We start from the raw sequence: 226275 nt of genomic DNA, 5'->3' as shown, positions 1-226275 counted from the left end.
AGCGGATCGGCGGCCGAGACGGCGATGCGGGTGTCGTCCGGCGCGCGCCCTCGCATGGCCTTCAGCGCCCCCACCGCCTCGGGAAGCGCGAACTGCTCGCCGGCGAACTGCGCCACGAAGCGACCGCCACGGATCTCGCCACGCGCCTCGAGGCGCCGATAGACGTAAAGCAGCTCGCGCCAGGGCGGCAACGCCGCCTCGCGCTCGAGCAGGCGATGGAAGACCACACCGTAGCGGCGCAGCAGCACCCGGGCGACGCGCTCGAGATGCGCCGGGTCGGTGGTGAAGCGCCGACCCGGGACCGGGGTCTCGCGGGCCACCGGCGGCAGCGCGGACCAGCGGCCCGCCGCGTCCACCCCCGGGGCCTGGCGACGGCGGCGCCGGCCGGCCGCGGTGCCGAACGACGGTCGCTTGTGGGCGGGCGCCATCAGCGCGCGCAGGCCGTTGAAGGTGTCCGAGGTCGCCAGCCCGCCGGCCACCAGCTCGCCCAGCGCCGCCTCCACCTGGGTGCGCAGCATGCCGGTGGCGTCCACCAGATCGGCGAAGAACATCGCCCCCCCGGAGTGCAGGGCATCGAGCACCCGCTGCGCCCCACCGGACGGCGCCGTCGCGTCAGGGTCCGCCGCGGTGGCGGCACGGCGCCAGGGAGCCAGGGCCCCGCGCTCCACCAGGGCGATGGGGGTGTTGCGCAGCGGTCCGGCGCGACGCCGACCACCGGCGCCCGCCGGTCGCGGCGCCGCCAGGCGCAGCCACACGAAGCGTCCGCTGGCGAGCAGCTGGTCGAGCAGGTGCGGTGCATAGCCCGCCACCCGGGCCGGCAGCACCTCCTGCTCCCAGGCCCCCGCCGCCACCGCGAAGCCCTCCAGACCGGCCACCGCCGCGGCCAGGGCCTCCGGTCCCTCCGGCCGCTCGCCCAGGCCATGCCAGTCGAGCAGGAAGCGCAGGTAGTCGCGCACGCTGACCGGCTCGATCTCGGCGCGCCGGCGCTCCAGGGCGTAGCGGTGCATCCGCGCCAGCAGGCGCCGCTCGCACCACTGGGGCGCGTCGGCGGCGTCGGTGAAGGCGCCCCGCAGCACGAACCCCTCGCCTTCCAGGCGCGCCAGCGCCGTCGCCGCCCGCGTCGGCGCAACGGCCAGCGGGGCGGCCAGTGCCCGTGCGGTGACCGGCCCGAGCGCCTCCAGCCGTGAGCGCAGCAGCTCGACCAGGGCCGCGTCGTCGTCCTCGGGGACCGGACCCAGCGCCGCGATGGGCGGCTCGGGGGACGCCGAGGGTTGCAGCCGCTGCAGCTCGGCCAGCCGCTCGGCGGCCACCCACAGCGTCTCGCCATCGGCCAGGGCGACCGCGGTGGCGCGCCTCGCCTCGGCCAGGTCCTGGAACCAGGGCCGCCACGCCTCGCCCTCGGTGGCGGTGAGGAAGCCGCACAGGACCAGGGCGTCGTGGAGCTCGTCGGCATCGCGCGGCGCCGGCCAGGCCTCCTCGCGGACCCGCTGCACGATCGCCGGTGCATAGCGGGCCGTCGCCGCGGCCTCCGCCGGATCCAGCCCGCCGCCGCTGCGCACGCTGAGGGTGCGTCGCTCCTCCTGGGCGCCGTCGTCGAGGAAGGCATAGGGCCGGGCGTTGACCACCTCCTCGGCCAGCGGCGAGGGTCGCGCCAGGTCACGGGCGTCGACGGCGATCTCGCCGCCTTCCAGGCGTGCCAGCAGGCGCTCGAGCCCGGCCAGGTCCATGGCCCCCTCCAGGCAGTCGGCGAGGGTCTGGGTGACCAGGGGATGATCGGGGATCTCGCGGGCGCCCGCGAGGTTCTCGGCGCAGGCCAGCTGATCGGGGAAGACCACCGAGAGCAGGTCCTCGGCGTCCTGGCGTTGCAGCTGGGGCGGGCGCCGCCGGCCGTTGCGGGTGCGGGGCACGGCCAGGGCGACGGCGGTGTTCCAGCGCCAGCGCAAGGCGAACATCGGCGCGTCGAGCAGCGCCTGGGTCAGCACCTCGCGCACCCGCGCGCGGCTCAGGTAGTGCCACACCTCGTCCAGGGGAAAGCTGTGGGTGGGGCCCAGCGACAGCACGATGCTGTCCTCCAGGGCCGCCGCCTGCAGCTCGACGTTGAACTTGCGGCAGAAACGCTTGCGCAGCGCCAGTCCCCAGGCGCGATTGAGCCGCGAGCCGTAGGGGGAATGCAGCACCAGGTGCATGTCGCCGGCCTCATCGAAGAAGCGCTCGAGCACCAGCCGGGCCTGGGTCGGCAACGCGCCCAGCGCCGCCCGAGCGGTGGCGAGATAGCCGGCGAGCTGCTCGGCGGCGGCGGGCGACAGCCCGCGGGCCTCGGCCAGCCAGGCCCGGGCCGCGTCTTCGCCGCCCTCGGCCAGGCGTGTGTCGACCTCGCCGCGCAGCCGCGACACTGCCGCGGAGAGCTCGTCGCTGCGCCCCGGCGCCTCGCCGAGCCAGAACGGGAGGCTGGGCGGCGCCCCCTTGGCGTCCTCGACGAACACCCGGCCGGTCGCCACCTTGAGGATGCGATAGCCCTGGTTGCCGAGCTGGAAGACGTCGCCGGGCATGCTCTCGAAGGCGAAGTCCTCGTTGACCGTGCCGACCTTGAGCCCCTCGGGCTGCAGCACCACGTCGTAGTCGAACTGGTCGGGGATGGCACCGCCGTTGGTCAGCGCCACCAGCCGCGCACCGCGCCGCGGGCGCAGCCGGGCGTTGACGCGGTCGCGGTGCAGGTAGGCGCCGCGCCGCCCGCGGCGAGTGGTGTAGCCGTCGGCGAGCATCTGCAGCACGGCGTCGAAGGCCGCCCGGGACAGGGCGCGATACGGCCAGGCGCGGCACACTCGGGCGTACAGCGCCGCCTCCTCGCACTCGCCGGCGGCGGCGACCTCCGCCACCAGTTGCTGGGCCAGCACGTCCAGCGGCCCGGCGGGGATCCGCAGCCGGTCCAGCTCCCCCCGGGCCACGGCGTCGAGCAGCGCCGTGCACTCCAGGAGATCGTCACGGGTCAGCGGAAACAGCCGTCCCCGGGGCAGGCGGCCGACGCCATGACCGGAGCGGCCCACCCGCTGCAGCAGGGCCGCGATGGAGCGTGGCGAGCCGAGCTGGCAGACCAGGTCCACCTCGCCGATGTCGATGCCCAGCTCCAGGGAGGCGGTGGCCACCAGCACCCGCAGTTCCCCGCGCTTGAGGCGCTGCTCGGCCGCCAGGCGGTGCTCGCGGGCCAGGCTGCCATGGTGGGAGGTCACCGCCGCCGCCCCCAGCCGCTCCGCCAGGTGGCGGGCCACGCGCTCGCAGACCCGCCGGGTGTTGGCGAACACCAGGGTGGTGCGCTGCGCCTCGGCCAGCGCCGCCAGGCGGTCGTAGACCTCCTCCCAGGCCTCGTTCGCCATCACCGCGGCGAGCGGCGCGCCGGGCACCTCGAGACCTAAGTCACGCTCGCGGGCGTGGCCGGTGTCGACGATGCGACAGGCCTCGCCGCCGGCGAGGAAGTCGGCGACGGCCGCCACCGGCCGTTGCGTCGCCGAGAGACCGATGCGCTGCGGCGGTCGCGGCGTCAGGCCGGCCAGGCGTTCCAGCGACAGCGTCAGGTGCGAGCCCCGCTTGCCGGCGGCGACGGCATGGATCTCGTCGACGATCACCGTGGCGACGCTGCGCAGCATGCGCCGGCCCGAGTCCGAGGTGAGCAGCAGATACAGCGATTCGGGAGTGGTGACCACGATATGCGGCGGACGCCGGCGCATCCGCTCGCGTTCACCGGGCGGGGTGTCGCCGGTGCGCACCCAGGCGCGGATCGCCGGGGCGGGCAGGCCGGCGGCCTCGAGCCGCTCGGTGATGCCGGCCAGCGGCCGCTGCAGGTTGCGCTGGATATCGTTGGACAGCGCGCGCAGCGGCGAGACGTAGAGCACCGCCGGCTCGTCGGCGAGGCCCTCCGCCAGCCCCCGGCGCACCAGGGCATCGATGGCCGCCAGGAAGGCCGCCAGGGTCTTGCCCGAGCCGGTGGGCGCGGCGATCAGCACGTGCTCGCCGGCGCCGATCGCCGGCCAGGCGCGCGCCTGGACCTCGGTGGGGGTTCCGAGCTCGCCCCGGAACCAGGCCGTCACGGCGGGGTGAAAGGCATCGAGCGGCATGACCTCGAACTACCCGGTTATCGGTGAGCGACCGGCGGACCGCCGGCGATGCCCTTCGGCATGCCGGTCACGCGGACCACCGGCGGACGTCTCCCGCCAGCATAGGTCGCGCACGGCATTCTCACCATGGCGCGGCGAGACGACTCCCCTCAGCGCGGCGTCAACCAGCGCCCGGCGATGGCGAAGGCCGCCACGTAGCACAGGGTGCCGGCGGCCAGGGTCGTGGACTGGCCGAACTGCACCGAGACCAGCGAGGCCAGCGAGGCCCCGAGTACCGAGGCGAAGCCGTTGATGCCCCAGGCCCAGGGGATCCAGCGGCGCTGGTCGGCGAGTTGGCGCAGCGCCCAGGGGAAGGGACGCCCCATGGCCCAGGCCAGTGGCAGCAGCAGTGCGACCAGGGCCAGCAGCCGCAGCGGCAGCGCGGGCTCGCTGAGCAACCGGACGGCGGCGAAGGGCACCAGGGCCAGGGCCAGGCCGGCGGCGACGGCGAGATAGACCGCCCGCCGGTTGGCCCGGGTCGCCCGTTCGGGGGCCATGGCACTGCCCAGGCCCGAGCCGACCAGGAAGGTGGCGAAGACCAGGGCGGCGGCGAGCACCGGCTCGCCCAGGTAGAGGATCAGGCGCTGGAAGATCACCAGCTCCACCAGGATGTAGCCGAAGCCCAGCGCGGCGAAGTAGCCGGCCACCGAGAGCCGGCCGAAGGGCGGGCGGATCGGCGGCAGCCGTCCCAGCGGCACCAGGATCAGCAGGAAGGCCAGCAGGCTCGCCGCCAGGGTGGCGACCAGCGACAGGATCAGCGTCCAGTCGAGGTAGCTCCACCCTCGCCCGCCCAGTTCCCGTACCAGGCCCGGCGCCTGGGACCAGGCCAGCGACCGCCACGGATAGGGCCGGTCGAGGTCGGCCGGGGCGGTGTGAAAGCGCCGGGCCTCGGCCGGCGGCGGGCGGCCGGCGAAGACGGCCCGGGCGATGTCATGGAAGAGCGGGGTGTCCAGGCGGTGGTAGCGGTTGGCCGACTCCCGGGCCTGGCCGGGCACCCAGGCGGTGTCGAAGCGCCAGCGCTCGGCGAAGGCGCTCACCCCCGTCAGGTCGGCCTCCCCCAGCGTGCTCGGCGAGGCGAGCACCAGCAGCGCCTGCAGGCCGCGCAGCACGGCCACACGCTCGCCCGGGGCCGGCCCGTGCTGTCGGGCCAGGGCCTCCGCCAGGCCGGCCATCAGGCGCGGATAGTGGCGCGGCGGGTAGTCCAGGGGCAGCGGGATGGCCAGCAGGCCGTTGTCCGACAGCGCCGCGAGGGCCAGTGACAGCCCCTCGACCGTCAGCGCATAGTCCTCGCTGGCGGCGTCGCCGCCCGCCCAGGCGCGGTCGAGGGCGATCACGGCGAAGGTGCCCGGTTCGGCGGTGGCCAGGTGCCGCCAGGCGCCCTCCTCCACCAGCGTCATGCCGGCCTCGGGGGCGCCTCGGGCCCGGGCGATATCGAGCAGCCGGCCGTCCGACTCCACCCAGGTCACCGGCCGCCCCTGGGCGGCCAGGGGCGACTGCCAGGCGCTGCTGCCCAGCACCAGCACCGGGCCCTCGGGACGCAGCCGCAGCGGCAGTGCCACGAGCGAGGCCGCCAGGTGCTCGGCGGGCGCCGGCCAGGTTCGTGGCAGCGGCACCACCCGGTCGCTGCCGATCACCGCGACGTCCTGTGCCGGCACGCCCCGGGGCCAGCGAAGACTGAGCCCCGGGGCGAAGCGCAGGCTCTCGGCCCGCAGCACCGTCAGCCGGCCGGCCAGTCCGGGCTCGACCGCCAGGGTCTCGACGCCGGGCAGCTCGCGCAGCCGCGACAGGGCCTTGAAGTCGGACATCGCCGGAGCGGGCGGCTGGAGCACGGCGGCCAGTGACACCCCCAGCCCCACCAGGCCGGCCAGCACCCCGGCCCGCCGGCGACGCCGGACGGCCCAGAGGCCGGTCAGGGCGAACAACAGGGCGGCGACCACCGCCAGGCCCACCTCTACCGGCGCCACCGCCAGCAGGCCCGCGGCCCCCAGGCTGCCCAGGCCGCCGCCGAGCAGGTCGGCCGCGTAGAGGCGCCGAGTGTGTCGGGGCCAGCGCAGGAAGACCTGGCCGATGGCCAGGCCGGCCCCGAAGAAGGGCAGGAAGGCGACGAAGTCGACCAGCAGCAGCCGGGCCAGCTCGGCGGGGTGCCAGCCGGCCACCAGCGGGCGCAAGGCGATCCGGGACTGCAGGCCGAGCAGCAGCAGGTAGCCGAATCCGGTGACCAACAGGCCGGCGAGGAACCAGCCGTCCCCGCGGCTGGCGCGATGGCGCCCGGCCAGCGCCAGGGTGGTGCCGGCCGCCCCCAGGCCCAGCAGGGCCAGGGAGACCGCCAGGCCGGCGAAGTGGTGCCAATGACTGAAGGCGAACAGCCTCAGCAACAGCACCTCCAGCGCCAGCAGGGCGGCCGACACCCCCGCCAGGGCCGCCAGGTCGAGTCGTGTCGGCGCCGCCCTCATCGCCACTCAATGACCGCCGGTGAGCGGCACGAACCGCACCGAGGCCAGGTTGCGGGTGCCGATCTCGCCGGCGGCATCCTTCTCCAGCAGCAGCAGGTTCTGCACCCAGAGCATCTGGCCCACGGGGATCACCATGCGACCGCCGGGGCGCAACTGGGCCACCAGCGGCGGCGGCACATGCCGCGCGGCGGCGGTGACGATGATGGCGTCGAAGGGCGCCCGGGACGGATCGCCGTAGTAGCCATCCCCCTGAAGCACGGTGATGTTGCTGTAGCCCAGCGCCGCCAGGCGCTCGGCGGCCTGGGTCGCCAGCGCGGGGATGATCTCGAGGGTCACGACCTCGCGGACGATCTCGGCGAGGACGGCCGCCTGGTAACCGGAGCCGGTGCCCACCTCCAGGACACGATCGTCGGGCTCCAGCCCCAAGCGGGCGGTCATCAGGGCCACGATGTAGGGCTGGGAGATGGTCTGGCCATGGCCGATGGGGTGTGGTTCGTCGCGATAGGCCCGCCGCGGCGGCACCTCCGGCGCGAAGCGGTGGCGCGGCACCCGGCGCATGGCGGCGAGCACCGCGGGGTCGTCCAGCCCACGGCCGGCGATATGGTCCTGCACCATCGCCTCGCGCGGCTCGATGAAGAGATCGGGGACGAAGGCCGGGCGCCTCACCGCCCCCTCCGCCGGCGTGGCCTCGAGCAGGACCTCGGCCTCCTGGCCGACGGTCGGGGAGGTTAGCAGGCAAAGGGACAGCGCCGCGAGCCGCACGGCGCCGCCGAGGCATCGGGGCATCATCGCCGTTCCCCTCGCCATCCCGTTGCGTCATGCTTCGGGATGGCGGGCTTCGGAGTCGTGCCCCCAGCATAGTCCAGACGTGATGGGGGACGCCCGGCGGGTGCCGGCGATATCGCCTGGAGAGGCGTCACCACAAGATGGAGGGGAGGCCGTGGCCTCCCCTCTCGCTTCGCCCATGGCGTGAGGGCGTCAGGCGGCGTGACCGCCGTGGTGCTTCATGTCGACGAGGCTCCAGATGGCGTCGCCCCCCACCAGCACGCCCATGATCAGGCTGTTCCACAGCGCCAGGGGCGCATCGGCGAAGCCCAGCGCGAAGGGCGCGACGATCAGGGCCGCCCCGAGCACCACGCTGACCCATTCTTCCCACTCCCGGGGTTTCATGATCTCGGCGACGGCGAACCCGGCCACGATCAGGCCCAGGATGACCGCGCTCCACATGGCCATGCCCTCGGCGACCGCGGTGAAGCCGAGCACGAAGGGCGATACCACCAACCAGACGCCGAACAGCAGCATCAGCCATTCACGCCAGTGGGACTTCAGTTCCAGCGTATTCATGTCTCACCTCTCCACCGGGGATCCGGTCGACTGGGATGTCCGGGCAACCGTATGGCTGCCTCATCTATAAGTTTATAGACGACTTTCGGATCTTTTCCACAGGATGCAAACAGCCACCACAGGCCCTACGGACGATGCCGGATTCGACACCCTGTTGGGACGTCGATGACCGGCACAGCCGACGGGAAGACGCCGCCGGCATGCGGGATTGCCGATACTGGCAAACAGGCGGTCAACAAGTATCGTTGAGCCGGCACGCCCGCACGGATGCCCCGGCGGCTTTCCCATCCCGCCGCGAACGCCCAGAATATAAGCAAGTGTTTCTTCAACGATCACGGATGGCCGCAAGAGGAGCCGCCCAGCCATGGACGAGGTCACCCAGGAGTTCATCGTCGGCAACGAGATGGCCATCCGGCTGGCCGTGGCCCTGTTGCTGGGCGCGCTGATCGGCATCGAGCGAGGCTGGGTGGCCCGGGAGCAGAAGTCGGGCGAACGCATCGCCGGGGTGCGAACCCATGCACTGGTGGGCCTGCTCGGCGGTATCGCCGCGCTGCTCGCCGACGCCGTGACCGAATGGGCCTTCCCCCTGCTGTTCCTCGCCGTGGCCGGCTCCGCCCTGGCGGCCTACCGAGCCCGCATGCCCCTGAGCCAGGACTACAGCATCACCGGCCTGGTGGGGTTGCTGCTGACCTTCTGTTTCGGCGCCATCGCGGTGGCCGTGGACCTGGCCCTGGCCACCACCTGCGCCGTGATCACCGCGGTCATCCTCGACAACAAGCGCGAGATCCACGGCCTGCTGAACCAGTTGCAGGCCCATGAGATGGACGCCGGCCTCAAGCTGCTGCTGATCTCGGTGGTCATGCTGCCGCTGCTGCCCGACCGCGCCATGGGGCCCGGAGCCGCCCTCAACCCGTACGAGATCTGGTGGATGGTAGTGCTGGTCGCGGCCATCTCCTTCGTCGGCTACTTCGCCATCCGTCTCGGCGGGCCGGAAAGGGGCATCCTCTTCACCAGCCTGTTCGCCGGGCTGAGCTCCTCCACCGCCCTGACCCTGCACTTCGCCCGGCTGTCGCGGCAACACCAGGAGTTCTCGCCACTGCTGGCGGCCGGCATCCTGATCGCCTGCGGCACCATGTTCCCGCGCATCCTGCTCTACTGCCTGGTGATCAACCCGGCCCTGCTCGCACCGCTGGCGCTGCCGGTGACGGCGATGGCCATGCTGCTCTATGTGGCCGCGCTGCTCATCTGGCGCTCGCACCGCCAGGCGGCCAAGGTCGACCGGCCGGAACTGAACCAGAATCCCCTGGAACTGCGCATCGCCCTGCTGTTCGGTGTGCTGCTGGCGGTGATCATGCTGCTCGGCCATTGGCTCCAGGACTGGCTGGGCGATGCCGGGGTCTACCTCCTGGCCGCCACCTCCGGCATGGCCGATGTCGGTGCCGTGACCCTGTCGCTGGCCCGACTGTCCCACGGCACCATCGCCCCGGACACGGTCGTCCTCGGCATCGTCATCGCCGCGGCGGTCAACAATGTCATCAAGGCCGGCATGGCCGCCACCGTCGGCAGCCGGGGGCTGGGGCGACGGGTCGCCGTGCCCATGGCCGGCTCGCTGCTGGTCGGGCTGGGCCTGGCCTGGGGGTTGTGAGGCCTCGTCGGGTGGCTAGGTGTGATCTCTCGGTAGGTTGTTCATCCGGAACCTACCCGGACAATTAGAGGTGCGACCATGTCAGGCATCGCGCGCCAGCAGGCGCGTCACCAGCGCCGCCAGGCCGTCCTCGCACTCCGCCCCCGGCGCCCGTGCCTCGTCGCCGGGCCGATACTTGCCGGAGCGCACCAGGCAGGCCCGCAGGCCGACCTCCCGGGCGGCGGCGACATCGCAGTCGACATCGTCGCCGACCATCATGGCCTCCTCCGGCGCCACGCCCGCGTCGGCCAGCACGGCTCGGAAGAACCCCCCGGCGGGCTTGCCGAGCACCGTGGCCCGGGTGTCGGCCGCATACTCCAGGGCACGCACGAAGGGGCCCACGTCCAGGTGCAGGCTGCCCTGCTGGCGGAAGTAGCGATTGGTGCCCACGGTGAGCAGCGGTGCCCCGCGCTGCAGGCACTGGAAGGCCTCGTCCAGGTGCCGATAGTCCAGGCGTGACTCGGCGTCGCCGAGCACCACCGCATCCGGGTCATCGCCGGCGAGGTCCGCGAACTCCGGCTCGAGCCCCTCGTGGATCAGCAGGTAGGGGCGCAGTCCATGCCGCACCAGGTAGTGGCGAACCGCGGCCGGGGCGGTGAAGACCTGCTCGCGGTCCACGTCGAAGCCCATCCCGCGAAGGTCGGCATGCACCGTGTCCCCGGTCTTGCGCGAGGTGTTGGTGACGAAACGCAGCACCAGCCCCGCCGCCTGCAGGCGGGCCACCGCCGCCACGGCACCGGGCAACGCTACGCCGTCCTCATGGAGCACACCGCTGATATCGAGCAATACCGCCTTGAGCATGCCGCACCTCCTCGGTCGGGGTCATTCGCGTGGATCCGTGGCGGCCGTCGCCTCGGCCACGACCCGGTTGCGACCGCGATGCTTGCCACGATACAGGGCCGCATCGGCACGCTGGATGGCCTCCTCGCCGGATGCATCGCTGGCGAGCATTACCGCCACCCCGCCGGTGATCGAGACGTGGAAGCGCTCGTGCCGGGCCGAGGCGAAGAACAGGGCCGCCACCTGCCGGCGGATGTCCTCGGCCAGACGCAGCCCGCCCGCCAGCGACGTCTCGGGTAGCAGGATAGCGAATTCCTCGCCGCCCAGCCGGCAGGGCACGTCCATGCGCCGCAGCCGCTCGCTGAGCCGCCGGGTATCGTCCAGGGCCTGCTCGAGGCGCGCCTCGGTGGCCTTGTGGTCGGAGATGTCGATATGGATCCCGCCCGCCCATTCGGGCTCCCCTTCCGGGGTACGGGTGACCACCCGGCCATAGTCGCGGACCCAGAGCCAGTGGCCGTCACGGTGCCGTATCCGGGCATCGCAGGCGTAGAAGGCCGCCTGGCCGCTGAAGTGGGCCTGAAGGGCCGCCTCGCAACGCGCCAGGTCGTCCGGATGGACCAGGCTCAACCAGGTGTCGATGGACACCGGCTCGAGTTCCTCGAGCCGGTAGCCGATCATCTCGGCCCAGAGCGCGTTGAAGCACGTCTCGCCGGTCTGGACGTTCCATTGCCAGGTGCCGGCCCGGGCCCCCTCGATGAGGGTCTCGAGCCAGAAGAGCCGCTCCTCGAGCCGGAGACAGTGACGACGCAGGACCTCGGCGGACATCTCGTCCAGGGAGCCAGGCGGTCGCGACGCGAAAGGGGGAGACGTCATGGTGGCACCGGGTCAGGCGATGAGAGCATGCTCGCCATGATATCCCGCCCGTCCCCGTGCCGTAATGATCGCCGTCAACCGCCCATGCCCCGCGCCCCCGGGCAGCGTCCGGCGTCCCCCCGACAGGCCCGGCGCCCCTGAGACCGACGGCTCGGCGGCGTTTCGGCCCCCTGTCGAAGCGCCGCCGCCCCACGACGCGAGAGGCACCTCGAGACAACGCCGGCCGACCAGGCATCACGGCGGCGCTGCGGGTGACGCCTCTTCCCCCTCGACCAGCGACAGCCACTCTTCCGCCAGCCAGCGCCCGGCTCGGAGGATCTCGTCGTCGCGGGCGCCGGCATAGCCCAGCACCAGCCCCGGACGCCCCGGCGCCTCCAGGTAGTAGCCCGATAGCGGCGACAGGGTGACGCCGTTGGCCGCGCCGCGGGCGACCAGGGTCGCCTCGAGGGCGAGGTCGTCGAGCCAGGCCACCAGGTGCATGCCGGCCTGCCCCTCCGACAGCACGAGCCCCCTCGCCACGGCCGGCGCCAGCGCCCGACGCAGCAGCGCCTGACGCGCCCGATAACAGTCGCGCATGCGGCGCACATGCCGCGAGAAGTGCCCGGCGGCGATGAACTCCCCCAACGCCGCCTGCACCGTATATTGCCCCTCGCGATGCAGGCGGGCATTGGCGCGCCGGAAGGGCTCCACCAGGGCCTCGGGCAACACCAGGTAGCCGAGCCGCAGCCCCGGATAGAGCACCTTGCTGAGGGTGCCGACATAGATCACCCGAGCCGACTCGGTGAGCCCCTGGAGGGCGGCGATGGGGCGCTGGCCATAGCGGAATTCGCTGTCGTAGTCGTCCTCCACGATCCAGGCGCCGTGCGTCTCGGCCGCCTCGAGCAGCGCCAGGCGCCGCGAAAGGCTCATGGTCACACCGCTGGGATACTGATGGGAGGGCGTCACGTAGATCAGGCGCGGGCCGCCATGGCCGGGGGACACGCGTCCGGGATCCAGGCCCTCGCCATCCACCGGGACCGGCACCATCCGGAGGCCGGAGGCATCGAAGCAGGCCTGGGCGCCGCCGTAGCCGGGCTCCTCCATCCACACCACGTCGCCCGGGTCGCCCAGCATCCGCGCGATCAGCTCGAAGCCCTGCTGGGCCCCCTGCACCACCAGCACCTGCTCCGGGCGACAGCGCACCGAGCGCGACAGCCGCAGGTAGTCGCACAGCACCTCGCGCAGCGCCGTCACGCCGCCCTGGGTGCGATAGTCCAGCCACGCCTCGGGGGCGCGCCGCTGGTGACGCTCGAGCAGTCGCTGCCAGAGCTCGCGGGGAAAACGGTCGAGGGCCGGCACCCCCGGCGGGAAGGCGCCATGATGGCCGCCCGACGGGGCACAGAACCTCAGCAGGCGCTCGCCGCGCGGCGACAGCGCCGCCGTCGGCGGGGCATCGCCCGGCGCCTCCCCCGACGGCGTCTCGGCGCGGCCGAACGGCAGGTCGGCGACGAAGGTGCCGGCGCCGGGGCGGGTCTCCAGGAAGCCCTCGGCGACCAGCTGATCGATGGCGTCCAGCACGCTGTTGCGCCCTACCCCCAGATCCCGGGCCAGGCGGCGCGACGACGGCAGCCGGCAGCCGCTGGCCAGGCGCCCCGACTGGACCCAGGCCCGCAGCGCCCGATACAGGCGACGCGCCAGCGGCAGCGAAGAGGCTTGAGTCAGTTCGATACCCAGGGCCTCGCCGACCCAGTCGGCATGCACGGCGACAACCGGTTCCATGATTTTCCCCATAACTGGTCCTTACCAGGGAACCACTATGCCGACAGACTCTGACGGTGTCACCGCTGCCCACACGGAGGAGATCACCATGCCCATCCGCCACGCCCGGCTCGCCGATGTCGAGGCCCTTGGCGAGCTACTCGATGCCTATCGGGTCTTCTACGGCCGGGCCAGCGACCCGGACGCCGCCCGCCACTTCCTCGCCAGGCGACTGGGGCTGGGCGACGCCCGCCTGCTGGTGCACGACGACGAGGGAGCCCTGCAGGGCTTCGTCCAGCTCTACCCGCTGTTCAGCACCGTGCGTCTGGCGCCGCTATGGCAACTCAACGACCTCTTCGTGGCGCCCCATGCCCGTCGCCGGGGCGTCGGCCGCGCCCTGTTGCAGGCCGTCCGCGACCTGGCCCTGGCCGAAGGCGTCCGGCACCTGAAGCTGTCCACCGGCATCGACAACCGGACCGCCCAATCCCTCTACGAATCGCAAGGCTGGCAGCGCGATCGAGCGTTCCATCACTACGCCCTGAGCCTCGACTGACGGAGCCCCCATGTACCGACCCCGTGATACCCGCATGTCCCTGGCGAAGGCCCAGGCGCTGATCGATGCCCATGGCTTCGCGATGCTCGTGGACGGCAATCTGCAGGCTAGCCACCTGCCCCTGGTGCTGGAGCGCGACGAAGGCGAACTGGGCACCCTCTACGGCCATTTCGCCCGCGCCAACCCCCATTGGCGCGAGCTGGAGGGCCGGCGGGTGCTGGCCGTCTTCCAGGGCCCGCATGCCTACATTTCCCCCCGCTGGTACGCCGCCAGGCCGGCGGTACCGACCTGGAACTACGCGGCCGTGCACGCCGGCGGCACCTTCGAGCGACTCGACGATGACGCCACCCAGGCGGCCTTCGATACCCTGGTGGCCAAGTACGAGCCCGATCTGCTCGACGACGCGGAGGTCCTGAGCGATGCCTATCGTCGACGGCTGCTCGCGGGAGTCGTCGGCTTCCGGATCCGCCTGGACGCTCTCCAGGGCAAGGCCAAGCTGGGATGGAACCGCTCGCGGGAGGACCAGGCCGGCGTCCTGGCCGGGCTGGGCGACAGCGCCGATCCACTGGCCCGGCAACTGGGGGCCTATACCGCGGCCTATGGCAGGGAGGGCGACGAGCATGACCGCTAGGCACGTTGAGGCGAGGAACGCCGCGCTGAGCGCACTCGGCCCCCATGGCCAGCCCATCGGCGAGACGGTGCCCGACTGGGAGGGAGCGACGCCGCTCCCGGACGCGACCCTGACCGGGCGCCGGGTCCGCGTCGAGCCCCTGGATGCCGGGCGCCACGGCGACGCCCTCCACGCCGCCCTGGGCGAGCCGGGGGAGACGCCCGGTGATGCCCCGGAGGCGCGCTGGACCTACCTCGGCGGTCTCCCCTATGCGGACAGGGACGGGTTCGATACCTGGCTGGCCACCCGGGCCGATAGCCGCGACCCGCGGTTCCATGCCATCGTCGAGCCGGCCAGCAACCAGGCAGCGGGGCTGGCCGCCTACCTGAACATCGTGCCCGAGCACGGCAGCATCGAGGTGGGGCACCTGCATTTCTCGCCGCGCCTGCGGCGCACCCCGGCCGCCACGGAGGCCATGGCGCTGATGATGCATCACGCCTTCGCCCTGGGTTATCGCCGCTATGAATGGAAGTGCGATGCCCTCAACGCCCCGTCGCGGCGGGCCGCCACGCGGCTGGGCTTTCGCTTCGAGGGCGTCTTCCGCCAGCACCGGGTGGTGGCCGGGCGCAATCGCGACACCGCCTGGTTCTCGATCCTCGACGGCGAATGGCCGGCCCTGGAGGCGATCCTCCGGCGCTGGCTGTCACCGGACAACTTCGATGCCAAGGGGCGGCAACGCCTCTCGCTGTCGGCCCTGACGGCGCGATCATCCGCCACCGGCTGACGCCGCCTCCTCGTCGAGGTACCGGCTCAGGCTTCCGACACCGGCGCGGACAACGCCGCCTCGGCCTCACCGTCGCACTCGAGCCCCAGGAAACCGCCGGACTGGCGGCGCCACAGCGCCGCATAGAGGCCATCCCGGGCGAGCAGCTCATCGTGCCGGCCGGTCTCGACGATGCGTCCCGCATCGATCACCACCAGCCGATCGAGCATGGCGATGGTCGACAGCCGGTGGGCGATGGCGATCACCGTCTTGCCCGCCATCAGGGCGTAGAGCTGCTCCTGGATGGCCGCCTCCACCTCGGAGTCCAGCGCCGAGGTGGCCTCGTCGAGTACCAGGATCGGCGCGTTCTTGAGCAGTACCCGAGCGATGGCGATGCGCTGGCGCTGGCCGCCCGAGAGCTTCACCCCCCGCTCGCCGACATGGGCGTCCAGGCCACGCCGCCCCTGGGAGTCGACCAGGTCCTCGATGAAGGCATCGGCGTGGGCCTGGCGCACCGCCCGGCGGATATCCGCCTCGCTGGCCGCGGGGCTGCCGTAGCGGAGGTTGTCGCGCACCGAGCGGTGCAGCAGCGAGGTGTCCTGGGTGACCATGCCGATGCGCCGCCTCAGCGACTCCTGGGTGACGCCGGCGATGTCCTGGCCGTCGATCAGGATGCGCCCGCCCTGGAGGTCGTAGAAGCGCAGCAGCAGGTTGGCCAGCGTCGACTTGCCGGCCCCCGAGCGACCGATCAGGCCGACCCTCTCGCCCGGGGCGATGGTCAGGTCGAGCCCGTCGAAGACCGGGCGGGCCTCCCCCATCGCTCGCCCGTAGCCGAAGCGCAGCCCCTCGAAGCGGATCTCGCCCCGCGGCACCGCGAGCGTCCCGGCATCCGGGGCATCCAGCACCGCCGGAGGGCGGGCGATGGTGTTGATGCCGTCCTGCACGGTGCCGATGTTCTCGAACAGCCCGGCCACCTCCCAGAGGATCCAGTTGGACATGAAGCGGATGCGCATCACCAGCGCGATGGCCACCGCGATCGCGCCCAGGGACACCGCCTCCAGGTACCAGGCCCCGATGGCCGTGGCGGCGACACCGGCCAGCAGCAGCGAATTGAGCAGCGTCAGGGAGAACGTCAGCTGGGTGGCCAGGCGCATCTGACGATGCACCGTGACCATGAAACGCTCCATGGCGTCGCGGGCATAGTCCTGCTCCCGCCGGGTATCGGCGAACAGCTTGATGGTCTGGATGTTGCTGTAGCTGTCGACGATCCGTCCGGTCATGCGCGCCCGGGCATCGGCCTGGTCCATGGAGACCCGCCGCAGCCGCGGCACGAACCCCCACATGATCGCCACATAGCCGGCGAGCCAGGCGCCGAGCGGGGCCATCAGCCAGGGCTCGGCCTGGCCCATCAGCAGCATGGCGCCGGCGAAGTAGACCAGCACGTAGACCATCAGGTCCATCAGCTTCATCACCGTCTCGCGGATCGCCAGGGCCGTCTGCATGACCTTCTGGGAGACGCGCCCGGCGAACTCGTCCTGGTAGAAGGCCAGGCTCTGGCGCAGCATGTGTCGATGCGCCAGCCAGCGGCCGAGCATCGGGTAGTTGCCGAAGATGCTCTGGTGGGTCAACAGCGACTGGAGCAGGGTCAGCAGCGGCAGGCCGATCACCACCAGTGCCGCCATGCCCGCCAGGCGCCAGCCGTACTCGGCGAAGAAGTCCTCGCGCTCGGCATCGGCCAGCCAGTCGACCAGCTCGCCCATGTAGCCGAAGAACAGCACCTCGGCGGCCGACACCAGGGCGGTGACCAGCGACATGGCGATCAGCAGCGGCAGCACCGGGCGGGAGAAGTGCAGGATGAACGGCAGCAGGCCACGCGGCGGAACCTGCGGTTCTCCCCCCGGGTAGGGATTCACGAGGGTCTCGAAGAAGCGGAACATGCGCGCCTCGGCGTTGGGGCGGGGTCCCTGCAATGCGACCCCGACCGGCTCACTCGCTCGGGTAGGGACGGCTCCAGAGCTTGGCCGGCTCGTGGCGGTTGAGGACCTCCTCGACCTCCCGCCGCCCCGAGTCGCCGATGATCACCTTGAGCTCCCGGGCCTGCTCGTCGAGGAACAGCGACTCCCGGGGGAACCCGTCGGAGACCAGCTCGTCGAAGGCGTTCCGGGCCTTGAGTTCGCTGTCGTAGGCCGCCGTGACGGTCTGCGTCATGACATCCTCCTCCTGCTCGGCTGGATGGCGCCCCGGCCGGTGGCGGCGGGGCCCTATCAGCATGGCTCCTCCCCCGGCGCACCGCCAACCACTCGGATCGGCGACGCGCCGGGTCAGGGTAGCTCGTGGAGCCGCCAGTCGTTGTCGGTGAGCGGCTCGCCCCCCGCGGGCGTGACCCGCACGGTGTCGCTCAGGCCGATGCCCCACTGCCCCGGCAGGCGCAGGCAGAGCGGCAGGTGGAAGACCATGTCGGCCTCGAACTCGCGGGCCTGGCCGCGGGCGATGAAGCCGGTGCCCTCGACCCAGCTGGGCGGGAACTGGGCGCCCACCGCATAGCCGAACACCCCCGAGAAGAACACCCGGTCGGCATGCGGCGCCAGCACCGCCTCGGCGGCCCGCGCCGCATCGTCGAAGCTCCGCTCCGGTCGCATCGCCGCGATCAGCGCCTCGAACATCCCCCGGCAGACATCGCGGAGCTCATGCATCCCGGGGCTGCCCCGCCCGGCCACGGCGGTGCGCATCATCGGCGCCGTGTAGCGCTGGAAGGCCGCGCCGAACTCCAGGAACACCGGCTCGTCCCGGGCGATCACCCGCCGCTTGTGATTGACGTGGATGGTGCCGCTGCGCGCCCCGGTGGTGACGATGGGCTGCAGGCTCATGAACTCGCTGCCCGCCGCCAGCATCGCCCGGGCGCCCTCCGCGGCCACCTCGTTGTCGGTCACCCCCGGGGCGATGGTCGCCATGGCCGCGCGCAGGCCCGTCGAGGTGATGCGCGCGCTCTCGCGCAGGCAGTCGAGCTCGAGCTCGCTCTTGACGATACGCAGCCGGTCGAGCAGCTCGCCCCCCTCGTGACGGAAGCGCTCGGCGCCCAGCCGCGCCTGGAGGGGCAGGATCACCCCGTGACGCAGCCCGGCGCCCATGGCGTCGATGCCGATGGTGTGGAACGGCGCCAGCACCTCGGCCAGCGGCTCGACGACCTCCTCGACCCCCTCCCAGCGGTAGCCGAGGATCTCGTCGACCCGGGCGGTGACCACCGCCGGCCCGGTCTCGATGGACGCCACCTGCAGCACCAGACGCTCGACCGAGACCACCAGGCAGGCATGCACCGACACCTCGAAGGTGTGGTAGCCGGTGAGATAGTGGATATCGGCCGGGTCGGTGAGCAGCAGGGCCTCGAGGCCGGCCTCACGCATGGCGCTACGCAGCCGCGTGCAGCGGGCGTCGAGCTCGGCCTCGGGAAAGGGCAGCTCGCTGCCGCCGAGGGCGTCGGCGAGAACGTGGCGATAGCGGTGGTGATCCATGGGGGCTCCAGGCGCAGGGGACCTCCCGCCAGTGTAGCCGGGACGGGCCAGGCGACCGGGCAAATAAGGCTGTTACCGCACCGCCCGGTTTCGTAGAATCCTGGCACGAGACCAGACGCAACAGGACACATGCAATGGGCAGGGCCTTCCAGAACCGCAAGGAATCCATGGCCAAGACGGCCGCCGCCAAGACCAAGGTCTACAGCAAGTACGGCCGCGAGATCTACGTCTGCGCCAAGCAGGGCGGCGTGGACCCCAACGGCAACCTGGCCCTGCGTGGGCTGATCGACCGCGCCAAGAAGGACCAGGTGCCGTCCCACGTGATCGACAAGGCCCTGGACAAGGCCAGCGGCGTGGGCGGCGAGGACTACTCCCCGGCCCGCTACGAGGGTTTCGGCCCGGGCAACTGCATGGTCATCGTCGAGTGCCTGACCGACAACCCCAACCGCACCTTCGGCGACGTGCGCGCCTGCTTCAACAAGGCCAAGAGCAAGCTCGGTACCCCGGGCAGCGTCAGCCACATGTTCGACCACTGCGCCATCCTGGCCTTTGCCGGCGAGGACGAGGAGGCCACCCTCGAGGCACTGATGGAGGCCGACGTCGACGTGACCGATATCGAGAACGAGGACGGCCGGATCACCGTCTTCGCGCCGCATACCGAATACGCCAAGGCCAAGCAGGCGCTGATCGATGCCTTCGGCGAGCTCGACTTCGAGGTCGACGAGATCCAGTTCGTGCCCCAGACCACCACCCCGGTGGAGGGCGACGACGTGGCGATGTTCGACAAGCTGCTCGACAGCCTCAACGACCTGGACGACGTCCAGAACGTCTACCACAGCGCCGAGCCGAGCTGACGCCCGCCCCGCCGACGACGGCCATGACGCCAGCGGCCGCCCCTCGGGGCGGCCGCTGGCGTTGCGCGGCACGGCCTCAGGTCAGGTGGCGCACCACGAAGCGAGCCAGCAGCTGGCCCCGCTCGTCGTAGAGCTCGAGATGGTCGGCCAGCACGCGATAGCCGGCCGTGGCCTCCAGGGCGGACAGGAAGCGCGCTTCGAGAGGAGCGCCGTTCCCGCAGGCCATGCGGGTGCCGGCCAGCGTGCCGAAGCGCAGCGAGTCGCCCCTCAACAGGTAGGCACCCGCCAGCCGGTTGCAGCCGGTGGCGCCGGCGACCCGGTTGTCCTCGCCATGCAGGACCAGGTGCGGCTCGCGGCCGTCGGCCGGCAGCGTGACCGGGGTATCGCCGAGGCGCACCAGCTTCCAGTAGGTGTCCTCCAGGGTCTCGGTCACGAAGGCCTCGGTGCGCCGCAGCCGATAGTCCAGCTCGGAATCGATCTCGCGCCCCTCCAGGTCGAGCAGTTCGAGGGTGTCGGCATCGCGCAGGCGCCACAGCCGCGGTCCCTGATCGCCGCCCACCAGGGTAAGGGTCTGGCGGCGGCCATCCAGCGACCACTCGCCGCGCTCGTGGAAGCGGCCGTGTTCATCAGGGCCCAGATAGGCCGTGGTCAGGGTATAGACCCCGTCGGGGAACAGCGAGAGATGATAACGGATGCCCTCGCAGTCGGCACAGGGCAGTTCGCCGCGGAAGCTGGCCGGCAGCTCGCCCAGCGCCGCCTCCTGCTTGCCGGCGCGCTCGAGCGCCGCACAGCCCACCAGGAAGACGGCGGTCAGCAGGAAATAGGCAAAGAGAAACATCCTTTTCATCGGGGAACATCCTGTCGCACGGGGGTCGGGTACGCGCTTTGACCACAGGATGCGAAAAGGTTCGGCGCGGCCGGCGGCCGCGCCGGGGCATCACTCCACGGTGATGGTGATCGGATCCGAGACCACCGGCGGATCGAAGCTCAGGTGACGATGGTCCATGAACAACAGCTGCAGGGTGTGCTCGCCGGCGGGCAGCTCCAGGGTGGTCTGGGTCTGGCCGCCGCCGAAGTGGCGGGTCCGGTCGGTGGCGGGCAGCGGCGCCGAGAGATCGACCTCCGCCAACGGCGTGTCGATCAGCAGGTGATGGTGGCCGGTTTTCGGGGCCTCCATGCCGGCCGGGGCCACCCCCATGCCCTTGAGCCCCATGCGGACGGTCAGCGGTCCCGAGACGCTGGCGCCGTCCTGTGGCGCATTGATGTCGACCTCGGCGCCCTCCGGCGGCGCCTGGCGCGGCATCTCCTCGGCCAGGGCCGGCGAGGCCAGCAGGGCACTGCCGAGCAGCACGGCGGCGATTCCGGGAATGAGACGGCGCATGACGATACCTCCTGTATCTTCCTGGGCTCCATGACGGGCCCTTGGCCCATCGCGAGCGTACCCGGGCGGCGGGCACGACAGCCACAGTGTAGCAAGGCTCCTCCCGCCTGCCGGGCTACTCCTCGTCCTGCGCTTCCCGCGCCAGGCGCCAGGCCTCCTGTTCCCGGACATCCTCGATGAGGGTGACCAGCTCGTCCACATCCACGGTCGTGGTATCCCCCACGAAGCGCCCGGTCAGGGCGCTGTCCGGATGCAGCTCGCCGGCCTCGTAGAGCGCCCAGATCTCCCTCCCATAGTCGGTGTCGTGCAAGGCCGGGGCGAAGCGCCCGAAATGGGCCCGCATGTTGTCGACGTCGCGCCGGAGCAGCATGGCGGCGCTGTTGTTGCCGGCGGCATCCACCGCCTGGGGCAGGTCGATGATCACCGGTCCCTCGGCATCGAGCAGCACGTTGAACTCGGAGAGGTCGCCATGCACCAGGCCGGCGCACAGCATGCGCACGACCTCACGGATCACGGCATGGTGGTGCGCAACCGCCTGCTCGGCGCCCAGGGTGACGTCGTCGAGGCGCGGCGCCGCCAGGCCGTCGGCGTCGGTGATCATCTCCATCAGCAGCACGCCGTCGACGAAGCCCAGCGGCGCCGGCACCCGGACCCCCGCCGCCGCCAGCCGCTGGAGCGCCTCCACCTCGGCATTCAACCAGGCCTGCTCCTGTTCCCGCTGGCCATAGCGGGTCTTCTTGGCCATGGCCCGCTCACGGCGGCTGTTGCGCCCCCGGCGGCCCTCCTGGTACTGCACCGCCTGCTTGAAGCTGCGCTGCCTGGCCTCCTTGAAGACCTTGGCGCAGCAATGCTCCTCGCCGCGGCGCACCACGTATATCTGGGCCTCCTTGCCGCTCATCAGCTGGCCGAGGACCGCGTCGATCAGACCGTCGTCGACCAGCGGCTGCAATCGCCTGGGAATCTTCATCGCGTTACTCCGGCGGCACGAGGGGGGAAGGGCGCGCCAGGCATCAGCGACTGACGCGACGGGCGCGGAAGGTGCGTCCCTTGAGGCGACCGCCGTTCAGCTGCGCCAGGGCGGGCTCGGCGAACTCGCGCTCGACGGCCACATAGGTGCTGCGTGCGAGCACCTTGATCTTGCCGATCCGCGCCCCGTCGAGGCCGCCCTCGCCGGTGAGGGCCCCGAGGATGTCCCCCGGGCGAATCTTCTGCTGCTTGCCGGCGCCGAGCTGAAGGGTCGCCATGGGCGCCCGCAGGGGCGCAGGCTCGCCCCGCAGGCTGGGCAACGCCTCGGTCTCGAGGGCCTGGCCGAGGAAGGCCTCGAGGCGCGCCAGGCGATGCCTCTCGTCCTCGCCGACCAGGGTGCAGGCCATGCCCTGGCTGCCGGCCCGGCCGGTACGCCCGACACGGTGCACATGGACATCGAGCTCCCGGGCGATCCGGTAGTTGAACACCGCATCGAGATCGGCGATATCCAGCCCCCGGGCCGCCACATCGGTGGCCACCAGCACCGAGGCGCTGCGGTTGGCGAACAGCACCAGCAGCCGATCGCGGTCCTGCTGCTCCAGGTCGCCATGCAGCGCCAGGGCACTGATGCCCGCCCCGTCCAGCGCCTCGGCGAGTTCGCGGGTCTCCCGCCGGGTGTTGCAGAACACCACGCTGGAGGTCGGCCGCACCTGCAGCAGCAGCCGGTGCAGGGCCTCGAAGCGCGCCGCGTCGTCCGCCACCCGGTAGAAGTGCTCGCGGATGGTGTCATGGCCGTGGGTCTCGGCGACCGACACGCTGACCGGGTCGCGCGTCCGGCCCTCGGCCAGCGGGCGGACGCCCTCGCCGTAGGTGGCGCTGAACAGCCAGGTCCGGCGATCCTCGGGGGTGGCGGCGATGATCGCCTCCAGGGTCGCCTGGAAGCCCATGTCGAGCATGCGGTCGGCCTCGTCCAGCACCAGGGTGTCGAGGCCCGACAGAACCAGGCTGCCCTTGCGCAGGTGCTCCTCCACCCGCCCGGGGGTGCCGACGACGAGATGGGCGCCGTGAGCCAGCGAGGCGAGCTGCGGCCCCAGGGGGGCGCCGCCGCACAGCGTCAGCACCTTGATGTTGGGCAGGCCGCGCGCCAGGCGGCGCAGTTCCTCGGCGACCTGGTCGGCGAGCTCCCGGGTCGGGCACAGCACCAGCCCCTGCACCCGGAAACTCGCCGGGGCGAGCCGCGCCAGCAGCCCCAGCCCGAAGGCCGCGGTCTTGCCCGAGCCAGTCCTGGCCTGGGCGATCACGTCGCGTCCGGCGAGCATCGCCGGCAGGCTCTCGGCCTGGATCGGCGTCATGCGCCGGTACTCCAGCGACTCCAGATTGGCCAGCAGTTCGGCGGCCAGCGGCAGGCGGGAGAAGGCGCCGGCGGCGGCGTCCTGGGAGGGGGCATCAGTCACGGGGCGGACCTGTCTTGAGCGGGCTTGGAAGCGGGAGGGGCGACGCTACGCAGTTGCCGGCGCCAGGGCAAGCGAAAAACGGCGCAGGCCCCCTCTTCGGTTCGGGGGCCGCTTCACGGACTGGCGGTCTCGTCGCAGCGGCGCAGCGTGCCGAGCAGCTTGCCGGCGCTCTGGGGCCGGCCGAGCAGGAAGCCCTGCATCTCGTCGCAGCCGAGGCCCTCGAGGAAGTCGCGTTGCGCCTCGCTCTCCACGCCCTCGGCGACGACCCGGAAGCTCAGGCTGTGCGCCATGCTGATGATGGCGCCGAGCAGGACCTCGTCATCGACATCGCCGGGCACATCCGTGATGAAGCTGCGATCGATCTTGAGGATCTCGATCGGCAGCCGCTTGAGGTAGGTCAGCGACGAATAGCCGGTGCCGAAGTCGTCGATCGCCAGCCCCATCCCCATGGCGCGAATCTGATGCAGTACCGGCAGCACCTGATCGACGTTGTCCATCAGGTGGGTCTCGGTGATCTCGAACTCCAGCAGCCGGGGCGGCAGGCCGGCCTGGTGGATCGCGTCCTGGATATCGCGAATCAGCTCGCCCTCGTGAAGCTGACGCGGCGAGAGGTTGACCGAGACCGGCACCGGGTAGCCCGCTTCGGCCCACTGGGCGGCCTGGCGACAGGCCTCCCCGAGCACCAGGCGGCCGATGTCGACGATCAGCCGGGAGTTCTCGGCGATGGGGATGAAGGTGCTCGGCGGCACCGGGCCGTGTTCCTCGCTCTGCCAGCGCACCAGCGCCTCGGCACCGACCACGCGCCGGCCGGTGATGTCGAAGCGGGGCTGGAAGAGCACGTAGAGTTCGCCGTTGTCGATGGCCTGGCGAAGGCCCGCCTCGTAGCGCAGGCGCTGCTGGTGGCGCTCGTCGATGGACGGGTCGAAGAGTACCACCTTCTGACGGCCCAGCGACTTGGCCTCGTACATGGCCTGGTCGGCATTGCGGAGCAGCGCCTCGGCGGAACCGCCATGCCGGGATGCCAGGGTGAGCCCCAGGCTCGCGGTGCTGTAGCAGGAGACCATGCCCAGGTCATAGGGCTCGCTCAGGGCGCTCAGGATACGCCGGGCGATGGCCATGGTCTGCCCCTCCTGGGCGATCCCGCGCAGCAGGATGGTGAACTCGTCACCCCCGAAGCGGGCCACGGTGTCCCGGGACTGGACACAACTACGCAGGCGATCCGCCACCTGGCAGAGCAGCTCGTCGCCCAGGGAGTGACCATGGGTGTCGTTGATGTCCTTGAAATGGTCGAGGTCGATGAAGATCACCGCCGTCCTTTTCGCGTCCTCGCCCTGCAGCGCCTCGCTCAGCTTGAGGGTGAAGAGGCTACGATTGGCCAGGCCGGTCAGGGGATCGTACCAGGCGAGCCGCTCCAGGCGCTGCTCGGCGACCTTCAGCGAGGTGATGTCGCTGAACAACAGCACATGGCGCCGCTCGCCATCGGTGGGCGGCAGGCTGGTGACCGAGACCAGCACCGGCAGGCTACCGCCGCTCCCCTGCTGCAGGTAGCACTGGCCCTGCCAGCGGTGGCCACGCCCCAGGTGATAGGCGACCTCGGGATGGCCCCTCAGGAAGTCGCGGATGGCGGCGGTGGCCCGGGACTCGTCGTGCCCGCTCATCTCCCCGAAGGCGCGGTTGGCGAGCAGCGTGCGCTGGTGGTCGTCGAGCACGACGATCGCCTGGCTGGTCTCGGCGAAGACCTGGTGCACCAGCTGCAGCTGCTCCCTGACCTGGGTGATGCCGGTGATGTCGGTGGCGATCCCCCCGACCAGGTAGGGTCGCCCCCGGTCGTCGTAGATGGGGAACTTGGTGACCAGGTAGCGATGGACCCCGTCCGGGGTATGCAGGTCCGTCTTGTACTTGACCGGCGCCAGGTCGCGCAGCAGCTGCCGGTCGGACTGCGTGGCCAGGGCTACTACCTCCCCGTCCAGGGTGTCTTCCGCCCGGGTCTGGAGCATCGTGTCCGGCGTCGAGTGGACCGCCCAGGCGTAGCGCTCGTTGACCAGCCGATAGCGATTCTCCAGGTCCTTGACGAAGACCAGGTCCGGGGAGTGCTCGAGGATCCCGGACAGGTACTTGTCACGTTCGCGGATGCGCGTGAGCATGGCCTCGAAGGCCTTGCCGACCCGGTTGAACTCCAGGAACCGCCCTCCCTGGAAGGGCGTCGGCACCCCGCTCTTCGGCACCTGCTCGGCATAGCTCACCAGGTTGTCCAGCGCCTGGCCGCTCAGCCGGCGCAGCACCAGCATCAGCACGATGCCGAAGCCCAGCACCACCAGGGTGGCGTAGAGGATGCTGGACAGGTAGGTATCGTGCAGCGCCGCGAAGCTGTCGTCGGGCAACAGCGACCGCACCCGGTAGCGTTCGCTGTTGCCGACCTGCAGCACATGCTCCCGCATCACCCCCTGCGGGGTCGTCACGATCGCCCCGTCGATGCCATCCAGGGCCTCGAGGACATCGAGCTGGCCCGGCTTGCGGGCCAGGGCGTCCAGCACCGCGCCGTCGTGGCTGAGCACGGTGGCCCGCGCCCCGAACAACGTCTGCAGGGCATTGGTGATCCAGAAGTTGTCGTTGAGCTGCACGAAGACGTGCAGCCGGCCGACCACCCGGCCCAGCGACGGCTCGAGGATCGGCCGGGTCAGGCGCAGCAGGCTGTAGTGCCGCCCCTCCACCCGGGCATTCACCGTGGTCCAGGTCGACAGCGGGGCCGCCTGCCGACTGAGTGCCGCCAGCGGCAAGGGTGTGTCCAGCAGGCTGACACTGGTCGAGACGAAGGCCGCATCGTCGGTCTCGACCACCAGTGCGTCGATGTGCTGGGCTTCGTAGTCGCCCTGCAGGCCGTCGAGGATCGCGGACACCGCCGAGGCATCGCCATCGCTCAGGGCCCGGCTCAGGCTGCCCAGCTCGACGATGCCCAGGCTGTAACGTCGGATGTTGCGCAGCTCGGACTCGATCAGGCTCTCCAGCACCCGCTGGTCCCGGGCATGGGCCTGGCGGGTGCCCTGCTGCAGGGCCTGCTGGGCTCCTACATAGGCGGTGGTCAGCAGGATGACGGCGACCGCCGTCAACAGGGCCAGCTGCAGCCCCAGCACCACCCGGGAGAAGCGCCAGGCCCGCATCAGGGCGCCTCCGGCGACGGCTCGCTGAGCCGGAAGGCCCGTCGCTCGAGCCGCGCGATCTCCCCGGGCGACGTGTGCCGGGTGACCAGGGCGATGTCCCCGGCGAAGATATCGGGCACCTGCCGAGCCTGGCCCGACAGGTCCAGCTTGATCGCCTCGGCCATGGCGATGCCGTTGTCATCGCTGAGGCGCCAGGCGGTGACATCCAGGCCACCGGCCGCGAGAGCCTCCAGCTCGGCCGTGCCGCCGCCCCAGCCGTTGAGCAGCACCTCGCCTTCCCGTCCGGCCTCGCGCAGCGCGCGCAGGGCACCGAGGGCCACATCCGTGGCACAGGCGAAGATCATCGCCAGGTCGGGATGGGCCTCGAGGGTCTGCCGGGTGGCGCGGTAGGCCCGTTCGCTGTCGCCGTCGGTGTAGTAGGCCGCCACCTGCTCGACGTCGGGGTATTGAGCGGCCACGGCGGCGAAGGTGCCGCCACGCATGCGGCTCACGTAGCCGGGGGTGAAGTAGAGCATCAGGTACTCGCCGCGATGCCCGGCACGCTCGAGCATCCAGTCGGCGATCAGCCGGGTGCCCTGGACATGGTCGAAGCCGACGTGCAGGAACGGCAGGTGGCCCTGCCACTCGGCCAGGGGGGTGGTGATGTTCTGCAGGATCAGGCGGGGCTCCCCCCGGGCCAGCAGGCGCTCGATGATGCGCTTGTGCGGCAGGGTATCCAGGGTGAAGACCAGGTAGTCCGGCTCCCAGGCCAGGGCCTCGGCCAGTTGCCTCGCCTGCAGCTCGACGTCCCCCGAGGGACGGGAGAAGAAGGCCTTCAGCTCGTGGGGCACCGCGAGTCGGCGCAGCCGTGACGCGAAGGCGTCCAGGCTGCGCCGCCAGTAGTCCGAGGTCTGCAGGCCCGGATAGACGAGGGCGATACGCACGGGCGCCTCGGGCGGGGTCGCCAGCGGCACGGCCGGCGCGTGCACCCGTTCGGCCAACTGCGCCATCAGGGCCCGCTGCTCGGGGTGTCGGGCGACATGCTCCGCGACCCGTATGTACTCGTTCTCCGCCCTGGCCGTCACGGCCCCGCCGAGTCCGACCACCAGGACCAGGGCCATGAACCAGGCGGGCCAGCGCCGGGGGCCGGTGACACTCGGCGGGCTACCCTGCATCGCATCGGTCTCCTCATGCGCCAGAAGCGCCGCCAGGGGACTGGCGCCCGAACACCCGTGTCCCTGACGGCCCTCGCCGGGCACCATCAGGCTGACTCCCCAATCTGGGTGAGTCACTGTTCTCAGTCCTTCCAGTTAAGTTAGTGCTGTTGGAAAACGCAAAAAAAGGGAAATTCTGGGACAGTCGACTTACGACAACTCACGCGATCGCGTACCAGGTGTCCGGCAACCGTCATTCCTGGCCCGGCCGGCGACCGCGGCATGCCGGACTCACGCCCTGCCAACGCTCCGGCCTGTTAGGGTGAAGGGCGAACTCCCCGACGCCGAGAGCCCTTGAGACCGCAACGACGCCTGCTCTACCCGACCCTGGCGGGGCTACTGGCCGCGGCCCTGCTGCTCCTGATGATGACCCAGGCGACACCGCGCCTCGCGCCGCCGGACGAGAGCGGGACGCTGCGGGTGGCCAGCCGCAACGCCGCCACCACCTACTACCTGAACCGCCACCCGCAGGCGGTCGGGCCCGAGCATGACCTGATCCAGCGCTTCGCCGCGGCCCAGGGCTGGCGGGTCGAGTGGGAACTGTTCGAGACCACCGCCGAGGTGCTCGCGGCCCTGGAAGGCGGCGAGGTGCACCTGGCCGCCGCCGGCCTGACCCACCTGCCGTCGCGAGACGCGCGCTTCGCCCGGGGCCCCGCCCATACCGAGATCGTCGAGCAGCTGGTCTGCCACCGCGATGACCGGCCCCTGCCCCGCCGGGTGAGCGAGCTCGCCGAGGTCGAGGTGCGTGTCACCGCCGCCTCCAGCTACTCGGAGCGGCTGCGCAGCCTGGTCAATGCCCACACCGGCTTTCGCTTCCGGGAGGACCCGCGCAACACCGAGACCCTGCTGGCGGCGGTGGCCGAGCAGGACGTCGAGTGCACCGTGGCCGACTCCAATATCGTGCGGATGACCCGCCGCCACTTCCCGCACCTGGAGGTGGCGCTCAACCTGACCGCCGGGGAGCCCCTCGGCTGGTACCTGCCCGACGACCAAACGGCGCTCGCCGCGCAGGCCAGGCAGTGGATGGCAAGCGCGGCGGGCGAGACGGCCCGAGCGGCCATGCGCCAGCGCTACTACAGCCATATCGGCGAATTCGACTTCGTCGACCTGCGGGCCCTCAACCGGCGCATCGACGAGCGCCTGCCGCGCTTTCTCGAGCTCTTCCTCGCCGCCGAGGCCAGGACCGGCATGCCGGCGGACCTGCTGGCCGCCCTCGCCTATCAGGAGTCCCACTGGGACCCCGCGGCCGTCTCGCCCACCGGGGTGCGCGGCATCATGATGCTGACCCGCAACACCGCCGCCTCCCTCGGGGTGGACAACCGGCTGGACCCGGCGGCGGCCATCGATGGCGGCGCCCGTTACCTCGCCGACCGTCACCGCCGCCTGCCCGACAGCATCCCCGAGCCGGATCGCACCTACCTGGCGCTGGCCAGCTACAACATCGGCCGCGGCCACCTGCTGGATGCCCGGGAACTGGCCCGGGAGCTCGGCAAGGACCCGGATTCCTGGGCAGACATGAAGGAGGTGCTGCCGCTCAAGGCCGATCGCCGCTACTACCCGCGCACCCGCTACGGCTATGCCCGGGGCTACGAGCCGGTGCACTACGTGGACCGGATCCGCAATTATCTCGACGTGATCGGCGCCGCCCTGGACGCCGAGCGCTCCCCGCCGGGTACCGCGACGCCGTCCCGGACCGGGATCCTCGAGGGCCCGGCCCCCGCCGGCTGACGGCTGCCCATGGGGCGGGACAGGCCGCCTCCCGCGCGTTGAACGCCAGGAGGCGTACCGATTCCTCGAAGACAGCGACCGCCGCAACGCGGCCCGTGCGGCGGGTTCGCCTCGGCCTCGATTCAGCCGAACAGCCTATGGCAAGGCCCACCCGGCCTTCATACAGTGAGCGTGACGTCCGGGGAGCCCTCGCCATGAGCCATCGCTACCAGAGCATCCTCGAGACGATCGGCAATACCCCGGTGGTGCGCATCAACAACCTCGCCCCGCCGGGGGTGTCGCTGTTCGTCAAGATCGAGGCCTTCAACCCCATGGGGTCGGTCAAGGACCGCCTGGCGCTCGGCGTCATCGAGGACGCCGAGCGCCGCGGCGACCTGTCGCCGGGGCAGACGGTGGTCGAGGCCACCAGCGGCAACACCGGCATCGGCCTGGCCATGGTCTGCGCCCAGAAGGGCTATCCGCTGGTGGTGACCATGGCGGAGAACTTCAGCGTCGAGCGGCGCAAGCTGATGCGCTTCCTCGGCGCCCGGGTGGTGCTGACCCCGGCCTCGGAGAAGGGCTCGGGCATGGTCGCCAAGGCCCGCGAGCTCGCCGAGAAGCATGGCTGGTGGCAGTCCCGGCAGTTCGAGAACCCGGCCAACGCGGCGATCCACGAGCGGACCACCGCCGTCGAGATCCTTCGCGACTTCGCCGACCTGCCCCTGGACTACTGGGTGACCGGCTTCGGTACCGGCGGCACCCTGAGCGGTGTCTCCCGGGTCCTCAAGCGCGAGAGCCCCCGCACCCGCATCGTGGTCTGCGAGCCCGACAACGCCGCCATCCTGGCCAGCGGCATCCCCCAGGCACGCCTCCCCGACGGCGGCCACGCCCAGAGCCACTCGCAGTTCCGGCCCCACCTGATGCAGGGCTGGACGCCGGACTTCATCCCGCAACTGGTGGAACCGGTGCTTGCGGAGCATCGCATCGACGAGTACCTGGCCATCAACGGCAAGGACGCCCTGCGCTGCGCCCGGGACCTGGCCAGCCGGGAAGGGATCTTCGTCGGCATCTCCGCCGGCGCCACCTTCGCCGGGGCGCTGCAGGTGGCCGAGCGGTCCCCGTCAGGCACCACCCTGCTGTGCATGCTGCCCGACACCGGCGAGCGCTACCTGTCCACGCCGCTGTTCGAGGACGTGCCCGTCGAGATGACCGAGGAGGAGACCCTGTTGTCCTGCTCGACCCCCGGCTATCGCTTCGACACCGCCGCTCCGGCGCCCGCCGCGGCGGCACCGGCGCCGGCCACCGACGCCGAGGCGGAGGCCGAGGTCGACCGGCTGATCGGCGATCCCCACCAGCCGGTGGTGATGTTCGCCCTGGAGTGGTGCGAGTTCTGCTGGTCGGTCCGCAAGCTGCTGCGCCACTACGCCATCCCCTACGAGAGCGTCGACCTGGATGCCGTGGAGTACCAGCAGGACAACCTGGGCGGCCGGATCCGGGCGGTGCTGCGGGCCCGCACCGGCGTGCTGACGCTGCCGCAGATCTTCATCGGCGGCGAGTTCGTGGGTGGTTGCACCGAGCTGTTCGACGAGTGCCAGGACGAGCGCCTCTTCGCGCGCCTGACGGCGCTGCAGGTCCCCCACGACGCCAGCCAGCCGATCGATCCCTACGGCCTGCTGCCGGGCTGGCTGCACCCGCGCTGAGCGCCGGCATCCGTCCTCGGGGCCCGCAGCATCGCCCGATAGCGCCCTGGCGAGCCGGCTCGGGCATGGAGGGGCCCGGCACGTGGCCCGGTCAGGCCAGCCCGCCGAACTCGCCGCCGGCCAGCTGCACGGCGATGACCGCCATCATCACCCCGATGCCGCCGTCGATCACCCGCCAGGCCCGCGGCCGCGACAGCCAGGGCGAGAGCAGCGCCCCGCCCCAGGCGAGCAGGCTGAACCACAGGATGGAGGCGCTGCCGGCGCCGGCCACGAAGGCCCCCGCGCTGTCCTGCTGGGCGCCCACCGAGGGGATCAGCAGCAGGGTATCCAGGTACACCTGGGGATTGAGCACGGTGACGGCGAGGGTGGCCAGCACCACCCGGGTGACGCTGCGGCCCCGGGCCTCGGCGACGGCCAGCCCCTGGCGCCCGGCGGTGGCGCGATACAGCGCCTGGAGGGCCAACCAGCCGAGAAACGCCACTCCCAGCCAGCGCAGCGCCTCCAGGGCGCCGGGCAACGTCAGCAGCAAGGCACTCATGCCGAACATCCCGGCGGAGACCAGCAGCAGGTCGCTGCCCATGCACAGCCCGGCGGACCACCAGTGATGCTCGCGCCGCACGGCGAGCCCCAGCACGTAGGCGTTCTGGGCGCCGATGGCGACGATGATGCCACCGCACACCACCAGCCCGGTCAGGTAACTCTCCAGCATCGGTCGTCCTCCCTGAGGTGAGGAGGCCAGCCTAGCGGCGAGTCGTTATACTGAAAAATCATCCTCCTAATGCTGCATCAGATATTCTTATGCTCGACTACAAGCTGCTCGAGGCGCTGGCCACGGTGATCGAATGCGGCGGCTTCGAGCGCGCCGGGGACGCGCTCGGCCTCTCGCAGTCGGCGGTCTCCCAGCGTATCAAGGCCCTGGAGATCCGCCTCGGCCAGCCGGTGCTGATCCGTCACCCCCACCTCGAGCCCACCCCGGCGGGACGGCGGCTGCTCAACCATCACCAGCAGGTCCGGCTGCTGGAACGCGACTTGCGCGCCGCCCTGCCGACCCTCGAGGCCGCCTCGCCGCGGCTGCGCATCGCCCTCAATGCCGACAGCCTGGCGACCTGGTGGGCCGAGGCCGTGAGCGCGTTCTGCCGAGACGAGGGGCTGCTGCTCGACCTGGTGATCGAGGACCAGGACGTGGGGCTCAAGCGCCTGCGCGACGGCGACGTGGCCGCCTGCCTGTGCGCCAGCGACCAGCCGATCGCCGGCGCCCGCTGCGTGCCGCTGGGCACCATGGTCTATCATCCCTACGCCACCCCGGCCTATATCGCCCGCTACTTCCCCGAGGGGCCCACGGAGGCGGCCTTCCGCCAGGCCCCGGCGATCGTCTACGGCCCCCACGACCAGCTCCAGCACCGCTTCCTCGCCCAGTGCGGCTATCACGGCGCCTTCCCCCACCACCTCTGCCCGTCCTCGGAGGGCTTCGTGCGGCTCGCCGCCGGCGGCATCGGCTACGGCATGATGCCGCAGCTGCAGGTGGCCTCGCTGGTGGCCGAAGGCCGGCTGGCGAGCCTCGCCCCGGAGCGCTCCCTGGCGGTGCCGCTGTACTGGCACTTCTGGCGCCACAGCGGTGAGCTGCTGGAGCGGCTGACCCGGGTCCTGGGCGATATCGAGCTGCGCTAGCGCCGGACGCTGCCGGCTCCAACGGGGGAACAAGCCCCCACCGGCCCCGCCGGCCCGGTACCCCGAGGGCGCTCCGGGCCGGCGGGTCAGTCGTGGGCCGGCCGGGGCGGGATGAGCCCCGTCGCCGGGGTCCCGGCGGCCTCGGCGCCCCCGGCCCAGGCGCGCTTGCGGGCCTTGCGGGCGAGCATGCGCGACTCGGCCTGCTCCAACAGCGTGGACAGCCCGGCGGGGTCGTCCGGGGCGATGAGCGCCTCGCCCTGGCTGTAGTCGATGACGAAGGGCTGGCCGGGCCGGGCATTGAGGGCCTGGCGCTCTCCCTCGAGCCGGGTCAGCAGGCCCGTCAGGTGTCCCGGATGAATGAGCATCAGCACGGCGAACTCGTCGCCGCCGAGACGGGCCACGATGTCGCTCTCGCGGGTGTGGGAGGCCAGCAGCCCGGCGAAGTCGGCGATCAGCCGCGTGCCGGCCTCGTAGCCCAGCTCGTCGTTGACCCGCTTGACGCCGTCGAGATCGAAGTAGAGCAGCGACAGGGGTTCGCACTCCCGCCGTGCCAGGCGGCGCAGCTGCTCGCCCAGCACCGCGAAGGCATGCCGGTTGTAGACACCGGTCATCGGGTCGCTCAGCGAGAGCTCGCGCAGGCGCGCCTCCAGGCGAGCGTTCCATCCACCCATCAGCAGCACCGTGACCAGCAGCAGGATCGCCAGCGAGGCCGCCGTGAGCGCCGCCGCCAGGGGGCTGAGCGACGTCGGCGCCAGCCGGCTCGCCAGGGCCACGATGAGGAAGGGCAACAGCACCACCAGCGGCCAGCCGCGACGCAGCAGGCTACCGGCGCGGCCCGGCAGCGCCAGCGGCGAGAAGAGCCCCGCCCGAGCCTGGTAAGCCAGCTGGGCCAGGGTGAGCATCGCAAGGCCGGCCAGGGTGTGCAGGGCCAGGGGCGGGCCGGCGTCGGGGGCGAAGATCCCCAGGGCCGTGAACAGCCGGGCGCCGCCGAGGGTCAGCACCAGCGCCAGCTGTGCCACCAGCAGGGCGTCCCGCAGCCCCACCGCCGCCCGGGCCAGCAGCAGGGTCAGGCTCGCCAGCAGCAGGTGGACGGCGACCGGCCACGCCATGCGCACGGGATCCGTAGCCAGCAGACCCTCGCCCCAGAGGCCCGTCCCGGCCAGGTGGCCGATCAGCGCCAGGCCCGCGAGGCCCAGGGCGACGCCACCCCCCAGGTAGCGGACCGAGCGGTGCGTGACGATCCGCCGGGCGAGCCCCAGCTGGCCGAGCGCCAGCAGCAGGCAGGCCGCCGCGGTGCTGGCCGGCATCAGCGCCCAGCCCGATGGCAGCCAGCGACCGAGCGGTGCGATCCCCCAGCCGAGCAGCACCATGCCCGCCAGGATCGCTACCATTACCGAGAGGGCCGCCTGGAGTCCCGACAGCCGGCCGATCCGGCCCGCCTTCATCGCACCAATCGTGTCGTCTTCACGCACCTCGATCTCCCTTATGTGTTGATCCGCGTCCCTGCGGGGCCCCGGGCTCGCGCTCGGGGGCGTGGGACGTGGCCGACCAGCGACGGCCACGCCTGCGGTGTGCAATCAGTTAAGCGAAAACCCTTGACCCGCGCAACGCTGCGGCACGGTACGCCTGCGCGAATCGGCGAAATCGGGTAGCATGATCGGGCAACATCTTCAGATTACGGAGCAGCAACGACGATCGAGCATTCATTCCAAACCAGCGCCGGAGGTTCGTATGAGAGTCTACAAACCCGAGTGGCAGTGCACGTTTAGCGTGAACGAAGGTGCGGAAGAATCGGCCAACTGGAAGGAACGGCTCGCCTGGCAGCTGCGGGCGTTCGCCGACCGGCTGGAAGGGAGCGGAAGAACGCTCAGGATCGACTGCAACGTCACACCGGAAGTCAGCCGCGAAGAGGTGGATACCTGCCTGGGCAAGGGCTTCGCCGTGACCCAGGGCCTGCTCACCCAGCTCGCCCACCAGGCCGCCTGCGAGGACGTCATGCGTGACGCCAAGGCCGAACTGTTCGAGGAAGACCCGCAGTATTGAGGGTCGCGATGCCCTGGTATTCGCCCTCACCGCACCCCACTGCGCCCCTGGCCAGTGGGGTGTTTTGCGTCTGCAGGCCGCTGTAATAGCCCGCTCGATTTCCTCCATCGAACGTTTTCATGACCCGCCGCGCCCGGCTCAACCAGGGGCGGCCCGGCATGCCGTGGCCTCCCAGGAGCACGGCGTCACCAAACCTTCATGCTGCAACGCAGCATGAAGCGACTATACTGGAAGAGTCTCCCCCAAGGAGGACCGCCATGATGCCGTCCACCGCTACCCCGTTCGACGCCTATGTCCTCAAGTGCTGGGCCGAGTTCGCGCTCCAGCAGACCGCTGCCCGGGAGGCCATCGCGCCCTACCTCGACTGACGCGACACCTCGCCGCCCCACTGCCGTCCCGGCGCCAGGCATCGGGTGCATCGGACTTCGCCTTCATCGGATCTCGGCCCGCCGTGGCGCGGCTCACCCAAGTGGCGCCGAGCGCGGCGCGTCGTCCGACGTCGGCTCGAGGTCCACCGCCGTGCCGGTCACCACGATCCCGCCGCTGGACGGCACCGTCACCTCGAGCCGGCTCGGCCGTCCCATGGCCTCGCCCTGCAGGATCGTCAGCCGGGTGGGCGTGTCGATCGATCCCGCCGCACGCAGGTAGCCGCCCAGCGCCGCCGCCGCGGCGCCGGTCGCCGGGTCCTCCACCACCCCGCCCACCGGGAAGGGATCCCGGGCGTGGAAGCGGCTCGCCGACTCGCGCCACACCAGCTGCAGGGTGGTGAGGTGCTCGCGTTGCATCAGCGCCTTGAGCGCCGGGAAATCGTAGTGCAGCTCATCGAGACGCGACTTCGAGGCCACGGCCAGCACCAGGTGCCAGGCCCCGGCATAGGCCTGTGCGGGCGGCAGGGCCGGGTCCAGCTCGTGGGCCTGCCAGCCGAGGCTTGCCAGGGCGGCCTCGACCAGTTCGGGCGCGGCGCTCCGCACCGCCGGCGCCACCGAGACCAGCGAGGCCCGCCAGTCATCGCCGTCCTGCTCCACCGTGACCGGCACCTCACCGACCGACGTTACCAGCCGATAGGTCCCCGCGCCCTCGAGGCGCCCCAACAGCACGCCGGCGGCCACGGTGGCATGGCCGCAGAAGCTGACCTCGGCCTCGGGGCTGTAGTAGCGCACCTGGCGGGTCTCGCCATGGCGTGGCGCGAGGAAGGCGGTCTCGGAATAGCCCACCTCGGCGGCGATGCGCCGCATGGTGCCGGGATCGGGCAGGGTCTCGCCCAGCCAGACGCCGGCCGGATTGCCGCCCCGCGGGTCGCGGGTGAAGGCGGAGAGACGGTAGAGGGTGCCGGTCATGGGAGGTCTCCTGATCGGGGGATACCTCGCATTCTGGGCTTAGCGGGGGTAATCACAACATATCATTGCTCGCCCCTAGGCTTATCAGGAGTAAGCCATGTCGCCCTCCCCTCGCCTGCCACTGACCACCCTGCGCGCCTTCGAGGCGGCGGCCCGGCGGGGCAGCTTCAGCGCCGCCGCCGAGGAGCTGCATGTCACGGCCGCGTCCGTCAGCCCCCGCATCGAGACCCTGGCGCCGCTGCGCCGGGCCATGGACACGGCGCCGCCCGTCGGGACGACGCTGTACCGCCATCATAGACAGGCGCCAGGCCGCCCGGCCCGCCGCTGCAAGGGGAACGGGGTAGGGGGCCGTCGCCGGCTCAGTCCCCCTCAGGCTCGTCCCGAGCCCCCACGGGCACCATGATGTGCTGGTAGTCGGTACCCTCCCACATCACATAGGGGCCCCCGTTGTCGGGGTCCGTGGGCATGCCTTCCAGCAGTTCTGGCGGTGCGATGACCATCAGGTGGGGGCCCTCCACGACCCACTGGTTGTCATCGGTTTCCTGCATGGCATAAGGGTCGATGTTGCTGGCTCCCTCGTCGCCCTGCAGCATGTAGGCGATGCCCAGCCGGTCGGCGGTGAAGGGCTCCTCGTTCTGCCAGGCCTTGGCCCAGGCCAGCCATACCTCGTCCAGGCACATGGGCGCATTGCCCGCCAGGTCCGGCGGGGACGGCATGCAGGTATAACCGTTGCTGCCCTCCTGCAGCACCTTGCCCTCCCAGTCGACCACCGTGGCGCCCTCGACCATGCCCGGCCAGGTGGCGCTGAGCGCCTCCTGCAACTTGTCCGACTGGGCCGCCGCCGAGCCGGCCATCACCAGGCTCGCTCCCGCGGCGGCCAGGCCGATGGCCCCGCGCCAGGAAATACGTGTTCTCATCGTCCACCCTCCACTCAGCAGGACCGACCGCCGCCGCGTGACAGGCTCCCACCACCACCCGGCTTGCCGGCCCCGGGAATCGACACCTCTGCCCGCAGCCACACACTCTGCTGCCTGTCATTCAAGTCGAGCGGTGGGGTTTGCTCCACTCGCGACCGAAAGAAACCGAGGATTCGGGAGGCATTTCAGCCGCCCGACAGCAGAAATCTCATGACGGTGGTGGCCACCGGTTCCCCGCCGGCGCCTGCGGCATGCGACACTCCCTCCCGAGCTGACACGGCCGTGGCGGACAACAGCCTGTAGCGTCACCGGCGGCGGACTACGTGATCCCACCCGACTCGGCCGTCGAGCGCATGGGCGTCCACGGCATCGACGCCGACAGCGAGGAGTTCCATGGCCAGCCGTTCACCCGCACCTTCGTGTACGGCTACGACGCCGGCAGGCTGATCTTCCTCGAACCGATGATCGCCCTGGACTACCTGCGGTCGCGGCCAGATGCCACCCTGCCGGTGAAGACACCGGCCGCCTACACCAACCCCGGCTACTATCTCGGCCACTATCGCGTGGCCTACGCGCCCGCCACCGACGAGTACCGGGTCGAGCTGCTCGATCTACGCCCCTTCCCGGCGAGCCCGGCCAAGACCCTCTAACCCAGGCCCCAACCGCGGGGCGGTTGCAGGCCCGCCCCCTTCGGCTCGGCCGGAGGGGGCGAGCGTTTGTCAGCGCCCCGCGATTGAGATTGACGCACCTGCGACATCGCACTATTCACAGAACATGAGGGCCATACAGAGAGTGCGAAATGGATGTCTCGATGAGCAGCCGCGAGCTGCCGGAGCCGCTGGAGGACCAGCGGCTCACGTCCCCCGACCTTCCCCCTGCCTGCATCGGCTTCGACACCTCCCTGTCCTGCCGCCTGGCCCAGGCCAAGACCCGCCTCGACCGTCTGGAGCATGACCACCGGTCCCGGGACCATAGCGCCCTGGCGACGGCACGGGTGGAGTTCTCCCTGGCCGCCCGGGCGCTGGCCGATGCCCTGATCGCCCGAGGGGTCCACACCCACCGGGACACCGACTGAGCGCCCCTCCCCCGCCGCCGGGGCGCCGCCCGCGGCCGGGTGTCATGACGTGGCCGGCAAGCGCGTGCCCCGGCAGGGATTGCCCGCCGGGAGCGCGGCGCGGGCGTGACAGCCGGCGCCATCCTGCCGACAATGCCCTCCTGTCCACTCCGCTCGCCACAGGACCCCATTGCCATGTCGCTCGCCGTCAGCCTGATCGCGCCCTCGTCCTATACCGCCCCGGAGGCCGTGACCGCCGGCATCCGCGGCCTGGAGTCCCTGGGCGTCGAGGTGCGTGTCGAGGAGCCGCTCCAGGCGCCGGAGCGCTACCTGGCGGCCAGCCGTGAGCGGCGCCTGGCCCAGCTGCATGCCGCCTACGCCGACCCCGGGACCCAGGCGGTGTGGGCGGTGCGCGGCGGCTATGGCGCCGCCCAGCTGGTGGCGGAGATCGACTGGAGCCGCCTGGCACACCACCCCAAGCCGCTGATCGGCTATTCCGACGTGACCGTGCTGCTCGACCAGTGCCGTCGCCATGGGCTGCCGGCCATCCATGGGCCGGTGGCCAAGGCCGCGGGGGGCCTGTTCGACGCCGACGAGGCCTCGCGGGAGGTGATCCGCCGCCAGTTCGAGGAGACCCTGGCACTGCTCCGCGGACCCGCGCCCCTCGACTACCCGCTGACCGCCCACCGGCCGGCGCCGCCGAGCCTGCAGGGGCCGGTGGTGGGCGGCAACCTGGCCACCCTGGCGAGCCTCGTCGGCACGCCGGCCGCCTTCCGGGCACCGCCCGGCGCGCTGGTGATCCTCGAGGACGTGGGCGAGCCCTACTACCGCCTGGAGCGCACCCTGTGGCAGCTGGTGCATGCCGGGGCCCTGGACGAGGCCGCGGCGGTGTGCCTGGGCACCTTCGAGGGCTGCACACCCCATGGCGAGACGACCCTGGAGGCCATCGTCGCCAAGACCCTCGCCCCCCTCGCGCTGCCGCTGTTCACTGGCCTGCCCATCGGCCACGGCCTGCACAACCGCCCCTGGCGCTATGGGGCCACCGGGCGCATCGAGAAAGGCTGCCTGCGCATCGCGACATGACGCCCGCCTGGCGGGGCACCCTGCATCGCTCGGGGCGAGCTCGCCGACAGTGCCGGCGACATCTCCGCCGCTGGCGTCAGTCGTCCGGCTCTTTCCCCCAAAGGGGCGGGCGGGTGCCTTGCCCAGAATCCGTTCCAGCACATCGTTCAGGGTGCAGGGATCGTCGTCGAAGCCGCCATGGCCAAGGCTCGCACTGCGCCGGGAAGCCCCCCCCTCGCGGAAGTGCGCCCTCGCGCCGCCTCAGGCGTCGCCCCCCTTGGACGCGGACGCATCCCGGCGGGCGCGGCGCTCAGGCGCCTCGCCGGCAGCGCCGGGGAGATGCGCCTCGAGCAGCTCATGGATCTCCCCGAACTCGAGGGTCTCGCGACGCTCCAGCGCCTCGGCCAGGGCGTCCAGGGCCTCGCGGTGATGCTCGAGCAGTTCCCGGCCACGCGACTCGACATCGGTCAGCAGCCGGCGGATTTCCGCGTCCACCAGGCTGGCGGTCTCCTCGCTGTGCTCCCGGGGCTGCGAGATCTCCTTGCCGAGGAAGACATGCTCCTGGCTCTGGGTGAACACCACCGGGCCGACCCGCTCGCTCATGCCCCAGCGAGCCACCATGCGCCGGGCCAGCTTGGTGGCCTGATCGAGGTCGTCCTGGGCGCCGCTGCTGACCTCGCCGAAGACGATGGCCTCGGCCAGCCGACCGCCGTACATCACGGTCAGGCGATCGCGCAGGTAGGCCTCCCCATAGGTGAAGCGCTCCTCGTCCGGCACCTGAGCGGTGACCCCGAGGGCCTGCCCGCGGGGCAGCACGGTCACCTTCTCGAGGGGGTCGGCCTGGGGCAGCAGGTAGGCCAGCAGGGCATGCCCGGACTCGTGATAGGCCACCCGGTGGCGCTCGGCCTCGGACAGGGCGACATCCTTGGCCTCGCCCAGCAGCACGCGATCGCGGGCATTCGAGAAGCAGGCCCAGTCGATGATCTCCCGCTCCCGGCGCCCGGCCAACAGTGCGGCCTCGTTGGCCAGGTTGGCCAGGTCCGCCCCGGAGAAGCCGGTGGTGATGGCGGCCAGCCGCGCCAGGTCGACGTCGTCGGCCAGCGGCATGTCGCGGGTGTGGACCCCGAGGATCGCCTCCCGGGCCTGGCGGTGGGGCATCTCCAGGACGATCTTGCGATCGAAGCGCCCCGGGCGCAGCAGCGCCGAGTCGAGCACGTCGGGGCGGTTGGTGGCGGAGAGCACCACCACCGAATGGTGCGACTCGAAGCCGTCCATCTCGGAGAGGATCTGGTTCAGGGTCTGCTCGCGCTCGTCGTGGCCGCCGCCCATGCCCGTGCCCCGGGCCCGGCCGATCGAGTCCAGTTCGTCGATGAAGATCACCGACGGGGCCTGCTCCTTGGCCTTCTTGAACAGGTCGCGGACCCGGGCGGCGCCCACCCCCACGAACATCTCGATGAACTCGGAGCCGCTGATGCTGAAGAAGGGCACCCCGGCCTCGCCGGCCACCGCCTTGGCCATCAGGGTCTTGCCGGTCCCCGGCGGGCCCATCATCAGGATCCCGTGGGGCACCTTGGCGCCCAGGGCGCGATAGCGCTCGGGCTGTTTGAGGAAGTCCACCACCTCGAAGATGTCGCGCTTGGCGTTCTCCGAGCCCGCCACGTCCCCCATGCGCACCTCGCTTTCCTCGGCCTGGATCTGGCGCGCCCGGGACTGGCCGATGCCGAAGGGCCCGCCGCCCGACATCAGGCGCTGCTGCATGCGGTTCCAGAACCAGAACAGCAGGGCGAGCAGCAGGACCCAGGGCACCACCAGCATCAGCATGCGCTGCCACCAGGAGGGCTCATCCGGGCGGGCGACGATCCTGACCCCGTTGGCCTGCAGGCGATCCAGCAGCTGACGCCCCTCCACGGTCGGCCGGGTGGTGTGGAAGCCCTCGCCGGCGTCGAGGTCGCGCCGCGTGCGGGCCTGCTCGGTGAAGCTGCCCTCCACCGACTGGCCCCTGAGGGTGACCGCCTCGACCTGCCCCTGCTCGACCGCCTCGAGGAACTCGGAGTAGGTCATCTCGACCCGCCCCGGCCGTTGCGTCGCCTCCATGAAGTTCGCGACCACCAGGATGGCGATCGCCATCCACAGGAACAGCAGCCATTGCTGCCGCCGGGGACGCCCCGGCGGGAGGCCGGGCGGGCCCTGCCCGCCCCCCTGGGGCGGACGGTCTTGCGGGGCGTCGGGGGTGCGATCCGGTCTCGCCATGTCGATCTCGCGATGGAGAATGTCGGCGCGGGCGGGGGTCTCGGCGGCAAGCCCCGCCGGCGGTACTACCCCACAACATAGCCCCTGATGTCCGCCTCCACCGTCTCGCCGGCGCATCGGCACCCGGAGCCCTCTCCGCTTGCCCCCATGGCCGACGCCGTGCGAGGCACCCGCGCATCGCCTGCCCCCTCGGGAACCGGGGAAACGCGCCGGGCGTCTACACTGCCCACAGCACGCCACCCGGGAGGGCCCATGTCTCCGGAATCCCACCGCCTGTCGCGTCGCCGCCTGCTCGGCGGTCTGCTGGCCCTCGCCGCCGGCGCGGCCCTGCCCCCCTTCCCCGCCCGCGCAAGCGAGATCCTGACCCGCGAGGTGCCCGCCACCGGCGAGGCCCTGCCGCTGGTGGGGCTCGGCAGCTGGATCACCTTCAACGTCGGCGACGACCCGCTGCTGCTCGAGGAATGCACGGCGGTGATGGCCGCCTTCTTCGCCGGAGGCGGGCGGATGATCGACTCCTCGCCGATGTACGGCTCCTCCCAGGCGACCATCGGCCACGGGCTGGCCACCCTCGACACCGCCGGCCGGGTCTACGCCGCCGACAAGGTCTGGACCTCGAGCCCCGCCGAGGGGCCCGAGCAGGTGGCGGCCTCGCGGCGTGACTGGGGCCTGCCGCGCTTCGACCTGCTGCAGGTGCACAACCTGCTCGCCTGGGAGGCCCACCTGGAGACCCTGCAGGCCATGAAGGCCGCCGGCGAGGTGCGCCATATCGGCATCACCACCTCCCACGGCCGCCGCCACGCGACCCTCGAGCGCATCATGCGCGAGGCCGACATCGACTTCGTGCAGCTCACCTACAACATCGTCGACCGCGAGGCCGAGGCGCGCCTGCTGCCGCTGGCCCGCGAGCGCGGCCTCGGGGTGATCGCCAATCGCCCCTTCCAGCAGAAGCGCCTGATCCGCCGCCTGTCGGGCGAGCCGCTGCCCGGCTGGGCGGCCGAGATCGGCGCCGAGAGCTGGGCACAGGTGATCCTCAAGTTCATCGTCTCCCATTCCGCGGTGAGCTGCGCGATCCCCGCGACCACCCGGGTCGACCACGTGCGCGAGAACCTGGCCGCGGCCCGCGAGCCGCTACCCGACGCCGCGCTGCGCCGGCGCATGGCCGAGCATGTGCGGGCCCTGTAACGGGATGACGCCATGAGCGAATGGTGGACCTACCGGCCCGGGGACCTGCTGATGGTCTCGCTGCGGGTCTACGAGCGGCTGTTCGTGCTGCACAACCAGGCGCTGTGGCCGGCCCAATGGCTCGCCCTGGCCCTCGGCGCCGGCCTGCTGCTGGCGCTGTGGCACCCCGCTGCCGGGCGGCTTCGGCTGGCCCTGCCCGTGCTGGCGGTGGCCTGGGTCTTCGTCGGCTGGGCCTTCCTGTGGCAGCGCTATGCCCCCGTCAACTGGGGCATCCGCTACCTGGTGCCGCTGTTCGCTCTCCAGGCGCTGCTGCTGCTCGTCATGGTCATGGGGCGAGGCGCGCGCGTGCCGGCCTCACGCCGGGGGGCGTCGCGATGGCCGGGCCTGGGGCTGGTCGCCTACGCCGTCTTCGTGCATCCGCTCACCGCCCTGCTGCGTGGCCACGGCCTGGCCGGCGCCGAGGTGATCGGCCTCGCCCCCGACCCGCTGGCCATCGCCACCCTCGGCCTGGCGGTGCTGGTGCAGCCGGCGCGACACGGCTGGGTGCTGCTGGTCATCCCCTCCCTGTGGTGCCTGACCAGTGCCGCCACCCTGCAGCTGCTGGGGGCACCGGGCGCCTGGCTGCCGCTCGCCGCGGTGGTGATCGCCGTGGTGGCCCGGTGTCTGCCGCCGGGCCGAGCATAGGAAGGGGCCGGCAGGGTCCCCGACGATGGGAATGGGGGAGTGGGTACCTGTCCTTCATTGCCTCAGTCCCCAATCTGCGGGCGGCCCCGCAAGGCGAGGTGTCGGGCGCCCAGCAGTGCCAGAGGTACCGTGCACAGCGGGATCATCAAGGCATTGAGTCGTGGCCAGCCCAGGGCGTCGGCGGCGGGGCCTGCCAGTAGCGCGGAGATGGCCACGGTCGAGAACACCAGGAACTCGTTGGTCGCCTGGGTACGGGCCTTCTCGATGGGCCGATGAGCCTCGGTGAGCAGGCCGGTGGCCGGCAGGAAGGTGAAGTTCCACCCCAGGCCCAGCAGGATCAAGCCGGTGTAGAAGCCCGCCAGACCGGCATCGATCTGGGCCACCAGGGCGCTGGCGATCAACAGCAGGCAGCCACCGCCGATCATGCACGAGGCGCCGAAGCGGGCAGTCAGCCGGCCGGTAACGAAGGATGGCAGGAACATCGCCACCACATGCCATTGGATGGTGGTGGCCACATGGTCGAAGGTGTGGCCGGCATCGGCCATGGCCAGCGGCGTGGCGGTCATGGCCAGGTTCATCACGCCATAGCCGACCATGGCGCTGACCACCGCCAGCACGAAGACCGGCTGCTTGACGATCTCGGCCAGGGGGCGGCACTCGCCGACCGCATCGCCCCGGCTGGCCTCGGGCAGGCGGATGAAGGCCAGCAGCGCCAGGGCGCACAGGTACAGGACACCCAGGCCGATGAAGCTACCCAGATAAGGGGTGTCGGCGAGGGCGTGACTGTGGCGAGCCAGCCAGGGACCGAAGAAGGCCGCCAGTACGCCACCGCCCATGACCATGCCGATGGCCCTGTCCCGCCCGCCCGCCGGGGCCGCCTCAACGGCGGCGAAGCGATACAGCTGCCCGAAGCCGATGCCGATGCCGATCAGCCAGGTGGCGACCAGGAACAGCGGGAATTGCTGGCTGTGCAGGGCCGCCACGGCGAGCGCGGCACCGACGAGTCCAAGCAGGTTGCCGAGCACGAAGCCCCGGCGACGCCCTAGGCGGGCCATGATCAGCGAGGCCGGGATGGTGGCGCACATCAGCCCCAGCCACTGGGTCGCCACCGGGGCGGTGGACCAGGCGGGGGCTGGCGCGAGTTGAGCGCCGATCAGCGGCGATACGGCGATCAGCAGGATATTGCCGCTGACCAGCAGGGCCTGGCAGAGCGACAGCAGGGAGACGGTCAGGGGCATGGGATGTCCTCGTGGGAGTGAGACGGGGAAGGATGGGGCGTGGTCGCGAAGCGCTGCCGATAGACCGACGGCGAGACGCCATACTGGCGGTGGAACAGGCGCCGGAGCTGTTCGGCGCCGCCCAGTCGCCATTGCATCGCGAGGCGTTCCAGCGGCGGCGCGGGACGGGCATTCAGCAGGCTCAGGCGCGCCCCCTCCAGACGCAGCCGGGTCAGGTAGGCGCCGGGAGAGGTCTCCAGATAGCGGCGAAACAGCCTCGAGAGGTGGCGGGGGGTGACCGACATCTGGGCCGCCATGCTTTCCAGACTGTGATCGCCGGCGGGGTCGGCATGGAGCCGGCCGACCAGCTCGCGCAACGGACCGGTGGCGCGCTGTTGATGCAGCAATGCCTCACTGAACTGCGCCTGACCACCGGGACGATGCAGGAACATCACCAGTTCCCGGGCGACGCGACCGGCCAGGGCGGCCCCATGGTCGGCCTCGACCAGCGACAGGGCCAGGTCAATGCCGGCGGTGACGCCGGCGCTGGTATAGCGGCCCCCATCCTCTACGTAGAGGGCATCGGGGATGACGCGGAGGCGCGGATACTGCCGGGCCAGGGCGCTGCAGTGACGCCAATGGGTGGTGGCCCGTCGTTCGTCCAGCAATCCCGCTTCCGCCAGCAGGAAGGCACCGCTGCAGATGGCGCCCAGGCGCCTGACATCGGGAGCCAGCTCGCGCAGGCCGTCGATATGGTAACGCTGGCGGCATTGGCTGAAGACGCCACTGCCCCCGGCGGCCAGCAGCGTATCCGGTGCCCCCAGTGCCTCCAGGCCTGCCCAGTCGAGTTCGGCCATCATCACCAGGCCGCCGTTGGTGACCACGCTGCCGGGGGAGCGAGCGACCAGGCTCAGTGCGTAAAGTGTCTGGCCCGAGAGTTCGTTGGCACTCGCGAAGACCTGCCAGGGGCCACAGACATCGAGCACCTGGCAGTCGGGATAGGCGAGCAGCACCACGCGGCGTGCAGGGGGCGATGAAGATGGGGGGGACATCGGGAGCTCCGTGAATCAACGCGACGTCCTCGAGTCTGGAAGAAGGGGGCAGTGTCCTCAATGACCGATATCCCACCGATAGGGACATGCCCGGTGGCCACGAAGGCATCGAACAGGGGGTTGCCCTGGCGCCGGTCGATGTTGAAGTCGCCGAGCACGATCAGGTTCGCCTCCTCGGCGGCGTCCTCCCGCGCGCGGTCGCGGATCTCCCGGGCCACGAAGTGGGCCAGCCGGCGCAGTTCGGGGAGACGCTCGGCCGGCTCATCGCCATAGCGGATATGTGCGCTGAGCAGCGCGAAGTGCTCCCCGTTGGCCTGGAAGCCCACCAGATAGGGCGTGCGATCGAACTGCTCCTGGGGATCGCCATCGGCGGTGGGCGGCAGCACGATCTCGCCGGCCAGCCCCGACGGCGAGATCCGCCGGCGGTCGAACAGGTAGGCCTGGCGCTCCTGGCGGCCCTTGTCCCCCGCGGTGACGTCGGTGAGCATCAGGTCCCAGTGCGGTCCCAGGAAGCGCTCCTGGAGCACCCGCAGCGCCGTCGTCTGCCGCTTGACCTCCTGCAGGGCCACCACGTCGAAGTGGCGGACGATCTCGGCGATGATGGCGAGCCCCCGCAGGTTGCGCTTGGGCGAGTCAGGATTCTCGGTCCAGTCATCGAACAGGTCGCCGAAATCCCGGATGTTCCAGGTGCCGACGATGAAGTTGTCGTCGGTGCACCGCGGTGGAATCCCCGCGCGCGCCAGCCGCCGGCGGAGGCGCACGATGTCCTCGACCACGAAGGCCCGGTATTGCGGATAGATCATCGCAGACCTCGCGACGGTTCATAGGCTGGCGCGTTCGTAGAGGGGGCCGAGATCGCCCCGCCACCGGCCATGGTAGCGCGACCGCCAGTGCTCGGCGGGACTCCGCCCCAGTGCGACGACCGCCTGGAGCGGACGCAGGTAACGCCGCTCGTCCTGCCCCTGGGCGTCCAGGCGGTGGCGTCGCTGGAGGCCGGCCTCGGCCAGGGCCAGGGCGCGCTGCAGGGCCTCGGGGAAGGAGTCGGCCGCATAGACGCCCGCGACCGGGATCCGCTCGCTCTCCGTCAGGCCGTAGCGGGGCAGTTCGTGGCGCAGCTGATTGAGGCGGGCGACGTCGCAATCCGCCACCAGGGCCAGGGCGCCTGCCAGGGCCTGGCGGTCGTAGAGGAGGCCGGTCCAGAAGGCCGCCAGCGCCAGGCTGTACTCCAGGCTCAGGGAGTCGTTGCCCCGCAACTCCAGGTGATCCTTCAGGCGCACGTCGTGCATCAGGGTGTTGAGGTGCGCCTTCCAGTCCTGCAGCGTCGGTCGCTCGTCGGGCAGCTCCGCCAGGGCCCCGCGCATCATGTCGGGGAAGCGGCGCCCGGCGAGGTCGAGGTGCTCGCCGTGGCGCGCCACCGAGTACATCGGCACCGCCAGCGCCCGGTCCACGAACTCGGCGAAGGACAGCGCCGGCGACAACGCCAGCGGGAGGATGCCGCAGCGCGCCGAGTCGGTATGCAGCCAGACGTAATTGCGGTAGGAGGTCAGGGTGCTGTCGCGGCCATCGGCGAAGGGCGAATTGGCCAGGGCCACCATGACCAGCGGCTGCAGCGCCATGGCCACCCGGAACTTGGCGCGCATGTCCTCCTCGCTGCAGAAGTCGAGGTTCAGCTGGAAGGCGCAGGTGCGGGTCATCATGTCCTTGCCGTGCACCCCCACCCTGGGCATGTAGGCGCGCATGATCCGGTAGCGACTCTTGGGCACCCAGCCCATCTCCCTGCGGGTCCACTCCGGCGCAAAGCCCAGGGCCATGACGCCCAGCCCCATCGCCTCGGCGACCTCCGCCAGCTCGCGACGGTAGCCCAGCAGTTCCGCCTGCACGCCGTGCAGGTCCGCCCAGGGCGCTCCGGACAGCTCCAGCTGTCCGGCCGGCTCCAGGGTGATGGCGGCCTCGCCGCGGGTCAGGCCGACGAGTCGCTCCCGCTCCCAGCTCGGCCACCAGCCGAAGCGCTGGAAGGCCTCGAGCACGGCCCGGATGCCCTCCCGCCCCTCATAGGGCAAGGGACGGTGGTCCGCCCGGGTGAACAGGAAGACCTCGTGCTCGACGCCGATCAGGCACCGGTCGACGGCCTTGCAGTGCGCGGCCAGGTCGTCGCAGAGCTGTCGAGCCTCGGTGATCTCCGCCATGCTGTGACCTCCTCGCGGGGCTACACGCAGAAACGCGATTGACCGAATGCCCGCGCAGCGTCACGTCCGACAGGCGCCTGGGGGTGCATACCTAGAGCACGCCTTTCGCCCAGCCGTAGACGGCGCCGATCACCGCGCCGAACACCACATGGGCGAGCAGCATGGACAGCGGCGCCACCAGCCCGAGGCCCAGGCCGAACAGGCCGGACCCCGCCAGGGGGAAGACCGTGACCATCACCACCAGCCAGCTGGCCACGCCGAACTCCAGGCCCCGTCGCGTGGGGGTGCGCCCCGGCAGGTAGGGCACCAGCAAGGCGAACAGCACGCCCCAGATCAGGGTGCCCACCGCGAAGTGGATGCCCCAGGCCAGCATCCGGCTGTCCGGCGTGCCGAGCAGGTCCTGGGCGGCCAGGTTCATGACCTCGATGGGGTCGTACCAGGGGATGATCCCCGCCGCCAGACGCAGGATCAGGATCATCGAGATGACCAGCGTGGCCACGAACCCGGCCATCATCCCTCTTACCAGGCGATTGCCCATGGCGTAACTCCCGACTGCCACTGTGACTTCCAGTGTAGGCGGTCATCCACGGAAACCTCACGGGGGGCCACGGCCGGCCATCACTCGGCTCGTTGCAGTGTCGGGTAGCCCTCCACGAACACCCAGTCGGTCTGCTGCGCCGGGACATGGCAGCCCATGCAGGTGCCTTCGAAGCTCTCGGACACATTCACGCCCGGGTCGTCGGCCTTGAAGAGCGCCCAGCCCCAGCCGTTGCCCCAATGGGGGCCGTCGAACCGCGCCTGGGCGTCCTTGACCATCACGAACCAGACGTGCGGTTCACCGGCCCACAGCGCCGGCCCGGTGGTCTTCTCGGCGGACTCGATACCGCGGATTTCCTTGATGAGCACGGTGCCATCGGCGAACTCGCCGCTGTCCCGGTAGGCCTGGGCGGCCTCGGGCTGGGTGTAGACATCGTGAAAGCCGGCACCCGGGGCCTCGGCGTCATTGACCACCCAGGAGCCCAGATGCACCCAGCTGGCCCGGGCATCCGTCGGGAGCGAGATGGTGCCCTCGCTGTCCACATGGTCCCGGAAGGTCGTCGTCGCCAGATCGGCGGCGAAGGCGGGGGCAGCGGTCAGCGTCAGCAGTGCCGCCAGGCCCAGGGTTCTGGTCGTCGTCATGACCTCGCTCCTCTCGTTCCGGTGCCAGTGTTCAGGTGCCGCTTGGATCGCCTCCGATTGACAGTCTAGGACGACGGATAGACGACTGGACTCCAGATGTCTTTATAGTGCGTCCAGGAGTCTCATGATGGACCGACTCGCCGCCCTGCTTTCCCGCTTTCATCTTGCCGCCAGCGTGTTCAATGCCGGTCCGCTCTGCTACAGCGCCCGCCATCCGGCACAGGCGGGCACCGGCTTCGTTCACGTCCTGACGCGGGGCACCGTTCACCTGGCGCTGGCGGACGTTCCGCCGTCATACCGGCCACTCGCCGCTGGCGTGGCGCCGCGCCGACGCCGAGACGTCGATAGCGTCGAAGGCGCCTGGAAGCGGCGCAGGCAAGCGCCCGACAGCGCCATCTCGCACCCGGGCCGGGGCGGCCCGACCACGTCGAGCATGGCGATGGCGTGGTCCGCGATGAAACGCGCGAGCATCACCAAGGAACAACCGGCTAAGCTCCACACAACAACCAACGACGGGGAGCGCGATGGAGGTTACCAGCCTGATCAGTGCCGATACGATCCGCCTGCGTCTGCAGGGACACACCAAGTCCGAGGTTCTCGACGAGCTGATCGAGGTGCTGGCCAAGGCGGGCAAGCTGATCGATCCGACAGCGTTCAAGGAGGCGATTCTCAAGCGTGAGGCAGAGTTTCCGACCGGCCTCGAGAAGGGCATCGCCATCCCCCATGCCCGCACCGACGCGGTCCGATCACCGGCGATCGCAGTGGGCATCGCGCCGGACGGAATCGACTACGGCTCGCTCGACAGTCAGCCCAGCCGGATCTTCTTCCTGATTGCCGAAACCGAGGCGGTGGACGAGGAGCATCTCGACATCCTCGCCGCGCTGACCCGGCATATGCAGGAGTCGCAGTATATTCAGCGCCTGCTGCAGGCGGGCAGCGCGAACGAGTTGATCGGGCTGCTGGCCGGCGAAGCGCGGAGCGGCAACGCCGTCGAGGCTGCCGCCGACACCGGGCCGGCGGCAGCCGCCGCCCCGCCGATGCCGAGACTGGTGGCGGTGACCGGCTGCCCGACCGGCATCGCGCACACCTATATGGCCGCCGATGCGCTGAACGTCTGTGCCGAACGGATGGAACTGCCGATCCGGGTCGAGACCCGCGGCGCCATCGGCGAGCGGGATCGCCTGACGGAGCAGGAGATCGCCGCCGCCGACGCGGTCGTCATCGCCTCCGATACCCGGGTCGAGATGGAGCGCTTTGCCGGCAAGAAGCTGATCAGGGTGCCGGTACGGGACGCGATTCGCGACCCGCAGGGGCTACTGGAACGGGCCCTGAGCGGTGAGGCGACGGTCTACGCCGGCGAAGGGGACGCCGCCGGGCCGCGGCCGACCGCGACCCGACCGGGCATCTACCAGCACCTGATGAACGGCGTCTCGAACATGCTGCCGTTCGTCGTCGGCGGCGGCATCCTGATCGCGCTCTCCTTCATGTTCGGCGTCGATGCGTTCGACCCGGACAGCCCGAACTACCACCCCCTGGCGGCCGCGCTGATGACCCTGGGCGGCAGCGAAGGCGCCTTCGGCCTGATGATACCGGTGCTGGCCGCCTTCATCGGCATGAGCATCGCCGACCGGCCCGGCTTCATGCCGGCGATGGTCGGCGGCTTCATGGCGGTGCATTCCGGCGGCGGCTTTCTCGGCGGCATGATCGCCGGCCTGCTGGGCGGCTATCTGATGCTGGCCGTCATCCATCTCTGCCGCCATCTGCCACGTAGCCTGCAGGGGGTGGAGACGGTACTGATCTACCCGGTGATCGGCCTGCTGCTGACCGGCGGTCTGATGTACCTGCTGCTGATGCCGCTGGCCGATATCAATAGCGCGCTGGTGGACTGGCTGAATGCGCTCGGCATCGGCAACCTGATCCTGCTGGGCACCTTGCTGGGCGGGCTGATGGCGGTGGACCTCGGCGGGCCGGTCAACAAGGCGGCCTACACCTTCGGCATCGCCGCCATCGCGGCGGGCAACCATCTGCCCCAGGCCGCGGTCATGGCCGGCGGCATGGTGCCGCCGCTGGCGATGGGGCTGGCGACGCTGCTGTTTCGCAGCCGCTTTGGCGCCAACGAGCGGCGTGCCGGCAAGAGCTGCTTCGTGCTCGGCGCCTCCTTCATCACCGAAGGCGCCATCCCGTTTGCCGCCGCCGACCCGCTCCGGGTGCTGCCCGCCTGCATCGTCGGCTCGGCGCTGGCGGGCGGCCTGTCGATGTATTTCGGCTGCCAGCTGCCGGCCCCCCATGGCGGGGTCTTCGTCATCCCGCTGGTCGAACACCCGTTTCACTACCTGTTGGCGATCGCCCTCGGTGCGCTGGTGAGCGCCCTGTTGGTCGGCAGCCTGAAACCGGCCCTCGCCGTCGACGCCCCTCATTCATCGGGCACGTGAGGCGGCCAAATACTCACCGATTCATCTGGCCGCCCTCTGCCACGCGCGTCGGGCCTCACGACCGAGGCCCCTGGGCAGGACGAGACGAGTGGCCCCGAGGTAATCGAGAAAATCACGGGCGGCCTGCCGAAGTGCCTCGGGCAGACCCTCGGGGAGCCTGGCCGGCAGGATGTCGGGCTCCCAGTGCCAGGCGAGGAGAGTCAAGGTGCCCTGCTGGCACTTGGCGTCGAAGCGAGCAATGAAACGCTCGCCCCACAGCACCGGCACCACATAGTACCCCCAACGACGCCGGGCCTGGGGCTTGTAGACCTCCCAGACGTAATCGAAGCCGAAGACCCGGGCGACGCCACCCCGGTCCCACATCAGCGGATCCAGGGGCGCGAGAAAACGCATCCCCTGAGTCGTTTCCTCGGACGCGTCGAGGCCCGCCTCCAGAACCGAGAGGGCCTCGGGCGTGGTCCAGTAGCCCGTGCCCTCCACGTCGAGTTCGATCAACGCTCCCCGGGCGATGGCCCGGGCGGCGATGCGGTCACGCTCCGCGCGCGGGCAAGGCAGCGACCAGACGGCGGCATCGGCGCCGGGACGCAGCAGGCCGACGGCCTGCACGCGCCGGACCACCAGCCGTTGCAGGGCATCGGCGTCCGTGGTCTCCGCCACGCTCGCGCCCTGGGGCAGCACGCGTTCGGGCAAGTCGTAGGCATGGCGACCACCCACTCGATGGTGCGTCATCAAGCGTCCGGCGTCCCATAACGCCTTGAGCAGATGCCGCGAGCGCTTGGGACCGTACCAGCTGCCGCGCAAGGCGGGATCGGCTCGTTGGTCGCCGAGTTCGAGGCTGGTGGCGGGGCCATGGCGTTCGACCTGGGCGACCAGGGCATGGGCCTCCGGGGAATCGACGTCCACGCCACGCTGCTGCCAGCGCCGGGCCAACCAGCGATGAAACGGCGCCTGGGCCCACCACTCCCCGGGCTGGATCAGGCTGGCCTGCTTGTCCCAGCCATCGACCAGCCATCGTCGACCATAGGCCGCCTCCAGCCAGTCCCCCCGCCGATAGCCGGGTACCCGGGCCTGCAGGACCAGGTCCGGGTTGGTACCGACCGGCGCCAGGGGATCGAACTGGATGGTCCCCAGGCGACGGATGACGGTCGCCAGCGGCGCCGGCCGGAAGTGATAGCGCACCAGCAGGCGGCGGGCGTCGGCGCGCGTCAGGGTAAAGCGTTGCTGGGCGGTCATCGGCAATCCTTGTCCCGAGGCATATCCCAGCTTAGGTGAACCGCTACGGTTTGCTCGACGTCCGGCAGACCTCATGCCCCCCATCACGATCAGGGCGATGACCCGAAGTACGGGGTCAGCCCCGGCATACCAGCGCTCCGAGATGTACCTCGAGTCGATGTCCAAGCAGCGCCGAGGGCGCCACGGAAACCGCGGCCTGGTCCCAGCGCCTCGGCCTGCCCCTGGCGGAAGGGTTCGTGGCGTTCTGGCGTGGCGGCATCATGGCTGACGCGGTCGTGCGAAGTCCGGGAGGCGGAAGCGCCGACGATAGGCGCTCGGGGTGAGGCCGGTGGTGCGCTTGAACAGGCGCCGGAAGAAGGCCGCATCCTCGTAGCCGACCCGCCAGCTGATCTCGTCGACCGAGGCGTCGGAGCGCTCGAGCCGACGCTTGGCGTCCTCGATGCGCAGGCGCAGGACGTAGGCGATCGGCGTGAGGCCGGTGGCCTTCGCGAAGCGTCGCTTGAAGGAGCGCTCGGCGAGCGCCGAGCGCCTGATCATCTCCTCCACCGGGTGGGCGAGCGCGAAGTGCTCGCCCAACCACTGCTGTGCCCCCAGGACTTCCGCGTCGCCGTGATCCGTCCGGCCCTCGAACACGAGATAGGGCGTGAGACCATCCTGGTGCCACTGCAGCGCGAACATCCGCGCGACCTCCTGAGCCGTGATCGCCCCGGCGTAGCGCGCGATGAGATAGAGCACCAGGTCGTGCCAGCTCATCGAGGCCCCCGAACTCACCAGTTCCTCGCGCCGCCCGCCGATCACCAGCACACGCTCCGGATGGATCGGCACGGCCGGATAGGTGGCCGCGAACATCGCCGCGTAGCCGAAATGCACCGTGGCGTCCTGGCCGTCGAACAACCCGGTCTCGGCGAGCAGAAAGACCCCCGAGCAGGCCGAACAGAGCACGGCGCCACGCTCGTGCATGCGGCGCAGCCAGGCGACCAGGCCGGGATAGCGGCCCGGCCCCCAGCCCGGCGGGCGCAGCAGCACCGCGGGGACGATCACGATGTCGCTGGTCTCGACGGTGTCGACCGCCCGCTGCACGGTGATCGGGATGCCGCTCGCCAGTTCCAGCGGCCCCACGGCCTCGCCGACGATCTCGATGTGAAACGGTGCCGGGGCATCATGGGGCGTCATGCCCATGAGGGCCACGCTGTTCATCACGTCGAAGATACCGGCAAGCGTGGAGATCGCGGCGTCGGGCAACGCCACCAGGCTGACGTGGCGGGGGCTCGCACCGACCGACGGGGGGTGTCCGCTCATGGCGCAAGGGCTTCTCGTGGCGGGGCTTTCAGTGTGGCACGAACGGACCGATTGCGGCGATTCCGGCTCTTCTGCCGATCGGGTGGCGCGACGATCATGGACGGGCAGTCGACACCACTCGCCCCGTCAAGCCAGGAGCCGCCCCCATGAACGCCCCCGTGATCGATCAGACGAAGCTGGAAACCTTTGTGACCCGCGCCGTTGACGACCTGTCCGCCGCCTACGGCGGCGTGATGGTCAGCCTCGGCAGCAAGCTCGGCCTGTACAAGGCCATGGCCGGCGCCGGCCCGCTCGGCGCTGCGGAACTCGCCACCCGCACCGGCTGCGCCGAGCGCTATGTCCGCGAGTGGCTGAACGCCCAGGCCGCCGGCGGCTATGTGGGCTACCACGCCGTCGGCGACACCTACGAACTGTCCCCCGAGCAGGCGCTGGTGCTGGCCGACGAGGACAGCCCGCTGTTCATCCCCCACGCCTGGCAGGTGCCGGCCTCGATGTGGTTCGACGAGGAGCGCACCCTCGAGGCCTTCCGCACCGGCGAGGGCGTGGCCTGGGGCGAGCACGACGGGCGCCTGCAGTGCGGGGTGGCGGCGTTCTACCGCAACGGCTATCGCGCCAGCCTGGTGCCGGAGTGGCTGCCCGCGCTCGAGGGCGTGGTCGACAAGCTCGAGGCCGGCATCGAGGTCGCCGACGTCGGCTGCGGCCACGGCCACTCGACCGTGCTGATGGCGCAGGCCTTCCCGCGCTCGCGCTTCCACGGCATCGATGGGCACGCGGCCTCGATCGACGCCGCCCGGCGCAACGCGGTCACGGCGGGTGTCACCGAGCGCGTGAGTTTCGACCTGGCCCGGGCGACGGATTACCCCGACCGGCAATACGGCCTGATCTGCTTCTTCGACTGCCTGCACGACATGGGCGACCCGGTCGCCGCGGCCCGCTACGCCGCCCGGGTGCTGGCGCCCGGTGGCACGGTGATGCTGGTCGAGCCGTTCGCCCAGGACCGGGTCGAGCAAAACCTGTCGACCGTCTCCCGGATGTACTATGCGGCGTCCACCACCATCTGCTGCGCGCATGCGATCTCGGAGGGCGGCACGCTCGTGCTCGGCGCCCAGGCCGGCGAGGCGCGCCTCGCCGAAGTGTTCCGCCAGGCGGGCTTCGGCCACTTCCGGCGCGCCGCCGAGACGCCGTTCAACCTGATTCTCGAAGCTCGCCTCGCCGGGTGAAGTGGCCCGGGATCGCCGCCGGGGGCATCGGGAGCGACGCGGCCACGCGCCGCCCCCGATGCTGGCGTCTACGTCACGCGCGTCGCTCAGTTCTCGTCCCGGACGGTCACGATGTCTTCCTTGGTCGAGCCGACGATGGCGAGCAGTTCCTCGGTCTCGCGGTCGGGCACGCCATGCTCGTCGAGGACACCCTCGAGCAGGGTCACCATCTGCGCCCACTCGGCCTCGGTGATGTTGAGATGGGCATGCGACGCCTGCATCGAGCGGCCCTGATACTCGCAGGGCCCACCGGCGGCCTGGCAGACCAGCGACGTCACCCGATACTTCAGGTAGGGCGCCGGGACGCGCTGCCGGGCCTCGTCGATCGCCGGGTTCGCGTTGAGCACGTCATCCACCAGCAGGACGTCGATGAAGTCGCTGACCACCACCGAGATCGGGGTCAGGCCCCCCAAACGATCGTAGAGCGATGCCTCGGCGTCCTCCTGGGCCTGGGCCATGCCGGCCGCCATCATCAGGACGATGGCCAGCCCGGCCCCGAGATACCCGCTGCGCTTGATCATGATCTCCCCCTCTTGCCGGCCGAGGGCCAGGCGGAGAGGGACGCCCGTTGCTCCGTGTCGAAGCGCCACGCGACGGCAGCTGCCGCCTTCCCCGCCGGCGATCTCGGCGCCGTGAAAGCCGCATCCCCCGACGCGGCGCCGTATGGTCTCGGGTGGCGTCCCGGCCGCCCTTACCCTGCAGTGAAGCCGGCACCGGGCGAGTACGCAACGCGAGAGCCCCGCCGAGGGGCGGGGCTCACGGGCGCAGGCGCGACAGGGGCCGCGCCTGGTTCCGGCGCGGGCCGCGTCGAGGCGCTCAGGACGTCAGCACGTCCTGGGTCTTGTGGGTGAAGTCGCTGGCATCGTGGCGCTCGTGGAGCTGCATGGCCGCATCGCCGAAGGTGCGGTTGACCATGCGGCCGCGCTGCACCGCCGGGCGGGCGTCGATCTCCCTGGCCCAGCGCAGCACGTGCCGGTACTCCGGCACCTGCAGGAACTCGGCGGCGTCATACAGCCGGCCGAGGACCAACTGGCCGTACCAGGGCCAGGTCGCGATATCGGCGATGGTGTAGTCGTCGCCGGCGAGGTAGCGCGTCTCGGCCAGGCGACGGTCGAGCACGTCGAGCTGGCGCTTGGTCTCCATGGCGTAGCGGTCGATGGCGTATTCGATCTTCTCGGGCGCATAGGCGTAGAAGTGGCCGAAGCCGCCGCCCAGGAAGGGCCCGCTGCCCATCTGCCAGAACAGCCAGTTGAGGGTCTCGGTGCGCCCGGCCAGGCTGCCCGGCAGGAACTCCTCGAAGCGCTCGGCCAGGTAGAGCAGGATCGAGCCGGACTCGAACACCCGGATGGGCTCGGCCGGGCCGTGGTCGACCAGCGCCGGGATCTTGGAGTTGGGGTTGATCGCGACGAAGCCGCTGCCGAACTGGTCGCCCTCACCGATGCGGATCAGCCAGGCGTCGTACTCGGCGTCCTGGTAGCCCAGCGCCAGCAGCTCCTCGAACATCACCGTGGCCTTCACGCCGTTGGGCGTGGCCAGGGAGTAGAGCTGGAAGGGATGCTCCCCGACCGGCAGTTCCTCGTCATGGGTGGGCCCGGCGACGGGACGGTTGATGCTCGAGAAGGTGCCACCGCTGGCCTTCTCCCAGGTCCAGACCCTCGGCGGGGTGTAGTCGTTGCCTTGGCTCATGAGGGCTCCTCGGTAGCGAATGGCTTGGCTCACACTACCATATGGGGACACGTTAGCCTGCTATCAAGCTATGACAGGCGATCGCCTGTCTTGGTTTCCTCTTCGAGCCCGCACCATGATGGCCCATGCGGCGGCCAGGCATCCGACCGTCCCGCCGGCAAGGCACAGCCCCTTGGCGCCGCTGCTAGGCGACGTCGTCGCTGTAGCCGTCTCCGAGGAATTCGATAAGACAGAACCCATGGCCGAAGGGGTCGGAGAACGTGATGCATTTCGAGCCTCGCCATTCGATGCAGTCGCTTTCCTGAACGGCGCCACAATCGAGCACACGCGCGGCGGCCTGCTCGATATCCTCGACCACGATGTCGAGATGCACGGGCGTCCAGTGCCGCGAATAGTCCCGATACTTCATGGGCCCCTTCACGCACCCCGAGCCGCTTTCGTTCTCGAGCAGATAGATCGTCGATTCGCCCCCCGTGAGCTCGGCAACGTCATCATCGAGCAGGCGATCGAGTTCCAGGCCAAAGGCAGCGCAGTAGAACGCGATGGCCGGTGCCAGTTCGGGCACGTCGATATTGATCAACATCTTCATGGCGCAGACCTCGCTTCTTCACCGACAAGTGTCTCTGGAACCTCAATTGGTGCAGTTGGAGGGTGCAATTGGTGTACGTCCCCGATTTTCCTTCGTCCCCGATTTTCCTTGCCAACAACCTTCGTGAGTTTATGCGGGGGCCAGGACTGAGAACCGAGGACTGGAGCTAGCCACGCGCCTGGCCTTGGGCCGCTTCCTTCCTGACCCGTTTGGTCCAGCGCTGCTTGGCGTACTTGCGCAGGTTGGCGACGTTGTCGGTCTCGTCGACGATGTCGTGGCCGAGGATCGTCTCAAGCACGTCCTCCAGCGTCATCAGCCCCACCCAGGTGCCCAGGTCGTCGTATACCACGCAGAGGTGCTGGCGGTCGCGCACCATCATGGCGAATACCCGTTCGACGTTGTCGTCGGCCATCACCTGGTGTACCGGCTGCATCAGCGACTTGAGGGTGGCGTCGGGTTCGGCGTGGTAGGTGTCAGCCTTGTGTATGTAGCCCAGCGCCTGCTCGCCGCCGTCCATCACCGGGAAGCGGGTGAAAGGAGTGTGGCCCAGTTCGGCGTCGAACTCCGCGACCGTCATCTGTGGCTTGACGGTGACCGAGACGGTGCGCGGCGTCATCACGTCGTTCACTCGGATGTCGTGCAGGTTGAGGATGTTGGTGATCACCCGGGTCTCGTCGGCGTCCAGCGCCTCCTCTTCCAGGCCGATCTGTGCCAGGGCCTTGATCTCGCCGCGCATGTCGGTCTCCGGGGCGTCCTTGCCGATGCGCCGGGTGATGCGCTCGGAGAGCCAGATGAACGGCTTCATGCTCCAGATCATGCCGACCAGCAGCATGCTCATGGGCGGGGCCAGCTGGCGCCAGTAGGTGGCACCGATGGTCTTGGGGATGATCTCGGAGAGGAACAGGATCAGCAGCGTCATCACCGCCGAGGCGAGCCCCAGCCAGGCCTCGCCGAACACCACCGTGACCTGGGCGCCGACGCCAGTCGCGCCCACGGTGTGGGCGATGGTGTTGAGGGTGAGGATGGCCGCCAGCGGCTGGTCGATGTTCTGCTTGAGCCGGGCCAGCCGGGTGTGCAGGACCGGTCGCGTTTCGCGCAGTTGGACGACGTAGCTGGGGGTCATGGAGAGCAGCGCGGCCTCGAGCAGGGAGCACAGGAAGGACACGCCGATGGAGAGGGTGGCAAAGGTAGCCAGGAGTATCATGGGGCCTCGAAGGGTTGCCGGGTAAGCGCCGCCGGGCGGCCAGGGCATGTTGGCGCATGCTCTGGGGAGGCGCAAGCCGGCCAATCGGCGACAGACCCCTTGTTATTCTGAGGGCTGGAGCTAGTCAATCAGTGCCTGTCCCCAGTTCTTCTCTCGCTTCTTCACCAATGGATGACCCGGCACCAACCGGGCCGACGGCGCCCCCTGGCGCGACACCCGGCGAAGGAAGAGCGCCCGCGCGGCGTTTTGACAGCCTCCCGCCACCACCTAGACTGGAATCAACGACAAGCAATCGAGAGGTGCCAGTATGTTGCACTACAGCATACGCGACCGTCTCGTCGGCCTGCAGGGAACCGGTAGCCTCCTGAGCGCCATGCTCCTGGCCCTGGCCCCCCTGGCTCCTGCCGCCCTGGCGCAGGACGAGCCGGCCGCCCCCGAATTCCGCACCAGCTACGGTGACATGACCTTCCCCGAGCAGTTCCCCGACGGCACCGCCATCAGCCTCACCCAATGGAGCCACTTCGTGCCGCGCTACGATGAGTGGTTCCGGGAGTATGCGCAGCAATGGGGCGAGGCGCACAACGTCGAGGTCACGGTGAACATGATCAACCTCGCCGACCTGACCTCGACCCTGTCGGCCTCCATCGCCGCCGAGGAGGGCGCCACGGTGTTCGAGATGGTGGCCCCGCCCACCGCCTTCATCGACGGCCTGCAGTCGCTGGCGGACGTCAACCAGGCCGCGGCGGCGGCCTTCGGCGAGCGCACCGGCACCTGCGAGCGCTCCAGCTACCTGCCGGCCACCGACACCTGGTACGGATTCTGCCACGGCTGGGTGCCGGACCCAGGCGACTATCGCCGCTCGCTGTGGGCCGACGCCGGCTTCCCCGAAGGGCCCGAGACCTACCAGGACCTGCTCGAGGGCGGCGCCAAGATCTTCGAGGACACCGGCCTCCCGGTGGCGCTGGGCATGTCGCCGGAGATCGACTCCGAGTTCTATGCCCGCGCGCTGATCTGGTCCCACGGCGGCTCGATCCAGGACGAGGACGGCAACGTGACCTTCGACTCGCCCGAGGTCCTCGAGGCGGTGCGCTTCCAGAAGGAGCTGTTCGACAGCGCCATGACGCCGGAGGTCTTTTCCTGGAACGCGGCCTCCAACAACCAGACCTTCATCGGCGGCCGCGCCTCCTATATCCAGAACTCCATCTCCTTCTATCGCAGCGCCCAGGAGTCGGCCCCGGAGATCGCCGCGGACACCGGCTTCCGTCCCGGCCTGAAGGGGCCCGGCGGCGAGGTCAAGATGCCCTCCCACGTGTGGTTCATCGACGTGATCCCCGACTACGTGACGGACCCCGACGAGCTGGCCGCGGCCAAGAAGTTCATGCTCGACCTGGAGAACAACTACGCCAGCGCCTCCTACTACTCGAAGTTCTACAACTTCCCGGCCTTCCCGTCGCGCAGCGAGCAGCTGTTCGCCGAGGACGGCTGGCTGAGCGACGACCCCTGGGGCGCCGAGCCGCCGGACAAGCTCGGCCTGCTGCGCACCGCCGAGGAGTGGACCGCCTGGCTCGGCTATCCCGGCTACGCCAACCCGGCGATCAGCGAGGTGTACGAGTCCCACCTGCTCTCCAGCATGATGGCCGACGTCACCCGCGGCGAGAAGACGCCGGAAGAGGCGATCGCCGACACCAACGCCGAGATCGAGGAGATCTTCGCCAAGTGGCGGGAACGCGGGATGATCGGCAGCGGCAGCGACTGACGACCACCGGCCGGCCCCTCCCGGGCCGGCCGCGTCATCTCCTGACGACGAACCTTATGGCGATTCTGACCACCCGGGCACTCAAGAAGCACTACGGCCGCATCATCGCCGTGGACGGGGTCGACATGGAAACCCGCGACGGCGAGCTGCTCGCCGTGCTCGGCCCCTCCGGCTCGGGCAAGACCACCCTGATGCGCATGGTCGCCGGCCTCGAGGAGCCCAGCGCCGGCGAGCTGTTCATCGACGGGCGCTCCATCGTCGGCGTCCCGCCGCGCAGCCGCAACATCGCCATGGTGTTCCAGAACTACGCGCTCTACCCCAACATGACGGTGCGCGACAACATCCTGTTTCCGCTGCGCGCGCGCAAGATGCCGTCGGACGAGCAGCGCCGCCAGCTGGAGTGGGTGGCCGGCATCCTCGAGATCACCGACCTGCTCGACCGCCGCCCCACCCGGCTGTCGGGCGGCCAGAGCCAGCGCGTGGCGCTGGCCCGGGCCATGGTGCGCACCCCCGACCTCTTCCTGTTCGACGAGCCGCTGAGCTCGCTGGACGCGCAGATCCGCAGCCAGGCCCGCGGCGAGCTGCGCGAGCTCCACGACCGCACCGGTATCACCACCCTCTACGTGACCCACGACCAGACCGAGGCCCTGGGGCTGGCCGATCGCATCATGGTCATGGAGAAGGGCACCGTGCATCAGATCGGCACCCCCCAGCAGCTCTACTACGACCCCGCCGACACCTTCGTCGCCGGCTTCATCGGCGACCCGCCGATGAACCTGCTGCCCCTCGACGAACGCATCATCGGCGTGCGCCCGGAGCACTTCCATCTCGCCGCCGAGGCGCCGAACGACGAGATCGCCCTGGAGCTCGACATCGAGGTCGAGCACCTCGAGTTCCTGGGAGCGGAATGGCTGGTCTACGGCGTGGTGCGCCGCGGGGTGACCGAGCAGCGGCGCCCGCCGCGGGTCATCGGCCGCCTACGCCAGGCCGCCATGCCGACGCTGGCCACCGGCGAGACGCATCACTTCGTGGTGACCCGCCGCGATGCCTGCCTCTTCGACCCCGAGACGGGCCAGCGGCTCTCGCAGGCCAAGGTGGCGGTGGCATGAACGCCGGGCCCACGGGTTCCGAGCGGGCCGACCCCACCCGGCCCGATGGCGCCCTGGCCCGCCTGGCGCTGGCCCTCGAGCGCCCCCGGGTGCTGGGCGCGCTGCTGCTCGCGCCGGCGGTGCTCTATGTGGTGGCCTTCGTGGCCGTGCCCTTCTTCATCGCCATCGCCCTGAGCGTGAGCGATGCCACGGTCGGCGACCCGGCGATCGACACCTTCGTCGGCCTGGACAACTTCATCGCCGTGCTCAGCCAGTCGGGCTTTCGCCTGGCGCTGCGCAACAGCCTGCTGATCACCACCCTCACGGTGCTGATCCTGCTGGTGCTGGCGACCACCGCCGTCGAGCTGCTGGCCCGCGACTTCCGCGGCAAGCGGCTGGTGCAGGTGCTGTTCATGATCCCCTGGGCGATGCCGGTGTCGCTGTCGGCGATCACCTGGCTGTGGGTGCTGGACTCCCAGTACAGCCCCATCGACTGGGTGCTGGTGCAGATCGGCCTGCTCGGCCCGGGCGGCACCTTCGGCCCCTCCTGGAACCTCTTCTACCTGGGCCGGGAGGGCCTGGCGATCGCCTCGATCGTGCTGGTCGACGTGTGGCGGACGCTGCCGCTGGCGACCATCATCGTGCTGGCCGGGCGCCTGTCGATTCCCCGCGAGCGCCTCGAGCAGGCGCAGCTCGACGGCGCCGGCTTCTTCCGCATCCTGTTCCGCATCATCATCCCCGCACTGGCCCCGGTGCTGACCGTGGCGATCCTGTTCACCGCCCTGCTGGTGATCGGCGAGATGTCGACCATCGCCCTGCTGACCCGCGGCGGCCCCGGCCACAGCACCCAGATCCTGCCGCTCTGGGCCTACCTCAAGGGCATCAACAGCGGCGACCTGGGCCAGGGCGCGGCCATCGCCCTGTTCCTGTTCCCGGTGCTGCTGGCGGCGGCGATCGTGGCGCTGCGCTTCGCCTACCGCGCCGGCAAGGACTAGGGGGAAAGGCCATGAAAAGCGCCGCCCGCAAGCCCCTCTTCTACGCCGCTATCACCCTGCTGGTGCTGTTCACCACCCTGCCGGTGCTGTATGCGGTGATCACCATCTTCAAGCGCGAGAGCGAGCTCTACCGCTTCGGCTCCAACCCCTTCATCTACGAGACCTCGCCGACCCTCGACCACCTGATCTACCTGTTCACCGACACCGCCTTCCCCACCTTCGCCATGAACTCCCTGATCATCGGGCTGCTGGTGGTGGCCATCACTGTGGCGCTGGCCGTGCCGGCGGCCTACGCCCTGGCGCGGCTGACCGGCAACTGGGGCGAGCGCTCCGGCATGGCGATCTTCCTGGTCTACCTGATTCCCCCCACCCTGCTGTTCATCCCGCTGTTCCGCATCGTGGTGGCGCTGGGGCTGGCCAACACCATCTGGTCGCTGGTGCTGGTGCTGCCCACCATCACCATCCCCTTCTGCACCTGGCTGCTGCTGGGGTTCTTCCGCTCGGTGCCGCCGCAACTGGACGAGGCCGCGCTGCTGGATGGCTGCACCCGCCTCCAGGCATTCTGGAAGGTGGTGCTGCCCCAGGCCCTGCCCGGCATCGGCGCCTGCATCGTGTTCGCCTTCTCGCTGTCGCTGTCCAACTACATCTACGCGGTGACCTTCGTCAGCGAATCGGCGGCGCGCAACATCAGCGCCGGGGTGCCCACCGAGCTGATCCGCGGCGACGTCTACTTCTGGCCGTCGCTGATGGCCGCCACCACCGTGGTGGCGATCCCCCTGGGCATCGCCTACGGCCTGCTGTTCGACTACCTGGTACGCGGCTTCCAGAGCGCCGGCGCCGGCGGGGGGTGATGGCGAGCGGCACCGGGGCGACCGACTTTCCCGCGATGGGCTTGTCGACGGGTGCCCGTGGCCGGCGCAACGGCCTGGGCCCCTACAGCGCCCGCAGAGCCCGATCCGCCGCGGCGATGTCGTTCTGGCCGAAGACCTGCACGCCCTGCTGACGCAGCAGGGCCGTGGTGATGCCGGCGCCGGGTTGCCGGGTGCCCGAGAAGCTGCCGTCGTAGATGTGCGTGCTGCCGCAGGAAGGGCTGTGCTCGGTCAGTACCGCCACCCGGATGGCATGCCGCCGGCAGAGCCGCAGCGCCAGGGCGGCGCCTTCCACGAAGGCCTCGGTGAGGTGCTCGCCACTCGGGTCGACCACCCGTGCCGCACCGGCCAGCACGTCGGCGCCGTCGCCACCGATGATCTCGGCAGGCGCCCGGGGCGTGGGCAGGCCGGCATCGACCTCGGGACACACCGCCACCACCCGGCCCTCGGCCTGCCACCGCGCGAGGGTCTCCGACGCCAGCGTCTTGGCACCACCGTCGTAGCGAACCCGCCAACCCAGCAGGCAAGCACTCACCAGGACCTTCTCCATCCTCGTCACTCCTGCGGGAAATCGGTGTCTGTCCCTCATATCAAATAACACGAAAGTCTTTGACCCACGCGGCCGGGCGTGACACCGTGGTGTCAGTTGGTTAGCAAGCAGCATGGTTTCAGCAGCATTCGAACCCTTTCGATCGCCTGTAATTGTATTTCTTGTTTTACCCGCTACTCATCTGGGTGACGCCAGGAACTTTGCAAGGCGCTAAGCGCGAGAGGATTATTCATGACGACTGGTACCGTCAAGTGGTTCAACGATTCCAAGGGTTTCGGTTTCATTTCTCCTGCCGATGGCGGTGATGACGTGTTCGCACATTTCTCCGAAATTCAGGCTGAAGGCTTCAAGTCCCTGCAGGAAGGTCAAAGCGTCTCGTTTGACGTGACTCAGGGCAAGAAAGGCCTCCAGGCTTCGAATATCAAGTCGCTCGCCTAATCTCACGGATCACGAGCGCTCTCGAACCTCACCGGTTCGATGATCAGGGCCCGCTTAGCGGGCCCTGATTCGTTGTATGCCAGCGGGGAATCGGGGTCCGTCCCTGAAATCCATCGCGATCCCAAGGCGCGACATCGCCGCCGAGCCGTTCAACCAGGAAGTCGATCATCGCCCGCAGCAGCAGCGGCTGGTAGTGGCGCGATAGATACACCGCGTGAATCGCCAGCGGCTCCGGCTCCCAAGTCGGCATCACGGGCACCAGCCGGCCTCGGCGTAGGTCATCGGCAACGAAATAGGTCGGCAGCATCGCAATGCCGGCGCCGGCCAATGTGGCCACACGCACCACGCCGGTCTCGTTACTGGATAGTCTCCCTCTCACCGGCACGGTCACGCTGCGGCCCTCCCGGCACAGGCGGATCTCGCTGCGGCTCACATAAGCGTGTGCCACGCAGGTGTGCCCGGCCAGCTCCTCGGGCGTTTGCGGCACGCCGTTCCGCTCCACATAGCCGGGCGACGCACACAGTACCGAGCGACAAGAACAGAGCCGTCGTGCCACCAGCGACGCATCGAGCTGATTGGTGATGCGCACCGCCAAGTCCACCCGCTCCTCCACCAGGTTGACGGCCCGCTCCAGCACCAGCAGCTCGACCTGCGCCTGGGGATGACCGGCGAGGAATTCCGCCACCGCCTCGGCAAGCCAGGCCTGAGCGAACGACTGGCTGGTGGCGATACGCAGCCGGCCGCGGGGCTCGACGCTGCGCACCCCGGCGGCAGTCTGTACCTCATCGGCCAGATCCAGCATCTGGCGGCAGCGCGACAGTGCCTCGTGACCGGCATCGGTCAGTGCGATGCGGCGCGTCGTGCGGTGCAGCAGCCGCGCGCCCAGCCAGCGTTCCAGGCTTTCCAGATAGCGGCTGGCCATCGCCCGCGACATGTCCAAGGCTTCGGCGGCTGCGGTCACGCTGCCGCGCTCTGTCACCGCAACGAACACCCGCATGGCGGTAAAACGGTCCATCTATTCGCTCGATTTGGTTGACAAACTGTCGATCAGAATAGCGTATATCCAACCATTTCGAACCAATACCATGCGCACAACACCTGTTCCCTCACCTCCCCCAGGATAAGTGCGATGAAAAACTCCCTCTCTCCGAGCCGCTGGTTCACCCTCGCCATTGCCTCGCTGGGCTTCGCGTCCGCCAGCGCCGACACGCAGGCCGAAGAGGACGTAGCGGCCCCGCTGACGCTGCAGGTCTACAACGCCGATGCCGGAAGCTTCCACGTCAATTCCGTGCTGGTGTCCGGCGAGAGCGACGCCGTGCTGCTCGATACCGGCTTTACCCGCGCCGATGCACTGCGCATCGCGGCCATGGTGCTGGACAGCGGAAAAAACCTGAAAACGATCTACATCAGCCAGGCCGACCCCGACTTCTACTTCGGTATCGACGTCCTCAAGCAGCTTTTCCCCGACGCGGAGGTGGTAGCCACCGAGCCGACGGTGGATAAGATCGAGGCCACGCTGCCGACCAAGCTGCAGGTCTGGGGCCCGCGGCTGGGCGCCAACGCACCGCAGCAGGTACCACTGCCCGAGGTACTGTCCGGCAACACCCTCACGCTCGAAGACCAGGTACTGGAAATCCGCGGCCTGGACGACAGCCTGCCGCACCGGAGCTATGTGTGGATCCCGTCGATCGAAGCGGTGGCCGGGGGCGTGAACGTATACGCCGGACTGCATGCATGGACCGCCGATGCCCAGACAGCGGCAGAGCGCACGGCCTGGGTGGAGAAACTGGACGACATCGCCGCACTCAATCCGACCACCGTGGTACCGGGCCATTCCTTGCCTGACCTGCCGCAGGACACTTCGCAGTTGGCCTACACCCAGGAGTATCTGCAGCGTTTCGAGACGGAACTGGCCAAGGCCGATGACAGCGCGGCGTTGATCGAGGCGATGCAGGATGCCTACCCGCAAGCGGGCCTGGGCATCGCGCTGGAGATCGGCGCCAAGGTCAACATGGGCGAGATGCAGTGGTGAGTGCCCCGCAACCACCCCGAGTCCGCCGGCACGACCAGACCAATCCTTCCCGCCCCGGCGACGCCAGGGCACAGCCAACCACGTAGAGGAAACGGGGAGTTTTCGGCGCGCCGCGGCACGCATGAACCGCTCGCCCTCGGCGGTCAGTCTGCAAGTCGGCAAGCTGGAGGAGCAGCTCGGCGTCCGGCTGCTGCATCGCGATGCGCGCCGCGTCCGCCTGACCGACCAGGAAGAAGTGCTGCTCGGCTTCGCGCGGCGTCTCGTCGGGATCAGCGACGAGGCGATGGCGGTGTTCCACGGCTCACCGTTGTCCGGGGGCTTGCGTCTCGCCGCTCCCCATGACCTCGGTGTTTCTCTGGTGCCTGGGCTGCTCCGACGCCTGGCCGAAACGCATCTCCGGATTCGCGTGGACGTCCGGCTCGACTCCAGTGAAACGGTGCAACGTCTCTTCGTGGAGGGCGACGCCAATCTTGCCCTGTTCAACGAGGCAAGCACGCCGCAGATCCCGGCGCGGGATCTCTTTTCCGAAGAGCTTCGCTGGTTGATGCGGGACGGCGGCCGTGCCGATGAGCGAATGGTGGACCTACCGGCCCCAGGACTTCCGGATGTTCTCGCTGCACGTCTACGAGCGGCTCTTCGTGCTGCACAACCAGGCGCTCTGGACGGCGCAACTGCTCGCCCTGCCGCTGGGCGCCGGACTCTGCCTGGCACTGCTGCGCCCGGGAGCCGGACGGCTGCGGCTGGCCACGCTCCTGCTGGCGGCGGCCTGAGGCTTCGTCGCCTGGGCCTGCCTGTGGCAGCGCTACGCCCCTATCAACCAGGGCGTGCGCTATGCGGTGCCACTCTTCACGCTCCAGGCGGGGTTGCTGCTCGTGCTGGGCGAGTGGCGAGGCGGGCTCGCCCTGTCGTCACGGTGGGACTCGTCACCTACGCGGTCTTCCTGCATCCCCTCACCACCGTGGCCTTCGGCCGCGGCATGGCCGGCGCCGAGGTGTTCGCCCTCGCCCCCGTCCCGCTGGCCATCGCCTCCCTGGGACTGACGGCGATGGTCCGGCCGCCTGGCCGCCGCTGCTCGCGGCGGGGATCCCCGTGGCGGCACGCCTGTGGCCACGGCGCTAAGCGCCGGCCAGGCGGAAGAGCGGCCAGAGCCCGAACCACAGCACATAGCCGAGTGACACCGCCATCAGGCCATCGATGCGTGCAGGCGAGCGTTCCGCACGCAGGCGGCAGATCAACCGCCGCGCCAGCCACGCCGCATGGGGCACGACCACCCAGCCGATGCCGGCGAAGGCCCCCGCCCCCAGCCCCGCGAGTCCCCAGGCCACCGCGGTGGCGGCGGACAACAGCGTGCAGAGCAGCGCCACCCCAAGCGCCCCCCGCGGGCCCAGGCGCACCGCCAGGGTGCGCTTGCCCACGGCGGCATCGGCCTCGCGGTCGGGAATGCCCGACAGCGTGATGGACGGCAGGATCGCCAGCAGCAGTGGCAGGCTCAGTAACCAGGGCAAGGGGTCACGCCAGCTGCCGCCGAGGAACACGAAACCGCAGAGCATCACCCCGATGCTGTGGGTAAGGGCAACATCGATTTCTCCCAGGCCACGATAGCTGAACATCAGGGGCGGGGCAGTGTAGCCGAGGGCGAGGACCGCCAGCGCCCCCAGCACGGCCAACGCCGGCAACGCCGCCGGCACCACACCCAGCAGCCACACCGTGGTGGCGCAGAAGCCCAGCAGAACCAGGACGATCCCCGCCTCGACCTCGCGCCGACCGAGCCGGCCCTCCACCAGCACCCGCGAACCGCCGGTGAAGGTACTGAAGAAACGGTTGCGGCGGTCGCTGCCCAGGTCGACCACCTCGTTGACCAGCACCGTGGCCACTTCCAGCAGGAACAGGCCGAGATAACCGATCCAGAACGCCGGGTTGCCAAACACGCGGCCATCCGCCGCGGCAGCGAGCGCCCCGACCGCATAAGCCACCCAGGTCATGGGATAAAACTGCAGGCGCAGCGCACGCAGCCAGGCCCCGGCCTTGTCCGTTAGTCGCTCCGCGGGGGTGACCCGGCCGCGCGCCAGCTGCCGCCCCTGGCGGTATGCGCGTGCCAGCCAGGCCCGGCGGCGGGGGGCATCGGTCGACCTGACCGAACCGAACGCCAGGGCACGCACCGGGCGAATGCCGCAGAAGCCCAGGGTCGCCCGCGCCATGGCGTGGCGACCCGGCTGGCGGTAGAGCAGCCGATGGATCAGCGGCGGGGTGTCCATGGTGGTGATGATCTGGGCCGAGCGACCACCCAGCAGCCCTTGGTAACCGATGCCGCCCTCGCAGGTACGGAACGCGAAGCCCGGCGCCAGGAGACGATCGAGGAACCCCTTGAGCAGCGCGGGCATCGTGCCCCACCAGGTGGGATAGACGAACACCAGGTGATCCGCCCACAGGATCAGTTCCCGCGCCCGGCACAGGTCCGCCTCGAGCGGCTGGTCGTTGGGCGAAGGCAGGTGTACGTGTAGGTCGAAGTCGAGGCTCGCGAGGTCGAGTCGGCACAGCTGCACACCGGCCGCGCGGGCCCCCTCGGCAAAGGCGTCCGCCAGGGCGCCGCACAGGCTGTCGGCACGGGGATGGCCGAGGATCACCAGCACCTTCACGGGGCGCGCCCCCCCGCCGGCCCTCCCCTGCCGGACGGCAAGAGGACATGCTAGGGTCAAGTGAGGCCGCACCACGGCGGCATCGCCCGGCCTGCGGTCAGTGCATGACGTGTCCCCCCAGGTGAAATGCATCCTGAATCCTGTCGTCGAAGGGGGCGGCGAAAGCGAGGCGCCCCAATGCCTGTCATCGAACACGAAGCCGAGATTGCGGCCCACCGTGACGCGGTGTTCGCCCTAGTGAGCCGGGTCGAAAGGTTTGCCGACTACAGCGAGGTCATAGACACCATAGAATGCCTCAGCGACGGTCGCTACCGCTGGCGAGTGCGCGTCGCCGGCCTGCGGCTGACGTTCGACATCGCGATCACCGCGTTCGAGCCACCCGAACGCTTCGCCTGGCGCTCGGTGGGTGGCGTGCCCAATCGCGGCGAATACCGGCTGATGCCCACCGCCAACGGCACCCGCATTCATCTCTGGCTGGAGTACCACCTGGCCAACCGTCTGGCCGAGAAGACGGTGCACCAGGCCGCCGGGCCTCTGCTGCAACGGCTGAGCCGCGACATCATCGACCGGATGGAGGCAGAGCTCGCCGCCCCCTCCGACGACGTGCCGGCCAAGACGCGGCGATGAAGGCGAGTTAGCAGTGCAGGATGCCTACCCGCAAGCGGGCCTGGGCATCGCGCTGGAGATCGGCGCCAAGGTCAACACGGGCGAGATGCAGTGGTGAGCGCCCCGCAACCAACCTGAGTCCGCAGGCACGACCAGACCAATCCTTCCCGCCCAGGCAACGCCGGGGCACAGCCAACCACGTAGAGGAGCGGCTCATGACGACATCTCCGCATGCAGCCGCCTGTCGCCGCGCGTGCGGGGGGTCGTCGACTGGATCAGCGCGATCTACGAGGAGAAGCTCGGGGCGCACCTCGCCTCCGCATCAGGCGTCGCGGAAGACTCTCTTGAAGAGGGCCGCCCCGGGCCAACGGCCGGGCGCGTGCCCCGCGAGGGTCAGTGCGACGCCCACGCCGATCAGCGTCGCCGAGGCGAGGTCTCGAGCGCCCGCCGCCTCATCCAGGGCGACCACACCGAGGCCCAGGGTCACCAGCGGAATCAGGGCCGGGAGAGTCGCGCCCACGACTGGCCCGAGCAGCTCGCTGGAGCGGTTGAAGGCGAAAACCGCGACGACGCTGACGAGCACGCCCTGGAATACCGCCTGCATCACGATGTCGGGCACCGGGGCGACGGGCAGTTGCGTGGGCAGGGCCGCGACGTAGACCGGCAGGTAGAGGATGGCGGAGCCCACGGCGACGATGGCGGTCGCGTGCAGGGCCGGGATGCCGGCTCGGCGGACGACCAGCGTGTACCCCGCCCACATCATTCCGGTGAAGATCAGGATCAGATGTCCGACCGACGCCGTCTGTGCACCCAGCAGACCCGCGAAGAACGACGCCCCGACCAGGATCGCCACGACCCCGGCGATCCGTGCAGGCCCGATCCTGTCGCCGAAGAGCCTCCAGCCCAACAGCACGGAGACGACCGCCATCACCCCGGGATTGAGGGAGCCGGCCGCCGATGCCGGCGCGGTTCCCAGGCCGAGCGAGATGAGCAGGATATACGGCGCCCCGAACCCGGCCACCATGGCCAGGAGCCCCCTGGCACCCAGCCGGTCCAGGGCAAAGCCGCGCCGGCAGATGACAGGCGCCAGGACCAACGCGGCGACACCGACGCGAAGCGCGGTCAGGTCGTAGGCATTCAGGCTCGTCGTCACGCCGAGCCGCAGCATGACCAGCGACCCGGACCAGATGGCGACCGCGGTCGCGGCCCAGACAAGACCGAGCACGCGCTCTTTCGGTAACGGTGACATTGCCACTCCTCTCGGCTTCGTTTCCGGTAGGAGCGTAGGCTTTGACCAATGTTGAGGAAAACGATATGTTTTCATTCAATGGATCAGGAAATCTCAACCAACCGGCCGAGCGGCGATCCGCATCTCGCCACCCGGACGCTCAATCTAGACGCCGCCCGAACCTTCGTTGCGATCTGCGAAACGGGGAGTTTTCGGCGCGCCGCGGCACGCGTGAACCGCTCGCCCTCGGCGGTCAGTCTGCAAGTCGGCAAGCTGGAAGAGCAGCTCGGCGTCCGGCTGCTGCATCGCGATGCGCGCCGCGTCCGCCTGACCGACCAGGGAGAAGTGCTGCTCGGCTTCGCGCGGCGTCTCGTCGGGATCAGCGACGAGGCGATGGCGGTGTTCCACGGCTCACCGTTGTCCGGGAGCTTGCGCCTCGCCGCTCCCCATGACCTCGGTGTTTCTCTTGTGCCGGGGCTGCTCCGACGCCTGGCCGAAACGCATCCGCGGATTCGCGTGGACGTCCGGCTCGACTCCAGTGAAACGGTGCAACGTCTCTTCGTGGAGGGCGATGCCAATCTCGCCCTGTTCAACGAGGCAAGCACGCCGCAGATTCCGGCGCGGGATCTCTTTTCCGAAGAACTCCGCTGGTTGATGCGGGACGGCGGCCGTGCCGTGGAGCGAGAGCCCCTGCCGCTTGCCGTGGCCCAGATGGGCTGTGCCTGGCGCGACGCCGCCCTCCGCGCGCTGGAGGGAGCCGGGCGGTCCTATCGGGTTGCCTATTCCAGCGACACCTCGATGGGCCAGGTCGCAGCCCTGCGCGTGGACCTCGCAGTGGCGGCCCTGCCCGGATCGCTTGCCGACCGCGATCTCGTCGAAGTCCCGGAGCATTGGGGCCTGCCGCCGCTGGGCCGGACCCACATCTATCTGGCCGATGACGGAAGCGACACGGCCAAGGCGTTCGCCGCTCAGATCACGCCCGATCTACGCTCTATCGCGTAGACCAAGACACGGAGGGTCCCAGACCTCCGACCGGTGGTAGTGGTAGGCGGGCGTCAGATGGCAGCTTCGTTGTCGGCCCTCGTCACACGCCGGCTGGCCGTGATGCCGCAGGGAGAGGGAGTTTTCCACAAGTAGTACGGCAGCACATGTGAGTGCTAATCTACTCTCCCTATGGATAAGGAGCGTCCTATGGATCTTGCCAAGGTAGGCGACAGGGTTGCCTGTCAGTGTAAAGGAGGGCCACATAGCATTATCTCAGGTGCCTCTACCGCCAGTGTCGATGGCATCCCGGTTGCCAGGGTAGGAGACAAGAGCTCTTGTGGAGCCGCCATCACCTCTGGTGCGGGCTGGTATTCGGTTGATGGTGCTCCAGCCGCCATTCACGGCAGTACCACTTCATGTGGCGGGCATGTCGAAGCAGCGTCTACTGTGACAACCGGCTCACCCACCACAGCAGGCACAAAGGCAACTACCTCTCAAACTCGTGTTACCGCTGATGATGCACCCGGGCGCGTGGATGAAGCATTCATGAGCTCGTTTACCGGAAACAACACAGAAGCCGTATACGAGTATGTGGCCGAAGAAACCGAAGTCATCATGAACCAGCCCGCCTATCTTCCGGTGGAGGGTGTTGGCATCAATGGTGGCTATGTCTTTCGAAGCCATGTCACTATCAGGGGCAATACCCTCCATGTCTCGTCACGAGGTGGGGCACCCTCAGCCCAGGCCCCGGGTTCAGGCACTGCCGTTCTCAACATGCGTGCTGAGCTGAAGGATGGCGACCAGCTTCTGGAAGCGGCTGTTCTGGAGAACACCGGCATCAATGCCTGGCCAGACGATCCACAGTACACCCCGATAGGGCACGCTTCCTTGCCCTTACCAAAGCCACAGCCTGGCAAGGCGCTTTCGCTTCATCTCCAAGGCACTTTTATTTATCAGACCAGTTCAGGATCGGCGACGCCAATACCACCCAGCACCAGCAAGACGATTTCCCTTCAGGTAGTAGAGCAATAGCATGCTGAAGAAGATATTCTTTATCCTACCAATAGCCTTGCTGGTATCGGCCTGCCAGGAAGGCGTGAGCAATGACATTCATGACGACTCTGTCGAACTTCAAAGGCAAGCCAACGAGGAAGTCGCCTTCGGCATAGCGGAAGGAAATAGCGACAGACTGGACAGGGCTAAGGATCTGATAGAACAGTCACTTCAAGCAGATCCCAGCAACCATGAAGCGCTACTCAATAGAGCGCAGATCGCCGTCTACCAGCAGAACTACAAGCTCGCACTACGCGATGTGGAAAGCGCTTACGACATTGCGCTGAGCAATGACTCACTACCACTTTTTCGCTGCATGCTGATAGAGGAAGTCGAGGGTGATGACACCGGGAAGGAGTGCTACTCAGCGGTCGAGGAAAGTTACGCCGAGCAGCATAGTAAAGACAGCCAAATCCCTGCCAACTGGGTGGGCGCGGCTATCCTGGCTGACAGCCAGGCTGCTCCAGAGCTGGTCGAGGCATATCTTGAGCAGGAAAGGGCCGAGGGTGAGATGGAAGCGGAGATGGCCAAAATGACAATCGAGAGCCTGCAGGATGGAAGCTATGTGGACCAAGTGTTGATGCGGTAGCGGCGCTTGGCCATCGATAAAGGTGGCTACAGCCGGTAAATCCACCATGTTAAAGGGGAATCGGGGTCGGGAATCGGGGTCCGTCCCTGAGGGATCCCCACGAACTTCGGCTATCCGTCGCATAAGGCCTGCCCCCTGACCTCCTCCCAAAGGCTTGCTCGAAGTGTTCTCCAGGCGGGCCAAGGAGCCGCACCGGCACGATGACGCCGCAGCCATTCCAGGCCTAACCGCCACACGGAGAGCACGTTCCGGTGCCGGATACTGTTGCTCTGGTAGCGCCGCTGTTGACCGCTGTACGGACATGCAGGCCGGCCAGCATCGCGATCAGCAGCAGGATCTCGATGCGTTTGCCCTGGCGAGATTGGTGCATGCCGAAGCCCAGGCCAAACAAGGGGCTCTTGATGTCACGGAAGCCTTCTTCAATCTGCATGCGCTGCCGGTAGATAGCGACCAGCTTGTCCGCCAGCGAGGAGCGCTCCGGCAGGTTGCTGACCAGCACCCAGGGCTCCTTCTGGCGCTGGGCCATCGCCCGACTGTGGCCGCCCTGGGAGACCTGACCTCGCTTATTGCGATGTCTGCGCCCCTTCGGCGGCCGATGATAAAGCACCATGCGGGTGGTCAGCGGGTTGCTCTCGGCGATCTGGACGGAACCCAGCGCTTGCGGTACCGCGCTCGCTTGTTGAAACAAGGCGGTCACTGGCCGCCACGCGTCGCCAGACACCTGGCAGCGAGTGGGGCTGCGAACCCGGCCAACGTAGTACCAACCACGCGCCTCGACCGCCTTGAACCAAGGATTGCGAAAGCCCGCATCGGTGACCAGGATCGGCGTTGCCTTGGCCGGCAGGATCTCGGCCAAGGCCGCGAGCAAGTACGCTTCACAGTGTTGGCAGCCATCCTTGTGGTGGACCTTTTCGAATATCGGCAATGACCGCCCGGCGAACGGCACCGCCGCGCGTAGCAGAAACTGTTGGCCGCGATCATCGATCCGGTGACCAGTCCACCAGAATCAGCGGGCGCGTCGTGTGGCCGATCAGCAGGGTGGCCACCAACCAATAGAACAGCGGCCGCTCCTGGTGCAGATGAGGGTTGCCCAGCAACCGATCGACCCGCTTGATGGTGTGTTTGGTCGCCACCGGTCCTGGCAAGGCACGCCCCAGGGCGGCCAAGCCCAGGCGGCGCTCCCCCAGCAGGGCCCCCACCATGTCGAGTAGTGCCTGCAGGCGTTTGGCATGGATCGAGGGGAGTGATGACGTCAGCAGAGTATGCAAGAATCGAGGGGCCTGCATGGGTCTCCTTCGGCATCTTGTTGGTTTGGCGATTAACAACATGCCAATCCATGCAGGCCTTTTCAATTATATCCTTCTGATTTTTCTGCCTATTTCTTGGGGATCCGTCAGGGTCTGTCCCTCATTTCGCTCCATGCGATACCGCACCAAAATGAGATACTTCCCTATAAGTACAACCACCCCCTGTCAACCCCACCATCCTTTGTAAAATAAATTAAACATCCTCATCAGCCTCCCGCTCTTCTCTCTTACTATGCAGCTCATTAATAAACATAACATTGCTATACATTACATAATATATAGACTCAAACTGAAGGAGCGTGATAACAACCACCAAGGAGACAGATATACTTTTCACCAACCCAACATCAAAATTTATCAACGCCGGCTGCAAAAGAATCTTACCCAAAAAAACAAGCATTATCACGACAACAACAAAAGAAGATCTAAGGACACTACCCACCAGACCTTCCAACCTTTTCGTCTCACTAAGTGACTCACCAAAATCAGCGTATTCCACTTTTGATGGATTTACAATTTTCCTCAACGCATTGGGGTATAAAAAAGCAATCCATATACCCATAATCGTAAAGACCATAGCCGACACAGCAAGCAACGACTTCAAGTAACCCTCAAGCTGAACATAGCTATAACTCAAAGAAAAATGCTGGGCATAAAAAAAGACTAAAAGAAATGAAGAAATGTAAAGGAGTGATTTTTTCCAGGCTTTCATCCCCTCCCCTCCTTTGGAGCTTCAGCGGCTTTATCACGCGGAATGAACTTACTCAAATACCGAAACCGATTATCCCTCACCTTATTACGCAGTTGCTCAGCAGTGATTATATCGCCTTCGCGATCACTAAAAACAACTGAGTCTTTCAACCTATAGCGATCCACCCATACAACACCTTTATCCGTCTCAAAGCCAACATTATCCCACTTATCTTTAGGGCGAGTCTCATGAGTACTTTTCGCTATAATTTCTCTGATCTCAAGCGACTGAAGGACTAGCTTCAGCTCTCACCTCAACTCTTCTTGACTTGGCCTTAGATTTTGCTGTGACATAAGGAACCCAATCAGAAAACTTTTTCACCCATTCAGCACGAGCGTCTTGAGAATCAACCCTAACAGTCTCTCTTCGCACTATGTGTGTGACTTTCTTCGAAAGTTCTTGAAGCTCGACACTTGAGGTTTCCATAAACTTAAGAGAGACAGAAAAAGAATAACGATACCTAACGCTGTCATCTCCCGAATAAAAAATCCTCACATATCCACAATCAGTATATTCTCTTTCCCGATCAGGATGCCTTACCCTGTTACTAACGCAAGAAGAAACGTAATCCTGAAACAACTGTGCATCACACACAGAATGATCAAACTTCATAGAAACCACCGCATTATATTTTGGGATAATCCAATAATAACAAGGACGCCCCCATATCATTTTTTTCCCACGGTGCTTACCACTATGTTTAACGACCTCCCCACCGCCACCAGCATCATCTTCAGGAACACCTAAAAGCCCTTCCATACCACCTGGGTCAGATTTCCAAAGAACCAGGAAAAAATCGCCCGTCTCCTCACATTTAAAAATATCTTTGCAATATGCTTTTGGCTTATTAGACCTTGACTTATCAGGATCCCAAGGAATAGTAGAAGAAAATGGCCTACCTTTGACCCAGGACAAAATCAAATCAAAAGTTTCGGTGGCTTCACAGCCAAATGTCTTTTCATCACCATTTCGATATAGACCGCAGCGATCTATATTAAAAAAATTCATGTGCCCTACGTCTACCATAAAAACCACTTCAAGTTAATAAATTGTATAATTATAATACTTTAAAGTAACGGGCTCGCCTAGAGGCGAGCCCGTTACTTCATCCCGAGGCTATATAAGTTAGAAGGGTAGGGTTATCACTCCCACTCGATGGTAGCCGGCGGCTTGCTGCTCACGTCGTAGGTGACGCGGGAGACGCCGCTGATCTCGTTGATGATGCGGTTGGAGACCTTCTCCAGCAGCTCGTAGGGCAGGTGCGCCCAGCGGGCGGTCATGAAGTCGATGGTCTCCACGGCGCGCAGGGCGATCACCCACTCGTAGCGGCGGCCGTCGCCGACCACGCCCACGGACCTCACCGGCAGGAAGACGGCGAAGGCCTGGCTGGTCTTGTGATACCAGTCGGCGTTGTGCAGCTCCTCGATGAAGATGGCGTCGGCCTCGCGCAGGATGTCGGCGTATTCCTTCTTCACCTCGCCGAGGATGCGCACGCCCAGGCCCGGCCCCGGGAAGGGGTGGCGGTAGACCATGTCGTAGGGCAGGCCGAGCTCGACGCCGAGCTTGCGCACCTCGTCCTTGAACAGCTCGCGCAGCGGCTCGACGAGCTTGAGCTTCATGGTCTCGGGCAGCCCGCCCACGTTGTGGTGCGACTTGATGACATGCGCCTTGCCGGTCTTGGCGGCGGCGGACTCGATCACGTCCGGGTAGATGGTGCCCTGGGCCAGGAAGTCCACGCCCTCGATCTTGGCGGCCTCGCTGTCGAACACGTCGATGAAGGTGTTGCCGATGATCTTGCGCTTGACCTCGGGGTCGGCCTCGCCCTTCAGCTTGTCGAGGAACAGGTCCTCGGCGTCGACGCGGATCACCCGCACGCCCATGTGCTTGGCGAAGGTTTCCATCACCTGGTCACCCTCGGCCTTGCGCAGCAGGCCGTTGTCGACGAACACGCAGGTCAGCTGGTCGCCGATGGCCTTGTGCAGCAGGGCCGCCACCACCGAGGAGTCCACGCCGCCGGAGAGGCCGAGCAGCACGTGGCGGTCGCCCACCTGCTCGCGGACCCGACTGATCTGGTCCTCGATGATCTGTGCCGGGGTCCAGTTGCGCTCGCTGCCGCAGACGTCGAGCACGAAGTGCTCGAGGATGCGCTGGCCCTGCAGGGTATGGGTCACCTCGGGGTGGAACTGCACCCCGTAGAAGCGCTTCTCCTCCCAGGCCATGGCGGCGATCGGGCAGCTGGGGGTCGAGGCGGTCACGGTGAAGGCGTCGGGCACCCTGGCCACCTTGTCGCCGTGGCTCATCCAGACGTCGAGCAGGCTCTTGCCGGTCTCGTGGTCGATGTGGTCGGCGATGTCCTTGAACAGCGCGGTCTCCTCGTCGACGCGCACCTGGGCGTAGCCGAACTCGCGCTTGTGGGAGCCCTCCACGGCGCCGCCGAGCTGCTCGGCCATGGTCTGCATGCCGTAGCAGATGCCGAACACCGGCAGGCCCAGCTCGAACACGCACTGCGGGGCGCGGGGCGAGCCCAGCTCGGTGACGGATTCCGGGCCGCCGGCGAGGATGATGCCGTTGGGCCGGTACTCGCGGATCTCGGCCTCGGTGATGTCGAAGGCGCGGATCTCGGAGTACACGCCGATCTCGCGCACGCGGCGGGCGATGAGCTGGGTGTACTGGGAGCCGAAGTCGAGGATCAGGATCTTGTGGGCGTGAATGTCGGTCATCTGGCCTTTCCTTTGGGAAGCAACAGGGCCGAAAACGCGAAAGCTGGAAGCGGCGCGGCCACTTCCAGCTTCAAGCTTCCGGCTTCAAGCTTGAGTTAACCCGCGCGATAGTTGGGGGCTTCCTTGGTGATCTGCACGTCGTGAACGTGGGACTCGTTGAAGCCGGCCCCGGTGATCTTCACGAACTCCGGCTTGGTGCGCATCTCCTCGACGTCGCGGCAGCCGGTGTAGCCCATGGAGGCGCGCAGGCCGCCCATCAGCTGGTGGACGATGGCGCCCATCACGCCCTTGTAGGGCACGCGGCCTTCGATGCCTTCCGGCACCAGCTTCTCGGCGCCGGCGTCCTTGTCCTGGAAGTAGCGGTCGGCGCTGCCCTGGTTCTGGGCCATGGCGCCCATCGAGCCCATGCCGCGGTAGGCCTTGTAGGTGCGACCCTGGTAGAGCTCGATCTCGCCCGGGGCCTCCTCGGTGCCGGCCAGCAGGCCGCCGACCATCACCGCGCTGGCGCCGGCCGCCACGGCCTTGGCCAGGTCGCCGGAGTAGCGGATGCCGCCGTCGGCGATCAGCGGGACGTCGTAGGGCTTGAGCGCCTCGGCGACGTTGGAGACGGCGGTGATCTGCGGCACGCCGACGCCGGCCACCACGCGGGTGGTACAGATGGAGCCGGGGCCGATGCCCACCTTGACGCCGTCGGCGCCGGCCTCGGCCAGGGCCTTGGCGGCTTCGGCGGTGGCGATGTTGCCGCCGATCACCTGGATCTGCGGGAAGTGCTCCTTCACCCAGGCCACGCGCTCGAGCACGCCCCTGGAGTGGCCATGGGCGGTGTCGACGATGATGGCATCCACGCCGGCCTCGGCCAGGGCGGCGATGCGGTCCGCCGTCTCCGGGCCGGTGCCCACGGCGGCGCCGGCCAGCAGGCGGCCGTCGGCGTCCTTGGCGGCGTGGGGGAAGGTGCGCGCCTTCTCGATGTCCTGGAAGGTGACCAGGCCGCGCAGCTTGAACTCGTCATCCACCACCAGCATCTTCTCGACGCGATGCTCCTGCATCTTGCCCTTGATCACGGGAAGCTCAGTGCCCACCGGCACGGTGACCAGCTTGTCGCGGGGCGTCATGATGTCGGCCACGCTGTCGCCGTGGTTCGGCTGGAAGCGCATGTCGCGCTCGGTCACCAGGCCCACCAGGGCCTCCCCTTCCACCACCGGGAAGCCCGAGAAGCCGTATTCCTTGGCCATCGCCAGCAGGTCGGCCAGCTTGGCCTTGGGCCCGACGGTGACCGGGTCCTTGACGATCACGCTCTCGTGCTTCTTGACCTTGCGCACCTCGCCGGCCTGCTGCGCGATGGTCATGTTCTTGTGGATGATGCCGATGCCCCCTTCCTGCGCCATGGCGATGGCCAGGCGAGCCTCGGTGACGGTATCCATGGCGGCGGAGACGAGGGGGATGTTGAGGTAGAGGTCGCGGGTCAGGCGTGTCCGGAGGCTGACGTCCTTGGGCAGGACCTCGGAGTAGCCGGGTACGAGTAATACGTCATCGAACGTAAGAGCTTCTTGGGCCATACGTAGCATAATCGGCAACACCCAGTGCGCTGGTGGGAGGGGAGTGAAGTTAATCAACCATTATAACGGCCAAGGGTGGGTCACGTCACGGGGGAGAGGCCATGGAAGCGTAGCCCGCCTACGAGCCGGCCCATTAGAAAAGCTGGTATTACCATTCCAGGTTCACCGCAGTGAACTAAAATGAAGAGGCGCGACCAAGGCTTCTCTCATACAACGTTTCACTCAGGAAAGGGGTGTCGACATGAACTGGGACCAGATCGAAGGCAGGTGGACAGAGCTGAAAGGCAAGGCTCGCTCGAGCTGGGGCGAGCTCACCGATGACGAGCTGGATCAGCTCGAAGGTAAGCGCGACCAGCTGGTCGGCAAGCTGCAGCAGCGGTACGGCCTGTCCCGCGAAGAGGCCGAGAAGCAGGCCGATGAATGGGCCAGGAAGCTCTAACCCGAGTTGTGACTCGATCGACGAGCCACAGGAGGACTACCATGCACAAGCACGTACTGACCGTTGCGATTGCGGCCCTGGCTGGAAGCCTCGCCCTCGGTGCCCAGGCTGCCGAGGAGCCCAGTGCCCCCCAGGGCCTCTACGCAGCCGATGACATTCTGGGCTCCGATGTCGTTCTGGCCGACGCCCCCGAGGAAGACGTCGGTAGCGTGGAAAACCTGTTGCTCGATGACGACATGCGCGTCACCGCCATCGTGGTCAAGAGTGGTGCGGTCCTGGGCCTGGGCGGACGCGAGGTGGTCGTCGAAGCCGAACAGTTCCGGCTCGAAAGCGAGCTGGAGGAGGCTGGCGCTACCACGCACCGCATCCTGGTGGAAGCCACCGCCGAGGAGATGGAAGCGTTTCCGGAGTATGACCGTGACTGGTGGGAGCAGGCCAGGGAACAAGCACGCGAGACCTGGGAGAGTACCCGCGAGGGTGCCGCAAGCGCCTGGCAGAGCACGCGCGAGGCCCTGAGCCCCGACGAAGAGCCCACGCACGAGCCTCCCGAAGACACTGAAGTCCCCGAAGAGGCTGCAGTCCCCGGGGAGGCTGATGCGCCCGAAGAGACTGAAGTCCCCGAGGAGGCTGAAGCGACCGAAGACAACGCCTGATCTCCGCTGACGGGCCATCGCCCCACCGCCATGACATGACGCCGAGCCGACCAGGCTCGGCGTCATGGGTGGGTAGCCGCCATGATATAGAGTAGCGGCTCGCCCCCGTCAGGATGAGAGAGTGCCATGTCCCGCCCCGATGCCCCTGCCCTTTCCGTCAGCGAAGTGAACCGCCGCGCCCGGCAGACGCTGGAGCGCGACTTCGGCGAGCTGTGGGTCGAGGGCGAACTCTCGGGAGTGTCGCGGCCGGGCGAGGCGTAGCGGCGACGGAGTGCCGTGGCGGGGCCTGGCCGCCCTCAGTCGTCGCGGCGGAACTCGCGGCGCCAGCGGGCCAGGAAGGCGTCGCGGCGCTGGGGGTCGACGAAGGCCAGCAGCGAGGCGTTGAGGGGGATCGGGTAGAGCCGCTCGCCCACCTGGTCGCGCAGCCGCTGAGCCGTGTAGGGCCCGACGATATCCGGGCGCACGCTGAACAGCGGGGTCTGGCCGGCCAGCACCCGCTGGCCCTCGCGGCCGAGCAGGAAGTCGACGAAGGCCTCGGCGGCCTGGGGATGCGGCGCGTCGCGGTGGATGAAGGCCATGCGCATCATCACCAGCGAGTAGTCCTGGGGCACCTGCACGATCACCTCGGGGTGGTCCTGGGCCCAGACCATGGCGTAGGAGCCCAGCAGGTTGTAGCCGAGCCAGTAGCGCCCCTCGCTCAGGCCCTCGAGCATGGCCCGGGTGCTGGCCTCGAGGCGGGCGTCGACCCGGCCCATGCCGGCCACCAGGTCCCAGAAACGCGGCGTGTAGCGGGCGTCCTGCTGGAAGAGGGTGTAGCCGACGCCGCTCTCCAGCGGCGAGTAGGTGGTCACCCGCCCCGCCAGCCGCGCCGGCTCGGTGGTCAGCAGGCGATGCAGGTCGGCGTGGGTCTGGGGCGGCACCATGTGCCGCGAGAGGTCGAGCCGGTAGGCCATGACGATGGGCTCGAAGGTGAAGCCGAACACCTCGTCGCGCCACTTGGCCCAGGCCGGCCAGCGCCGTGCCGCCGGGGAGTCCAGGCGCCGTGCGTAGCCCTCGTTGACCCGGGCCATCTGCCAGGGCATCGCCGAGCTGATCACCACGTCCGGCGCCGGCTCCCCCGCGGCGACGCGGGCGTCGACCTCCAGGGTCGAGCGGTCGCGGAAGTCCAGACGGATCTCGGGATGGGCGGCGCGGAAGGCGGCCAGCAGCGGCGCGACCACCTCGCGGTCCAGCGCCGCCTCCACCACCAGCGGCGTCGACTGCGCGCGGGCCGGGCCGCCCAGGGCCATCGCCATCGCCAGCCCCAGGGCCAGCCAGCCCGCGAGGCGGCGGCCGCGGTGGATGGCGGTCATGACACGTCCCTCCCCTGGCACCGGGCCAGGTGCAGCGTCACCACCAGGCCGTGGGGCTCGCGCCCTCCCAGCACCAGCCGGCCGCCGAGCCGCCGGGCGATGGAGTCGACGATCGCCAGCCCCAGCCCGGAGCCGTCGGTGTCCTGGCGGCCGCCCCGCTCGAAGGGTTGCATCAGGCGCTCGCGGGCCGCGGCGGGCACGCCCGGGCCGTCGTCCTCGACGAACAGCGCCACCTCGTCGCCGTGGGCCGCCACGCCCAGGGTGATCACGCTGCCCGGCGGCGTGTAGCGCAGGGCGTTGTCGATCAGGTTGCCGAGCAGTTCACGAATCGCCCAGCCCTCGGCGCGCACCCACAGGGGGCCGGCGGGCAGCTCGGCGAGGCCCAGGTCGTGGTGGCGTGCCACCTCGCGCCCGGCCCAGTCGAGCACGGTCTCGCGCAGCACGGCGGCGAGATCCAGGGGAGCGATCTCGCCGGCCTCGTCGAGGTGGCGCAGGCGAGCCAGGCTCAACAGCTGGCCGGCCAGGCGGCTGGTGCGCCCGGCGCCCTCGTGCACCGCCGTCAGCGCCGCCTGCCAGTCCGCCGGGTCCTCGCTCTGCAGCGCCAGCTCGCTGGTGCTCTGCAGCCCGGCCAGCGGCGTCTTGAGCTGGTGGCTGGCGTCGGCGGTGAAGCGCAGCAGCGCCTCGCGGCTCTGGCGCTGGCGGGCGAACAGGTGATCGAGGGTCTGCGCCAGCTCGCGCATTTCCTCGGGTACCCGGGCGTCGAGGGGGCGCATGTCGTCGGCCCCCCGGTGGCGCAGCTGGCGGCGCAGCCGGCGCATCGGCCCGAGCGCCACCCGCAGGGCCATGGCCATCAGCACCCCGGCCAGCAGCACCATGGCCACGAAGCGGGTCAGGGTGCGCTCGAACAGCTCGTCGGCCAGCGCCACCCGACCGCCCCGGGTGTGGCCCACCCAGATCTGCACCGGCTCCTGGGAGACCCAGCCCGCCGAATCGACCTCGCGGCCATAGAGCCGCCAGGCGGCGCCGTCGAGCCGGGCGGTCAGTGCCATGGGCGCGCTGGTCACCCGCTCGCGCCAGGCCGGCTCGATGGCGAAGGGCAGGTTGGTGGACACCGCCTCGCCGGCGGCGTCGAGCACGGCGTAGAAGACCCGCTCCTGGTGCCGGGTGGCGAGGATCTGCAGGGCCGCCGCCGGCACTTCCACCAGCGGCTCGCCCCGCTGCCACTGCACGGCCTCGGCGATGGTCAGGGCGGCGGCCTCGAGCTGGCTGTCGAAGGCCCGCTCGGCGGCCCGGCGGGTGCTCATCCAGGCCTCGACCATCAGCAGCGCCCCCAGGCCGGTCACGGTGACCAGCAGCCACACCGCCAGGCGGCGCTTGAGCGAGCCGGTCACCTCGATCACGCGGCGTCGTCCTCCAGCCGGTAGCCCAGCCCGCGGAAGGTGCGGATCTGCAGGCCGGTGCCGGAAAGCCGCTTGCGCAGCCGGCTGACATAGACCTCCAGGGCGTTGGAGCCCACCTCGTCGAAGCCGAACAGACGCCGCTCGAGGGCCTCCCGCGGGGCGATGCTGCCGGCGTGCAGCAGCAGGCCCTCGAGGAGCAGCAGCTCGCGGCGCGGCAGCGCCAGGGGGGTGTCGTCCAGGGTCGCGGTGCCCGTCGCCGGGTCGAAGGCCAGGCGCCCGTAGCGCAGCCGGTTGTCGCTGCGCTGCTGGCTGCGCCGCAGCAGGGCCCGCACCCGGGCCTCCAGCTCGGCGAGCGAGAACGGCTTGGCCAGGTAGTCGTCGGCACCGTGGTCGAGGCCGCTGACCCGGTCGTCGATGGCGTCCCGGGCGGTGAGGATCAGCACCGGGGTGGTGTCGCCGCGGTCGCGCAGCGCGGCGAGCAGCTCGAGGCCGTCGCCGTCGGGCAACCCGAGGTCGAGCAGCACCAGGTCGAAGCGGTCGTGGCGCAGGGCGGCCCTGGCCTCGGCGTGGGTGCCGAACACCTCGACGGTATTGCCCAGGGGGGACAGCGCCTGCTCCAGGGAGCGGGCGATCAGCGGATCGTCCTCGATGACCAGCAGGCGCATACGACCAATGTCTCAGGGGGTGACAGGGAAGGTGACAGGTTGATGAAAGGTGGCGGCCCTAGCATCGCCCTGGCCATCACGAGATGGCGGGCGAGGCCCTTGCCCGCCCCGTAGAACAAGAGAACAGGAGTTCGTCATGAAGATCAACACGGCCATCCGCCACGCCTCCGGCATCGCCCTGCTCGGCGGCGCCCTGTTCGCCGGCCAGGCCCAGGCCGCCGGCGACACCGAGTGCATCGCCCCCGCCAAGCCCGGCGGCGGCTACGACCTGACCTGCCGCCTGGCGGCCAACGGCCTGCAGGAGACCGGGCGGATCGACGCGCCGATGATGGTGACCTACATGCCCGGCGGCATCGGCGCCGTGGCCTACAACCACGTCAACGGCGTGCGCAGCGACGACGAGAACCTGATCGTCGCCGCCAGCACCGGCGCGGCGGTCAACCTGGCGCTCGGCAAGTTCGGCCAGTACGACGCCGACGAGGTGCGCTGGCTGGGCGCCCTGGGCGTCGACTACGGCGCCATCGTGGTCAGCGCCGACGCCCCCTGGCAGTCGCTGGATGAGCTGATGGCCGACCTCCAGGACGCTCCCGGCGAGATCGCCTTCGGCGCCGGCGGCACGGTGGGCAGCCAGGACTGGATGAAGGCCGCGCTGACCGCCAAGGCCGGCGACATCGACCCGCGCCAGCTGCGCTACGTGGCCTTCGAGGGCGGCGGCGAGGCGCTGGCCGCGCTGCTCGGCGACCATATCCAGGTGTTCACCGGCGACCTCTCCGAGCTCAAGTCCCAGCTGGAGAGCGGCAAGATCCGCGTGCTGGCCGCCCTCTCCGAGCAGCGCATGGGCGGGCCCTATGCCGAGATCCCCACCGCCGCCGAGCAGGGCTATGACGTCCAGTGGCCGATCTGGCGCGGCTACTACATGGGCCCCGAGGTCAGCGACGCGGCCTACGACGCCTGGGTGGAGCGCATGCAGGCCCTGGCCGAGGACCCCGAGTTCGCCGAGCTGCGCGAGGCCCGCGGCCTGTTCGCCATGTCGCGCTTCGGTGACGACTTCGACGGCTACGTGAAGGCCCAGGTCGCCGACTTCCGCTCCCTGGCCGAGGAGGTGGGCCTGAAATGAGCGATCTCGCCAAGCCGGTCGCCGACCGGCTGTTGGGGATCGTGCTGATCGGCCTGGCGGCGTTCGTCGCCGTCCAGGCCATCCACCTCGACGTTCCCTTCAGCTACGAGCCCGTGGGCCCCCGGGCGTTTCCGCTGGGCCTTTCGATCCTGCTCGCCGGCCTGTCGCTGGTGCTGGTGCTCAAGCCCGGCGCCGACGGCCATTGGCCCCACCGCGCCCTGGCCCTGCGGCTGCTGGTGGTGCTGGGGCTGTTGCTGGCCTACGCCATGCTGTTCACCCGCCTGGGCTTCATTCCCACCTCGCTGCTGGTGGTGGCGGCCCTGGCACGGCTGTTCGGCGCCGGCTGGGGCAAGGCGCTGCTCAGCGGGGTGCTGCTGTCGGCCGGCAGCTACGTCCTGTTCACCGAAGGGCTCGGCATCGGCCTGCCCACCGGGTACTGGCTCGCCGCCATCCTCTAGAGGACCGCCACCATGTTTGATTTCCTGATCGAGGGCTTCGGCGTCGCGCTGAGCCCGCTGAACCTGGGACTGGCCTTCCTCGGCGCGCTGCTCGGCACCCTGTTCGGGGCGCTGCCGGGCATCGGGCCGATCAACGGCATCGCCATCCTGATGCCGCTGGCCTATACCCTGGGCCTGCCGGCGGAGTCGGCGCTGATCCTGCTGGCCGGCATCTATACCGGCGCCGAGTACGGCGGGCGCATGTCGAGCATCCTGCTCAACGTGCCCGGCGACGCCGGCGCGGTGATGACCACCCTCGACGGCCACCCGCTGGCCAGGAAGGGCCTGGCCGGCCCGGCCCTGGGCCTCTCGGCGGTGAGCTCCTTCGTCGGCGCGACCATCGCCATCCTCGGCCTGACGCTGTTCGCGCCGCTGCTCGCCGAGGTGGCGGTGATGTTCGGCCCGGCCGAGTTCTTCGCGCTGATGGTCTTCGCCTTCTCGTCGATGTCGGTGATGATGGGCAAGGACCCGGTCAAGACCGCCATCGGCGCGGTGCTCGGCGTGCTGATCGCCACCGTGGGCGTGGACAGCGGCACCGGGGTGATGCGCTTCACCTTCGGCATGCCCGAACTCTACGACGGCATCGACTTCGTGGTGATGATCATCGGCCTGTTCGCGATCAGCGAGATCCTGCTGATGCTGGAGCATGCCCACCGCCGCGATGGCGACACCGAGATGCCGCCGCTGGGCCGGGTCTTCGTCAGCCTCAAGGAGGTGCTCTACTGCAAGGGCGCCATGGGCCGCTCGGGGCTGCTCGGCTTCATCATCGGCGTGCTGCCGGGCACCGGCGCCTCGGTGGCCGGCGCGGTCTCCTACACCACCGAGAAGCGCCTCTCCGACAAGGAGGGCACCTTCGGCAAGGGCGACATGCGAGGCCTGGCGGCCCCGGAGGCGGCCAACAACGCCTCGGCGGCGGGTTCCTTCGTGCCCATGCTGACGCTGGGCATCCCCGGCTCCGGCACCACCGCCGTGCTGCTCGGGGCGTTGATGCTCTACAACATCACCCCGGGGCCGATGATGTTCACCGAGCGTCCCGAGGTGGCCGGCGGCCTGATCGCCTCGCTGTACATCGGCAACATCGTACTGCTGGCGCTCAACCTGCCGCTGGCCGGCGTGTTCGCCCGGGTGCTGACCATCCCGCGCTGGGTGCTGGTGCCGGCCATCGCCATCCTGGCCTTCGTCGGCGTCTACCAGCTGCACTCCGACCTCACCGCCATCTACCTGATGCTGATCATCGGCGTGTTCGGCTACCTGCTGCGCAAGCTGGGCTTCTCGCTGGCCCCGGTGATCCTCGGCTACGTGCTCGGCGGGCTGATGGAGCAGAACCTGCGCCGGGCGCTGTCGATCAGCGGCGGCGACGTCGGCATCCTCTGGCAGTCCGGCATCTCGCTGGGGCTGTGGCTCGCCGCCGCCGCGCTGCTGGTGCTGCCCTGGCTGCTGCCGAGGCTGTTATCGCGCCGGGCGCCGCGCGAGAATACCGGGCACCACTGAGCCCCTTCCCCGGGCCTGCCGCCCCGCGCCGGCCCGACCACCCGACAGGAGGTCACGGCAGTTTGAACGATACCCTCACCACCCGGCTGGCCGCCCTGGGCCGCTTCCTGCCGACGCTGGCCCTGGGGCTGGTCGGCGGCGCCCTCGCCTACGGGCTCGACGTGCCGCTGCCCTGGCTGCTCGGCGCGATGTTCGCCACCACCCTGGCGAGCCTCGCCGGCGCCCGGCTGCGCTCGCCGGGTCGCGGCCGCAAGGGCGTGCTGGTGGTGATCGGGGTGATGCTGGGCGCGGCCTTCACCCCGGAGATGTCCGGCGACCTGCCGCTGTGGGGCGCCAGCCTGAGCGCGATGCTGCTGGCCACGGCGGTGATGATGGCCTTCTCGGTGTGGTTCTCGCGGCGGGTCGCCGGCCACTCGCTGGACACCGCCCTCTATGCCGGGGTACCCGGTGGCGTCTCGGCGGTCACCGGCATGGCGCTGGACTCGAACGCCGACCTGCGGGTGGTCGGCATGACCCATGCGGTGCGCATCCTGGTGCTGCTGGTGGCCATCCCGCCGGTGCTCGACGGCATCGGCCATGTCAGCCTGCAGCCCACCGGCATGGACCTGGCCCAGTGGCTGTGGCTGCCCGGCCCGGCGGACACCACCTGGCTGGCCGGCGCCGGCGTGCTGGGCGCCTGGCTGGGGCTCCGGCTGCGCCTGCCCAACGCCTTGCTGTTCGGCCCGGCGCTGGTCTCGGCGGGGCTGCACCTGACGGGGCTGACCCATGCCGCCATCCCGCCGACGCTGATCGCCCTGGCCCAGGTGATCATCGGCGTCTCGGTGGGGGTGCGCTTCACGGGGACCTCGCTGGCCAAGGTGGGCCATACCCTGGTGATGGCCGGACTGCAGGCGCTGGGCCTGCTGGCCATCGCCATCCTCGCCGCCTGGGCCATCCACGCCGCGACGGGGGTGTCGCTGCCCGCGGCGCTGCTCGCCTACATGCCGGGTGGGGCGCCCGAGCTGAGCCTGGTCGCGCTGTCGCTGGGCATCGACCCGGCCTTCGTCACCTCGCACCACCTGCTGCGCATCACAGTGCTGATCCTGCTGATGCCGGTGCTGCTGCGGGCACTCGAGCGTCCGGCCGGCTAGCGCGACGCTGCCTGCCCCTGCTCGCGAAGGAATTCCACCAGCCGCGGGAAGATGTCCTGGTGGACCCGGTTGCCCATGAAGACGTCCTGGTGGCCGTAGCCCGGAAAGATCGCCAGTTGGTGACGCCCGGGCACCACCGCTTCCAGGGCCCGGTGGCAGTGGAGGTTGCTGTCGGTGAAGACCCGGTTGGTGTCGCCGGTCATGAACAGGCAGGGCGTCTCCACGGCCTCGGCGCCGGCGAGGTAGTCGTCGGGCAGGTCGGCGTAGCGCGGGTCACCGGGCCTCATGCGCACCGTGCGATGGCCGCGCCCCAGCATCTTCAGCACGTGCTTGTGGTAGTTGAGCCCCACCGGGCCGTAGAGGTCGCCGCCGCGGCGGTGGGTGATCTCGTCGAGGTTCTCGTGGCGGTAGAGCGCCGGCCAGCCGGTGCCCCACATCAGCGAGAGCATGTGGCAGGCGGGCACGTCGCACTCGCGGTGGAAGAGCGAGACCAGCTTCGAGAGCAGCTTGCCCACGGTCAGCCGCGGGTCCTCGCTCCAGCGCGGGCTCACGTAGGGCTGCTGGAGGATGCGCTCGATGATGAAGGGGAAGATGTGGCCCTTGATCCGCGACCAGGTGGGCACGTGCGGCGTCAGCGCCACGCTGTTGGCGATGCAGGAGCGGATGCCGGTGACGGTGCCGGCGAACAGCGCCATGGTGAAGCTCATGGCCCCCAGGCAGTGGCAGATGACGTGGAGGTTCACGTCGGGGCCGGCCACCTCGCGGACCTTGGCGATGGCCGCCGGGTGGTCGTAGAGGGCGCAGTCGTCCATCGACCAGTCGCTGGGCTGGAGGTTGTAGGCATGGCGGTTGCTCATGCGGAAGTCCAGGGTCCAGACGTCGGTGAAGCCCGCGTCCAGCAGGTGGCTGACCAGGTTCTCGTGCTCGGGCTGGATGAACATGTCCGAGGAGGTGGTCAGGCCGTGGATGATCACCACCACGTCGCGGCACGGCGCCCGGCGGAAGCGCAGCAACGACAGCCCCAGGCCGTCCCCGGTGGTGAAGTGGTGGGTGCTGGTCTCGGCGTCGCGGACGCCTTCCAGGGTGTAGAGCGGGATCTCGCGTGACATGGTGCCCTCCTTCCGGTCGCTCTGCCTCGCCCCTCGCCCCTCGCCCCTCGCCCCTCGCCCCTCGCCCCTCGCCCTAGGCCAGTATCTCGGCCATCGCCCGCTCGGCCAGGGCGGCGATGGTCCGCGAGGGGTTGAGCCCCAGGGCCCGGGGCACGATGGCGCCGTCCAGCACGTGCAGCCCCGGATAGCCGAACGCCTCGCCCTTGTGATCCACCACGCCGTCCGCGGCGCTGGTGCCCATGTTGCAGCCGCCCAGCGGGTGCGGGGTGAGCAGGTAGTCGAACAGCGTCCAGGACGGCGGCTCCAGCGCCCGTCCGCCGGTGGCCTCGGAGAGGCGCTTGTGACGGTCGATCAGCGCCTGGACGGTAGGTCGCGAACGGCGCACATCGTAGTCCAGGGCGAGCTCCAGGTCGCGACCGAGCCAGGCACGCTCCAGGCGCATCACCCCGTCGCTGGCGTCCACGCCCTGGCCGAACCAGGGCATCAGGTGGGCGTGGGGGTCATGGCCCTGCAGCAGGCTCTCGAGCAGCAGCCGCCAGCCCTCGAAGAGCCGCTCGCCGGCGGCCTGGCGCTCGAGCACGGCGCGCAGGGCGTTGCCGATGACGTCGGGAAAGCCGCCGTCCTCGACGAAGTAGCGCTCGCCGCGGTCGCGGCCGTCCAGGTAGTCGATGGCGCAGGTGATGGTCGGGCCCCGGGTCGGCGACACCTCGCGGTCGGCATAGAGCGCCGGGGTCAGGAAGTCGCCGTTGGCGCACCAGCCGCGGCCGAGCCGGGGCGACAGCGCCGGCAGGGTACGGTACTGGTCCCGGCAGCGCAGCAGCAGCTCGGTGGAGCCCAGCGAGCCCGCGGCCACCACCACCCGCCGGGCGGTCTCGCTGGCCTCGCCGCCGCCGTCCAGGCGCCGGTAATGCACCCGGTAGCCCTGCCCTTCCGGCTCGATGGCCCGCACCAGGCACAGCGGGCGGATCTCGGCGCCCCGGTCCTCGGCCCGGGCCAGGTAGTTGAGGTCCAGGGTGTTGCGGGCGCCCACCGGGCAGCCCAGGTCGCAGTCGCCGCAGTGCACGCAGGTGCCCTGGGCGCGACCGAAGGCGTTGGTCACGGCCCGGCTGTGGCGCGGGTCGTGGGGATCGTCGAGGCCGTAGTGCCAGGCGTCGTCGAAGCGCAGCGCCAGCGGCAGCCGGCGGAAGTGTTCGGCGGCGCCGGTGGCCAGGGCGGCGTCGTGCATCAGCCGCTGGCGGGCGGTGAGCTGGCCATCGGGCAGGGTCTGGACCTCGAGCATGCGCCCCGTGGTGGCGTAGTGCGGCGCCAGGGCGGCGAAATCGATCTGCTCCGGCCAGCCGTGATCGAAGACGAAGCGCTCGGCCTCGACGAAGACGTTGGCGTAGACCAGCGAGCCACCGCCGACCCCGGCGCCCTGGGCCACCCCGACCCGGGGGAAGAGCCGCAGGTCCAGCCAGCCGTGGCGACGCTCCGGGTCCTCCACGTCGAAGACCCAGTCGTCGCCGGGGCCACGGGGCAGGTCCTCGGAGGCCCAGCGCCGGCCACGTTCCAGCACCAGCACTCGCTCGCCGGCCTCGGCCAGGCGGCAGGCCGCCACCGAGCCGCCGAAGCCCGAGCCGATGACGATGGCATCCTGGGTCGGGGTCATGGTCGGCCTCCCCGCGCCAGGGGCGCATAGAGGTCCCAGAGCTCGCCGAAGAAGAAGCCACCGAAGGTGGCCAGGGTACGAGCGTCGCCGTCGCCGGTGACCCGCAGCGTCGACAGCAGCGCCGTCAGCTGGGGCACGCCGAGCTCCAGGACACCGGCGCCGACCACCTCGCCGCCGGCGTCCTCGCCCCGGTGCAGCCGGGCGTAGAGGGTGGTAGTGTCGCGCCACAGGTCCGGGCCGGGATCGTCGTGGAGGCGCTTCTCCCCGGCCAGGTAGTGAGCGGCCCCGTCGGCGGTGAAGCCCAGCTCGTAGACCATGCGCCGGCCGGTGCCGTCCACCCGGGCCTGCGAGAACAGCCGGAAGACGCCGGAGGGGGCGGCCAGGTCGACCCCCAGGGGCGGGAAGTCCACCCGCCCCGAGAGCCGCCCCGGATGCTCGGGGTCGGCCACGAAAGCCGCCAGGTCGTCGATGGCCACCTCGGCGTGCATGGCCAGCCGGGTGCCGGCGTGGCGCCCCGCGGCGGCCCCGGCATCCGGGTCCGTCTCGCCCAGGGCGAAGGCGCCCTGCATGGTCTCCTCGAAAGCGATACCCGCGCTCATGGTGTCATCCTCCCTCAGTCCCAGGGCGCCAGCGGCAGGTCGTTGGCTTCCACCAGTCGGCCGCCGGCATCGGTCACCCTCACTGGCTCGCCCTCGGCACCGATCACCCGCACGCGCAGCCGATGGCGGGCCTTGTCGAGCTCGAGGCGGCAGAAGTTGTCCTCCTGGCTGAAGCCCCAGGCCCGGTAGTGCACCACCGCGTCGCGCCCGGGCAACGGGAAGCCGTCGAACTGGCCCTCCTCGGCGGAGTCGTGGACGAAGCCGTTGGGGTCGCCGTCGGCGAAGGGGAAGGGCCAGTAGAGCGCCGAGGAGGTGACGTCGTAGGCGACCAGGTCGAGGTCGCCCTGCTCGGTCTGGAAGCGCAGTCGGGCGATGTTGGCGCAGTGCACGTCGCCGCTCAGGAAGACCACGTTCTGGATGCCCGCGTCGTGGATGTGCTCGAGGATCGCGCGGCGGGTACTGGGGTAGGCCGGCCAGCTGTCGCTGCGCTCGCGCTGCGCGCGGTTGACCTCGTAGAGCCAGTCCTCCGCGTCCTCGCCGGGGTCATCCTCCAGGTGGGGGTCGAGGCGCTCGTCGATGGGGCCGGGGGCGAAGACGCTGGAAGTGACCAGGAACTTGGGCACGTTGCCGCGCTCGCGCTGCTGCTCGCTCAGCCAGTCGCGCAGCCGGTCGAGCTGGCTGGCGTGCTCGGGATCGGCGTCGAGGCTGGGGCGGCCCAGCAGGTGGTTGTCGCGCAGCCCCGCCCGCTGGCGATAGCGCTGGGTGCGGGTGTCGACCACGAAGAAGGGGTAGCCGGCGCACTCGAAGCGGTAGTAGAGCCGACGGCCGAAGCTGCGCGGCCCGTGGCTCCACTGGTAGCTCATGTAGGCGCCGATGGCGATGTTGAAGAGGTGGTGGTCGTCGCGCAGCCGGTCCTGGCTCCAGTTGTCCTCGATCTCGTGGTCGTCGAGGATCATGTAGACCGGCGACTGGCGCAGCAGGCGGCGCATGTTGGGGGCGCCGAAGGCCTCGTGGTAGCGCGACTGCATCTCCTCGAAGGTATCGGCCCGGCCGATGGGCAGGTGGCGGTTGAATTTATCGGCGTAGACCTGGTCGCCCATCATCAGCGTGAAGCGCGCCCGCTTGCGCCCGCCCGGGCGCTGGAAGTGCGCCGCCATGGGGGAGAAGATGCGATCCGCCTCCTTCACCTTCCACAGCAGGCCCGGGTAGCGACAGGAGCCGATCAGGAAGCTCAGCTCGTCCGCCGGGCCGGCGGCGGGGTCGGGGAAGGTGCGGAACCGGGCCTCGCAGTCCGCCGGGTCGAGCTCCTCGAGCAGCTCCCCCATGCTGGCGAGCGGTGGCAGGCGCTCGGCCAGGTCCGCATCGCTGAGCGACTCGGCGTCCGGCAGGGGGTCGTCGACGGTCAGGGTGGCCACGCGCACCCGGTAGTCGGTGTCCGGCGCCAGCGGGAAGGGCCCGGGGCCGTCCCGGCCGCCGAGGCTCGCCTCCTGGCCGAGCACGAAGGTGCCGGTGCGATCGAACTCGCGATGCAGGCGGAAGTAGTAGGCGAGGGGCCGGCCCGTGGCCTCGTCGACCTGGAGCCTGCCGCCCTTGAACACCCCCAGCAGGCCGACGGTGCGCATCTCCGCGCCGAGGTGGGGCCCCTCGTCCCGAGGGGAACGGCCGCGGACCCAGATCCGGCAGCGATCGTGAGTGGTGTGCCCGATGAGGGGCCCGAGCTGAGGCGCGCGTAGTCCCGACATGACGGCCCTCCCGTGCTGGCGTGCTGACCGGGGCGAGGCCCCGGGCTTCCTGCGTCGGTTTCAGCGTAGTCGCGCCTGGCGGGGTCGGCTACAGTACGGGGCGCCCGTCATGCCCCAGCCAAGGACGCCCCATGCCGACCGCCGACGCGCCCCTCTTCTCCGTCAGTGAACTCAACCGCCGCGCCCGCCAGGCGCTGGAGCAGGACGTCGGCGACGTCTGGGTGGAGGGCGAGCTGTCCGGCGTCTCGCGGCCGTCGTCGGGCCACGTCTACTTCACCCTCAAGGACGAGCGGGCCCAGCTGCGCTGTGCGCTGTTCCGCAACCGGGCCCGCTTCGTCGCCGCGCCGATGCGCGACGGCGACCACGTCAAGGTGCGCGGGCGGGTCTCGCTGTTCGAGCCGCGCGGCGACTACCAGCTGATCGCCGAGGCCGTGCAGGCGGTGGGCGAAGGCGAGCTGCTGGCCGCCTTCGAGCGGCTCAAGGCCAAGCTCGACGCCGAGGGAGTGTTCGCCAATGCCCGGCCCCTGCCCTACCCGCCGCGCCACCTGCTGGTGCTCACCTCCCCCACCGGGGCGGCGATCCGCGACGTGCTGGCGGTACTCGCGGCGCGCTGGCCGCTGGTGCAGGTCACCCTGATCCCGGTGCCGGTGCAGGGCCGCGAGGCGGCCCCGGCGATGATCGCCGCCCTGGGGCTGCTCAATCGCCAGTCGGCCCTGGACCCCGCGCGGGATGCCATCCTGGTCACCCGGGGCGGCGGCAGCCTGGAGGATCTCTGGGCCTTCAACGACGAGCACCTGGCGCGGGCGATCTTCCACTCGCGACTGCCGGTGATGTCGGCGGTGGGCCACGAGGTGGATGTCACCCTGACGGACTTCGCCGCCGACCGGCGGGCCCCCACGCCCTCGGCGGCGGCGGAGCAGCTGGTGCCGGACCGCGGCGAGCTGCTCGCCCGGCTGCGCGTGCTGGAGGCCCGCCTGGGGCGCGCCGAGCGGGCGCGGCTCGACACCGAGGCCCAGCGCCTGGATCACCTGCGGGCCCGGCTGCGTCACCCCGGCGAGGTGCTGGGCTATCGGCGAAGACAGCTGGAGCAACTGGAGGGACGCCTGGCGCGGGCCATGCGCACCCGGCTCGAGGCGGCCCGGCAGCGCGAGCACCAGTTGCGCCAACGGCTGGCGCTGCGCTCGCCGGCGACCCTGGTGGCCCAGGCCGAGCGGCGCCTGACGCTGGCCCACCAGCGCCTGCACCAGGCCATGCCCCGGGAGCTTTCCCGCCATCGCGAGCGGCTCACCGCCCTGGCCCGGGAGCTGCAGGCGGTGAGCCCGCTGGCGGTGCTCGGCCGGGGCTATGCGATCCTCGAGAACGAGGCGGGACGGGTGATCCGCCGGGCGGCGGACACCGCACCCGGCGAGCGCCTGGAGGCGCGCCTCGGCGAGGGCCGGCTGGCCCTGGAGGTATTGCCCGGGGAGGACGCCGCCGACTGACGGCGCAGGCAATGCCCGAAAAGTGTCTGCGCTCGGTTATACGGCGTTAAAAATCAGCTCAAAGTCCTCATTTACAGCTCGTAAACTCCGGCTTTTCGCTGATTTTTGCCTTGTCTAACCTTCGCTCGCCGACTTTTCAGACTCAGCCTAGCCGATCGGTCGTCTCTTCAAGAAGCCTCGCTGTGGGCCGTGCCGGGCTTGAAGGCCGAGGGCTCGAGTTCGTGGCGGGCCAGCAGCTTGTAGAAGTCGGTGCGGTTGCGCCCGGCGATGCGCGCCGCCTGGGTCACGTTGCCCTCGGTGATCTTGAGCACCTTGACCAGGTAGCTGCGCTCGAAGCCGGCCCGGGCGTCGTTGAAGGTCGGCAGGGCGTTCTCCTCGGCCACCAGGGCCTGGGCCACCAGCGCCTCGGGAATCATCGCCGAGCTGGTCAGCGCCACGCACTGCTCCACCACGTTGACCAGCTGGCGCACGTTGCCCGGCCAGGCGCTCGACGCCAGCAGGTTCAGCGCCTCCCGGGAGAAGCCCTTGACGAAGGGCTTGTGGCGGGCCGCCGCCTGGGCCACCAGGTACTTGGCCAGCAGCGGCACGTCCTCGGCGCGGTCCTTGAGCGGCGGCAGCTTCAGGTTGACCACGTTGAGCCGGTAGAAGAGGTCCTCGCGAAACTCGCCGTCGTGCATGGCCTGGCCCAGGTCGCGATGGGTGGCCGAGATCAGCCGCACGTCGATGGGCACCGAGGCGGTCGACCCCAGCGGGCGGATCTGGCGCTCCTGCAGGGCCCGCAGCAGCTTGACCTGCAGCGGCAGCGGCATGTCGCCGATCTCGTCGAGGAACAGGGTGCCGCCATCGGCGGCCTGGAAGAGCCCCTGGTGCTCGCTCACCGCGCCGGTGAAGGCGCCCTTGGCGTGGCCGAACAGCTCGCTCTCGAGCAGCTGCTCCGGCAGCGCGCCGCAGTTGATGGCGACGAAGGGCTTGTCGGCGCGGCTGCTGGCCTTGTGGATGGCGCCGGCCAGCAGCTCCTTGCCGGACCCCGAGGGGCCGGTGACCAGCACGCTGACGTCCGAGCTCGCCACCATGCGGGCCTGCTCGAGGATGCGCTCCATCTCGGGGCTGCGGGTAATGATGGCCGAGCGCCAGGCGTCGTCGCCCTCGCCGTTGGCGGTGGTGGTCTGGGCCAGGGCCTCGTCGATGGTGGCGAACAGCTCGTCACGGTCGACCGGCTTGGTCAGGAAGCCGAACACGCCCTGCCGGGTGGCGCTGACGGCATCGGGAATCGAGCCATGGGCGGTGAGGATGATCACCGGCAGGCCCGGCGAGCGGCGCTGGATCTCCTGGAACAGCGCCAGGCCGTCCATCTCGTCCATGCGCATGTCGGAAAGCACCAGGTCCGGCCGGGCGGCCTCGAGGCGCTTGATGGCCTCGCGCCCACTCTCCGCGGTGGTCACGCGAAAGCCGCGGCTCTGCAGCCGCATGCCCAGCAGCTTGAGCAGACTGGGGTCGTCGTCCACCAGCAGGATGTGAGCGCCTTGATCACCGTTGGCGTAGGGGCGTCCGGTTGGGGTCATGTCGTCTCTCCCGAGTTACTCGGTCTGCTGTCGCGAATTGATGTTCCGCTCGATGGCGGTGAGGGCATCCAGCTTCTCGGTCAGGGCCCCGTTCTCCGCCGCCAGGGCCTCCCGCTCTTTGCGTTCCTCGACCAGCTGGTGGCTCAGGCTGCGCCGGCCTTCCACCTCGTTGAGCCAGTAGCGCAGCAGCGGCTGCAGCCGGGCCGGCGCCGCATGCAGGTCGGCCTTGAACAGCTCGGAGGCCTCGTCCCACTGGGCCTCGTCGCCCCAGGCCAGCAGCACGGCGCGGCCCAGGCGCTGCTCGGCGCCGCTCCCCTCGAGGGTCAGCAGCATGCCCTCGCGCCAGGCGCGATCCCCCCGCTGGGAGGCCAGGCCCAGGGCTATCCAGTCATGCAGCAGACAGGCGTCATCGGCGAAGCTGGGCACCTCCGAGAAGCAGGCGCCGGCGCTGAGCTGGACCTGGGGGCCGGCGGTGTCGCGGGGTCCCTGGAGGTTCTCCGGGAACCCCTGGCAGCCCACCAGCCAGGTCGTGGCCAGGCCGAGGAGCAGCGGGCGTAGGTTCATGTCAGTCGTTCCTTTCCTGGACACCCGGCAGGGCGGGTGTCGATGTATCGTGCTCGGTGGCCGGCGCCGGGCGCGGCAGGGTCAGTCGGAAACAGACCGCCAGGCGGGGATCGTCCACCAGTTCGAGGGTGCCTTCCTGCAACCGGGCGCAGTCGGCGGCCACCGAGAGACCGATGCCGGAGCCCTTCAGGGCGCCCTTGCGTCGTATGCGTCCCTGATAGAAGGCCTCGAACAGCCGCGGCCGGTCCTCCTCGGGAATCGGCTCGCCACTGTTGGCGACCTCCACGATCAGTCGCTCCTGCTCCACCCGGGCACGGATCTCCAGTTGGCCGGCATCCTCGCCGTAGGCGATGGCGTTGGAGATCAGGTTGTCGAGAATGCGGGCCGTGGCGATCCGATCGGCCTGCCAGGCCAGGGGACCATCGAAGCAGTCCACGCGCATCTCCTTCTGCTGCAGCGCCAGGCGATGCTTGGCCAGCACTTCCTTGACCACGGTGGCGAGATCCAGCCGCTCGACCTCCAGGCGGCGGTTGTGCTGCAGCAGGTTGTAGTCGAGCAGTTGCTCGATGAGCTGCTGGAGTTCGCTGCCACTGGCATCGATCAGCTCGAGGATTTCGCGCTGGTGGTCGGAGAGCTCGCCGGCCACACCGTCGGCAAGCAGCGACGATCCCTCGCGCACGCTGGCCAGGGGGGTCTTGAGTTCATGCGACATGTGACGCAGGAACTGCTGCTTCTGTTCCTCCAGTTCCTCGAGCCGTGACGACAGCCAGTCGAGCCGCTCGTCGAGGCTGACCAGCTCGGCGGGGCCCTGGACCGGCGCCCGCTTGGCCTCCTGGCCGCCGCTGCCGATGCCCAGGATCCGCCGCTCGAGCTGGTGCACCGGGCGGATGATCAGCCGGGTGAACAGCAGCATCAGAATCAGGCTGGCCGAGACCAGCGCGGCGGTCTGCCACCACAGCCGCCGCTGCACGTCCTCGGCTCGGGCACGGATGACGTCGAGGCGGTCGTCGATGCGCCGGTTGGTGGCATGCCGCATGGCCTCGGTATGCTCGGCGAAGGACAGGAAATCGGTGAGCCGACCCTTGAACTCCTCCAGCGGCAGCCCGGGCAGCTCGGCGAGCTTGTCCAGCTCGCTGGAGAGCGCCTTCACGTTCGGGTCGTCGGGCAGCAGCTCGCGCTGCCGGGCGAGCAGGCGGCGAAACTCCGCCAGCCGCTCGTCGTAGATTTCCAGCAGGCTCTCCTGCTCGACCACGGCATACTGGCGGGCACTGCGCTCGAGTTCCAGGGCCAGGGCCCCCAGGGTACGGGCACGACGCGTCTCCTCCACCGCCTGGCGGGCACTCTGGTCGGCCAGCCGCGAGAGTTCGGACAGGGCCTGGCCGGCCTGGAACATCAGCACGGCCAGCGGCAGCATCACCATGAGGAAGGCGAGCAACACCAGCTGCAGCAGTGAGCGCGGGCGCCAACGGCGGGACACAGCGGTGGTCATGGCCAGCGTTCTACCGAGAAGAGTGAGGGAAGTGTCCATCGTTCAAGCCCGAGAATACCAGAGTTCGGCCGGCGACCCTGCACGCTGTGGCGCCGTGACGACACGAAAAAAAGGCCGGCAGAGCCGGCCCAATACGCAGGGAACTGAAGGGTCGAGAAAGCCGCTCGATCGCCGGCCTGGTCCATCCATCGACCGACTTTCCCAGGGCCGTGAGGCCCGCGAAGCCACGGGGACGCCCTTTGCCACCAGGAGCTAGTCATCCTCGTGTGGGTGGCGGACCACCCCGCTTCGTCTCTGGCGTCACCGCCCAGGCCTCGGCCGGGCGATGTCGCGCAATTCGTCCCCCCTAGGGGGGAGGCATCCTTGCCGGGGCATCCTTGCCCTTATCGGTACACTTCCTTGACGCTGTCGGTACCGTCTCATCGCAACCTAAAGTCACACATCGCTGGAGCAGACGTTGATCGCCGCGAGGCCAAAAGGCACAGGGCAGTGTTATCTCGGCCCCTCGGCGACCGGAACACGGTTCGAGCCGTTTGAACCGTTTCCGCTTGCTCACCCTGACTATTGCCAACCGCGTGCCAACAACCAGACTAACTATTTAAAATCAAGGAGATACGATCTTACAAATTGGCAGCATCAGGACAGGTGGCGATCCCGTGCGGCCGAATCGCCCGATCGACGGGATTTTTCGTCGCCGATTGGCGACAATGATTCCGGGCAGCCGATAAAAGCCTTTTGTAACAACTACCTACAATGTCTCCACCTGGCGACACCGTTTCGCATGGTGCCGCCAGGCGGCGACAGGGGGTCAGGCGAGGGCCTTGACGAGCACCTTGGACTGGCGGGCGTGGTTATAGGTATCCCGGCGCAGCGGCGGCAGGTCGGCGATATCGGCCTGGCGGAAGCCATGCTCGAAGAACCAGTGGGCCGTATGCGTGGTGAGGGCGAACAGCGCCACCAACCCCAGCTGGCGGGCACGGCGCTCCACCTCGGCGAGCAGTCGGTCGCCGCGGGCCCCGCCCCGGTAGTCGCCATGCACGGCCACACAGGCGAGCTCGCCCATGCGGGCATCGCCGAAGGTGTGCAGGGCGGCGCAGCCGATGACCATGCCGTCCCGCTCGATGACCACATAGTCCTCGATCTCGTACTCGAGGCGCTCCCGGGAACGCGGCACCAGCATGCCACGACGCTCCAGCGGCTCGAGCAGCTCCAGCAGCCCGCCGATGTCGTCGATCTCGGCGGGGCGCAGCTGCTCGTAGCGATGCTGGGTGATCATGGTGCCCACCCCGTCCCGGGTGAAGAGCTCGCCGAGCAGGGCATCATGGTCCCGCCAGGAGAGCAGGTGAGTACGGGCCACGCCATGGCGGGCCGCGGCGCAGGCGGCACCCAGGTGGCGGGACAGCTCGTCGTCAGGAGGGGTCCGGGCCAGCCGCGGGGCGGCCTCGGCCGGCGTCAGCTGGCGCTGCAGCTGGCCGGCATCGTCGAACAGGCCGCTGGCCTCCCCCAGCAGGATCAGCTTGTCGGCGCCGAGCGCCGTGGCCGTGTGTCGAGCCACGTCGGCGGCGTCCAGGTCGAAGACCTCACCGGTGCTCGAGAAGCCCAGCGGCGGCAGCAGCACCAGCGAGCCCTGGCCCAGCAGACCGCGAATCGCCGCGTCGCGCACCCGGCGCACCTCGCCACTGCGGTCGAAGTCGATCCCGTCACGCACCCCGAGGGGCTTGGCCATCACCAGGTTGCCGGAGACCACTGTCATCTCGACCCCGTGCAGCGGGGTATTGGGCAGCCCGAGCGACAGCCGGGCCTCCAGCCACAGCCGCTGCTCGGCGGCCACCCGCTCGACCCGGGCCATGACCGCCTCGTCGGCCACCCAGCGGCCCTGGTGGCGCCGCGGAGTGATGCCCGCCGCCTCGAGGGCCTCGTGCACCTGGGGACGAATACCCTGCACCACCACCAGGCGCACGCCCAGGGTGTGCAGCAGCGCCAGGTCCTGGATCAGTTGCTCGCCACGGCCCTGCGCAACGGCCTCGCCCTCGATCAGGATCACGAAGGTTCGTCCTCGATGCGCATTGATATAGGGCGAGGAATTACGGAACCAGTCGACGAAGGGGAAACGAGTGTCCAAGGCCGCGCTCCGGCAGCAGGTGAGAGGGGAGGATGAGCATTGACTATATCAGACGGACGAAAACGGCGGCACTCCCCTCCCGGTCAGGTTCGCGGGACGAGGAGTGAGGAGTAAAGCGTGAGGAGTGAGGGGAGTCAGGGACAGGCGTATGGTCACACCATACTCCTCACCCCTGCCCCCTAACCGGCGGTAGCCGTTAGCCAAACATCCCCTTGAACATGAAGAAGAACATGATCGCCAGGCCGGCGCCGGCCGGCAGGGTGATCAGCCAGGACATCACGATGGTGCCGATCACGCGCAGGTTGAGCGCCGCCATGCCACGGGCCAGGCCCACGCCGAGCACGGCGCCCACCAGGGTGTGGGTGGTGGAGATCGGCAGGCCGGTGCCCGAGGCCAGCACCACGGTGGTGGCGGCGGCCAGGGTGGCGGCGAAGCCGCGGCTGGGCGTCAGCTCGGTGATGCCGGTGCCCACGGTGGCGATGACCTTGTGGCCGTAGGTGACCAGGCCGACGACGATGCCGCCGCCGCCCAGCACCAGCACCCACCAGGGCACCAGGGCCTGTCCCCCCACCTGGCCGCCGCTCTGCACCACGGTGATCACCGCGGCCAGCGGCCCGACGGCGTTGGCCACGTCGTTGGAGCCGTGGGCGAAGGCCATGGCACAGGCTGTGAACAGCATCAGCACGCCGAAGACCCGCTCGACGCCGCCGAAGCCGAAGGTATCGTCCTCGCTGCGGTTGCGGCTGACTCGACGCTCCAGGAAGCCACCGAGCAGCATCACGCCCAGGCCGATCAGCAGGCCATAGATCAGGCTCTCGCCGAAGCCGAGGTGCAGGCCGACATGCTTGAGGCCCTTGGTCAGGGTGACCATGGCGACGATGAAGCCGACCAGGAAGACGTACATCGGCACGTAGCGCTTGGCCGCGGCGAAGGGATCGCGGTTCTCGAAGATCAGGTGCTGGACCGACTTGAACAGCATGAAGGCGATGGTGCCGGACATCAGTGGCGAGACCACCCAACTGGCGGCGATCTGGCCGACCTTGGTCCAGCCGATGGCCTCGAGCCCCAGCCCGGCCATGGCGAAGCCGACGATGGCGCCGACGATGGAATGGGTGGTGGAGACCGGCCAACCGCGCATCGAGGCGATCAACAGCCAGGTCGCGGCGGCCAGCAGCGAGGCCAGCATGCCGTAGACCAGCAGCTGCGGGTCCTCCTGCAGCAGGGCGGGGTCGATGATGCCCTTGCGGATGGTGTTGGTGACCTCGCCGCCGGCCAGCCAGGCGCCGAGGAACTCGAAGATCACGGCGATGAGGATCGCCTGCTTGATGGTGATGGCCTTGGACCCCACCGAGGTGCCCATGGCATTGGCCACGTCATTGGCACCCACGCCCCAGGCCATGAAGAAGCCGAAGGCACAGGCGAGCAGGATGAAGAGGTCGCCGTGTTGCGCGATGATCGACATAGGACGGTGTCCCTTGCTAGCGGTCAGAAGAGGCGGATGTGGATCGGACCGGGCCCGATCAGTTGGCCGTCATGATCTGAAGGCGGCTACCCACGCGCTCGGCGCGGTCGGACAGTTCACCGACCCAGTCGATGATCTTGTAGAGGAACATCACGTCCACCGGCGGCAGACGGTCCTCCAGCTCGAACAGCTGGCGGCGGATCGCCACCTGCTGGCTGTCGGCCTGCTGCTCCAGGACGTGCAGCTCGCGGATCAGCTTCTGCATGACGTCGGAGACGTTGCGACCGAAGCCGGACTCGAGCAGGTCCTTGAGCTCCTCCAGGGCCTCGCGGGCCTGGGCCACGCAGGCCACGGAGGTCTGCATGTAGTCGCGCATCGGCTGGGCCAGCTCGTCGGGCACCTGCATCTTGCGGCCGAGCATGATGCCGGTGATGTCGCGGGCCTTGTTGGCGATCTTGTCCTGGACGCTGATCAGGTCCAGCAGGTCGGAGCGCGAGACCGGCAGGAACATGGTGTTGGGGAGGTTGAGACGCAGCTCGGTCTTGAGTTCGTCGGCCTCGTGTTCGAGACGGGTGATGGTCTCGCGGTGCTCGCCGGCGTCCTGCCAGTCGCCCTTGAGGGTGGCCTCGAAGAACGGCAGCAGCTGGTCGGCACAGTCATTGACCTTGACGATGTGGGCCAGCAACGGCTGGAATGGCGAGCGGCCGAACATCGCGGAGAAGGGATTGGATGTCACCATGGGGGCATCTGAGCACTTGGAAATGGCGGCGCCAGTATAGTGACTGGGGCGAGCGCCGTCATGAAAAAATCATCAAACGTTAATCACAATGATATAAGGCGGCCGTGCATGGCAAACGAGATCGAACTCAAGCTGGCCCTGGGCTCCACCGGTCCCGAGGCCCTGCGACACCACCCCGGCCTGGCCGGCCTCGTCCCGCGGACCACCCGCCTCGGCAACACCTATTTCGACACCCCCGAGGGCACCCTCGAGGCCGCCCGGGCGGCGCTGCGCTTGCGGCACGTCGACGGCCGCCTGCTGCAGACGCTGAAGACCCGCGGCCACGGCAGCGGCGGGCTGTCGAGCCGCGATGAGTGGGAATGGGAGGTGCCGGGCCCGGGCCTCGACCTCGCGGGGCTGGCCGCCCTGCCGCCCATGCAGGCGCTGGGCGAAGGCGTGCTGGGGCGGCTGGCTCCTCGCTTCGCCACCGACTTCGTGCGCGAGATCTGGTGGCTGGAAGATGACAGCGCCAGCATCGAGGTGGCGCTGGATATCGGCGAGATCCGCAGCGACGGGCGCGAGGCGCCGATCCGAGAGCTGGAGCTCGAACTCAAGGAAGGCGACCCGGCCGCCGTGCTCGAGCTCGCCGCGCGCCTCGCCGAGGACGTGCCGCTGCGTCCCTCCGACACCAGCAAGGCCGCCCGCGGCGGCGCCCTGCTCGCCGGCCGCTGGGCGCTGCCCGAGGGCGGCCCCCCCGGGGCCTGGCTGCATCGCGCCGTGGTGGCCCTGGATGCCCTGGCCGACACCGGCGACGACGCCTGGCGCCACCAGGCCCGCCAGGCCTTCCAACGCCTGGCCGAGCTGGGCGATGATGCCGTGAGCGCCGACGCCCACCGCCTCGCCGAGGCCCTGGCGACGCCGGACTGGCTGACCACGGCCTTCGGCCAGCGCGCCCTGGCCCTGGCGCGGCGACTCCCCGGCGAGGTATCGCTCGGCTGAGCCCGGCCACCACAAGGATGACGCCCATGAACCACCACGACCTCAAGCCCGCCGCGGAAGGCCTCCGGACACGCGTCTTCCAGATCATCTTCGAGTCGGACACGCCGCTGGCCAAGGGCTTCGACATCGCACTGATCGGCGTCATCCTGACGAGCGTGCTGGTGGTGATGCTGGAGAGCATCGTCCCGCTGCGCGAGGCCTATGGCGACTGGTTCATTCGCCTGGAATGGGGCTTCACGCTGCTCTTCACCATCGAGCTGGCGGTACGCCTGTATTGCCTGGAACGGCCCTGGCAGTACCTCAAGAGCTTCTACGGCGTCATCGACCTGGTCGCCATCCTGCCCACCTGGCTGGCACTGCTGCTCCCCGGCACCCAGTCACTGGTGGTGGTGCGCCTGCTGCGCACCCTGCGCATCTTCCGGGTGCTGCGGCTGATGGAGTTCGTCGGCGAGGGTCGCCTGCTGCTGGGGGCGTTGATGCGCAGCAGCCACCAGATCTTCCTGTTCCTGTTCACCGTCTTCATGCTGGTGACCATCTTCGCCTCGCTGGTCTATCTGATCGAACCCGCCGAGGCCGGCTTCACCAGCATCCCCACCGCCATCTACTGGGCCGTGGTCACCCTGACCACGGTGGGCTACGGCGACATCACCCCGGTGACGCCGCTGGGCCAGGCCATCTCGATGATGGTGATGCTGATCGGCTATTCGATCATCGCGGTGCCCACCGGGGTCTTCTCCGCCGAGGTGATCCGCTCGATCCGCGCCGAACGCTATTCCGACGAGGCCTGTCCCGGCTGCGGCCACGATCGTCACGAGAAGCGGGCCCGCTACTGCCTGCGCTGCGGGACCTGGCTGGACGAGAATACCCCGGATCCCCGGGGCGGGGCCCAGGACGACGAAGCGCCCCGGGACTGACCCGGGGCGTTTCCCTTACGACGGTCGTCGCGGCGGATCACTCGACCTCGAGCGGCGCCTCCCAGGCTTCCAGCTCGGCCTCGCTCCAGTCGCCGTAACCGGCGTTGGGGAAGACGATCCAGTCCTGGCCGAAGCGCCCGGCGTGCTCCCCGACGAGTTCGTGCTGCCCGGCGAGGTCGGCGTCGGCGAACTCGCCGGCGAAGTCGTGCAGGGAGTCGCCGAGCTGCATCACCAGGGTATGGTCCTCGACCACCGCGGCGCGGCGTTCCGCCTTGGGCGGGCCCAGCAGCATCACGCTGCCCTCGGTGACCTGGGGCAGGTTCAGCGCCTCCAGGGTGGCGATGGTGTCGGCCTCGTTCTCCTGGTAGCGGTCGGAGACGTAGTAGATGGCCACGCCCTGCTCGTCGGCGAAGTCCAGGAAGGCCCTGGCGCCAGGAATCAGGCCCGGTTCGCCCTCACGCTCCCAGTGCTTCCAGGTATCCCAGGTGGTGTAGTCGTGGCACTCGGCCATGTCCCGGGCCAGCAGGGCGCTGTTGTCCAGCACCGTCTCGTCGAGGTCGGTGATGATCGCCAGGTCGGCGTCCTCGCCGTGGGCCGCGAGCTGGTCCTCGAGACGATAGCGGGCCAGGGCGAAGCCCTGACGCTGCAGCGCGGCGACCTCGGCGGACTGCTGCTGGTAGCGCAGGCCCATGGCATAGGCGGCCTGGGCGCAGACCATGGTGTCGTCGGCGACAGCCGGCGCGGCCAGCGGCAGGGCCATCAGACCGGCCAGGGCGGCGGCAGCGCCGGCACGGCGGTAACCAGACATCGGCATGGGAATTCTCCTTGTCGTCGGTGATCACGTCGGCGACGGTATCGTCCGCCATCCGATTACACCTTGTTATCGAAGAAAGGCGATTGGATCGTATTTTATTTTTATTGCTCATTCAAATAATGAAAGAGAGGCGATACCGTACCCCCTTGTCTTTCCAGCCATGAAGAAACCGGCTCGACCAGGAGGCGAGCCGGCGCGGGGCGTGCCTTGATGACGGGAAATCAGGCCTGGAAGGGGGCGATATCGCCACGGCCCTCGCGCACCACCCTGGGCGGCAGTTCGCGCAGGTCGACCACGCTGGTGGCCTCGAGATGGCAGGCGCCGCCGTCGATGACCAGGTCCAGGTGGGCACCGAAGCGCTCGCGGATCTCCTCGGCATCGGTCATCGGCAGCTCCTCGCCCTCCGGGATCAGGGTCACGCTCATCAGCGGCTCGCCGAGGGTGTCGAGCAGGGCCCGGGTGATCTGGTGATCCGGCACCCGCACGCCGATGGAGCGCCGCTTGGGATGCAGCAGCAGCCGCGGCACCTCACTGGTGGCCTGGAGGATGAAGGTGTAGGGCCCGGGGGTGTGCGCCTTGAGCAGGCGGAAGACGGCGTTGTCCACCTTGGCGTAGGTGCCGATCTCGGAGAGGTCCGAGCACACCAGGGTGAAGTTGTGCTTGTCGTCCAGGGAACGCAGCCACTTGATCCGCTCCACGGCCTTCTTGTCCCCCAGGTGGCAGCCCAGGGCATAGCCGGAGTCGGTGGGATAGGCGATCACCCCACCGTCGCGGATGATCTGCACCGCCTGGTCGATGAGACGCTTCTGCGGGTTGTCCGGGTGGATCTGGAAGAACTGGCTCATTGGCGCTCCCTGTTCAGTGAGGTGGTTTCGGCGCGATCGCGGCCTCAGGCGGCCGGCGCCGGCTGGCCGAGGCAGGCCGCCAGACGCGGGTGGGTCCAGACCGGCGCCACCGCAGTGCGCGGCACCGGACTCATGGTGCCCGGGGCCAGGTGGCCGCCGGGGAAATGGAAGTCGCTGCCGACCGAGGCCAGCAGCTCGCGCTCCTGGAGCTGGCGGGCCAGGTCCCGGGTGACGTCGGGGTTCTGGAAGGCGCTGACCAGCTCGGCGGCCTGGCCGCCGGCGGCACGGAAGTCGTCGAGCAGCAGGCCGCGCTTGCGCCGGGTCAGGCCGTGGCGCAGCGGGTGCGCCAGCACGGCCACGCCGCCGGCATCGAGGATCCAGGCCACCGCCTCGGAGAGGTAGGGCCAGTGGGCCTTGATATCGCCGGCCTTGCCGTTGCCCAGGTACTTGGCGAAGGCACTGCTCATGTCGGGCACCAGGCCCGCCGCCACCAGGGCCCGGGCGAAGTCCGGCCGCCCCAGCGGACGGTCCGAGCCGGCCTGCTCCCGGGCTCGGGCCAGGGCATCGTCGAGGCCGACCTTCTCCATGCGCTCGGCGATCTTCAGCGAGCGGCGCTCCCGCGCCTGGGCCTGGGCGACGAGGCCGGCCACCAGGTCACCCCGAGCGCCGTCGGGCAGCAGCCCCACCACATGGATGTTGATACCGCGCCACTGAGTGGAGAGCTCGGTGGCCGGCAGCACACAGAGCCCCACCCCGGCGGCGGCCGCCCGGGCCGTCGCGACGCCGTCCATGGTGTCGTGGTCGGTGAGAGCCATATGGCTCAGGCCGCGCTCGTGGCACAGCGCCACCAGGGCGTCCGGGGCCAGGGCGCCATCCGAGGCGGTGGAGTGCATATGCAGGTCGATGGTGAGGGGATCGCCCTCGAAGCGCACGGGAAGTGCATTCATTGGCATGACGCCGGCAGGTGACTTTGTCAGAATAATGACCATGGTGCTCGCGCGACCCTACCCGGTCAATGGCGAGCCAGTCGTCCACGCGGCGCGAGCCGCTCTGCCTAGGAAATCCTGCGATGCTCTACGCCATCATCAGTGAAGATGTGAACAACAGCCTGGAGCGGCGCCTGGCCGCCCGTCCCGATCACCTGGCCCGACTCGAGAAGCTGCGCGACGAGGGCCGCCTGGTACTGGCCGGCCCGCACCCCGCCGTGGACAGCGAGGACCCGGGCGAGGCCGGCTTCACCGGCAGCCTGGTGATCGCCGAGTTCGAGGACCTGGACAACGCCCAGGCCTGGGCCGACGCCGACCCCTATATCATCGCCGGGGTCTACGCCAAGGTGACGGTAAAGCCGTTCAAGAAGGCCCTCCCCTAGGGCAGCACCGATTCATTACTGCGCTCGACGACCCACATTGATGTGGGAAGTGCGTGGGTTCGTAGGGAACGAACCTAGGGATCTTGGCCGCCGGCGGTACTCGTGCGCGAGTCCGATCAACATCCTCATTTACTGCCGTGTAAACTCCGGTGTCTCCGTTCCGGCGGCGGTCAACCTATCTTCGCTCGTGACATGAATCGAAGCTGCCCGGACCGTGCCCTTGCCTTGAGTTATCCACCGGAGGTTTTCCCACAGCATCTGTGGATAACACTGTTGAAACGCCGCGGACGCCTTGCGCCAGCCCTGTCGCGATGGCGCCGCGGCGACATCGATCAAACATTGACCAACCGCCGTTCGCCGGAGCCCCGCCGTGACCGCCCCCGATGCCCTGCCGCCGCTCGCCGGCCTGACGCCTGCCCACCTCGACTGGCGCCGGGACGACAGCGGCGAGACGGCCCCGCATTCCACCGCCTTCGACGATGTCTACTTCTCGCGCCATGACGGCCGCGCCGAGACCGAGCACGTGTTCCTCGCCGCCAACCGGCTACCCGAGCGCTTTGCGGCCTGGCGGGAGGCACGCCCCTTCGTGGTCGGCGAGACCGGCTTCGGCACCGGCCTCAACATGCTCTGCGCCTGGGCCTGCTTCGACGCCCGGGCCCCGGCCGGGGCCCGCCTGCACCTGGTGTCCACCGAGAAGTACCCGCTGGTCCGGGACGACCTGGCCCGGGCGCTCGCCGCCTGGCCGGACCTCGCCGAGCGCGCCGCCGTGCTGCTCGCCCAGTGGCCCGAGCCGGTGGCCGGCGTGCATCGCCTGTGGCTCGACGAGCGGGTGACCCTCGACCTGCACCTGGGCGATACCGTCGAGCGGCTGCGCCTGCTCGACGGCCGGGTCGACGCCTGGTTCCTCGACGGCTTCGCCCCGGCCAGGAACCCCGAGATGTGGCGGCCCGAGCTGTTCGCCGCCATGGCCGAGCGCTCGCGCCCCGGTGCCACCTTCGCCACCTTCACCTGCGCCGGCGTGGTCAAGCGCGGCCTCACGGCCGCCGGCTTCGCCTGGCGCAAGGTGGCCGGCTTCGGCCGCAAGCGAGAGATGCTGGCCGGCGAGATCGCCGCCCCGCCGGCGGACGCCCGCCGCCGGGCGACGCCCTGGTACACGCCGCCCGCTCCCCGCCCGGCCCGCCGGGTCGCGGTGATCGGTGCCGGCATCGCCGGCACCGCGGCGGCGGCGGCGCTGGCGCGCCGCGGGGTCGAGGTGATCCTGATCGACCGCGTGGGCCCCGGCGCCGGGGCCTCCGGCAACGCCCAGGGCGCGCTCTACGTCAAGCTCGCCGCCGAGACCAACCTGCAGAGCCGTTGCTACCTGGCCGGCCTGCTGCACAGTCATCGCTGGCTCACCGCCCTCGATCCCGAGAGCACGCTGTGGACACCCGGCGGCGTGCTGCAGCTGGCGCCGAACGACCGGGAGGTGCGCCGCCAGGCGCGCTTCCTCGACCACCACCGCCTGCCGGCCAGCGTGGTGCAGGGCGTCTCGGCGGCGCAGGCCTGTGCCCTGGCCGGAGTGCCGATCGATCGCGGTGGCCTCTTCTATCCCCTGGCCGGCTGGGTGCGGCCCGACGCCCTGTGCCGGCGCCTGGCGGCCACCCCCGGCGTGACGTCCCGGCGCGGCGAGGTGCAGGCGCTCGTCCCCGACGCCGGCGGTTGGCGGCTGTCGCTGGCCGGCGAGGCCGGGCTCGAGGTCGACCAGGTGGTCATCGCCACGGCGGCTCTCGCCAACCGCTTCGCGCAGACCACCGCCCTGCCGCTGCAGCCGGTGCGCGGCCAGGTGTCCCGCCTGGCCCTGCCCGAGGGGGCGCCGGCGCCGCGCTTGGTGGTGTGCGCCGGCGGCTATGTCACCCCGCCGCTCGACGGCTGGCTGACCTTCGGCGCGACCTTCTCGCCCAACGAGGCCGACGGCGAGGTGCGCGAGACGGATCACGCCGCCAACCTCGAGGAGCTCGCGCGGACCCTGCCCGGCTATCCGGCCGCCCTGGCGGCGGCGGGCGTGGCACTCCCCCCGGAGAACCTCGCGGGCCGCGCCGCGGTGCGGGCCGCCAGCCCCGACAAGACCCCCTACGCCGGACCGGTCCCCGATGCCGCGGCCTGGCGTGAGGACTATGCGGTGCTGGCCAAGGACGCTACCCGGGTGCCGGCGCTCGCCGGCCGCCATCATCCCGGGCTGTGGATCAGCGCGGCCCACGGCTCCCGGGGCCTGGCCAGCGCGCCGCTGGCCGCCGAGCTGATCGCATCGATGATCTGCGACGAGCCGCTGCCCCTCGAGGCCCCCCTGGCCGACCACCTGCACCCGGGGCGCCGGCTGATCGCCGATCTGATTCGCGGCCGCTGACCCGCGCCCCCTGCCCGGTCCCCGCCACGGGACTGTACGGGGCCGGCCCTGGCAGCCGGCGCGGCGCTGCCGGGGCCTGAAGCACAAGCGCCTGGACTCGCCGCGACCGGGAACGTCAGGGCCGGGGTGCCTCCTCGGGGGCGACGGCCGGCAGGGCGAGCTCGGCATCCATCCAGTCGACGATGCGCCGCAGCAGGGTGCTGTCGGCATGGCGCCTCTCGACCGCATAGCCGTGGCTGGCACGCGTCACCGCCGGGCCCAGCGCCACCAGCCGCCCCTCGCGCAGCCGGTCGCCGACCAGCGGCGACCAACCCAGCGCAATGCCGTCTCCGGCCTCGACGGCCCCGATCAGCAGGGGATAGTTGTTATAGGTGAACAGGCGGTCCGGTTCGCTATACGACACGCCGGCCGACAGGCTCCAGCGACGCCAATCCATCCATCGCGGATTACGCTCATCCATGTGCAGCAGGGGCAGCGTGCACCAGGCGTCCACCGGAGACGCCACGCTGAGCCCATGCCGGTCGGCGAAGGCCGGGCTGCACACGGGAAAGACCCGCTCCGGATAGAAGCGCTCGGCCCCGTCGTGGTGTGCATCGAAGTGAATGCGGATATCGGCGGCCCGGGCGGCCGACTCGGCACGCCGGTCCACCGAGACCACCTCCAGCTCGACGTCCGGCGTCGCCGCCTCCAGCCGCGCCAGCCTGGGCAGCAGCCAGAGGTGCGCGAAGCCGAAGTCGGCCGCGATCAGCACCCGCGGTCGCGTCGACTCGGCGCGACCGCGCAGCGCCCGGATGGATCCCTCGATGGTCTTCAGGGCCGGCGCGATCTCGTCATGGAAGCGCAGCCCTTCGCGGGTCGGCCGCAATCCGCTCCCCCCACGCTCGAAGAGAACCTGGCCCACGGCCTCCTCGAGACCGCGAATGCGCTGCGAGATCGCCGGCTGGGTGGTGGACAGCGCCCTGGCGGCCGCGGACAGCGAGCCGAGACGCACTGCCGCCTCGAAGGCCACCAGCGCCTTGAGGGTCGGCAATCCCTCCTTGGGTCGTTCAGCCATAAGGCAACCCAATAGCTTGCATAAGGTGCACCCCCCTTCCCGTCGTTGCCGCCTTCCCTAGACTAATGAGCGTTCATTGTCCCGGTGCGAGAGCCAGCATGATGTCGAACCCCCAGTTCCGAGTCCAGACGCATCCCCCCGCGGTCTTCGTGGTCGACGGCGAGCGGCGAACCGAGCTGCCCGCCCTGTGGCTGCGCGAGCGCTGCCAGGACGCCGAACACCTCGATGCGGTGACCCAGCAGCGCCTGTTCAACCCGCACGACCTCGCCCAGGACCTGCGGCTGATCGACGCCGAGGCCCTGGGCGAGCAGCGCGCCCGGCTCGCGTTCAGCGACGGCCATACCGGCGACTACGACCTGACGCGCCTGGTCGCCGAGTTCGACTCCGATGACGGCCTGCCAAAGCCGCATCCCTGGGATGCCAGCATCGACCGCGCGGCCATCACCTTCGACTGGGGGCGCATGGCCGACCGAGCCTGTTTCCGCGACTCCCTCGAGGCCTTTCTGCGCTACGGCGTGATCATCCTCGAAAAGGTTCCGACGGAGGACGGCACCCTGGTCGAGGTCGGCGAGTCCTATGGGCAAGTGCGTTCGACCAATTTCGGCCAGTACTTCGAAGTCTTCTCCCGCCCGGCATCCAACGACCTGGCCTATCGACCGGTGCCGCTGGCCCCGCATACCGACAACCCCTACCGCAACCCGGTACCGGGTATTCAGCTGCTGCATTGCCTGGTCAACGAGACCTCGGGTGGGCTCTCCACCCTGGTCGACAGCCTCAGCGTCGTCGAGCAGCTGCGCGCCGAGGATCCCGAGGGCTACCGCCTGCTGGCCTCCGTACCGGTGCGCTTCCGCTTCGTCGATGACGAGGTGGAACTTATCGAACGCCGTCCCATGATCCACCTGGATACGACGGGTCGCCCGACGGGCGTGCACTACAGCCCCCGTCTGGACGCCCTGCCGCTGATGGACGAGACGACGACCCGCACCTTCCATCGCGCCCGTCGCCGACTCGGCGAGCTGTTCTCGCATCCCCTTCAGCGCCTGGCCTTTCCTCTGCAGGCCGGCGAGCTGATGATGTTCGACAACAACCGCCTGCTGCACGGCCGCACCGCCTACGATCCGAACGAGGGCCGGCGCCACCTGCAGGGCTGCTACATCGACCGGGACGGCCCCGCCGGGCGCTACCGCGCCCTGTGCCGCTGAACCCTGAATCCCCCCACCCAGGAGGACCCAGCATGTCCACCGAGGCTACCCCGCAAGTGAGCTTCACCTGCATGAAGGACGGCACCCGCGAGGACTACCTGCTACTCGGGCGGCTCGAGGAGGCCTACATCGCGGGCCTGCCCGAGCGCATCCTCAGTGCCCTGCGCGGGCAGGAAAACACCCTGAGCGGGTATCGGGTCTCGCGTCTCGAGCATGTGTTGCAGTCCGCCAGCCGCGCCGAGGACGACGGGGAGGACGAGGAGATGATCGTCGCCGCCCTGATCCATGACCTCGGCGATGACCTGGCGCCGCACAACCACTCCCAGTACGCCGCCTCGATCATCCGCCCCTATGTCAGCGCAAGGGTCACCTGGGTGCTCGAGCACCACGGCCTGTTTCAGCACTACTACTACATCCACCACTTCGGCGGGGATCCGCTGGAGCGCGACCGCTACCGGGATCACCCCTGGTACCAGCGCTGCGTGGACTTCTGCGAGCGCTGGGACCAGGCCTCCTTCGATCCCGACTATCCATCGCGTCCCCTGGAGCACTTCGCCCCCATGGTCCGGCGCATCTTCTCGCGTCCTCCCTTCGATCCCGAGATCATCGGCGAGGCGCCCGACGCGCGTTCATGAGCGTCACGGGGCCTTCGGCCCCGGGCCTAGCCTTCCTCCTCGTCGTCGGCCAGGTCGCGGCCGAACGCCCGCCACTGGGCCAGGGTCATCACCTCGGTGGTCTCGGTCTCGAGGTCATGGGCGATGATCAGCTCGCTGCGTTCCAGCTGGCGCTTGAGCTCGGCGACCCAGCCGGCCATGCCCGCCCCGGTATCGGTGGTGTCGTAGCCCTGGCGGGTGACGAAGGCCTCGAGCAGGCCGTCCAGGGTCTCCCCCGGCAGCATGCGATACGGTACCTCGATAAAGCGCTCACCCATCGTCGCGTTCTCCCTTTTCCCAGGCGGCCAGGCGCTCGAGGAAGGTGGCCTCGTCGATCACCTCGACGCCGAGCTGCTCGGCCTTGGTCAACTTGCTGCCGGCGGCCTCCCCGGCCACCAGGCAGGCGGTCTTCTTCGAGACGCTGCCGGCGACCTTGGCGCCCAGCGCCTGGAGGCGCGCCTTGCCCTCGTCCCGGGTCATGCTCTCCATGGAGCCGGTAAGCACCCAGGTCTGGCCTTCCAGCGGCGTCGGCCCGCTCTTCACTTCGGCCTCTTCCCAGTGCACGCCGGCCTCGATGAGCGCCTCGAGGGTCTCGCGGTTGTGGGGCTGGCGGAAGAAGGTGTGCACGTGGGCGGCGACGATGGGCCCCACGTCCTCCACCGCCTCCAGGGCCTCCCGGTCGGCCTCCATCAGCGCCCCCAGGGTGCCGAAGTGGCGGGCCAGGTTGGCGGCGGTGGCCTCGCCCACCTCGCGGATGCCCAGGGCGAAGATGAAGCGGGCCAGCGTCGTCGCCTTGGCCTTGTCCAGGGCGTCCACCAGATTCTGCGAGGACTTCTGGCCCATGCGGGGAAGCTCGGCGAGGCGCTCGGCCTCGAGGCCGAAGAGATCCGCCGGGGTCTTCACCCAGTCGCGCTCGACCAGCGCATCGATCAGCTTCTCGCCCAGGCCGTCGATGTCCAGCGCCCGCCGGCCGGCGAAGTGCTTCAGGGCCTCCTTGCGCTGGGCGGCACAGTAGAGCCCCCCCGAGCAGCGCGCGACCACCTCGCCCTCGAGGCGCTCGATCTGGGAGTCGCACACCGGGCAGCGCTCGGGGAAGACGATCGCCCGGGCGTCGGCGGGCCGCTCCTCCTCCTGGACCCGCACCACCTGGGGAATCACGTCGCCGGCCCGGCGGATGGCCACGGTGTCGCCGATCATCACCCCGAGCCGGGCGATCTCGTCGGCGTTGTGCAGGGTGGCGTTGGAGACGGTGACCCCGGCCACCGAGACCGGCTCGAGGCGGGCCACGGGGGTGATGGCCCCGGTGCGGCCGACCTGGAACTCCACGTCGTTGAGCCGCGTGGTCTGCTCCTGGGCGGGGAACTTGAAGGCGATGGCCCAGCGCGGCGCCCGGGCCACGAAGCCGAGCTCGCGCTGCAGGCGCAGGTCGTCGACCTTGATCACCACCCCGTCGATGTCGTAACCGAGGGCGTCGCGCTTCTCGCCGAGGTCGCGGCAGTAGTCGATCACGCCTTCGGCGCCCTTCACCACCTCGAGCTCGGGATTGACGCGAAAGCCCCACCCGCGCAACAGCTCCATCTGTTGGCTGTGGGTCGGGGTATCGATATTGGCCAGACTTATCATGTTTTGAACAAGTTGATAGGCCGTAAACTCCAGGGGGCGGGTGGCGGTGATGCGCGGGTCGAGCTGGCGCAGGCTGCCGGCGGCGGCATTGCGCGGGTTGGCGAAGACCTTGCCCCCCGCTTCCCGGGCCTTGTCGTTCATGGCCTCGAAGTCGGCATGACGCATGGTGACCTCGCCGCGCACCTCCAGCCGGTCTGGCCACTCCTTGCCGCGCAGCCTGAGCGGGATCGACTTCAGGGTCTTGAGGTTGGAGGTGATGCCTTCGCCGGTGCGGCCGTCGCCGCGGGTGACGCCGGCGGCGAGCTCGCCGCGTTCATAGACCAGCGAGACGGCGGCCCCGTCGAGCTTGGGTTCGCAGCAGAAGGCGAGGGTCTCGGGGTCGGCTTCCAGCCGCTCGGCCACCCGGCGCACGAAGGCCTCCAGCTCGTCCTCGTCGAAGGCGTTATTCAACGACAGCATCGGCTCTGCATGCCGGACCTCGGGGAAGCCCTCGGCGGGAGCGGCACCGACCCGCTGGGTCGGCGAGTCGGGGGTGACGAGCTCGGGATGCTGGTCCTCCAGCTCCTGCAGGCGGCGCAGCCGACGATCGTAGTCGGCGTCGGTCATGCGCGGCTCGTCCAGCACGTAGTAGCGGTAGTTGGCGTCCTCGAGTTCGGCGCGCAGGCGCGCCGCCTCTTCTTGAAGCGAAGGGTCGGGCTGGGTCATGTCATCCGTGTCTCGATCTATAGCGAAGGCCCCGAAGCTCGAAGCTCGAAGCTCGAAGCTCGAAGCTCGAAGCTCGAAGCTCGAAGCTCGAAGCTCGAAGCTCGAAGCTCGAAGCTCGAAGCTCGAAGCTCGAAGCTCGAAGCTCGAAGCTCGAAGGCGAGCTTAAACCAAACCACCCCCGTAGCAAGGCTACGGAGGTGGTTTTCTTCCAGCTTCAAGCTTACGGCCTACAGCTCCGGGTGAAGCCCGGCAAGGCTAATTGACTTGGTAACGATTGAGTCGGTTGCGGCGCTCGAACTCCTGCACTCGCTGGCGCGCGAATTCCACGGTCTGGGCGGTCATCACGCTGAGGTGCTCGTCCTTCAGCTCCCCGCCCAGGTGGCGCACGATGACCATGGCGGTCTCGACCATGGCCTCGAAGGCCGCCGAGGTATCGGTGGCGCCGGGCAGCGGCATCAGCAGGGTGACCCCCGGGGTGCGGAAGTCGTCCATGGACTGGATGGGGAAGGTGCCCGGCTTGACCACGTTGACCATGGAGAACTGCAGGCGGCTCTCGGGATCCTCGGTCTCGAAGCGATGGAAGATGCCCATGTCGCGGCCATAGCGCAGCCCGCAGGCCAGCATCAGGTCGAGCAGGGCCGTGCCGGAGAAACCGGCCTCGTCCCGGGACATCACGCTGATGACGATGATCTCCTCGGCCTGGCCGAGGGTCTCCCGGGCATGCTCGGCGGCGACATCGTGGCGCAGCGCCTTCTCCAGCACCGGGTGGGCACGCACCACGCCGTCCTCGCGAGGACTCTCGGCGGCGGGCTCGTCATATGCCTCGGCCTCGGCGGCTTCCCGCTCGCGGCGTTCGGCCTCGCGAGCGACCTGTTCCTCGGCCTGCTGGCGGCGCCGGGCCTCCTCGCGGGCAGCCTGTTCGGCCTTTTCCTGCTCGCGGCGCGCCCGCTCCTGACGCTTGTGGTCGCGACGCTCGTGGAGGGTCTTCTGCAGGGAGGCGCCGAAGCGCTGCATGGAGGAGCCGACCCGCCGGGAGCCGGTCTTCAGGGAATCGCCCATGCCTTCCAGGTCGACCAGGCGATAGGCGTCGTCATCGGCATAGCCGTCGTGATCGGCAGGGTTGGCCACCAGGGGCTCGGCGAGATCGGCCTCGTCCCGGGACGCCTCGTCGGGCTGGCGGGCCGCCGCCGGCCGTGCTTCGGCCTCGGCGGGCGGGAGGTCGGACTCGGGGCGCGACCTGCCGGCGGCCTCCTCGACCCGCGAGGTCTCGGCAGGTATCGGCTCGGGCGAGGCCGCGGGACGCGCCTGCGGGGCGGCGGACGCCGGCCGCGACGCCTCGGCGGGAGTGTCATGGTGCTCCTCACCGTGCTGGCGACGGAATTCCGACAGCACCCGGGAAGGACCGGGGTGGTCCTGCCGCTGGAGCTTGGGCTTGGGTTGCACGTCGCCCTCTGCCGCGGGCCTGACGACTCGCGCCCCTCCGTTGGGCAGTTCCCAGTTGAGCTCGGCCTCTCGGGCCGCCGCCTCGGGGTCCTCGATGGAGCCCGTCGTTTCGTCTCCGGTATCGTGTCCGGCCGCATCCAGCCGGGGAACACGACGCTGGCGCTGCAGGCGACGCACGCCGTCGATGACGATGAGGGTCACCAGCGCCAGCCCCAGAATGATCAGCCACTCTCTTAGTTCCATGGGTCGTCATGCCTTTTGCTAAGGCGCCATGCCTGATGGTTGTCCGTGAACAGCATAGCGCGATTGCCCAAAAAAGGACCACTTTTTTTGATTGTCAAGCCCGCAAAATTCATTGCGACTCTTGACCAAGCCCTGTGCAATCGCCCTTCGTGAATCCCTTTGCGTACGTGCAATGCAGCATCATTGCCTTCCTTGTTAACCCTTTTGCCGTTTCCGTTCAAGCCCTCAGGCCTCCGCGAGGGCCGCGGCCTCCTCGACGCCTACAGAGACCAGCCGGGAGACGCCAGGTTCCTGCATGGTCACCCCCATGAGACGTTCCGATGCCTCCATGGCGATCTTGTTGTGGGTGATATAAATGAACTGGACCGAGTCCGACATCTCCTTAACCAGCTTGGCATAGCGCCCCACGTTGGCATCATCCAGCGGGGCGTCGACCTCGTCGAGCATGCAGAAGGGCGCCGGATTGAGCTGGAAGATGGCGAAGACCATCGACAGGGCCGTCAGTGCCTTTTCGCCCCCCGAGAGGAGATGAATGGTGCTGTTCTTCTTGCCGGGGGGGCGCGCCATGATGGCGACCCCCGTCTCCAGCAAATCCTCGCCGGTCAGGGTCAACCATGCGGTCCCGCCGCCGAAGACCTTGGGGAAAAGCGTCTGCAGACCGCTGTTGACTCGCTCGAAGGTGTCGCGGAATCGCGTGCGGGTTTCCTGGTCGATGCGCCGGATCGCCCGATCAAGGGTCTCCAGGGCCTCGGTGAGCTCGGCATGCTGGGCCTCCAGGTAGTCGCGCCGCTCGGCCTGCTGGTCGTACTCCTCGATGGCCGCCAGGTTGATCGCGCCCAGCCGGCGGATGCGCTCGCCGACCTCCTCGAGGCGGGTCTGCCAGGCCGACTCGGTGGCATTGGGGTCCAGGGCCTCGGCCAGCGTCTCGGTGTCGTGGCCGAGCTCGCGCAGCTGTTCGTCCTGAGTCTCGGCCTTGAGGGTCAGCGCCTGGACCTGCATGCGCGCTTCCTGCAGGCGTTCGCGGATGCCCTCGAGCTGGCGCTCGTGGCCCTGGCGGGTCTGCTCGTCCTCGCGCAGCCGCTCGACCAGGCCGGCGGCGCGGGAGCGGGCCTCGTTGAGCTCGCGCTCCTCCCGCTCGCGGCGATGGAGCAGCTCCTCGAGGCGCTCGCGGCGCTCCTCGTCGGGCTCGTGCAGCCCCTCGCGGGCTTCCTCGAGCTCGGCGCAGCGCTGCTCGAGACGCTCCCGGGCCTCACCGGCGCGTCCCTGCTGCTCGGCCAGGCCGGCACGCTCGGTGGTCAGCCGCTGGTGCTCGAGGGCCAGGCGCTGGGACTGCTCGGCCAGCGGCCGCTGCTGGGCCCGCAGCTGGGTCAACCGTTCCCGGGCCTGCTGACGGGCACGCTCCAGTCGCTCGCGGGTCTCGGCGCCCTCCTCCAGTCGCGCCATGGCGGCCTGCCAGTGCTCGCGGGTCTCCTCGATGGCCAGGCGCGTCTCCTCGGCGGACTCGGCCAGGCCCTCGAGCTCCTCGGCGAGCTCGCCGGCCCGCCCCTGGAGGTGCTCGAGGCGGCTGGCCAGGCCGCTGTCCTGCACCGCCAGCTGCTGGCGCTGCTGCTCGAGGTCGCGCTCCTCGAGGCGCACCGCCTCGAGCCCTTCCTCGGCCTGCTCGACACGCTCCGCGGCCTCGCCGAGCCGGGCCTCCTGGGCCTCGAGACGCGCCTCCACCGCGGCGAGTTCCTCGCGCACCTCGCCCTCGCGGCGGCGGCTGAGCAGCAGGGTATCCGGCCCCTCGTCCTGCCCCCGGTGTCGCGCCCAGCCGTCCCCCAGCCACAGACCGTCGGCCGTGATCAGGCTCTCCCCGGCGGCCAGGGCGGGCCGCTCGGCCCAGGCCTGCTCCCGGGAGTCGACGCAGCGCACCCGGGTCAGCCACTGGGCGGCTGCCCCGGCGCCACCCACCCTGGCCGCCAGGCTGTCGGCGGGCGCCTCGCGCTCCTCGGCCTCGAGCAGGCCGAGCTCGGCGGCGAGCCCCGGGGCGAGGGCCTGCACGGCCTGGTCGAGAGACGCCAGGCGGGCCCGCAGCCAGGGTGACAGCACCCAGGCGGCGACATCCTCCCAGCCCGGCGTGACCGCCAGGCACTCGCCGAGGCGCGGGGCCTCGGCCAGGCCGTGGTCGGCCAGGTGGTCGTCGAGGGTCTCGTCGTGATCGGCCAGCGCCGCCTGAATCAGCGCCTCCAGGGAGGCGAGCTCGCCCTGCAGGGTGCTGCGCCGCTGACGGTCGTCCTCGCGGGCCGCCTCGGCCTCGCGGACCGCCTCCCGGGCGGCGTCGCGGCTGGCCTGCCAGGCCTCGCGGCGCTCCTCGCTCGCCGCCAGCTGCTCCTCGAGCGTCGCCAGGCGCTCCACCACCTCGTCGCGCTGGGCCTGGAGCCCGGCGAGGTCCGGCAGCTCCTCGCGCTGCTGGCGGCGCTTGTGGGCATCGGTCTCGATCCGCTCGAGGCGCGCCTCCTGCTCGCGCAGGCGATCCTGGGAACGTTCGGCCTCGCGGCTGTCGGTCTGCCAGGTCTCGCCGAAGGCCTCCCAGTCGGCATCGGCCTCCTCGGCCAGGGGCTCGGCCTCCTCGAGGGCGGCCTCCAGCTCGGCGAGGCGCTCGGCGACCGCCTCCTGCTCGGGAACCAGGGTCTCGAGGCGCTCGTCGAGGCGCATCAGGCGCTCGCCGTCGTCCTCGCCGAGTCGCGCCAGGTCGGCGAGCTCCTGGCGGGCCGCCTCCAGGTCCCGGGCCAGTTGCTGGTCCCGCGAGCGGGTATGCTCGAGATCCTGCTCCAAGCGGGCGATGGCGGTGGTGGTCTCGTGGAAGCGGTGCTGATAGCCCTCGAGCTCGCCGGCCAGCCGGTCGTGCTCGGCGCGGGCCTGCTCGAGACGGCTCTCGCACTGGCGCAGGCCCAGCACCTCGCGCTCCACCGCGGTCTCCAGCTCGCGGACCCGGCCCTCCTCCTCGGCCTGGCTGGCCCGCAGGGCCCGCGCGCGCAGCAGCGCCAGCTCGCCCTTGAGCCGGTACTCCTCCTGCTTGAGGGTCTGGTAGCGGCGTGCCGCGTCGGCCTGGCGCTTGAGGCGCTCGAGCTGCTTGTCGAGCTCCTCGCGGATGTCCTCCAGGCGCTCCAGGTTTTCCTGGGTGCGGCGCATGCGGTTCTCGGTCTCGCGGCGGCGCTCCTTGTACTTGGAGATGCCGGCGGCCTCCTCGAGGGTGCCGCGCAGCTCCTCGGGGCGCGACTCGATCAGCCGCGAGATCATGCCCTGGCCGATGATGGCGTAGGAGCGGGGGCCCAGCCCGGTGCCCAGGAAGAGGTCGGCGATATCGCGGCGCCGGCACTTCTGGCCGTTGAAGAAGTAGGTCGACTGGGCCTCCCGGGTGACCTGGCGCTTCACCGAGATCTCGGCGTACTGGGCGTAGGGCCCGCCCATGGTGCCGTCGCGGTTGTCGAAGAGCAGCTCGATGGAGGCCTGGCCCACCGGCTTGCGACCGGTGGAGCCATTGAAGATGACGTCGGTCATCGACTCGCCGCGCAGGGTCTTGGCCGAGGACTCCCCCATGACCCAGCGCACGGCGTCGATGATATTGGACTTGCCGCAGCCGTTGGGCCCGACGATGGCGGTCATGTTGCCGTCGAAGGGCACGGTGATCGGATCGACGAAGGACTTGAAGCCCACCAGGCGGATCGACTTGAGGCGCATGGCTTACTCGACGACCCTGTCGACCACGACCTCGACGGGCTCGCCGTCGGTCGCGCCGACCGCCACCACCTCGTGCCGGCCGAAGAGGTCGCCGGGCCGGGGCCCGGCCTGGCCACTCTCGGAGACCCGCACCACCAGCCGGGCCTGCTCGACCTGGGAGAGCCGCGCCATGGGCGCCATGGCGTCGCCGTCGTCGAGGGTCAGGGTCAGCGGCAGCTCGCCGACGGTGGTCCGCGCCACCGCCAGCGGCGGCAACTCGCCGGCGAGGTCCCGGGCGACCACGAAGACGGCGGTGTCGTCGGCGACCCGGTCGGCCAGTGCCGGGGCCAGGCTGACCCGCACACGGATGCCGGGGCCTTCGGCGCCGGCCGTCTCCTCGGTCTGGCTCAGGCGCTGCCGGGCGACCTGGATCCCCTGGCGCAGGGCCTCGGCGGAGGCGGGGTCGTCCATGCCGGCGATGGCCCGCCGCCAGTTATCGATGGCGGCCTGGTAGTCGCCGTTCTCGAAGGCCTCGATGCCCAGCATGCCGAGCACCGTGGGCTGCCCCGGGTCGGCGGCCAGGGCCTCGTCGACCAGCGCCTGGACGCCCTCGGTCAGCTCGCGGTCGGCGGCGAAGTAGCGCAGTTGGGCCAGCTCGGCGAGCAGCCAGGGCCGGCGTCCCTCGAGCTCGAGCAGCCGGCTGAGGGCCGCATCGGCCTCGGCGACCCGCCCACTGTCGCGATACAGCGGGAACAGCGAGCGCCAGACGTTGGGGTTGTCGGGCTGGCGGGCGGCCTGCTCCTCGAGGCGCTGCACCAGCATCGGCAGCGAGGCCTCGGGATCCGCGGCGACCTCCTGCTGGACCCGGTACAGCGCCAGGTCGCCCTCGGCCCCCTCCAGGCGATACCAGACGACACTCGCCGCCACCAGGGCCACCATCAGCACCGGCACCAGCAGCTTGCCGGCGGCGGCCGCCTTGAGCGGCGGCCGCTCGAGCGCCGCGGTGTCGTCGAGCAGGCTGCGCTCCAGTTCCAGGCGGTCCTCCTCGAAGCGCGGCGCATCGATCTCGCCGCGGTCGCGGGCCGCCTCCAGGGAAGCCAGGCGACGTTGATAGATGGCTACGTTCTGCTCGGCGGTGCGATCCTGGGTCTCGAAGTCGCGCTGGGCGGCACGCAGGGCGGCGGCCCGGCGCAGGGGCGCCACCATCAGCCACAGGGCCGGCAGCAGCAGCACGGCGAAGGCGAGCCAAAGCAGGGTCATTCGTTCCTCTCACGGTTGATCAGGGCGTCCAGACGGGCGCGCTCGGTATCGCTCAGGCGACGCGCCGAGGCCTGCCGACGGGAACGCACCAGCAGCACCACCACCAGGGCGCCGAGCAGCACCAGGGCCACGGGGAGCCCCCACAGCAGCAGGGTACGGCCCTCGAGGCGCGGGTTGTAGAGCACGTAGTCGCCGAAACGGCGCACCATGAAGTCGAGGATCTCCTTGTCCGAGCGGCCGTCCTGGAGCTGCGCATAGACCCTGTCGCGCATGTCGCCGGCGATCGGCGAGTCGGAGTCGCCGATCGCCTGGTTCTCGCACTTCGGGCAGCGCAGGGTCGCGGTGAGCTCCTGGTAGCGCCGCTCGGTGACGGGATCGTCGAACTGGCGGATCTCGATGCTGGCGGCCTGGGCCAGCAGCGGCAGCAGGATCAGGGCGGCCAGTACGATTCGGATCACTCGCGCCATCTTTCCACCTCCGGCAGGATCACCTCGCGAACATCCTCCGGCTTGATGTAGCCGGTGTGGTGGTAGCGGATCACCCCCTCGGCATCGACCAGGAAGGTCTCCGGGGCCCCGTAGACGCCCAGGTCGAAGCCCAGGGTGCCCTCGGGGTCGAAGATGTTGACCTCGAAGGGGTTGCCGAACTCGGCCAGGAACTCGAGGCCCTTCTCCCGGGTGTCCTTGTAGTCGACGCCGACCAGGCGCACGCCGCGGTCGGCGAGATCCAGCAACTGGGGCATCTCCTGCTTGCAGGTCGGGCACCACTCGCCCCAGACATTGACCAGGGTGACCTGCCCCTCGAACAGGGAGGCGTCGACGGTGCGCTCGGGGTCGGCCAGGGTGCTCAGCTCGAAGGCCGGGAACTCCCGGGCCATCAGCGCCGAGTCCCGCTCGAAGGGATTCATCGACAGCCCCTGGTAGAGGAAGGCGCCCAGCACCAGGAAGCCGACCAGCGGCAGCAGCAGCAAGAGACGACGCTTCATGCCGTGGCCTCCTTCCGCGCGGCCGCGGCGGCCCGCTCGGGATCCCGGGCGGTGGCCGCGCGCCGGTAGCGGCGGTCGATCACCGCCAGGATGCCGCCGGCCGCCATCAGCAGCGCCCCCAGCCACAGCCAGCGCACGAAGGGCTTGTACTGGAGGCGCATGGCCCAGCTGCCGTCCTCGAGGTCCTCGCCCATGGCGACATAGAGGTCGCGGAACAGACCGGGGCGCAGGGCGACGTCGGTCATCGGCATGCCGCGGGCGATATACAGGCGTTTCTCCGGGGTCATCACGAAGCTGCGCTGGCTGTCGCCGCGACGCACCTCGATGCGTGCCACATCGGCGACGAAGTTGGGGCCGCGACGGCTGCCCAGCTCGGTCATGGTGAAGGTGTAGCCGGCGAGCGTGGCGCTGTCGCCCACCGCCATGCGGACATTGCGGTCGATGGCGTAGTTCGACACCACGGTGACGCCGACGATGGTGACCGCCAGGCCCAGGTGGCCGAGGACCATGCCCCAGTGGGCGAGCGACAGCCGCTTGAGGCCGGCCAGGCGCGAGTCGGCGTGGCGGCTCTTGTCCCAGAGGTCGCGCACCAGCGGCAGCACGACCCACAGCGCCGCCACCAGCCCCAGCGAGACCCGGAGGTTCCACTCGCCGCCATACAGCAACGGGGCGACGGCCCCGATGACCAGCGCCACGGCGCCGGACAGCCAGGCACGGCGCAGCAGCAGGCGCGCCTCCATGCGCTTCCAGCGGGCCAGCGGGCCCAGCCCCATGAACAGGCAGAGCACCACCGTCAGGGGCACGAACAGCGCATTGAAGTAGGGCGGGCCCACGCTGATCTTGCCCAGGTTCATGGCATCGAGCAGCAGCGGGTAGACGGTCCCGAGCAGCACCGTGACCGTCATGATCACCAGCAGGATGTTGTTGACCAGCAGGAGCGCATCGCGAGACAGCCAGCCGAAGCCCACCCGGTGGCTGACGCGGGGCGCACGGAACGCGAACAGCAACAGCGACAGCCCCACGGTGATGCCCAGCAGCACCAGGATGAACAGCCCCCGGGCCGGGTCGTTGGCGAAGGCATGCACCGAGGTGAGCACCCCGGAGCGCACCAGGAAGGTGCCCATCAGCGACAGCGAGAAGGTGGAGATGGCCAGCAGCACCGTCCAGCTCTTGAAGGAGCCGCGCTTCTCGGTCACCGCCAGGGAGTGGATCAGCGCGGTGCCGGCCAGCCAGGGCAGCAGGGAGGCGTTCTCCACCGGGTCCCAGAACCACCAGCCGCCCCAGCCCAGCTCGTAGTAGGCCCACCAGCTGCCCAGCGCGATGCCCACCGTGAGGAAGGCCCAGGCGACATTGGTCCAGGGCCGCGCCCAGCGGGTCCAGGCGGCGTCCAGGCGGCCGCCCAGCAGGGCGGCGATGGCGAAGGCGAAGACCACCGAGAAGCCGACGTAGCCCATGTAGAGCATCGGCGGGTGGATGATCAGGCCGAAGTCCTGGAGCAGCGGGTTGAGGTCGGCGCCGTCGGCCGGCACCTTGGGCAGCAGCCGCGCGAAGGGGTTGGAGGTGATCAGCACGAAGGCCAGGAAGCCCACGCTGACCAGGCCCATCACGCCCAGCACCCGGGCCAGCATGTCGCGGGGCAGTTCCCGGGAGAAGCGGCTGACGGCGAAGGTCCAGGCGCCGAGGATCAGGCTCCACAGCAGCACCGAGCCCTCGTGGTTGCCCCACACGGCGCTGGCCTTGTAGTACCAGGGCAGCATCGAGTTGGAGTTGTCGGCCACGTTGGCCACGCTGAAGTCATCCAGCAGGTAGCTGGCGGTCAGGCACAGGTAGGCGATGACCAGGAACAGGAACTGGCCGGTGGCCATGGGCCGCGCATAGGCCATCCACAGGGGGCGGCGGGTCGCCGCCCCCGCCAGCGGCACGATCGCCTGCACCAGCGCCATCAGCAGGGCGAGGATCAGGGCGAAGTGGCCGAGCTCGGGGATCATCTGGATCAGCATGGTGACTCCGGGTCAGTCCTGGCGGGCGGGCGCCGGCTGGGCGTCCAGCCGCTCCGCCACCTCGGCGGCCTTGGCCTGGTAGTCCTCCGGCGAATAGCCGGCGTCCTCCAGGGCCTGGGCCACCTCGGGGGGCATGTAGTTCTCGTCGTGCTTGGCCAGCACCTGGTCGGCGCGCAGCCAGCCCCCCGGCTGCAGCTGGCCCACCACCACCACGCCCTGCCCCTCGCGGAACAGGTCGGGCAGGATGCCGCTGTAGCGCACCCGCACGTCCTCCACGTAGTCGGTCACGGTGAACGCGACGTCGAGGCTTTCCGCGTCGCGGGCCACCGAGCCTTCCTTGACCATGCCGCCGGCGCGGATCTGACGCTCGAGGGGCGCCTCGCCGCCGGCGATCTGCACCGGGCTGAAGAAGAGGTTGATGTTGCTGCGCAGGGCGTAGAGGGTCAGGCCCACGGCGATGGCGGCCAGGGTGACCAGCCCCAGGATCACGAACAGTTTCTGCTTGCGTTTAGCTCTCACGGGCATGCCTCTCGTCAGGGGAAACCGGGGCCGACTCGGCCTGGCGCCGTTCGCGTCGCAGCCGCCGGCGCAGGTCGCGCAGCACCCGCCGGCGCTCGGCCCGGGCATGCAGGGTCACCCCCAGCAGCAGCGCGGCGGTGGCGCCGTAGGCCGCCCACACATAGGGGCCATGGCCGCCCATGGCGAGGAAGGCGGAAAGCGACTCGAAGGCCATCAGCCGCCCTCCCCGAGCAGTTCACGGACCCAGCGCTTGGACGACTCGCGGCGCAGGATCTCGCTGCGCGTGCGCATCAGGGTCACGGCGATGAAGAAGCTGTAGAAGCCCAGCACCATGATCAACAGCGGCGCCCACATCTCCGTGGGCATCGTCGGCCGCGAGGTCACCGAGAAGGTGGCCGGCTGGTGCAGGGTATACCACCACTCCACCGAGTACTTGATGATCGGGATGTTGATCACGCCCACCATGGCCAGCACCGAAGCCGCCCGGGAGGCGCTGTCACGGCTGGCGAAGGCCCCGCGCAGGGCGATCACGCCGATATAGAGGAAGAACAGGATCAGCATCGAGGTCAGGCGGGCATCCCACTGCCACCAGGTGCCCCAGGTGGGCACGCCCCAGACGGCCCCGGAGAACAGCGCCACGAAGGTCATGCCGGCCCCGAGCGGCGCCATGACCGCCGCGGCCATATCGGCCAGCTTGATCTTCCAGACCATGAAGATGACGCCGGCCGCGGCCATGGCGACGAAGATCGACTGAGCCAGGAAGGCCGCGGGCACATGGACATAGATGATGCGGAAGCTGTTGCCCTGCTGGTAGTCGGCCGGCGCGAAGGCCAGGCCCCAGGCGCCGCCGACCAGGATCAACGCCGTCGCGGCCGCCCAGCACCAGGGCGAGAGCCGGGCGCTGATGCCGTAGAACCACTTGGGGGAGCCGAGCTTGTGTATGAAGGCCCACATGACGTGTCGATTCCTCAACCGTTGATACTGATGCGCAATGACGCCGCGATGGCCCAGGGCGCGAAGATCAGGGCCACCGCCAGCAGCGCGCCGAGGATGGCCAGGTGGGCCGAGACCCCGGCGCCCAGGATGGCCGCCTGGACGGCCCCGGCCCCGAAGATCAGCACCGGGATGTAGAGCGGCAGCACCAGCAGCGAGAGCAGCACCCCGCCCCGGGACAACCCCACGGTGAGCGCCGCCCCGATGGCGCCGATCAGGCTCAGGCTGGCACTGCCCAGCGCCAGGGACAATGCCAGCACCAGGTAGCTGCCCGCCGGCAGCGACAGCATGATGCCGAGCACCGGGGCCATCAGCGCCAGCGGCAGGCCGGTCAGCAGCCAGTGTACCGCCACCTTGGCCAGCGCCAGGGCCGGCAGCGGCTGGGGCGACAGCAGCAGCTGCTCGAGGGAGCCGTCCTCGTAGTCGCTGCGGAAGAGTCCGTCCAGCGACAGCAGCGCCGCCAGCAGCGCCGCCACCCAGAGCAGCCCCGGGGCGATGGTCGCCAGCAGTGCCGGGTCCGGCGAGATGCCGATCGGGAACAGGGTGATCACCAGGGCGAAGAACACCAGCGGGTTGAGCACCTCGCTGCGCCGACGCAGCAACAGCACCAGATCGCGCTTCAGGGTCGCCCGAATTGCGACCATGGCGCCTCCCTCGGGTTCCCCGGCCAGCGGCAGCGACCCGTTGTGCCGGGCGGGACCGGATTCAGCGTTCGACACCGGCCCCTCCTTCGCCCAGGCATACGCTGCGCAGTCCCGCCGAGGCGCGCAGCGCATGATGGGTGGTCACCAGCACGCAGCCGCCGCGCCGGGTGTGGGCCTCGAGCCTCGCCTCCAGGGCGGCCACACCGTCCCGGTCGATGGCGGTGAAGGGCTCGTCCAGCACCCACAGCGGCCGCGGCATCAGCTCGAGGCGCGCCAGGGCCACGCGGCGCTGCTGCCCGGCGGACAGCTGGCCCGTCGGCAGGTCCTCGAAGCCGGCCAGGCCCACCGCCTCGAGGGCCGCCAGGCGGTCGTCCTCGTCGCCGGGGGCCCCGGCCAGCGCCTGGTACCAGGCGAGGTTCTCCAGCGGCGTCAGCGCCGCCTTGACCCCCGACGCATGGCCGAGGTAGAGCAGGTTGGCCAGGAAGTCGCGGCGCACGCGGCGCATCGGCGCGCCCTTCCAGAACAGCTCGCCCCGATAGTCCGCCAGCTGGCCCGACAGGATCTTGAGCAGGGTGGTCTTGCCGCTGCCGTTGGGGCCCTCGACACGCACGATCTCGCCGGCGCAGAGCTCCAGGTCGAGGTCGTGAAACAACCAACGGTCATCCCGCTCACAGGCCAGCTTTCGGGCTTGCAGGCGCAGGCTCAAGGCACACTCCCGGCATGGGTAATTTGGCCCGGAACTCTACACGGAAAGGCCTGGTGTCGCCAGCCGGGGGTCGTGTCAGGCCGTCGCACTTGCCTGGCATCAAGCCTGCGTGACTTGCCAGATGGCGGGGCCCTGCTATGCTGGCCATGTACTGTATGTATCGACAGTCATTGCCGACAAGGGGACGCCGCGCCATGCCTAGCCTCACGCCACAGTACCTGTTCCGCCAGCCCAACCTGCCCCTGGCCGAGGGCTGGGCCCACCTCGACGCCGACGACCTGGTCGCGATCCCCCTGCTCGGGCGGGTCTCGGCCGGCATGCCCATCGAGGCCTGCCTGGACGCCGGCAGCATCGAGGTGCCGACCCGCATGGTCCGGCGCAACACCTATGCGCTCAAGGTATGCGGCAACTCCATGATCGATTGCAACATCTTCGACGGGGATGTGATCATCATCGAACGTCGCGAGAGCGCCGAGAACGGCGAGACCGCCGTGGTGATGATCAACGACCAGGAGGTCACCCTGAAGAAGCTCTATATCGAGAAGTCCGGCGTGCGCCTGCAGCCGGCCAACGAGGCCATGCCCCCCATCTACCTGAAGAACAGCGACATCCAGGTGCTGGGCCTGGTGATGGGCGTGGTCCGCCAGCCGGACCTGGCGGCCTGATGCGCTACGCCGTTCCCGACCTCGGCCCCGGCGAGAGGCACGAGACCGTCCTGGAAGTGGAGAAGAGCCGTTTCCTCGCCTGGATCTGCCATGCCCCCGACGTCGCGGCCTTCGAGGCCCTGCTGGCGGCGGCGCGGCAGGCCCACCCCAATGCCAGCCACCATTGCAGCGCCTTCATCGCCGGCCCGCCCGGCGAGCAGCAGGCCATCGGCTTCTCCGACGACGGCGAGCCCGGCGGCACCGCCGGGCGGCCGATGTACCAGGTGCTGGAAGGCACCGGCCTCGGCCAGGTGGGCTGCGTGGTGATCCGCTATTTCGGCGGCACCAAGCTCGGCACCGGCGGCCTGGCCCGGGCCTATGGCCAGGCGGTGAGCGACGCCCTGGTCTCGCTGCCCTGCCGCGAGGTCACCGAGCGCGACGCCCTGCACCTGAAGGTCGAGTTCGCCGGCGAGGCCCAGGCACGGGCCTGGTGCGCCGAGCACGACATCCCGGTGGACGGGGCCGACTACCAGGCCGACGGCGTGGTGCTCACCCTGGGCTGGCCCCGGGACACCGCCCGGGACCTGGCCACCCTGACGGCCCGCCTCAAGGGCCGCCTCGAGCTACTCGACCCCAATGCGGCCTGACCCGGTCGCCGGGCCTGGCGCCGCAGCCTCGCGGCCAGCGGCCGAAACGCCCAGGCCGGCCAGGCCGCCAGCCGCGGCGCCCTGTCATGCAAGGCCCGTGCGATATCGATCATGCCGGTCCCTCCCCCCAGGGGCGCCGAGGCGTTGATGGGCCAGACCAGAACCGGCAGGTGACAGGAAGATGGCGGCCACAACGCGAAACGGCGCCCCGAGGGGCGCCGTTTCGCGGACGGACGTGGCGGCGCCCTCAGCCGAGGTACTTGATCATCACGCCGGCGGCCACCGCCGAGCCGATCACGCCGGCCACGTTGGGCCCCATGGCGTGCATCAGCAGGAAGTTGTGGGGATTGGACTCCAGCCCCACCTTGTTCGACACCCGCGCCGCCATGGGCACCGCCGAGACGCCGGCGGAGCCGATCAGCGGGTTGATCGGCATCTTGCTGACGCTGTTGAGCAGCTTGGCCATCAGCACACCGCAGGCGGTGCCGATGGCGAAGGCCACCATGCCGAGCCCGAGGATGCCCAGGGTCTCCACCGCCAGGAAGCGGTCGGCCATCAGCTTGGAGCCCACCGACAGCCCCAGGAAGATGGTCACGATGTTGATCAGGGCGTTCTGGGCGGTGTCGGACAGCCGCTCGACCACCCCGCACTCGCGCATCAGGTTGCCGAAGCAGAACATCCCCAGCAGCGGCGCGGCATCCGGCAGGAAGAGCACCACCAGGATCAGCAGGCTGAGCGGGAAGACGATCTTCTCCAGCTTGGACACCGGCCGCAGCTGGGTCATGGCGATCTCGCGCTCGTGCCTGGTGGTCAGGGCGCGCATGATCGGCGGCTGGATCAGCGGCACCAGCGCCATGTAGGAGTAGGACGCCACGGCGATGGCCCCCAGCAGCTCCGGGGCCAGGATGCTCGAGACATAGATCGAGGTCGGCCCGTCGGCGCCGCCGATGATGCCGATGGCGGCGGCCTGGTTGAGCGTGAAGTCCATCCAGCCCATCGCCGACATGCCCACCGCCCCGAGCAGGGTGGCGAAGATGCCGAACTGGGCGGCCGCGCCGAGGAACAGCGTGCGCGGGTTGGCGAGCAGCGGACCGAAGTCGGTCATCGCGCCCACACCCATGAAGATCACCAGCGGCGCCACGCCGGAGGCGATCGCCACGCTGTAGAACTGGTAGAGCATGCCGGGGGCATGGCCGGCCCCCTTGGCCACGTCGTTGGCGGCGCGGATCAGCTCGGGGGGGGTGTCGCCGTGCAGCACCTCGGTGAGGGTGTGGCGCCAGGCCTCGACGCCGGCGACCGGGTCCAGGCTCAGCTGCAGCGCCGCCGCCATGCGCTCGAGCAGCTCGGGCCCGGCCAGGTGGGCCGCCTGCTCGGCGGCCGACAGCGCCAGCCCCGCCTCGGGAATGTTGGCCAGGATGCCGCCGAAGCCGATCGGCACCAGCAGCAGCGGCTCGAACTTCTTGGCCATGGCCAGCCACAGCAGCAGCAGGCCGACGGCCAGCATCACCGCCTGGCCGAGACTCAGGTTGTAGAGCCCCGAGCCGGTCCAGAGCGTCAGTATCTTCTCGGTCATGGAACCTTCCTCAGAGCACGACGAGGGCGTCGCCGACGGCCACGCTGTCGCCTTCGCTGACCTTGACCGCCGAGACGGTCCCCGCCGAGGCGGCACGCACCTCGGTCTCCATCTTCATGGCCTCGAGGATGATCACCACGTCGCCCTCGGCGACCGGGTCGCCGACGCTGACGTTGACCTTGAAGATGTTGCCGGCGAGCGGCGCGGCGATGGTCTCGCCCGAGGAGGCGGCCGGAGCCGCCGGAGCCGCCGGGGCGGCGCCCTGCTCCTGGACCTGACCGATCTCGCCGCCCTCGGCGACCTCGACCACGTACGCCTTGCCGTTGACCTTGATGGTGTAGGTCTCGGGGTCGGCCGGAGCGCCACCCTGGGTCGCCGGCGCCCGGGCACCCGGCTGGGTACCGGCTTGCAGCGCCTGGGGGGCCGGCTCGAAGGCGTCGGGGTTGTCGCGGTTCTTGAGGAACTTCAGGCCGATCTGCGGGAACAACGCATAGGTGAGCACGTCGTCGATCTCGCGCTCGCCCTCGGCCAGGCGAATGCCCTCGGCCTTGGCCTTGTCCTTGAGCTCGGCGGTCAGCCTGTCCATCTCCGGCGCCAGGTTGTCGGCGGGGCGGCAGGTGATCGGCTCGCCGCCCTCCAGCACCCGTGCCTGCAGCTCCTTGTTGAGCTCGGCCGGGGCGGCACCGTACTCGCCCTTGAGCAGCGCCTGGACTTCCTTGGAGATGGACTTGTAGCGTTCGCCCATCATCACGTTCATCACCGCCTGGGTACCGACGATCTGCGAGGTCGGGGTGACCAGCGGGATGTAGCCCAGGTCCTCGCGGACCCGGGGGATCTCCTTGAGCACCTCGTCGAGACGGTCGCCGGCGCCCTGTTCCTTGAGCTGGTTCTCCATGTTGGTGAGCATGCCGCCCGGCACCTGGGCCACCAGGATGCGGCCGTCGATGCCCTTGAGCGAGCCCTCGAAGGCGGCATACTTCTTGCGCACCTCGCGGAAGTAGGCGGCGATGTCCTCGAGGGCCTCCAGGTCGAGGCCGGTATCGCGCTCGGTGCCCTTGAGCATGGCCACCAGCGACTCGGTGGGGCTGTGGCCGTAGGTCATGGACATCGAGGAGATGGCGGTGTCGACGTTGTCGATGCCCGCTTCCACGGCCTTGAGGGCGGTGGCGCTGGACAGCCCGGTGGTGGCATGGCACTGCATGTGGATGGGGATATCCAGCGTCTGCTTCAGCCGCGACACCAGCTCGAAGGCATCGTAGGGGGTGAGCAGCCCGGCCATGTCCTTGATGGCCAGGGAATCGGCGCCCATGGCGGCGATGGACTTGGCCAGCTCGACCCAGCTGTCCATGGTGTGCACGGGGCTCAGGGTGTAGGAAATGGTACCCTGGGCGTGCCCCTCATTGGCGCGCACCGCCTGGATGGCCCGCTCCAGGTTGCGCGGGTCGTTCATGGCGTCGAAGACGCGGAAGACATCGACCCCGTTGGTCCTGGCGCGCTCGACGAAGCGGTCGACCACGTCGTCGGCGTAGTGGCGATAGCCGAGCAGGTTCTGGCCACGCAGCAGCATCTGCTGGCGGGTGTTGGGCATGGCCGCCTTCAACGCCCGTATCCGCTCCCACGGGTCCTCGCCGAGGTAGCGGATACAGGCGTCGAAGGTGGCGCCCCCCCAGGACTCCAGCGACCAGAAGCCGATCTTGTCGAGCTTCTCGGCGATGGGCAGCATGTCGTCCAGGCGCATGCGGGTGGCGAACAGCGACTGGTGGGCGTCGCGGAGGACCACGTCGGTGATGCCGAGTGGGCGGGCGTTCTCACTCATGAGACGTTCCTTATCGTTATAAAGGATGGAAAGGGACAGGGGGAAAGCGGCCTGGCCTCAGCGGCGCTGGCGATAACGGTGCACCGCGGCACTGATCACGGCCATGAGGTCATCGTCGCCGGCCGGCGCGGCGCGCCCGGGCCGGGACGGGGCAGCCGGGGCCGGCTCGGGGAAGAAGCGGCCGATGACCTTGGACATCAGGGTCGTGACGATCACTAGCACGGTAAGAAAAACAAACACGAAGCCCATGCCGAGCCCCATCAGGGCGAAGCCCTCGTTCAATAGTTGCATGTCCTGCATGCGGAAATCTCCTCGCCAATGCAGTCACCTTGCGCGAAAAACACGAGATCAGGATGACTTGCGCGTGAATTCTGATCGCCTAACCTGCCAGACTCCCGACGGATTGCAATGACGCCATGGTGGAAGTCAACGTTGTTAATTTACTACATGAGGGTCATATCGGCCTAGCCCCCATGGAAGGGGTGATCGATGCGGTGACCCGTGACCTGTTGACGCGCGCCGCCGGCTTCGACTGGACGGTGACCGAGTTCGTGCGGGTGGTGGACACGCGCCTGCCGCCCCGCGTCTTCCTTCGCCACTGCCCGGAACTGGCCGGCGACGCGCCTCCCGTGACTCCCAGCGGCGTGCCCGTCCACCTGCAGCTGCTGGGCTCGGCCCCCGACGCCCTGGCGGCCAACGCCCGGCAGGCCCTGCGCCTGGGCGCCACGAGCCTGGATCTGAATTTCGGCTGTCCCGCCAAGCTGGTCAACCGCCACGACGGCGGCGCCTCCATGCTGCGCGACCCGCAGCGACTGCACGCCGCCGTGGGCGCCGTGCACACCGCCGTGGGCGACACCATCCCGGTGACCGCCAAGATCCGCCTGGGCTTCGCCGACCGCCGGCTGGCACTGGCCTGCGCCCGGGCCGCCGAGGACGGCGGCGCCCGACGCCTGGTGGTGCACGGCCGCACCCGCAACGAGGGCTACCGTCCGCCGGCCCACTGGGAATGGATCGGCCGCATCCGCCAGCACCTGACCATCCCGGTGGTCGCCAATGGCGACATCTGGACCCTGGAAGACTACTGGAAGGCCCGCACCCTGTCCGGCTGCCGCGATGTCATGCTCGGCCGCGGCGCCCTGGCCGACCCCGGGCTGGCCCGGCGCATCCGCCACTGGCAGGCCACCGGCGAGCGCCTGCCGGCGACTCCCTGGGCCGAGAAGGCCCGGGTGCTGGTCGACTATGCTGCGGTGCAGCGTAGCACACTCCCGGACAGGATCGTGGTCTCCCTCCTTAAACAATGGTTGAACCTGATGCGCGGCCGGGATGCCGAGGCCGCCCGACGCTTCCAGGCGCTGCGCCGACGCACCGAGCTCGAGGCCTTCCTGGACGGCCTCGGGGCACCCCGGGGCGAGCGACTGGCCGCACCGGCCTGAGCCGGGGACGGCATCATGCCACCAATCCAGGAAAGGGACGCAAAAAAGGGGCGCTCGTCGCAAAGCAACGGCGCCCCAAACGATCGCGGAGCCGGGGCCCTTCTCTGGGCACGGCCGGTCCGGCTAGCGAGAAACCACTGACTGGAAAGCAGAAGACCCGCCCTCGCGAGGAGGGCGGGTCGGAATCTGGCGCGCCCGGGAGGATTCGAACCTCCGACCACCTGATTCGTAGTCAGGTACTCTATCCAGCTGAGCTACGGGCGCTTTCGGCGACAAGCTGTCTCGTCGCGAGTGATGATCGAGTCGCGGAACTCGGGTCATCGCGGATAAAGATGGCGCGCCCGGGAGGATTCGAACCTCCGACCACCTGATTCGTAGTCAGGTACTCTATCCAGCTGAGCTACGGGCGCTGATCCTTACCGTGTCGAGACGTTCATGACGAACGTGGCGGAGAGGGAGGGATTCGAACCCTCGATGAGGCTATAAACCCCATACTCCCTTAGCAGGGGAGCGCCTTCAGCCACTCGGCCACCTCTCCCTCATCGACAGGTGCGTATCCTACCGATTTGAAAGGCCATTGTCCAGCGCCTCGGGGATTTTTCTGCGCACCTCCCCGCGACCCCGTCCCTCAGGCCCCACCTGCCCCGTCATCGGCATCCCCATCCGTCTTCTCGCGCTGAATGCGTTGATAGATCTCTTCACGATGGACGGCGACGTCCTTGGGGGCGTTGACGCCGATGCGGACCTGGTTGCCCTTGACGCCAAGCACGGTGACGGTGATGTCGTCACCGATCATCAGGGTTTCGCCGACACGGCGAGTCAGGATGAGCATGACTGATCTCCTTCTCAGACTACTGACTTCGGGATGCTCGTCTTCGACAGGCGACGACGTCGCGATGAGGGCCGCGGCGTCGTCCCTGGCCACTGGCGTCGACCATGACAACCAATGGGCTCGTTGAAAGGAAGCCCTGTCACGGCGAAGCCCCGGACTTCCCTACAAGCGTAGAACCTGAAGACGAACTTCGACGCCTTATTCGCTTTCGATATCGTCCTTGTCGAGACCGAAGGCCTGGTGCAGGGCACGCACCGCCAGCTCCATGTGCTTCTCGTCGACCACGACCGAGATCTTGATCTCGGAGGTGGAGACCATGCGGATGTTGATGTTCTCCTCGGCCAGCACCCGGAACATCTTGGAGGCCACGCCGGCGTGGGAGCGCATGCCCACCCCCACCAGGGAGACCTTGGCGATCTTGTCGTCGCCCTTGACCTCGCCCTCGCCCAGTTCGGGCAGCACCTGCTCCTCGAGGATCCTGAGAGTCTGCTTGTAGTCGCCCTTGGCGACGGTGAAGGTGAAGTCGGTGTAGTCGCCGGCCGGGGCCACGTTCTGCACGATCATGTCGACTTCGATGTTGGCATCGGCGATCGGCCCCAGGATGCGGGAGGCGACGCCGGGCACATCCGGAGTATTGAGCAGGGTCAGCTTGGCCTCGTTGGCGGTGAAGGCGATACCGGAGATCAGCGGTTCTTCCATGGAGTCCTCGTCTTGGTCGGTGTCTGCGACGATCAGGGTGCCGGGGCCGTCCTCGAAGCTGGACAGCACGCGCAGCGGAACGTTGTACTTGCCGGCGAACTCGACGGCGCGAATCTGCAGGACCTTGGAGCCGAGGCTGGCCAGCTCCAGCATCTCCTCCACGGTGATGGAGTCCAGGCGCTGGGCCCGGGAGCAGACGCGCGGGTCGGTGGTGTAGACGCCGTCGACGTCGGTGTAGATCTGGCACTCGTCGGCGCCCAGTGCCGCGGCCAGGGCCACCCCGGTGGTGTCGGAGCCGCCGCGGCCGAGGGTGGTGATGTTGCCCTCCTCGTCGACGCCCTGGAAGCCGGCGACCACGGCCACCTGGCCCTCGTCCAGGTCCTGGCGCATGTCCTCGGTCTCGATGCGCTGGATGCGCGCCTTGGTGTGGGCGCTGTCGGTCATGATGCCGACCTGGGAGCCGGTGTAGGAGGTGGCCGGCACGCCCAGCTTGTGCAGGGCCATGGTCAGCAGCGAGATGGTGACCTGTTCACCGGTCGAGACCAGCATGTCCATCTCGCGCGGGGTCGGGTCGTCGTTGATATCGTTGGCCAGGCCGATCAGGCGGTTGGTCTCGCCGCTCATGGCCGAGACCACGACCACGACCTGATGGCCGGCGTCACGGAAGCCCTTGACCTTCTCGGCCACGGCCTTGATGCGCTCCACGGAGCCCACCGAGGTGCCGCCGAACTTCTGTACGTATAGTGCCATGTGTCGTTATCCCTCGTTTCGAGTTAGCGTTCGAATGAGTGAAGGGTGATGGAGGCCGCAAAGACCAGGGGCCGGAGGCATCGCTGCCTCCGGCCCCCGAAAGGACTAGAGCCGGTCCTCGACCCACACCGGGACGCTCTCCAGCGCCGCCGGCAGGGACGCGACATCACTGCCGCCGGCCTGTGCCATGTCGGGACGCCCTCCGCCCTTGCCACCGACCTGGGAGGCCACGTGGTTGACCAGCTCGCCGGCCTTGACGCGGGCGGTCAGGTCGTCGGTGACGCCGGCGATCAGACTCACCTTGCCGGCGCTCTCGTCGGCCACGCCCAGCACCACGATGCCGGACCCCAGCTTGTTCTTGAGCTGGTCGAGCATGCCGCGCAGCTCCTTGCCGGACACGCCCTCCAGGCGCTTGGCCAGCACCTTGACGCCCTTGACCTCGCGGGCCTCGCCGAGCATGTCGTTGCCGGCGGCGCTGGCCAGCTTGCCCTTGAGGCGCTCGAGCTCCTTTTCCAGGCCGCGGTTGCGCTCGACCAGCGCGTCGACCCGCTCCTCGAGCTGCTCGGGCTTGGCCTTGAGGCGTTCGGCGATGCGGCCCACCCGAGCCTCCTGCTCGCGAAAATAGGCCAGCGCGCCCTCGCCGGTAATCGCCTCGATGCGACGCACGCCACTGGCGATACCGGCCTCGCTGACGATATGGAAGCAGCCGATATCGCCGCTGCGCGCCACGTGAGTGCCGCCGCACAGCTCCACGGAGAAGCCATCGGCGCCGATGCTCAGCACCCGCACGTCCTCGGCGTACTTGGCCTCGAACAACGCCGCCGCGCCCCTCGCCTTGGCCTCATCGAGGGTCATGTGCTCGATGCGGGTGTCGGCGTTGGCCAGCACCTGCTCGTTGACCAGGCGCTCCACCTCGGCCAGCTGCTCGGCGGTCATCGGCTCGAAGTGGCTGAAGTCGAAGCGCAGCCGCTCCGGCGTCACCAGCGAGCCCTTCTGCTGGACGTGATCGCCCAGCACCATGCGCAGCGCCTGGTGCAGCAGGTGGGTGGCGGAGTGGTTGCGCACGGTGGCCGCGCGCAGGCTGGCATCGACCCGGGGCGTCACCTGGGCGCCGACCGCCAGCTCGCCCTCGAGCAGCACGCCGTGGTGCAGGTGGTGGCCGGCCTGCTTCTGGGTGTCGGTGACCAGGAAACGGCCGCCCTCGAGCGTAAGGTAGCCGGTGTCGCCCACCTGGCCGCCGGACTCGCCGTAGAAGGGGGTGCGGTCCAGCACCACCACGCCGCGCTGCTCCGGCACCAGCTTGGCCAGGCCATTGCCCTCGCGGTCGACCAGGGCGGTGACGGTGGCGCGGTCCTCCAGCCGGTCATAGCCGGTGAAGGCGGTCTCGCCCTCGAGATCCAGGGCCGCCCCGTAGTCGGCGTCGAACTGACTGGCCGCCCGGGCGCGCTCGCGCTGGGCCTCCAGTTCGCGCTCGAAGCCGGCCTCGTCGAGGCTGACGCCGCGCTCGCGGCAGACGTCGGCGGTCAGGTCGTAGGGGAAACCGTAGGTGTCATAGAGCTTGAACACCGTCTCGCCGGCCAGCACCTCGCCCTGGAGCTCGCCCAGGGCCTCCTCGAGCAGGCCCATGCCGTGTTCCAGGGTGCGGGCGAACTGCTCCTCCTCCTTGAGCAGCACACGCTCGATCTGGTGCCGGGCCTCGCGCAGCTCGGGATAGGCATCGCCCATCACGGCATCCAGCGCCCCGACCAGCGTGTGGAAGAAGTTGCCCTTGGCGCCCAGCTTGTGACCATGGCGGACGGCCCGGCGGATGATCCGGCGCAGCACGTAGCCGCGCCCCTCGTTGGAGGGCAGCACGCCATCGGCGACCAGGAAGGCGCAGGAACGGATATGGTCGGCGATCACCCGCAGCGAGGGCGTGGTGGTATCCGCGTGACCGGTGGCCCGGGCCGCGGCCTCGAGCAGGTACTGGAAGAGGTCGATCTCGTAGTTGGAGTGGACGCCCTGCATCACCGCGGCGATCCGCTCGAGGCCCATGCCGGTGTCGATGGACGGTTTGGGCAACGGATGCATCTCGCCGCCGGCGTCCCGATCGAACTGCATGAAGACCAGGTTCCAGATCTCGATGTAGCGGTCGCCGTCCTCCTCTGGGCTGCCGGGAGGCCCGCCCCACACCTCGGGGCCGTGATCGAAGAAGATCTCGGAACTCGGCCCGCAGGGACCGGTGTCGCCCATCTGCCAGAAGTTGTCCTCGTCGAGCCTGGAGAAGCGCTCGGGGTCGACGCCGATCTCGTCCTTCCAGATGCGCTCGGCCTCGTCGTCGCTGACGTGGACGGTGACCCACAGCTTCTCCCTGGGCAGTCCCAGCACCTCGGTGAGGAAGGTCCAGGCGAAGCGGATGGCATCCCGCTTGAAGTAGTCGCCGAAGCTGAAGTTGCCCAGCATCTCGAAGAAGGTGTGGTGGCGCGCGGTATAGCCGACGTTGTCCAGGTCGTTGTGCTTGCCGCCGGCACGCACGCAGCGCTGCGCCGAGGTGGCGCGGACATAGGGCCGCGGGTCGCGCCCGAGGAAGACATCCTTGAACGGCACCATGCCGGCATTGGTGAACAGCAGCGTCGGGTCGTTGCCCGGCACCAGGGAGCTGGACGGCACGATGGTGTGCCCCTGCTCCTCGAAGTACTTCAGAAAGGCCTGTCTGATGTCTGCGCTTTTCATGGGGTATCCGTGGCGATAAGCATGGTGGCCGGGCGGGCAGTGCAGCCGTCATCGAGCTGCCACCCGGGGCACTAGGAAGCACTGTATAAATTGGCGAGCGCGCTCAAGCACAAGGCGCACGGAGCACAGCAACCGGAGCCTAAGCGGTATAGGCTGAGATTGCGACCGGGCTGGCGCTCCAGCACCGCGTAACGCAGTGATTGAGCCGCGCAGACATTTAGACAGTGTTTCCTCCGCAAAGGGAGCCATTATAGCGCAGCCGTCAAGCGACTAAAGGGCGGAAGGCCGTCGGGAGGGGTCAGGCGTCGTCCCAGGCGTGCGCGAGGGCGTGCCTGAGCTGGTCGAAGTCGAAGCCGCGACCGGCCAGGAAGCGCTCGCGGCGGGCGCGCTCCCGCGGCCCCTCGCCGGGGCCGGGAAAGCGCCGCGCCAGGACCTCGGCGGCCAGCGCGAACCAGTCGACCTCGTCGTCGGCCTCGCGGAAGGCCGCCCGGGTGGTGTCGTCGTCGATGCCCCGCCGCCCGAGTTCGGCGCGAATCTTCACCGGGCCCTGGCCGCGGGCCACCCGGGACCGCAGGAAGCTCTCGGCGAAGCGCGCATCACTCTGCAGCCCCTGCTCGACCAGGGCATCGAGACAGGCCTCGACCTCGCCGGCCGCGTGGCCCCGGGCGGCGAGCCGCTCGCGCAGCTCGTCCCGGGCATACTCGCGCCGGGCCAGCAGGCGGATGGCGTCTTCCCGGGGCGTGGCGTCGGCGGCGAGTCGCTCGCGCATGGCCTAGAGCAGATCGTCGTTGCGTTCGCCCGCGTCGGCGGTGGCCTCGGCCGCCTCCTCCTTGGGCTCGGGGGTGGCCAGCAACTGGGCGCGGATCTGGCTCTCGATCTCCTCCATCACCGCCGGGTTGTCCTCGAGGAACTGGGCGGCGTTGGCCTTGCCCTGGCCGATCTTGTTGCCCTGGTAGCTGTACCAGGCGCCGGCCTTGTCGACCAGGCCGCACTGCACGCCGAGGTCGACTACCTCGCCGGCGTGGTAGATGCCCTTGCCATAGAGGATCTGGAACTCGGCCTGGCGGAACGGCGGTGCCACCTTGTTCTTGACGACCTTGACCCGGGTCTCGTTGCCGGTGACCTCGTCGCCCTGCTTCACCGAGCCGGTACGGCGGATGTCGAGGCGCACGCTGGAATAGAACTTCAGGGCGTTGCCGCCGGTGGTGGTCTCGGGACTGCCGAACATCACGCCGATCTTCATGCGGATCTGGTTGATGAACACCACCATGCAGTTGGCGCTCTTCATGTGGCCGGTGATCTTGCGCAGCGCCTGGGACATCAGCCGCGCCTGCAGGCCGACGTGGGAATCGCCCATCTCGCCCTCGATCTCGGCCCGCGGAGTCAGCGCCGCCACCGAGTCGATGATGATCACGTCGACCCCGCCGGAGCGCACCAGCATGTCGCAGATCTCGAGGGCCTGCTCGCCGGTATCCGGCTGGGAGACCAGCAGGTCGTCGAGGTTGACGCCGAGCTTCTCGGCATAGCTCGGATCCAGGGCGTGCTCGGCGTCGATGAAGGCGCAGGTCTTGCCCTGCCTCTGGGCCTCGGCGATCACCGACAGGGTCAGGGTGGTCTTGCCCGAGGACTCGGGGCCGAAGATCTCCACCACCCGGCCGTAGGGCAAGCCGCCGATGCCCAGCGCGATATCCAGCCCCAGCGAGCCGGTGGATACCGACGGCATCACCACGCGCGGGGCATCCCCCAGGCGCATCACGGTGCCCTTGCCGAACTGCCGGTCGATCTGGGAAAGCGCGGCGTCGAGCGCCTTGGAACGATTGTCGTCCTGAGCCATGAAGGATCTCCTAAGCGGTCGCCGTCGAGGACGGCATGACGAAAGCGGTAATGGCGGCGACGGGCTCGCGGCCCCTGTCGAAAGCACTGTATGACTGCACAGTAGTATGACGAAAAAAGCGGCGCTCGGCCAGCCTCATCTGGTGTCGCCGGGCGCATCGGCGCGGTCGTCCGCCAGGGCCAGGATCAGCCCGGCCAGGGCGGCCTCGACGGCCTGCTCGCGCACGGCCTGCCGATCGCCAGGGAAGTGGCGGCGCTCGGCGAGGACACCGTCGGCGCCTCCCCAGGCCAGCCAGACCGTGCCCACCGGCTTGTCGGGGCCGCCGCCGCCGGGGCCGGCCACGCCACTGACGGCCACGGCCAGGTCGGCACCGCTCTCCCGGCAGGCGCCGGCCACCATGGCCTCGACCACCTCGCGACTGACCGCACCATGCGCCTCGATCAGCGTCTCGGGCACCCCCAGCAGGCGGGTCTTGGCGCCGTTGGCGTAGGTCACGTAACCGGTCTCGAAGTAGTCGGAACTGCCGGCCACCTCGGTGATGGCGCTGGCCACCCCGCCGCCGGTGCAGGACTCGGCGGCGCTGACGGTCACGCCCCGGCTGCGGCACAGCTCGCCGAGGCGTTCGGAGAGTCGGCGCGACTCGGGCGATACGGGCATCTGACTCCCTCCTTGGTATGATCTCAGGGCCATCACAGGTAACCGTGCTGCTCGGGGCTACTCCGTCGACAGGTCTACGAGGGGGCGCTGTGAACCCATCCCTGGGCGCTACCGACGCCCTGCGGCGCTCTCGCATCCTGCTCCGCTTGCAGGACCGGTGCTGGCCATCCATGGCCAGCCCGTTCGGCGGGGTCCGCCTCACCCATGGCGCAGGACCCCCTCTTCGACCTGTCCCCGGCGCCCCTCGCCCTGGCTGCAATGGCGCTGAACGAGGTCTCGACGGCCCTGACGTCGACCGCCCTTGGGCGTAGAATACTGGCTTTGCCCGAGACATGCATGACGTGTCGACGCCGGTCTCCCCCCATAGATCGCCACCCTCACCACAGGACGTCCAAGGAATCCCATGTCACAGGTCAGCGCCCAGCACACGCCGATGATGGCACAGTACCTGAAGATCAAGCGCGAGCATCCGGAAGTGCTGCTCTTCTACCGCATGGGCGACTTCTACGAGCTGTTCTTCGAGGATGCCAAGCGCGCCGCCGCCCTGCTCGACATCACCCTGACCCAGCGCGGCCAGTCGGCGGGCAAGCCGATCCCCATGGCCGGCGTGCCCTACCACAGTGCCGAGGGCTATCTCGCCCGACTGGTCCAGGCCGGCGAGTCGGTGGCCATCTGCGAGCAGATGGGCGACCCGGCGACCAGCAAGGGCCCGGTAGAGCGCAAGGTGGTGCGCATCGTCACCCCCGGCACCCTCTACGACGAGGCCCTGCTGGACGCGCGCCGCGACAACCTGGTGGTGGCGGTCCACCCCGCCGGCGAACGCTGGGGCCTGGCCTGGCTGGAGCTGTCCAGCGGGCGCTTCAGCGTGCTGGAGGTCGAGGGCGAGGCCGAGATGCTCGCCGAGCTGACCCGCCTGGATCCGGCCGAGCTGCTGCTCTCCGAGAGCCTCGCCCTGCCCCCCGCCCTCGAGGAACGCCGCGGCCTGCGCCGCCAGAGCGACTGGCTGTTCGATCTCGAGTCCGCCACCCGCACCCTGTGCGACCAGTTCGCGGTCCAGGACCTGCGCGGTTTCGGCTGCGCCCACCTGGAGGCGGCCCTCACCGCCGCCGGGGTGCTGATCGACTACGCCCGGGACACCCAGCGCTCGCGCCTGCCCCATGTCACTGCCATCGGCGTGGAGAGCCGGGACGACGCCGTGGTGATCGATGCCGCCAGCCGGCGCAACCTGGAGATCGACCTCAACCTCGGCGGCGGCACGGACAACACCCTGGCCAGCGTGCTCGACACCACCGCCACCGCCATGGGCTCGCGGCTGCTCAAGCGCTGGCTCAACCGCCCGCTGCGCGACCGCGCCCAGGTGGGCGGCCGCCAGGCGGCGGTGGCCGCCCTGCTCGACCGCGACGGCTTCGAGCCGCTGCGCGACTCGCTCAAGGCCATCGGCGACGTGGAGCGCATCCTCGCCCGGGTCGCCCTCTACAGCGCCCGTCCCCGGGACCTGGCGCGACTGCGCGATGCCCTGGCCGCCCTGCCCGACCTCCAGGGCGCGCTGGCCGACTACGCCGACGGCACCGCCCTGGACGAGCTGAAGCGCCATATCCGCCCCTACCCGGCGCTCGCCGACACCCTGGCCCGGGCATTGGTGGAGAATCCGCCGGTGGTGATCCGCGACGGCGGGGTGATCGCCGAGGGCTTCGACGCCGAGCTCGACGAGCACCGTGGGCTCGCCGAGCACGCCGGTGACTACCTGGTGCAACTGGAGACCCGGGAGCGCGAGCGGACCGGCCTGCCCGGGCTCAAGGTGGGCTACAACCGGGTCCATGGCTACTATATCGAGATCCCTCGCGCCCAGGCCCGCGACGCCCCGGTGGACTACATCCGCCGCCAGACCCTCAAGAACGCCGAGCGCTTCATCATCCCCGAGCTCAAGGAGTTCGAGGACAAGGCGCTGTCGGCCAAGTCCCGGGCGCTGGCCCGGGAGAAGCTGCTCTACGAGAGCCTGCTGGACGAGCTCAACGCCGAGCTCGGCGCCCTGCAGGCCAGCGCCCGCGCCCTGGCCGCCCTGGACGTACTGGCCGCGTTCGCCGAGCGCTCCCGGGCCCTGGACCTGGTGCGCCCGACGCTGCCCGAGGCCCCCGGCCTGGCCATCCGCGGCGGCCGCCACCCGGTGGTCGAGCGGGTCAGCGACGCGCCCTTCGTGCCCAACGACCTGCACATGGACGACGAGCGCCGCATGCTGGTGATCACCGGCCCCAACATGGGCGGCAAGTCGACCTACATGCGCCAGGCGGCGCTGATTACCCTGCTCGCCCATACCGGCAGCTTCGTGCCCGCCGACGAGGCGGTGATCGGCCCGGTGGATCGCATCTTCACCCGCATCGGCTCCTCGGACGACCTGGCGGGCGGGCGCTCCACCTTCATGGTGGAGATGACCGAGACCGCCAACATCCTGCACAACGCCACCGACCACAGCCTGGTGCTGATGGACGAGATCGGCCGGGGTACCTCGACCTTCGACGGCCTGTCCCTGGCCTGGGCCAGCGCCGAGCACCTGACCCGCAGCCGCGCCTTCACGCTGTTCGCCACCCACTACTTCGAGATGACGGCCCTGGCGGATCAGGTGCCGGGGGTGGCCAACGTCCACCTGACGGCGGCGGAGCACCGCGACGGCATCGTCTTCATGCACCGGGTGGAGGACGGCCCGGCCAGTCAGAGCTATGGTCTTCAGGTCGCCCAGCTCGCCGGCGTGCCCCAGGGCGTGATCAGCCGGGCGCGGGAGAAACTCGCCACCCTGGAACAGCAGGAGGTCGATCAAGGTCAGCGCCTCGACGGCGCATCGCTGGACGGCGCCGCCCCGCCCCAGCAGGCCGACCTCTTCGCCAGCGCCCCGCATCCGGTGGTCGAGAGCCTCTCGGGGCTGCAACTGGACGAGGTCACCCCGCGCCAGGCGCTGGAGTGGCTGTACCGCTGGCAGGAAAGCCTGTGAGGGCTCGACGCCCGAACGGGGCGTGACCCGCTGCCCCTCATGCTCGGCGACCATCGCCGCCGGCTTGGCAGCCCACGGCTTGCGGGACATATGGCGGGGCGACTAGAATGGTTCGACCAAGTTCTACATATTATAAAAGCAAACGTTTTTATAACCTAAAACTCAACATTCAAGACCGATCGGCCGCGGCGCGCCCCGGCCCCGAGGAAGGGAGACTGACATGACATTCGTCGTCACCGAGAACTGCATCAAGTGCAAGTACACCGACTGTGTCGAGGTCTGCCCGGTGGACTGCTTCTACGAGGGTCCCAACTTTCTGGTGATTCACCCCGACGAGTGCATCGATTGCGCGCTGTGCGAGCCCGAGTGCCCGGCCGAGGCGATCTACTCCGAGGACGAGTTGCCCGAGGGGCAGGAACAGTTCATCGAGATCAATGCCGAGCTCTCGGAGGTCTGGCCGAACATTGCCGAGAAGAAGGACCCGCCGGCCGACGCCGAGGACTGGGACGGCAAGCCCGGCAAGCTGGAGCACCTGGAGCGCTGAGCCCACCCACCTCCCGGACACGACGACGCCGAATGTCTCTCGACATTCGGCGTCGTCGTTTTGCCCTGCACGTGGAGGAGAACACCAGGCAAAAAAGGGCGACCCTGCAGGCCGCCCGCTCCAAGCCATCCTTGAGCGGATCCTTCCGCTCGCTCTCCCTGAGTGACGTCCCTGCGCGGAGGCGGCATCCTGTCGCACCGCGCGCACTCTAGACTGCATCCCGTGGCATCCTGCCGGGAGAGACTCCGCTCTCCCTGATCCCGAGTTCATTGTGGCAGGGCCTGGCGACTTCTCAACCCTCCCCTCCGCCATCCACGACCCGGGGGCAGTCATGTCGACCACCCAGAAAACCTTTTGAAATCAGTCGGATAAAAAAAGACCGACGCCGAAGCGCCGGTCTTTCTCAGGCTAACTGTGGTCGATGTCGTCGTCATCTTGTGGGCGATTTCCTACAAATCACGCCGGCAAAGACAACAGTGTTCGTTTACTGACCCTTGATCGCGGCACGCCCCGGGTAGGCCACCCGGTCACCGAGGTCCTGCTCGATCACCAGCAGACGGTTGTACTTGGCGACGCGATCGGAACGGCACAGCGAGCCGGTCTTGATCTGGCCGGCGGCGGTGCCCACCGCCAGGTCGGCGATGGTGGTGTCCTCGGTCTCGCCGCTGCGGTGGGAGATCACCGCGGTGAAGCCGGCATCCTGGGCCATGCGGATCGCGTCGAGGGTCTCGGAGAGCGAACCGATCTGGTTGAACTTGATCAGGATGGAGTTGCCGATCTGCTCGTCGATGCCACGCTTGAGGATCCGGGTATTGGTGACGAAGAGGTCGTCGCCGACCAGCTGCACGCGGTCACCGAGCTTGTCGGTGAGGGCCTTCCAGCCGTCCCAGTCGGACTCGTCCATGCCGTCTTCGATGGAGACGATCGGGTACTGGTCGCACAGCTCGACCAGGTAGTCCGCGAAACCGGCGGCGTCGAAGCTCTTGCCTTCGCCGGAGAGCTGGTACTGGCCGTCCCTGTAGAACTCGGAGGAGGCACAGTCCAGCGCCAGGGTAATGTCGGAGCCGAGCGTATAGCCGGCGTCACTCACCGCCTGCTTGATCACCGCCAGGGCCTCGGCGTTGGAGGCCAGGTTGGGGGCGAAGCCGCCCTCGTCGCCCACCGAGGTGGACAGGCCGCGCGCGGACAGCACCTTCTTCAGGGCATGGAAGATCTCGGCGCCCATGCGCAGGCCTTCGCGGAAGCTGGGCGCCCCCACCGGCTGGATCATGAACTCCTGGATGTCGACGTTGTTGTCGGCATGCTCGCCGCCATTGAGGATGTTCATCATCGGTACCGGCATGCGGTACTGGCCCGGCTGGCCGTAGAGCTCGGCGATATGGGCGTAGAGCGGCACGCCCTTGGCGGCGGCGGCGGCCTTGGCGGCGGCCAAGGACACGGCGAGGATGGCGTTGGCACCCAGCGTGGCCTTGTTGTCGGTGCCGTCGAGCTCGAGCATGGCGTTGTCCAGGCCACGCTGGTCGCGGGCATCCATGCCGACCAGGCGCTCGCGGATGGTCCCGTTGACGGCCTCGACGGCCCTCAACACGCCCTTGCCCAGGTAGCGGGACTTGTCGCCATCGCGCAGCTCGAGGGCCTCGCGGGAACCGGTGGAGGCCCCGCTCGGGGCACAGGCGGAGCCGGTGGCACCGCTTTCCAGGCGCACGTCGGCCTGGACGGTGGGGTTACCGCGGGAGTCGAGCACCTCGAGGGCGCGGATATCGACGATCTTGGTCATGTTGTGTCGTCCTTAGCGAGTCAGCGTTGGGGGAAATCAGGCAATCTCGAGCGGGGCAAACCCCTTCACCAGGTCGTCCAGGGCCTTGAGCTGGGCCAGGAAGGGCTCGAGCTTGTCGAGCGGCAGCGCACAGGGGCCGTCGCACTTGGCGTTGTCCGGGTCCGGGTGCGCCTCCAGGAAGAGGCCGGCCAGCCCCACGGCGACCCCCGCCCGGGCCAGCTCGGCGACCTGGGCGCGACGCCCGTCGGCGCTGTCGGCCCGGCCACCGGGGCGCTGCAGGGCATGGGTGACATCGAACAGCAGCGGGTAGCCGGTCTGCTTCATGTCACCGAAGCCGAGCATGTCCACCACCAGGTTGTTGTAGCCGAAGCTGGTGCCGCGCTCGCAGAGGATCAGCCGGTCGTTGCCGGCCTCCTCGCACTTGCGCAGGATATGGCGCATCTCGTGGGGCGCCAGGAACTGCGGCTTCTTGATGTTGATCACCGCCCCGGTCGCGGCCATCGCCACCACCAGATCGGTCTGGCGGGCGAGGAAGGCCGGCAGCTGGATGACATCGGCCACCTCGGCGACGGGCCTGGCCTGCCAGGGCTCGTGGACATCGGTGATGATCGGTACGCCGAAGCGCGCCTTCACCTCGGCGAGGATCTCCAGGCCCTTCTCGAGGCCCGGTCCCCGGAAGGAGTGGATCGAGCTACGGTTGGCCTTGTCGAAGCTGGCCTTGAACACGTAGGGCATGCCCAGACGCCCGGTGACCTCGACATAGGCCTCGGCGACCTCGAGGGCCAGCTCGCGGGATTCCAGCACGTTCATCCCGGCGAACAGGGTCAGCGGCAGGGCATTGCCGACCGGCAGGCCGGCAACGTCGATATGGCGTTCGGGGGCGGTCATCGACCTTACTCCTGCGGGGCGGTCTGGGCACGGGTGCGCACCGCCTTGTGCTCCAGGGCCGCGTTGACGAAGCCGGTGAACAGCGGGTGGCCGTCACGGGGGGTCGAGGTGAACTCCGGGTGGAACTGGCAGGCCACGTACCAGGGGTGGTCGGCCAGTTCCACCATTTCCACCAGGGAGTTGTCGACGCTGCGTCCGGAGACCACCAGGCCGGCCTTCTCCAGGCCCTCGACGAACTGGTTGTTGACCTCGAAGCGGTGGCGGTGGCGCTCGACGATCTCGTCGTCGCCGTAGGCCTCGCGGGCCCTGGAGCCCGGCGCCAGGCGACAGACCTGGCCCCCCAGGCGCATGGTGCCGCCGAGGTCGGAGGCCTCGTCGCGCAACTCGATCTTGCCTTCCGGATTGATCCACTCGGTGATCAGGCCGACCACCGGGTGCTGGGTGTCGTGGGTGAACTCGGTGGAGTTGGCGTCGCTCCAGCCGGCCTTGTGGCGGGCGAACTCGATGACCGCCACCTGCATCCCCAGGCAGATGCCCAGGTAGGGGATCTTGTTCTCCCGGGCGAAGCGGGCCGTGGCGATCTTGCCCTCCACGCCGCGCTCGCCGAAGCCACCGGGTACCAGGATGGCGTCCTTGCCGGCCAGGCGTTCCGGGCCGTGGCGCTCGATGTCCTCGGAGTCGATATAGTCGATGTTGACCTTCACCCGGCTCTGGATGCCGGCGTGCACCAGCGCCTCGTTGAGCGACTTGTAGGCGTCGAGCAGCTCCATGTACTTGCCGACCATGGCGATGTTGATCGACTTGAGCGGGTTGAGCTTGGCATCGAGCACGCGAACCCACTCGGCCAGGTCGGCCTCCTCGGCTTCCAGGCGCAGCTTGTCGCAGACGATCTCGTCCAGGCCGTGCTCGTGGAGCATCAGCGGGATACGGTAGATGGTGTCGGCGTCCTGCAGCGGAATGACCGCTCGCTCCTCGACGTTGGTGAACAGCGCGATCTTGCGCCGCTCGGTTTCCTCCAGCTCCACCTCGCTGCGACAGATCAGGATGTCCGGCTGGATACCGATGGAGCGCAGCTCCTTGACGCTGTGCTGGGTCGGCTTGGTCTTGGTCTCGCCGGCGGTCTTGATATAGGGCACCAGGGTGAGGTGCATAAAGATGGCACGACTCGCGCCCAGCTCGCTGCGGATCTGGCGGATCGACTCGAGGAAGGGCAGCGACTCGATGTCGCCCACGGTGCCGCCGATCTCGACCAGGGCCACGTCAGCGCCCTTGCCGCCCTCGTAGACGCGTCGCTTGATCTCGTCGGTGATGTGCGGGATCACCTGCACGGTACCGCCCAGGTAGTCGCCGCGGCGCTCCTTGCGCAGCACGTGCTCGTAGACCCGGCCGGTGGTGAAGTTGTTGGCCTGGCTCATCTTCGTGCGAATGAAGCGCTCGTAGTGGCCGAGGTCCAGGTCGGTCTCGGCGCCATCCTCGGTGACGAACACCTCGCCGTGCTGGAAGGGGCTCATGGTGCCCGGATCCACGTTGATGTAGGGATCGAGCTTGAGCATGGTGACCTTGAGGCCGCGGGCCTCGAGAATCGCCGCCAGCGATGCCGACGCGATGCCCTTGCCGAGAGAGGACACAACGCCGCCGGTCACGAAGATATATCGTGTCATGGAGAACCTGTCGAAACGTGATCGGTAGGCCCGGCAGGAAGCCGCGCCAGGATGGGACGACAGCGTAGCAGAATACGACCAATGGCTCAATTTGGGCGCCCAGCGCCCAAGCGGAATAGTGCACCCCCACTGCGGACACCCGGTAAGCGGGCCGATGAGGCGAGCGGCGCCGGGGACAGGTCGTAGAGGGGGTCTTTTGCCATGGATGGCAAAAGTAGCGCCCAAGGAGGGGTTCACAGCGCCCCCTCGTAGACCTGTCGCCGGAAAAGCCGCGTTATCGGATTCGAGCCTCGAGCCTCGCAGCCCGTGGCTCGCGACTGACACGAAGCGTCTCGCGCGTGGCCCGAAGCCCATCGCCCGCGGCTTACACCTCCAGATAGTCGAGGATGCCCTCGCCGGCCTGGCGTCCCTCGTAGACCGCGGTGACCACCAGGTCGGAGCCGCGCACCATGTCACCACCGGCGAAGATCTTCTCGTTGGTGGTCTGGAAGGCGTGGGCGCCATGCTCCGGCGCCGTGACCCGGCCGCGCTCGTCGACCTCGATGCCCACGGTCTCGAACCAGGGCGCCGGGCTCGGCTGGAAGCCGAAGGCGATGACCACGGCATCGGCGGGCACCACCTCCTCGGAGCCCGGCACCACCTCGGGACGCTGGCGGCCGTTCTCGTCGGGCTCGCCGAGGCGCGTGCGCACCACCTTGACCCCCTCGACGCCGTCCTCGCCGACCACCGCCACGGGCTGGCGGTTGAACAGGAACTCGACGCCCTCCTCGCGGGCGTTGGCCACCTCCTTGCGCGACCCGGGCATGTTCTCCTCGTCGCGCCGGTAGGCGCAGGTCACCGCCGCGGCACCCTGGCGGATGGCGGTGCGGTTGCAGTCCATGGCGGTGTCGCCGCCGCCCAGCACCACGACCCGCTTGCCCTCGAGGGAGACGTAGTCCGCCGGGTCCTTCTCGAAGCCCAGGCAGTGGTTGACGTTGGCGATCAGGTAGTCGAGCGCCTTGTGCACGCCGGGCAGGTCCTCGCCGGGGAAGCCGCCCTCCATGTACTTGTAGGTGCCCATGCCGAGGAACACCGCGTCGTACTCCTCGAGCAGCGTGTCGAAGGACATGTCGCGGCCGATCTCCACGCCCAGGCAGAACTCCACGCCCATCTCCTCGAACACCGCCCGGCGTCGCTCCATCACGGTCTTCTCGAGCTTGAACTCGGGGATGCCGAAGGTCAGCAGGCCGCCGATCTCGGGGTACTTGTCGAACACCACCGGCTTGACGCCGTTGCGCACCAGGATGTCGGCGCAGCCGAGCCCCGCCGGGCCGGCGCCGATGATCGCCACGCGCCTGTCGGTCCAGGTGACGCCGGACATGTCCGGGCGCCAGCCCATGGCGAAGGCGGTGTCGGTGATGTACTTCTCCACCGAGCCGATGGTCACCGCCCCGAAGCCGTCATTGAGGGTGCAGTCGCCCTCGCAGAGGCGATCCTGGGGGCAGACCCGGCCGCACACCTCGGGCAGCGAGTTGGTGCGGTGGGAGAGCTCGGCGGCCTCCAGGATGTTGCCCTCGCTGACCAGCTGCAGCCAGTTGGGGATGTAGTTGTGGACCGGGCACTTCCACTCGCAGTAGGGATTGCCGCAGTGCAGGCAGCGGTGTGCCTGGCTGGCCGCCTCCTGGGGGTTGTACGGCTCGTAGATCTCGGCGAACTGGCGGGCCCGGGTACGGGCCGGCTTCTTCTCGGGGTCCTGGCGACCCACGTCGATGAACTGGAAATCGTTGCTCAAACGGTTGGCCATGTTCTGTGCTCCTCTCTGCGGGCTTACTCGGGACGCCGACGGGATTCTTCCAGCAGGCTGGCGAGGCTCGCCGCCTTGGGCTTCACCAGCCAGAAGTGGCGGACGAAGTCGCTGAAGTCCTCGAGGATGTCGCGGCCGCGCTGCGAGCCGGTCTCCGCGACGAACTCCTCGATCACCTCCCTCAGGTGTCGCCGATGGGCCTCCATGGCCTCGGTGTTGATGCGGTGGATCTCCACCAGTTCATGGTTGTACTTGTCGACGAAGGTGCGGTCCTCATCGAGCACGTAGGCGAAGCCGCCGGTCATGCCCGCGCCGAAGTTGACGCCGGTCTCGCCAAGCACCGTGATCAGGCCGCCGGTCATGTACTCGCAGCAGTGATCCCCGGCCCCCTCGATCACCGCATGGGCACCGGAGTTGCGCACCCCGAAGCGCTCACCGGCGGTCCCCGCGGCGAACAGCTTGCCGCCGGTGGCGCCGTACAGGCAGGTGTTGCCGACGATCGCCGTCTTGTGGCTCTCGAAGCGACTCTCGCGGGGCGGCACGATCACCACCTTGCCGCCGTTCATGCCCTTGCCGACGTAGTCGTTGGCATCGCCTTCCAGGTAGAGGTTCAGGCCACGGGCGTTCCACACACCGAAGCTCTGGCCGGCCACGCCGCGGAAGCGGGCGGTGACCGGCGCCTCCTCGAGGCCCGCCTCGCCGTAGCGCTTGGCGATCACGCCGGAGGCCAGGGCGCCGACGGAGCGGTCGCAGTTGGTGATGGCGAACTCGAACTCGCCGCCTGACCTGTCCTCGATGGCCGCCTTGAGCGCCTCGAGCACCTCCTGGTTCTTGGCACCCGGGTCATGCGGCACGTTGCGGCTGACGCGGCAGAACTGCGGCGCCTCGGCCGGCACGAAGTCGTTGGTCATCAGCGGCGACAGGTCGAGCCTGCGCTGGGAGGGCGTCACCCCCTCGATCGCCTCGAGCAGGTCGGTGCGCCCGATCAGGTCGGTGAGCTGGCGCACACCCAGCAGGGCCATCAGCTCGCGCACCTCCTCGGCGATGAAGCGGAAGTAGTGCTTGACCATGTCCACGGTGCCGCGGAAATGCTCGTCGCGCAGGTACTGGTGCTGGGTGGCCACGCCGGTGGCGCAGTTGTTGAGGTGGCAGATGCGCAGGTACTTGCAGCCCAGCGCGACCATCGGCGCGGTGCCGAAGCCGAAGCTCTCGGCGCCGAGGATCGCCGCCTTGATCACGTCGAGGCCGGTCTTCAGGCCGCCGTCGGTCTGCAGGCGGATCTTGTCGCGCAGGCCGTTGATGCGCAGCGCCTGGTGGACCTCGGGCAGGCCCAGCTCCCAGGGGCTGCCGGCATGCTTGATCGAGGTCAGCGGGCTGGCCGCGGTGCCGCCGTCATAGCCCGAGACGGTGATCAGGTCGGCATAGGCCTTGGCCACGCCGGTGGCGATGGTGCCGATGCCGGGCTCGGAGACCAGCTTCACCGAGACCTGGGCGTCCGGGTTGACCTGCTTGAGGTCGAAGATCAGCTGGGCCAGGTCCTCGATGGAATAGATGTCGTGGTGCGGCGGCGGCGAGATCAGGGTCACGCCGGGCACCGAGTAGCGCAGCCGGGCGATCAGCTCGTTGACCTTGCCGCCGGGTAGCTGGCCGCCCTCGCCGGGCTTGGCGCCCTGGGCCACCTTGATCTGCAGCACCTCGGCGTTGGCCAGGTAGGCCGGGGTGACGCCGAAGCGGCCGGAGGCGATCTGCTTGATCTTGGAGCTGCGGATGGTGCCGTAGCGGACCGGGTCCTCGCCGCCCTCGCCGGAGTTCGAGCGCCCGCCGGCCTCGTTCATGGCCTGGGCCAGGGCCTCGTGGGCCTCCGGCGACAGCGCGCCCAGCGACATGCCGGCGCTGTCGAAGCGCGGCAGCAGGCTCTCCACCGGCTCCACCTCGGAAAGCGGCAGTGCCGTCTCGGCCGGCTTGAGCCTGAGCAGGTCGCGGATGGTGGCCGGGTCACGGTCGTTGACCAGCGCCGCGAACGTCTTCCACTTGGCGTAGTCGCCCTCCTGCACGGCCTCCTGCAGGGCCTTGACCACATCCGGGTTGTAGGCGTGGTACTCGTGGCCGTGCACGTATTTCATCAGGCCGCCATGGGAGATGCTCTTGCGCGGCTTCCAGGCGTCCTTGGCCAGCAGCTCCTGCTGCAGCTGCAGCTCGGCGAACCCGGTGCCCTCGATGCGCGAGGCCATGCCGGTGAAGCACAGCTCCATGACCTCGGAGGCCAGCCCCACGGCCTCGAACAGCTGCGAGCCGCGGTAGGAGGCGAGCGTCGAGATGCCCATCTTGGAGAGGATCTTGAACAGCCCCTTCTGCAGCCCCTTGCGGTAGTTCTCCCGGGCATCGGCCGGATTGCCGACCAGTTCGCCTGTGCGGTGCATGTCGGCCATGACCTGGTAGGCCAGCCAGGGATAGACCGCGGTGGCGCCCACGCCGAACAGTACCGCCATCTGGTGGGCGTCGCGGGCATAGCCGGTCTCCACCACGATGTTGACCCGCGGGCGCAGGGCCAGGCGCCCCAGGTGATGGTGCACGGCCCCCACGGCCAGGGCGGCATGGATCGGCAGTTGGCCCTTCCGAAGCTCGGCGTCGGAGAGCACCAGGATCACCTTGCCGTCGTGGGCGGCCTGCTCGGCCTCACGACACAGCGCCTGGAGGGCGGCCTTGAGGCCGACCGATTCGGGGTCGTAGCCCAGCGTCAGGGTGTGGCTGGCGAAGGCCGGGTCCTCGTGGGTGACCAGGGCGGTGAACTTGCGCGGCGACAGCACCGGCGTGGTCAGGATGATGCGATGGGCATGCTCCGGGGTCGCCTTGAAGACGTTGCGCTCGGCACCGATACAGGCCTCCAGCGACATCACGATCGCCTCGCGCAGCGGATCGATGGCCGGGTTGGTGACCTGGGCGAACTTCTGGCGGAAGTAGTCGGTCAGCAGCCGATGCTTGCCGGAGAGCACCGCCATGGGCGTGTCGTCGCCCATCGAGCCCACCGCCTCCTGGCCGCTCTCGGCCAGCGGCCGCAGCACCTGGTCGCGCTCCTCGAAGCTGACCTGGAACATCTTCTGCTGCACGGCCAGCGCCTCGGCATCCATGTTCTGGAAACGCGCCAGCTCGGTGAGCGCCGACTCGAGGTAGTTGGCTTCCTGCTTGAGCCAGCGCTTGTACGGGTAGGCGGACTTGAGCCGCTCGTCGATGTCGGCGGTGTGCAGCACCTCGCCGGTCTCGGTGTCCACGGCCAGGATCTGGCCGGGGCCGACCCGCCCCTTGGCGACCACGTCCTCGGGCCGATAGTCGTAGGTGCCGATCTCGGAGGCCAGGGTGATGTAGCCGTTCCTGGTGATCACCCAGCGCGCCGGACGCAGGCCGTTGCGGTCGAGCATGCACAGCGCCTGGCGGCCATCGGTCATGACCACCCCGGCCGGGCCGTCCCACGGCTCCACGTGCATGGAGTTGTACTCGTAGAAGGCCCGCAGGTCGCCGTCCATGATCTCGACGTTCTGCCAGGCCGGCGGCACCATCATGCGCACCGCGCGATGCAGGTCCATGCCGCCGGTGAGCAGGACTTCCAGCATGTTGTCCATGCTCGAGGAGTCGGAGCCGGTGGTGTTGACGATCTCGTCGAGCTCGGCGATGTCGGGCAGCCGTTCGTTGACGAAGTTCTCCTTGCGGGAGTTCGCCCAGCCACGGTTGGCCTCGATGGTGTTGATCTCGCCGTTGTGGGCCAGCAGGCGGAACGGCTGAGCCAGCGGCCAGCGCGGCGCGGTATTGGTGGAGAAGCGCTGGTGGAAGACGCAGATCGCGGTTTCCAGGCGTGCATCGCCCAGGTCCCGGTAGAAGGCCGGCAGGTCCACCGGCATCACCAGCCCCTTGTAGGAGACGACCTCGGCAGACAGCGAGCAGACGTAGAAGTCCTCGTCATCGCGCATGGCCTGCTCGGCCCGGCGGCGCGCCATGAACAGGTCGACATCGAAGGTGTCGCTTGCCGCTTCACCGGGCTCGACGAACAGCTGGCGGATCCGCGGCAGGCAGTCCAGCGCCATGGGACCGCAGACGCTGGCATCCACCGGCACCTCGCGCCAGCCCAGCACCGTCAGGCCATGGGCCTCGACCTGCTTCTCCAGGACCTCGCGCCCCCGGGCTTCCCGGGCATCGTCGTCGGGCAGGAAGATGGTGCCCACGGCGAAGCGCTCGCCGAGCTCGACCCCGAGAGACTCCTTGGCGATCTCGCGCATGAAGCCGTCGGGCATCTTCAGCAGCAGGCCGCAGCCGTCGCCCGTCTTGCCGTCGGCGGCGATACCGCCGCGGTGGGTCATGCAGGTCAGCGATTCGATGGCGGTCTGCAGCAGATCGTGGCTGGCCTGCCCCTCCATGTGGGCGATCAGGCCGAACCCGCAGTTGTCACGAAACTCGCCGGGTTGGTGAAGACCTCTGTTCATGGGCGTGCCTCAGGTGATAAGGGTGTTTTTATGCAGTTTCTTGTGATACGTTATAAAGTTTTTCTTTCTTCATAATGCCGATTTCGAGGCATCGAGACTGCATGGCAAAAGGTTGGACAGCATAGCCAGCCAGGCCCGCACCACGCAACGCCTCTTCCCTGCCCCGCGCCCCAAAACCATCGACAAATCCGTGACTTGCGATCGATAAAAAGAAAAAAACCCCGGCAACTCAACGAGTTGCGCACCCTCAAAACGGGCGTTTCGCGCCCGCCCGACACGCACTAGACTTTAGTCTAATATGCCGCCGACTCCCCATACCGATGCTGCATAAGGCATGCGAATTGATTAAACCCACCCCGCGCATCGGCCGTGCCGGGGCCCGGAAACGACGACGCCCGCCGGAACGGCGGGCGTCGATACGGGACGGGGCGGCACGGATCAACGGCGGGGAAAGGCCTCGAGCAGGGAGGCCAGGCGCCCGGCAGGGGTCTGGTCGTGGACACAGGCCTCGCCCAGGCGCTTGAGCAGGATCAGCCGCAGCCGGTCGTCGAGGTTCTTCTTGTCGAGGCGCATGATCGCCAGGAAGTCCTCCGGGGTCATGTCGGCGGGTGCCGCCAGGGGCAGGTCCGCCGCCGCGAGGATCGCCCGGGTCCGCGCCACGTCCGACGCATCGAGCCACCCCAGCCGCTGCGAGAGCTCGGCGGCCATCAGCATGCCGGTGCCGACGGCCTCGCCGTGCAGCCAGCGTCCATAGCCCTGGTGCGTCTCGATGGCGTGGCCGAAGGTGTGACCCAGGTTGAGCAGCGCCCTCACCCCCTGCTCGGTCTCGTCCTCGGCGACGATCTCGGCCTTGAGGCTGCAGCTGCGCTCGATCGCTCGGGTCAAGGCCGTGGCGTCGAGCCCGCGCAGTGCCGCCATGTGTGCTTCCAGCCACTCCAGGAAGCCCGCGTCGCGGATCAGGCCATACTTGATCACCTCGGCGAGGCCGGCGGACAGCTCCCGGGACGGCAGCGTCGTCAGGGTGTCGGTATCGATCAGCACCGCCCGGGGCTGCCAGAAGGCGCCGATCATGTTCTTGCCCCGCGGATGGTTGACCCCGGTCTTGCCGCCCACCGAGGAGTCCACCTGGGACAGCAGGGTGGTCGGCACCTGGAGGAAGGCCACGCCGCGCTGGTAGCAGGCCGCGGCGAAGCCGACCATGTCACCGATCACGCCGCCGCCCAGGGCCACCAGGGTGCAGCGGCGGTTGAAGCCCGCCTCGAGCAGGGCATCCCAGATGCGCTCGACGCTGGCCAGGGTCTTGGTGGCCTCACCGTCCGGCAGCACCAGCTCGCGCACATCGAGGTCGTCGTCGAGACCCTGCCTCAAGCGCGACAGGTAGAGGGGCGCCACGGTCTCGTTGGTCACCACCATCACCTGCCGACCGGCCAGGTGGGGCCCCAGCCAGCGGGGATCACCCAGCAGCCCCGGGCCGATGTGGATGGGATAGCTGCGCTCGCCCAGGGCCACCCGCAGGGTGCTCAGGGCATCGTCCGGTTGTGTCATGGTCTCAGGCCTTGCACTGGAGGGGGTCGATCAACCGCTGGACGCGGCGCACGATCTCGTTGACCACGGCCCGGGGGCCGCGGCGGTCGGTTCGCACGATGATGTCGGCCGTGGCCCGGTACAGCGGGTCCCGCTTGACGAACATCTCGCGCAGCACCTGCTCGCGGTCATCGCGCTGCAGCAGCGGACGGTTGCGATCCTTGGCGGTCCGCCGCAGTTGCTGTTCCACGGTGGTGTAGAGGTAGACGACGGTGCCGCAGTCGCGCAGCACACGCCGATTCTCCTCGCGCAGCACGGCACCGCCACCGGTGGCGATGACCACGTTCTCGAGCCGGGCCAGCTCGCGGATCATCTGCGTCTCGCGGTCGCGGAAGCCCGCCTCGCCCTCCACGTCGAAGATCCACGGGATGTCGGCGCCGCAGCGGGCCTGGATCTCGTGGTCGCTGTCGAGGAACTCACGCGACAGCTCGGCCGCCAGGAGGCGGCCGATGGTGCTCTTTCCAGCCCCCATGGGACCGATCAATATCAGGTTGGGTAGTGCCGGCATCAGCGAATCGCCAGGTTGTCATCCAGTATTCGGGGCGTGATGAATACCAGCAACTCTACCTTATCATTCGTGTTCTCGGTATGCCGGAAGAGGTTTCCGAGCACCGGCAGGTCGCCCAGGAACGGCGTCTTGAACAGGCTGCGCACCTGCTCGGTGGTGAGAATCCCGCCCAGCACCACGGTCTGGCCGTTGTCCACCAGCACCTGGGTGGTGATCTCGTTGGTGTCGATGGAGGGCACGCCGCCGAACAGTTCGCCCACGGTGTCGTTGTTGATCACCAGGTCCATGATGATCCGGTTGTCCGGGGTGATCTGCGGCGTCACCTCCAGGGACAGCACGGCCTCCTTGAACTCGATGTTGGTGGCCCCGCTGGAAGCAGCCTCCTGATAGGGGATCTCGGTGCCCTGCTTGATCACCGCCGTGCTCTGGTTGGCGGTGATCACCCGCGGCTGGGAGATGGTCTGGCTCTTGCCCTCGCTCTCCAGCGCCCGCAGCTCCAGGTCGAGCAGGATATCCCCCGACAGATAGCCGAAGGCGAAGGAAGAGGCCGGGTTACGGTCCCCGGCGAGATCGACGGCCAGACCACCGCGATCCCGGTACACCAGCTCATCTGCGACAGGGTCAAAAAACGTTTGACCGGGATTAGTGGCCGCGCCATCCACATCGATTCGACTCCCCCCTGGACGAGAAAGCCCCCAGTTCACCCCCAGCTCTCGGGTGGCGCTGTCCCGGGCGATGACGATCCGCGCCTCGATCTGCACCTGGCGCACCGCCACGTCCAGCTGCTCCAGGGTCTGGATGATGGCATCGATCTGCTCGGCGGTGTCCTGCACCAGCAGGGTGTTGGTGCGCACGTCCACCGCGACCCGTCCCCGCTCGGTGAGCAGCCCGAAGCCGGTGTCGCTGCGCAGCAGCGCCGCCAGGTCCCCGGCCTTGGCGTACTTGACCTGGATGTACTCGGTCTCGAGCGGCGCCAGGGTCTCGAGCTGTTCCTGGGCCTCCAGCTCCTGGCGCTCGAGCTGGGCCAGCTCCGCGGCCGGCGCCACCACGATGACGTTGCCTTCCTGGCGGCTGGCCAGGCCATGGCTCTTCAGCACCAGGTCGAGGGCCTGATCCCAGGGCACATCCTCGAGGTTGAGGGTGACGCGGCCGGTGACGCTGTCGCTGGCCACCAGATTGAGGCCGGTGAAGTCGGCGATGATCGCCAGCACCGAGCGCACCTCGATGTTCTGGAAGTTGAGGGTGATGCGCTCGCCGGTGTAGGGGAACTGCTCGCGCACCTGCTGCTCGCGCTCCGCCGGGGTGACCGGCTGGGCCGAGATGGTCAGCTGACGCCCGGTCTGGGTGGAGAGCATGGCGAAGTCGCCGCTGCCCTCGATCTCCAGGGTCACGCCGTCGCCGCCGACCCGGGGGGTGATCCGCCTGAGGGGCGTGCCGAAGTCACTGACGTCATACACCTGGTTCAGGGAGGCCGGCAAGCTCACGCCCTCCAGACGGGCCACGATATTGGAGCGGCCGCTCTCGCGGACCCGGGCGTCGACGCCCGCGCGGTCGAAGGTGACCACCAGGCGTCCGGCGCCCTCGTCGCCGCGCCGGAAATCGATATCCTGGATGCTCGGCCCGGCCGCATCGCGGGTGGGCGCGGACGCCGTGGAGGCAGAGCTCGTCGGGGCCGCCGCGGCGACCCCGCCGCCGATGGACAGCCGCAACCGATCGCCCCGCTGCTCGGTGTCGTAGGGCAGCGGCCCGGCGAGATCGAAGACCAGCCGGGTCCGGGAGCCGGCCTCCAGGGCGGTGACCCGTTCGACGCCGCCGATCCCCAGCTCCTGGCGACGACGCTCCAGGCCGCTGGACGTCTCCATCAGGTCGATGGTCAGCCGGGGGGGATCGTCGAGGCGGTAGCCCCGCACCTCGGGCACCGGCCCGCTGAAGTCGAGATCCACCTCGAGGGCTCCGCCGGCTCCCTGACGGAAATCGAGGTTGGTGAGCGTGGAGGCGGCCATGGCGGCGGTGGGTATCGCCAGCATGGCCAGCGCCGCGAGCGCGCGTGTCATCGGTTTCATGGTTCCCCTCTCCCCTGCTGCGTACCGCTCATCCGTCCCTGTCGGGGCGGCGCGTTATTATCTAGCCATCCAGCGTCAGCAGCGTGCTGCGCTCGATCCACCCCCCCCGGCCGGTGGGCACGATCTCCACCAGTTGCACCGAGGCCTGGGTGATCCCCACGATGCGCCCGAAATCCGAGCCCATGTGATCCCCGACCCGCAGGCGATGCACGTTGCCGTTCGGCGCCCTGACCAGGGCGGAAGGCTGCCCGCCCACCATCAGCGTCCCCACCAGGGCCAGGTCGTCGAGGCTGTAGGCCTCGAGGGGATCCCGGGGACGCGAGGTGTCCGGCGCCAGGTCGGCATCCGCGACCGGCAGCTCGCGGCTCTCGGGCAGGCGTGCCTGGAAGGGACTGCGGGCGTCGGCGAAGCGATAGTCCACCGAACGATAGACCGGCATCGGCGGCAGCGGCTCGAGGGTCAGCGCCCCCGGGTCGCCACGCAACTTGGCGAGCTCCCGCTCGAGCCCGGTGAGATCGGGATCGCTGCAGGCACTCAGGACGACCGCCAGGGACAGCACGCCCCCCATGCACAACCAGTTCCTCATTGCGACCCCTCCTCCTCGGGCGACGCCTCCGGCGGCTGATAGCTGTAGGTCCGGGCCAGCATCGACAGCTCCAGCCGGTTGTTGTCCGTCGGCTCGAGCTGGAAGTCGTGCTGCGTGACGATGCGTGGCAGATCCGCGACACCCGCGATGAAGGAGCCGATGCGGTGGTAGTCGCCGCGCACGCGGATGTCGAAGGGTCGCTCGACATAGAACTCCTGGCTCACCGGGCTGCGCAGTCGAATGAAGTCGATGGTCAGTTGGTTGTCGATGGCCGTCTCGCTGATGTCGTCGATCAGCGACGGAATCTCCGGCCCGCTGGGCAGCATCGCCACCAGGGTCGCCAGGCGGCCATCCAGCTCCTCGACCTGCTCGCGCAGGGCCGGCAGGTTCGCCGCCTGGGCCGCCTTGCTGCGGAAATCCCGCAGCAGCTGCTGCTCCTCCTGTCGCGCCTGCTTGAGCTCTTCGGCCTTGGGCGCCGCCAGGTACCAGTACATGCCGGCGAAGGTCAGGCCCAGCACCAGCACGCAGCAGATCAGCTGCAGCAGGAAGGGCCAGCCGCCGGACTCCTTGATGTCCAGCTCGCCCCAGTCGAGGTCACGCAGGCGCCGGAATTCCGTGGACAGGTTCATTTCGCCACCTCCTTCACCGCCGCCCCCGGCATGTGCTGGTTGACGCTCAGGTTGAAGCGTCGGTTGTCCTCGGCGGACTCCACCTCGGACAGCACCGGCACATCGAAGACCGGTGAGGCCTCGAGCGCGCGCAGCTGGTCGGAGACCCGCCGATTGTCCTCCGCCAGGCCGCTGAGCTGCAGCGAATCGCCCTGGCGGGCGAGACTCGCGTAATGGACCCCCGGCTCGAGGCTCTCGGCCAGCGCATTGAAGACATGCACGGTCTGCGGCCGCTCGGCCTGGAGCCGCTGGAAGACCTCGATGCGGCGCTTGAGGGTGGCGATCTGCTGCTCGTACTCGCTGACCGCCCGGATATCGCGATCCAGCGCGACGGTCCGCTCACGGATCAGCGCATGGCGTTCCCGCTGGGCCTCCAGCTCCTGCTCGTAGTGCCAGGTCATGCCGTAGCCGGCCCCCAGCCCTACCAGGCCGACCAGCAGCAGCGCCATGTAGAATCGCTTGCTGCGGGTCTGGCGCTGTTCCTCGCGCCAGGGCAGCAGGTTGATCTCGATGGTCATGAGCGCCCCCTCATCGCCAGGCCGCAGGCCGTCAGCATGGCCGGGGCATCTCCGGCCAGGGTCTGGACATCGATCCGCGGATTCACTTTCATGCGCCGGAAGGGGTTGGCGATCACCACCTCCATGCCGCTCTCCTCGGCGAGGCGATCCGCCAGGCCAGGCAGCACGCCGGTCCCGCCGGCCAGGATCATGCGGCGCACCTCGTGCTTACGCCCGGCGGTATAGTAGAGCTGCAGCGAGCGACCGACCTGTTGCACCAGGGTATCGAGAAAGGGATCCAGGACGCTGTGCTGATAGTCCTCCGGCAGGCCGCCGCGCTTCTTGGCCAGCCCGGCCTCTTCCAGGCTCAGGCCGTAGCGGTCGCGGATCTCCTCGGTGAGGGCCCGGCCGCCGAAGACGGTGTCCCGGCTGTAGGTGATGCGCCCGTTGCGCAGCACATGGAAGGCGTTCATGTTGGCGCCGATATCCACCAGGGCCACACAGTCCTCCTGGCCGGCCGCCGGCGGCAGCCGTGACCCCAGCTCGGTCACGGCCCGCTCCATGGCGAAGGTTTCCACGTCCACGGCGGCCGGCGTCAGGCCGGCCTGGCGCAGCGCCTCGGTCAGCTGACCGACGTCCTGGTTGCGACAGGCGACCAGCAGCACGTCCTGCTGGTCGCCATAGCGGGAATTGAGCCCCAGGCGCTGGAAGTCGAAGGCCACCTCGCTGAACGGAAAGGGGATATGCTTGTCGGAATCGAGCTGGATCCGCGCCTCGATCTCGTCATCGGCAAGGGAGGCGGGTAAGGTGAGGGTCTTGGTGATCGCGGCGCTGGCCGGCACCGCCGCCGACGCCCGTGTGCTGGAGGGCCGGGCATGATCCACCGCACGCTTGAGGGCATCGACCACCTCGCCCATGTCGCGGATCCGCCGCTCGACGACGGCCCCTTCCCGCAACGGGCGGACGGCATAGCTCTCGACCTGATAGCCGGCCCCGACCCGCTTGAGTTCGATGAGCTTGACGGTGGCCGAGGTGATATCGACCCCGATAAGCCCTTTACCGGATGCCCCGAATCGCATCTAGATCATGCCCCCGACTGAACCTGGCGGCGAGCCGCTCGTTATAATGCCCCACTTCACCACTGGATGAAGGTACCAGCAGGCCAGGACCTGTAATCCGAGGTTACATGAAACTTCCAAATCTCACACGACTCGGGTGTCGCAAAGCGTCAACGCTGGTGGTCACCGGGCCGGGTTCCTATAATGGCCGGCGCGTCCCGAGACCCGCTCCGCGTCCCGTCATCGTTCCCGTTCTCAGCATGGATACCGCCTTTTCATGACGTTCATCAGAAAACTGGCTCTCTCGGCCCTGTGGCTGCTGGCATCGCTCTCTGCCGCCACGCTGCTGGCCGTGATCGGCGCCGCCCTCTATTTCGCTCCGGGATTGCCGGATGTCCGTCAGCTGCAGGACTTCGAGCTGCAGACGCCACTGCGCATCTTCACCCAGGACGGCAAGCTGATCGGCGAGTTCGGCGAGGAGCGGCGCCTGCCGGTCGAGTTCGACGAGATTCCCGAGGAGATGGTGCAGGCCCTGCTCGCGGCCGAGGACGCCGGCTACTTCGATCACCGTGGCGTCGATCCCAAGGGCCTGGCCCGTGCCGCCGTGGAACTGGCGGCCAGCGGCGGCGACATCCAGTCGGGCGGCTCGACCATCACCATGCAGGTGGCCCGCAACTACCTGCTGACGCTGGACCGCACCTACACCCGCAAGGTCCGCGAGATCCTGCTGGCGCTGCAGATGGAACAGATCCTCAGCAAGGAGGAGATCCTCGAGCTCTACGTCAACAAGATCTTCCTGGGCCATCGCGCCTACGGCATCGCCGCGGCGGCCGAGGTCTACTACGACCGTCCGATGGACGAGCTGACCCTGGCCGAGCAGGCGATGATCGCCGGCCTGCCCAAGGCGCCCTCCGCCCTCAACCCGCTGGCCAACGCCGAGCGCGCACTGATTCGCCGCAACTGGATCCTGTTCCGCATGCGCGAGCTCGGCTTCATCGACCAGCCGGCCTACGACGAGGCGGTCCAGGCCCCGATCACCGCGCGCCGTCACATCACCCAGGCCGAGGTCCAGGCCGACTACGTGGCCGAGATGGCCCGCCAGTTCGCCGTCGAGCGCTTCGACGACGCCTACACCGGCGGCTATCACCTCTACACCACCCTGGACAGCGAGTTGCAGCCGCAGGCGCGCCGCGCCCTGGCCGAGGGCCTGATCGCCTACGACACCCGCCACGGCTGGCGCGGCCCGGAACAGACCGACATCCCCCGCAGTCTGGCCGAGGCCCAGGAGCGCACCGACCGCGAGGGGCTCGAGGAGGAGCTCGCCGAGTCCCCCGAGGTGATGGCCACCGCACGACGCGCCGCCGAGCGCAGCCAGAGCGAGGTCGAGGGCATCGACGGCGACGTCAGCAACTGGCTGCAGGTACTGGAACGCACGCCGGTGCTCGGCCCCCTGGAGCCGGCCATCGTGGTGGAGAGCGAGGGGCGCGAGATGCGCGTGCTGGCCCGCGGCGGCGAGGTCAGGAGCCTGGACTGGGAGGGGCTGGAGTGGGCTCGCCCCTACCGCAGCGCCCGCAGCCGGGGGGCGGCACCGGACACCGCCGCCGAGATCGCCAGCCCCGGCGACCTGGTGCGCATCCTTCAGCGCGAGGACGGCAGCTGGCGCCTCTCGCAGCAACCCCAGGCCCAGGGCTCGCTGGTGGTGATGGACCCCGAGACCGGCGCCATCCTGGCCCTGCAGGCCGGCTTCGACTTCGACGCCAGCAAGTTCAACCGTGCGACCCAGGCGCGCCGTCAGGCCGGCTCCATCTTCAAGCCCTTCATCTACCTGGCCGGCCTGAACAGCGGCGAGATCAACCCGGCCAGCGTGATCAACGACGCCCCGGTGGTGATGGAGGATGGCAGCAACGAGCTGTGGCGCCCCAACAACTCCAGCGGCGACTTCCTCGGCCCGACCCGTCTGCGCGTCGGCCTGGCCCGGTCGCGCAACCTGGTGACCATTCGCCTGCTCCAGACCCTGGGCCTGGAGCGCACCATCGGCTTCCTCGAGGATTTCGGCTTCGATCCCGAACGCCTGCCCCACGGCCTGGCACTGGCGCTGGGCAGCACCAGCCTGACCCCCCTGGAGATGACCCGCGGCTATGCGGTGCTGGCCAACGGCGGCTTCGCCATCGAACCCTGGCTGATCCAGCGAGTGACCCGTGGCGAGGAGCAGGTCCTGGTGGAAGAGGCCGACCCCATGGTGGCCTGCCGGGAGTGCTCCGAGAACCAGACCACCGTGGAGCGTGACGGCGAGACCTACCGGGTCGCGCCCCGGGTCGCCGAGCCGGCCGCGGTCTACCTGCTGCGCGACATGCTGCGCGACGTGGTCGAACACGGCACCGCCCGCCGTGCCCTGGCGCTGGAGCGCTCCGACATCGTCGGCAAGACGGGCACCACCAACGACCAGCGCGACGCCTGGTTCGCCGGCTTCAACACCGACCTGGCGACCACCGTCTGGGTCGGCATGGACGACAACACCTCCACCGCCGAGTACGGCTCCCAGGCCGCCCTGCCGATCTGGGTCGACTTCATGGGCCACGCGCTGGACGGCCGTCCGGAGGCGCTCCCCGAACGGCCGGAGAACGTCGTCACCCGCCGGGTCGACCCGGACACCGGTCGCCTGCTGCACGACGACCAGGCCGGCGGCATCGAGGAGCTGTTCCGCGCCGATCATCTCCCCAGCTACCAGCCGCGACGGGTCGACCAGGCGGTGGAACAGGAAAGCGGCTCCCAGGGGACCGCCGCCTACGAGGCCATCTTCTGAACCGGCCCCGGCGGACGAGGCGACCCACGGGGCGCCTCGTCCGCGCCCCGCTACGCCGACATCACGAACGACAGCGAGACACAGCCATGCGTCTCAGGCGCCTTCCCGCCATCGCCCTGGGGCTGCTGGCCACGGCCGGCAACGCCCTCGCCTCCCCCTTCTACGCGCCGCCCGCGCCGAAGGCGGATGCCCCGCCCTGGAGCGGCGAGACCGAGCTCGGCTTCACCCACCTGGCCGGCAACACCGACAGCCAGACCCTGATCGCCAAGGGGCGCCTCATCTGGCTGACCGGCCCGCTGACCCACAGCCTGCGCGGCGAGGTCCGCCACGTGACCCAGGACGACGAGACCAGCGCCGAGCAGTACCTGGTGGCCATGCGGGAACGCTACGATATCGAGGGCCCGCACTACCTGTTCGGCTTCGCCCGCTGGGACAAGGACCGCTTCAGCGGCTACGACTACCAGATCACCACCATCGCCGGCTACGGCCGGCAACTCCTCGACAGCGACGACCAGTCGCTGTCCCTGGAGGCCGGCCCCGGCTATCGCCTCGACAGCGTACGCGACGCCCGGAACGAGCGGCTCGCCGTGCTCTACGGCGCCATGGACTACCGCTGGACATTCTCCGACACCGCGAGCGTCAGCCAGGAGCTGTCGGTCGAGGCCACCGACGACAACACCACCTCACGCTCCCTGACGTCGCTGACGGCACGCCTCAACGACCACCTGGCGCTCAAGCTGTCCCACGAGATCGAGCACAACTCCCGCCCCCCCGAGAGCGCCACGGCCCGCACCGATCTCACCACCAGCGCCTCGCTGCTCTTCGACTGGTAGGCCAGACACGACGACGCCGGCTCGAGGGCCGGCGTCGTCGTGTCAAGGACGGGTCTCCGGCGTCAGCCGCCGTAGACATCCTCCACCGTCTTGAGGGGATAGTGGGAGGGATAGGGCTTGCGCGCCACGCCGGAGTCCACCGCCGCCTGGGCCACGGCCGAGGGCACCCGCTCCAGCAGCCGCACGTCCACCGGCGTGGGGATGATGTAGTCGCGCCCGAAGGTCATGCTCTCCATGTCGTAGGCATCCAGCACCGCCTGGGGGACCGGCTCCCGCGCCAGGTCCTTGAGGGCATGCACCGCCGCCACCTTCATCTCCTCGTTGATGCGGGTGGCCCGCACGTCCAGGGCCCCCCGGAAGATGAACGGGAAGCCCAGGACGTTGTTGACCTGGTTGGGGTAGTCCGAGCGCCCCGTGGCCATGATCACGTCCGACCGGGCCTCCCGGGCCAGGTCGGGATGGATCTCCGGGTCCGGGTTGGTGCAGGCGAAGACCACCGGGTTCGGGGCCATCTTGCGGATATGCTCGGCGGTCATCAGCCCGGGGCCGGAAAGCCCGACGAAGACATCGGCCCCGTCGATGGCGTCATCCAGGGTCCGCTTGTCCGTCTCGACGGCGAACATGGCCTTGTATTGGTTGAGATCCTCGCGACCGCTGTGGATCACGCCCTTGCGGTCGAGCATCACCAGGTTCTCGGCCCGGGCCCCGCAGGAAACCAGCAGCTTCATGCAGGCGATGGCCGCCGCCCCGGCGCCCAGGCAGACGATCCGGGCGCTCTTCAGCGACTTGCCGGCGATATCCAGGGCGTTGAGCATGCCGGCGGCGGTAACGATGGCCGTGCCGTGCTGGTCATCGTGGAACACCGGGATGTTGCACTGCTCGACCAGGGCGCGCTCGATCTCGAAGCATTCCGGCGCCTTGATGTCCTCGAGGTTGATGCCCCCCCAGGTGTCGGCGATGCGGGCCACGGTGTCGATGAAGGCCTGGGGACTCTCGGCATTGACCTCCAGGTCGATGGAGTTGATGCCGGCAAAGCACTTGAAGAGCACGCCCTTGCCTTCCATCACCGGCTTGCTGGCCAGGGCGCCCAGGTTGCCCAGGCCGAGGATGGCGCTGCCGTCGGAGATGACCGCGACCAGGTTGCCCTTGCCGGTATAGAGATAGGCGTTTTCCGGGTCACGGGCGATCTCGCGAACCGGCTCGGCCACGCCCGGGCTGTAGGCCAGGGCGAGGTCCCGGGCCGTGGCGGTGGGCTTGGTCAGCTCCACCGAGAGCTTCCCGGGAATGGGTTTCGCGTGATAGTCCAGCGCCGCCTGTCTCTTCGCGTCTGTCATGCTCAGGATCCGGTCCACAGTGGTGTTGAGGCCATCCAGAATATAAAAAAAAATTCCATTTCTCAACTTGAAGCGCTTTCCCCCGATTTCCCGTCGAGACATCGCGCGTTTGGCGACAATCCCTTCTATTTGGCGAAATCTATACTTCCACCCCTCACCATAAACAATCCCTTATTGGTTAACCTTAGTCCCCTTCCGATCGAGTAGGAAGGGGAGTCGCCTCCCCCGTCCTCTCACACCACCGGGCATACGGTTCCGTACCACGGCGGTTCACGAAGAACGGCTAAGCCCTCTTACCGTATCGAGTACCGAGATCAGGCCCAGCCGATCGAACCACTTCCGTGGCAGGGCCTGATTCATGTGCGAAGCACCGGCATTCCACCAGGGGCCTCGCCCATTCCCGGCTGACTTCCACGCCCGATAGTCGTCCAGACCCAGTGCCAGAAGCTTACGGCGCCGGGTCCGCGGGCGTTTCCATTGCCGCCAGACCACGTCGCGTAACCGGCGGCGTATCCACCCATCCAGCGCTTCCAGCGGGCGCTTCACATCGACGAGACTGAAGTAACTGGCCCAGCCCCGCAGGACGGGGGCCAACTCCCTCGTGACGCGCCGAATATGGCGTCCCCTGCCACGCTTGAGGATCTCGCGGACACGCTGCATCAAGCGTGGCAGGCTGGCCTTGGCCAGCGTCAGCTTCGGCAGCTTGTGCCGGGTCAGCGTGTAGCCCAGATACCCCCGGTTCCAAGGCCGCTCCACCGCACTCTTGTCACGATTGACCGTCAGCCTGAGCGAGCTCTCGAGAAAATCACTCAGGCTGGCCATGACGCGCTCGCCCGCTCGCCGACTCCTGACATACACCTGCATATCGTCGGCGTAGCGGCAGAAGCGGTGACCGCGGCGCTCCAGTTCCTTGTCCACGTCATCCAGCAGGATGTTGGCCAGCAGCGGGCTGAGCGGTCCGCCCTGGGGCGTTCCCTGCCGGCGTGACGCGGCCTGGCAGTCCTGGAACAGACCGGCTTCCAGATAACGACGGATCAGGCGCAACACCCGCTTGTCGCGGACGCGGCGCGCGACCCGCGCCATCAGCAGGTCGTGGTTCACTCGGTCGAAGAAGGCTTCCAGGTCGAGGTCGACCACCCAGCGGTGGCCGGCCGTGACATGGGTCTTCATCGCCGCGACAGCCTGCTGGGCGCTGCGTTTGGGGCGGTAGCCGTAGCTCGATGCGGAGAAGCTCGGATCGAAGAGCGGCGTCAGCACCTGCAGCAGCGCCTGCTGGATCAGCCGGTCGGTGACCGTGGGGATGCCGAGCTGTCGTGTCCCGCCCTTGGACTTGGGGATCTCGACGGCTCGGACTGGGCTGGGGTGGTACTCACCGGCCAGCAGCCGCTCGCGCAGCGTCGGCCAGTGCTGTTTCAGGTGGTCAGCCAACTGCTCCACCGTCATGCCATCGGCACCCGGCGCGCCTTTGTTGGCGACCACCCTCCGGTAAGCCCGCGCCATGTTAGCCTTCTCTACCACGGCCTCCATGAGCGGGGCGGGCTCCGCTTTCGTCCACGATGACGACGCCGGGACCGTCTCGACGCCCACCGGCCGAGACTCGGGGTGCTGCCCCTGCCCCTCTGGGTGGGTGGCGGTATCAGCGCCGCTTTCTGTCTTCATGATCGATCCTCGAGACGTCATCGCCTACTCGCGGTTCTTCATGTTCGGCCCTTGGTGCCGCGGTGAACCGGCACTTACTATGGCCTCTGCTGACGTCTGGTGGCCCATCCCGCCGCCTCTCGACGCCGGTAGCACCGTGGCAGACCACCAGACCTCCCAGGGTAAGACGCGCGACCTTCCCGCTTATGCCTGTCGGATTTACGTCATGGCGTTCCGTGCAAGTACTGGGCTTTGATGATTGATGCCATCTCACCCCGCCATGACGCCTCATATCCGCTTCCTGTTCGTCAGGCCAGCGTTTTGCCTCGAGCTGCCTTCAGATTCCCCCTCGCGGGAGACACCCTTGCCGTCGGCTAGCACTTCCCCTTGCCGGGCGTGCAGGGGACTTTCACCCCCAAGTCATCCCGAGGCACCACCCTCGGGAACAGCGCCAGTCAGGCGCTGCGCGCCATGCCTGGCGCACACCAAAAAAGAAACCCGCCGAAAAGGCGGGTTTCTTCATCGATGTCGACGCGCTCGGCGTTGCGGCGCCGAACGACGCATCAGCGCTTGAGCGCGGCACCGAAACGCTTGTTGAAGCGCTCGACGCGGCCACCGGTGGTCGCCTGCTTCTGCTTGCCGGTATAGAAGGGGTGGCACTGCGAGCAGACGTCCAGGGACAGGTCCTGGCTGGCGGTGGAGCCCACTTCGAAGGTGGCGCCGCAGGAGCAGGTCGCGCTGACCGTCTTGTAATCCGGGTGGATACCTTGTTTCATCTTGAGCCTCGTTGAGCGGTATGCCGCCACCTGATCCGCTGCCAGGCACCGCATACGGGTTGTCGGAACGTTCGAACCGGTCACCCGCGCCCCCTGGAGGGTGCGGGGCGACGCATTCTAGCAGAGCCGTCCCCGGAGGCCAATTGTCCGAATCATCCCCCCGGCCCGCCCCCCGCGTGCTGGGCGTCGCCATCCCCTCGCCACTGCGCCGCCTGTTCGACTACCGCCCCGGCGGCGAGACGCCGGCCGGTGGCTGGCAGCCCGGCCTGCGGGTACGGGTGCCGTTCGGGCGGCGCCAGGTGGTCGGGGTGGTCCTCGAGTGCCGCGACGACAGCGCCCTGCCGCTGGCCACCCTCAAGCCCGTCGACGCCTGCCTCGACGACGCCCCGCTGCCCGAGGACTGGCTGTGGCTGTGCCGGTTCACCGCCCGCTACTACCAGCACGCCCCCGGGGACACCCTGCATCAGGCGCTGCCCGCCCTGCTGCGCCAGGGACGGGCCCTTGAGGCCCGCACCCGGGAACGCTGGCGGGTGACGGCCCTGGCCGAGGGGGAGGCACCGCCCGGCCTGGCCCGGGCCCCACGCCAGGCCGAGCTGTTGGCCATGCTGCGTCAGCATCCCCACGGCCTGGTCACCCAGGCCGTGCTCGCCCAGTCGTTCAGCCGCGACCAGCTCAAGGCGCTGGTCGACAAGGGGCTGGTCGAGCGCCTCGAGGAGCCACGGACCGCCACGTCGACCGGCCAGGCGGAGCCGCTGCTGGCCGAGCCGGCCCTGCCGCTCCAGCGGGAGCAGGCCACCGCCCTGGCCGGGCTGCACGAGCGCCTCGATGCCTTCCACCCCTGCCTGCTGCACGGGGTCACCGGCAGCGGCAAGACCGAGGTCTACCTGCAGCTGATCGAGGCCGTGGTGGGCCGGGGGCGCCAGGCCCTGGTGCTGGTGCCGGAGATCGGCCTCACGCCGCAGACCCTGGCGCGCTTTCGCAGCCGCTTCCGGGTGCCGGTGGTCGCGCTGCACTCCGGGCTCACCGACCATGAGCGCCTGGACGCCTGGGAGGCCGCCGCCAGCGGCCGCGCGCCCATCGTCATCGGCACCCGCTCGGCGATCTTCACGCCACTGGCCCGCCCCGGGGCGATCATCGTCGACGAGGAGCACGACGGTTCCTTCAAGCAGCAGGAAGGGTTGCGCTACCACGCCCGGGACCTGGCGGTGGCTCGCGCCCACCGCCACGGCATCCCGCTGGTGCTGGGCAGCGCCACGCCGTCGCTGGAGACGTTGCAACGGGCCCTGGCCGGCGACTATCGCCACCTGCGGCTGACCCAGCGCGCCAGCCGCCACCCCCCGGCCCGCCTGGAGCTGGTCGACCTGCGCGGCCGCCCGCGCCGGGGCGGGCTGATCCCGCCGGTCATGGAGGCCATCGCGTCGACGCTGGCCGCCGGCCATCAGGTACTGGTGTTCATCAACCGTCGCGGCTTCGCCCCGACCCTGGCCTGCCATGCCTGCGGGTGGATGGCCGAGTGCGACCACTGCGACGCGCGCATGACCCTGCACCGCCAGCCGCCGCTGCTGGCCTGCCACCACTGCGATCGCCGCCGGGCGCTGCCCGACGCCTGCCCCGACTGCGGCAGCGCCGACCTGCGCCCCCTGGGCAGCGGCACCGAACGCACCGAGGAGACCCTGGCCGAGCGCTTCCCCGAGACGCCCGTCCATCGCATCGACCGCGACAGCACCCGGCGCCGCGACGCCCTGGAGCAGACCCTGACCGAGGTGCGGCGCGGCGCGCCCTGCCTGCTGGTGGGCACCCAGATGCTGGCCAAGGGCCACCACCTGCCCCACGTCACTCTGGTGGTGGTGGTCAACGCCGATGCCGGCCTCTACTCGAGCGACTTCCGCGCCCTGGAACACAGCGCCCAGCTGCTCGAGCAGGTGGCCGGCCGCGCCGGCCGCGCCGCCCATCCCGGCCGGGTGCTGGTGCAGACCCTGCATGCCGACGACCCCAACCTGCGCCTGCTGGCGGCCCGCGGCTACGATGCCCTGGCCGAACAGCTGCTGGCGGAGCGCCGCGCCGCGGCCCTGCCCCCCTTCCGCCACCTGGCCCTGCTGCGCCTGGAGAGCCCCCGGGAGGAGGCGGCAAGCGAGCTCGGCGGCCGCGCCGCCGGCGCCCTGCGCGAGTACCTCGCCGAGCGCGGGCTGGCGGTGGACTGCCTGGGCCCGGTGCCGGCGCCCATGGAACGCCGCCAGAACCGCTACCACCTGCAAGTCATGCTCGGCGCCGACAAGCGCAGCCGGCTCCACGAGGCGGGCGCCTGGCTCGCCGCCTGGCTGGAGGCCGAACCGGCGGCTCGGCGGGTGCGCTGGTCGCTGGATATCGATCCGCAGACTCTCAGCTGAAAGCGGAAAGCTGGAAGCTGGAAGCTGGAAGCTGGAAAGTAGGTGTCGCCTCCGAGACACGGGCCAAGGTTTTTTTCCAGCTTCAGGCTTATAGCTTAGAGCTCCGGGCGCAGCCCGGTCGGGCAAGGGTTTAAAGCCCGACCCCAATTGTCGATAATGTGCAGCCAAATGCCCGCCGACGGGCGAACGACACGCCCGCGCCACAGGACATCAGATTCCCCATGAAAGACACCATCATCTCCCTGCTGGAGGGCGCCCTGGACGAACTCAAGCGCCAGGACGTCCTGCCTTCCGAGCTCGCCCCGACCATCAAGGTCGATCCCACCAAGGACAAGGCCCACGGCGACTACGCCACCAACCTGGCCCTGATGCTCGCCAAGCCCGCCGGCAAGAAGCCCCGCGAGCTGGCCGAGGCCCTGGTCGCGGCCCTGCCGGAAAGCGACGCCGTGGCCAGGGTGGAGATCGCCGGCCCCGGCTTCGTCAACTTCTTCGCCGCCACCGACGCCGCCGCCCAGGTCGTGCGCCAGGTCCTCGACAGCGGCGACGCCTTCGGCCGCAGCTTCACCGGCCAGGGCCACAAGGTGCAGGTGGAGTTCGTCTCCGCCAACCCCACCGGCCCGCTCCACGTCGGCCACGGGCGCGGGGCGGCCATCGGCGACTGCCTGTGCCGCCTGCTGGAGGCGACCGGCCACGACGTCACCCGCGAGTTCTACTACAACGACGCTGGCGCCCAGATCACCAACCTGGCCCTCTCGGTGCAGGCTCGCGCCAAGGGCATCGACCCCGAGGACACCGGCTGGCCCGCCGACGGCTACCGCGGCGGCTACATCATCGACGTGGCCGACGCCTACCTGGCCCGGGAGACGGTGCATGCCGACGACCGCCACGTCACCGCCGAGGGCGACCCGGACGACCTGGACGCCATCCGCGACTTCGCCGTGGCCTACCTGCGCCGCGAGCAGGACCTCGACCTGCGCGCCTTCGGCGTGGCGTTCGACGTCTACTTCCTCGAGTCCTCGCTGTACCGCGACGGCAAGGTGGCGGCCACCGCGGCCCGCCTGGCGGAGAAGGGCCATACCTACGAGCGCGAGGGCGCCACCTGGCTGCGCACCACCGACTTCGGTGACGACAAGGACCGGGTGATGCGCAAGTCCGATGGCGACTACACCTACTTCCTGCCCGACGTCGCCTACCACCTCGACAAGTGGCAGCGCGGCTTCACTACCGTGATCAACGAGCAAGGCGCCGACCACCACTCCACGGTGACCCGGGTGCGCGCCGGGCTGCAGGCCCTGGAGGCCGGCATTCCCGAGGGCTGGCCGGACTACGTGCTGCACCAGATGGTGATGGTCACCCGCTCCGGCGTGGAGGTGAAGCTCTCCAAGCGGGCCGGCAGCTATGTCACGGTGCGCGACCTGATCGACGAGGTGGGCCGCGATGCCACCCGTTTCTTCCTCGCCGCCCGCCGCGCCGACTCGCAGCTGACCTTCGACATCGACCTGGCCCGCTCCCAGTCCAACGACAACCCGGTCTACTACGTCCAGTACGCCCATGCCCGGGTCTGCAGCATGCTGCGCAAGGCCGAGGCCGAGGGCCAGCCCTTCGACCACGCCCTGGCCATGGACAGCCTGGCGCTGCTCGACGCCGACCAGGAGAAGACCCTGCTCAACCGCCTGGCGCGCTACCCCGAGGTGGTCGAGCATGCCGCCGCCGCCCGGGAGCCCCAGCAGATCGCCCAGTACCTGCTCGATCTCGCCGCCGAGTTCCACACCTGCTACAACGCGGTGAAGGTGATGGTCGAGGACGACGCCCGGCGCAATGCCCGCCTGGCGCTGGGCCTGGCCACCCGCCAGGTGCTGCGCAACGGCCTGGACCTGATGGGTGTCGGCGCCCCCGAGGAGATGTAAGTCATGGCCAGCCGCAAGCCTCCCGCCAACCGCAAGCGCGGCGCCACCAGCAGCAAGCGGCGCCCGGCCAGGCCCCAGCGGCACGGACTGCCCGGCTGGCTCTGGGGGCTCGCCGGCCTGGTCGGCGGCTTCCTGATCTCCCAGCACCAGCACGGCACGGCGCCCTGGCAGGACGGGCCGGTCACGCCGCTGGCCACGGTGGTGCCCAAGCCCGCGCCCTCGTCCGACGGGGCGAGCAACGGGGGGAGCGCGCCGACGCCGGACGAGCCGCGCATGCCGACCTTCGAGTTCTACACGCTGCTGCCGGAATCCGAGGTGATCGCCCCGGGGGGCCAGGTGCCGGCCTCCACCGCCACCCCGCCGCCGAAGCCCCCCGAAGCCGAGGAGGAGGAGGCCCGCCCGACGGTCGCCGCGGACGATCCCATCGCCCAGGTGATCGCCGCCAACAGCGCCCCCGCCGAGGCAACCACTGAGGCGGCCTCGTCCACCGACGCCGGGGACGGCAAGCGCTACGTGCTGCAGGCGGCCTCCTTCCGGGCCTCCGACGATGCCCATCGCCTGGCCGGCCGCCTCCAGGACTTCGGCCTGCTGGCCAAGATCAGCGAGGTCCAGACCGGCGACGGCGCCACCTGGCACCGGGTCCAGGTGGGCCCCTACAGCGACCGTCGCGAGCTCAGCCGCGCCCAGGACCTGATGGTCACCCAGGGCATCGAGCCGCTGATGATTCAGCTGCAATAACGGCTCGGCACGGTTGAATTCCCGCCCGGGCGCCCACACCTCCCCTGAAGTTCACTCACGGCGCCCGGGCCACCCGCGGCGCCGAAAGTCATCGGGAGTCTTCGTCTCCCACAAGGAGTCCCCTCCATGACCACGATCGTTTCCGTGCGTCGCGGCGACCGGGTGGCCCTGGCCGGCGACGGCCAGGTCTCGCTGGGCAACACCGTGATGAAGGGCAACGCCAGCAAGGTGCGTCGCCTCTACCGCGGCCAGGTGCTGGCCGGCTTCGCCGGCGGCACCGCCGATGCCTTCACTCTCTTCGAGCGCTTCGAGGCCCAGCTCGAGAAGCACCAGGGCAACCTCACCAAGGCCGCCGTGGAGCTGGCCAAGGACTGGCGCACCGACCGGGCCCTGCGGCGCCTGGAGGCGCTGCTCGCCGTGGCCGACAAGCACGCCTCGCTGATCATCACCGGCAACGGCGACGTGGTGGAACCCGAACGCGGCATCCTCGCCATCGGCTCCGGCGGCAACTTCGCCCAGGCCGCGGCCCGCGCGCTGCTCGAGAACACCGAGCTGCCGGCCCGCGAGATCACCGAGAAGTCGCTGGAGATCGCCGCCGACATCTGCGTGTTCACCAACCACAACGTCACGCTGGAAGAGCTCTGACCATGACCCGGATGACCCCCCGCGAGATCGTCCATGCCCTGGACCAGTACATCATCGGCCAGCAGGACGCCAAGCGCGCCGTGGCCGTCGCCCTGCGCAACCGCTGGCGGCGCATGCAGCTCGACGGCGAGCTGCGCCAGGAAGTCACCCCCAAGAACATCCTGATGATCGGCCCCACCGGCGTGGGCAAGACCGAGATCGCCCGTCGCCTCGCCAAGCTGGCCGGCGCGCCCTTCATCAAGGTCGAGGCCACCAAGTTCACCGAGGTGGGCTATGTGGGCCGGGACGTGGAGTCCATCGTCCGCGACCTCACCGAGGCCGCCATCAAGCTGGTCCGCGAGCAGGCCAAGGACGAGGTGCGCCATCGGGCCGAGGATGCCGCCGAGGACCGCATCCTCGATGCCCTGCTGCCACCGCCCCGCGGCCAGGAGGACCAGCCCCGCGCCGAGAGCTCGACGCGCCAGACCTTCCGCAAGAAGCTCCGCGAGGGCGACCTCGACGACAAGGAGATCGATGTCGAGGTGACCCAGCAGGGCCAGGGCATCGACATCATGACCCCGCCGGGCATGGAGGAGATGACCAACCAGCTGCAGAGCCTGTTCTCCAGCATGGGCAAGCAGAAGACCGAGACCCGCCGCGTGGCGGTGTGCGACGCCTTCGCCCTGCTGCGCGACGAGGAGGCCGCCAAGCTGGTCAACGAGGAGGAGATCAAGCACCGCGCCATCGAGGCCGTGGAGCAGAACGGCATCGTCTTCCTCGACGAGATCGACAAGGTCGCCAAGGGCAGCGGCCAGTCCAGCGGCGGCGAGGTCTCCCGGGAAGGCGTGCAGCGTGACCTGCTGCCGCTGATCGAGGGCTCCAGCGTCTCCACCAAGTACGGCATGGTGAAGACCGACCATATCCTGTTCATCGCCTCCGGCGCCTTCCACCTGTCGCGCCCCTCGGACCTGATCCCCGAGCTGCAGGGCCGGCTGCCGATCCGTGTCGAGCTCGATGCGCTGACGCCGGACGACTTCCAGCGTATCCTCACCGAGCCCTCCGCGGCGCTGACTCGCCAGTACGAGGCGCTGCTCAGGACCGAGGGTCTCGAAGTCACCTTCACCGAGGACGGCATCGAGCGCATCGCCGAGATCGCCTGGAAGGTCAACGAGGGCACCGAGAACATCGGCGCCCGCCGCCTGCACACGGTGATGGAGCGTCTGCTGGAGGAGGCCTCCTTCAAGGGCTCCGACATCGGCAGCCCGCTGACCATCGATGCCGCCTACGTCGACTCCCAGCTCGGCGAGCTGGCGATGGACGAGGACCTGTCACGATATATTCTGTGAGGTAGGCGCCAACCAGAAGCTACACAGGCTTCGATGCGTAAGCTGGAAGCTATAAGCTGTAAGCTTGAAGCAACCACGGCCTATAGCTGGACTGGTTGGCAAAACTCCCACAGGAAACGTCTCACAACCGTCGCTATCGGCGGTTGTGCTCTTCCAGCTTCACGCTTCCGACTTCAAGCTCACCGAAGGTGCCTATGTCCGCCCCGATTCCCGTCAAGGTGCACTACCACAAGCAGGACCGCGAACTGGAGCTGACCTACGAGGGCGGCGAGAGCCACCGCCTCTCGGTGGAATACCTGCGCGTCTTCTCCCCCTCCGCCGAGGTGCGCGGCCACGGCCCGGATTCCGCCACCCTGCAGGTCGGCAAGAAGCACGTCGGCCTGGCCAACATCACCCAGACCGGCCGCTACGCGCTCAAGCTGCACTTCGACGACGGCCACGACAGCGGCCTCTACAGCTGGGACTACCTGTATGCGCTGATCCGCGACCGGGAGGCCAACTGGGCCGACTACCTGAGGCGTCTCGAGGAGGCCGGCGCCTCGCGGGAGCCGCTGGGCATCGAGATCAAGCAGCTGTAAGGCAACGCAATCGCCCGAGGGGCGCCGGGGGCAGGTCGAAGAGGGGGTCTTTTGCCTTGGGTGAGGCGGACTCCGCCGAACGGGCTGGCCATGGATGGCCAGCACCGGCCCTGCAAGCGGAGCAGGATGCGAGAGCACCGCAGGGCAAAAGTAGCGCCCAGGGATGGGTCCACAGTGCCCCCTCGAAGACCTGTCGACGGATCAGCCCCGAGCCACAACTCAAGCAGCGATAGCCCTGAGCTCCAAGCCCGACGTCAAGACAAGGGCATCCGGGGAGCGCTACAATGGCGCCCCATCGGCGGAGCCCTTCGGCTCCGCCTCCCATGTGCAGCTGACTCGGGAGCCTCCCTCGCATGACCCCCAGCGACAAGCGCACCACGCACTTCGGCTATCAGGAAGTCCCGGTCGACGAGAAGGCCTCCCGCGTGGCCCATGTCTTCCACTCCGTGGCGTCCCGCTACGACGTGATGAACGACCTGATGTCCTTCGGCATCCACCGCCTGTGGAAACGCCTGACCATCGAGCGTGCCGGGGTACGCCCGGGCCACAGCGTGCTCGATATCGCCGGCGGCACCGGCGACCTGACCGGGAAGTTCTCGCGGCTGGTCGGGCCCCGCGGGCGGGTAGTGCTCGCCGACATCAACGAGTCCATGCTGCGGGTCGGCCGCGACAAGCTCCTCGACCGGGGCGTCGGCGGCAACGTCGAGTACGTCCAGGCCAATGCCGAGACCCTGCCCTTCCCGGACAACACCTTCGACTGCATCACCATCGCCTTCGGCCTGCGCAACGTCACCGACAAGGACGCCGCCCTGCGCTCCATGGCCCGGGTGCTCAAGCCCGGTGGCCGCCTGCTGGTGCTGGAGTTCTCCAAGCCCGGCAACCCGCTGCTGACCCGCGCCTACGACGAGTACTCCTTCCGCCTGTTGCCGCGCATGGGCGAGCTGGTCGCCGGGGACGCCGACAGCTATCGCTATCTCGCCGAGTCGATCCGCATGCATCCCGACCAGGAGACCCTCAAGGGCATGATGGAGGCCGCCGGCCTGGAGCGCGTCGAGTACACCAATCTCACCGGGGGCGTCGTCGCCCTGCACCGCGGCATCAAGCTGTGAGGTCGTGATGGCGCTGACACCGACCCTGCTGCTGAGTGGCCTCGAACGCAGCCTCAACGTCCTGCTCGCCCGCGACCCCGCCGCCCCCGCGCGCCTCGCCCGCCTGGCGGGCCAGCGCATCCTGCTGCGCCTCGAGCATCCGCCGCTGGCGCTCGCCGTGCACTTCCATGCCCAGGGCCTGGACCTGCTGCGCCAGGACGAGGCCCCCGAGGAGGCCTACGACGCGGTCGTCGAGCTCGATGCCGAGACCCTCGGCGAGCTGCTCGGCGGCGCCCCGGTGGAACGGCTGATGTTCCAGGGCAAGCTGTCGGTGCGGGGCCGCGTCCACCTGCTGGAGGCCGCCCGGGACCTGCTGCTGGACCTGGACCTGGACTGGGAGGGCGAACTGGCCCGCTGGCTCGGCGACATCCCCGCCCACAGCCTGGCCGAGGGCATCCGCAGCCTGGGTCGCTGGGGCCTGCGCACCCGCCAGGAACTGTGTGCCGACGTCTCGGAGTATGTCTTCGAGGAGGCCCGGCTGCTGCCGGGCCGCTACCAGCTCGAGATCCTGCGCGATCACCTCACCGAGCTGGAGGTCGCCACCGACCGCCTCGAGGCCCGCCTCGAGCGCCTGCGTCGTCGACTGTCGGGCCAGGAGGGCCGCGCATGATCCCGCGCCTCCTGCGCATCGGCTGGGTGATCACCCGCTACCGGCTCGACACCCTGCTGCCCCTGGAACGCCTGCCCTGGTGGCTGCGCCTGACGCTGACCCTGTCGCCACTGCGCCTGGTGCCGATCGGGCCCCGTCCCCGGGGCGAGCGCCTGCGCCTGGCCCTGGAGACCCTGGGACCGATCTTCGTCAAGTTCGGCCAGGTGCTGTCGACTCGCCGCGACCTCTTCCCCGAGGACATCGCCGACGAGCTCAAGCGCCTGCAGGACCAGGTCCCCCCCTTCCCCGGTCGCGAGGCCCGCGCCCTGGTGGAGGACGAACTCGGCATGCCGCTGACCGAGGCCTTCGCCGACTTCGCGCCCGAAGCGCTGGCCTCTGCCTCGGTGGCCCAGGTGCACGCCGCCCGCCTGCACGGGGGGGAGGACGTGGTGGTCAAGATCATTCGCCCGGGCATCGAACGGGTGATGCGCCAGGACATGGCGCTGATGTACCGGGTCGCCGCCCTGCTGGCGCGCATTCCCGAGGCCCGCCGGCTGCGTCCCGTGGAAGTGGTGCGCGACTACGAGTCGACCCTGTTCGACGAGCTCGACCTGACCAAGGAGGCCGCCAACACCTCCCAGCTCAAGCGCAACTTCAAGGGCTCGCCGCTGCTGTTCGTGCCGGGCATCCACTGGGAGCTGACCCGCCGGCGGGTGATGGTCCAGGAGCGCATCCACGGCGTGCCGGTGGCCGACACCGCGGCCCTGGCGGCCCAGGGCACCGACCTCAAGACGCTCGCCGAGCGCGGCGTGGAGATCTTCTTCACCCAGGTCTTCCGCGACAACTTCTTCCATGCCGACATGCACCCGGGCAACATCTTCGTCTCCCGGGAGACGCCCTGGAACCCCCAGTACATCGCCATCGACTGCGGCATCGTCGGCAGCCTGACCCGCGAGGACCAGGACTACCTGGCCCGCAACCTGCTGGCCTTCTTCCATCAGGACTACTACGAGGTGGCGGCGCTGCACATCGAGTCGGGCTGGGTCGGCGAGGATACCCGGGCCAACGAGTTCGCCGCGGCGGTACGTACCGTCTGCGAGCCGATCCTCGAGAAACCCCTCAAGGACATCTCCTTCGGCCAGGTGCTGCTGGGGCTGTTCCAGACCGCGCGGCGCTTCAACATGGAGGTCCAGCCGCAGCTGGTGCTGCTGCAGAAGACCCTGCTCAACATCGAGGGCCTGGGCCGCCAGCTGTATCCGGACCTGGACCTGTGGGCCACCGCCAAGCCCTACCTGGAGCAGTGGATGAAGGAGCGGGCCGGCGCCCGCGGCTTCTGGGACTCCCTCAAGCGCCAGGCGCCGGAACTCTCCCGCCAGCTGCCGGAACTGCCGGTGCTGGCCCACCAGGCCCTGGCCCGCGCCGAGCATGGCCATCACCAGCATCGCCGCCAGGCCGAGGCCGTCGGCGCCATCCGCCGCCAACTCGACCGCCAGGGGCGACGTCACCGCCGGCTGCGCCTGGGCCTGCTGCTGGTGGCGGTGGCACTCGCCTGGCAACCGCTGGTCGAATGGGCAGGCGGCCAACCCTGGCCGGTGCTCGGCGCCGCGGTGCTGGGCGGCCTGTTGCTGGCGTGGAACTGACGATCCCCTGTAATGGAACCTTCTCCCATGAGCGATATTCTCGACCACCTCCATGACGTGCTCGAACAGCGCCGCCAGGCGGCCCCCCGGGACTCCTACGTGGCCAGCTTGCATGACAAGGGCCTGAACAAGATACTCGAGAAGGTCGGCGAGGAAGCCACCGAGACCCTGCTGGCGGCCAAGGATGCCGAGCATGGGGACGCGGCGCAGCGCCAGGCAGTGATCGCCGAGACGGCCGACCTGTGGTTTCATAGCCTGGTGATGCTCTCGCATCTGGGGCTCGACCATCAACAAGTGCTCGACGAGCTCGCGCGCCGCTTCGGCCTCTCCGGCCATGACGAGAAGGCCGCGAGGCAACGCTAGAATCGACCATTCCGGGCGAGGCCCGGGACCCTACCAGAGGAAGTCACTATGTTAGGTGGTATCAGTATCTGGCAGCTGCTGATCGTGCTCGGCATCATCATCCTGATCTTCGGCACCAAGAAGCTGCGCAACGTCGGCGGCGACCTGGGCGGCGCCGTGAAGGGCTTCAAGAAGGCCATGCACGACGAGGACAAGGGCGAGGATACCGACAAGCCCCAGGCCCAGGTGCGCCACGACGACGAGGGCCATACCTACGACGTCAAGGCCGAGCAGAAGCCCGAAGAACGGGAAGAGCGCAAGTAAGCCGCCATGTTCGACATCGGCTTTCTCGAACTGTTGATCATCGGCGTGGTGGGCCTGCTGGTGCTGGGCCCCGAGCGCCTGCCCAAGGCCGCCCGGACCCTGGGCCTGTGGATCGGCAAGATCAAGCGCACGGTCTCCGGCATGCAGCGCGAGATCAGCGCCCAGCTGGAGGCAGAGGAGCTGCGCCAGAAGCTCGACGAGCAGCAGAAGAAGCTCGACGAGGGCGTCAACCGGGTCAAGCGTGACGTGGAGGGCCTCGCCGACACGCCATCGCGGGACGCCGCCAAGCCCGCCGCCGAGGAGGCGCCCTCCTCGCCGCCTCCCGAGCAGCGCCTCGACGATGCCCTGGCCAGGGCCCGCGAGACGACCGCCGATGAGCCAGATGCCGACGCCCACAAGGACTCCGCCGCGCGATGAGCCACTCCGACGACTCCCGGGACTCCGGGCAGGCCCAGGCCCCGCTGATCGAGCACCTGATCGAGCTGCGCTCGCGGCTGATGCGGGCCGTGGTGGCCATCCTGGTGATCTTCCTCGGGCTCTACGCCTTCGCCAACGATATCTACGGCTTCGTCGCCGAGCCGCTGATGGCGTTGCTGCCGGCAGGCTCCCAGATGATCGCCACCGAGGTCGCCTCGCCCTTCCTGGCGCCCTTCAAGCTGACCCTGGTGGTGGCGGTGTTCATCGCCGTGCCCTATGTGCTCCACCAGGCCTGGGCCTTCGTGGCCCCGGGGCTCTACGACAACGAGAAGGCCCTGGCGCTGCCGATCCTCGCCTCCAGCGTCCTGCTCTTCTACGCCGGCGCGGCCTTCGCCTACTACGTGGTGTTCCCGCTGCTCTTCCAGTTCTTCACCCAGACCGGGCCGGAGAACGTCGCGGTGATGACCGACATCAACGCCTACCTGAACTTCGTCCTCAAGCTGTTCTTCGCCTTCGGGGTGGCCTTCGAGATCCCCATCGCCACCTTCCTGCTGATCCTCAGCGGGGCGACCACGGTGGAGAGCCTGTCGAAGAAGCGCCCCTACATCATCCTCGGCTGCTTCGTGGTGGGCATGCTGCTGACCCCGCCGGACGTGATCTCCCAGAGCCTGCTGGCGGTGCCCATGTACCTGCTCTACGAGGTCGGTCTGCTGTTCGGGCGGCTGGTGCGCCGCAAGCGCGAGAAGGACGCCGCCGACGAGGAATAAGCCGTAAACTCGAAGCTCGAAGCTCGAAGCTCGAAGCTCGAAGCTCGAAGCTCGAAGCTCGAAGCTCGAAGCTCGAAGCTCGAAGCTCGAAGCTCGAAGCTCGAAGGCAAGTTAATACAGAGCGCCTCCATGGCAACGCCATGGAGGCGCTGTTCTTCCAGCTTGTCGCTCACAGCTCCCGGGCGAAGCCGGAGCGCCGGACCGCCGGGTCACAGGTCCATCAGCTCGTCGATGCGATCGACCAGCTTGAAGATGCCAGTGGCCGCCTCGCCGATGCGGGTGGCCAGCATGTAGGCCGGGGTGGTGACCACGCGATGCTCGAAGTCGACCACGATGTCCTCCACGCTGCAGCTGCGGTGCAGGCCGCCCATGCTGCTGATCGCCCCGGCCACGCCCGGGTCATGACCGATGGTCACGGCGATGCCGGGCCCCAGCAGGCGCGGCACCATCACCGGGGCGATGCACATCAGGCCGATCGGCTTGCGATCCTCGTGGAAGGCGGCCAGGGACTCCACCAGGTCCCCCTGGATCACCATGTCGGCGCCGGCCTCGGCGAAGTTGGAGAGGTTCTTGGCCGCGCCGAAGCCGCCCGGCAGGATCACCGCCTCGAAGCCGTCGGCATCGAGCTCGGTCAGCGGCTCGATCTCGCCCCGCGCCAGACGCGCCGACTCGACCAGCACGTTGCGCCACTCCCCGTCGGCCACCTCGCCGCTGCGATGGTCGATGACGTGTTGCTGGTCGATGTCCGGCGCGAAACAGCGGTAGCCGATCCCCAGCTGGTCGAGCCGCAGCAGGGTCAGGGTCGTCTCGTAGATCTCCGAGCCGTCCTGCACGCCGCACCCCGACAGAATGACCGCCACCTGTTTGCTCATGTCCTTCTCCTCGAACGCATCCTGCCGATAGGCGACAGGGCCGGTAAACGTGAAGCCACCACTTTAGAGAGTCGCTCTGGGTGCGACAAGGCGCGTCTTCCGACGTCCGGCCACACTGATATACTCGGGTCATTGTCATCATACTGTCATTCCCGGCCACCAGACTCGTCACTGGCGGCCCGGGTCCCGTTTCGGAGAAGATGCCTTGAGTTTCACGACCTCTCGCCAGTATCCCGCCACTCGCATGCGACGCATGCGCCGTGACGACTTCTCGCGTCGCCTGATGCGCGAGCACACCCTGACCGCCGCCGACCTGATCTGGCCGGTGTTCGTGCTCGAAGGCGAGGGGCAGCGCGAGGCGGTGCCGTCGATGCCGGGCGTGGAGCGGCTGTCGCTGGACCTGCTCGTCGAGGAGGCCCGGGAGGCCCATGCCCTCGGCATCCCGGTGCTGGCGCTGTTCCCGGTGGTGGATCCCGCGCTGAAGAGCGAGCTGGCCGAGGAGGCCTACAGCGCCGGTGGCCTGGTCCAGCGCAGCGTGCGCGCCCTCAAGGAGGCCGTGCCCGGGCTCGGCATCATGACCGACGTGGCCCTCGACCCCTACACCAGCCACGGCCAGGACGGCATCCTCGACGACGTCGGCTATGTGCAGAACGACCGCACCGTGGAGACGCTGCTCAAGCAGGCGCTGTCCCACGCCGAGGCCGGCGCCGATATCGTCGCGCCCTCGGACATGATGGACGGACGCATCGGCGCCATCCGCCAGGTGCTCGAGCAGGAGCAGTTGCACAACACCCGGATCATGGCCTATAGCGCCAAGTATGCCTCGCGCTACTACGGCCCCTTCCGCGATGCGGTGGGCTCGGCGACGAACCTGGGACGCGCCGACAAGACCACCTACCAGATGGACCCGGCCAACGGTGACGAGGCGCTCCACGAGGTGGCCCTCGACCTCGCCGAGGGCGCCGACATGGTGATGGTCAAGCCGGGCATGCCCTACCTGGACGTGGTGCACCGCATCAAGGAGGAACTCCGGGTGCCGACCTTCGCCTATCAGGTCAGTGGCGAGTACGCGATGCACATGGCCGCCTTCGACAACGGCTGGCTCGACGCCGACAGCGTGATGCTCGAGTCGCTGACGTGCTTCAAGCGCGCCGGGGCCGACGGCATCCTGACCTATTTCGCCAAGCGGGCGGCCAGACTGCTCGCGGACTAACCGCCGGAGGGGAGTCGCCTCCGGTCCACGACAGGGACCCCCCATGGACGAATCGCGCCGCCCCGACACGCCCTCCGCCCCCGACATCGCGCCCGGCGGCGAGGCCCCCGCCCCGCGACTCAACCAGACCCGCACCGGCATCAAGCCCAAGGCGATGCCGGACCCGGAGGCCGACCTCACCGACCCGGGGCTGTACTTCAACCGGGAACTGTCGCACCTGCAGTTCAACGTGCGGGTGCTGGAGCAGGCCCTGGACGAGGCGCACCCCCTGCTCAACCGGCTGATGTTCCTGCTGATCTTCTCGTCCAACATGGACGAGTTCTTCGAGATCCGCGTGGCGGGGCTGAAGAACCAGGTGGCCCTGGGCGACGAGACCACCGGCAGCGACGGCCGCCTGCCGCGCTCGGTGCTGGCCGAGATCGCCCAGATCGCCCATGAGCAGGTGGAACGCCAGTACCGCATCCTCAACGAGGCGCTGATCCCCGCCCTGGAGACCCAGGGCCTGCGCTTCCGGCGGCGCGGCGACTGGACCGAGGCCCAGCGCACCTGGGTACGCGACTATTTCGAGACCGAGATCATGCCGGTGATCAGCCCCATCGGGCTGGATCCCTCCCATCCCTTCCCGCGGCTGGTCAACAAGAGCCTCAACTTCATCGTCGAGCTCGAGGGCAAGGATGCCTTCGGGCGCGAGGGCGGCATGGCCATCCTCCCGGCGCCGCGCTCGCTGCCCCGGGTGATCGCCCTGCCCAGTGACCTCTGCGAGGGCGGCTTCACCGAGTACGTCTTCCTGTCGTCGATGATCCATGCCCATGCCGAGGAGGTCTTCCCCGGCATGACGGTGCGCGGCTGCTACCAGTTCCGGCTGACCCGCAACGCCGACATGTCGGTGGACCCCGAGGACGTCTCGGACCTGGCCTCGGCCCTGCGCGGCGAACTGCTGTCGCGGCGCTATGGCAGCGGCGTGCGCCTGGAAGTGGCCGACAACTGCCCCGAGGAGCTCGCCGACTTCCTGCTCAAGCAGTTCGAGCTGGAGGCGACCGATCTCTACCGGGTCAACGGCCCGGTGAACCTGACCCGCATGATGTCGGTGCTGGGCGAGGTGGAGCGTCCCGAGCTGTGCTACCGTTCCTTCACCCCCGGCCTGCCCAAGGCGTTGAGCAAGCGCGACAGCGTGCTCCAGGCCGTGGCCGAGGGCGACATCCTGCTGCACCACCCCTTCCAGTCCTTCTCGCCGGTGGAGGAGATGCTCCGCGAGGCCGCCCGGGACCCGGACGTGCTGGCCATCAAGCAGACCCTCTACCGCACCGGGGCCGACTCCCCCATCGTCAACGCCCTGGTGGAGGCAGCGGGCAACGGCAAGGAGGTCACGGTGGTGATCGAGCTGCGGGCGCGCTTCGACGAGGCCGACAACCTGGCCCTGGCCTCGCGGCTGCAGGAGGCAGGCGCCATCGTCATCTACGGGGTGATGGCCTACAAGACCCATGCCAAGATGATGCACATCGTGCGCCGGGAGAAGGGCCAGCTGCGCCACTACGCCCACCTGGGCACCGGCAACTACCACTCCAAGACCGCCAAGCTCTACACCGACTACAGCTTGCTCACCGCCCACCCCACCCTGTGCGCCGACGTGCACAAGGTCTTCCAGCAGCTCTCCGGGATGGGGCGCGCGCGCAGGATCGAGAAGCTGCTGCACGCCCCCTTCACCCTCCACGAGCGCCTGGTGGCGATGATCGACCGGGAGGCCGAGCATGCTCGCAAGGGCAAGCGCGCCCACCTGATCATCAAGTGCAACTCGCTCACCGAACCCAAGCTGATCCAGGCCCTCTACCGGGCCTCCCAGGCCGGCGTGGAATGTGACCTGATCATCCGCGGCATGTGCTGCCTGCGTCCGGGGCTGCCGGGCATCTCCGAGAGCATCCGGGTGCGCTCGATCATCGGCCGCTTCCTCGAACACACCCGGGTGTTCCACTTCCACAACGACGGCAAGCCCGAGACCTGGGGGTCCAGCGCCGACTTCATGGCCCGCAACATGTTCCACCGGGTGGAGACCTGCTTCCCGCTGCTCGACAAGAAGCTCGCCGCCCGGGTGCGCAAGGACCTGGAAACCTACCTGGTGGACAACTGCCAGAGCTGGCTGCTGCAGGGCGACGGCACCTTCGTCAAGCAGACACCCGGCGAGGCCGCCCCCATCAGCGCCCAGGAGACGCTGCTCTACGCCTACGCCGCCCGCGCCTAGGAGAGCTCCTTAGCCCCGCTTGAAGTCGGCGAGGTCGGCCTCGTCGAGGCCATCGACCCGTTCCGGCAGGCGGCGAGCCTGTCGGGCCAGGCGCAGCGCCTGGCGCTCGGCCAGCAGCTCGGCGTCGTCGTCCAGGGTCCGCCCGTCGAGCTCGCCCAGTTGGGCCATGCCCTGGTGGTAGAAGGCCAGCACCGCCAGGGCCCGCTCGTCCCCGTCGGCCATGCCCCGGCGCAGGGCGGGCAGGTAGCCACTCACCGTCGAGAGCCGTTGCTTGAGCCGCCAGCCGTAGCGCACCGGCCCCAGCCAGGGGCGGTCGCGCAGCACGGCCAGCACCAGGCTGGTGGCGACCAGCCCCAGCAGCACGCCCAGGCCATTGAGCCAGAGACTCGGGGTGAAGGCGGTGCCGAGCAGTTGGGTGAAGACCAGCCCGAAGACGATCAGCTGGCCGGCCATGGCCAGGCCGACCAGGCGAGAGGTCCGGCGGTAGGTATGGGGGTCGTGGGACGCGAAGCGAAACGACATGGGAGGGCCCTGGCGGTGGCTGGACGATGCCGGGATTATCCCGGCATCGTCCGGCTGCGTACAGTCGGCGCCGTCGCGGAATGCCCCGCTCTAGACTCGCTCGTCGATGCCCGTCTCCCGCAGGCGCTCCGCCGCGGTCGTCAGCAGGTGCTCGGTGGTCTCCCAGCCGATGCAGGCGTCGGTGACCGAGACCCCGTAGCGCAGCTTGCCGGGGGCCAGGGGCTGCTTGCCCTCGTGGATATGGCTCTCCAGCATCAGCCCGACCAGGGCGCTGTCGCCGGCCAGCCGCTGGCCCAGGACGTCGAGCATCACCTCGCTCTGCCGGCGGTGGTCCTTGCGTGCGTTGGCGTGGCTGCAGTCCACCATCAGTCGGGGCGTCAGGCCCGCGGCCTCCAGTGCCCGCCGGCTGGCGGCCACCTGGGGCGCCCGGTAGTTGGGCTCGCCGTGCCCCCCGCGCAGCACCACATGGGTATGCGGGTTGCCCGGGGTCTCGCGCACCATCGGCCGGCCGTCCGCGGCCATGGCGAAGTGCTGGTGGGGATGGGCCGCGGCGCGCATGGCATCGATGGCCACCTGCAGGTCGCCGCTGGTGGCGTTCTTGAAGCCCACCACGGCCTCGAGACCGCTGGCCATCTCGCGGTGCAGCTGGGACTCGGTGGTGCGGGCCCCGATCGCCACCCAGGCCAGCAGATCGTCCAGGTAGGGGGCGAGCATGGGCTGCAGCAGCTCGGTGGCCATGGGTAGGCCCAGCCCGGCGATCTCGCGCATCAGCGAGCGTGACAGCTCGAGGCCGCGGGCCAGGTCGCCACGGCCGTCCAGGTCCGGGTCATAGGCCAGGCCCTTCCAGCCCACGGTGGTCCGGGGCTTCTCCACGTAGACCCGCATCACCGGCAGGATGCGATCCTCGATATGCGGGGCCAGGGCCGCCAGCCGCCGGGCATACTCGAGGGCGGCCTCGGGATCATGGATCGAGCAGGGGCCGACCACCACCAGCAGACGGTCGTCGCGGCCCGCGAGGATCTCGCGGATGGCCTGACGCTGGCCCTCGATGCGTCGGGCCAGGGCCGGCTCGAGCGGCAGCGTCCGGTGCAGGGCCTCGGGGGTGGGCAGGTGGCTGGCGGCGTCGCGACGGTCTTCGCTCGCGTCGGTCAGCGAATGGCGGGCAAGGGGAACGGGGGCGTTCATGGGGGTCAACTCCGTGAGCGGGAACATCGGCTGGTCGTCATGCCACCGGCGGTCTCACGGTCGGAGGTGGCGCCCTGGCCCGACCGCGCATCGCTAAATCGCCAACCATAGCCGTAATAGTCCCGTCCCGGGGTGCGGAACTCGGCGTGGGCACGATGCGATGCGGTCATGGGGCGTCTCCTGTCGTCGTGTTGCGGGGCCTGCAATGCAGAACCCCCGAGCGGGGTTGCCGTCCGGGGGTTCTGTGTGCGGAGGCAACCCTGGGCGGGCGTGCCTCGCGGCGTGGTCCTTGGCGCTGGGTCAGGACACGGCCGCCGGCACGCCGGCGCTAAACCAGTAGCCCGGCCAATAGTGATCGATACCGCCGACGCTGCCCTGGCCACGGGCCGCCGTCACCGCCACGGGGGCAGCCTGCGGGTCGCACGGGGTCATGGGTCGGCTCGATGACATGGTCGTCTCCTGAGGTCTGTTGCCATCCTGCCGTCTCGCGGGGCGGATGGCAAGGGCGACGTGCGCACCGGCGGCTCAGCCGGTGGCCAGCTGCACCCAGCCGATGGTCGCCGGCAGCGCGCTCATGCCCACCAGCACCGCCAGGCCCAGGAAGACCGCCAGCAGGCCGCTGTCGTCCTTGAAGTTCTCGTCGTGTCCCGCCATGTCATGTTCCTCTCGGAGTGGTCGTCAGGATGACCGGCATTCTAGCGAAGATGCCGGCCGCCATCGACCGGCAGGGTGATCCCGGTCACGTAGCGGTTGTCGAGCAGGTAGCGCAGGCTCTGGTGAATGACCCCCGGCCCGGGAATCAGCTCCATGGCCGACTTGGCCCTGGCCTTCTCGGCATAGGCCTCGTCGTCCCCCTCGCCCAGCATGATCATCGCCGGGGCGATGGCATTGACCTGGATCGAGGGCGCGTACATCGCCGCGAAGGACAGCGTCAGGTTCTCGAGCCCCGCCTTGGTGGCGGCATAGGCGGCGTGCTTACGCGAGCCCTTGCGGGCCACATAGTCGGTCATGTGCACGATGTCCCGCAGCGGCTCGCCGCACGCCTCGAGCAGGTCGCGGGCCTGCAGGTTGATCAGGTACGGGGCCAGCATGTGGACCCGGAACAGCCGCTCGAAGTTGTCACCGGCCTGCTCGCCGTCGACGTCCGGCATCCAGGCGCTGGCGTTGTGCACGATGGCCCGAAGCGACGGCGTCTCGGCGCGCAGCCTCTCGAGGAAGTCCTCGATGCCGTCCTGGCTGGCGAAGTCCGCCTGCAGGGTGACCACGCCGCGCTCGCGCAGGGCATCGAGGGCGGGGCGCTCGCGACGATAGCTGATGATCACCGGGTGGCCCTCGTCGCGCAGGCGTTCGGCGCAGTGTCGGCCGAGCCGCTGGGCACCGCCGGTGATCAGGATGGGCGAGGCACTCATGCCCGCCGCTCACGCACCAGGCTGCCCACGGTCGGCACCAGCGGGTCCCGCGGCGCATAGGCGAAGACGTCGGAGAACACCCGGGACGGCACCAGCCCCAGCGAGGCCAGGACATCGACGCAGGCATAGACCATGCCCGGCGAGCCGGAGAGGTAGACGTCATGGGCGGAGACGTCGCCGAGGTGCTCGGCCAGGGCCTCGTCGACCCGCCCGCGGTGGCCGATCACTCGCTCGGCATCGAAGCCGGCCTCCAGCGGCTGCTCGCTGACGCCATGGAAGGTCACGCCCTCGTGCCGCTCCGCCCACTCCCGGGCCTGGCGCTCCAGGTAGAGGTCGCGGCGCTCCCGGGCGGCCCACCACAGCGCGATGGACCGCGAGGGGTCGGCATGCAGGGCGGCCTCGACGATGGCCTTCATCTGGGCGAAGCCGGTCCCGGCGGCGACCAGCAGCAGGGGACGCTCGCTGTCGGGGTCCAGCACGCAGTCGCCGCCGGGCAGGCGCAGGGTCAGGTGCTGGGCCTCCACCAGCAGCTCGCGCAGCCGGGCGGAGTTGCTGCGCTCCGGCCAGTGCTGGATATGCAGCTCGAGCCGGCCGTCGCCGCCGTGGGCGTTGGCGATGGAGAAGGGCACCCAGGTCGCGTCGTCCAGCTGCATCTCGAGGTACTGGCCGGGCTCGTGGGCCATGGCCTCGGGGCGGCCCTCCAGGTGCACGCGGAAGACGTCGGGGGTGAGGTCCTCGACCTCGACGACCTGGCAGGTCAGGGTCCTTGCCGTCATGAATGCCTCTTGTCGGTGTCAGGGGATTCGATACCCAGCTCGCCCCACCGCTCGCTGACCCGGGCCTTGACGGCCGCGTCCATGACGATGGGCGTGCCCCACTCGCGGTCGGTCTCGCCGGGCCACTTGCCGGTGGCATCCAGCCCCATCTTGGAGCCCAGCCCCGCCACCGGCGAGGCGAAGTCCAGGTAGTCGATGGGCGTGTTCTCCACCAGCACCGTATCCCGGGCCGGGTCCATGCGGGTGGTGATGGCCCAGATCACGTCCTGCCAGTCCCGGGCGTCCACGTCGTCGTCGAGGACCACCACAAACTTGGTGTACATGAACTGGCGCAGGAAGCTCCACACGCCCATCATCACCCGCTTGGCGTGACCGGGGTACTGCTTCTTCATGGTCACCACCGCCATGCGGTAGGAGCAGCCTTCCGGCGGCAGGTAGAAGTCGACGATCTCGGGGAACTGGCGACGCAGGATGGGCACGAAGACCTCGTTGAGCGCCAGCCCCAGGATCGCTGGCTCGTCCGGGGGACGGCCGGTATAGGTGGAGTGGTAGATGGCGTCACGGCGCAGGGTCATGCGGGTCACCGTGAACACCGGGAAGGTCTCCACCTCGTTGTAGTAGCCGGTGTGATCGCCGTAGGGACCCTCGGGGGCCGTGTCGTCCGGGTGGATGAAGCCCTCGAGGATGATCTCGGCGGAGGCCGGCACCTCCAGCTCGGCATGGCCGCACCTGACCAGCTCGGTCCGGGAGCCACGCAGCAGCCCGGCGAAGGCATACTCCGAGAGGCTGTCCGGTACCGGCGTCACCGCGCCGAGGATGGTCGCCGGGTCGGCGCCCAGGGCCACCGCCACCGGGAAGGGCTCGCCGGGATGCGCCCGGCACCATTCCTGGAAGTCCAGGGCCCCGCCGCGATGGGACAGCCAGCGCATGATCAGGCGATTGCGAGAGAGCTTCTGCTGGCGGTAGATGCCGAGGTTCTGGCGCGTCTTGTGTGGCCCCCGGGTGATCACCAGCGGCCAGGTCACCAGCGGGGCGACGTCGCCGGGCCAGCAGTGCTGGATGGGCAGTCGGTCGAGGTCGACGTCGTCGCCCTCGAGGACCACCTCCTGCACCGGCGCCCGCTTCAGGACCTTGGGCCCCATGCTCATGACCTGCTTGTAGACCGGCAGCTTGTCCAGCGCATCGCGGAAGCCCTTGGGCGGCTCCGGCTCCTTGAGGAAGGCCAGCAGTTCGCCGACCTCGCGCAGGGCATCGACGGAGTCCTGGCCCATGCCCAGGGCGACCCGCCGCGGCGTGCCGAAGAGGTTGCCGAGCAGCGGCATGTCGTGACCCTTGACGTTCTCGAACAGCAGCGCCGGCCCCCCGGCCCGCAGGGTACGATCGCAGATCTCGGTGATCTCCAGGTAGGGGTCCACCTCGGCGGTGACACGCTTGAGCTCCCCCTGTGCCTCCAGTGCCGCGATGAATTCGCGCAGGTCCTTGTACTTCATGCGGCCTTCCCGTTTCCCGAACGACAAAAAACAAGAGGGGCAGCCTAGCATGCCGCCCCTTTAGGATGCTGCGCCTGGCGACCCAGCGTCGGTGCATCGGATCAGCTCATGAGCGCCGCGGCTTTTCCGGCGACAGGTCTACGAGGAGGCGCTGTGAACCCCTCCCTGGGCGCTACCGACGCCCTGCGGCGCTCTCGCATCCTGCTGCGCTTGCAGGGCCTGGGTTGGCCATCCATGGCCAACCCGTTCGGAGGAATCCTCCTCACCCCTGGCGTAGGACCTCCTCTGCGACCTGTCCCCGGCGCCGCTTGCCTTGATCTAACCGCCGAAGCGTTGAGAACTGGCCATTAGGAGCGTCATGAGCGCAGCGGAGACAAGGCGAATCCGAGCGAGGCCGCGGAGTGTACGAGTAGTACATGAGCAGGCCGAGCGAGGATTCAACGCGGTATACGCAAGCGCAATAGCTCCTATCAGCGCCGCTTCATGGCCTCGAAGAACTCCAGGTTGGTCTTGGTGTCCTTCAGGCGGTCGATGAGGAACTCGGTGGCCGCCACGTCTTCCATGGGGTTGAGCAGCTTGCGCAGGATCCACATGCGCTGCATCTCCTCCTCGGAGGCGATCAGGTCCTCGCGGCGGGTACCGGAGCGGCGGATGTTCAGCGCCGGATAGACCCGCTTCTCGGCCAGCTTGCGGTCGAGGTGGGCCTCCATGTTGCCGGTGCCCTTGAACTCCTCGAAGATCACCTCGTCCATCTTGGAGCCGGTGTCGACCAGCGCCGTGGCGATGATGGTCAGGCTGCCACCCTCCTCGATGTTGCGCGCCGCGCCGAAGAAGCGCTTGGGCTTCTCGAGGGCATGGGCGTCGACGCCACCGGTGAGCACCTTGCCCGAGGAGGGCACCACGGTGTTGTAGGCCCGGGCCAGGCGGGTGATGGAGTCGAGCAGGATCACCACGTCCTTCTTGTGCTCGACCAGCCGCTTGGCCTTCTCGATGACCATCTCGGCCACCTGGACGTGACGCGCCGGCGGCTCGTCGAAGGTCGAGGCCACCACCTCGCCGCGTACCGTCCGCGACATCTCGGTGACTTCCTCGGGCCGCTCGTCGATCAGCAGCACGATCAGGTGGCACTCGGGATTGTTGCGGGTGATGGACGTGGCGATGTTCTGCAGCATCAACGTCTTGCCCGCCTTGGGCGGCGAGACGAGCAGGCCGCGCTGGCCCTTGCCGATGGGCGCGGTGAGGTCGATGATTCGCGCCGTCAGGTCCTCGGTGGAGCCGTTGCCGATCTCCATGCGCAGCCGCTCCTGGGGGAACAGCGGCGTGAGGTTCTCGAAGAGGATCTTGTGCTTGGCGTTCTCGGGCTTGTCGAAGTTGATCTCGCTGACCTTCAACAGCGCGAAGTAACGCTCCCCTTCCTTGGGCGGACGAATCTTGCCGGAGATGGAGTCGCCCTTGCGCAGGTTGAAGCGCCGGATCTGGGACGGCGAGACATAGATATCGTCGGGGCCGGCCAGGTAGGAGCTGTCGGCACTGCGCAGGAAGCCGAATCCGTCCTGCAGGATCTCCAGCACGCCATCGCCGTAGATGGCCTCGCCGCTCTTGGCGTGCTTCTTGAGGATGGCGAAGATGATGTCCTGCTTGCGGGAGCGTGCCAGGTTGTCGATGCCCATTTCACGGGCGATCTCCAGGAGTTCCGGCACGGGCTTTTGCTTGAGTTCGGTAAGATTCATCGGTGTGTTCAGAAGTTGCTCGTGGAAGCCGGGCAGTCATGCGCCGTATGAGACAGGAGGCGAGACGGTAACGCCGCGTGGATGCGTTCAGAGCCCGGACAGGCTGCCACTCGTCGTGTGCATCGTATGGCCGTGGGCTGACAACCGCCTGAGAAGGGATGCCGGGCCAGTTCGGGAGCGAGGGAGCAGGTTCATTTTCGCCTGAATCAGCGGCTCGTGGCCGAGGGCCAGGATCGCGGGCTGATGCAGTGGGCTATCTGACGACTTGGAAATGACCGCGGCGCAGTCGCCTTGAGCGGTCGGAAAGCATTCGGAACAGGCGAACGTCTCGATATTAGTCAACGCCGTCGGGAAACGCAAGCCTCGCGGTTTCCCCGGCCATGGCGCAATTGACATGGCCAAGAGGGGCCCGCAACCTTTGGCCAGTGCTCCTCAAGGACCCGCCATGACTGCGCCAACGGACCGGTTCGCCACCACCGCGAGCGAACCCGCGATCACCCCCGAGCCCCGCCGCCTCGCCGCCATCGACCTCGGCTCCAACAGCTTCCACCTGCTGGTCGCCAACTACCGGGACGACCGGCTGCAGGTGGTCGCCCGGCTCGGCGAGAAGGTGCAGCTGGCCGCCGGACTCGACGAGGACGGCTTCCTCGGTGAGGACGCCATGACCCGGGCCCTGGACTGCCTGGCCCGCTTCGCCCCCTTCCTGGAGGGCATCGGCCGTCGCGACCTGCGGGTGGTGGGCACCAACGCCCTGCGCGACGCCGAGAACAGCCAGGCCTTCATCGAGCGCGCCGAGGCCCTGCTGGGGACCCGCATCGAGATCATCGCCGGCCGCGAGGAGGCCCGCCTGATCTACCTGGGCGCCGCCCATGCGGTGGCCGAGGACGGCCGACGGCTGATCGTCGACATCGGCGGCGGGTCCACCGAGTTCATCATCGGCGAGCGCTTCGAGCCGCTGGCCCTGGAGAGCCTGCGGATGGGCTGCGTGACCTTCACCCGGCGCTTCTTCGACTCCGGCGAGATCACCGAGAAGCGCATGCGCCGCGCCGAGCTGGCGGCCCTCTCGGAGCTCGCCAACATCCGGCGCCCCTACCAGACCATCGGCTGGGCCGACCCGGTCGGCTCCAGCGGCACCATCAAGGCCGCGGCCGCGGTGATCGCCGCCGCCGGCAAGGGCCCCGAGGGGGTGATCACCCGCCAGGGACTGCTCGACCTGCGCAAGCGGCTGATCAAGTTCAAGCGACTGGACAGGGTCGCCATGACCGGGCTCAAGGCCGACCGTGCCCGGATCTTCCCGGCCGGCATCGCCATCCTCGGCGCCATCTTCGAGGCCTTCGCGCTGGAGGAGATGCGCTATGCCGACGGCGCCCTGCGGGAGGGAGTGCTCTATGACATGGTAGGCCGCAACAGCCCCGAGGATTCCCGCCTCAAGACCCTGGACAACCTGTCGCGGAGCTATGGGGTCGATAGCCGCCAGGCGGACAACGTGGCCAGCACCGCCCTCGGCCTGCTCGACCAGGTCCGCGAGGCCTGGAGCCTGGACGACGACCAGGCCCGCTTCCTCGAGTGGGGCAGTCGCCTCCACGAGGTCGGCCTGGCCATCTCCCACAGCCAGTTCCATCGCCACGGCGCCTATCTGCTGGAGCACTCCGACCTGGGCGGCTTCTCGCGACCGGAGCAGCGCCTGCTGGCCTTCCTGGTACGCGCCCACCGCCGCAAGTTCCCGACCAAGGAGTGGCAGGCCCTGCCCGCCGCCGAGCAGCGCTCCCATGCCCGGCTGGCCCGCCTGCTGCGCCTGGCGGTGGCCCTCAACCACTCGCGCCCGGAACAACCGCCGGCCCTGCCGGTGCTCGAGGCCGATGGCGAGACCCTGCATCTGCACCTCGATACGGGCGACGAACCGACCCTGCTGCTCGCCGACCTGGAGCAGGAGGCCGGCTATCAGCAGGCGGTCGGGCTGCCGCTGACCCTCACCACCCGCTGAGCCGGCCTCAGGCCTCCTCCCAGCCCTCGGCACGGGTCAGCCAGCGGTCCGGCCGGCCGACCGCCACCACGCGATCCCCGTGCCAGACCACCAGCAGCCGGTCACGCTCCCAGGGCGGCACCCCCCACTCCTGCAGCAACCGCTTGAGGTCACGGTGGCCGCGCCCGGCCAGCCGCAGGCGCTCCCCGCCGCACCGCGGGGCCAGGCGCAGCGCCACCGCCCTCCCCGCCCGGGGGACAAGACGCACCCTCAGCCGGCCCAGCGGCGTCGCCAGGGCCTGCCGGCCATCCCAGTCGGCCCGCCACGCCGGCGTCAGCGGACGCGGCGGGGCCATCAGGTAGAGACGGTCCCGCCAGCGACGCGCCTCGGCGCCGGGCCAGGCCACCCGCACCGCGGCATCCCGGGGGGCACCGAGCTGGGCGAGCAGCGTCGCCAGGCGGCGGGCCGGCGGCCGCGGCAGCCCCAAGCAGCCCAGGCAGTGGCGCACCAGCAGGCGCCGGCGCGGGTCCGACAGGGCCTGCAGGTCGGCGACAGGCAGCCGGCCGGGGTCGCCGCCCAGCCGGGCCAGATCCTCGCCGGCCAGTTCCTCGAGCAGCCCCTCGGCCTCACCGACCAGCGCCGCGCTGCGGGCCAGGCCCTCTCCCGCCCGGGGCCAGCGCCCGGCCAGCAGCGGCAGGACCCGGTGGCGCAGGAAGTTGCGATCCGGGCCCACCTCGGCATTGCTCGGGTCCTCGACCCAGGCCAGCGCCCGCCGGCCGGCCTCGGCCACGAGGGCGGCCCGAGAGACGCCGAGCAGCGGGCGTGACAGGCACGTCCCGGCCGGGCCATTGCCGAGCCCGCGCGTCTCGGGCATGGCGGCCAGGCCACGGGGACCGGCACCGCGCAGGGCGGCGAGCAGGAAGGTCTCGGCCTGGTCGTCACGATGCTGGGCCAGCCACAGGGTCTCCCCGGGCCGCAGTCGACGTGCGAAGGCGGCGTAGCGGGCGGCCCTGGCCTCCCCCTCGAGCCCACGGCCCGCCGCCGGGTCGACGCCGACATGGTCGACGTCCAGGGGCACGCCGAGCCGTGACGCCAGCCATCGGCAGTGGCGCTCGAAGTCGTCGGCGGCGGCCTGCAGGCCGTGATGCACGTGCAGCGCCCGCAGGGGACGCGGGTGGCGGCGGCAGGCGTCCGCGGCGAGGGTCAGCAGCAGGCCGGAATCCAGACCGCCGGAGAGCGCCACCCAGACACAGCGCCCCGGCGGGGTCCGTGCCAGGGCGTTATCGATCACGGCTTGCAGGGAAGAAGGCTCGAGGCACATGGGCAGAGACACCCCTCGGGCATGTTGCTGGGGGAGCTGTCACCACCCAACCAGAGGCCTCTTAGAGCGACGATCAGGCGAGGCGGAGAAGACCGAAGCCGCGGAGTTTACATGCGGGTAAATAGTCGGCTGAGGTCGTCTCCAACACCGCCTGATCGAGCGCAGAAAGGGCTTACACAGGGGCGCCGTAGCTCATCAGGCGCTGATACCGACGCTCCAGCAAGGTTTCGGTGTCCAGCCCCTCCAGCCGGTCGAGGCTCGCCAGCAGCGAGGACTTGATGCGCTCGGCGGTGGCCGCCGGCTGGCGATGGGCACCGCCCAGGGGCTCGGGGATCAGGGTGTCGACGAAGCCCAGCTCCTTGAGGCGCTCGGCGGTGATCCCCATGGCCTGGGCCGCGTCGGAGGCCTTCTCGGCGCTCTTCCAGAGGATGGAGGCGCAGCCCTCGGGGGAGATCACCGCGTAGGTGGAATACTGCAGCATGGCCAGCTCGTCGCAGACGCCGATGGCCAGCGCCCCGCCGGAGCCGCCCTCGCCCACCACGGTGGCGAGGATCGGCGTCTTGAGCCGCGACATCACCCCCAGGTTGTAGGCGATGGCCTCGCTCTGGCCGCGTTCCTCGGCATCGATGCCGGGATAGGCCCCGGGGGTGTCGATGAAGGTCAGCACCGGCATGCGAAAGCGCTCGGCCATCTCCATCAGGCGGCAGGCCTTGCGGTAGCCCTCGGGACGCGGCATGCCGAAGTTGCGACGCACCTTCTCCTTGACGTCGCGGCCCTTCTGGTGGCCGATGACCATCACCGGTCTGTCGTCCAGTCGGGCCACTCCGCCGACGATGGCGGCGTCATCGGCGAAGCGGCGATCCCCGTGGAGCTCGTCGAAGTCGGTGAAGACGTGCTCCAGGTAGTCCAGGGTATAGGGCCGCTGGGGGTGACGGGACAGCTGGGAGACCTGCCAGGGGGTCAGGTCCTTGAAGATCGACTCGGTCAGCTTGCGACTCTTCTCCTCGAGCCGGCCGATCTCGTCATTGAGGTTGACCTGGCTGTCGTTGCCGACCAGGCGCAGCTCCTCGATCTTGGCCTGGAGTTCGGCGATGGGCTGTTCGAAATCTAGGTAGTTCGGATTCATGGGCTAGCCTTGTCTCGTCGGCCGAAGAGGCGACCGGGGGAAGCGTCAAATGATGAGCATTATCGCACCCTCAACGCGCTACGCAAGGCAGCTCACTGACGCAGGCCTGCAACCCGAGGGGCGCCGGGGACAGACCGAAGAGGAGGTCCTACGCCAGGGGTGAGGAGGATTCCTCCGAACGGGTTGGCCATGGATGGCCAACCCAGGCCCTGCAAGCGGAGCAGGATGCGAGAGCGCCGCAGGGCGTCGGTAGCGCCCAGGGAGGGGTTCACAGCGCCTCCTCGCAGGCCTGTCGACGGGTTAGCCCCGACGCCTCGGACGGCCACCGGCAGTGACATTCGCATGATCAGCGGTACTTGAGGCGTACTCCGTCCTGCCCCTCCACCTCGCGCAGGGCGATCAGCAGTTCGTCGGAGGGCGTGACCTTCCACTCCTCGGCGAACTCCAGCCAGCCGGCGGCCTCGGCGTTGCGGTAGCGCAGCCGCACCGGCAGGCCGCTGCCGTCGCGGTGGGGCGAGAGGCTGTCGCGCAGGCTGTCCACCAGGCGACCATTGACCCGGGCGCCGTCGAGGGACAGTTCCACGGCCTGGCCGTAGCGGGTGCGGGCATCGACCATGGGAGTGATCTCCTTGCCGCGCAGGCGCAGGCCGCCGGAGTAGTCGTCGCTCTGCACCTCGCCCTCGACGATCAGCACCTGGTCGGTGTCGAGGCGGCCGCGCACGGCGTCGAAGAGCTCGCCGAACAGCGAGGCCTCGATGCGCCCGGTACGGTCGTCCAGGGTGACGAAGGCCATGGTATCGCCACGCTTGGACTTCATGGTGCGCAGGCCCACCACCAGGCCCGCCACCCGCTGGGGCTCCCGGGAGGGCTTGAGATCACCGATGCGCGTGGAGACGAAGCGCTCCAGTTCCTTCTCGTACTCGTCGATGGGGTGGCCGGTCAGGTAGAGCCCCAGGGTGTCCTTCTCGCCGGCCAGGCGCTCCTTGTCCGTCCAGTCGCGCACCCGGCGGTAGTCGGCGTAGACGTCGGCGGTGTGGTCTTCCTCGTCCGCGGCACCGAAGGCCTCGCCGAACATGTCCATCATGCCGAGGTTCTGGTTGGCCTGGTTCTGGGCCGCCGCCTTCAGGGCGTCGTCCAGGGCCGCCGCGAGCACCGCCCGGCTCGGCCCCAGGGTGTCCAGGGCGCCGGAGCGGATCAGCGCCTCCAGGGTGCGCTTGTTCATGCGCTTGGGATCGACCCGCTTGCAGAAGTCGAAGAGGTCGTGGAAGGCGCCACCGTCCTCGCGGGCCTCGACGATGGCGCCGATGGGGCCCTCGCCGACGCCGCGGATGGCGCCGAGGCCGTAGACCACCCGCGCCTCGGCATCGACGGTGAACTTGTAGCCGCCGACGTTGACGTCGGGCGGGGTCACGGTGAGCCCCAGGTGGCGGCATTCCTCGATCAGCGGCACCACCTTGTCGAGGTTGTCCATCTCGGTGGACATCACCGCCGCCATGAAGGGCCCCGGGTAGTGGGCCTTGAGCCAGGCGGTCTGGTAGGAGACCAGCCCGTAAGCCGCCGAGTGGGACTTGTTGAAGCCGTAACCGGCGAACTTCTCCACCAGGTCGAAGATGTTGCCGGCCAGCTCCTTGTCGATGCCGTTGGCGGCGCAGCCCTCCATGAAGCCGACCCGCTGCTTGGCCATCTCCTCGGGCTTCTTCTTGCCCATGGCACGGCGCAGCAGGTCGGCCTGGCCCAGGCTGTAGCCGGCCAGCACCTGGGCGATCTGCATCACCTGCTCCTGGTAGAGGATGATGCCGTAGGTGGGCCCGAGCACCGGCTTGAGCAGCTCGTGCTGGTAGTCCGGGTGGGGGTAGGAGATCTCCGCCCGGCCATGCTTGCGGTTGATGAAGTCGTCGACCATGCCCGACTGCAGGGGGCCGGGGCGGAACAGCGCCACCAGGGCGATCATGTCCTCCAGGGAGTCCGGCAGCAGGCGCTTGATCAGCTCCTTCATGCCGCGGGATTCGAGCTGGAACACCGCCGTGGTCTCGGCCTTCTTGAGCATCTCGAAGGTGGGCGCGTCGTCCAGCGGGATGGCGTCGATGTCCAGCGGCCCCTGCCCCTCGACGGCACGCACCTTGTCGACCATCTCCAGCGCCCAGTCGATGATGGTCAGGGTGCGCAGGCCCAGGAAGTCGAACTTGACCAGGCCGGCGTCCTCGATGTCGTTCTTGTCGTACTGGACCCTCAGGCCGCTGCCGTCCTCGTCACAGAGCAGCGGCGAGAAGTCGGTGAGCTTGGTCGGCGCGATCACCACCCCCCCGGCGTGCTTGCCGGTGCCCCGGGTGATGCCCTCGAGCTTGAGCGCCATCTCCCAGATCTCCTGGGCCTCCTCGTCGGCGTCGAGGAAGTCCTTGAGCTGGGGCTCGGCCTCGATGGCCTTGGCCAGGGTCATGCCCACCTCGAAGGGGATCAGCTTGGAGAGCTTGTCGCCCAGCGAGTAGGGCTTGCCCTGGGCGCGAGCCACGTCGCGCACCACCGCCTTGGCGGCCATGGTGCCGAAGGTGACGATCTGCGAGACGGCGTCGCGGCCGTAGCGCTCGGCCACGTAGTCGATGACCCGGTCGCGCTTCTCCATGCAGAAGTCGACGTCGAAGTCGGGCATCGAGACCCGCTCCGGGTTGAGGAAGCGCTCGAACAGCAGGTCGTGCTTGATGGGGTCCAGGTCGGTGATCTTCTGGGCATAGGCCACCAGCGAGCCGGCACCGGAGCCGCGCCCCGGGCCCACCGGGACGTCGTTGTCCTTGGCCCACTGGATGAAGTCCATCACGATCAGGAAGTAGCCCGGGAAGCCCATCTGCAGGATGATGTCGAGCTCGAAGTCGAGCCGCTTACGGTAGCGGGCGTCGATCTCGGCGTACTCGGCCCCGTCCCGGGGGTACCGCTCGGCCGGGTAGAGGAAGTCCAGGCGCTCGGTCAGGCCGTCGTGGGAGATCTTGCGGAAGAACTCGTCCTGGGTCATGCCCTCGGGGATCTCGTACTCCGGCAGGAAGATCTCGCCCAGGCGCACGTCGACGTTGCAGCGCGCCGCGATCATGGCGCTGTTCTCGAGGGCCTCGGGGATGTCCGCGAACAGCTCGGCCATCTCCTCGGGGCTCTTGAGGTACTGCTCCTCGGTGTAGCGTCGCTCGCGCCGGGGGTCGTCCAGGGCCTTGCCCTCGCCGATGGCCACCCGGGTCTCGTGGGCCCAGAAGTCCTCGCGCTCGAGGAAGCGCACGTCGTTGGTGGCCACCACCGGGGTGTCGGTCGCGATGGCCAGGTCCACCGAGAGGTGCACGCACTCCTCTTCCAGCGGCCGGCCGGTGCGGGTGAGCTCCAGATAGAACCGCCCGGGGAAGGCGGCCTGCCATTCCTCGAGCAGCGCCCGGGCCTCGTCATGGTGATCGGTGAGCAGGTGCCGGCCGACCTCGCCCTCGCGGCCACCGGACAGGGCGATCAGGCCCTCGCTCTGGGCGAGCACCCAGGCCTTGTCGAGCAGCGCCTGGCCGCCCTGCTGCCCCTCGACCCAGCCGCGGGAGATCAGCTCGGTGAGGTTGCGGTAGCCGACGTCGTTCATCGCCAGCAGGGTGAGCCGGTAGGGGTGCGCCTCGTCGTGGGGGTTGGTCAGCCAGAGGTCGCTGCCGATGATCGGCTTGAGCCCGGCGCCCTGGGCCCCGGTATAGAACTTGACCAGGGCGAAGAGGTTGGCCTCGTCGGTGAGGGCCAGGGCCGGGGTGCCCTGGGCCACCGCCGCCTTGACCAGCGGCTTGAGACGCACCAGGCCGTCGACCAGGGAGAATTCGCTGTGCACGCGGAGATGAACGAAGGGAGCGGTCATGGCGGACTCGGGGCGTTGATGAACAGGAATCGGGCTGTCGACCCTAGAACAGGGCCAGCTGGCGTTTCACGGGCGCGAAGGAGCGGCGGTGCTCGGGCAAGGCACCCAGGCGCTCCAGGGCGGCCAGGTGCTCGCGTGTCGGGTAGCCCTTGTGGCGGGCGAAGCCGTAGCCCGGATGGCGGGCATCCAGGGCGCGCATGCCGGCGTCCCGGGCCACCTTGGCCAGTATCGAGGCCGCCGCGATCGCCGGATGGCGGGCGTCGCCCTTGACCACCGCCTGGCCGGGCACATGATGCCCCGGGAGCCGGTTGCCGTCCACCAGCAGGTACTCCGCCGCGGGCGCGAGAGCATCGATGGCGCGACGCATGGCCAGGTGCGTCGCATGGAAGATGTTGTGCTCGTCGACCTCGGCGGCGCTGGCCTCGGCCACCGCGAAGGCCAGGGCCCGGGCGCGGATCTCGGCGTCCAGCGCCTCGCGTCGGCCGGCGGTCAGCTTCTTGGAGTCGCTGAGCCCGTCGATGGGCGCGGCCGGGTCGAGGATCACCGCGGCGGCCACCACCGGCCCGACCAGGGGGCCGCGCCCGACCTCGTCGACTCCGGCCAGCCGTCGCCCCCGGTAGTCGATGACCAGCGGGGGGAAGTCCTCGGCCCTCATGCGCCCTGCCCCCCGACCGGCTCGGGGGCGACGCTGGCGGGCAGCGCCCGTCCCGCCACCAGGGCCTCGAGGGCCTCGCTGGCCCGCCGGCTGGCATCGCGCTGCAGGCCGGCATGCATCTCGGCGAAGCGCGCCTCCAGGGCGGCCCGGCCCTCGGCATCGTCGAGCAGCGCGGCGAGCCGGGCGGCGATGGTCGCGGGATTGGCCGCGTCCTGGATCAGTTCCGGCACCAGCGTCTCGCGGGCGATCAGGTTGGGCAGCGAGATCCACTCGGTCTTGACCAGCCGCCTGGCCAGCCAGTGGGTCACGGGCGCCATGCGGTAGGCGACCAGCATGGGACGGTGGCAGAGCATCGCCTCCAGCGCCGCGGTGCCCGAAGCCAGCAGCACCAGGTCGCTGGCCACCATCGCCTCCCGCGAGCGGCCATCGACCAGGGTCACCCGCCCGCGCAGCGCCGCGCGGCCCTCCAGCAGGGCCTCGAGCTCGGTCCGGCGTGCCGGGGTGGCGGCGGGGATGACCACCCGCAGCGCCTCGCGCTCGCGACACAGCCGTTCCGCCGTGTCGAGGAAGGTCGCGCCGAGGAAGCGGATCTCGTTGGCCCGGGAGCCCGGCAGCACCGCCAGCAGCGGGCCCGTCGCCGGCAGCCCCAGGGCGTCCCGGGCCGCCTGCCGGTCGTTGACCAGCGGCAGCTCGTCGGCGAGCGGGTGGCCGACGAAGGCCACGGGCACGCGGTGGCGGGCATAGAAGGCCGCCTCGAAGGGCAGGAAGGTGAGCATGGCGTCCACCGAGCGGGCGATGCCCTTGACGCGCCCCTGGCGCCAGGCCCACACGGAGGGGCTGACATAATGGGCGGTGGTGATGCCGGCCTCGCGCAGCGCCCGCTCCAGGCCGAGGTTGAAGTCCGGGGCATCGATGCCGACCATGATGTCGGGCCGCCAGTCGAGGGCGTCGCGCTTCAGAGTGCGGCGCACCCGCAGCAGCTCGGGCAGGTGCCTGACCACCTCGACCAGCCCCATCACCGACAGGGTCTCCAGCGGGAAGCGGCTGTCCATGCCCTCGTCGATCATGCGCGGCCCGCCGACGCCGCGGAAGGCGATATCCGGGTGACGCGCCTTCAGGGCCCGCATCAGGCCGGCGCCGAGGAGGTCGCCGGACAGCTCGCCGGCCACGAGATAGACACGCATGCCCGTGCTCACGACGCCGGGCTCAGCGCACGATGCCGCGCGTCGAGGCCTCGATGGAGGCGGCGAAGGCCTCGGTCTCGGGCAGCGAGTAGCGCGCGCGGATCTCGGTGATCGCCTGCTCGGCGGTCAGCCCCTGGCGATAGACCAGCTTGTAGGCCTCGTTCAGGGCCCGCACGGCCTCGTTGGCGAAGCCGCGGCGGCGCAGGCCGACCAGGTTCAGGCCGTGCACCTGGGCGGGGTTGCCGTTGATCATCACGTAGGCCGGGGTGTCCTTGGTGATGATCGAGCCGCCCCCGGCCATGGCGTGGTCGCCGAACCGGCAGAACTGGTGGATGGCGGAGAGGCCGCCGAGGATCACGAAGTCGCCCAGGTGGACATGGCCGGCCAGGGTCACCTGGTTGGCCAGGATGCAGTCGTCGCCGATCACGCAGTCGTGGCCGACGTGGACATAGGCCATGAACAGGTTGCGCGAGCCGATGCGGGTCTCGCCGCGGTCCTGGACGGTGCCGCGGTGCAGGGTGACGCCCTCGCGGATCACGTTGTCGTCGCCCATCACCAGGCGGGTCGGTTCGCCGGCGTACTTCTTGTCCTGGCAGTCCTCCCCCACCGAGGCGAACTGGAAGACGCGCGTGCGCGCGCCGAGCACGGTGGGCCCCTTGACCACCACGTGCGGCCCGATGTGCGAGCCGGCGCCGATCTCGACGTCGGCGCCGATCACCGTGAAGGGCCCCACCTCGACGTCATCGGCCAGGCGCGCCCCGGGGTCTACGATGGCGGTGGGATGAATCAAGCGACCTTCCTCTCGGCACAGATGATGTCGGCCTCGCAGGCCACCTCGCCGGCCACGGTGGCCTTGCAGCGGAACTTCCAGATGCCCCGCTTCTCGCGCTCGACCCGCGCCTCCAGGGTCAGCCGGTCACCGGGCATCACCGGGCGCTTGAAGCGCACGTTGTCGCTGCCGACCAGGTAGTAGACATAGCCGTCGGCGGGCAGCTTGTTGACGGTCTTGAAACCGAGGATGCCGCAGGCCTGGGCCAGCGCCTCGATGACCAGCACGCCCGGCATGATCGGATGGTGCGGGAAGTGGCCATTGAAGAACGGCTCGTTGATGCTGACATTCTTGTAGGCAACGATGGATTCGCCCAGCGCAAGCTCCGTTACCCGATCCACCAGCAGAAAGGGATAGCGGTGGGGCAGATACTCACGAATCTCGTTGATGTCCATTACCATCGTAGCGACCTCTGAAATGACAGGATGCCCGCCCCGCACGGCGAGCATGGCCGTCGACACCGGGTCGACGGATGGGCGGGGGATTATACCGCCCCGGCAGGTGGCCTCAACCGCCGCGTCCGGCTTTCTCGAGCCGGCTCAGGCGACGGGCGATCTCGTCGAGTTGCTTGAAGCGCACCGCGTTGCGACGCCACTGGGCATTGTCCATGGCGCCGGTGCCGGAGGAGTAGACTCCCGGCTCGTGAATCGAGTTGGTGACCAGGCTCATGCCGGTGACCTGAACCCCGTCGCAGATCGTCAGGTGGCCCGACAGGCCCACGCCGCCGCCCAGCATGCAGTGCCGGCCGACCCGGGTGGAGCCGGCGATGCCGACACAGCCGGCCAGCGCGCAGTGATCGCCGATCTGCACGTTGTGGGCGATCTGCACCTGGCTGTCGATCTTGACGTCGTTGCCGATCATGGTGTCGCCCAGCGCCCCCCGGTCGATGCTCGAGCAGCTGCCGACCTCGACATCGTCGCCCAGGACCACGCCCCCGAGCTGGGCGATCTTGTGCCAGCCGCCGCCGTCGTGGGCGAAGCCGAAGCCGTCGGCGCCGATCACGCAGCCGCTGTGCAGGATGCCCCGCTCGCCGATCACCACCCCATGGTAGACGGTGACGTTGGCATGCAGCCGCGACCCGGCCCCGATCCGGGTATCGGCCCCGACCACACAGCCGGGTCCGATGACCACGTCATCGCCGAGCACGGCCCCGGCCTCGACCACCGCCTGGGGGCCGATGGCCACGCCCTCGCCCAGGCTCACGCCCTCGCCGACCACCGCCGAGGGGTGGACGCCGGGGGTTTCGCGCCCCGCCAGCGGGTCGAAGAGCCGCGACAGCTCGGCATAGCCGAGGTAGGGATTGTCCAGGGTCAGGCAGGCGGCCGGGCATTCCCCGGCATGGTCCGGGTGCAGCAGCACGGCGGCGGCCCGGGTGCCCGGCAGGTCCTTGAGGTAGGCGCGATTGGCCAGGAAGCTCACCTGCTCCGGCCCGGCGTCCCGCAGGGTGGCCAGGCCACGGACCCGCCGATTGCCGTCCCCCTGGAGGCCAGCTCCCAGGTGCGCGGCGATCTCGGCGAGCGTCAGGGTTGGAGAATCTTGTGTCATGGGAACCCGGTATCGAAAGGTCTAGGGCCCGCTCAGTCGAGCATGGCCACCTCGGTGGCCTGGGCCGGCAGGGCGACGGCCCCGGCGAGGCCCAGCAGGAGGGCGGCTGTCGGCTTGCGCATGGTCATCGACTCCTTGTCGAGGATCAGAAGGTCTGACCCAGCGAGAACTGGAAGAACTGGGTGTCGTCGCCGTCCTTGGCATTGAGCGGCTCGGCGATGCTGAAGGTCAGCGGGCCCACCGCCGTCAGCCAGGACACCCCCACCCCCACGCTGTAGCGCAGCTCGCCGAGGTCCACGCCCGACTCGCAGTTGGAGCGGCCGGCATCCTCGTCCAGCACGGAATAGCAGTCGGTCAGGTAGGTGTTGCCGGCGTCGAGGAACAGCGAGGGCTGGACCGACCGCTTGTCCTCGACGAAGGGCATGGGGAAGATCAGCTCGGCGCTGCCCTCGACCAGCACGTTGCCGCCCAGCGTCTTGTCGTCGCCGTCGCCGCGGGGCGTGGTGGCAGGCCCCAGGGTATTGCCGGTGAAGCCGCGCACCGAGCCGAGCCCCCCGGAGAAGAAATTCTCGTAGAACGGGTAGGGATCGTCGCCGACGCTGTCGGCGTAGCCGAGCTCGCCGCTGAACTTCAGCGACCAGGTCTGCTCCTCGTTGAACGGGAAGAGCTGGCGGGCCCGCGCCCGCAGCTTGTAGTACTCGGCGTCGCTGCCGGGCACCGCGGCCTCCAGCGAGAGCCGCTGGTAGTTGCCGGCGGTGGGCATGATGCCGCGGTTGAGGTCGTTGCGGGTCCAGCTGGCGGTCAGCTTCAGCGATTGGGCGTTGTCGCCCTGCTCGTCGACGTAGCGCTGGATCTCCGAGGCCGTGTCGCTGTAGGTCTCGATGGTCAGGTCCTCGACGTCGGCGCCGAAGTTCAGGCGGGTCAGCTCGTTGATCGGATAGCCGAAGTTGATGCCGCCGCCGAAAGCGTCCGTCGAGTAGGTCGAGATGTCGGAGTCCTCGTAGTCGGTCTCGCGGTAGAAGAGGTTGTAGCCGCGGGAGATGCCGTCGAGGGTCCAGTAGGGGTCGGTGAAGCCGAAGTTGAGGCTGGTGTAGGTATCGCTGCGCTGGGCGCCGATGTTCACCCGGTTGCCGGTGCCGAGGAAGTTGTTCTGGGACAGCGAGGCGCCGTAGATGACGCCGGCACTCTGGGAGAAGCCGATGCTCGCCGAGATCGACCCGGACGGCTGCTCCTCCACGGTATAGGTCACGTCGAGCTGGTCCGGCGCCCCGGGGACCGGCTCGGTCTGCACCTCGACCTGCTTGAAGAAGCCCAGGCGCTCGAGGCGCTGGCGGGACTGGCTGATCGACTCGGTGGAGGCCGGCGCTCCCTCCATCTGGATCATCTCGCGGCGCAGCACCTCGTCCTGGGTGGTGGTGTTGCCGACGAACTCGATGCGGCGCACGTAGGCGCGACGCCCGGCCTCGACCCGGAAGGTCAGGTCGACGGTATCGCTGCCCTGGCGCACCTCGGGGATGCCGTCGACGTTGGCGAAGGCGAAGCCCTCGGCGCCGAGCCGGGAACGCAACGCCTCGGACGAGGCGGTGACGTCGCTGCGCGAGAAGATCTCGCCGCGCTCCACCTCGAGCAGCTCCCGGGCCTCCCGCTCGGGGATGCGCAGGTCCCCGGCGAAGGCGATGTCGCCGAGGCGATAGCGCTCGCCCTCGGTGACGTTGACGGTGACGAAGATCTTCGACTTGTCCGGGCCGATGGAGACCTGGGTGGAGTCGATATTGAAGTTGACGTAGCCGCGATCGAGATAGAAGGAGCGCAGCCGCTCGAGGTCGCCGGCCAGCGCCTGGCGGGAGTACTCGTCGCTGGAGAACCAGCCGAAGAACCAGCCCGGCCGGTCCTCCAGGTCGAAGACATCTCGCAGGGTCTCGTCGTCGAAGGCCTGGTTGCCGACGATGTTGATCTGGCGGATCTTGGCCACCGCGCCCTCGTCGATGTCGACGTTGACCTGGACGCGCCCCTCGCCGAGCTCCTCGACCTCGGTATCGATGCTGGCGCTGTAGCGACCCTGGGACTGGTAGAGCCCGGACAGCTCGCGCTCGATCTCCTCGAGGGTGGAGAGCTGCAGCACCTGGCCCTCGTCGAGGCCGGCCTCGCGCAGCCCTTCACGCAGGTCCTCGTCGGGGATCTGGCTGTTGCCCTCGATATTCAGGCGGGTGATGGTCGGGCGCTCGACCACCTCGATGATCAGCACGCCCCCCTGCCGGGACAGGCGGATGTCCTCGAACAGGCCGGTGTCGAACAGCTGGCGCGCCGCGGCGGCCAGTTCACGATCGTCGACCCGGTCGCGGGCGCTGACAGGAAAGGCATTGAACACGGAGGCCGCCGAGACCCGCTGCAAGCCTTCCACTCGTATGTCCGTTACGTCGAAGGGTTCCGCCTGTGCCGTGCTGGCACTGGCAAGCAGCAGCGCCGCCAGTCCGATGGTCTTGATCTTCATGCAGTCGATTCGCTCGCGTTGATCTGCCGTCCTGTCCAGACAGGCACCTTATACATTTGCACGGGTAACTGACAAGCCGAGACCCGGCTACCAGAGCCGCATCAGGTCGAAATACAGCGCCATCAGCATCAGGGTCCCGACCAGGGCCAGGCCGATGCGCAGCCCCAGGGCCTGGGTGCGCTCCGAGACCGGCCGGCCACGCGCCGCCTCGACCAGGTAGTAGAGCAGGTGGCCCCCGTCGAGCACCGGGATCGGCAACAGGTTGAGTACCCCCAGGCTGATCGACAGGTAGGCCAGGAAGCCGATGAAGCTCTCCAGCCCGGAGCGCGCCGTATCCCCGGCGATGCGAGCGATGGTGATGGGGCCGGAGAGATTGGAGGGCGAGATCAGCCCGACGACCATCTTGCGGATGGCGTCGAGGGTCAGCACGGTCATCTCCCCGGTGCGGGAGACGGCCTGACCCATGGCCGCCAGGGGGCCGTAGCGGATCTCGCGGCGATAGGCGTCGGGCCAGGCCACCGGCTCGACGCCGGCCCCGATGTAACCGACGGTGGTGCCGTCCTGGAGGGTATTGGCCCGGGGGGTGAGGGACAGCTCGCGGGTCTCGCCGTCGCGGGCCACCGTCAGGGTCAGGCGTTCCCCGGGACGGGCCCGCACCAGCGTGACGAAGTGCGACCAGTCCTCCACCGGTGTGCCATTCACCGCCAGCACCTCGTCGCCGGGGACGAGCCCGGCGGCCGCGGCGGCCTCGCCCTCGGCCACCTGGCTGAGCACCGCCGGCATGGCCGGGCGCCAGGGCGTGATGCCGAGGCTCGCCAGGGGCTGCGGCGGGTCCTGGCGCACCAGCCAGTCCTCCACCGGCAGGCGGTGCTCCCGGGACCGGGAGGCGCCCTCGTCCCGGGCACTCAGCGTCAGCTCGCCGCTGGCGCCGATGGCCGCCACCAGCTTGAGGTTGATCTCCTCCCAGGAGCGCACCGCCTCGTCCTGGACGGCGGTGATCTCCTGGCCGGCAACGAGGCCGCCCCGGGCCGCCGGCGAGTCGGGAGTCACCTCGCCGATCACCGGCACGACGGTGGAGATGCCGGCAACGAACAGCGCCCAGTAGGCGACCAGGGCCAGCAGGAAGTTGGCCAGCGGCCCCGCCACCACGATGGCGATGCGCGACCAGACCGACTTGCGGTTGAAGGCGAGATGCCGCTCGGCCGGGTCGACCGGCCCCTCGCGCTCATCGAGCATCTTGACGTAGCCACCCAGCGGGATCGCCGCCACGGCGAACTCGGTGCCGTGGCGGTCATGGCGCGACCACAGCGGCTTGCCGAAGCCCACCGAGAAGCGCAACACCTTGACACCACAGCGCCGGGCGACCCAGAAATGGCCGAACTCATGGAAGGTGATCAACAGGCCGAGAACCACGATCACGGCCAGCACGTTCTGGATCAGGTCCACGGCAGTCTCCTCGTGAATGGCGACAGGGGATGCGTCAGTGGCGCGTCAGGCAGGCGACTGCCTCCTGCCGGGCCCGGGCATCGGCATCGAGAATGCCCGCCAGCTCGCCGGCCGGCTCCACCGGGCAGGCATCGCGCACCCGGGCCACCAGCTCGCCGATGCCGGCGAAGCCCAGCCGGCCGGCGAGGAAGGCCTCGACGGCCACCTCGTTGGCGGCATTGAGCACCGCCGGCGCCGTGCCGCCCTCGGCCATGGCCTCCCGGGCCAGGCGCAGGCAGGGAAAGGCGACCTCGTCCGGCGGCTCGAAGTCCAGGCGGGCCACCGCGAACAGGTCGAGGGCGGCCACCCCGGCCTCGATGCGCTCCGGCCAGGCCAGGCCATAGGCGATGGGGGTACGCATGTCCGGATTGCCCAGCTGGGCCAGCACCGAACCATCGCTGTAGGCGGCCATGGAATGGATCACGCTCTGCGGATGCACCACCACCTGGACCTGGTCGGGGCGTGCATCGAACAGCCAGCAGGCCTCGATCAGCTCGAGGCCCTTGTTCATCAGGGTGGCGCTGTCCACCGAGATCTTGCGTCCCATCGACCAGTTGGGATGGGCGCAGGCCTGCTCCGGGGTCACCGCCGCCAGGTCATTCGCCGTCCAGCCGCGGAAGGGGCCGCCGGAGGCGGTCAGCAGCAACTGGGTCACGCCGTGACGGGAGAGCCCGCCGCGATGCTCGACGGGTAGACACTGGTAGATGGCATTATGTTCGGAATCGATGGGCAGCAGGATCGCCCCCGAGCGGTCCACGGCCTCCATGAACAGCGCCCCGGACATCACCAGGGCCTCCTTGTTGGCCAGCAGTACCCGCTTGCCGGCGCGCACGGCGGCCAGCGTCGGCAGCAGGCCCGCGGCCCCGACGATCGCCGCCATCACGACATCGACCTCGGGCGCCTCGCTGACCTCGACCAGTGCCTCGGGGCCGCAACGCACCTCGGTCGCCACCCCCGCCTCGCGGAGCCGCTCACGCAGCCAGGCCGCATCGCGTTCCCGGTCGAGTACCGCCAGGGCCGGCGCATGGCGCCGACACAGGGCCAGCAGGGCCTCCCGGGAGCGATGGGCGGTCAGCGCATGGACCCGGTAGCGGTCGGGGTGACGGGCGATCACGTCCAGGGTGCTGGTGCCGATGGAACCGGTGGCTCCCAGCACGCTGACGCGGCACGGCGCGGCATCGCTCATGGTCATAGCACTCCCGACTGCAGCAGCGCGAACAGCGGCACCGCGGCGGTAAGGCTGTCGACGCGATCCAGCACCCCGCCATGCCCGGGCAGCAGATGGCTGGAATCCTTGAGGCCGCGATGGCGCTTGAGCATGCTCTCGAACAGGTCGCCGACCACCGAGGCCAGGGTCACCACGACCGTGGCCGCCAGCAGCATCAGGCCCGTGGCCAGGCCGAGGCCCTGCCAGGCGGCGAAGCTCACCGCCAGCAGCGCGGTCACGGCGACGCCGCCGGCGACCCCTTCCCAGGTCTTGCCGGGGCTGACCCTCGGGGCCAGCTTGCGCCGGCCCAGGGTTCGGCCGACGAAGTAGGCGCCGATATCGGCGCCCCACACCAGCAGCAGCACGAACAGCAGCCAGGCCACCCCGGCCTCGCGCAGCACGTTGAAGCCGACCCAGGTGGGCAGCAGCACCCACAGCCCCATGGCCAGGCGCATTCCGGTGCCGTGCCACTGGCCGGCCCGCTCGGGGTAGCCGACGACCCAGTAGAGATTGACCAGCCAGCCCGGGACCGCCAGCCACAGCAGCCAGGGCGAGAGGGTCATGCCGGCGGCGTGGAGCCCCGCCATCACCAGCGCCAGACCGGCGCCCGGCGCCAGGCGCCGGGCGCCCTCGCTCAGCCCGGCCAGGTTGGCCCACTCCCAGGCCGCCAGCAGCATGACCATCGCGATGAAGGCGACGAAGGCATCGCCGGACAGGCCAAACAGCCCCACCAGCGCCAGTGGCGCCAGCCAGGCGGCGGTGAGAATGCGCTGCTTAAGCACCCCGCGCCTCGACCTGCTCGTCGGTCATCCCGAAGCGTCGCTTGCGACCGGCGAAGTCGGCCAGGGCCTCGTCGAAGGCCTCCGCCCCGAAGTCGGGCCACAGGGTCGGCGTGAAATAGAGTTCGGCATAGGCCATCTGCCAGAGCAGGAAATTGGAGATGCGCCGCTCGCCACTGGTGCGGATACACAGGTCCACCGGGGCGTCGCCGGCGAGGCTGAGCTCGGCGCCCAGGGCGCCCTCGTCGATGGCCGAGGGGGCGAGTTCACCGGCCGCGACGCGCTCCGCCAGGCGTCGCGCGGCCTGGGCGATGTCCCAGCGGCCGCCGTAGTTGGCGGCGATCACCAGGTGCAGGCCATGGTTGTCGCCGGTCAACGCCTCCGCCTGGGCGATGTACTTCTGGATCGAGGCGGAGAATCCCTCGCGATCACCGATCACCGAGAGGCGGATATCGTGCTGGTGGAGCTTCTTGACCTCGCGCTTGAGCGCCATCAGGAAGAGCTCCATCAGGGCATTCACCTCGGCGGCCGGGCGCTTCCAGTTCTCGCTGGAGAAGGCGAACAGCGTCAGGGTCTCGACGCCCCGCTCGGCGGCGCGCCGGATGACCGCGCGAACGGCCTCGACGCCGGCATGATGGCCGCGCACGCCGGACATGCCCCGGGCCTTGGCCCAGCGGTTGTTGCCGTCCATGATGATGGCCACGTGACGTGGCAGGGTATCCCCGTCGGAACGGGGCTGGGGAGACTGCGGTGACGTCATGGTGTCTCGCATGGCGGGTGGGGCGGAATCATTCCATGATCGGCGGCATCGCGGGCGATGCCGCCGGCCCGTCCTCAGACCTGCATCAGGTCGTGTTCCTTGGATTCCAGGGCCTTGTCGATCTCGCCGATGAACTTGTCGGTGAGCTTCTGGATGGCATCCTCGGCCTGGTGCTGCTCGTCCTCGGTGATGTCCTTCTGCTTGAGCAGGGCCTTGATATCACCGTTGGCGTCGCGACGCACGTTGCGTACCGCCACGCGGGCATTCTCGGCCTCGCCACGCGCCTGCTTGATATAGCCCTTGCGGGTCTCCTCGGTGAGCATCGGCATCGGCACCCGGATCACGGTGCCGGCACTGGCCGGGTTGAGGCCCAGCTCGGCGGTCATGATGGCCTTCTCCACCTTGGGCACCATGCTCTGCTCCCAGGGCACCACCGACAGGGTGCGCGCGTCCTCGACGTTGATCGAGGCCACCTGGTTGATCGGCACCTGACCGCCATAGTAGTCCACGGTCACCGAGTCCAGGATGCTGGAGTGCGCCCGGCCGGTGCGGATCTTGTTGAAGTTGTGGTGAAGAGACTCGAGGCTCTTCTTCATGCGGCTTTCCGCATCCTTCTTGATGTCGTCAATCACTGTCTCACCCTCTATCAATCAGCGTGCCTTCCCTGCCGCCCACCACCAGGTTCAGCAGTGCGCCAGGCTTGTTCATGTTGAACACGCGAACCGGCATGTCATGGTCCCGCACCAGGCAGATGGCGGTCAAATCCATGACGCCGAGCTTCTGGTCGAGCGCATCATCATAGGACAGCTGCTCGTACTTGACCGCATCGGCGTGCTTGACCGGGTCCTTGTCGTAGACCCCGTCCACCTTGGTGGCCTTGACCACCACGTCGGCATCGATCTCGATGCCGCGCAGGCAGGCCGCCGAGTCGGTGGTGAAGAAGGGGTTGCCGGTGCCGGCGGAGAACAGTACCACGTCCCCGGAGGTCAGGTAGCGGATGGCGGTGCGGCGGTCGTAGTGCTCCACCACGCCACTCATCGGAATCGCCGACATCACCCGCGAGCGGATGTTGGAGCGCTCCAGGGCATCGCGCATGGCCAGGGCGTTCATCACCGTGGCCAGCATGCCCATGTGGTCACCGGTGACCCGCTCCATGCCCGCCTCGTGCAGGGCGGCCCCGCGGAACAGGTTGCCGCCGCCGACCACGATCCCGACCTGCACGCCGATACCGACCAACTGACCGATCTCCAGCGCCATGCGGTCCAGCACCTTGGGGTCGATGCCGAACTCGGCATCCCCGGTCAGGGCCTCGCCGGAGAGCTTGAGCAGGATGCGCTTGTACTTCGACACCTCGGCGCGGGACTTGTCGGACTTGAGGGGGGCGGCGTGCTCGGCACTGCTCATGGTGTGTCTCCCGGGAACTCGACGAATGCGACGTGGGGTGGCCGGATGCACCGGCCGGATACGCGATGGCGTGCGCTCTCGCGCACGCCATCTTCACACTGGAACCTGCGACCTCAGCTGCGCTTGGCCTGTTCCATCACTTCCTGAGCGAAGTCGACCTCTTCCTTCTCGATACCCTCGCCCACTTCAAAGCGGGTGAAGCCGAGCACCTCGCCGCCGGCGGCCTTGACGAACTCGGCGACGCTCTGGTTCGGGTCCTTGACGAACGGCTGCTCGGTCAGGCTGTTCTCGGCCAGGTACTTCTTCAGGCGGCCCTGGACCATCTTCTCGGCGATCTGCTCGGGCTTGCCGGCCATGTCCGGCTGGGCCAGGATGATCGCCTTCTCGGCGTCCAGCTTGTCCTGGGGCATGTCCTCGGGAAGCGCGACGGCCGGGTTGATGGCGGCCACGTGCATGGCCACGTCCTTGGCGGCCTCGGCGGTGGCGCCCTTGAGCACGGTCAGCACGCCGATGCGGCCGCCGTGGACGTATTCACCCACGCGGGCGCCTTCCGGCGCCTCGACGACGACGCTGCGACGCACGCCGATGTTCTCGCCGATCTTCTGCACCAACTGCTCGCGGGCGGACTCCAGCTCGCCTTCCATGATGGTGGCGACGTCCTCGCTCTTGGCGGCGAAGAAGGCATCGGCCACCTTGTCGGCGAAGGCCTTGAAGTTGTCGTCACGGGCGACGAAGTCGGTCTCGGAGTTGACCTCGACCATCACGCCGTAGCTGCCGTCCTCGGCGACGCGAGTGACGACGGCGCCCTCGGCGGCGGTGCGGCCGGCCTTCTTGGCGGCCTTGAGGCCGGAATTCTTGCGCAGGTTCTCGATGGCGGTCTCGATGTCGCCACCGGCTTCGGTGAGTGCCTTCTTGCACTCCATCATGCCGAGCCCGGTACGCTCACGCAGTTCCTTGACCTGGGAGGCGCTGATAGCTGCCATGGTAGTTACCTCTGAATGGTTCGACCTGGAATATGGGGCCGGGCCGCAGCCCGGCGAGACCTTGCCCGTCCCGGGGGAGCAAGAAGGGGGCCGGGGCCCCCTTATGCCGGCCCGGCGACCGGCCGCCGCCAAGGCGCGGCACGACCGCCATCCCGGACGGGCCGACGATCACTCGGCGGCGGCGTCGCTCTGGTTCTCTTCGGTGACCTCGACGAACTCGTCGGGACGACCTTCCTTCGCGCGGGCACAGGCGTCGGCGATGGCCTTGACGTAGATCTGGATGGCGCGGATGGAGTCATCGTTGCCCGGGATCACGTAATCGACGCCGTCCGGGTCGGAGTTGGTGTCCACCACGCCGATGACCGGGATGCCCAGCTTGTTCGCCTCGTTGATGGCGATGCGCTCGTGATCGACGTCGATCACGAACAGCGCGTCGGGCAGGCCGCCCATCTCCTTGATGCCGCCCACGGACCGCTCGAGCTTCTCCTGCTCGCGGGTCGCCATCAGCACTTCCTTCTTGGTCAGCTTCTCGAAGGTGCCGTCCTGGTGCATCGCCTCGAGCTCACCCAGGCGCTTGATGGAGACGCGGATGGTCTTGTAGTTGGTCAGCATGCCGCCGAGCCAGCGATGGTTGACGAAGGGCTGGCCGACGCGGTTGGCCTCTTCCTTGACGATCTTGCTGGCGCTGCGCTTGGTACCCACGAACAGGATCTTGTTGTTCGCGGCCGCCATCTTCTCGACCACATCGATGGCCTCGTTCAGGGCCGGAAGGGTATGCTCGAGGTTGATGATGTGAATCTTGTTACGGGCGCCGAAGATGAACTTGCTCATCTTCGGGTTCCAGTAGCGGGTCTGGTGACCGAAGTGAGCGCCTGCCTTCAGCAGGTCACGCATATTGACGTGTGCCATGGATGACTCCTGGAAAATCGGGTTAGGCCTCCATGCACCCCATGGATCCGACCGCCGGACGCGCCGGCAGCACCCGGGACCATGTGCCGGTGCATGTGTGTTTTCAAGGCGTTGCGTTAGCATTGACGCTTCCTGACGGCACCGCCACCGGGCCGCACGGGGCGGAGACGGGATCGGCGATTGCAGGAAAGCGCGCAGCTTTATACCATGGATCCCCTCCGAGATGAAGTCGCCCGACGCCCTTCCCTGCCGGTTCCGGCGACACCACCCCTGAATCCGAGACTCCATGAACGTACCCATCAAGACGCCCGACGAGATCGAGAAGATGCGCGAGGCGGGCCGCCAGGCCGCCAGCGTGCTGGAAATGATCGCCCCCCATGTCCAGGCCGGCGTCAGCACCGGCGAGATCGACCGGCTCTGCCATGACTACATCGTCGACGAACTCGGCTCCACCCCTGCCCCGCTGAATTACCACGGCTTCCCCAAGTCGGTCTGCACCTCGATCAACCACGTGGTGTGTCACGGCATCCCCGATGACGGCAAGAAGCTCAAGAAGGGCGACATCATGAACCTGGACGTCACGGTCAAGACCGCCGACGGCTACCATGGCGACTCCAGCGTGATGTTCATCGTCGACGAAACCATCCAGGGCGAGCGCCTGTGCCGCGTCACCCAGGAGTGCCTCTACCGGAGCATCGCCCTGGTGCGCCCCGGCGTGCACCTGTCGGAGCTGGCCCGAGCCATCCAGCAGCACGCCGAGGCCAGCGGCTATTCGGTGGTCCGCGACTTCTGCGGCCACGGCATCGGCGCCGGCTTCCACGAGGACCCCCAGGTGCTGCACTACGACGGCTATGCCCCGGAGGCCGACATCGCCCTCGCCGAAGGCATGTGCTTCACCATCGAACCCATGATCAACGTCGGCGACCATCGCACCAAGGTGCTGCGCGATGGCTGGACCGCCGTGACCAAGGACAAGGGCCTCTCCGCCCAGTGGGAGCACACCCTGCTGGTCACCGCCAACGGGGTGGAGGTGCTCACCGCGCGCAGCGACGAAGACTTCTCCTTCCTCGACCGCTGAGTCGACCATCATGCTGCTGCACCATTACCGATTCGTGCCCGACCCGACGCTGTTCGACGTCGAGGCGTTCCAGGCCGAGCTGACCGGCAGTCGCTCGCCCATCGCCCCGTTCAAGGCGGCCCTGGCCGAGATCCAGGCCCGGCTCGACGAGCGCTTCCGGGCCGGCGCCGACATCCGCGATCTGGTGCACGGCCGGGCCTGGTGCCTGGACCAACTGCTGATGGTCGCCTGGCGGCAGCATGACTGGCCCGACGACGGAATCGCCCTGCTGGCGGTGGGCGGCTACGGCCGCGGCGAGCTGCACCCCCGCTCCGACGTCGACCTGCTGCTGCTGCTCGAGCATGACGACGACAGGCCCTACCGGGAGCCGCTCAGCGCCTTCATCACCTTCCTCTGGGACATCGGCCTGGAAATCGGCCATAGCGTGCGCTCGCTGTCCGACTGCGAGCGGGAGGCGGCGGCCGACGTCACGGTGATCACCAACCTCATCGAGTCGCGCACCCTGGCCGGGGCCGAGCGGCTGCGCGAGGCCATGCAGGCGCGCATCGGCCCGGAGCGGCTGTGGCCCGCGGACCACTTCTTCGAGGCCAAGTGGCAGGAGCAGATCGCCCGCCACTACCGCTTCAACAACTCCGAGTACCACCTCGAGCCCAACATCAAGAGCTCGCCGGGCGGGTTGCGCGACATCCAGATGATCGGCTGGGTGGCCAAGCGCCAGTTCGATACCCAGCGCTACGAGGACATCGTCGCCAACGGCTTCATGAACGACGCCGAGCTGCGCATCCTCAGCCAGGGCCAGGCCTTCCTGTGGCAGGTCCGCTATGCCCTGCACATGCTCACCGGCCGCGCCGAGGATCGCCTGCTGTTCGACCACCAGGCCACCATCGCCGAACTGTTCGGCTACCACGACACCCCGGAGCGGCTGGCCGTCGAGCAGTTCATGAAGCGCTACTATCGCCACGTCACCGCCCTGGCGGGCCTCAACGACATGCTGCTGCAGCACTTCGACGAGGTCATCCTGCGCGGCGGCGAAGCCCTGGAGCGGGTACCGCTCAACGAGCGCTTCGAGATCAAGGGCGGCTACATCCAGGCCCGCTCCCGGGCGGTGTTCCGCGAGTCGCCCTCGGCGCTGCTGGAACTCTTCCTGCTGATGGCGGAACACCCGGAGATCGAGGGGGTGCGCGCCGACACCATCCGCCTGATCCGCGACCATCGCCACCTGATCGACGACCTCTACCGTGACGACCCACGCCACCAGCGACTGTTCATGGCACTGCTGCGCTCCGGCGGCAACGTCGCCCGCCAGCTGAGGCGCATGAACCGCTACGGGGTGCTGGGCAAGTACCTGCCGGTCTTCGGCCAGGCCGTCGGCCTGATGCAGCACGACCTCTTCCACATCTACACCGTGGACGCCCACACCCTGCGCCTGCTCAAGTGCATCCACGGCTTCCGCAAGCCCGAGGCCCGCGAGGCCTTCCCGGTGGCCGCCTCCCTGATCCACCAGCTGCCCAAGCTGGACCTGCTGTGGATCGCCGGCCTGTTCCATGACATCGGCAAGGGTCGCGGCGGCGACCACTCGCTGATCGGCGCCCGGGATGTCGAGGACTTCGCCCGGCGCCACGGGCTGTCGCAGCGCGACACCCGGCTGGTCACCTGGCTGGTGGAACACCACCTGCTGATGTCCATGGTCGCCCAGAAGCGCGACATCAGCGACCCGGAGGTGATCAGCGAGTTCGCCCGCACGGTGGGCGACGAGACCCGCCTCGACTACCTCTACGTGCTGACCGTGGCCGACATCAACGCCACCAACCCGACGCTGTGGAACGGCTGGCGCGCCTCGCTGCTGCGCCAACTCCACGCCGAGGCCAAGCGCGCCCTGCGCCGCGGCCTCGAGAATCCCCTGGAGCGCGACGACTCGGTGCGCGAGACTCGCGGCGAGGCCCACTCGCTGCTGGCCACGGTGGGCGCCGACATGGCCAGGGTCGACCGGCTGTGGGAGTCGCTGGGCGAGGACTACTTCCTGCAGTACGCCCCCAGCGAGATCGCCTGGCAGACCCAGGGCATCCTGGCCCATGACGGCAGCCCCCTGCCGCTGATCCTGCTCAACGCCCCCACCGACGACATGGCCGAGGGCGGCACCAAGGTGTTCATCCACACCCGCTCGGTGGAAGACCTGTTCGCCGCCACCTCGGCGGCCATGGAGCAGCTGGGCCTGTCGATCCACGACGCCCGCATCGCCACCTCCAGCAACGACTGGACCCTCAACACCTTCATCGTGCTCGACGACCACGGCCGGGCCATCCGCGATCCGGGACGCCTGGAGGAGATCCGCCGCCACCTGGTGGAGGAGCTCGACGACCCCGACGACTACCCGCAGATCGTCACCCGGCACACCCCGCGCCAGCTCAAGCACTTCCGGGTGCCCACCGAGGTATCCATCGAGCAGGACCCGGCCAACGAGCGGACCATGCTGGAGCTCACCGCCCCCGACCGGCCGGGCCTGCTGGCGCGGGTCGGGCGCATCTTCATGGAACAGGACATCGCGCTCTCGGCGGCCAAGATCGCCACCCTCGGCGAGCGGGTCGAGGACGTCTTCTTCATCACCGACAAGGCCGGGCGTCCGCTCACCGACCCCGACCGCCAGCAGCGGCTGCGCGAGCGGCTGATCGAGGTCCTCAGCGTCACCGGCTGAGCAGGACAATCGCAGTCAGGAACGGAGTGAGGCGCCGGGGTAGCCCGAGCAGCAAGGCGAAATGCTATCGCCCAGGACGAGTGAGCGCCTCCGTTTGAGGCTCCCCCGGCGCTTCCCTATAATCGGCGTCCTGCCCCGCCCGGGACACCGCACGACAACGACGCCGACCACGGCGCTACTGGACACCCATGAACCCCGATCTCGACGCTCTCCAGCCCTACCCCTTCGAGAAGCTCGCCGCCCTCAAGGCCGGCGTGACGCCGCCCGCCGGGCTGACGCATCTCCCGCTGACCATCGGCGAGCCGCGCCATGCGCCCTTCGCCGGGGCCCTGGAGGCGCTGTCGGCCCACCTCGGCGAGATGGGCCGCTATCCCGCCACGGCGGGCACCGCCGAGCTGCGCCGGACCGTTGCCGCCTGGGCCACCCGGCGCTTCGCCCTCGAGGGGCTCGACGCCGAGCGCCAGGTGCTGCCGGTGAACGGCACCCGGGAGGCGATCTTCGCCTTCGTCCAGGCCGCCCTGGACCGCACCCGCCCGGCGCGGGTGGCGGTCCCCAACCCCTTCTACCAGATCTACGAGGGGGCGACGCTACTCGCCGGCGGCACGCCGCTGACCCTGGACTGCCGCGCCGAGCACGGCTTCCGGCCCGACCTGGCGGCGGTCCCCGCCGAGACCTGGCGCGAGGTGCAGATCGTGTTCACCTGTTCGCCGGGCAACCCCACCGGGGCGGTGACCCCGCTCGAGGAGCTCAAGCAATTGATTCAATTGGCGGATGAGTACGATTTCATCGTCGCCGCCGACGAATGCTACTCGGAGCTCTACCTGGACGAGGCCGCGCCGCCCCCGGGGCTGCTGCAGGCCTGCGCCGAACTCGGCCGACACGACTACCGGCGCTGCCTGGTCTTCCACTCGCTGTCCAAGCGCTCCAACCTGCCGGGGCTGCGCTCCGGCTTCGTGGCCGGCGACGCCGCGCTGATCGCGGCCTTCCGGCGCTATCGCACCTACCACGGCTGCGCCATGTCCCTGCCGCTGCAGCATGCTTCCATCGCCGCCTGGAACGACGAGGCCCACGTGCGCGCCAACCGCGACGCCTACCGCGAGAAGTTCGCCGCCGTGACCGAGATCCTCGCCCCGATGCTGGACTTCCCCGCCCCCGAGGCCAGCTTCTACCTGTGGCCGGCGGTGCCCGGCGGCGACGACGAGGCCTTCGCCCGTGACCTCTATGCCGAGCAGCACGTCAGCGTGCTGCCGGGCAGCTACATGGGCCGCCCCGGGGCCGGCGGCGTGAACCCCGGCGCCGGCCGGGTCCGCCTGGCGCTGGTCGACGAGCTGGAGGCCACCACCGAGGCGGCCCGCCGGCTGCGCCGCCACGTCGAACGCCACGCCTGACCAGGAGGTCGACCCATGATGACGCTGTTCGTGATCAAGAGCTGCGATACCTGCCGTCGCGCCCGCAAGGCCCTGGAGGCCAGGGGCCTGCCCTTCCAGACCCATGACCTGCGCGACGACGGCCTGTCCGCCCCGCTGCTCGAGCACTTCCTCGAGCGGGTGCCGGTGATGACCCTGCTCAACAAGCGCAGCACCACCTGGCGCAACCTCGACGAGGTCGACAAGACGGACATCGATGCCAACCGGGCCCGGGCGCTGATGCTCGCCCAGCCCACCCTGCTCAAGCGCCCGTTGCTGGACACCGGCGAGGACATCCTCGTCGGCTACCGTGACGGCCACTACGACACCCTCTAGGCGGCCCACCGGGCCCGACCTACCCCATCACGCGAGAGGACACACCATCATGCTCAGCTTTGCACTCGGAATCGGCTCCCAGAACACCCAGGGCGACTGGCTGGAGATCTACTATCCCGCCCCGCTGCTCGCCCCCGACGCCAGCCTGGTCGAGGCCGCCGCCAGGGTCCTCGACGCCCCCGACGGCAACGCCGCCGTGAGCTTCCTGCCGGAGCAGTGCGCCGAGCTGGCCGCCGCCCTCAAGGCCGCCGGCCACGAGGCCCAGGCCGAGCTCGCCGAGTCCCTGGCCGCGAGCCAGCGCCCGCTGGTGGCCACCTTCCTCAGCGAGGACCTGCCGCCCCAGAGCGCCCCCGAGGTCTACCTCAAGCTGCACCTGCTGTCCCACCGCCTGGTCAAGCCCCACGGCGTCGACCTGACCGGCATGTTCGGCCTGCTGCGCAACATCGCCTGGTCCAGCGAAGGGCCGATCGACATCGAGGAACTGCCGGCGCGGCGCCTCAAGGCCCGCCTGGAGGGGCGCACCCTATCGGTGGACTGCGTCGACAAGTTCCCCAAGATGACCGACTACGTGGTGCCGACCGGCGTGCGCATCGCCGACACCGCCCGGGTGCGCCTGGGCGCCTACCTGGGCGAGGGCACCACCGTGATGCATGAGGGCTTCGTCAACTTCAACGCCGGCGCCGAGGGCCCGGGCATGATCGAGGGCCGCATCTCCGCCGGCGTGATGGTCGGCAAGGGCTCCGACCTGGGCGGCGGCTGCTCCACCATGGGCACCCTGTCCGGCGGCGGCAACATCGTGATCAAGGTCGGCGAGGGCTGCCTGATCGGCGCCAACGCCGGCATCGGCATCCCGCTCGGCGATCGCTGCACCGTGGAGGCCGGGCTCTACATCACCGCCGGCGCCAAGGTCGCCGTGCTCGACGACCAGGGCCAGGAAGCCCAGGTCGTGGCGGCCCGCGAGCTGGCCGGCCAGGACGACCTGCTGCTGCGCCGCAATTCCCAGAACGGCCGCATCGAGTGCCTGACCAACAAGAGCGCCATCGCCCTCAACGAAGCGCTGCACGCCAACAACTGAGCCCGTTCCCGGCGCCCGCGGGCGCCGGGCACCGGCCTGCCGGATGCCCGCATGACCTCACCCGAGACCGCTATCGCCCTGTCCCCGACCCTCGAGCTCGCCATGGAGCTCATGCGCCGCCCCTCGGTCACCCCCGATGACCTGGGGTGCCAGGCGCTGATGATCGAGCGCCTCGAGCGCCTCGGTTTCCAGGTGGAACGCCTGCCCTTCGGCGACGTGGAGAACTTCTGGGCCGTCCATGGCCACCACGGCCCGGTGCTGGCCTTCGCCGGTCACACCGACGTGGTACCCAGCGGCCCCGATGTGCACTGGGAATACCCGCCCTTCGAGCCCTGCATCGACGCGGCCGGGATGCTCTGCGGCCGCGGCGCCGCGGACATGAAGGGCAGCCTGGCCGCCATGCTCACCGCGGTGGAACGCTTCGTGGCCGCCCACCCCGACCACCCGGGACGCATCGCCTTCCTGATCACCTCCGACGAGGAGGGCCCGGCGGTGGATGGCACCCGCGCGGTGGTCGAGCACCTGCGCGAGTCCCACGACCGCCTGGACTACTGCATCGTCGGCGAGCCCTCCTCCACCGAGGCCCTCGGCGACGCGATCAAGAACGGTCGCCGCGGCTCGCTGGGCGGGGTGTTGCACGTCAAGGGCATCCAGGGCCACGTGGCCTACCCGCACCTGGCGCGCAACCCCATCCATCAGGTCGCCCCCGCCCTGGATGCCCTGGTACGCGAGCACTGGGACGGCGGCAACGCCTTCTTCCCGGCCACCAGCTTCCAGATCTCCAACCTGCGGTCGGGCACCGGAGCCACCAACGTGATTCCCGGCGACGTGGAGGTGGTGTTCAACTTCCGCTATTCCACCGAGCTCAGCCACGAGACGCTGCGAAGCCGCACCGAGGCGATCCTCGCGGCCCATGGCCTGGACTTCCACATCGACTGGACCCTCAACGGCGAACCCTTCCTGACCGCCGAGGGCGAGCTGGTGGACGCCGCCCTGGGCGGCGTGGAGGACGTGCTCGGTCGACGCCCCGAGTTGTCCACCGCCGGCGGCACCTCGGACGGCCGCTTCATCGCCACCCTGGGCAGCCAGGTGGTCGAGCTGGGCCCGGTCAACGCCACCATCCACAAGGTCAACGAGCGCGTCCGCGCCGCCGACCTCGATGACCTCTCGCGGGTCTACGAGGCCATCCTGGCGCGGCTGTTCGCCGCCGACACGCCGCGCCCCTGAGGTCGCCATGGAACGCTACCCCGACATCGAGATCTACCTGGCCACCGCCGACCTCGAGGCCCTGAGCCGCTGGCTCGGCGAGACCCTCGGCGCCGAGCCCCTGGCCCCCGCCGGCAAGCACCGCTGGCGCACCCGGGGGCACGGCAGGGATGACGACATCCCGGTGCTGCTGGTGACCCAGGCCGCCGACGGCTTCGCCAGCCTGTGGCTCGACAGCCCCCGCACCCCCTGGCCCACCGACGCCGACTTCGCCCGCGAGGCCGCCGCGACCCTGGGCTGCGAGGTGCGCTGCTCGCTGGGCGGCTGGCAACCCGGCGACGATCCCGACCGCTTCCTGCGCGTCCTGCCGGACGGCAGCGAAAGTGCCATCGACTGGCCGGACTCCGGCCGCTAAAACGACATCGCCCCGCAGATGCGGGGCGTCGTTCTTCAGGTGCTGAGATACAGAGTGATCAGAAAGCCGGCGAGCGCAGGCCGGTTTTCAGGTGATAACGGTGACGTCGTCGGCTTGAAGTCCCCGATCGGTACGCGACACGTGGTACTTCACCTTCTGCCCCTCGGCCAGGGTACGGTGGCCACGGCCACGGATGGCCCGGAAATGGACGAAGACGTCCTCGCCGCTGTCGCGGGTGATGAAGCCGTAGCCCTTGTTGACGTTGAACCACTTGACCTCGCCGATCTCGCGGTCGTCGTCCTCGACCTCCGCCAGGTTGACCAGTTGCGGGGTCAGGGCGTTGACCGCCAGGGTGGCGACCAGCAACAACAGGAAGACGGCCACCGCCACGGCGACATAGACCACGGCCACGCCGCCCACCTCGAGACTGGCGAACATCTCCCGGGACAGCTGGCCACCGGTGAGATGGATGCCCAGGGCGATCAGCAACGGCGCCGGCACGGCCAGCAGCAGGCTGATGATACTGCAGCGAAACACGACCTTTCGATTCATAAACCTTGGATGCTCTCTTGTCGTAGTAAAGGAAGTCTCGGGGTCGAAGCACCTGACGACGCCTGGCGTCGCCCTCGACCCGACTGCACGGGACAGGCCGGTACCACGATGAATGGTGGCACGCAGCATAAGGATTCTATCATGCGCGATGATGACACGCCCTCCACCCTTGACAGCCGACTGGAGGCCCTGGAGAGCCGCATTGCCCACCAGGAAGACTGGCTCGACACCCTCGACCGAGCGGTCGCCCAGCAGGAGCGTCGCCTGATGCACCTCGAGCGCCTCAGCGCGCTGATGCAGGAGAAGATCCGCGAGCAGCAACTGGCCCGCCAGGACGACGAAGCGGCGGCACCTCACCCGCAGGATGAGGTGCCGCCGCATTACTAGTCACTTCGCGACAGCTGGAAGGCAGCTTGTTGCCGCCAGTCTTTGAGTCAGGGGGGTGCTTCAACTTCAAGCTTATGACTTGCTTCCGGCGAAGCCGGTCCGGGGTTTCTTCCGGCTTCGGGCTTACGGCTTAAAGCTCCGGGCGAAGCCCGATTACAGTTCGTCGAGATAGCGCTCGGCATCCAGGGCCGCCATGCAGCCGCTGCCCGCCGAGGTCACTGCCTGGCGATAGACGTGATCCATGACGTCACCGGCGGCGAAGACGCCGGGCACGCTGGTGGCCGTGGCATTGCCCTCGAGGCCGGACTTCACCTTGATGTAACCGCCGGCCATGTCCAACTGGCCCTCGAAGATGCCGGTATTGGGGCTGTGGCCGATGGCGATGAACACTCCCGGGGCATCGAGCTCCCGGGTACTGCCGTCCCGAGTGGACTTGAGCCGCGCCCCGGTCACGCCGGTGTTGTCGCCCAGCACCTCGTCGAGG

197 protein-coding genes, 3 tRNA genes and 2 pseudogenes (2 of these 202 only partly in view) are annotated in these 226275 nt (G+C 69.2%); 74 read left to right on the top strand and 128 right to left on the bottom strand.

The features are described 5' to 3' along the window. The 4 genes from OCT48_RS03170 to OCT48_RS03155 all read right to left on the bottom strand — a co-directional run. Positions 1-4109, bottom strand: the 5' portion of a protein-coding gene (locus tag OCT48_RS03170) for a DEAD/DEAH box helicase (RefSeq protein WP_263591301.1). It extends 238 nt beyond the left edge of the window; the window shows 4109 of its 4347 coding nt (coding positions 1-4109); the start codon lies at positions 4107-4109; its stop codon lies off the left edge, out of view. Positions 4110-4258: 149 nt separating this feature from the next. Next, positions 4259-6601, bottom strand: coding sequence for a hypothetical protein (locus OCT48_RS03165; RefSeq protein WP_263591300.1), 2343 nt, complete (start codon positions 6599-6601; stop codon positions 4259-4261). A 6-nt stretch (positions 6602-6607) separates the two neighbouring features. Further along, entirely contained in the window at positions 6608-7390 is a 783-nt protein-coding gene (locus tag OCT48_RS03160) for a protein-L-isoaspartate(D-aspartate) O-methyltransferase (protein ID WP_263591299.1), read from the bottom strand. 189 nt (positions 7391-7579) lie between these two features. Next, positions 7580-7945 carry an SPW repeat protein gene (locus OCT48_RS03155; RefSeq protein ID WP_263591298.1) on the bottom strand — a complete coding sequence of 122 codons (366 nt, stop codon included), beginning with the start codon at positions 7943-7945 and terminating at the stop codon, positions 7580-7582. Between the two features lie 364 nt (positions 7946-8309). Here OCT48_RS03155 and OCT48_RS03150 point away from each other — a divergent pair, with 364 nt between their 5' ends. Then, entirely contained in the window at positions 8310-9590 is a 1281-nt protein-coding gene (locus OCT48_RS03150) for an MgtC/SapB family protein (RefSeq protein WP_263591297.1), read from the top strand. An 81-nt stretch (positions 9591-9671) separates the two neighbouring features. On the opposite strand, the gene OCT48_RS03145 is transcribed toward OCT48_RS03150, so the two are convergent. From OCT48_RS03145 to OCT48_RS03135, 3 genes are all read right to left on the bottom strand, one after another. Continuing rightward, on the bottom strand, positions 9672-10430 hold the full coding sequence (locus tag OCT48_RS03145; RefSeq protein ID WP_263591296.1) for a TIGR01458 family HAD-type hydrolase: 759 nt from the start codon (positions 10428-10430) through the stop codon (positions 9672-9674). Between the two features lie 21 nt (positions 10431-10451). Next, positions 10452-11282, bottom strand: a complete 831-nt coding sequence (locus tag OCT48_RS03140) for a sensor domain-containing diguanylate cyclase (protein ID WP_263591295.1) — start codon at positions 11280-11282, stop codon at positions 10452-10454. 234 nt (positions 11283-11516) lie between these two features. Next, positions 11517-13040 carry a PLP-dependent aminotransferase family protein gene (locus tag OCT48_RS03135; RefSeq protein ID WP_263591294.1) on the bottom strand — a complete coding sequence of 508 codons (1524 nt, stop codon included), beginning with the start codon at positions 13038-13040 and terminating at the stop codon, positions 11517-11519. 88 nt (positions 13041-13128) lie between these two features. Here OCT48_RS03135 and OCT48_RS03130 point away from each other — a divergent pair, with 88 nt between their 5' ends. Genes OCT48_RS03130 through OCT48_RS03120 form a run of 3 tightly spaced genes read left to right on the top strand, consistent with a single transcriptional unit; the run spans position 13129 to position 14966 of the window. Next, positions 13129-13572: a GNAT family N-acetyltransferase gene (locus OCT48_RS03130; protein ID WP_263591293.1), complete on the top strand. Its 444-nt coding sequence runs from the start codon at positions 13129-13131 to the stop codon at positions 13570-13572. 10 nt (positions 13573-13582) lie between these two features. Further along, a complete protein-coding gene (locus OCT48_RS03125; RefSeq protein WP_263591292.1) occupies positions 13583-14203 on the top strand; it encodes an FMN-binding negative transcriptional regulator in 621 nt (206 codons plus the stop codon). Then, a complete protein-coding gene (locus OCT48_RS03120) occupies positions 14193-14966 on the top strand; it encodes a GNAT family N-acetyltransferase (RefSeq protein ID WP_263591291.1) in 774 nt (257 codons plus the stop codon). Before OCT48_RS03125 ends, OCT48_RS03120 begins: the two co-directional genes overlap by 11 nt. Positions 14967-14992: 26 nt before the next feature. Here the strand turns inward: OCT48_RS03120 and OCT48_RS03115 are convergent, their stop codons facing one another. The 3 genes from OCT48_RS03115 to OCT48_RS03105 all read right to left on the bottom strand — a co-directional run bounded on the left by OCT48_RS03115 (position 14993) and on the right by OCT48_RS03105 (position 18454). Continuing rightward, positions 14993-16882, bottom strand: a complete 1890-nt coding sequence (locus OCT48_RS03115) for an ABC transporter ATP-binding protein (RefSeq protein WP_263592567.1) — start codon at positions 16880-16882, stop codon at positions 14993-14995. Between the two features lie 49 nt (positions 16883-16931). Beyond that, positions 16932-17153: a hypothetical protein gene (locus tag OCT48_RS03110; RefSeq protein ID WP_263591290.1), complete on the bottom strand. Its 222-nt coding sequence runs from the start codon at positions 17151-17153 to the stop codon at positions 16932-16934. A 113-nt stretch (positions 17154-17266) separates the two neighbouring features. Next, the gene (locus OCT48_RS03105; RefSeq protein ID WP_263591289.1) at positions 17267-18454 is read right to left on the bottom strand and encodes a M24 family metallopeptidase; all 1188 of its coding nucleotides are present in this window, start codon (positions 18452-18454) and stop codon (positions 17267-17269) included. Between the two features lie 134 nt (positions 18455-18588). Between OCT48_RS03105 and OCT48_RS03100 the strand changes: the two genes are divergently transcribed. Further along, positions 18589-19308, top strand: coding sequence for a YebC/PmpR family DNA-binding transcriptional regulator (locus OCT48_RS03100; RefSeq protein WP_263591288.1), 720 nt, complete (start codon positions 18589-18591; stop codon positions 19306-19308). Between the two features lie 76 nt (positions 19309-19384). Here the strand turns inward: OCT48_RS03100 and OCT48_RS03095 are convergent, their stop codons facing one another. The 6 genes from OCT48_RS03095 to OCT48_RS03070 all read right to left on the bottom strand — a co-directional run bounded on the left by OCT48_RS03095 (position 19385) and on the right by OCT48_RS03070 (position 27421). Beyond that, positions 19385-20155: an META domain-containing protein gene (locus tag OCT48_RS03095; protein ID WP_263591287.1), complete on the bottom strand. Its 771-nt coding sequence runs from the start codon at positions 20153-20155 to the stop codon at positions 19385-19387. Positions 20156-20245: 90 nt separating this feature from the next. Continuing rightward, the gene (locus OCT48_RS03090; protein ID WP_263591286.1) at positions 20246-20689 is read right to left on the bottom strand and encodes a DUF4399 domain-containing protein; all 444 of its coding nucleotides are present in this window, start codon (positions 20687-20689) and stop codon (positions 20246-20248) included. Between the two features lie 115 nt (positions 20690-20804). Further along, on the bottom strand, positions 20805-21656 hold the full coding sequence (locus OCT48_RS03085) for a PA4780 family RIO1-like protein kinase (protein ID WP_263591285.1): 852 nt from the start codon (positions 21654-21656) through the stop codon (positions 20805-20807). Between the two features lie 43 nt (positions 21657-21699). Then, positions 21700-23109 carry an ATP-dependent RNA helicase DbpA gene (dbpA, locus tag OCT48_RS03080; protein WP_263591284.1) on the bottom strand — a complete coding sequence of 470 codons (1410 nt, stop codon included), beginning with the start codon at positions 23107-23109 and terminating at the stop codon, positions 21700-21702. A 113-nt stretch (positions 23110-23222) separates the two neighbouring features. Further along, positions 23223-26267 (bottom strand): EAL domain-containing protein, encoded by a 3045-nt coding sequence (locus OCT48_RS03075; protein WP_263591283.1) that lies wholly within the window; start codon positions 26265-26267, stop codon positions 23223-23225. Next, the gene (locus OCT48_RS03070; RefSeq protein ID WP_263591282.1) at positions 26267-27421 is read right to left on the bottom strand and encodes a substrate-binding domain-containing protein; all 1155 of its coding nucleotides are present in this window, start codon (positions 27419-27421) and stop codon (positions 26267-26269) included. The genes OCT48_RS03075 and OCT48_RS03070 overlap by 1 nt, the downstream gene beginning before the upstream one ends. A 333-nt stretch (positions 27422-27754) precedes the next feature. On the opposite strand from OCT48_RS03070, the gene mltF reads away from it, so the two are divergent. Beyond that, entirely contained in the window at positions 27755-29188 is a 1434-nt protein-coding gene (gene mltF / locus OCT48_RS03065) for a membrane-bound lytic murein transglycosylase MltF (RefSeq protein WP_263591281.1), read from the top strand. Between the two features lie 194 nt (positions 29189-29382). Continuing rightward, positions 29383-30867 carry a cysteine synthase A gene (gene cysK, locus OCT48_RS03060; protein WP_263591280.1) on the top strand — a complete coding sequence of 495 codons (1485 nt, stop codon included), beginning with the start codon at positions 29383-29385 and terminating at the stop codon, positions 30865-30867. 91 nt (positions 30868-30958) lie between these two features. Here cysK and OCT48_RS03055 read toward each other — a convergent pair whose 3' ends face one another. Next, a complete protein-coding gene (locus OCT48_RS03055; RefSeq protein ID WP_263591279.1) occupies positions 30959-31576 on the bottom strand; it encodes a LysE/ArgO family amino acid transporter in 618 nt (205 codons plus the stop codon). A gap of 89 nt (positions 31577-31665) precedes the next feature. On the opposite strand from OCT48_RS03055, the gene OCT48_RS03050 reads away from it, so the two are divergent. Continuing rightward, entirely contained in the window at positions 31666-32535 is an 870-nt protein-coding gene (locus tag OCT48_RS03050) for a LysR family transcriptional regulator ArgP (RefSeq protein WP_263591278.1), read from the top strand. Positions 32536-32621: 86 nt separating this feature from the next. Here the strand turns inward: OCT48_RS03050 and OCT48_RS03045 are convergent, their stop codons facing one another. Then, positions 32622-34007 carry a GGDEF domain-containing protein gene (locus OCT48_RS03045; protein ID WP_263591277.1) on the bottom strand — a complete coding sequence of 462 codons (1386 nt, stop codon included), beginning with the start codon at positions 34005-34007 and terminating at the stop codon, positions 32622-32624. A gap of 259 nt (positions 34008-34266) precedes the next feature. Between OCT48_RS03045 and OCT48_RS03040 the strand changes: the two genes are divergently transcribed. Beyond that, positions 34267-34578, top strand: a complete 312-nt coding sequence (locus OCT48_RS03040; RefSeq protein ID WP_263591276.1) for a hypothetical protein — start codon at positions 34267-34269, stop codon at positions 34576-34578. 461 nt (positions 34579-35039) lie between these two features. Here the strand turns inward: OCT48_RS03040 and OCT48_RS03035 are convergent, their stop codons facing one another. Then, positions 35040-35915: a PhzF family phenazine biosynthesis protein gene (locus tag OCT48_RS03035; RefSeq protein WP_263591275.1), complete on the bottom strand. Its 876-nt coding sequence runs from the start codon at positions 35913-35915 to the stop codon at positions 35040-35042. A 97-nt stretch (positions 35916-36012) separates the two neighbouring features. On the opposite strand from OCT48_RS03035, the gene OCT48_RS19485 reads away from it, so the two are divergent. Continuing rightward, on the top strand, positions 36013-36318 hold the full coding sequence (locus OCT48_RS19485) for a LysR family transcriptional regulator (protein WP_318152558.1): 306 nt from the start codon (positions 36013-36015) through the stop codon (positions 36316-36318). Here OCT48_RS19485 and OCT48_RS03025 read toward each other — a convergent pair. Then, complete coding sequence (locus OCT48_RS03025) at positions 36275-36832, bottom strand: hypothetical protein (protein WP_263591274.1); 558 nt, start codon at positions 36830-36832, stop codon at positions 36275-36277. The genes OCT48_RS19485 and OCT48_RS03025 overlap by 44 nt on opposite strands. A gap of 323 nt (positions 36833-37155) precedes the next feature. On the opposite strand from OCT48_RS03025, the gene OCT48_RS03020 reads away from it, so the two are divergent. The 3 genes from OCT48_RS03020 (at position 37156) to OCT48_RS03010 (ending at position 38969) form a co-directional block, all read left to right on the top strand. Then, entirely contained in the window at positions 37156-37482 is a 327-nt protein-coding gene (locus tag OCT48_RS03020; protein ID WP_263591273.1) for a hypothetical protein, read from the top strand. 161 nt (positions 37483-37643) lie between these two features. Beyond that, positions 37644-37907, top strand: coding sequence for a hypothetical protein (locus OCT48_RS03015; RefSeq protein WP_263591272.1), 264 nt, complete (start codon positions 37644-37646; stop codon positions 37905-37907). A gap of 174 nt (positions 37908-38081) precedes the next feature. Next, positions 38082-38969 (top strand): S66 peptidase family protein, encoded by an 888-nt coding sequence (locus tag OCT48_RS03010; protein WP_263591271.1) that lies wholly within the window; start codon positions 38082-38084, stop codon positions 38967-38969. 240 nt (positions 38970-39209) lie between these two features. On the opposite strand, the gene ftsH is transcribed toward OCT48_RS03010, so the two are convergent. Further along, complete coding sequence (gene ftsH, locus OCT48_RS03005) at positions 39210-41198, bottom strand: ATP-dependent zinc metalloprotease FtsH (RefSeq protein ID WP_263591270.1); 1989 nt, start codon at positions 41196-41198, stop codon at positions 39210-39212. A 252-nt stretch (positions 41199-41450) separates the two neighbouring features. Between ftsH and OCT48_RS03000 the strand changes: the two genes are divergently transcribed. Further along, on the top strand, positions 41451-42380 hold the full coding sequence (locus OCT48_RS03000; protein WP_263591269.1) for an aldo/keto reductase: 930 nt from the start codon (positions 41451-41453) through the stop codon (positions 42378-42380). Between the two features lie 12 nt (positions 42381-42392). Then, positions 42393-43064: a DUF6064 family protein gene (locus OCT48_RS02995; protein WP_263591268.1), complete on the top strand. Its 672-nt coding sequence runs from the start codon at positions 42393-42395 to the stop codon at positions 43062-43064. A 62-nt stretch (positions 43065-43126) separates the two neighbouring features. Here OCT48_RS02995 and OCT48_RS02990 read toward each other — a convergent pair whose 3' ends face one another. The 6 genes from OCT48_RS02990 to OCT48_RS02965 form a co-directional block, all read right to left on the bottom strand. After that, positions 43127-44302 carry an MFS transporter gene (locus OCT48_RS02990; RefSeq protein ID WP_263591267.1) on the bottom strand — a complete coding sequence of 392 codons (1176 nt, stop codon included), beginning with the start codon at positions 44300-44302 and terminating at the stop codon, positions 43127-43129. Beyond that, positions 44293-45267: a GlxA family transcriptional regulator gene (locus tag OCT48_RS02985; protein WP_263592566.1), complete on the bottom strand. Its 975-nt coding sequence runs from the start codon at positions 45265-45267 to the stop codon at positions 44293-44295. Before OCT48_RS02985 ends, OCT48_RS02990 begins: the two co-directional genes overlap by 10 nt. Next, positions 45192-46136: an endonuclease/exonuclease/phosphatase family protein gene (locus tag OCT48_RS02980; protein ID WP_263591266.1), complete on the bottom strand. Its 945-nt coding sequence runs from the start codon at positions 46134-46136 to the stop codon at positions 45192-45194. The genes OCT48_RS02985 and OCT48_RS02980 overlap by 76 nt, the downstream gene beginning before the upstream one ends. Positions 46137-46154: 18 nt before the next feature. Continuing rightward, a complete protein-coding gene (locus OCT48_RS02975; RefSeq protein ID WP_263591265.1) occupies positions 46155-47519 on the bottom strand; it encodes a glutamate--cysteine ligase in 1365 nt (454 codons plus the stop codon). A 91-nt stretch (positions 47520-47610) separates the two neighbouring features. After that, complete coding sequence (locus tag OCT48_RS02970) at positions 47611-48057, bottom strand: DUF6789 family protein (RefSeq protein WP_183382687.1); 447 nt, start codon at positions 48055-48057, stop codon at positions 47611-47613. An 80-nt stretch (positions 48058-48137) separates the two neighbouring features. Beyond that, positions 48138-48698 (bottom strand): cytochrome P460 family protein, encoded by a 561-nt coding sequence (locus OCT48_RS02965; RefSeq protein WP_263591264.1) that lies wholly within the window; start codon positions 48696-48698, stop codon positions 48138-48140. Positions 48699-49222: 524 nt separating this feature from the next. Between OCT48_RS02965 and OCT48_RS02960 the strand changes: the two genes are divergently transcribed. Then, entirely contained in the window at positions 49223-51130 is a 1908-nt protein-coding gene (locus tag OCT48_RS02960) for a fructose-specific PTS transporter subunit EIIC (protein ID WP_263591263.1), read from the top strand. Between the two features lie 21 nt (positions 51131-51151). On the opposite strand, the gene OCT48_RS02955 is transcribed toward OCT48_RS02960, so the two are convergent. Together OCT48_RS02955 and OCT48_RS02950 are read right to left on the bottom strand one after the other, a co-directional pair. After that, on the bottom strand, positions 51152-52363 hold the full coding sequence (locus OCT48_RS02955) for a DNA glycosylase AlkZ-like family protein (RefSeq protein WP_263591262.1): 1212 nt from the start codon (positions 52361-52363) through the stop codon (positions 51152-51154). Positions 52364-52621: 258 nt separating this feature from the next. Further along, entirely contained in the window at positions 52622-53662 is a 1041-nt protein-coding gene (locus OCT48_RS02950) for a GlxA family transcriptional regulator (RefSeq protein WP_263591261.1), read from the bottom strand. A gap of 146 nt (positions 53663-53808) precedes the next feature. On the opposite strand from OCT48_RS02950, the gene OCT48_RS02945 reads away from it, so the two are divergent. Further along, positions 53809-54882, top strand: coding sequence for a class I SAM-dependent methyltransferase (locus OCT48_RS02945; protein ID WP_263591260.1), 1074 nt, complete (start codon positions 53809-53811; stop codon positions 54880-54882). Between the two features lie 86 nt (positions 54883-54968). On the opposite strand, the gene OCT48_RS02940 is transcribed toward OCT48_RS02945, so the two are convergent. From OCT48_RS02940 to OCT48_RS02925, 4 genes are all read right to left on the bottom strand, one after another. Further along, entirely contained in the window at positions 54969-55442 is a 474-nt protein-coding gene (locus OCT48_RS02940) for a group I truncated hemoglobin (RefSeq protein WP_263591259.1), read from the bottom strand. Positions 55443-55737: 295 nt separating this feature from the next. Further along, positions 55738-56607: a glutathione-dependent disulfide-bond oxidoreductase gene (gene yghU / locus OCT48_RS02935; protein WP_263591258.1), complete on the bottom strand. Its 870-nt coding sequence runs from the start codon at positions 56605-56607 to the stop codon at positions 55738-55740. A 184-nt stretch (positions 56608-56791) separates the two neighbouring features. Continuing rightward, a complete protein-coding gene (locus OCT48_RS02930; RefSeq protein ID WP_263591257.1) occupies positions 56792-57196 on the bottom strand; it encodes a VOC family protein in 405 nt (134 codons plus the stop codon). Positions 57197-57362: 166 nt separating this feature from the next. Then, on the bottom strand, positions 57363-58400 hold the full coding sequence (locus OCT48_RS02925; protein WP_263591256.1) for a CNNM domain-containing protein: 1038 nt from the start codon (positions 58398-58400) through the stop codon (positions 57363-57365). Between the two features lie 307 nt (positions 58401-58707). Between OCT48_RS02925 and OCT48_RS02920 the strand changes: the two genes are divergently transcribed. Genes OCT48_RS02920 through OCT48_RS02905 form a run of 4 tightly spaced genes read left to right on the top strand, consistent with a single transcriptional unit; the run spans position 58708 to position 63090 of the window. Continuing rightward, the gene (locus OCT48_RS02920) at positions 58708-60156 is read left to right on the top strand and encodes an ABC transporter substrate-binding protein (protein WP_263591255.1); all 1449 of its coding nucleotides are present in this window, start codon (positions 58708-58710) and stop codon (positions 60154-60156) included. A 56-nt stretch (positions 60157-60212) separates the two neighbouring features. After that, complete coding sequence (locus OCT48_RS02915) at positions 60213-61265, top strand: ABC transporter ATP-binding protein (protein ID WP_263591254.1); 1053 nt, start codon at positions 60213-60215, stop codon at positions 61263-61265. Beyond that, complete coding sequence (locus OCT48_RS02910; protein ID WP_263591253.1) at positions 61262-62239, top strand: carbohydrate ABC transporter permease; 978 nt, start codon at positions 61262-61264, stop codon at positions 62237-62239. Before OCT48_RS02915 ends, OCT48_RS02910 begins: the two co-directional genes overlap by 4 nt. Before the next feature lie 11 nt (positions 62240-62250). Further along, positions 62251-63090 (top strand): carbohydrate ABC transporter permease, encoded by an 840-nt coding sequence (locus OCT48_RS02905; protein WP_263591252.1) that lies wholly within the window; start codon positions 62251-62253, stop codon positions 63088-63090. An 82-nt stretch (positions 63091-63172) separates the two neighbouring features. On the opposite strand, the gene OCT48_RS02900 is transcribed toward OCT48_RS02905, so the two are convergent. Next, positions 63173-63658: a DUF523 domain-containing protein gene (locus tag OCT48_RS02900; protein ID WP_263591251.1), complete on the bottom strand. Its 486-nt coding sequence runs from the start codon at positions 63656-63658 to the stop codon at positions 63173-63175. A gap of 231 nt (positions 63659-63889) precedes the next feature. On the opposite strand from OCT48_RS02900, the gene OCT48_RS02895 reads away from it, so the two are divergent. Continuing rightward, complete coding sequence (locus OCT48_RS02895) at positions 63890-64096, top strand: cold-shock protein (RefSeq protein ID WP_126485300.1); 207 nt, start codon at positions 63890-63892, stop codon at positions 64094-64096. Between the two features lie 43 nt (positions 64097-64139). Here OCT48_RS02895 and OCT48_RS02890 read toward each other — a convergent pair whose 3' ends face one another. Then, positions 64140-65111 carry a LysR family transcriptional regulator gene (locus tag OCT48_RS02890; RefSeq protein WP_263591250.1) on the bottom strand — a complete coding sequence of 324 codons (972 nt, stop codon included), beginning with the start codon at positions 65109-65111 and terminating at the stop codon, positions 64140-64142. 114 nt (positions 65112-65225) lie between these two features. Here OCT48_RS02890 and OCT48_RS02885 point away from each other — a divergent pair, with 114 nt between their 5' ends. The 3 genes and pseudogenes from OCT48_RS02885 to OCT48_RS02880 all read left to right on the top strand — a co-directional run bounded on the left by OCT48_RS02885 (position 65226) and on the right by OCT48_RS02880 (position 66898). Next, positions 65226-66128, top strand: a complete 903-nt coding sequence (locus tag OCT48_RS02885; RefSeq protein ID WP_263591249.1) for an MBL fold metallo-hydrolase — start codon at positions 65226-65228, stop codon at positions 66126-66128. Next, positions 66052-66675 (top strand): annotated as a pseudogene (locus tag OCT48_RS19555) (LysR family transcriptional regulator); the annotation flags it as partial. The gene OCT48_RS02885 and the pseudogene OCT48_RS19555, both read left to right, overlap by 77 nt. A gap of 13 nt (positions 66676-66688) precedes the next feature. Continuing rightward, positions 66689-66898: a hypothetical protein gene (locus tag OCT48_RS02880; protein ID WP_263591248.1), complete on the top strand. Its 210-nt coding sequence runs from the start codon at positions 66689-66691 to the stop codon at positions 66896-66898. Positions 66899-67243: 345 nt separating this feature from the next. Here OCT48_RS02880 and OCT48_RS02875 read toward each other — a convergent pair whose 3' ends face one another. Further along, positions 67244-68764 carry an NAD(P)H-dependent oxidoreductase gene (locus OCT48_RS02875; RefSeq protein ID WP_263591247.1) on the bottom strand — a complete coding sequence of 507 codons (1521 nt, stop codon included), beginning with the start codon at positions 68762-68764 and terminating at the stop codon, positions 67244-67246. A 177-nt stretch (positions 68765-68941) separates the two neighbouring features. Between OCT48_RS02875 and OCT48_RS02870 the strand changes: the two genes are divergently transcribed. After that, entirely contained in the window at positions 68942-69391 is a 450-nt protein-coding gene (locus tag OCT48_RS02870; RefSeq protein ID WP_263591246.1) for an SRPBCC family protein, read from the top strand. A 301-nt stretch (positions 69392-69692) separates the two neighbouring features. On the opposite strand, the gene OCT48_RS02865 is transcribed toward OCT48_RS02870, so the two are convergent. Next, positions 69693-70619, bottom strand: coding sequence for a DMT family transporter (locus tag OCT48_RS02865; RefSeq protein ID WP_263591245.1), 927 nt, complete (start codon positions 70617-70619; stop codon positions 69693-69695). Positions 70620-70697: 78 nt separating this feature from the next. Here OCT48_RS02865 and OCT48_RS02860 point away from each other — a divergent pair, with 78 nt between their 5' ends. The 3 genes from OCT48_RS02860 (at position 70698) to OCT48_RS02850 (ending at position 73224) form a co-directional block, all read left to right on the top strand. Next, on the top strand, positions 70698-71600 hold the full coding sequence (locus OCT48_RS02860) for a LysR family transcriptional regulator (protein WP_263591244.1): 903 nt from the start codon (positions 70698-70700) through the stop codon (positions 71598-71600). 189 nt (positions 71601-71789) lie between these two features. Further along, positions 71790-72614, top strand: coding sequence for a PAAR domain-containing protein (locus OCT48_RS02855; RefSeq protein ID WP_263591243.1), 825 nt, complete (start codon positions 71790-71792; stop codon positions 72612-72614). Between the two features lies 1 nt (position 72615). After that, positions 72616-73224 carry a hypothetical protein gene (locus OCT48_RS02850; RefSeq protein ID WP_263591242.1) on the top strand — a complete coding sequence of 203 codons (609 nt, stop codon included), beginning with the start codon at positions 72616-72618 and terminating at the stop codon, positions 73222-73224. A 223-nt stretch (positions 73225-73447) separates the two neighbouring features. On the opposite strand, the gene OCT48_RS02845 is transcribed toward OCT48_RS02850, so the two are convergent. The 6 genes from OCT48_RS02845 to guaB all read right to left on the bottom strand — a co-directional run bounded on the left by OCT48_RS02845 (position 73448) and on the right by guaB (position 79567). After that, the gene (locus OCT48_RS02845; RefSeq protein ID WP_263591241.1) at positions 73448-74170 is read right to left on the bottom strand and encodes an IS4 family transposase; all 723 of its coding nucleotides are present in this window, start codon (positions 74168-74170) and stop codon (positions 73448-73450) included. Between the two features lie 31 nt (positions 74171-74201). After that, positions 74202-74510, bottom strand: coding sequence for a hypothetical protein (locus OCT48_RS02840; RefSeq protein WP_263591240.1), 309 nt, complete (start codon positions 74508-74510; stop codon positions 74202-74204). A 214-nt stretch (positions 74511-74724) separates the two neighbouring features. Beyond that, on the bottom strand, positions 74725-75243 hold the full coding sequence (locus OCT48_RS02835) for a hypothetical protein (RefSeq protein WP_263591239.1): 519 nt from the start codon (positions 75241-75243) through the stop codon (positions 74725-74727). A 258-nt stretch (positions 75244-75501) separates the two neighbouring features. After that, positions 75502-76290 carry a hypothetical protein gene (locus OCT48_RS02830; RefSeq protein WP_263591238.1) on the bottom strand — a complete coding sequence of 263 codons (789 nt, stop codon included), beginning with the start codon at positions 76288-76290 and terminating at the stop codon, positions 75502-75504. 134 nt (positions 76291-76424) lie between these two features. Further along, positions 76425-78002 carry a glutamine-hydrolyzing GMP synthase gene (guaA, locus tag OCT48_RS02825; protein ID WP_263591237.1) on the bottom strand — a complete coding sequence of 526 codons (1578 nt, stop codon included), beginning with the start codon at positions 78000-78002 and terminating at the stop codon, positions 76425-76427. Positions 78003-78097: 95 nt separating this feature from the next. Further along, complete coding sequence (gene guaB, locus OCT48_RS02820) at positions 78098-79567, bottom strand: IMP dehydrogenase (RefSeq protein ID WP_263591236.1); 1470 nt, start codon at positions 79565-79567, stop codon at positions 78098-78100. A 232-nt stretch (positions 79568-79799) separates the two neighbouring features. Between guaB and OCT48_RS02815 the strand changes: the two genes are divergently transcribed. The 3 genes and pseudogenes from OCT48_RS02815 to OCT48_RS02805 form a co-directional block, all read left to right on the top strand. Then, entirely contained in the window at positions 79800-79997 is a 198-nt protein-coding gene (locus OCT48_RS02815; RefSeq protein WP_263591235.1) for a CsbD family protein, read from the top strand. Positions 79998-80038: 41 nt separating this feature from the next. Then, positions 80039-80650, top strand: a complete 612-nt coding sequence (locus OCT48_RS02810) for a PRC-barrel domain-containing protein (RefSeq protein ID WP_263591234.1) — start codon at positions 80039-80041, stop codon at positions 80648-80650. Between the two features lie 126 nt (positions 80651-80776). After that, positions 80777-80899: pseudogene (locus OCT48_RS02805) on the top strand (exodeoxyribonuclease VII large subunit); the annotation flags it as partial. 47 nt (positions 80900-80946) lie between these two features. Here OCT48_RS02805 and OCT48_RS02800 read toward each other — a convergent pair. From OCT48_RS02800 to OCT48_RS02790, 3 genes are read right to left on the bottom strand one after another with little or no spacing between them, the layout of a single operon-like run. Continuing rightward, on the bottom strand, positions 80947-82002 hold the full coding sequence (locus OCT48_RS02800; RefSeq protein ID WP_263591232.1) for an ABC transporter substrate-binding protein: 1056 nt from the start codon (positions 82000-82002) through the stop codon (positions 80947-80949). Next, entirely contained in the window at positions 81999-83402 is a 1404-nt protein-coding gene (locus tag OCT48_RS02795) for a sensor histidine kinase (RefSeq protein ID WP_263591231.1), read from the bottom strand. The genes OCT48_RS02800 and OCT48_RS02795 overlap by 4 nt, the downstream gene beginning before the upstream one ends. Continuing rightward, entirely contained in the window at positions 83399-84067 is a 669-nt protein-coding gene (locus OCT48_RS02790) for a response regulator (protein ID WP_263591230.1), read from the bottom strand. The genes OCT48_RS02795 and OCT48_RS02790 overlap by 4 nt, the downstream gene beginning before the upstream one ends. 136 nt (positions 84068-84203) lie before the next feature. Here OCT48_RS02790 and OCT48_RS02785 point away from each other — a divergent pair, with 136 nt between their 5' ends. The 4 genes from OCT48_RS02785 (at position 84204) to OCT48_RS02770 (ending at position 88302) form a co-directional block, all read left to right on the top strand. Next, positions 84204-85184: a Bug family tripartite tricarboxylate transporter substrate binding protein gene (locus OCT48_RS02785; protein WP_263591229.1), complete on the top strand. Its 981-nt coding sequence runs from the start codon at positions 84204-84206 to the stop codon at positions 85182-85184. Beyond that, the gene (locus OCT48_RS02780; protein ID WP_263591228.1) at positions 85181-85642 is read left to right on the top strand and encodes a tripartite tricarboxylate transporter TctB family protein; all 462 of its coding nucleotides are present in this window, start codon (positions 85181-85183) and stop codon (positions 85640-85642) included. The genes OCT48_RS02785 and OCT48_RS02780 overlap by 4 nt, the downstream gene beginning before the upstream one ends. A 12-nt stretch (positions 85643-85654) precedes the next feature. Beyond that, on the top strand, positions 85655-87172 hold the full coding sequence (locus OCT48_RS02775) for a tripartite tricarboxylate transporter permease (protein WP_263591227.1): 1518 nt from the start codon (positions 85655-85657) through the stop codon (positions 87170-87172). Between the two features lie 62 nt (positions 87173-87234). After that, positions 87235-88302, top strand: coding sequence for an AbrB family transcriptional regulator (locus OCT48_RS02770; protein ID WP_263591226.1), 1068 nt, complete (start codon positions 87235-87237; stop codon positions 88300-88302). On the opposite strand, the gene OCT48_RS02765 is transcribed toward OCT48_RS02770, so the two are convergent. The 4 genes from OCT48_RS02765 to OCT48_RS02750 form a co-directional block, all read right to left on the bottom strand. Continuing rightward, on the bottom strand, positions 88299-89411 hold the full coding sequence (locus tag OCT48_RS02765; RefSeq protein ID WP_263591225.1) for an alpha/beta hydrolase: 1113 nt from the start codon (positions 89409-89411) through the stop codon (positions 88299-88301). The two genes, OCT48_RS02770 and OCT48_RS02765, sit on opposite strands and share 4 nt — an antisense overlap. A gap of 73 nt (positions 89412-89484) precedes the next feature. Beyond that, a complete protein-coding gene (locus tag OCT48_RS02760) occupies positions 89485-91059 on the bottom strand; it encodes a GMC oxidoreductase (protein WP_263591224.1) in 1575 nt (524 codons plus the stop codon). Next, positions 91056-91658, bottom strand: coding sequence for a hypothetical protein (locus OCT48_RS02755; RefSeq protein WP_263591223.1), 603 nt, complete (start codon positions 91656-91658; stop codon positions 91056-91058). Before OCT48_RS02755 ends, OCT48_RS02760 begins: the two co-directional genes overlap by 4 nt. A gap of 14 nt (positions 91659-91672) precedes the next feature. Further along, the gene (locus tag OCT48_RS02750) at positions 91673-93400 is read right to left on the bottom strand and encodes an alkaline phosphatase D family protein (protein WP_263591222.1); all 1728 of its coding nucleotides are present in this window, start codon (positions 93398-93400) and stop codon (positions 91673-91675) included. Between the two features lie 131 nt (positions 93401-93531). Here OCT48_RS02750 and xseA point away from each other — a divergent pair, with 131 nt between their 5' ends. Next, the gene (gene xseA, locus OCT48_RS02745; protein ID WP_263591221.1) at positions 93532-94881 is read left to right on the top strand and encodes an exodeoxyribonuclease VII large subunit; all 1350 of its coding nucleotides are present in this window, start codon (positions 93532-93534) and stop codon (positions 94879-94881) included. 167 nt (positions 94882-95048) lie between these two features. Here xseA and glrR read toward each other — a convergent pair whose 3' ends face one another. The 6 genes from glrR to OCT48_RS02715 form a co-directional block, all read right to left on the bottom strand. Beyond that, the gene (gene glrR / locus OCT48_RS02740; RefSeq protein WP_263591220.1) at positions 95049-96443 is read right to left on the bottom strand and encodes a two-component system response regulator GlrR; all 1395 of its coding nucleotides are present in this window, start codon (positions 96441-96443) and stop codon (positions 95049-95051) included. 15 nt (positions 96444-96458) lie between these two features. Beyond that, complete coding sequence (locus OCT48_RS02735; RefSeq protein ID WP_263591219.1) at positions 96459-97007, bottom strand: hypothetical protein; 549 nt, start codon at positions 97005-97007, stop codon at positions 96459-96461. A gap of 1 nt (position 97008) precedes the next feature. After that, on the bottom strand, positions 97009-98496 hold the full coding sequence (locus OCT48_RS02730) for a sensor histidine kinase (protein WP_263591218.1): 1488 nt from the start codon (positions 98494-98496) through the stop codon (positions 97009-97011). 808 nt (positions 98497-99304) lie between these two features. Then, positions 99305-100618 (bottom strand): amino-acid N-acetyltransferase, encoded by a 1314-nt coding sequence (argA, locus tag OCT48_RS02725; protein ID WP_263591217.1) that lies wholly within the window; start codon positions 100616-100618, stop codon positions 99305-99307. A gap of 196 nt (positions 100619-100814) precedes the next feature. Beyond that, positions 100815-102080 carry an inorganic phosphate transporter gene (locus OCT48_RS02720; protein ID WP_263591216.1) on the bottom strand — a complete coding sequence of 422 codons (1266 nt, stop codon included), beginning with the start codon at positions 102078-102080 and terminating at the stop codon, positions 100815-100817. 58 nt (positions 102081-102138) lie between these two features. Next, a complete protein-coding gene (locus OCT48_RS02715) occupies positions 102139-102819 on the bottom strand; it encodes a TIGR00153 family protein (RefSeq protein ID WP_263591215.1) in 681 nt (226 codons plus the stop codon). A 108-nt stretch (positions 102820-102927) separates the two neighbouring features. On the opposite strand from OCT48_RS02715, the gene OCT48_RS02710 reads away from it, so the two are divergent. Both OCT48_RS02710 and OCT48_RS02705 read left to right on the top strand, forming a co-directional pair. Next, positions 102928-103797, top strand: a complete 870-nt coding sequence (locus OCT48_RS02710) for a CYTH domain-containing protein (protein ID WP_263591214.1) — start codon at positions 102928-102930, stop codon at positions 103795-103797. 26 nt (positions 103798-103823) lie between these two features. Next, a complete protein-coding gene (locus OCT48_RS02705) occupies positions 103824-104711 on the top strand; it encodes an ion transporter (protein ID WP_263591213.1) in 888 nt (295 codons plus the stop codon). A 37-nt stretch (positions 104712-104748) separates the two neighbouring features. Here the strand turns inward: OCT48_RS02705 and OCT48_RS02700 are convergent, their stop codons facing one another. The 3 genes from OCT48_RS02700 to OCT48_RS02690 form a co-directional block, all read right to left on the bottom strand. Then, a complete protein-coding gene (locus OCT48_RS02700) occupies positions 104749-105525 on the bottom strand; it encodes a 5'-nucleotidase, lipoprotein e(P4) family (protein ID WP_263591212.1) in 777 nt (258 codons plus the stop codon). Positions 105526-105746: 221 nt separating this feature from the next. Continuing rightward, entirely contained in the window at positions 105747-106370 is a 624-nt protein-coding gene (locus OCT48_RS02695; RefSeq protein WP_263591211.1) for an L-threonylcarbamoyladenylate synthase, read from the bottom strand. Positions 106371-106414: 44 nt separating this feature from the next. Then, entirely contained in the window at positions 106415-107323 is a 909-nt protein-coding gene (locus tag OCT48_RS02690) for a PHP domain-containing protein (protein WP_263591210.1), read from the bottom strand. Positions 107324-107439: 116 nt separating this feature from the next. Here OCT48_RS02690 and OCT48_RS02685 point away from each other — a divergent pair, with 116 nt between their 5' ends. Then, complete coding sequence (locus OCT48_RS02685; protein WP_263591209.1) at positions 107440-107739, top strand: YciI family protein; 300 nt, start codon at positions 107440-107442, stop codon at positions 107737-107739. Positions 107740-108109: 370 nt separating this feature from the next. Next, a complete protein-coding gene (gene mnmC / locus OCT48_RS02680; protein WP_263591208.1) occupies positions 108110-110122 on the top strand; it encodes a bifunctional tRNA (5-methylaminomethyl-2-thiouridine)(34)-methyltransferase MnmD/FAD-dependent 5-carboxymethylaminomethyl-2-thiouridine(34) oxidoreductase MnmC in 2013 nt (670 codons plus the stop codon). A gap of 115 nt (positions 110123-110237) precedes the next feature. Here mnmC and OCT48_RS02675 read toward each other — a convergent pair whose 3' ends face one another. Next, positions 110238-111176: a LysR family transcriptional regulator gene (locus OCT48_RS02675; protein ID WP_263591207.1), complete on the bottom strand. Its 939-nt coding sequence runs from the start codon at positions 111174-111176 to the stop codon at positions 110238-110240. Positions 111177-111274: 98 nt separating this feature from the next. Between OCT48_RS02675 and OCT48_RS02670 the strand changes: the two genes are divergently transcribed. Both OCT48_RS02670 and OCT48_RS02665 read left to right on the top strand, forming a co-directional pair. Further along, on the top strand, positions 111275-112378 hold the full coding sequence (locus tag OCT48_RS02670; protein ID WP_263591206.1) for a TauD/TfdA family dioxygenase: 1104 nt from the start codon (positions 111275-111277) through the stop codon (positions 112376-112378). A gap of 32 nt (positions 112379-112410) precedes the next feature. Next, positions 112411-113013: an HD domain-containing protein gene (locus OCT48_RS02665; RefSeq protein ID WP_263591205.1), complete on the top strand. Its 603-nt coding sequence runs from the start codon at positions 112411-112413 to the stop codon at positions 113011-113013. 26 nt (positions 113014-113039) lie between these two features. Here the strand turns inward: OCT48_RS02665 and OCT48_RS02660 are convergent, their stop codons facing one another. The 13 genes from OCT48_RS02660 to ccmA form a co-directional block, all read right to left on the bottom strand. Further along, entirely contained in the window at positions 113040-113309 is a 270-nt protein-coding gene (locus tag OCT48_RS02660) for a YheU family protein (protein WP_263591204.1), read from the bottom strand. Next, on the bottom strand, positions 113302-115359 hold the full coding sequence (gene ligA / locus OCT48_RS02655) for an NAD-dependent DNA ligase LigA (RefSeq protein WP_263591203.1): 2058 nt from the start codon (positions 115357-115359) through the stop codon (positions 113302-113304). The genes OCT48_RS02660 and ligA overlap by 8 nt, the downstream gene beginning before the upstream one ends. A 255-nt stretch (positions 115360-115614) precedes the next feature. Further along, a complete protein-coding gene (gene zipA / locus OCT48_RS02650) occupies positions 115615-117045 on the bottom strand; it encodes a cell division protein ZipA (protein ID WP_263591202.1) in 1431 nt (476 codons plus the stop codon). A gap of 225 nt (positions 117046-117270) precedes the next feature. Continuing rightward, positions 117271-120765, bottom strand: a complete 3495-nt coding sequence (gene smc / locus OCT48_RS02645; protein WP_263591201.1) for a chromosome segregation protein SMC — start codon at positions 120763-120765, stop codon at positions 117271-117273. A gap of 3 nt (positions 120766-120768) precedes the next feature. Then, the gene (ccmI, locus tag OCT48_RS02640) at positions 120769-122004 is read right to left on the bottom strand and encodes a c-type cytochrome biogenesis protein CcmI (protein ID WP_263591200.1); all 1236 of its coding nucleotides are present in this window, start codon (positions 122002-122004) and stop codon (positions 120769-120771) included. Then, entirely contained in the window at positions 122001-122471 is a 471-nt protein-coding gene (locus OCT48_RS02635) for a cytochrome c-type biogenesis protein (RefSeq protein WP_263591199.1), read from the bottom strand. The genes ccmI and OCT48_RS02635 overlap by 4 nt, the downstream gene beginning before the upstream one ends. Next, entirely contained in the window at positions 122459-122989 is a 531-nt protein-coding gene (locus OCT48_RS02630) for a DsbE family thiol:disulfide interchange protein (RefSeq protein ID WP_263591198.1), read from the bottom strand. Before OCT48_RS02630 ends, OCT48_RS02635 begins: the two co-directional genes overlap by 13 nt. Then, positions 122986-124989: a heme lyase CcmF/NrfE family subunit gene (locus tag OCT48_RS02625; RefSeq protein ID WP_318152555.1), complete on the bottom strand. Its 2004-nt coding sequence runs from the start codon at positions 124987-124989 to the stop codon at positions 122986-122988. The genes OCT48_RS02630 and OCT48_RS02625 overlap by 4 nt, the downstream gene beginning before the upstream one ends. A gap of 12 nt (positions 124990-125001) precedes the next feature. Continuing rightward, positions 125002-125508: a cytochrome c maturation protein CcmE gene (gene ccmE, locus OCT48_RS02620; protein ID WP_263591197.1), complete on the bottom strand. Its 507-nt coding sequence runs from the start codon at positions 125506-125508 to the stop codon at positions 125002-125004. Then, on the bottom strand, positions 125498-125722 hold the full coding sequence (ccmD, locus tag OCT48_RS02615; RefSeq protein WP_263591196.1) for a heme exporter protein CcmD: 225 nt from the start codon (positions 125720-125722) through the stop codon (positions 125498-125500). Before ccmD ends, ccmE begins: the two co-directional genes overlap by 11 nt. Further along, positions 125722-126462 (bottom strand): heme ABC transporter permease, encoded by a 741-nt coding sequence (locus OCT48_RS02610; RefSeq protein WP_263591195.1) that lies wholly within the window; start codon positions 126460-126462, stop codon positions 125722-125724. The genes ccmD and OCT48_RS02610 overlap by 1 nt, the downstream gene beginning before the upstream one ends. 14 nt (positions 126463-126476) lie before the next feature. After that, positions 126477-127145: a heme exporter protein CcmB gene (gene ccmB, locus OCT48_RS02605; RefSeq protein ID WP_263592564.1), complete on the bottom strand. Its 669-nt coding sequence runs from the start codon at positions 127143-127145 to the stop codon at positions 126477-126479. Positions 127146-127206: 61 nt separating this feature from the next. Further along, positions 127207-127851, bottom strand: coding sequence for a cytochrome c biogenesis heme-transporting ATPase CcmA (ccmA, locus tag OCT48_RS02600; RefSeq protein WP_263591194.1), 645 nt, complete (start codon positions 127849-127851; stop codon positions 127207-127209). 194 nt (positions 127852-128045) lie between these two features. Between ccmA and lexA the strand changes: the two genes are divergently transcribed. Continuing rightward, complete coding sequence (gene lexA / locus OCT48_RS02595) at positions 128046-128516, top strand: transcriptional repressor LexA (protein ID WP_263591193.1); 471 nt, start codon at positions 128046-128048, stop codon at positions 128514-128516. Next, entirely contained in the window at positions 128516-129142 is a 627-nt protein-coding gene (locus OCT48_RS02590; RefSeq protein WP_263591192.1) for an IMPACT family protein, read from the top strand. Before lexA ends, OCT48_RS02590 begins: the two co-directional genes overlap by 1 nt. A 247-nt stretch (positions 129143-129389) precedes the next feature. Here the strand turns inward: OCT48_RS02590 and OCT48_RS02585 are convergent, their stop codons facing one another. The 3 genes from OCT48_RS02585 to OCT48_RS02575 are packed head-to-tail and all read right to left on the bottom strand — an operon-like array spanning position 129390 to position 132831. Further along, positions 129390-130715, bottom strand: a complete 1326-nt coding sequence (locus OCT48_RS02585; protein WP_263591191.1) for a sodium ion-translocating decarboxylase subunit beta — start codon at positions 130713-130715, stop codon at positions 129390-129392. A gap of 10 nt (positions 130716-130725) precedes the next feature. Next, positions 130726-132531 carry a sodium-extruding oxaloacetate decarboxylase subunit alpha gene (gene oadA, locus OCT48_RS02580; RefSeq protein WP_263591190.1) on the bottom strand — a complete coding sequence of 602 codons (1806 nt, stop codon included), beginning with the start codon at positions 132529-132531 and terminating at the stop codon, positions 130726-130728. Positions 132532-132588: 57 nt separating this feature from the next. Then, positions 132589-132831, bottom strand: a complete 243-nt coding sequence (locus OCT48_RS02575) for an OadG family protein (protein ID WP_263591189.1) — start codon at positions 132829-132831, stop codon at positions 132589-132591. Positions 132832-133004: 173 nt separating this feature from the next. On the opposite strand from OCT48_RS02575, the gene OCT48_RS02570 reads away from it, so the two are divergent. After that, the gene (locus OCT48_RS02570) at positions 133005-133964 is read left to right on the top strand and encodes a tRNA dihydrouridine synthase (protein ID WP_263591188.1); all 960 of its coding nucleotides are present in this window, start codon (positions 133005-133007) and stop codon (positions 133962-133964) included. A 187-nt stretch (positions 133965-134151) separates the two neighbouring features. Here the strand turns inward: OCT48_RS02570 and OCT48_RS02565 are convergent. The 9 genes from OCT48_RS02565 to OCT48_RS02525 form a co-directional block, all read right to left on the bottom strand. Beyond that, positions 134152-134228, bottom strand: a tRNA-Arg gene (locus OCT48_RS02565). Positions 134229-134297: 69 nt separating this feature from the next. Next, positions 134298-134374, bottom strand: a tRNA-Arg gene (locus OCT48_RS02560). A gap of 35 nt (positions 134375-134409) precedes the next feature. After that, positions 134410-134502 (bottom strand) — tRNA-Ser (locus tag OCT48_RS02555). A gap of 90 nt (positions 134503-134592) precedes the next feature. Next, a complete protein-coding gene (csrA, locus tag OCT48_RS02550) occupies positions 134593-134796 on the bottom strand; it encodes a carbon storage regulator CsrA (protein ID WP_263591187.1) in 204 nt (67 codons plus the stop codon). Positions 134797-134994: 198 nt separating this feature from the next. After that, the gene (locus OCT48_RS02545; RefSeq protein ID WP_263591186.1) at positions 134995-136245 is read right to left on the bottom strand and encodes an aspartate kinase; all 1251 of its coding nucleotides are present in this window, start codon (positions 136243-136245) and stop codon (positions 134995-134997) included. A gap of 105 nt (positions 136246-136350) precedes the next feature. Continuing rightward, on the bottom strand, positions 136351-138957 hold the full coding sequence (gene alaS / locus OCT48_RS02540; RefSeq protein WP_263591185.1) for an alanine--tRNA ligase: 2607 nt from the start codon (positions 138955-138957) through the stop codon (positions 136351-136353). A 298-nt stretch (positions 138958-139255) separates the two neighbouring features. Then, a complete protein-coding gene (locus OCT48_RS02535) occupies positions 139256-139726 on the bottom strand; it encodes a regulatory protein RecX (RefSeq protein WP_263591184.1) in 471 nt (156 codons plus the stop codon). Positions 139727-139729: 3 nt separating this feature from the next. Next, on the bottom strand, positions 139730-140791 hold the full coding sequence (gene recA / locus OCT48_RS02530) for a recombinase RecA (protein WP_263591183.1): 1062 nt from the start codon (positions 140789-140791) through the stop codon (positions 139730-139732). A 135-nt stretch (positions 140792-140926) separates the two neighbouring features. Continuing rightward, complete coding sequence (locus OCT48_RS02525) at positions 140927-141448, bottom strand: CinA family protein (protein WP_263591182.1); 522 nt, start codon at positions 141446-141448, stop codon at positions 140927-140929. Positions 141449-141851: 403 nt separating this feature from the next. Here OCT48_RS02525 and mutS point away from each other — a divergent pair, with 403 nt between their 5' ends. Together mutS and fdxA are read left to right on the top strand one after the other, a co-directional pair. Then, a complete protein-coding gene (gene mutS, locus OCT48_RS02520) occupies positions 141852-144431 on the top strand; it encodes a DNA mismatch repair protein MutS (RefSeq protein WP_263591181.1) in 2580 nt (859 codons plus the stop codon). Positions 144432-144651: 220 nt separating this feature from the next. Next, entirely contained in the window at positions 144652-144975 is a 324-nt protein-coding gene (gene fdxA, locus OCT48_RS02515) for a ferredoxin FdxA (protein WP_263591180.1), read from the top strand. Between the two features lie 484 nt (positions 144976-145459). Here the strand turns inward: fdxA and eno are convergent, their stop codons facing one another. From eno to OCT48_RS02455, 12 genes are all read right to left on the bottom strand, one after another. Beyond that, positions 145460-146752: a phosphopyruvate hydratase gene (eno, locus tag OCT48_RS02510; RefSeq protein ID WP_263591179.1), complete on the bottom strand. Its 1293-nt coding sequence runs from the start codon at positions 146750-146752 to the stop codon at positions 145460-145462. 36 nt (positions 146753-146788) lie between these two features. Continuing rightward, positions 146789-147640 (bottom strand): 3-deoxy-8-phosphooctulonate synthase, encoded by an 852-nt coding sequence (gene kdsA / locus OCT48_RS02505; RefSeq protein WP_263591178.1) that lies wholly within the window; start codon positions 147638-147640, stop codon positions 146789-146791. A gap of 5 nt (positions 147641-147645) precedes the next feature. Continuing rightward, positions 147646-149301: a CTP synthase gene (locus OCT48_RS02500; RefSeq protein ID WP_263591177.1), complete on the bottom strand. Its 1656-nt coding sequence runs from the start codon at positions 149299-149301 to the stop codon at positions 147646-147648. Between the two features lie 364 nt (positions 149302-149665). Next, positions 149666-151084 (bottom strand): FAD-dependent oxidoreductase, encoded by a 1419-nt coding sequence (locus tag OCT48_RS02495; RefSeq protein WP_263591176.1) that lies wholly within the window; start codon positions 151082-151084, stop codon positions 149666-149668. Positions 151085-151107: 23 nt separating this feature from the next. Beyond that, positions 151108-155556 (bottom strand): glutamate synthase large subunit, encoded by a 4449-nt coding sequence (gene gltB, locus OCT48_RS02490; protein ID WP_263591175.1) that lies wholly within the window; start codon positions 155554-155556, stop codon positions 151108-151110. Between the two features lie 438 nt (positions 155557-155994). Further along, positions 155995-157101: a 3-dehydroquinate synthase gene (gene aroB / locus OCT48_RS02485; RefSeq protein WP_263591174.1), complete on the bottom strand. Its 1107-nt coding sequence runs from the start codon at positions 157099-157101 to the stop codon at positions 155995-155997. Between the two features lie 4 nt (positions 157102-157105). Beyond that, a complete protein-coding gene (gene aroK / locus OCT48_RS02480) occupies positions 157106-157648 on the bottom strand; it encodes a shikimate kinase AroK (protein WP_263591173.1) in 543 nt (180 codons plus the stop codon). Further along, positions 157648-159702, bottom strand: coding sequence for a type IV pilus secretin PilQ (gene pilQ, locus OCT48_RS02475; protein ID WP_263592563.1), 2055 nt, complete (start codon positions 159700-159702; stop codon positions 157648-157650). The genes aroK and pilQ overlap by 1 nt, the downstream gene beginning before the upstream one ends. Positions 159703-159772: 70 nt before the next feature. Continuing rightward, positions 159773-160297 (bottom strand): pilus assembly protein PilP, encoded by a 525-nt coding sequence (locus OCT48_RS02470; RefSeq protein WP_263591172.1) that lies wholly within the window; start codon positions 160295-160297, stop codon positions 159773-159775. Further along, entirely contained in the window at positions 160294-160926 is a 633-nt protein-coding gene (locus OCT48_RS02465) for a type 4a pilus biogenesis protein PilO (protein ID WP_263591171.1), read from the bottom strand. Before OCT48_RS02465 ends, OCT48_RS02470 begins: the two co-directional genes overlap by 4 nt. After that, entirely contained in the window at positions 160923-161483 is a 561-nt protein-coding gene (locus OCT48_RS02460; protein WP_263591170.1) for a PilN domain-containing protein, read from the bottom strand. Before OCT48_RS02460 ends, OCT48_RS02465 begins: the two co-directional genes overlap by 4 nt. Further along, positions 161480-162541 (bottom strand): pilus assembly protein PilM, encoded by a 1062-nt coding sequence (locus tag OCT48_RS02455; protein ID WP_263591169.1) that lies wholly within the window; start codon positions 162539-162541, stop codon positions 161480-161482. Before OCT48_RS02455 ends, OCT48_RS02460 begins: the two co-directional genes overlap by 4 nt. Positions 162542-162797: 256 nt before the next feature. Here OCT48_RS02455 and OCT48_RS02450 point away from each other — a divergent pair, with 256 nt between their 5' ends. Beyond that, positions 162798-165323, top strand: coding sequence for a penicillin-binding protein 1A (locus OCT48_RS02450; protein WP_263591168.1), 2526 nt, complete (start codon positions 162798-162800; stop codon positions 165321-165323). A gap of 86 nt (positions 165324-165409) precedes the next feature. After that, positions 165410-166156 carry a YdiY family protein gene (locus OCT48_RS02445; RefSeq protein WP_263591167.1) on the top strand — a complete coding sequence of 249 codons (747 nt, stop codon included), beginning with the start codon at positions 165410-165412 and terminating at the stop codon, positions 166154-166156. A 62-nt stretch (positions 166157-166218) separates the two neighbouring features. Here the strand turns inward: OCT48_RS02445 and OCT48_RS02440 are convergent, their stop codons facing one another. The 3 genes from OCT48_RS02440 to rpmE all read right to left on the bottom strand — a co-directional run bounded on the left by OCT48_RS02440 (position 166219) and on the right by rpmE (position 169904). After that, entirely contained in the window at positions 166219-167490 is a 1272-nt protein-coding gene (locus OCT48_RS02440; RefSeq protein WP_263591166.1) for a malic enzyme-like NAD(P)-binding protein, read from the bottom strand. Positions 167491-167760: 270 nt separating this feature from the next. Beyond that, positions 167761-169149: a group II intron reverse transcriptase/maturase gene (gene ltrA, locus OCT48_RS02435; RefSeq protein WP_263589980.1), complete on the bottom strand. Its 1389-nt coding sequence runs from the start codon at positions 169147-169149 to the stop codon at positions 167761-167763. 542 nt (positions 169150-169691) lie between these two features. Continuing rightward, positions 169692-169904 (bottom strand): 50S ribosomal protein L31, encoded by a 213-nt coding sequence (gene rpmE / locus OCT48_RS02430; protein WP_263591165.1) that lies wholly within the window; start codon positions 169902-169904, stop codon positions 169692-169694. Between the two features lie 20 nt (positions 169905-169924). Here rpmE and OCT48_RS02425 point away from each other — a divergent pair, with 20 nt between their 5' ends. The 13 genes from OCT48_RS02425 (at position 169925) to tatC (ending at position 182711) form a co-directional block, all read left to right on the top strand. After that, complete coding sequence (locus tag OCT48_RS02425) at positions 169925-172291, top strand: primosomal protein N' (RefSeq protein WP_263591164.1); 2367 nt, start codon at positions 169925-169927, stop codon at positions 172289-172291. Between the two features lie 221 nt (positions 172292-172512). Then, the gene (argS, locus tag OCT48_RS02420; protein WP_263591163.1) at positions 172513-174198 is read left to right on the top strand and encodes an arginine--tRNA ligase; all 1686 of its coding nucleotides are present in this window, start codon (positions 172513-172515) and stop codon (positions 174196-174198) included. Positions 174199-174201: 3 nt separating this feature from the next. Next, positions 174202-174936: an SPOR domain-containing protein gene (locus OCT48_RS02415; RefSeq protein ID WP_263591162.1), complete on the top strand. Its 735-nt coding sequence runs from the start codon at positions 174202-174204 to the stop codon at positions 174934-174936. Between the two features lie 126 nt (positions 174937-175062). Next, on the top strand, positions 175063-175581 hold the full coding sequence (hslV, locus tag OCT48_RS02410; protein WP_263591161.1) for an ATP-dependent protease subunit HslV: 519 nt from the start codon (positions 175063-175065) through the stop codon (positions 175579-175581). Between the two features lie 2 nt (positions 175582-175583). After that, on the top strand, positions 175584-176906 hold the full coding sequence (gene hslU / locus OCT48_RS02405; protein ID WP_263591160.1) for an ATP-dependent protease ATPase subunit HslU: 1323 nt from the start codon (positions 175584-175586) through the stop codon (positions 176904-176906). 194 nt (positions 176907-177100) lie between these two features. Beyond that, positions 177101-177484 (top strand): DUF971 domain-containing protein, encoded by a 384-nt coding sequence (locus OCT48_RS02400; RefSeq protein ID WP_263591159.1) that lies wholly within the window; start codon positions 177101-177103, stop codon positions 177482-177484. Between the two features lie 353 nt (positions 177485-177837). Then, positions 177838-178593: a bifunctional demethylmenaquinone methyltransferase/2-methoxy-6-polyprenyl-1,4-benzoquinol methylase UbiE gene (gene ubiE / locus OCT48_RS02395; RefSeq protein WP_263591158.1), complete on the top strand. Its 756-nt coding sequence runs from the start codon at positions 177838-177840 to the stop codon at positions 178591-178593. Positions 178594-178600: 7 nt separating this feature from the next. Beyond that, entirely contained in the window at positions 178601-179242 is a 642-nt protein-coding gene (locus tag OCT48_RS02390; protein ID WP_263591157.1) for an SCP2 domain-containing protein, read from the top strand. Continuing rightward, on the top strand, positions 179239-180861 hold the full coding sequence (gene ubiB / locus OCT48_RS02385; RefSeq protein WP_263591156.1) for a ubiquinone biosynthesis regulatory protein kinase UbiB: 1623 nt from the start codon (positions 179239-179241) through the stop codon (positions 180859-180861). The genes OCT48_RS02390 and ubiB overlap by 4 nt, the downstream gene beginning before the upstream one ends. 27 nt (positions 180862-180888) lie before the next feature. After that, complete coding sequence (locus OCT48_RS02380; RefSeq protein WP_263591155.1) at positions 180889-181224, top strand: phosphoribosyl-ATP diphosphatase; 336 nt, start codon at positions 180889-180891, stop codon at positions 181222-181224. Positions 181225-181272: 48 nt separating this feature from the next. Further along, the gene (tatA, locus tag OCT48_RS02375) at positions 181273-181527 is read left to right on the top strand and encodes a Sec-independent protein translocase subunit TatA (protein WP_263591154.1); all 255 of its coding nucleotides are present in this window, start codon (positions 181273-181275) and stop codon (positions 181525-181527) included. Between the two features lie 6 nt (positions 181528-181533). Then, entirely contained in the window at positions 181534-181944 is a 411-nt protein-coding gene (gene tatB, locus OCT48_RS02370; RefSeq protein ID WP_263591153.1) for a Sec-independent protein translocase protein TatB, read from the top strand. Further along, positions 181941-182711, top strand: coding sequence for a twin-arginine translocase subunit TatC (tatC, locus tag OCT48_RS02365; protein ID WP_263591152.1), 771 nt, complete (start codon positions 181941-181943; stop codon positions 182709-182711). Before tatB ends, tatC begins: the two co-directional genes overlap by 4 nt. 209 nt (positions 182712-182920) lie before the next feature. On the opposite strand, the gene elbB is transcribed toward tatC, so the two are convergent. Then, a complete protein-coding gene (gene elbB, locus OCT48_RS02360; protein WP_263591151.1) occupies positions 182921-183583 on the bottom strand; it encodes an isoprenoid biosynthesis glyoxalase ElbB in 663 nt (220 codons plus the stop codon). Positions 183584-183788: 205 nt separating this feature from the next. Here elbB and hemB point away from each other — a divergent pair, with 205 nt between their 5' ends. Beyond that, positions 183789-184796 carry a porphobilinogen synthase gene (gene hemB, locus OCT48_RS02355; RefSeq protein WP_263591150.1) on the top strand — a complete coding sequence of 336 codons (1008 nt, stop codon included), beginning with the start codon at positions 183789-183791 and terminating at the stop codon, positions 184794-184796. 43 nt (positions 184797-184839) lie between these two features. Continuing rightward, positions 184840-187032, top strand: a complete 2193-nt coding sequence (gene ppk1 / locus OCT48_RS02350; protein ID WP_263591149.1) for a polyphosphate kinase 1 — start codon at positions 184840-184842, stop codon at positions 187030-187032. 9 nt (positions 187033-187041) lie between these two features. Here the strand turns inward: ppk1 and OCT48_RS02345 are convergent, their stop codons facing one another. The 8 genes from OCT48_RS02345 to rho form a co-directional block, all read right to left on the bottom strand. Beyond that, complete coding sequence (locus OCT48_RS02345) at positions 187042-187554, bottom strand: DUF3087 domain-containing protein (RefSeq protein WP_263591148.1); 513 nt, start codon at positions 187552-187554, stop codon at positions 187042-187044. Between the two features lie 90 nt (positions 187555-187644). After that, positions 187645-188739: a 3-deoxy-7-phosphoheptulonate synthase gene (locus tag OCT48_RS02340; protein WP_263591147.1), complete on the bottom strand. Its 1095-nt coding sequence runs from the start codon at positions 188737-188739 to the stop codon at positions 187645-187647. 300 nt (positions 188740-189039) lie between these two features. Beyond that, positions 189040-189189: a hypothetical protein gene (locus OCT48_RS02335; protein ID WP_263591146.1), complete on the bottom strand. Its 150-nt coding sequence runs from the start codon at positions 189187-189189 to the stop codon at positions 189040-189042. 75 nt (positions 189190-189264) lie between these two features. Continuing rightward, on the bottom strand, positions 189265-189393 hold the full coding sequence (locus tag OCT48_RS02330; RefSeq protein ID WP_263591145.1) for a hypothetical protein: 129 nt from the start codon (positions 189391-189393) through the stop codon (positions 189265-189267). Between the two features lie 41 nt (positions 189394-189434). Next, on the bottom strand, positions 189435-190148 hold the full coding sequence (gene folM, locus OCT48_RS02325) for a dihydromonapterin reductase (RefSeq protein WP_263591144.1): 714 nt from the start codon (positions 190146-190148) through the stop codon (positions 189435-189437). After that, the gene (locus OCT48_RS02320) at positions 190145-190924 is read right to left on the bottom strand and encodes an NAD(P)H-flavin reductase (protein WP_263591143.1); all 780 of its coding nucleotides are present in this window, start codon (positions 190922-190924) and stop codon (positions 190145-190147) included. Before OCT48_RS02320 ends, folM begins: the two co-directional genes overlap by 4 nt. Then, positions 190921-192414 carry a 4-hydroxy-3-polyprenylbenzoate decarboxylase gene (gene ubiD, locus OCT48_RS02315; protein ID WP_263591142.1) on the bottom strand — a complete coding sequence of 498 codons (1494 nt, stop codon included), beginning with the start codon at positions 192412-192414 and terminating at the stop codon, positions 190921-190923. The genes OCT48_RS02320 and ubiD overlap by 4 nt, the downstream gene beginning before the upstream one ends. Positions 192415-192884: 470 nt before the next feature. Further along, positions 192885-194144, bottom strand: a complete 1260-nt coding sequence (rho, locus tag OCT48_RS02310; RefSeq protein ID WP_126483954.1) for a transcription termination factor Rho — start codon at positions 194142-194144, stop codon at positions 192885-192887. Between the two features lie 445 nt (positions 194145-194589). Between rho and ppx the strand changes: the two genes are divergently transcribed. Further along, positions 194590-196128: an exopolyphosphatase gene (gene ppx, locus OCT48_RS02305; RefSeq protein WP_263591141.1), complete on the top strand. Its 1539-nt coding sequence runs from the start codon at positions 194590-194592 to the stop codon at positions 196126-196128. A gap of 7 nt (positions 196129-196135) precedes the next feature. On the opposite strand, the gene tilS is transcribed toward ppx, so the two are convergent. The 17 genes from tilS to rpsB all read right to left on the bottom strand — a co-directional run bounded on the left by tilS (position 196136) and on the right by rpsB (position 216644). Then, on the bottom strand, positions 196136-197428 hold the full coding sequence (tilS, locus tag OCT48_RS02300) for a tRNA lysidine(34) synthetase TilS (protein ID WP_263591140.1): 1293 nt from the start codon (positions 197426-197428) through the stop codon (positions 196136-196138). A gap of 172 nt (positions 197429-197600) precedes the next feature. Beyond that, positions 197601-198554: an acetyl-CoA carboxylase carboxyl transferase subunit alpha gene (gene accA / locus OCT48_RS02295; RefSeq protein WP_263591139.1), complete on the bottom strand. Its 954-nt coding sequence runs from the start codon at positions 198552-198554 to the stop codon at positions 197601-197603. 346 nt (positions 198555-198900) lie between these two features. Continuing rightward, entirely contained in the window at positions 198901-202413 is a 3513-nt protein-coding gene (gene dnaE, locus OCT48_RS02290) for a DNA polymerase III subunit alpha (RefSeq protein ID WP_263591138.1), read from the bottom strand. A 43-nt stretch (positions 202414-202456) separates the two neighbouring features. Beyond that, positions 202457-203068, bottom strand: coding sequence for a ribonuclease HII (gene rnhB / locus OCT48_RS02285; protein WP_263591137.1), 612 nt, complete (start codon positions 203066-203068; stop codon positions 202457-202459). After that, entirely contained in the window at positions 203065-204252 is a 1188-nt protein-coding gene (gene lpxB / locus OCT48_RS02280) for a lipid-A-disaccharide synthase (RefSeq protein ID WP_263591136.1), read from the bottom strand. Before lpxB ends, rnhB begins: the two co-directional genes overlap by 4 nt. 22 nt (positions 204253-204274) lie before the next feature. Then, positions 204275-205042, bottom strand: coding sequence for an acyl-ACP--UDP-N-acetylglucosamine O-acyltransferase (lpxA, locus tag OCT48_RS02275; protein WP_263591135.1), 768 nt, complete (start codon positions 205040-205042; stop codon positions 204275-204277). After that, on the bottom strand, positions 205039-205482 hold the full coding sequence (gene fabZ, locus OCT48_RS02270; RefSeq protein ID WP_263591134.1) for a 3-hydroxyacyl-ACP dehydratase FabZ: 444 nt from the start codon (positions 205480-205482) through the stop codon (positions 205039-205041). The genes lpxA and fabZ overlap by 4 nt, the downstream gene beginning before the upstream one ends. A gap of 106 nt (positions 205483-205588) precedes the next feature. Further along, entirely contained in the window at positions 205589-206626 is a 1038-nt protein-coding gene (gene lpxD, locus OCT48_RS02265) for a UDP-3-O-(3-hydroxymyristoyl)glucosamine N-acyltransferase (protein ID WP_263591133.1), read from the bottom strand. A 145-nt stretch (positions 206627-206771) separates the two neighbouring features. Then, on the bottom strand, positions 206772-209117 hold the full coding sequence (bamA, locus tag OCT48_RS02260; protein WP_263591132.1) for an outer membrane protein assembly factor BamA: 2346 nt from the start codon (positions 209115-209117) through the stop codon (positions 206772-206774). A gap of 87 nt (positions 209118-209204) precedes the next feature. After that, entirely contained in the window at positions 209205-210563 is a 1359-nt protein-coding gene (gene rseP / locus OCT48_RS02255) for an RIP metalloprotease RseP (RefSeq protein WP_263591131.1), read from the bottom strand. Between the two features lie 34 nt (positions 210564-210597). Next, positions 210598-211788 (bottom strand): 1-deoxy-D-xylulose-5-phosphate reductoisomerase, encoded by a 1191-nt coding sequence (gene ispC, locus OCT48_RS02250; RefSeq protein ID WP_263591130.1) that lies wholly within the window; start codon positions 211786-211788, stop codon positions 210598-210600. Positions 211789-211790: 2 nt separating this feature from the next. Beyond that, positions 211791-212591 carry a phosphatidate cytidylyltransferase gene (locus tag OCT48_RS02245; RefSeq protein ID WP_263591129.1) on the bottom strand — a complete coding sequence of 267 codons (801 nt, stop codon included), beginning with the start codon at positions 212589-212591 and terminating at the stop codon, positions 211791-211793. Further along, positions 212584-213348: a polyprenyl diphosphate synthase gene (uppS, locus tag OCT48_RS02240; RefSeq protein WP_263591128.1), complete on the bottom strand. Its 765-nt coding sequence runs from the start codon at positions 213346-213348 to the stop codon at positions 212584-212586. The genes OCT48_RS02245 and uppS overlap by 8 nt, the downstream gene beginning before the upstream one ends. Before the next feature lie 74 nt (positions 213349-213422). Further along, positions 213423-213980: a ribosome recycling factor gene (gene frr / locus OCT48_RS02235; protein ID WP_263591127.1), complete on the bottom strand. Its 558-nt coding sequence runs from the start codon at positions 213978-213980 to the stop codon at positions 213423-213425. A gap of 4 nt (positions 213981-213984) precedes the next feature. Continuing rightward, positions 213985-214752 (bottom strand): UMP kinase, encoded by a 768-nt coding sequence (pyrH, locus tag OCT48_RS02230; protein WP_126483921.1) that lies wholly within the window; start codon positions 214750-214752, stop codon positions 213985-213987. 113 nt (positions 214753-214865) lie between these two features. Further along, a complete protein-coding gene (gene tsf / locus OCT48_RS02225; protein WP_263591126.1) occupies positions 214866-215735 on the bottom strand; it encodes a translation elongation factor Ts in 870 nt (289 codons plus the stop codon). A gap of 168 nt (positions 215736-215903) precedes the next feature. Then, the gene (gene rpsB, locus OCT48_RS02220; protein ID WP_263591125.1) at positions 215904-216644 is read right to left on the bottom strand and encodes a 30S ribosomal protein S2; all 741 of its coding nucleotides are present in this window, start codon (positions 216642-216644) and stop codon (positions 215904-215906) included. A gap of 286 nt (positions 216645-216930) precedes the next feature. Between rpsB and map the strand changes: the two genes are divergently transcribed. From map to OCT48_RS02185, 7 genes are all read left to right on the top strand, one after another. Next, complete coding sequence (gene map / locus OCT48_RS02215; RefSeq protein WP_263591124.1) at positions 216931-217722, top strand: type I methionyl aminopeptidase; 792 nt, start codon at positions 216931-216933, stop codon at positions 217720-217722. Between the two features lie 10 nt (positions 217723-217732). Beyond that, positions 217733-220414 (top strand): [protein-PII] uridylyltransferase, encoded by a 2682-nt coding sequence (locus tag OCT48_RS02210; protein WP_263591123.1) that lies wholly within the window; start codon positions 217733-217735, stop codon positions 220412-220414. A 188-nt stretch (positions 220415-220602) separates the two neighbouring features. Further along, entirely contained in the window at positions 220603-221802 is a 1200-nt protein-coding gene (dapC, locus tag OCT48_RS02205; protein ID WP_263591122.1) for a succinyldiaminopimelate transaminase, read from the top strand. Between the two features lie 15 nt (positions 221803-221817). After that, positions 221818-222156, top strand: coding sequence for a Spx/MgsR family RNA polymerase-binding regulatory protein (locus OCT48_RS02200; protein ID WP_263591121.1), 339 nt, complete (start codon positions 221818-221820; stop codon positions 222154-222156). Positions 222157-222205: 49 nt separating this feature from the next. Next, entirely contained in the window at positions 222206-223231 is a 1026-nt protein-coding gene (dapD, locus tag OCT48_RS02195; RefSeq protein WP_263591120.1) for a 2,3,4,5-tetrahydropyridine-2,6-dicarboxylate N-succinyltransferase, read from the top strand. A gap of 51 nt (positions 223232-223282) precedes the next feature. After that, complete coding sequence (dapE, locus tag OCT48_RS02190; protein ID WP_263591119.1) at positions 223283-224458, top strand: succinyl-diaminopimelate desuccinylase; 1176 nt, start codon at positions 223283-223285, stop codon at positions 224456-224458. 7 nt (positions 224459-224465) lie between these two features. Beyond that, on the top strand, positions 224466-224852 hold the full coding sequence (locus tag OCT48_RS02185) for a hypothetical protein (RefSeq protein ID WP_263591118.1): 387 nt from the start codon (positions 224466-224468) through the stop codon (positions 224850-224852). 87 nt (positions 224853-224939) lie between these two features. On the opposite strand, the gene OCT48_RS19480 is transcribed toward OCT48_RS02185, so the two are convergent. Further along, entirely contained in the window at positions 224940-225404 is a 465-nt protein-coding gene (locus OCT48_RS19480; protein WP_318152554.1) for a cold-shock protein, read from the bottom strand. A gap of 141 nt (positions 225405-225545) precedes the next feature. Here OCT48_RS19480 and OCT48_RS02175 point away from each other — a divergent pair, with 141 nt between their 5' ends. Further along, positions 225546-225791, top strand: coding sequence for a SlyX family protein (locus OCT48_RS02175; protein WP_263591117.1), 246 nt, complete (start codon positions 225546-225548; stop codon positions 225789-225791). Positions 225792-225944: 153 nt separating this feature from the next. Here the strand turns inward: OCT48_RS02175 and trxB are convergent, their stop codons facing one another. After that, positions 225945-226275, bottom strand: the 3' portion of a protein-coding gene (trxB, locus tag OCT48_RS02170) for a thioredoxin-disulfide reductase (protein ID WP_263591116.1). It continues 620 nt past the right edge of the window; only the last 331 of its 951 coding nucleotides appear in the window; its start codon lies off the right edge, out of view; the stop codon is at positions 225945-225947.

Origin of the sequence: Halomonas sp. M4R1S46, from assembly GCF_025725685.1 — a bacterium.
Classification (GTDB): domain Bacteria; phylum Pseudomonadota; class Gammaproteobacteria; order Pseudomonadales; family Halomonadaceae; genus Halomonas.
The sequence above is the reverse complement of the archived record's forward strand: the minus strand, read 5'-3'. Positions and strand labels throughout refer to the sequence as shown.

Excerpts from the sequence above, each read along its gene's own strand:
- uppS (WP_263591128.1), bottom strand. The coding sequence starts at position 213,348 with ATGACGTCACCGCAGTCTCCCCAGCCCCGTTCCGACGGGGATACCCTG.
- OCT48_RS02525 (WP_263591182.1), bottom strand. The coding sequence starts at position 141,448 with ATGCCCGTATCGCCCGAGTCGCGCCGACTCTCCGAACGCCTCGGCGAG.
- OCT48_RS03040 (WP_263591276.1), top strand. The coding sequence starts at position 34,267 with ATGAGAGTCTACAAACCCGAGTGGCAGTGCACGTTTAGCGTGAACGAA.
- OCT48_RS03055 (WP_263591279.1), bottom strand. The coding sequence starts at position 31,576 with ATGCTGGAGAGTTACCTGACCGGGCTGGTGGTGTGCGGTGGCATCATC.
- OCT48_RS03000 (WP_263591269.1), top strand. The coding sequence starts at position 41,451 with ATGTCTCCGGAATCCCACCGCCTGTCGCGTCGCCGCCTGCTCGGCGGT.
- OCT48_RS03125 (WP_263591292.1), top strand. The coding sequence starts at position 13,583 with ATGTACCGACCCCGTGATACCCGCATGTCCCTGGCGAAGGCCCAGGCG.
- OCT48_RS02445 (WP_263591167.1), top strand. The coding sequence starts at position 165,410 with ATGCGTCTCAGGCGCCTTCCCGCCATCGCCCTGGGGCTGCTGGCCACG.
- rpsB (WP_263591125.1), bottom strand. The coding sequence starts at position 216,644 with ATGGCACACGTCAATATGCGTGACCTGCTGAAGGCAGGCGCTCACTTC.
- csrA (WP_263591187.1), bottom strand. The coding sequence starts at position 134,796 with ATGCTCATCCTGACTCGCCGTGTCGGCGAAACCCTGATGATCGGTGAC.
- OCT48_RS02970 (WP_183382687.1), bottom strand. The coding sequence starts at position 48,057 with ATGGGCAATCGCCTGGTAAGAGGGATGATGGCCGGGTTCGTGGCCACG.
- OCT48_RS03120 (WP_263591291.1), top strand. The coding sequence starts at position 14,193 with ATGACCGCTAGGCACGTTGAGGCGAGGAACGCCGCGCTGAGCGCACTC.
- alaS (WP_263591185.1), bottom strand. The coding sequence starts at position 138,957 with ATGAAAAGCGCAGACATCAGACAGGCCTTTCTGAAGTACTTCGAGGAG.
- OCT48_RS02340 (WP_263591147.1), bottom strand. The coding sequence starts at position 188,739 with ATGAACGCCCCCGTTCCCCTTGCCCGCCATTCGCTGACCGACGCGAGC.
- OCT48_RS02895 (WP_126485300.1), top strand. The coding sequence starts at position 63,890 with ATGACGACTGGTACCGTCAAGTGGTTCAACGATTCCAAGGGTTTCGGT.
- OCT48_RS02950 (WP_263591261.1), bottom strand. The coding sequence starts at position 53,662 with ATGAGCGGACACCCCCCGTCGGTCGGTGCGAGCCCCCGCCACGTCAGC.
- lpxB (WP_263591136.1), bottom strand. The coding sequence starts at position 204,252 with ATGCGTGTCTATCTCGTGGCCGGCGAGCTGTCCGGCGACCTCCTCGGC.
- OCT48_RS03145 (WP_263591296.1), bottom strand. The coding sequence starts at position 10,430 with ATGCTCAAGGCGGTATTGCTCGATATCAGCGGTGTGCTCCATGAGGAC.
- OCT48_RS02840 (WP_263591240.1), bottom strand. The coding sequence starts at position 74,510 with ATGCAGGCCCCTCGATTCTTGCATACTCTGCTGACGTCATCACTCCCC.
- bamA (WP_263591132.1), bottom strand. The coding sequence starts at position 209,117 with ATGAAGATCAAGACCATCGGACTGGCGGCGCTGCTGCTTGCCAGTGCC.
- OCT48_RS02345 (WP_263591148.1), bottom strand. The coding sequence starts at position 187,554 with ATGTCGTTTCGCTTCGCGTCCCACGACCCCCATACCTACCGCCGGACC.
- OCT48_RS02930 (WP_263591257.1), bottom strand. The coding sequence starts at position 57,196 with ATGAAGATGTTGATCAATATCGACGTGCCCGAACTGGCACCGGCCATC.
- OCT48_RS03025 (WP_263591274.1), bottom strand. The coding sequence starts at position 36,832 with ATGAGAACACGTATTTCCTGGCGCGGGGCCATCGGCCTGGCCGCCGCG.
- OCT48_RS02330 (WP_263591145.1), bottom strand. The coding sequence starts at position 189,393 with ATGGCGGGACACGACGAGAACTTCAAGGACGACAGCGGCCTGCTGGCG.
- accA (WP_263591139.1), bottom strand. The coding sequence starts at position 198,554 with ATGAATCCGAACTACCTAGATTTCGAACAGCCCATCGCCGAACTCCAG.
- OCT48_RS02610 (WP_263591195.1), bottom strand. The coding sequence starts at position 126,462 with ATGTGGGCCTTCATACACAAGCTCGGCTCCCCCAAGTGGTTCTACGGC.
- lpxD (WP_263591133.1), bottom strand. The coding sequence starts at position 206,626 with ATGACACAAGATTCTCCAACCCTGACGCTCGCCGAGATCGCCGCGCAC.
- tsf (WP_263591126.1), bottom strand. The coding sequence starts at position 215,735 with ATGGCAGCTATCAGCGCCTCCCAGGTCAAGGAACTGCGTGAGCGTACC.
- OCT48_RS19485 (WP_318152558.1), top strand. The coding sequence starts at position 36,013 with ATGTCGCCCTCCCCTCGCCTGCCACTGACCACCCTGCGCGCCTTCGAG.
- ppx (WP_263591141.1), top strand. The coding sequence starts at position 194,590 with ATGACTGCGCCAACGGACCGGTTCGCCACCACCGCGAGCGAACCCGCG.
- OCT48_RS02585 (WP_263591191.1), bottom strand. The coding sequence starts at position 130,715 with ATGACCGAGAAGATACTGACGCTCTGGACCGGCTCGGGGCTCTACAAC.
- pilQ (WP_263592563.1), bottom strand. The coding sequence starts at position 159,702 with ATGACACGCGCGCTCGCGGCGCTGGCCATGCTGGCGATACCCACCGCC.
- hslU (WP_263591160.1), top strand. The coding sequence starts at position 175,584 with ATGACCCGGATGACCCCCCGCGAGATCGTCCATGCCCTGGACCAGTAC.
- ppk1 (WP_263591149.1), top strand. The coding sequence starts at position 184,840 with ATGGACGAATCGCGCCGCCCCGACACGCCCTCCGCCCCCGACATCGCG.
- folM (WP_263591144.1), bottom strand. The coding sequence starts at position 190,148 with ATGAGTGCCTCGCCCATCCTGATCACCGGCGGTGCCCAGCGGCTCGGC.
- OCT48_RS03070 (WP_263591282.1), bottom strand. The coding sequence starts at position 27,421 with ATGCAGGGTAGCCCGCCGAGTGTCACCGGCCCCCGGCGCTGGCCCGCC.
- glrR (WP_263591220.1), bottom strand. The coding sequence starts at position 96,443 with ATGACCCCAACCGGACGCCCCTACGCCAACGGTGATCAAGGCGCTCAC.
- OCT48_RS02705 (WP_263591213.1), top strand. The coding sequence starts at position 103,824 with ATGAACCACCACGACCTCAAGCCCGCCGCGGAAGGCCTCCGGACACGC.
- OCT48_RS02870 (WP_263591246.1), top strand. The coding sequence starts at position 68,942 with ATGCCTGTCATCGAACACGAAGCCGAGATTGCGGCCCACCGTGACGCG.
- OCT48_RS02390 (WP_263591157.1), top strand. The coding sequence starts at position 178,601 with ATGGCGCTGACACCGACCCTGCTGCTGAGTGGCCTCGAACGCAGCCTC.
- OCT48_RS02535 (WP_263591184.1), bottom strand. The coding sequence starts at position 139,726 with ATGCGCGAGCGACTCGCCGCCGACGCCACGCCCCGGGAAGACGCCATC.
- OCT48_RS02715 (WP_263591215.1), bottom strand. The coding sequence starts at position 102,819 with ATGGTGACATCCAATCCCTTCTCCGCGATGTTCGGCCGCTCGCCATTC.
- oadA (WP_263591190.1), bottom strand. The coding sequence starts at position 132,531 with ATGAGTGAGAACGCCCGCCCACTCGGCATCACCGACGTGGTCCTCCGC.
- ccmB (WP_263592564.1), bottom strand. The coding sequence starts at position 127,145 with ATGGTCGCAATTCGGGCGACCCTGAAGCGCGATCTGGTGCTGTTGCTG.
- elbB (WP_263591151.1), bottom strand. The coding sequence starts at position 183,583 with ATGAGCAAACAGGTGGCGGTCATTCTGTCGGGGTGCGGCGTGCAGGAC.
- OCT48_RS02900 (WP_263591251.1), bottom strand. The coding sequence starts at position 63,658 with ATGGAGAAGGTCCTGGTGAGTGCTTGCCTGCTGGGTTGGCGGGTTCGC.
- tatA (WP_263591154.1), top strand. The coding sequence starts at position 181,273 with ATGTTAGGTGGTATCAGTATCTGGCAGCTGCTGATCGTGCTCGGCATC.
- rnhB (WP_263591137.1), bottom strand. The coding sequence starts at position 203,068 with ATGAGGGCCGAGGACTTCCCCCCGCTGGTCATCGACTACCGGGGGCGA.
- OCT48_RS03100 (WP_263591288.1), top strand. The coding sequence starts at position 18,589 with ATGGGCAGGGCCTTCCAGAACCGCAAGGAATCCATGGCCAAGACGGCC.
- ispC (WP_263591130.1), bottom strand. The coding sequence starts at position 211,788 with ATGAGCGATGCCGCGCCGTGCCGCGTCAGCGTGCTGGGAGCCACCGGT.
- eno (WP_263591179.1), bottom strand. The coding sequence starts at position 146,752 with ATGACCAAGATCGTCGATATCCGCGCCCTCGAGGTGCTCGACTCCCGC.
- OCT48_RS02575 (WP_263591189.1), bottom strand. The coding sequence starts at position 132,831 with ATGCAGGACATGCAACTATTGAACGAGGGCTTCGCCCTGATGGGGCTC.
- OCT48_RS02495 (WP_263591176.1), bottom strand. The coding sequence starts at position 151,084 with ATGGCCAACCGTTTGAGCAACGATTTCCAGTTCATCGACGTGGGTCGC.
- OCT48_RS03115 (WP_263592567.1), bottom strand. The coding sequence starts at position 16,882 with ATGTTCCGCTTCTTCGAGACCCTCGTGAATCCCTACCCGGGGGGAGAA.
- OCT48_RS02450 (WP_263591168.1), top strand. The coding sequence starts at position 162,798 with ATGACGTTCATCAGAAAACTGGCTCTCTCGGCCCTGTGGCTGCTGGCA.
- OCT48_RS02455 (WP_263591169.1), bottom strand. The coding sequence starts at position 162,541 with ATGCGATTCGGGGCATCCGGTAAAGGGCTTATCGGGGTCGATATCACC.
- OCT48_RS02570 (WP_263591188.1), top strand. The coding sequence starts at position 133,005 with ATGGAAGGGGTGATCGATGCGGTGACCCGTGACCTGTTGACGCGCGCC.
- dapE (WP_263591119.1), top strand. The coding sequence starts at position 223,283 with ATGACCTCACCCGAGACCGCTATCGCCCTGTCCCCGACCCTCGAGCTC.
- xseA (WP_263591221.1), top strand. The coding sequence starts at position 93,532 with ATGCCGACCGCCGACGCGCCCCTCTTCTCCGTCAGTGAACTCAACCGC.
- OCT48_RS02990 (WP_263591267.1), bottom strand. The coding sequence starts at position 44,302 with ATGCCCCTGACCGTCTCCCTGCTGTCGCTCTGCCAGGCCCTGCTGGTC.
- OCT48_RS02720 (WP_263591216.1), bottom strand. The coding sequence starts at position 102,080 with ATGTCGATCATCGCGCAACACGGCGACCTCTTCATCCTGCTCGCCTGT.
- smc (WP_263591201.1), bottom strand. The coding sequence starts at position 120,765 with ATGCGCCTCAAGTCGATCCGCCTGGTGGGCTTCAAGTCCTTCGTCGAT.
- ccmD (WP_263591196.1), bottom strand. The coding sequence starts at position 125,722 with ATGGCCTTCGAGTCGCTTTCCGCCTTCCTCGCCATGGGCGGCCATGGC.
- OCT48_RS02635 (WP_263591199.1), bottom strand. The coding sequence starts at position 122,471 with ATGGCGCGAGTGATCCGAATCGTACTGGCCGCCCTGATCCTGCTGCCG.
- OCT48_RS02380 (WP_263591155.1), top strand. The coding sequence starts at position 180,889 with ATGAGCGATATTCTCGACCACCTCCATGACGTGCTCGAACAGCGCCGC.
- hslV (WP_263591161.1), top strand. The coding sequence starts at position 175,063 with ATGACCACGATCGTTTCCGTGCGTCGCGGCGACCGGGTGGCCCTGGCC.
- OCT48_RS03095 (WP_263591287.1), bottom strand. The coding sequence starts at position 20,155 with ATGAAAAGGATGTTTCTCTTTGCCTATTTCCTGCTGACCGCCGTCTTC.
- OCT48_RS02860 (WP_263591244.1), top strand. The coding sequence starts at position 70,698 with ATGGATCAGGAAATCTCAACCAACCGGCCGAGCGGCGATCCGCATCTC.
- ubiD (WP_263591142.1), bottom strand. The coding sequence starts at position 192,414 with ATGAAGTACAAGGACCTGCGCGAATTCATCGCGGCACTGGAGGCACAG.
- fdxA (WP_263591180.1), top strand. The coding sequence starts at position 144,652 with ATGACATTCGTCGTCACCGAGAACTGCATCAAGTGCAAGTACACCGAC.
- yghU (WP_263591258.1), bottom strand. The coding sequence starts at position 56,607 with ATGAGCCAAGGCAACGACTACACCCCGCCGAGGGTCTGGACCTGGGAG.
- OCT48_RS02335 (WP_263591146.1), bottom strand. The coding sequence starts at position 189,189 with ATGTCATCGAGCCGACCCATGACCCCGTGCGACCCGCAGGCTGCCCCC.
- OCT48_RS02415 (WP_263591162.1), top strand. The coding sequence starts at position 174,202 with ATGGCCAGCCGCAAGCCTCCCGCCAACCGCAAGCGCGGCGCCACCAGC.
- OCT48_RS03075 (WP_263591283.1), bottom strand. The coding sequence starts at position 26,267 with ATGCGGGCCTGGCGCTTCTCCCGGGTGGTGCTGGGGCTGCAGCTGGCC.
- OCT48_RS02855 (WP_263591243.1), top strand. The coding sequence starts at position 71,790 with ATGGATCTTGCCAAGGTAGGCGACAGGGTTGCCTGTCAGTGTAAAGGA.
- OCT48_RS02995 (WP_263591268.1), top strand. The coding sequence starts at position 42,393 with ATGAGCGAATGGTGGACCTACCGGCCCGGGGACCTGCTGATGGTCTCG.
- OCT48_RS02690 (WP_263591210.1), bottom strand. The coding sequence starts at position 107,323 with ATGCCAATGAATGCACTTCCCGTGCGCTTCGAGGGCGATCCCCTCACC.
- OCT48_RS02865 (WP_263591245.1), bottom strand. The coding sequence starts at position 70,619 with ATGTCACCGTTACCGAAAGAGCGCGTGCTCGGTCTTGTCTGGGCCGCG.
- OCT48_RS03090 (WP_263591286.1), bottom strand. The coding sequence starts at position 20,689 with ATGCGCCGTCTCATTCCCGGAATCGCCGCCGTGCTGCTCGGCAGTGCC.
- OCT48_RS03085 (WP_263591285.1), bottom strand. The coding sequence starts at position 21,656 with ATGAAGATTCCCAGGCGATTGCAGCCGCTGGTCGACGACGGTCTGATC.
- OCT48_RS02730 (WP_263591218.1), bottom strand. The coding sequence starts at position 98,496 with ATGACCACCGCTGTGTCCCGCCGTTGGCGCCCGCGCTCACTGCTGCAG.
- OCT48_RS02670 (WP_263591206.1), top strand. The coding sequence starts at position 111,275 with ATGATGTCGAACCCCCAGTTCCGAGTCCAGACGCATCCCCCCGCGGTC.
- OCT48_RS03150 (WP_263591297.1), top strand. The coding sequence starts at position 8,310 with ATGGACGAGGTCACCCAGGAGTTCATCGTCGGCAACGAGATGGCCATC.
- OCT48_RS02960 (WP_263591263.1), top strand. The coding sequence starts at position 49,223 with ATGGAGGTTACCAGCCTGATCAGTGCCGATACGATCCGCCTGCGTCTG.
- OCT48_RS02775 (WP_263591227.1), top strand. The coding sequence starts at position 85,655 with ATGTTTGATTTCCTGATCGAGGGCTTCGGCGTCGCGCTGAGCCCGCTG.
- OCT48_RS02470 (WP_263591172.1), bottom strand. The coding sequence starts at position 160,297 with ATGAGGAACTGGTTGTGCATGGGGGGCGTGCTGTCCCTGGCGGTCGTC.
- zipA (WP_263591202.1), bottom strand. The coding sequence starts at position 117,045 with ATGGAACTAAGAGAGTGGCTGATCATTCTGGGGCTGGCGCTGGTGACC.
- OCT48_RS02685 (WP_263591209.1), top strand. The coding sequence starts at position 107,440 with ATGCTCTACGCCATCATCAGTGAAGATGTGAACAACAGCCTGGAGCGG.
- ftsH (WP_263591270.1), bottom strand. The coding sequence starts at position 41,198 with ATGGCGAGACCGGATCGCACCCCCGACGCCCCGCAAGACCGTCCGCCC.
- OCT48_RS02755 (WP_263591223.1), bottom strand. The coding sequence starts at position 91,658 with ATGAGCGCGGGTATCGCTTTCGAGGAGACCATGCAGGGCGCCTTCGCC.
- OCT48_RS02940 (WP_263591259.1), bottom strand. The coding sequence starts at position 55,442 with ATGATCAAGCGCAGCGGGTATCTCGGGGCCGGGCTGGCCATCGTCCTG.
- OCT48_RS02915 (WP_263591254.1), top strand. The coding sequence starts at position 60,213 with ATGGCGATTCTGACCACCCGGGCACTCAAGAAGCACTACGGCCGCATC.
- recA (WP_263591183.1), bottom strand. The coding sequence starts at position 140,791 with ATGGCTCAGGACGACAATCGTTCCAAGGCGCTCGACGCCGCGCTTTCC.
- rpmE (WP_263591165.1), bottom strand. The coding sequence starts at position 169,904 with ATGAAACAAGGTATCCACCCGGATTACAAGACGGTCAGCGCGACCTGC.
- OCT48_RS02695 (WP_263591211.1), bottom strand. The coding sequence starts at position 106,370 with ATGAGCCAGTTCTTCCAGATCCACCCGGACAACCCGCAGAAGCGTCTC.
- dnaE (WP_263591138.1), bottom strand. The coding sequence starts at position 202,413 with ATGACCGCTCCCTTCGTTCATCTCCGCGTGCACAGCGAATTCTCCCTG.
- OCT48_RS03050 (WP_263591278.1), top strand. The coding sequence starts at position 31,666 with ATGCTCGACTACAAGCTGCTCGAGGCGCTGGCCACGGTGATCGAATGC.
- OCT48_RS03135 (WP_263591294.1), bottom strand. The coding sequence starts at position 13,040 with ATGGAACCGGTTGTCGCCGTGCATGCCGACTGGGTCGGCGAGGCCCTG.
- OCT48_RS03035 (WP_263591275.1), bottom strand. The coding sequence starts at position 35,915 with ATGACCGGCACCCTCTACCGTCTCTCCGCCTTCACCCGCGACCCGCGG.
- gltB (WP_263591175.1), bottom strand. The coding sequence starts at position 155,556 with ATGAACAGAGGTCTTCACCAACCCGGCGAGTTTCGTGACAACTGCGGG.
- OCT48_RS03015 (WP_263591272.1), top strand. The coding sequence starts at position 37,644 with ATGAGCAGCCGCGAGCTGCCGGAGCCGCTGGAGGACCAGCGGCTCACG.
- OCT48_RS02750 (WP_263591222.1), bottom strand. The coding sequence starts at position 93,400 with ATGTCGGGACTACGCGCGCCTCAGCTCGGGCCCCTCATCGGGCACACC.
- cysK (WP_263591280.1), top strand. The coding sequence starts at position 29,383 with ATGAGCCATCGCTACCAGAGCATCCTCGAGACGATCGGCAATACCCCG.
- OCT48_RS02910 (WP_263591253.1), top strand. The coding sequence starts at position 61,262 with ATGAACGCCGGGCCCACGGGTTCCGAGCGGGCCGACCCCACCCGGCCC.
- OCT48_RS03105 (WP_263591289.1), bottom strand. The coding sequence starts at position 18,454 with ATGGATCACCACCGCTATCGCCACGTTCTCGCCGACGCCCTCGGCGGC.
- guaA (WP_263591237.1), bottom strand. The coding sequence starts at position 78,002 with ATGACCGACATTCACGCCCACAAGATCCTGATCCTCGACTTCGGCTCC.
- OCT48_RS02830 (WP_263591238.1), bottom strand. The coding sequence starts at position 76,290 with ATGAATTTTTTTAATATAGATCGCTGCGGTCTATATCGAAATGGTGAT.
- OCT48_RS02425 (WP_263591164.1), top strand. The coding sequence starts at position 169,925 with ATGCCGCCACCTGATCCGCTGCCAGGCACCGCATACGGGTTGTCGGAA.
- dapC (WP_263591122.1), top strand. The coding sequence starts at position 220,603 with ATGAACCCCGATCTCGACGCTCTCCAGCCCTACCCCTTCGAGAAGCTC.
- guaB (WP_263591236.1), bottom strand. The coding sequence starts at position 79,567 with ATGCTACGTATGGCCCAAGAAGCTCTTACGTTCGATGACGTATTACTC.
- OCT48_RS02780 (WP_263591228.1), top strand. The coding sequence starts at position 85,181 with ATGAGCGATCTCGCCAAGCCGGTCGCCGACCGGCTGTTGGGGATCGTG.
- kdsA (WP_263591178.1), bottom strand. The coding sequence starts at position 147,640 with ATGACCGCCCCCGAACGCCATATCGACGTTGCCGGCCTGCCGGTCGGC.
- ubiE (WP_263591158.1), top strand. The coding sequence starts at position 177,838 with ATGACCCCCAGCGACAAGCGCACCACGCACTTCGGCTATCAGGAAGTC.
- OCT48_RS02850 (WP_263591242.1), top strand. The coding sequence starts at position 72,616 with ATGCTGAAGAAGATATTCTTTATCCTACCAATAGCCTTGCTGGTATCG.
- OCT48_RS02925 (WP_263591256.1), bottom strand. The coding sequence starts at position 58,400 with ATGATACTCCTGGCTACCTTTGCCACCCTCTCCATCGGCGTGTCCTTC.
- OCT48_RS02945 (WP_263591260.1), top strand. The coding sequence starts at position 53,809 with ATGAACGCCCCCGTGATCGATCAGACGAAGCTGGAAACCTTTGTGACC.
- OCT48_RS02890 (WP_263591250.1), bottom strand. The coding sequence starts at position 65,111 with ATGGACCGTTTTACCGCCATGCGGGTGTTCGTTGCGGTGACAGAGCGC.
- OCT48_RS02625 (WP_318152555.1), bottom strand. The coding sequence starts at position 124,989 with ATGCTGATCCAGATGATCCCCGAGCTCGGCCACTTCGCCCTGATCCTC.
- OCT48_RS02210 (WP_263591123.1), top strand. The coding sequence starts at position 217,733 with ATGCTGCTGCACCATTACCGATTCGTGCCCGACCCGACGCTGTTCGAC.
- OCT48_RS03155 (WP_263591298.1), bottom strand. The coding sequence starts at position 7,945 with ATGAATACGCTGGAACTGAAGTCCCACTGGCGTGAATGGCTGATGCTG.
- OCT48_RS02185 (WP_263591118.1), top strand. The coding sequence starts at position 224,466 with ATGGAACGCTACCCCGACATCGAGATCTACCTGGCCACCGCCGACCTC.
- OCT48_RS03010 (WP_263591271.1), top strand. The coding sequence starts at position 38,082 with ATGTCGCTCGCCGTCAGCCTGATCGCGCCCTCGTCCTATACCGCCCCG.
- OCT48_RS02660 (WP_263591204.1), bottom strand. The coding sequence starts at position 113,309 with ATGGGTGAGCGCTTTATCGAGGTACCGTATCGCATGCTGCCGGGGGAG.
- OCT48_RS03130 (WP_263591293.1), top strand. The coding sequence starts at position 13,129 with ATGCCCATCCGCCACGCCCGGCTCGCCGATGTCGAGGCCCTTGGCGAG.
- map (WP_263591124.1), top strand. The coding sequence starts at position 216,931 with ATGAACGTACCCATCAAGACGCCCGACGAGATCGAGAAGATGCGCGAG.
- OCT48_RS02980 (WP_263591266.1), bottom strand. The coding sequence starts at position 46,136 with ATGATCTATCCGCAATACCGGGCCTTCGTGGTCGAGGACATCGTGCGC.
- tilS (WP_263591140.1), bottom strand. The coding sequence starts at position 197,428 with ATGTGCCTCGAGCCTTCTTCCCTGCAAGCCGTGATCGATAACGCCCTG.
- rho (WP_126483954.1), bottom strand. The coding sequence starts at position 194,144 with ATGAATCTTACCGAACTCAAGCAAAAGCCCGTGCCGGAACTCCTGGAG.
- ltrA (WP_263589980.1), bottom strand. The coding sequence starts at position 169,149 with ATGAAGACAGAAAGCGGCGCTGATACCGCCACCCACCCAGAGGGGCAG.
- OCT48_RS02885 (WP_263591249.1), top strand. The coding sequence starts at position 65,226 with ATGAAAAACTCCCTCTCTCCGAGCCGCTGGTTCACCCTCGCCATTGCC.
- OCT48_RS02320 (WP_263591143.1), bottom strand. The coding sequence starts at position 190,924 with ATGACGGCAAGGACCCTGACCTGCCAGGTCGTCGAGGTCGAGGACCTC.
- OCT48_RS02440 (WP_263591166.1), bottom strand. The coding sequence starts at position 167,490 with ATGACAGACGCGAAGAGACAGGCGGCGCTGGACTATCACGCGAAACCC.
- ligA (WP_263591203.1), bottom strand. The coding sequence starts at position 115,359 with ATGACCCAGCCCGACCCTTCGCTTCAAGAAGAGGCGGCGCGCCTGCGC.
- fabZ (WP_263591134.1), bottom strand. The coding sequence starts at position 205,482 with ATGGTAATGGACATCAACGAGATTCGTGAGTATCTGCCCCACCGCTAT.
- OCT48_RS02975 (WP_263591265.1), bottom strand. The coding sequence starts at position 47,519 with ATGGCGGAGATCACCGAGGCTCGACAGCTCTGCGACGACCTGGCCGCG.
- ubiB (WP_263591156.1), top strand. The coding sequence starts at position 179,239 with ATGATCCCGCGCCTCCTGCGCATCGGCTGGGTGATCACCCGCTACCGG.
- pyrH (WP_126483921.1), bottom strand. The coding sequence starts at position 214,752 with ATGAGCAGTGCCGAGCACGCCGCCCCCCTCAAGTCCGACAAGTCCCGC.
- OCT48_RS02545 (WP_263591186.1), bottom strand. The coding sequence starts at position 136,245 with ATGGCACTATACGTACAGAAGTTCGGCGGCACCTCGGTGGGCTCCGTG.
- mutS (WP_263591181.1), top strand. The coding sequence starts at position 141,852 with ATGTCACAGGTCAGCGCCCAGCACACGCCGATGATGGCACAGTACCTG.
- OCT48_RS02815 (WP_263591235.1), top strand. The coding sequence starts at position 79,800 with ATGAACTGGGACCAGATCGAAGGCAGGTGGACAGAGCTGAAAGGCAAG.
- ccmI (WP_263591200.1), bottom strand. The coding sequence starts at position 122,004 with ATGACCCTGCTTTGGCTCGCCTTCGCCGTGCTGCTGCTGCCGGCCCTG.
- aroK (WP_263591173.1), bottom strand. The coding sequence starts at position 157,648 with ATGCCGGCACTACCCAACCTGATATTGATCGGTCCCATGGGGGCTGGA.
- dapD (WP_263591120.1), top strand. The coding sequence starts at position 222,206 with ATGCTCAGCTTTGCACTCGGAATCGGCTCCCAGAACACCCAGGGCGAC.
- aroB (WP_263591174.1), bottom strand. The coding sequence starts at position 157,101 with ATGACACAACCGGACGATGCCCTGAGCACCCTGCGGGTGGCCCTGGGC.
- OCT48_RS03110 (WP_263591290.1), bottom strand. The coding sequence starts at position 17,153 with ATGACGCAGACCGTCACGGCGGCCTACGACAGCGAACTCAAGGCCCGG.
- OCT48_RS02460 (WP_263591170.1), bottom strand. The coding sequence starts at position 161,483 with ATGACCATCGAGATCAACCTGCTGCCCTGGCGCGAGGAACAGCGCCAG.
- OCT48_RS02905 (WP_263591252.1), top strand. The coding sequence starts at position 62,251 with ATGAAAAGCGCCGCCCGCAAGCCCCTCTTCTACGCCGCTATCACCCTG.
- OCT48_RS02465 (WP_263591171.1), bottom strand. The coding sequence starts at position 160,926 with ATGAACCTGTCCACGGAATTCCGGCGCCTGCGTGACCTCGACTGGGGC.
- lexA (WP_263591193.1), top strand. The coding sequence starts at position 128,046 with ATGCCTAGCCTCACGCCACAGTACCTGTTCCGCCAGCCCAACCTGCCC.
- OCT48_RS02955 (WP_263591262.1), bottom strand. The coding sequence starts at position 52,363 with ATGACCGCCCAGCAACGCTTTACCCTGACGCGCGCCGACGCCCGCCGC.
- OCT48_RS02500 (WP_263591177.1), bottom strand. The coding sequence starts at position 149,301 with ATGACACGATATATCTTCGTGACCGGCGGCGTTGTGTCCTCTCTCGGC.
- OCT48_RS03165 (WP_263591300.1), bottom strand. The coding sequence starts at position 6,601 with ATGAGGGCGGCGCCGACACGACTCGACCTGGCGGCCCTGGCGGGGGTG.
- OCT48_RS02710 (WP_263591214.1), top strand. The coding sequence starts at position 102,928 with ATGGCAAACGAGATCGAACTCAAGCTGGCCCTGGGCTCCACCGGTCCC.
- OCT48_RS02920 (WP_263591255.1), top strand. The coding sequence starts at position 58,708 with ATGTTGCACTACAGCATACGCGACCGTCTCGTCGGCCTGCAGGGAACC.
- OCT48_RS02735 (WP_263591219.1), bottom strand. The coding sequence starts at position 97,007 with ATGAACCTACGCCCGCTGCTCCTCGGCCTGGCCACGACCTGGCTGGTG.
- OCT48_RS02965 (WP_263591264.1), bottom strand. The coding sequence starts at position 48,698 with ATGACGACGACCAGAACCCTGGGCCTGGCGGCACTGCTGACGCTGACC.
- OCT48_RS03140 (WP_263591295.1), bottom strand. The coding sequence starts at position 11,282 with ATGACGTCTCCCCCTTTCGCGTCGCGACCGCCTGGCTCCCTGGACGAG.
- OCT48_RS02800 (WP_263591232.1), bottom strand. The coding sequence starts at position 82,002 with ATGACCGCCATCCACCGCGGCCGCCGCCTCGCGGGCTGGCTGGCCCTG.
- OCT48_RS02760 (WP_263591224.1), bottom strand. The coding sequence starts at position 91,059 with ATGACCCCGACCCAGGATGCCATCGTCATCGGCTCGGGCTTCGGCGGC.
- OCT48_RS02790 (WP_263591230.1), bottom strand. The coding sequence starts at position 84,067 with ATGCGCCTGCTGGTCATCGAGGACGATCCGCTGATCGCCCGCTCCCTG.
- OCT48_RS02590 (WP_263591192.1), top strand. The coding sequence starts at position 128,516 with ATGCGCTACGCCGTTCCCGACCTCGGCCCCGGCGAGAGGCACGAGACC.
- OCT48_RS02675 (WP_263591207.1), bottom strand. The coding sequence starts at position 111,176 with ATGGCTGAACGACCCAAGGAGGGATTGCCGACCCTCAAGGCGCTGGTG.
- tatC (WP_263591152.1), top strand. The coding sequence starts at position 181,941 with ATGAGCCACTCCGACGACTCCCGGGACTCCGGGCAGGCCCAGGCCCCG.
- tatB (WP_263591153.1), top strand. The coding sequence starts at position 181,534 with ATGTTCGACATCGGCTTTCTCGAACTGTTGATCATCGGCGTGGTGGGC.
- OCT48_RS19480 (WP_318152554.1), bottom strand. The coding sequence starts at position 225,404 with ATGAATCGAAAGGTCGTGTTTCGCTGCAGTATCATCAGCCTGCTGCTG.
- OCT48_RS02175 (WP_263591117.1), top strand. The coding sequence starts at position 225,546 with ATGCGCGATGATGACACGCCCTCCACCCTTGACAGCCGACTGGAGGCC.
- OCT48_RS03160 (WP_263591299.1), bottom strand. The coding sequence starts at position 7,390 with ATGATGCCCCGATGCCTCGGCGGCGCCGTGCGGCTCGCGGCGCTGTCC.
- OCT48_RS02765 (WP_263591225.1), bottom strand. The coding sequence starts at position 89,411 with ATGTCACGCGAGATCCCGCTCTACACCCTGGAAGGCGTCCGCGACGCC.
- OCT48_RS02200 (WP_263591121.1), top strand. The coding sequence starts at position 221,818 with ATGATGACGCTGTTCGTGATCAAGAGCTGCGATACCTGCCGTCGCGCC.
- OCT48_RS02400 (WP_263591159.1), top strand. The coding sequence starts at position 177,101 with ATGTCCGCCCCGATTCCCGTCAAGGTGCACTACCACAAGCAGGACCGC.
- OCT48_RS02810 (WP_263591234.1), top strand. The coding sequence starts at position 80,039 with ATGCACAAGCACGTACTGACCGTTGCGATTGCGGCCCTGGCTGGAAGC.
- OCT48_RS02785 (WP_263591229.1), top strand. The coding sequence starts at position 84,204 with ATGAAGATCAACACGGCCATCCGCCACGCCTCCGGCATCGCCCTGCTC.
- argS (WP_263591163.1), top strand. The coding sequence starts at position 172,513 with ATGAAAGACACCATCATCTCCCTGCTGGAGGGCGCCCTGGACGAACTC.
- OCT48_RS02835 (WP_263591239.1), bottom strand. The coding sequence starts at position 75,243 with ATGAAAGCCTGGAAAAAATCACTCCTTTACATTTCTTCATTTCTTTTA.
- OCT48_RS02630 (WP_263591198.1), bottom strand. The coding sequence starts at position 122,989 with ATGAAGCGTCGTCTCTTGCTGCTGCTGCCGCTGGTCGGCTTCCTGGTG.
- OCT48_RS02665 (WP_263591205.1), top strand. The coding sequence starts at position 112,411 with ATGTCCACCGAGGCTACCCCGCAAGTGAGCTTCACCTGCATGAAGGAC.
- OCT48_RS02700 (WP_263591212.1), bottom strand. The coding sequence starts at position 105,525 with ATGCCGATGTCTGGTTACCGCCGTGCCGGCGCTGCCGCCGCCCTGGCC.